Annotated in this window: 208 protein-coding genes, 1 tRNA gene and 1 riboswitch; of the genes, 84 read left to right on the top strand and 125 right to left on the bottom strand. The window is 47.4% G+C overall.

Going from position 1 to position 230,686, the window contains the following annotated elements; all coding sequences use genetic code 11:
* Positions 1-238 precede the first annotated feature (238 nt).
* The 8 genes from GA520_RS01020 (at position 239) to GA520_RS27005 (ending at position 8,081) form a co-directional block, all read left to right on the top strand.
* Positions 239-1,324: an alkene reductase gene (locus GA520_RS01020; RefSeq protein WP_163337169.1), complete on the top strand. Its 1,086-nt coding sequence runs from the start codon at positions 239-241 to the stop codon at positions 1,322-1,324.
* Positions 1,325-1,531: 207 nt separating this feature from the next.
* Positions 1,532-1,798 carry a hypothetical protein gene (locus GA520_RS01015; protein WP_163337168.1) on the top strand — a complete coding sequence of 89 codons (267 nt, stop codon included), beginning with the start codon at positions 1,532-1,534 and terminating at the stop codon, positions 1,796-1,798.
* A 551-nt stretch (positions 1,799-2,349) separates the two neighbouring features.
* Positions 2,350-3,132 (top strand): tRNA pseudouridine(38-40) synthase TruA, encoded by a 783-nt coding sequence (truA, locus tag GA520_RS01010; RefSeq protein WP_163337167.1) that lies wholly within the window; start codon positions 2,350-2,352, stop codon positions 3,130-3,132.
* Positions 3,129-3,629 carry an RNA methyltransferase gene (locus GA520_RS01005; RefSeq protein WP_205749222.1) on the top strand — a complete coding sequence of 167 codons (501 nt, stop codon included), beginning with the start codon at positions 3,129-3,131 and terminating at the stop codon, positions 3,627-3,629. Before truA ends, GA520_RS01005 begins: the two co-directional genes overlap by 4 nt.
* A 313-nt stretch (positions 3,630-3,942) precedes the next feature.
* Entirely contained in the window at positions 3,943-5,067 is a 1,125-nt protein-coding gene (locus tag GA520_RS01000) for an FIST signal transduction protein (RefSeq protein WP_163337166.1), read from the top strand.
* On the top strand, positions 5,064-7,184 hold the full coding sequence (locus tag GA520_RS00995; protein ID WP_163337165.1) for a PAS domain-containing sensor histidine kinase: 2,121 nt from the start codon (positions 5,064-5,066) through the stop codon (positions 7,182-7,184). The genes GA520_RS01000 and GA520_RS00995 overlap by 4 nt, the downstream gene beginning before the upstream one ends.
* A 107-nt stretch (positions 7,185-7,291) precedes the next feature.
* Positions 7,292-7,687 carry a DUF423 domain-containing protein gene (locus tag GA520_RS00990; RefSeq protein WP_163337164.1) on the top strand — a complete coding sequence of 132 codons (396 nt, stop codon included), beginning with the start codon at positions 7,292-7,294 and terminating at the stop codon, positions 7,685-7,687.
* 163 nt (positions 7,688-7,850) lie between these two features.
* Entirely contained in the window at positions 7,851-8,081 is a 231-nt protein-coding gene (locus GA520_RS27005) for a zinc ribbon domain-containing protein (RefSeq protein ID WP_163337163.1), read from the top strand.
* 353 nt (positions 8,082-8,434) lie between these two features.
* Here GA520_RS27005 and GA520_RS00985 read toward each other — a convergent pair whose 3' ends face one another.
* The 4 genes from GA520_RS00985 to GA520_RS00970 form a co-directional block, all read right to left on the bottom strand.
* Entirely contained in the window at positions 8,435-8,719 is a 285-nt protein-coding gene (locus tag GA520_RS00985; protein ID WP_163337162.1) for an integration host factor subunit alpha, read from the bottom strand.
* A gap of 135 nt (positions 8,720-8,854) precedes the next feature.
* Positions 8,855-10,042, bottom strand: a complete 1,188-nt coding sequence (locus GA520_RS00980) for a hypothetical protein (protein WP_163337161.1) — start codon at positions 10,040-10,042, stop codon at positions 8,855-8,857.
* 416 nt (positions 10,043-10,458) lie between these two features.
* Positions 10,459-10,791, bottom strand: coding sequence for a hypothetical protein (locus GA520_RS00975; protein ID WP_163337160.1), 333 nt, complete (start codon positions 10,789-10,791; stop codon positions 10,459-10,461).
* 12 nt (positions 10,792-10,803) lie between these two features.
* On the bottom strand, positions 10,804-11,607 hold the full coding sequence (locus GA520_RS00970; protein WP_163337159.1) for an ABC transporter substrate-binding protein: 804 nt from the start codon (positions 11,605-11,607) through the stop codon (positions 10,804-10,806).
* Between the two features lie 275 nt (positions 11,608-11,882).
* Between GA520_RS00970 and GA520_RS00965 the strand changes: the two genes are divergently transcribed.
* Complete coding sequence (locus tag GA520_RS00965) at positions 11,883-12,095, top strand: hypothetical protein (RefSeq protein WP_163337158.1); 213 nt, start codon at positions 11,883-11,885, stop codon at positions 12,093-12,095.
* 484 nt (positions 12,096-12,579) lie between these two features.
* Here GA520_RS00965 and GA520_RS00960 read toward each other — a convergent pair whose 3' ends face one another.
* A complete protein-coding gene (locus GA520_RS00960) occupies positions 12,580-13,248 on the bottom strand; it encodes a hypothetical protein (protein WP_163336946.1) in 669 nt (222 codons plus the stop codon).
* Positions 13,249-13,362: 114 nt separating this feature from the next.
* Positions 13,363-14,862, bottom strand: a complete 1,500-nt coding sequence (locus GA520_RS00955; protein ID WP_163337157.1) for a serine hydrolase — start codon at positions 14,860-14,862, stop codon at positions 13,363-13,365.
* A gap of 871 nt (positions 14,863-15,733) precedes the next feature.
* Between GA520_RS00955 and GA520_RS00950 the strand changes: the two genes are divergently transcribed.
* The 4 genes from GA520_RS00950 (at position 15,734) to GA520_RS00940 (ending at position 20,522) form a co-directional block, all read left to right on the top strand.
* Positions 15,734-16,747 carry an ABC transporter substrate-binding protein gene (locus GA520_RS00950; protein ID WP_163337156.1) on the top strand — a complete coding sequence of 338 codons (1,014 nt, stop codon included), beginning with the start codon at positions 15,734-15,736 and terminating at the stop codon, positions 16,745-16,747.
* Between the two features lie 25 nt (positions 16,748-16,772).
* Entirely contained in the window at positions 16,773-19,355 is a 2,583-nt protein-coding gene (locus tag GA520_RS00945) for a PAS domain-containing sensor histidine kinase (RefSeq protein ID WP_163337155.1), read from the top strand.
* Between the two features lie 255 nt (positions 19,356-19,610).
* On the top strand, positions 19,611-19,937 hold the full coding sequence (locus tag GA520_RS27000; protein ID WP_163337294.1) for a phage integrase N-terminal SAM-like domain-containing protein: 327 nt from the start codon (positions 19,611-19,613) through the stop codon (positions 19,935-19,937).
* 168 nt (positions 19,938-20,105) lie between these two features.
* Complete coding sequence (locus tag GA520_RS00940; RefSeq protein ID WP_240910098.1) at positions 20,106-20,522, top strand: site-specific integrase; 417 nt, start codon at positions 20,106-20,108, stop codon at positions 20,520-20,522.
* Positions 20,523-20,721: 199 nt separating this feature from the next.
* Here GA520_RS00940 and GA520_RS00935 read toward each other — a convergent pair whose 3' ends face one another.
* The 10 genes from GA520_RS00935 to GA520_RS00890 all read right to left on the bottom strand — a co-directional run bounded on the left by GA520_RS00935 (position 20,722) and on the right by GA520_RS00890 (position 29,257).
* Complete coding sequence (locus GA520_RS00935; RefSeq protein WP_163337153.1) at positions 20,722-21,207, bottom strand: VOC family protein; 486 nt, start codon at positions 21,205-21,207, stop codon at positions 20,722-20,724.
* A 264-nt stretch (positions 21,208-21,471) separates the two neighbouring features.
* Entirely contained in the window at positions 21,472-21,951 is a 480-nt protein-coding gene (locus GA520_RS00930) for a methylglyoxal synthase (protein ID WP_163337152.1), read from the bottom strand.
* 127 nt (positions 21,952-22,078) lie between these two features.
* Entirely contained in the window at positions 22,079-22,522 is a 444-nt protein-coding gene (gene tnpA / locus GA520_RS00925) for an IS200/IS605 family transposase (RefSeq protein WP_163336264.1), read from the bottom strand.
* A gap of 352 nt (positions 22,523-22,874) precedes the next feature.
* Positions 22,875-24,155 (bottom strand): TRAP transporter large permease, encoded by a 1,281-nt coding sequence (locus tag GA520_RS00920; protein WP_163337151.1) that lies wholly within the window; start codon positions 24,153-24,155, stop codon positions 22,875-22,877.
* A 62-nt stretch (positions 24,156-24,217) separates the two neighbouring features.
* On the bottom strand, positions 24,218-25,213 hold the full coding sequence (locus GA520_RS00915) for a DctP family TRAP transporter solute-binding subunit (protein WP_163337150.1): 996 nt from the start codon (positions 25,211-25,213) through the stop codon (positions 24,218-24,220).
* Positions 25,214-25,246: 33 nt separating this feature from the next.
* Positions 25,247-25,747 (bottom strand): TRAP transporter small permease, encoded by a 501-nt coding sequence (locus tag GA520_RS00910; RefSeq protein ID WP_163337149.1) that lies wholly within the window; start codon positions 25,745-25,747, stop codon positions 25,247-25,249.
* Positions 25,748-25,797: 50 nt separating this feature from the next.
* The gene (locus tag GA520_RS00905) at positions 25,798-26,796 is read right to left on the bottom strand and encodes a 2-dehydro-3-deoxygalactonokinase (RefSeq protein WP_163337148.1); all 999 of its coding nucleotides are present in this window, start codon (positions 26,794-26,796) and stop codon (positions 25,798-25,800) included.
* Between the two features lie 31 nt (positions 26,797-26,827).
* Positions 26,828-27,505 carry an RraA family protein gene (locus GA520_RS00900; protein WP_163337147.1) on the bottom strand — a complete coding sequence of 226 codons (678 nt, stop codon included), beginning with the start codon at positions 27,503-27,505 and terminating at the stop codon, positions 26,828-26,830.
* Positions 27,506-27,581: 76 nt separating this feature from the next.
* On the bottom strand, positions 27,582-28,262 hold the full coding sequence (locus tag GA520_RS00895; RefSeq protein ID WP_163337146.1) for a bifunctional 4-hydroxy-2-oxoglutarate aldolase/2-dehydro-3-deoxy-phosphogluconate aldolase: 681 nt from the start codon (positions 28,260-28,262) through the stop codon (positions 27,582-27,584).
* Positions 28,263-28,276: 14 nt separating this feature from the next.
* Positions 28,277-29,257 carry a C-terminal binding protein gene (locus GA520_RS00890; RefSeq protein WP_163337145.1) on the bottom strand — a complete coding sequence of 327 codons (981 nt, stop codon included), beginning with the start codon at positions 29,255-29,257 and terminating at the stop codon, positions 28,277-28,279.
* 243 nt (positions 29,258-29,500) lie between these two features.
* On the opposite strand from GA520_RS00890, the gene GA520_RS00885 reads away from it, so the two are divergent.
* From GA520_RS00885 to GA520_RS00875, 3 genes are all read left to right on the top strand, one after another.
* On the top strand, positions 29,501-30,196 hold the full coding sequence (locus GA520_RS00885; RefSeq protein WP_163337144.1) for a GntR family transcriptional regulator: 696 nt from the start codon (positions 29,501-29,503) through the stop codon (positions 30,194-30,196).
* A gap of 7 nt (positions 30,197-30,203) precedes the next feature.
* Positions 30,204-31,229 carry a radical SAM protein gene (locus GA520_RS00880; RefSeq protein WP_163337143.1) on the top strand — a complete coding sequence of 342 codons (1,026 nt, stop codon included), beginning with the start codon at positions 30,204-30,206 and terminating at the stop codon, positions 31,227-31,229.
* Between the two features lie 277 nt (positions 31,230-31,506).
* Entirely contained in the window at positions 31,507-32,451 is a 945-nt protein-coding gene (locus GA520_RS00875; protein ID WP_163337142.1) for a DMT family transporter, read from the top strand.
* 466 nt (positions 32,452-32,917) lie between these two features.
* Here the strand turns inward: GA520_RS00875 and GA520_RS00870 are convergent, their stop codons facing one another.
* The 9 genes from GA520_RS00870 to GA520_RS00830 form a co-directional block, all read right to left on the bottom strand.
* Complete coding sequence (locus tag GA520_RS00870) at positions 32,918-33,295, bottom strand: GNAT family N-acetyltransferase (protein ID WP_163337141.1); 378 nt, start codon at positions 33,293-33,295, stop codon at positions 32,918-32,920.
* Between the two features lie 111 nt (positions 33,296-33,406).
* Positions 33,407-34,048, bottom strand: a complete 642-nt coding sequence (locus GA520_RS00865) for a LysE family translocator (protein WP_163337140.1) — start codon at positions 34,046-34,048, stop codon at positions 33,407-33,409.
* Positions 34,049-34,403: 355 nt separating this feature from the next.
* A tRNA-Arg gene (locus GA520_RS00860) sits at positions 34,404-34,480 on the bottom strand.
* 112 nt (positions 34,481-34,592) lie between these two features.
* Entirely contained in the window at positions 34,593-36,923 is a 2,331-nt protein-coding gene (cysS, locus tag GA520_RS00855) for a cysteine--tRNA ligase (protein ID WP_163337139.1), read from the bottom strand.
* Between the two features lie 117 nt (positions 36,924-37,040).
* Entirely contained in the window at positions 37,041-37,628 is a 588-nt protein-coding gene (locus tag GA520_RS00850) for a DciA family protein (protein WP_163337138.1), read from the bottom strand.
* A 190-nt stretch (positions 37,629-37,818) separates the two neighbouring features.
* Positions 37,819-39,147: a type I glutamate--ammonia ligase gene (gene glnA / locus GA520_RS00845; RefSeq protein ID WP_163337137.1), complete on the bottom strand. Its 1,329-nt coding sequence runs from the start codon at positions 39,145-39,147 to the stop codon at positions 37,819-37,821.
* A 178-nt stretch (positions 39,148-39,325) separates the two neighbouring features.
* Entirely contained in the window at positions 39,326-41,908 is a 2,583-nt protein-coding gene (glnD, locus tag GA520_RS00840; RefSeq protein WP_163337136.1) for a [protein-PII] uridylyltransferase, read from the bottom strand.
* A 3-nt stretch (positions 41,909-41,911) separates the two neighbouring features.
* Positions 41,912-42,250, bottom strand: a complete 339-nt coding sequence (locus GA520_RS00835) for a P-II family nitrogen regulator (protein ID WP_163337135.1) — start codon at positions 42,248-42,250, stop codon at positions 41,912-41,914.
* A gap of 204 nt (positions 42,251-42,454) precedes the next feature.
* A complete protein-coding gene (locus tag GA520_RS00830; RefSeq protein WP_163337134.1) occupies positions 42,455-43,675 on the bottom strand; it encodes an ammonium transporter in 1,221 nt (406 codons plus the stop codon).
* 427 nt (positions 43,676-44,102) lie between these two features.
* Between GA520_RS00830 and mtnA the strand changes: the two genes are divergently transcribed.
* On the top strand, positions 44,103-45,236 hold the full coding sequence (mtnA, locus tag GA520_RS00825; RefSeq protein WP_163337133.1) for an S-methyl-5-thioribose-1-phosphate isomerase: 1,134 nt from the start codon (positions 44,103-44,105) through the stop codon (positions 45,234-45,236).
* Between the two features lie 62 nt (positions 45,237-45,298).
* On the top strand, positions 45,299-45,655 hold the full coding sequence (locus GA520_RS00820; protein ID WP_163337132.1) for a PilZ domain-containing protein: 357 nt from the start codon (positions 45,299-45,301) through the stop codon (positions 45,653-45,655).
* Between the two features lie 38 nt (positions 45,656-45,693).
* Here GA520_RS00820 and GA520_RS00815 read toward each other — a convergent pair whose 3' ends face one another.
* On the bottom strand, positions 45,694-47,103 hold the full coding sequence (locus tag GA520_RS00815; RefSeq protein ID WP_163337131.1) for a mannose-1-phosphate guanylyltransferase/mannose-6-phosphate isomerase: 1,410 nt from the start codon (positions 47,101-47,103) through the stop codon (positions 45,694-45,696).
* A 15-nt stretch (positions 47,104-47,118) separates the two neighbouring features.
* Entirely contained in the window at positions 47,119-48,483 is a 1,365-nt protein-coding gene (locus GA520_RS00810) for a phosphomannomutase (RefSeq protein WP_163337130.1), read from the bottom strand.
* A gap of 229 nt (positions 48,484-48,712) precedes the next feature.
* Here GA520_RS00810 and rfbA point away from each other — a divergent pair, with 229 nt between their 5' ends.
* Positions 48,713-49,591, top strand: coding sequence for a glucose-1-phosphate thymidylyltransferase RfbA (gene rfbA / locus GA520_RS00805; RefSeq protein WP_163337129.1), 879 nt, complete (start codon positions 48,713-48,715; stop codon positions 49,589-49,591).
* A gap of 17 nt (positions 49,592-49,608) precedes the next feature.
* Entirely contained in the window at positions 49,609-50,490 is an 882-nt protein-coding gene (rfbD, locus tag GA520_RS00800; protein ID WP_163337128.1) for a dTDP-4-dehydrorhamnose reductase, read from the top strand.
* Positions 50,491-50,590: 100 nt separating this feature from the next.
* On the opposite strand, the gene GA520_RS00795 is transcribed toward rfbD, so the two are convergent.
* The 3 genes from GA520_RS00795 to GA520_RS00785 all read right to left on the bottom strand — a co-directional run bounded on the left by GA520_RS00795 (position 50,591) and on the right by GA520_RS00785 (position 52,609).
* On the bottom strand, positions 50,591-50,971 hold the full coding sequence (locus GA520_RS00795; RefSeq protein ID WP_163337127.1) for a PilZ domain-containing protein: 381 nt from the start codon (positions 50,969-50,971) through the stop codon (positions 50,591-50,593).
* 293 nt (positions 50,972-51,264) lie between these two features.
* Positions 51,265-52,026, bottom strand: a complete 762-nt coding sequence (locus GA520_RS00790) for a UPF0280 family protein (RefSeq protein ID WP_163337126.1) — start codon at positions 52,024-52,026, stop codon at positions 51,265-51,267.
* A complete protein-coding gene (locus tag GA520_RS00785; protein WP_163337125.1) occupies positions 52,016-52,609 on the bottom strand; it encodes a CvpA family protein in 594 nt (197 codons plus the stop codon). Before GA520_RS00785 ends, GA520_RS00790 begins: the two co-directional genes overlap by 11 nt.
* A 108-nt stretch (positions 52,610-52,717) precedes the next feature.
* On the opposite strand from GA520_RS00785, the gene GA520_RS00780 reads away from it, so the two are divergent.
* A complete protein-coding gene (locus tag GA520_RS00780) occupies positions 52,718-53,503 on the top strand; it encodes a 4'-phosphopantetheinyl transferase superfamily protein (RefSeq protein WP_163337124.1) in 786 nt (261 codons plus the stop codon).
* Complete coding sequence (mutM, locus tag GA520_RS00775) at positions 53,496-54,326, top strand: bifunctional DNA-formamidopyrimidine glycosylase/DNA-(apurinic or apyrimidinic site) lyase (RefSeq protein WP_163337123.1); 831 nt, start codon at positions 53,496-53,498, stop codon at positions 54,324-54,326. Before GA520_RS00780 ends, mutM begins: the two co-directional genes overlap by 8 nt.
* Positions 54,327-54,442: 116 nt before the next feature.
* Here mutM and GA520_RS00770 read toward each other — a convergent pair whose 3' ends face one another.
* The 3 genes from GA520_RS00770 to GA520_RS26990 all read right to left on the bottom strand — a co-directional run bounded on the left by GA520_RS00770 (position 54,443) and on the right by GA520_RS26990 (position 56,857).
* A complete protein-coding gene (locus tag GA520_RS00770) occupies positions 54,443-56,140 on the bottom strand; it encodes a bifunctional sulfate adenylyltransferase/adenylylsulfate kinase (RefSeq protein ID WP_163337122.1) in 1,698 nt (565 codons plus the stop codon).
* A 198-nt stretch (positions 56,141-56,338) separates the two neighbouring features.
* Positions 56,339-56,443: a HepT-like ribonuclease domain-containing protein gene (locus GA520_RS26995; RefSeq protein ID WP_370362787.1), complete on the bottom strand. Its 105-nt coding sequence runs from the start codon at positions 56,441-56,443 to the stop codon at positions 56,339-56,341.
* Between the two features lie 198 nt (positions 56,444-56,641).
* Positions 56,642-56,857: a nucleotidyltransferase domain-containing protein gene (locus GA520_RS26990; protein ID WP_163337293.1), complete on the bottom strand. Its 216-nt coding sequence runs from the start codon at positions 56,855-56,857 to the stop codon at positions 56,642-56,644.
* Between the two features lie 377 nt (positions 56,858-57,234).
* Here GA520_RS26990 and GA520_RS00765 point away from each other — a divergent pair, with 377 nt between their 5' ends.
* The 16 genes from GA520_RS00765 to GA520_RS00695 all read left to right on the top strand — a co-directional run bounded on the left by GA520_RS00765 (position 57,235) and on the right by GA520_RS00695 (position 74,667).
* Positions 57,235-58,062, top strand: a complete 828-nt coding sequence (locus GA520_RS00765) for an XrtA system polysaccharide deacetylase (protein WP_163337121.1) — start codon at positions 57,235-57,237, stop codon at positions 58,060-58,062.
* A 199-nt stretch (positions 58,063-58,261) separates the two neighbouring features.
* Positions 58,262-59,272, top strand: coding sequence for an exosortase/archaeosortase family protein (locus GA520_RS00760; protein WP_163337120.1), 1,011 nt, complete (start codon positions 58,262-58,264; stop codon positions 59,270-59,272).
* Entirely contained in the window at positions 59,248-59,901 is a 654-nt protein-coding gene (locus tag GA520_RS00755) for an exosortase C-terminal domain/associated protein EpsI (RefSeq protein WP_163337119.1), read from the top strand. Before GA520_RS00760 ends, GA520_RS00755 begins: the two co-directional genes overlap by 25 nt.
* A 205-nt stretch (positions 59,902-60,106) precedes the next feature.
* Positions 60,107-60,667: an acyltransferase gene (locus GA520_RS00750; RefSeq protein WP_163337118.1), complete on the top strand. Its 561-nt coding sequence runs from the start codon at positions 60,107-60,109 to the stop codon at positions 60,665-60,667.
* 26 nt (positions 60,668-60,693) lie between these two features.
* Positions 60,694-61,806 carry a glycosyltransferase family 4 protein gene (locus GA520_RS00745; protein WP_163337117.1) on the top strand — a complete coding sequence of 371 codons (1,113 nt, stop codon included), beginning with the start codon at positions 60,694-60,696 and terminating at the stop codon, positions 61,804-61,806.
* A 2-nt stretch (positions 61,807-61,808) separates the two neighbouring features.
* Positions 61,809-62,963 (top strand): glycosyltransferase family 2 protein, encoded by a 1,155-nt coding sequence (locus GA520_RS00740; RefSeq protein ID WP_240910097.1) that lies wholly within the window; start codon positions 61,809-61,811, stop codon positions 62,961-62,963.
* A gap of 12 nt (positions 62,964-62,975) precedes the next feature.
* Positions 62,976-63,767: a methionyl-tRNA formyltransferase gene (locus GA520_RS00735; protein WP_163337116.1), complete on the top strand. Its 792-nt coding sequence runs from the start codon at positions 62,976-62,978 to the stop codon at positions 63,765-63,767.
* A gap of 18 nt (positions 63,768-63,785) precedes the next feature.
* Complete coding sequence (locus tag GA520_RS00730; protein ID WP_163337115.1) at positions 63,786-64,949, top strand: glycosyltransferase; 1,164 nt, start codon at positions 63,786-63,788, stop codon at positions 64,947-64,949.
* Complete coding sequence (locus tag GA520_RS00725; protein ID WP_370362735.1) at positions 64,946-65,986, top strand: GNAT family N-acetyltransferase; 1,041 nt, start codon at positions 64,946-64,948, stop codon at positions 65,984-65,986. The genes GA520_RS00730 and GA520_RS00725 overlap by 4 nt, the downstream gene beginning before the upstream one ends.
* 178 nt (positions 65,987-66,164) lie before the next feature.
* Positions 66,165-67,286: an acyltransferase gene (locus tag GA520_RS00720; RefSeq protein WP_163337113.1), complete on the top strand. Its 1,122-nt coding sequence runs from the start codon at positions 66,165-66,167 to the stop codon at positions 67,284-67,286.
* A 125-nt stretch (positions 67,287-67,411) separates the two neighbouring features.
* Positions 67,412-67,972 (top strand): GDSL-type esterase/lipase family protein, encoded by a 561-nt coding sequence (locus tag GA520_RS00715; protein WP_163337112.1) that lies wholly within the window; start codon positions 67,412-67,414, stop codon positions 67,970-67,972.
* Positions 67,973-68,288: 316 nt separating this feature from the next.
* Complete coding sequence (locus tag GA520_RS00710) at positions 68,289-69,746, top strand: oligosaccharide flippase family protein (RefSeq protein ID WP_163337111.1); 1,458 nt, start codon at positions 68,289-68,291, stop codon at positions 69,744-69,746.
* A 238-nt stretch (positions 69,747-69,984) separates the two neighbouring features.
* Positions 69,985-71,016, top strand: a complete 1,032-nt coding sequence (locus GA520_RS26985) for an acyltransferase (RefSeq protein WP_163337110.1) — start codon at positions 69,985-69,987, stop codon at positions 71,014-71,016.
* A gap of 99 nt (positions 71,017-71,115) precedes the next feature.
* Positions 71,116-72,483, top strand: a complete 1,368-nt coding sequence (locus GA520_RS00705) for an O-antigen ligase (protein ID WP_163337109.1) — start codon at positions 71,116-71,118, stop codon at positions 72,481-72,483.
* A gap of 208 nt (positions 72,484-72,691) precedes the next feature.
* The gene (locus GA520_RS00700; protein WP_163337108.1) at positions 72,692-73,900 is read left to right on the top strand and encodes a glycosyltransferase family 4 protein; all 1,209 of its coding nucleotides are present in this window, start codon (positions 72,692-72,694) and stop codon (positions 73,898-73,900) included.
* Positions 73,897-74,667, top strand: coding sequence for a polysaccharide deacetylase family protein (locus tag GA520_RS00695; protein ID WP_163337107.1), 771 nt, complete (start codon positions 73,897-73,899; stop codon positions 74,665-74,667). Before GA520_RS00700 ends, GA520_RS00695 begins: the two co-directional genes overlap by 4 nt.
* 169 nt (positions 74,668-74,836) lie before the next feature.
* On the opposite strand, the gene GA520_RS00690 is transcribed toward GA520_RS00695, so the two are convergent.
* From GA520_RS00690 to GA520_RS00630, 13 genes are all read right to left on the bottom strand, one after another.
* On the bottom strand, positions 74,837-76,594 hold the full coding sequence (locus GA520_RS00690; protein ID WP_163337106.1) for a choice-of-anchor Q domain-containing protein: 1,758 nt from the start codon (positions 76,592-76,594) through the stop codon (positions 74,837-74,839).
* The gene (locus GA520_RS00685; RefSeq protein ID WP_163337105.1) at positions 76,591-77,700 is read right to left on the bottom strand and encodes a PKD domain-containing protein; all 1,110 of its coding nucleotides are present in this window, start codon (positions 77,698-77,700) and stop codon (positions 76,591-76,593) included. Before GA520_RS00685 ends, GA520_RS00690 begins: the two co-directional genes overlap by 4 nt.
* 13 nt (positions 77,701-77,713) lie before the next feature.
* Positions 77,714-80,677: a PKD domain-containing protein gene (locus tag GA520_RS00680; protein ID WP_163337104.1), complete on the bottom strand. Its 2,964-nt coding sequence runs from the start codon at positions 80,675-80,677 to the stop codon at positions 77,714-77,716.
* 361 nt (positions 80,678-81,038) lie between these two features.
* On the bottom strand, positions 81,039-81,854 hold the full coding sequence (locus GA520_RS00675) for a hypothetical protein (RefSeq protein WP_163337103.1): 816 nt from the start codon (positions 81,852-81,854) through the stop codon (positions 81,039-81,041).
* A gap of 267 nt (positions 81,855-82,121) precedes the next feature.
* The gene (locus tag GA520_RS00670) at positions 82,122-82,841 is read right to left on the bottom strand and encodes a hypothetical protein (RefSeq protein WP_240910096.1); all 720 of its coding nucleotides are present in this window, start codon (positions 82,839-82,841) and stop codon (positions 82,122-82,124) included.
* A gap of 124 nt (positions 82,842-82,965) precedes the next feature.
* On the bottom strand, positions 82,966-83,751 hold the full coding sequence (locus tag GA520_RS00665; protein WP_205749227.1) for a PEP-CTERM sorting domain-containing protein: 786 nt from the start codon (positions 83,749-83,751) through the stop codon (positions 82,966-82,968).
* Positions 83,752-84,383: 632 nt separating this feature from the next.
* Positions 84,384-85,766 carry a TIGR03013 family XrtA/PEP-CTERM system glycosyltransferase gene (locus tag GA520_RS00660; protein ID WP_163337102.1) on the bottom strand — a complete coding sequence of 461 codons (1,383 nt, stop codon included), beginning with the start codon at positions 85,764-85,766 and terminating at the stop codon, positions 84,384-84,386.
* Positions 85,767-85,861: 95 nt separating this feature from the next.
* On the bottom strand, positions 85,862-86,896 hold the full coding sequence (locus GA520_RS00655; protein WP_163337101.1) for a VanZ family protein: 1,035 nt from the start codon (positions 86,894-86,896) through the stop codon (positions 85,862-85,864).
* 82 nt (positions 86,897-86,978) lie between these two features.
* Positions 86,979-87,227: an archaeosortase/exosortase family protein gene (locus GA520_RS00650; RefSeq protein WP_240910095.1), complete on the bottom strand. Its 249-nt coding sequence runs from the start codon at positions 87,225-87,227 to the stop codon at positions 86,979-86,981.
* Between the two features lie 100 nt (positions 87,228-87,327).
* Positions 87,328-87,591, bottom strand: a complete 264-nt coding sequence (locus tag GA520_RS00645) for an exosortase-associated EpsI family protein (RefSeq protein ID WP_255494315.1) — start codon at positions 87,589-87,591, stop codon at positions 87,328-87,330.
* Between the two features lie 146 nt (positions 87,592-87,737).
* On the bottom strand, positions 87,738-87,926 hold the full coding sequence (locus GA520_RS26980; RefSeq protein WP_370362786.1) for an exosortase-associated EpsI family protein: 189 nt from the start codon (positions 87,924-87,926) through the stop codon (positions 87,738-87,740).
* A 79-nt stretch (positions 87,927-88,005) separates the two neighbouring features.
* The gene (locus GA520_RS00635) at positions 88,006-89,457 is read right to left on the bottom strand and encodes a hypothetical protein (RefSeq protein ID WP_163337099.1); all 1,452 of its coding nucleotides are present in this window, start codon (positions 89,455-89,457) and stop codon (positions 88,006-88,008) included.
* An 85-nt stretch (positions 89,458-89,542) separates the two neighbouring features.
* The gene (locus GA520_RS00630) at positions 89,543-90,268 is read right to left on the bottom strand and encodes a polysaccharide biosynthesis/export family protein (RefSeq protein ID WP_163337098.1); all 726 of its coding nucleotides are present in this window, start codon (positions 90,266-90,268) and stop codon (positions 89,543-89,545) included.
* A gap of 433 nt (positions 90,269-90,701) precedes the next feature.
* On the opposite strand from GA520_RS00630, the gene GA520_RS00625 reads away from it, so the two are divergent.
* Complete coding sequence (locus tag GA520_RS00625) at positions 90,702-92,978, top strand: tetratricopeptide repeat protein (RefSeq protein ID WP_163337097.1); 2,277 nt, start codon at positions 90,702-90,704, stop codon at positions 92,976-92,978.
* 83 nt (positions 92,979-93,061) lie between these two features.
* Here the strand turns inward: GA520_RS00625 and GA520_RS00620 are convergent, their stop codons facing one another.
* The 9 genes from GA520_RS00620 to rpmH all read right to left on the bottom strand — a co-directional run bounded on the left by GA520_RS00620 (position 93,062) and on the right by rpmH (position 99,976).
* Complete coding sequence (locus tag GA520_RS00620) at positions 93,062-93,481, bottom strand: type II toxin-antitoxin system VapC family toxin (protein WP_163337096.1); 420 nt, start codon at positions 93,479-93,481, stop codon at positions 93,062-93,064.
* A complete protein-coding gene (locus GA520_RS00615) occupies positions 93,478-93,732 on the bottom strand; it encodes a type II toxin-antitoxin system Phd/YefM family antitoxin (protein WP_163337095.1) in 255 nt (84 codons plus the stop codon). The genes GA520_RS00620 and GA520_RS00615 overlap by 4 nt, the downstream gene beginning before the upstream one ends.
* Before the next feature lie 483 nt (positions 93,733-94,215).
* A complete protein-coding gene (locus tag GA520_RS00610; protein ID WP_163337094.1) occupies positions 94,216-94,800 on the bottom strand; it encodes a transposase in 585 nt (194 codons plus the stop codon).
* A gap of 213 nt (positions 94,801-95,013) precedes the next feature.
* On the bottom strand, positions 95,014-96,405 hold the full coding sequence (gene mnmE / locus GA520_RS00605; RefSeq protein WP_163337093.1) for a tRNA uridine-5-carboxymethylaminomethyl(34) synthesis GTPase MnmE: 1,392 nt from the start codon (positions 96,403-96,405) through the stop codon (positions 95,014-95,016).
* Positions 96,406-96,503: 98 nt separating this feature from the next.
* Positions 96,504-97,481, bottom strand: a complete 978-nt coding sequence (locus GA520_RS00600; RefSeq protein WP_163337092.1) for a Jag N-terminal domain-containing protein — start codon at positions 97,479-97,481, stop codon at positions 96,504-96,506.
* A gap of 20 nt (positions 97,482-97,501) precedes the next feature.
* Positions 97,502-99,175 (bottom strand): membrane protein insertase YidC, encoded by a 1,674-nt coding sequence (gene yidC, locus GA520_RS00595; RefSeq protein ID WP_163337091.1) that lies wholly within the window; start codon positions 99,173-99,175, stop codon positions 97,502-97,504.
* 71 nt (positions 99,176-99,246) lie between these two features.
* Positions 99,247-99,474, bottom strand: coding sequence for a membrane protein insertion efficiency factor YidD (gene yidD, locus GA520_RS00590; RefSeq protein ID WP_163337090.1), 228 nt, complete (start codon positions 99,472-99,474; stop codon positions 99,247-99,249).
* 16 nt (positions 99,475-99,490) lie between these two features.
* A complete protein-coding gene (rnpA, locus tag GA520_RS00585) occupies positions 99,491-99,832 on the bottom strand; it encodes a ribonuclease P protein component (RefSeq protein ID WP_167528809.1) in 342 nt (113 codons plus the stop codon).
* 6 nt (positions 99,833-99,838) lie between these two features.
* On the bottom strand, positions 99,839-99,976 hold the full coding sequence (gene rpmH, locus GA520_RS00580; RefSeq protein WP_163337089.1) for a 50S ribosomal protein L34: 138 nt from the start codon (positions 99,974-99,976) through the stop codon (positions 99,839-99,841).
* 622 nt (positions 99,977-100,598) lie between these two features.
* Here rpmH and GA520_RS00575 point away from each other — a divergent pair.
* From GA520_RS00575 to lgt, 3 genes are read left to right on the top strand one after another with little or no spacing between them, the layout of a single operon-like run.
* Entirely contained in the window at positions 100,599-101,426 is an 828-nt protein-coding gene (locus GA520_RS00575; protein ID WP_163337088.1) for a class I SAM-dependent methyltransferase, read from the top strand.
* A 44-nt stretch (positions 101,427-101,470) separates the two neighbouring features.
* Positions 101,471-103,372, top strand: a complete 1,902-nt coding sequence (gene mnmG, locus GA520_RS00570; RefSeq protein WP_370362734.1) for a tRNA uridine-5-carboxymethylaminomethyl(34) synthesis enzyme MnmG — start codon at positions 101,471-101,473, stop codon at positions 103,370-103,372.
* 6 nt (positions 103,373-103,378) lie between these two features.
* Positions 103,379-104,203, top strand: coding sequence for a prolipoprotein diacylglyceryl transferase (gene lgt, locus GA520_RS00565; RefSeq protein ID WP_163337086.1), 825 nt, complete (start codon positions 103,379-103,381; stop codon positions 104,201-104,203).
* 40 nt (positions 104,204-104,243) lie between these two features.
* Here the strand turns inward: lgt and GA520_RS00560 are convergent, their stop codons facing one another.
* Together GA520_RS00560 and GA520_RS00555 are read right to left on the bottom strand one after the other, a co-directional pair.
* Positions 104,244-104,516, bottom strand: a complete 273-nt coding sequence (locus tag GA520_RS00560; protein WP_163337085.1) for an HU family DNA-binding protein — start codon at positions 104,514-104,516, stop codon at positions 104,244-104,246.
* A gap of 498 nt (positions 104,517-105,014) precedes the next feature.
* Positions 105,015-105,683, bottom strand: a complete 669-nt coding sequence (locus GA520_RS00555; RefSeq protein WP_163337084.1) for a response regulator transcription factor — start codon at positions 105,681-105,683, stop codon at positions 105,015-105,017.
* 520 nt (positions 105,684-106,203) lie between these two features.
* Between GA520_RS00555 and GA520_RS00550 the strand changes: the two genes are divergently transcribed.
* From GA520_RS00550 to GA520_RS00535, 4 genes are all read left to right on the top strand, one after another.
* Positions 106,204-106,806 carry a carbonic anhydrase gene (locus tag GA520_RS00550; protein WP_163337083.1) on the top strand — a complete coding sequence of 201 codons (603 nt, stop codon included), beginning with the start codon at positions 106,204-106,206 and terminating at the stop codon, positions 106,804-106,806.
* Between the two features lie 48 nt (positions 106,807-106,854).
* Positions 106,855-109,020, top strand: coding sequence for a SulP family inorganic anion transporter (locus tag GA520_RS00545; protein ID WP_163337082.1), 2,166 nt, complete (start codon positions 106,855-106,857; stop codon positions 109,018-109,020).
* Between the two features lie 206 nt (positions 109,021-109,226).
* Positions 109,227-110,651, top strand: coding sequence for a sodium:proton antiporter NhaD (nhaD, locus tag GA520_RS00540; RefSeq protein ID WP_163337081.1), 1,425 nt, complete (start codon positions 109,227-109,229; stop codon positions 110,649-110,651).
* A 154-nt stretch (positions 110,652-110,805) separates the two neighbouring features.
* On the top strand, positions 110,806-112,596 hold the full coding sequence (locus GA520_RS00535; RefSeq protein ID WP_163337080.1) for a YgiQ family radical SAM protein: 1,791 nt from the start codon (positions 110,806-110,808) through the stop codon (positions 112,594-112,596).
* Position 112,597: 1 nt separating this feature from the next.
* Here GA520_RS00535 and GA520_RS00530 read toward each other — a convergent pair whose 3' ends face one another.
* The 5 genes from GA520_RS00530 to efp form a co-directional block, all read right to left on the bottom strand.
* The gene (locus GA520_RS00530) at positions 112,598-113,443 is read right to left on the bottom strand and encodes a polysaccharide biosynthesis tyrosine autokinase (RefSeq protein WP_163337079.1); all 846 of its coding nucleotides are present in this window, start codon (positions 113,441-113,443) and stop codon (positions 112,598-112,600) included.
* 21 nt (positions 113,444-113,464) lie between these two features.
* Positions 113,465-114,433 (bottom strand): ExeA family protein, encoded by a 969-nt coding sequence (locus tag GA520_RS00525; protein ID WP_163337078.1) that lies wholly within the window; start codon positions 114,431-114,433, stop codon positions 113,465-113,467.
* A gap of 17 nt (positions 114,434-114,450) precedes the next feature.
* Positions 114,451-116,055 (bottom strand): hypothetical protein, encoded by a 1,605-nt coding sequence (locus GA520_RS00520; protein ID WP_163337077.1) that lies wholly within the window; start codon positions 116,053-116,055, stop codon positions 114,451-114,453.
* A 148-nt stretch (positions 116,056-116,203) separates the two neighbouring features.
* The gene (gene epmA, locus GA520_RS00515) at positions 116,204-117,130 is read right to left on the bottom strand and encodes an EF-P lysine aminoacylase EpmA (RefSeq protein WP_163337076.1); all 927 of its coding nucleotides are present in this window, start codon (positions 117,128-117,130) and stop codon (positions 116,204-116,206) included.
* Between the two features lie 3 nt (positions 117,131-117,133).
* Positions 117,134-117,697 carry an elongation factor P gene (gene efp / locus GA520_RS00510; RefSeq protein ID WP_163337075.1) on the bottom strand — a complete coding sequence of 188 codons (564 nt, stop codon included), beginning with the start codon at positions 117,695-117,697 and terminating at the stop codon, positions 117,134-117,136.
* 246 nt (positions 117,698-117,943) lie between these two features.
* Here efp and GA520_RS00505 point away from each other — a divergent pair, with 246 nt between their 5' ends.
* The 3 genes from GA520_RS00505 (at position 117,944) to GA520_RS00495 (ending at position 123,256) form a co-directional block, all read left to right on the top strand.
* Positions 117,944-118,444 (top strand): metallophosphoesterase, encoded by a 501-nt coding sequence (locus tag GA520_RS00505; protein WP_163337074.1) that lies wholly within the window; start codon positions 117,944-117,946, stop codon positions 118,442-118,444.
* 66 nt (positions 118,445-118,510) lie between these two features.
* On the top strand, positions 118,511-121,180 hold the full coding sequence (gene mutS, locus GA520_RS00500; RefSeq protein WP_163337073.1) for a DNA mismatch repair protein MutS: 2,670 nt from the start codon (positions 118,511-118,513) through the stop codon (positions 121,178-121,180).
* Between the two features lie 234 nt (positions 121,181-121,414).
* Positions 121,415-123,256: an N-acetylmuramoyl-L-alanine amidase gene (locus GA520_RS00495; RefSeq protein ID WP_240910094.1), complete on the top strand. Its 1,842-nt coding sequence runs from the start codon at positions 121,415-121,417 to the stop codon at positions 123,254-123,256.
* 143 nt (positions 123,257-123,399) lie between these two features.
* On the opposite strand, the gene GA520_RS00490 is transcribed toward GA520_RS00495, so the two are convergent.
* The 10 genes from GA520_RS00490 to acs all read right to left on the bottom strand — a co-directional run bounded on the left by GA520_RS00490 (position 123,400) and on the right by acs (position 135,266).
* Complete coding sequence (locus tag GA520_RS00490) at positions 123,400-123,810, bottom strand: F0F1 ATP synthase subunit epsilon (protein WP_163337072.1); 411 nt, start codon at positions 123,808-123,810, stop codon at positions 123,400-123,402.
* Positions 123,811-123,878: 68 nt separating this feature from the next.
* Positions 123,879-125,291: a F0F1 ATP synthase subunit beta gene (gene atpD / locus GA520_RS00485; RefSeq protein ID WP_163337071.1), complete on the bottom strand. Its 1,413-nt coding sequence runs from the start codon at positions 125,289-125,291 to the stop codon at positions 123,879-123,881.
* Between the two features lie 49 nt (positions 125,292-125,340).
* Positions 125,341-126,210 (bottom strand): ATP synthase F1 subunit gamma, encoded by an 870-nt coding sequence (atpG, locus tag GA520_RS00480; RefSeq protein WP_163337070.1) that lies wholly within the window; start codon positions 126,208-126,210, stop codon positions 125,341-125,343.
* Positions 126,211-126,228: 18 nt separating this feature from the next.
* Positions 126,229-127,752 (bottom strand): F0F1 ATP synthase subunit alpha, encoded by a 1,524-nt coding sequence (gene atpA, locus GA520_RS00475; RefSeq protein WP_163337069.1) that lies wholly within the window; start codon positions 127,750-127,752, stop codon positions 126,229-126,231.
* Complete coding sequence (locus GA520_RS00470; RefSeq protein WP_163337068.1) at positions 127,753-128,298, bottom strand: F0F1 ATP synthase subunit delta; 546 nt, start codon at positions 128,296-128,298, stop codon at positions 127,753-127,755. It lies immediately after the preceding gene.
* A complete protein-coding gene (gene atpF, locus GA520_RS00465; RefSeq protein ID WP_163337067.1) occupies positions 128,295-128,984 on the bottom strand; it encodes a F0F1 ATP synthase subunit B in 690 nt (229 codons plus the stop codon). The genes GA520_RS00470 and atpF overlap by 4 nt, the downstream gene beginning before the upstream one ends.
* Before the next feature lie 2 nt (positions 128,985-128,986).
* The gene (locus tag GA520_RS00460; protein ID WP_163337066.1) at positions 128,987-129,412 is read right to left on the bottom strand and encodes an ATP synthase F0 subunit B; all 426 of its coding nucleotides are present in this window, start codon (positions 129,410-129,412) and stop codon (positions 128,987-128,989) included.
* A gap of 289 nt (positions 129,413-129,701) precedes the next feature.
* Complete coding sequence (gene alaS / locus GA520_RS00455) at positions 129,702-132,350, bottom strand: alanine--tRNA ligase (protein WP_163337065.1); 2,649 nt, start codon at positions 132,348-132,350, stop codon at positions 129,702-129,704.
* Between the two features lie 30 nt (positions 132,351-132,380).
* Positions 132,381-132,950, bottom strand: a complete 570-nt coding sequence (locus tag GA520_RS00450) for an isochorismatase family protein (protein ID WP_163337064.1) — start codon at positions 132,948-132,950, stop codon at positions 132,381-132,383.
* A gap of 330 nt (positions 132,951-133,280) precedes the next feature.
* Positions 133,281-135,266, bottom strand: coding sequence for an acetate--CoA ligase (gene acs, locus GA520_RS00445; protein ID WP_163337285.1), 1,986 nt, complete (start codon positions 135,264-135,266; stop codon positions 133,281-133,283).
* Between the two features lie 523 nt (positions 135,267-135,789).
* On the opposite strand from acs, the gene GA520_RS00440 reads away from it, so the two are divergent.
* Positions 135,790-136,080, top strand: a complete 291-nt coding sequence (locus tag GA520_RS00440; protein ID WP_163337063.1) for a helix-turn-helix transcriptional regulator — start codon at positions 135,790-135,792, stop codon at positions 136,078-136,080.
* 30 nt (positions 136,081-136,110) lie between these two features.
* Complete coding sequence (locus GA520_RS00435) at positions 136,111-136,320, top strand: DUF2892 domain-containing protein (protein WP_163337062.1); 210 nt, start codon at positions 136,111-136,113, stop codon at positions 136,318-136,320.
* A gap of 182 nt (positions 136,321-136,502) precedes the next feature.
* Here GA520_RS00435 and GA520_RS00430 read toward each other — a convergent pair whose 3' ends face one another.
* The 4 genes from GA520_RS00430 to GA520_RS00415 form a co-directional block, all read right to left on the bottom strand.
* Complete coding sequence (locus GA520_RS00430) at positions 136,503-136,745, bottom strand: hypothetical protein (protein ID WP_163337061.1); 243 nt, start codon at positions 136,743-136,745, stop codon at positions 136,503-136,505.
* A 460-nt stretch (positions 136,746-137,205) separates the two neighbouring features.
* Positions 137,206-141,480, bottom strand: coding sequence for a PEP/pyruvate-binding domain-containing protein (locus GA520_RS00425; protein WP_163337060.1), 4,275 nt, complete (start codon positions 141,478-141,480; stop codon positions 137,206-137,208).
* A gap of 232 nt (positions 141,481-141,712) precedes the next feature.
* The gene (gap, locus tag GA520_RS00420; RefSeq protein WP_163337059.1) at positions 141,713-142,717 is read right to left on the bottom strand and encodes a type I glyceraldehyde-3-phosphate dehydrogenase; all 1,005 of its coding nucleotides are present in this window, start codon (positions 142,715-142,717) and stop codon (positions 141,713-141,715) included.
* The gene (locus tag GA520_RS00415; protein WP_240910092.1) at positions 142,714-144,357 is read right to left on the bottom strand and encodes a glycogen synthase; all 1,644 of its coding nucleotides are present in this window, start codon (positions 144,355-144,357) and stop codon (positions 142,714-142,716) included. Before GA520_RS00415 ends, gap begins: the two co-directional genes overlap by 4 nt.
* Before the next feature lie 332 nt (positions 144,358-144,689).
* On the opposite strand from GA520_RS00415, the gene GA520_RS00410 reads away from it, so the two are divergent.
* The 5 genes from GA520_RS00410 to GA520_RS00390 all read left to right on the top strand — a co-directional run bounded on the left by GA520_RS00410 (position 144,690) and on the right by GA520_RS00390 (position 148,385).
* On the top strand, positions 144,690-145,094 hold the full coding sequence (locus GA520_RS00410) for a secondary thiamine-phosphate synthase enzyme YjbQ (protein ID WP_163337058.1): 405 nt from the start codon (positions 144,690-144,692) through the stop codon (positions 145,092-145,094).
* A 14-nt stretch (positions 145,095-145,108) separates the two neighbouring features.
* Positions 145,109-145,360: a hypothetical protein gene (locus tag GA520_RS00405; protein ID WP_163337057.1), complete on the top strand. Its 252-nt coding sequence runs from the start codon at positions 145,109-145,111 to the stop codon at positions 145,358-145,360.
* A gap of 9 nt (positions 145,361-145,369) precedes the next feature.
* Positions 145,370-147,148: a UbiD family decarboxylase gene (locus GA520_RS00400; protein ID WP_163337056.1), complete on the top strand. Its 1,779-nt coding sequence runs from the start codon at positions 145,370-145,372 to the stop codon at positions 147,146-147,148.
* Complete coding sequence (locus GA520_RS00395) at positions 147,145-147,861, top strand: pseudouridine synthase (protein WP_163337055.1); 717 nt, start codon at positions 147,145-147,147, stop codon at positions 147,859-147,861. Before GA520_RS00400 ends, GA520_RS00395 begins: the two co-directional genes overlap by 4 nt.
* Before the next feature lie 242 nt (positions 147,862-148,103).
* The gene (locus GA520_RS00390; protein WP_163337054.1) at positions 148,104-148,385 is read left to right on the top strand and encodes an HU family DNA-binding protein; all 282 of its coding nucleotides are present in this window, start codon (positions 148,104-148,106) and stop codon (positions 148,383-148,385) included.
* 61 nt (positions 148,386-148,446) lie between these two features.
* Here the strand turns inward: GA520_RS00390 and rimO are convergent, their stop codons facing one another.
* The 7 genes from rimO to hemL all read right to left on the bottom strand — a co-directional run bounded on the left by rimO (position 148,447) and on the right by hemL (position 153,847).
* On the bottom strand, positions 148,447-149,784 hold the full coding sequence (rimO, locus tag GA520_RS00385) for a 30S ribosomal protein S12 methylthiotransferase RimO (protein ID WP_163337053.1): 1,338 nt from the start codon (positions 149,782-149,784) through the stop codon (positions 148,447-148,449).
* Positions 149,781-150,515: a nucleoside phosphorylase gene (locus tag GA520_RS00380; protein ID WP_163337052.1), complete on the bottom strand. Its 735-nt coding sequence runs from the start codon at positions 150,513-150,515 to the stop codon at positions 149,781-149,783. Before GA520_RS00380 ends, rimO begins: the two co-directional genes overlap by 4 nt.
* A gap of 178 nt (positions 150,516-150,693) precedes the next feature.
* Entirely contained in the window at positions 150,694-150,942 is a 249-nt protein-coding gene (atpE, locus tag GA520_RS00375) for an ATP synthase F0 subunit C (protein WP_163337051.1), read from the bottom strand.
* A 111-nt stretch (positions 150,943-151,053) separates the two neighbouring features.
* Positions 151,054-151,776 carry a F0F1 ATP synthase subunit A gene (gene atpB / locus GA520_RS00370; RefSeq protein WP_163337050.1) on the bottom strand — a complete coding sequence of 241 codons (723 nt, stop codon included), beginning with the start codon at positions 151,774-151,776 and terminating at the stop codon, positions 151,054-151,056.
* A gap of 8 nt (positions 151,777-151,784) precedes the next feature.
* The gene (locus GA520_RS00365; RefSeq protein ID WP_163337049.1) at positions 151,785-152,204 is read right to left on the bottom strand and encodes an ATP synthase subunit I; all 420 of its coding nucleotides are present in this window, start codon (positions 152,202-152,204) and stop codon (positions 151,785-151,787) included.
* Positions 152,204-152,464 carry an AtpZ/AtpI family protein gene (locus GA520_RS00360; RefSeq protein WP_163337048.1) on the bottom strand — a complete coding sequence of 87 codons (261 nt, stop codon included), beginning with the start codon at positions 152,462-152,464 and terminating at the stop codon, positions 152,204-152,206. Before GA520_RS00360 ends, GA520_RS00365 begins: the two co-directional genes overlap by 1 nt.
* A gap of 90 nt (positions 152,465-152,554) precedes the next feature.
* On the bottom strand, positions 152,555-153,847 hold the full coding sequence (hemL, locus tag GA520_RS00355; RefSeq protein ID WP_163337047.1) for a glutamate-1-semialdehyde 2,1-aminomutase: 1,293 nt from the start codon (positions 153,845-153,847) through the stop codon (positions 152,555-152,557).
* 315 nt (positions 153,848-154,162) lie between these two features.
* On the opposite strand from hemL, the gene trxA reads away from it, so the two are divergent.
* The 3 genes from trxA (at position 154,163) to GA520_RS00340 (ending at position 156,379) form a co-directional block, all read left to right on the top strand.
* The gene (gene trxA / locus GA520_RS00350) at positions 154,163-154,489 is read left to right on the top strand and encodes a thioredoxin (protein ID WP_163337046.1); all 327 of its coding nucleotides are present in this window, start codon (positions 154,163-154,165) and stop codon (positions 154,487-154,489) included.
* A 92-nt stretch (positions 154,490-154,581) separates the two neighbouring features.
* On the top strand, positions 154,582-155,523 hold the full coding sequence (gene trxB, locus GA520_RS00345) for a thioredoxin-disulfide reductase (RefSeq protein WP_163337045.1): 942 nt from the start codon (positions 154,582-154,584) through the stop codon (positions 155,521-155,523).
* A 40-nt stretch (positions 155,524-155,563) separates the two neighbouring features.
* Entirely contained in the window at positions 155,564-156,379 is an 816-nt protein-coding gene (locus GA520_RS00340; protein WP_163337044.1) for an outer membrane protein assembly factor BamD, read from the top strand.
* Positions 156,380-156,463: 84 nt separating this feature from the next.
* On the opposite strand, the gene GA520_RS00335 is transcribed toward GA520_RS00340, so the two are convergent.
* The gene (locus GA520_RS00335) at positions 156,464-156,910 is read right to left on the bottom strand and encodes an NIL domain-containing protein (RefSeq protein ID WP_163337043.1); all 447 of its coding nucleotides are present in this window, start codon (positions 156,908-156,910) and stop codon (positions 156,464-156,466) included.
* 122 nt (positions 156,911-157,032) lie between these two features.
* Here GA520_RS00335 and larB point away from each other — a divergent pair, with 122 nt between their 5' ends.
* The 4 genes from larB to GA520_RS00315 all read left to right on the top strand — a co-directional run bounded on the left by larB (position 157,033) and on the right by GA520_RS00315 (position 161,931).
* On the top strand, positions 157,033-157,788 hold the full coding sequence (gene larB, locus GA520_RS00330; protein WP_163337042.1) for a nickel pincer cofactor biosynthesis protein LarB: 756 nt from the start codon (positions 157,033-157,035) through the stop codon (positions 157,786-157,788).
* A gap of 172 nt (positions 157,789-157,960) precedes the next feature.
* Positions 157,961-160,528, top strand: coding sequence for a protein translocase subunit SecD (gene secD / locus GA520_RS00325; protein WP_163337041.1), 2,568 nt, complete (start codon positions 157,961-157,963; stop codon positions 160,526-160,528).
* Between the two features lie 18 nt (positions 160,529-160,546).
* The gene (locus GA520_RS00320; RefSeq protein ID WP_163337040.1) at positions 160,547-161,302 is read left to right on the top strand and encodes a YkgJ family cysteine cluster protein; all 756 of its coding nucleotides are present in this window, start codon (positions 160,547-160,549) and stop codon (positions 161,300-161,302) included.
* Positions 161,299-161,931, top strand: a complete 633-nt coding sequence (locus GA520_RS00315; protein ID WP_163337039.1) for an HAD family hydrolase — start codon at positions 161,299-161,301, stop codon at positions 161,929-161,931. Before GA520_RS00320 ends, GA520_RS00315 begins: the two co-directional genes overlap by 4 nt.
* Before the next feature lie 17 nt (positions 161,932-161,948).
* On the opposite strand, the gene GA520_RS00310 is transcribed toward GA520_RS00315, so the two are convergent.
* Positions 161,949-163,001: a DUF4388 domain-containing protein gene (locus tag GA520_RS00310; protein ID WP_163337038.1), complete on the bottom strand. Its 1,053-nt coding sequence runs from the start codon at positions 162,999-163,001 to the stop codon at positions 161,949-161,951.
* 255 nt (positions 163,002-163,256) lie between these two features.
* Here GA520_RS00310 and GA520_RS00305 point away from each other — a divergent pair, with 255 nt between their 5' ends.
* Positions 163,257-165,779, top strand: coding sequence for a hypothetical protein (locus GA520_RS00305; RefSeq protein ID WP_163337037.1), 2,523 nt, complete (start codon positions 163,257-163,259; stop codon positions 165,777-165,779).
* Between the two features lie 56 nt (positions 165,780-165,835).
* Here the strand turns inward: GA520_RS00305 and GA520_RS00300 are convergent, their stop codons facing one another.
* A complete protein-coding gene (locus tag GA520_RS00300) occupies positions 165,836-166,807 on the bottom strand; it encodes an SIS domain-containing protein (protein ID WP_163337036.1) in 972 nt (323 codons plus the stop codon).
* A 231-nt stretch (positions 166,808-167,038) separates the two neighbouring features.
* Between GA520_RS00300 and metK the strand changes: the two genes are divergently transcribed.
* Complete coding sequence (gene metK / locus GA520_RS00295; RefSeq protein WP_163337035.1) at positions 167,039-168,202, top strand: methionine adenosyltransferase; 1,164 nt, start codon at positions 167,039-167,041, stop codon at positions 168,200-168,202.
* Between the two features lie 12 nt (positions 168,203-168,214).
* Positions 168,215-169,513 carry an adenosylhomocysteinase gene (gene ahcY, locus GA520_RS00290; protein WP_163337034.1) on the top strand — a complete coding sequence of 433 codons (1,299 nt, stop codon included), beginning with the start codon at positions 168,215-168,217 and terminating at the stop codon, positions 169,511-169,513.
* Between the two features lie 151 nt (positions 169,514-169,664).
* Here the strand turns inward: ahcY and GA520_RS00285 are convergent, their stop codons facing one another.
* The 8 genes from GA520_RS00285 to dnaG all read right to left on the bottom strand — a co-directional run bounded on the left by GA520_RS00285 (position 169,665) and on the right by dnaG (position 180,641).
* Complete coding sequence (locus GA520_RS00285) at positions 169,665-169,904, bottom strand: dissimilatory sulfite reductase D family protein (RefSeq protein ID WP_163337033.1); 240 nt, start codon at positions 169,902-169,904, stop codon at positions 169,665-169,667.
* A gap of 101 nt (positions 169,905-170,005) precedes the next feature.
* Positions 170,006-171,133 carry a dissimilatory-type sulfite reductase subunit beta gene (gene dsrB / locus GA520_RS00280; RefSeq protein WP_163337032.1) on the bottom strand — a complete coding sequence of 376 codons (1,128 nt, stop codon included), beginning with the start codon at positions 171,131-171,133 and terminating at the stop codon, positions 170,006-170,008.
* A 55-nt stretch (positions 171,134-171,188) separates the two neighbouring features.
* Positions 171,189-172,469 (bottom strand): dissimilatory-type sulfite reductase subunit alpha, encoded by a 1,281-nt coding sequence (dsrA, locus tag GA520_RS00275; protein WP_163337031.1) that lies wholly within the window; start codon positions 172,467-172,469, stop codon positions 171,189-171,191.
* A gap of 280 nt (positions 172,470-172,749) precedes the next feature.
* On the bottom strand, positions 172,750-174,369 hold the full coding sequence (locus GA520_RS00270; RefSeq protein ID WP_163337030.1) for a glucose-6-phosphate isomerase: 1,620 nt from the start codon (positions 174,367-174,369) through the stop codon (positions 172,750-172,752).
* A gap of 2 nt (positions 174,370-174,371) precedes the next feature.
* Positions 174,372-175,058: a ribulose-phosphate 3-epimerase gene (gene rpe / locus GA520_RS00265; RefSeq protein WP_163337283.1), complete on the bottom strand. Its 687-nt coding sequence runs from the start codon at positions 175,056-175,058 to the stop codon at positions 174,372-174,374.
* 391 nt (positions 175,059-175,449) lie between these two features.
* On the bottom strand, positions 175,450-176,550 hold the full coding sequence (dprA, locus tag GA520_RS00260) for a DNA-processing protein DprA (RefSeq protein ID WP_163337029.1): 1,101 nt from the start codon (positions 176,548-176,550) through the stop codon (positions 175,450-175,452).
* Positions 176,551-176,943: 393 nt separating this feature from the next.
* Positions 176,944-178,608 carry a sigma-70 family RNA polymerase sigma factor gene (locus GA520_RS00255; protein WP_163337028.1) on the bottom strand — a complete coding sequence of 555 codons (1,665 nt, stop codon included), beginning with the start codon at positions 178,606-178,608 and terminating at the stop codon, positions 176,944-176,946.
* 212 nt (positions 178,609-178,820) lie between these two features.
* The gene (dnaG, locus tag GA520_RS00250; RefSeq protein ID WP_163337027.1) at positions 178,821-180,641 is read right to left on the bottom strand and encodes a DNA primase; all 1,821 of its coding nucleotides are present in this window, start codon (positions 180,639-180,641) and stop codon (positions 178,821-178,823) included.
* Between the two features lie 188 nt (positions 180,642-180,829).
* Between dnaG and GA520_RS00245 the strand changes: the two genes are divergently transcribed.
* From GA520_RS00245 to GA520_RS00225, 5 genes are all read left to right on the top strand, one after another.
* A complete protein-coding gene (locus GA520_RS00245; RefSeq protein ID WP_163337026.1) occupies positions 180,830-181,564 on the top strand; it encodes a hypothetical protein in 735 nt (244 codons plus the stop codon).
* A gap of 168 nt (positions 181,565-181,732) precedes the next feature.
* Positions 181,733-182,575, top strand: a complete 843-nt coding sequence (gene htpX / locus GA520_RS00240; protein WP_163337025.1) for a zinc metalloprotease HtpX — start codon at positions 181,733-181,735, stop codon at positions 182,573-182,575.
* Between the two features lie 176 nt (positions 182,576-182,751).
* A complete protein-coding gene (locus tag GA520_RS00235) occupies positions 182,752-184,374 on the top strand; it encodes a diguanylate cyclase (RefSeq protein WP_163337024.1) in 1,623 nt (540 codons plus the stop codon).
* Positions 184,371-185,258: an HDOD domain-containing protein gene (locus GA520_RS00230; protein ID WP_163337023.1), complete on the top strand. Its 888-nt coding sequence runs from the start codon at positions 184,371-184,373 to the stop codon at positions 185,256-185,258. Before GA520_RS00235 ends, GA520_RS00230 begins: the two co-directional genes overlap by 4 nt.
* Positions 185,255-186,949 (top strand): AarF/ABC1/UbiB kinase family protein, encoded by a 1,695-nt coding sequence (locus GA520_RS00225; RefSeq protein ID WP_163337022.1) that lies wholly within the window; start codon positions 185,255-185,257, stop codon positions 186,947-186,949. The genes GA520_RS00230 and GA520_RS00225 overlap by 4 nt, the downstream gene beginning before the upstream one ends.
* A gap of 37 nt (positions 186,950-186,986) precedes the next feature.
* On the opposite strand, the gene GA520_RS00220 is transcribed toward GA520_RS00225, so the two are convergent.
* The 9 genes from GA520_RS00220 to ychF all read right to left on the bottom strand — a co-directional run bounded on the left by GA520_RS00220 (position 186,987) and on the right by ychF (position 195,479).
* Positions 186,987-187,679, bottom strand: coding sequence for a triose-phosphate isomerase family protein (locus GA520_RS00220; protein WP_163337021.1), 693 nt, complete (start codon positions 187,677-187,679; stop codon positions 186,987-186,989).
* A gap of 26 nt (positions 187,680-187,705) precedes the next feature.
* The gene (locus tag GA520_RS00215) at positions 187,706-188,059 is read right to left on the bottom strand and encodes a DUF167 family protein (protein ID WP_163337020.1); all 354 of its coding nucleotides are present in this window, start codon (positions 188,057-188,059) and stop codon (positions 187,706-187,708) included.
* The gene (locus GA520_RS00210; RefSeq protein ID WP_163337019.1) at positions 188,028-188,891 is read right to left on the bottom strand and encodes a DivIVA domain-containing protein; all 864 of its coding nucleotides are present in this window, start codon (positions 188,889-188,891) and stop codon (positions 188,028-188,030) included. Before GA520_RS00210 ends, GA520_RS00215 begins: the two co-directional genes overlap by 32 nt.
* Before the next feature lie 82 nt (positions 188,892-188,973).
* Positions 188,974-189,273 carry a YggT family protein gene (locus GA520_RS00205; RefSeq protein WP_163337018.1) on the bottom strand — a complete coding sequence of 100 codons (300 nt, stop codon included), beginning with the start codon at positions 189,271-189,273 and terminating at the stop codon, positions 188,974-188,976.
* Between the two features lie 54 nt (positions 189,274-189,327).
* Complete coding sequence (metG, locus tag GA520_RS00200; RefSeq protein ID WP_163337017.1) at positions 189,328-191,268, bottom strand: methionine--tRNA ligase; 1,941 nt, start codon at positions 191,266-191,268, stop codon at positions 189,328-189,330.
* 45 nt (positions 191,269-191,313) lie between these two features.
* Entirely contained in the window at positions 191,314-192,216 is a 903-nt protein-coding gene (locus GA520_RS00195) for a regulatory iron-sulfur-containing complex subunit RicT (RefSeq protein WP_163337016.1), read from the bottom strand.
* A 69-nt stretch (positions 192,217-192,285) separates the two neighbouring features.
* Positions 192,286-193,308, bottom strand: coding sequence for a DNA polymerase III subunit delta' (gene holB / locus GA520_RS00190; protein WP_163337015.1), 1,023 nt, complete (start codon positions 193,306-193,308; stop codon positions 192,286-192,288).
* A gap of 17 nt (positions 193,309-193,325) precedes the next feature.
* The gene (locus tag GA520_RS00185) at positions 193,326-194,345 is read right to left on the bottom strand and encodes a 3'-5' exoribonuclease YhaM family protein (protein ID WP_163337014.1); all 1,020 of its coding nucleotides are present in this window, start codon (positions 194,343-194,345) and stop codon (positions 193,326-193,328) included.
* Positions 194,346-194,381: 36 nt separating this feature from the next.
* Positions 194,382-195,479: a redox-regulated ATPase YchF gene (gene ychF, locus GA520_RS00180; RefSeq protein ID WP_163337013.1), complete on the bottom strand. Its 1,098-nt coding sequence runs from the start codon at positions 195,477-195,479 to the stop codon at positions 194,382-194,384.
* Positions 195,480-195,755: 276 nt separating this feature from the next.
* Here ychF and GA520_RS00175 point away from each other — a divergent pair, with 276 nt between their 5' ends.
* On the top strand, positions 195,756-197,057 hold the full coding sequence (locus tag GA520_RS00175; RefSeq protein ID WP_163337012.1) for an amidohydrolase: 1,302 nt from the start codon (positions 195,756-195,758) through the stop codon (positions 197,055-197,057).
* A 35-nt stretch (positions 197,058-197,092) separates the two neighbouring features.
* Here the strand turns inward: GA520_RS00175 and GA520_RS00170 are convergent, their stop codons facing one another.
* On the bottom strand, positions 197,093-198,118 hold the full coding sequence (locus GA520_RS00170) for an alpha-hydroxy-acid oxidizing protein (protein ID WP_163337011.1): 1,026 nt from the start codon (positions 198,116-198,118) through the stop codon (positions 197,093-197,095).
* Between the two features lie 308 nt (positions 198,119-198,426).
* On the opposite strand from GA520_RS00170, the gene ilvA reads away from it, so the two are divergent.
* Together ilvA and GA520_RS00160 are read left to right on the top strand one after the other, a co-directional pair.
* Positions 198,427-199,935, top strand: coding sequence for a threonine ammonia-lyase, biosynthetic (ilvA, locus tag GA520_RS00165; protein ID WP_163337010.1), 1,509 nt, complete (start codon positions 198,427-198,429; stop codon positions 199,933-199,935).
* Between the two features lie 129 nt (positions 199,936-200,064).
* A complete protein-coding gene (locus GA520_RS00160) occupies positions 200,065-200,574 on the top strand; it encodes a nitroreductase family protein (protein WP_163337009.1) in 510 nt (169 codons plus the stop codon).
* A gap of 19 nt (positions 200,575-200,593) precedes the next feature.
* Here the strand turns inward: GA520_RS00160 and GA520_RS00155 are convergent, their stop codons facing one another.
* A complete protein-coding gene (locus GA520_RS00155; RefSeq protein WP_163337008.1) occupies positions 200,594-201,082 on the bottom strand; it encodes a hypothetical protein in 489 nt (162 codons plus the stop codon).
* Between the two features lie 228 nt (positions 201,083-201,310).
* Here GA520_RS00155 and GA520_RS00150 point away from each other — a divergent pair, with 228 nt between their 5' ends.
* The 3 genes from GA520_RS00150 (at position 201,311) to GA520_RS00140 (ending at position 205,719) form a co-directional block, all read left to right on the top strand.
* Positions 201,311-201,868 (top strand): glycine cleavage system protein R, encoded by a 558-nt coding sequence (locus tag GA520_RS00150; protein ID WP_163337007.1) that lies wholly within the window; start codon positions 201,311-201,313, stop codon positions 201,866-201,868.
* Positions 201,869-201,905: 37 nt separating this feature from the next.
* A complete protein-coding gene (locus GA520_RS00145; protein WP_163337006.1) occupies positions 201,906-203,288 on the top strand; it encodes a PFL family protein in 1,383 nt (460 codons plus the stop codon).
* Between the two features lie 298 nt (positions 203,289-203,586).
* Positions 203,587-205,719, top strand: coding sequence for a PAS domain-containing sensor histidine kinase (locus GA520_RS00140; RefSeq protein ID WP_163337005.1), 2,133 nt, complete (start codon positions 203,587-203,589; stop codon positions 205,717-205,719).
* A 33-nt stretch (positions 205,720-205,752) separates the two neighbouring features.
* Here GA520_RS00140 and GA520_RS00135 read toward each other — a convergent pair whose 3' ends face one another.
* On the bottom strand, positions 205,753-206,133 hold the full coding sequence (locus tag GA520_RS00135; protein WP_163337004.1) for an iron-sulfur cluster assembly scaffold protein: 381 nt from the start codon (positions 206,131-206,133) through the stop codon (positions 205,753-205,755).
* 217 nt (positions 206,134-206,350) lie between these two features.
* Positions 206,351-206,567, top strand: a riboswitch (cobalamin riboswitch).
* Positions 206,568-206,779: 212 nt separating this feature from the next.
* On the opposite strand from GA520_RS00135, the gene trpD reads away from it, so the two are divergent.
* The 3 genes from trpD to GA520_RS00120 are packed head-to-tail and all read left to right on the top strand — an operon-like array spanning position 206,780 to position 209,123.
* Complete coding sequence (trpD, locus tag GA520_RS00130; protein WP_205749221.1) at positions 206,780-207,886, top strand: anthranilate phosphoribosyltransferase; 1,107 nt, start codon at positions 206,780-206,782, stop codon at positions 207,884-207,886.
* Positions 207,883-208,101 (top strand): hypothetical protein, encoded by a 219-nt coding sequence (locus GA520_RS00125; protein ID WP_163337003.1) that lies wholly within the window; start codon positions 207,883-207,885, stop codon positions 208,099-208,101. The genes trpD and GA520_RS00125 overlap by 4 nt, the downstream gene beginning before the upstream one ends.
* On the top strand, positions 208,098-209,123 hold the full coding sequence (locus GA520_RS00120; RefSeq protein ID WP_163337002.1) for an alcohol dehydrogenase catalytic domain-containing protein: 1,026 nt from the start codon (positions 208,098-208,100) through the stop codon (positions 209,121-209,123). The genes GA520_RS00125 and GA520_RS00120 overlap by 4 nt, the downstream gene beginning before the upstream one ends.
* Here the strand turns inward: GA520_RS00120 and GA520_RS00115 are convergent.
* Both GA520_RS00115 and GA520_RS00110 read right to left on the bottom strand, forming a co-directional pair.
* On the bottom strand, positions 209,102-209,758 hold the full coding sequence (locus GA520_RS00115; RefSeq protein WP_163337001.1) for a GntR family transcriptional regulator: 657 nt from the start codon (positions 209,756-209,758) through the stop codon (positions 209,102-209,104). The genes GA520_RS00120 and GA520_RS00115 overlap by 22 nt on opposite strands.
* A gap of 22 nt (positions 209,759-209,780) precedes the next feature.
* The gene (locus GA520_RS00110; protein WP_163337000.1) at positions 209,781-210,413 is read right to left on the bottom strand and encodes a response regulator transcription factor; all 633 of its coding nucleotides are present in this window, start codon (positions 210,411-210,413) and stop codon (positions 209,781-209,783) included.
* Positions 210,414-210,681: 268 nt separating this feature from the next.
* Here GA520_RS00110 and GA520_RS00105 point away from each other — a divergent pair, with 268 nt between their 5' ends.
* Complete coding sequence (locus tag GA520_RS00105) at positions 210,682-211,797, top strand: DUF368 domain-containing protein (protein WP_163336999.1); 1,116 nt, start codon at positions 210,682-210,684, stop codon at positions 211,795-211,797.
* Here the strand turns inward: GA520_RS00105 and GA520_RS00100 are convergent.
* The 7 genes from GA520_RS00100 to GA520_RS00070 all read right to left on the bottom strand — a co-directional run bounded on the left by GA520_RS00100 (position 211,786) and on the right by GA520_RS00070 (position 218,439).
* Positions 211,786-212,676 carry a 1,4-dihydroxy-2-naphthoate polyprenyltransferase gene (locus GA520_RS00100; RefSeq protein ID WP_205749220.1) on the bottom strand — a complete coding sequence of 297 codons (891 nt, stop codon included), beginning with the start codon at positions 212,674-212,676 and terminating at the stop codon, positions 211,786-211,788. The genes GA520_RS00105 and GA520_RS00100 overlap by 12 nt on opposite strands.
* A 17-nt stretch (positions 212,677-212,693) precedes the next feature.
* Entirely contained in the window at positions 212,694-213,446 is a 753-nt protein-coding gene (locus tag GA520_RS00095) for an ABC transporter permease (RefSeq protein ID WP_163336997.1), read from the bottom strand.
* A complete protein-coding gene (locus GA520_RS00090; protein WP_163336996.1) occupies positions 213,443-214,345 on the bottom strand; it encodes an ABC transporter ATP-binding protein in 903 nt (300 codons plus the stop codon). The genes GA520_RS00095 and GA520_RS00090 overlap by 4 nt, the downstream gene beginning before the upstream one ends.
* Positions 214,267-215,244 (bottom strand): ABC transporter substrate-binding protein, encoded by a 978-nt coding sequence (locus GA520_RS00085; RefSeq protein WP_163336995.1) that lies wholly within the window; start codon positions 215,242-215,244, stop codon positions 214,267-214,269. The genes GA520_RS00090 and GA520_RS00085 overlap by 79 nt, the downstream gene beginning before the upstream one ends.
* 98 nt (positions 215,245-215,342) lie before the next feature.
* Positions 215,343-216,410: a tRNA 2-selenouridine(34) synthase MnmH gene (gene mnmH / locus GA520_RS00080; protein WP_163336994.1), complete on the bottom strand. Its 1,068-nt coding sequence runs from the start codon at positions 216,408-216,410 to the stop codon at positions 215,343-215,345.
* A 42-nt stretch (positions 216,411-216,452) separates the two neighbouring features.
* Entirely contained in the window at positions 216,453-217,988 is a 1,536-nt protein-coding gene (locus tag GA520_RS00075; RefSeq protein ID WP_163336993.1) for a hypothetical protein, read from the bottom strand.
* Between the two features lie 28 nt (positions 217,989-218,016).
* The gene (locus GA520_RS00070) at positions 218,017-218,439 is read right to left on the bottom strand and encodes a hypothetical protein (RefSeq protein ID WP_163336992.1); all 423 of its coding nucleotides are present in this window, start codon (positions 218,437-218,439) and stop codon (positions 218,017-218,019) included.
* 139 nt (positions 218,440-218,578) lie between these two features.
* Here GA520_RS00070 and yaaA point away from each other — a divergent pair, with 139 nt between their 5' ends.
* Complete coding sequence (gene yaaA / locus GA520_RS00065; protein ID WP_163336991.1) at positions 218,579-219,343, top strand: peroxide stress protein YaaA; 765 nt, start codon at positions 218,579-218,581, stop codon at positions 219,341-219,343.
* Between the two features lie 139 nt (positions 219,344-219,482).
* Here the strand turns inward: yaaA and GA520_RS00060 are convergent, their stop codons facing one another.
* From GA520_RS00060 to htpG, 9 genes are all read right to left on the bottom strand, one after another.
* A complete protein-coding gene (locus tag GA520_RS00060) occupies positions 219,483-219,965 on the bottom strand; it encodes a hydrogenase maturation protease (protein ID WP_163336990.1) in 483 nt (160 codons plus the stop codon).
* Position 219,966: 1 nt separating this feature from the next.
* The gene (locus GA520_RS00055; protein WP_163336989.1) at positions 219,967-220,440 is read right to left on the bottom strand and encodes a hypothetical protein; all 474 of its coding nucleotides are present in this window, start codon (positions 220,438-220,440) and stop codon (positions 219,967-219,969) included.
* Positions 220,437-220,688 carry a ferredoxin family protein gene (locus GA520_RS00050; RefSeq protein ID WP_163336988.1) on the bottom strand — a complete coding sequence of 84 codons (252 nt, stop codon included), beginning with the start codon at positions 220,686-220,688 and terminating at the stop codon, positions 220,437-220,439. Before GA520_RS00050 ends, GA520_RS00055 begins: the two co-directional genes overlap by 4 nt.
* Entirely contained in the window at positions 220,688-222,109 is a 1,422-nt protein-coding gene (locus GA520_RS00045; RefSeq protein ID WP_163336987.1) for a Ni/Fe hydrogenase subunit alpha, read from the bottom strand. The genes GA520_RS00050 and GA520_RS00045 overlap by 1 nt, the downstream gene beginning before the upstream one ends.
* Positions 222,109-223,041: a methyl viologen-reducing hydrogenase gene (locus GA520_RS00040; RefSeq protein WP_163336986.1), complete on the bottom strand. Its 933-nt coding sequence runs from the start codon at positions 223,039-223,041 to the stop codon at positions 222,109-222,111. The genes GA520_RS00045 and GA520_RS00040 overlap by 1 nt, the downstream gene beginning before the upstream one ends.
* An 18-nt stretch (positions 223,042-223,059) precedes the next feature.
* Positions 223,060-223,554 (bottom strand): hypothetical protein, encoded by a 495-nt coding sequence (locus tag GA520_RS00035; protein ID WP_163336985.1) that lies wholly within the window; start codon positions 223,552-223,554, stop codon positions 223,060-223,062.
* A gap of 348 nt (positions 223,555-223,902) precedes the next feature.
* Complete coding sequence (locus tag GA520_RS00030; RefSeq protein WP_163337281.1) at positions 223,903-224,517, bottom strand: protein-L-isoaspartate(D-aspartate) O-methyltransferase; 615 nt, start codon at positions 224,515-224,517, stop codon at positions 223,903-223,905.
* 29 nt (positions 224,518-224,546) lie between these two features.
* Positions 224,547-224,969 carry a hypothetical protein gene (locus tag GA520_RS00025; RefSeq protein WP_163336984.1) on the bottom strand — a complete coding sequence of 141 codons (423 nt, stop codon included), beginning with the start codon at positions 224,967-224,969 and terminating at the stop codon, positions 224,547-224,549.
* Positions 224,970-225,134: 165 nt separating this feature from the next.
* Positions 225,135-227,015, bottom strand: coding sequence for a molecular chaperone HtpG (gene htpG, locus GA520_RS00020; protein WP_163336983.1), 1,881 nt, complete (start codon positions 227,013-227,015; stop codon positions 225,135-225,137).
* Between the two features lie 177 nt (positions 227,016-227,192).
* On the opposite strand from htpG, the gene GA520_RS00015 reads away from it, so the two are divergent.
* Both GA520_RS00015 and hemG read left to right on the top strand, forming a co-directional pair.
* On the top strand, positions 227,193-227,876 hold the full coding sequence (locus GA520_RS00015; protein ID WP_163336982.1) for a metallophosphoesterase: 684 nt from the start codon (positions 227,193-227,195) through the stop codon (positions 227,874-227,876).
* 5 nt (positions 227,877-227,881) lie between these two features.
* Positions 227,882-229,282 (top strand): protoporphyrinogen oxidase, encoded by a 1,401-nt coding sequence (gene hemG / locus GA520_RS00010; protein ID WP_163336981.1) that lies wholly within the window; start codon positions 227,882-227,884, stop codon positions 229,280-229,282.
* Between the two features lie 81 nt (positions 229,283-229,363).
* Here the strand turns inward: hemG and dnaA are convergent, their stop codons facing one another.
* Positions 229,364-230,686 carry a chromosomal replication initiator protein DnaA gene (dnaA, locus tag GA520_RS00005; protein ID WP_167528808.1) on the bottom strand — a complete coding sequence of 441 codons (1,323 nt, stop codon included), beginning with the start codon at positions 230,684-230,686 and terminating at the stop codon, positions 229,364-229,366.

The following is a 230,686-nucleotide window of genomic DNA, read 5'->3' as shown; positions in this document are numbered from 1 at the left end:
AGGCTACCCAAGATAGGATATTTATATCAAACACATTGAGCCCCTGTCAATATGCTGTTTCGGGGTGCGCTTCTCCACTCTCCCCATAATCCAGCTATATCCCGGCAAAGAGGTCAATATCCTGCGGGTTTTCTCTGGCATCCTGAAAAAATGAACAATGAGTGAAGACAAATGTTAGAAACTCCTTACAATATAGCTGAAATGTACCCCACACATAAAACACATCATGGAGTGACGAATGAAAAATTCTCTATTCTCAGAATTCTCAATAGGTGACCTGCATCTTAAAAACAGAATAGCAATGGCCCCCATGACCAGGGGACGTGCCGGAGAAAGCCGGGTTGCAAACGAACTGATGGCAGAACATTATTTCCAGAGAGCGTCAGCAGGGCTTCTCATTACCGAGGCAACGGTTGTATCGGCACAAGGTAACGGTTGGGTAGGCTCCCCCGGTATTTACACAGAACAGATGATAGAAGGCTGGAAAAAAGTAACCCAAAAGCTGCAGCCAACAGGGACACCACTTTTTCTTCAGATGTGGCATTGCGGCAGGGCCTCTCACAGTGATTTTCATAACGGCGAGCTCCCTGTATCGGCATCTGCAGTAAAGCTGAACGGTGATCATATCCACACCCCTCTTGGTACAAAAGAGTATGAAACCCCGCGCCCCCTTACGGTTGATGAGATAAAAAACACGGTTGCCGACTACCGGCAGGCGGCAGTCAATGCCAAAGAGGCCGGATTTTCCGGTATTGAGGTGCATAGCGCCAACGGGTATTTGCTCAACCAGTTTCTCGATTCAAAAACCAACCACCGGGAAGACCAGTACGGTGGAACAGTAGAGAATAAATACCGTTTCCTAAGTGAAGTATTACGCGCGGTGTTAGAAGTATGGCCGTCTGAACGGGTCGCTGTCCGTCTTTCCCCAAACGGGGTCTTTAATGATATGGGCAGTAAGGATTTCAGGGAAACCTACCTGTATGTTGTTCAGGAACTGCAGAAACTGAATCTCGGCTATCTCCATGTTATGGACGGGCTTGCTTTTGGTTTTCATGAGCAGGGAGAGCCCATGACCCTGGCAGAGATAAGGGAGCATTATGACGGTACCATCATGGGCAACTGCGGATACACTAAACAGGATGCCGAAGAGCGTATTGCTGCAGGCCTTGCGGATATTGCGGCATTCGGCCGCCCGTATATAACCAACCCGGATCTTGTCGAGCGACTCCAAAACGATCATCCGCTCACACCCTATGACGACATGTCACTATGGTATACAGCGGATGCAAAAGGATACACGGATTATCCACCTTACAACAGCTAAACCGCTTGCCCCAAACCGGAGTTCCGCGCCTGTTGCCGGACAGGCAGCGGCACTCCGGTTAGACCGCTTTTTTCTCCCTTGCTTACGGCCTCCTGAAACAATGGAGTTGCGGCCTGGCTGTATCGAATATATAATGGATGCGTGGTTTACCATTCACATAAGGGTACCTTACACCGAAATTACCCGCGCCTCTCAGGAACTTCTCTTATGAGCCAGGAAGAATACAACTACAATCTGACCATTCCCCTCGACGATCTTGAGAAGGCCCTTCAGCTGCTCGACGAGGCCAAGGCAGCCAACCCCGGAATGCGAATCAGCAGAAAGCCCGACACCAGGACGAGTGCCCGCTTCTACCTCAGTTTCCCCTTCAAGGGCACGAGGACGGATTTAAATTTTAAGGACTGGATTACAGGACATCTCGCAGATGACTGGGACCTTTATGGCCCCAATTACGGGGTCTGGGGACTGTCCTGATTGATCATGAGCAGTGCACCGGACAGTGGGTAGAGGCAACTTGTGATCTTATCAATGGGCAAAATGGTAGTTGTGAGGTAGTTGAGGAAAATACAGCCTACAACGACCCACAACAGGTCGTCTTTCTTGAGGCATCAATCCCAAAGACTTTTTCTACAAGCAGTCCATACGTCTGGTAACCAGGTATCAGCAACCCGACACAGGTCAAAAAAAATGTCAAATCGAGATGGTGTAATGCAGTGGGCTGTGGTTGAAATGCATCACTCAACCTACATCCGGGATAGCCCGAATTTCTCATCATCTACAATTACACATCTGATGTTCATGGAATCGATACTTTAAAACGGACGGCCAAACATCATTTCCTGAGCAGAGCCCCTTAAAGACAAGTGGCCATGCCAAAGGTCATAAGGCAATATGCCCCCTTCATCTCTTAGCCAATTCATGGTACATAATGTGACGTCGTGAAAAAAGATATACCGGTTATCATCTCATTGCTAACTTATGATTTTTAAGGGTCACTTTTAACTATGTCTCTCCCTAATTCCACTATGTCTAATTATCGCCTGACCGTTTCCTATGATGGTCGGAATTATCTGGGGTGGCAGCGCCATGGAGATAAACCGACAGTTCAATACGCCCTTGAGCAGGCGGTGGAGCAAATCTTCAATATCCGTTCTGCAGTGAGAGGTTCAGGACGCACTGATCGCGGCGCACACGCAAATGGCCAGGTGGCGAGTGTCGAGCTGCCTGCAGACCTGCAGGTTGATGAGGTAAAGGAACAATTGAACGATCTGCTGGCCGAGACCGTCCGGGTGGTAGATGTGAGCCATGTCCCATTCGACTTTCATGCCTGTGACAGTGCCATCGGTAAACGCTACCGCTATTTAATCTGGAATAGCAAGAAACTGCCTTCAGAGCGCGATGGGCGGGTCTGGCACGTAAAAAGCCGCCTTGATGTTGAAGCGATGATCAATGCCTGCTCTGTTTTTGAAGGCCAACACGACTTCGCCTCTTTTGCCACCCGCCCGAACTTCAAGCAGAAGACGACCACCCGTACCGTGAGCCGGGCCGTTATGAGTCATGATTTACCCCTCATTACTTTTGATATCTGTGCAGACGGATTTCTCTATAAGATGGTTCGCAATATTGTACGGGCTATCGTCAAGGTTGGAGAAGGGCGTTACACACGCGATGATCTTTGCCGCATTCTCGAGATGAAAGATCGCAAGGCAGCACCGGGTACAGCTCCGGCATCAGGACTGTATCTTGAAAAAGTGTATTACAAAGAAGAAGAAATGATCGAAGACGCCACAGGGGCTACTTTCCAATGAGCAAATTTGAACATCAACGTCATAAACCCGGCTCCAACCTGACCAGGCCGCGTGAGATCATTGTCGCCTGTGCACCAATGAGAAGTAATGTAAATGTCTCAAGTATTGCCCGTACTGCCAGCGCCTGTGCGATAGAGCGCCTTGTTTTAACAGGTAATCCCAGCCTTATCTCAAAAATTGCCCGCGATGGCGAAACAGAGCTGGATATATCAACGCACCGGTCCTTGCTCCCTGTACTGAAAAGATTAAAAGATAGCGGATACAGGCTGGTAGGGCTTGAACAGACAACCAATTCTGAAAGCATGCATAGCTATCATTTTTCGCGACGCACTGCACTTGTCATAGGCAACGAACGCACCGGATTGACGTCAGACATTCTCGATGTACTTGATGATGCCGTAGAGATTCCGGTATATGGCCTCCCCCACAGTTTCAACGCGGCTACTGCCACCAGCATGGCATTGTATGAATATTGCCGGCAGTTTCCTCAAGGGTAAAATCTATAATATTGGTAATGCTATTATCATTGCAGAGCGAGCCCCCCTTCCCTTTCCAGGCCTCTTGGTTTTCACAGTACTGATTTCCACCAGCTTCCCGTACCAAACGAGACAGCTGTTTAGATTTCATATATCAAAAGTATTGTAGATTTTCTCATGAAATGTTGGGGCTAATCGTTTTCATCCCGTCAGTGTGTTCATTGAAATGTGAACACATTGCTCTTAAAGTTTTAGTTATGATACCCTGAAATCATGAACGACACATTCAGGAGCGTGTCGGAGAGACTATAAAAATCAGTAGAGGCCTTCTCCTATGACAATATATTTTGACCCAGAAGGCACAGTTGCCGGGCTTGAGAAGTGTTTAAGACAGGCATCTGAACACGAACACGTTTCCGGACTGCTTGTCCTGTGCTGTGATGCCAACCTGTTCACAGCAGAAAAAATAGACTCGATATTGCAAGCCACCACTCACCCACTTGCCGGTGGCATTTTTCCATACATCATTTATAAACAACAATTGTGCACACAGGGAACCATGGTTGTCGGTCTTCAGGATGTGGTAACAGTTCAGACCATTTCAGAATTGAGTGACCCCGATGTCGACTATGAGCAACTCCTTATTCAAAAAATGCCGGACAGCAGCAAGGTACGGACGCTTATTCTCTTTGTTGATGGTTTCTCCACTCGCATCTCACCATTTATTGAGTGTCTTTTCAATGTGTTCGGCCTCGACTTCAATTACGTTGGTGGTGGTGCAGGCTCGCTTTCCCTTAAACAGCAACCGTGTATTCTTTATAATTCCGGCTTAATACAAGACGGCGCAGTACTTCTGTTTCTGGAAACTGAAAGCGGTGTAGGTGTCTGCCATGGCTGGCAGGAACTGTCAGGACCCTATCAGGTAACCGAGGCGAGCAATAATATCATCCATACTATCGAGTGGCAGCCAGCCTTTGACTTTTACAGGAGCGTGCTGTTAGAAAAGACCAACTCCAGGATTAACCGGGATGCCTTTTATGCAACGGCAAAAAACTATCCATTTGGAATTGCACGTTTAAGTGGAGAACAAATCGTCCGGGACCCATATCTGGTAGAAACTGACGGGTCTCTGGTCTGTGTCGGTGAAATACCTGAAGGCGCGTTTTTCTCCATCATGAGAGCAGATGCGGACAATCTTATTCAGGCAGCTGCAGACTCACTCAAACTCAGCCTGGAGGCATTACCCAGCGGGAAATCAGAGGGATTACGATTATTTGTTGACTGTGTCTCCCGTGCAGTTGTTCTTAAAGATCAGTTTCAACGAGAAATCGATGCCGTCTACAGTACTGCCCTCCCACTGATCGGTATATGCTCCATTGCGGAAATTGCCAACAGCGGAACGGAATATCTTGAACTCTACAATCGAACCGCCGTCATGGCGGTACTCGCCCGAAAATGAATCAAAAAGCGATTGAAATACAGATCTATTTTGAGATCGCCATGGCCATTGGCACCAGTCTTGATTTGCAGGAAATGCTGAAAAAAGCCTTATCAGCCTATCTGCGTAAATTAAGCTGCGCCACGGGAGCAATACTTCAGTTGGAAGAAACTGATGGGTACTATCAGTACGCCCCCAGCTACTGTATCCCTCGGAATACTCTGCAAAACCCTGTGTACAGATCAATTTTCGGACAGCTGCCAAAGAAATTCGACCAAAAAGAATTATATGGTTTTATTCATAGTCTGCCACTCCAGGGTACAGTAAATGAAAAACTCCATTTTCACATCATGGAACTGCCTGACTTTGGCGCGCTCCTTCTCGTCAAAAATGGACAGGCCCTCGACCTGAAAGTTGTTAACTCACTTCGCCAATTGAACAGAAAGCTCGCAGACTCGTGCCGCTCCTGCCTTCAGAACAATACTATATCCATAATTAACAAAGAGTTAAGCGAGGAAGTAGAGCAACGGAAAAGGGCAGAAACACAATTGAAATTTTTCCTGGATGATCTCGAACAACAGGTTATGGAAAGAACCAGTGCCCTGCAGGAAAGTGAGCAGAGATACAGGGCTATATTCGATAACATTCAGGATATCTTTTTTTCTCTGTCACTTGACGGCCGCATCAATGAGATCAGTCCATCTATTGAGACTACCTTAAACTATTCCCGCTCACACCTTCTGGGCCGCTCCCTGACTTCTCTTGGATTTTCCCGCAACGAGACTTCAACATTTATCAATCAAATCAAGAGAACCGGAAGCTTAAAGGACTTTGCGTTTACCATCCGTGCAAACAACAGGCTGCGCCACCACTTTTCCATCAACGCCACTCTCACTGGAGGTGATGGAGATCATCCTTTACAGATTATCGGCTCACTCAGAGATATAACGCAACAATACCAAGCTGAGCAGGCCAAGAAAAAGCTGGAAGAACAGCTGCACAACTCGAAAAAGATGGAGGCACTAGGCTTGCTCGCAGGAGGAGTGGCACACGACCTTAATAACGTCCTCTCCGGGATCGTCAGTTACCCTGATCTGCTACTCACAATGATTGATAAGGAAAGTCACCTTGCGGTTCCATTGAAAACCATTAGGGACTCGGGTAGAAAGGCTGCTGCCATTGTCCAGGACCTCCTGACTATGGCACGAAGGGGAGTCATCCAGAAAGATATTATAAACCTGAACCGAATAATTACTGAATATCTCACCTCCCCAGAATTTGAAAAGTTACAGGAAAACCATGGAAAAATCTCTATAGATACAGACCTGCAGGACGAACTCCTTAACCTTGCAGGCTCTCCCTTACATATCAAAAACGCTCTCATGAATCTGGTCTTAAATAGTGTTGAGGCTGCGGCAAACCATATTGTGATTACCACGGAGAACATCTACTTCGAGGATAGCGTCATTGATTTAAAAATACCGGAAGGTGACTATGTAAGCCTTAAAGTTACTGATAATGGTTCCGGTATCTCCAAAGAAGACCAGCAGCGGGTTTTTGAACCGTTTTACACCAAAAAAGTTATGGGTAAAAGTGGCACTGGTCTTGGCATGTCTGTTGTGTGGGGAACAATACAGGACCACAATGGTCACATTGTGATTGAAAGTGAGCCTGGTGGAAACACGACCTTCCAACTGATCTTCCCCGGCAGTCGAGAAGATTATACCAAGCATGAAATAGGTGAGGGAATCGCTGAGTATCAGGGGAAAGGTGAGTCCGTCCTGGTAGTAGACGATTGTGAAAATCAGCGTAAAATTGCCATGGCCATACTTCAGGCACTCAATTATACAGTCCAGACAGCTGCAAGCGGAGAAGAAGCAATTCAAATATTGCAAACAACATCACAGTCACCGGACATAATACTTCTCGATATGATTATGGAAAGAGGCATGGATGGACTTGCCACCTTCGAATCCATATTGCAGCATTTTCCAGACCAGAAAGTTATCCTGGTAAGCGGATACTCTGAAACCAAACGTGTCCAGGAAGCACTGCGTTTAGGCGCGTTACTCTATATTCGTAAACCATACCTCATGAACACAATCAGTTCTGCTCTCCGGCAGTGTCTTCCAAACTGAGACACGTCTATATCCTGCAGGACGACGGATTCCCTTGTGAAGAAGAGGCCTTTAGGAGTATATCTTCATAAGAAATCAAACAAAATAGAATAGTGGAGACACAAGGTATGCAGCGTTTTTTCTTTATTATCGGCAGTCTTCTTGCCGGCCTGTCAGTAGCAATTGGCGCCGCAACCGGCCACGAAACAAGCAGTCTCGGCGAGTTAGCTCACGTCTGGGTGGCCAAGGCAACACGCTACCAATTTTATCACAGCCTGGCCCTCATAGCAGTCGCCATTTCTCTTGATGTCTGGCAGGGGCAACGGAAAGTACTGGCTGTTGCAGGGTGCTGTTTTATCGGTGGAATATTCTGCTTTTCCGGAAGTCTTTATTTCATGGCGTTTAGTGGTATTTCAGCGGGTTATATTACCCCACTGGGAGGGGTATTTTTTCTCACGGGATGGCTGGCAATGGTAGTAGCGGGATCCAAACTCGCTCCCCCCTCCACCACCCTCACCAACTGAGACGACTTTCTTTTGTATTTACGTCACGTATGATATGGTAAGCACGGGTATTTTGCGAATCGAGACGTGGATATTTCAAAGCCACAGGTTGAAGTGCAGGATATATCTCCTCAGAGAGGGTACTATTATGGTTACTGGAAAGTCCTCGTATATCGTATAAAACATGACTGAATACACAGAAAAAAAATGCCCGGAATGTGGCCAGCGATTACGTATCCCAAAACATATCGGGGGGATGCTTATGTCGTGCCCTTCATGCGGCAAAAAGTTTCATTCCGACTTCAAGCTCGGAGGTGCCAGACAAAGCGCTGCACCTCCGGGGCTATTCACAACTATCTTCGAGCTGCCATACAAAATCATGAGCCGCATAGCTCATTTTTTTCTCCCAAAATAGTTTCCAATTATACACCTTGGATTCGTTAATCACTTTTATCCCCCGACCAGAATAGGCATGCTCAGGCAAACTTCTCCCTGCCCACTTTAAACAAAATAGACAAAAATATGTTGATCAGGTTTCTGGACGAGTTTTTTATGGCGTCAAGTGCCTGTCAAATGGCGCGAAAGGCCAATACATTTCATCGTAAATGACCGATAATGATACAAGAGTGTTGATATGGCAGACAGCACCCCACCGGTGCAGGCCTCACAGTTGAGAGTGCTGTGAGAGAGGAAGGCAGAGTCTATACAGGCTCTGCCTTCTTTCTTCCTGGTCGTTTGCAGGGTAGGGCTTCGTAAATCTAGCAGGAACTACCCATTAACTATCTTCCTCAGTTTTCCGGAAGACTTAAAAGTCACTATTCTTCGTGATTCAAGGATAAGATCATCACCAGTCTGAGGATTACGACCACGGCGGGGCTTTTTGTCCTGAATAGAAAATTTGCCAAATCCGCTTAATAAGAGCTTATTCCCATCAATCAGTGCATCCTTTGCAAGCCTGAGTAAAGACTCCACAGCTTCGGTCGCTTGTCTTTGGGTTAAATTTTCGTGCTTTCTGTAGACAGCCTCAATAAGAACCGCTTTTGTCAATTTCATGATACAACCGCTCCATATTTATTAAATTATCCGAACGATAAACGTTAAGGGAGCATAGCAGCGATATGGTCCATTGTTCTAGTAAATATTCGGTAAACAAAGAAGGCCAATGCATCGAAAGGACTCATCAATTGTTCATTCAGCAAGGATCTGGAGCGTTTTTATATCGGTATATTCGGGACTCCATTCATGTTTATCCGGATGCAAGAGAACCTGAGTGGTTTCCGCAATGGCTGACACAAAACAGGCCATCTCCCTTCTACCCGTGTCCGGGAGTTCCTTATCATATCCGTCAAGAAGCAGAACAGGGGGGCGGGACCACAGAATTTCAGCCAGGAAGCAAACCAACCTGATGTACATCAGGCGGTTATCTAGCGGGCTCTTCACCTTCGTGGAATAGCCGTGCGAAAAGCTCTCTTCCTCAAACATCAACATCATTCCGGACATTCTATATATCTCTCTTGAAGCAATCTCCTGAATTCTGCTGTTCAGTCGATCAAGTATTTCCCTGGTTGGCTGAACAAGATGAAACCGTTTGTAAATACGATTCAGCAACAGGACTATTGGATCTTTTCCAGACTGGTCCGCATCTGCTAAATCAGCATATTTATACACTTTCCTGAGGAGTAGCTCTGGTCCTATATAAACAATCGGGGGAAGATATTCCTTTACGAACCGGTTAGCGAGTTTAAAGCGTTCATGCAAATTAACTTCGTGTATACACTCCCGAAAAAGGTTGTAATGTTCACCAGTCCACTGCTGCGAATGCCTTACCAGCCATTCCCTACATTTTCGGGCCAGTGGGCCCTTGATCCTGTCAGCCTGCCTGCAACTCTCGATAAACGCATCACTTGTCGAACTCGCTGAGCCGACATTGTCATTAAGCTCACCTCTTAAGACACGTATCCTATCGGAAATATCACTCCATCTTGCGGATGCTGAAATTTCGACAAAAGAGACCCAACGACTGTAATCAAGTCGTCTCCCCATCTCGATCCTATCTGTTTCAATAAGTGACTCATCAAGCAGGGACAGTGCCTTTACGAGCTCCGGATTGGATGAAAAAACTGCGGTAACTGCAGTCTTTTTTTCACGAACCACCTGCCGGCGATAATACCCTTGCTGCCAGGTTTGGGGGTGATCGGCAAAAGGGTTTATCCGTTCTATCTCATAAAGAGGGTTCAGAGCCTCCAACCCTTTCAGGATTTGGCTAATGACTCCCTTCCGAGGACCGGTGAGAAGAGTTATTTTTCGCCCGGGCTTGAACCATCCTGAATCCTCTACTTCTTTGAGACATCTTACCTTTGCCTGGAGTAATTGCATTGCTATGATTTAGAATGCGATTCTTGAGCTAAACGTACTCAAAACACATTACTGTGTTGATGATTTAATAATGATTGAATTTATCATATAAAATGTCTGATTCGGAAACTAATTTTGTATCATTTGAGTCATTATAAAAGTGCCTACATTGATTCTCTATAAGAAGTTCGACGGTGGCACTATCTATATCTTTGATTTCAGCACTTTTAAACAATGATATTGTCTGGCAGAAATTTTGTGCCTTTTTAGTTTGTAATGTTAAACCCTTAGATATGTTGTCTCTTGAAATGTCTGGAATTTTATCACGATCTTTTTTTCCAATGGTGTATACACCAACTACTGAATCGATTACCTTTTCGGTGATTTTTTCTTAAAGAATCAATCCTATATCCATAGGTATCCTTATGCTGATTGATTTAATATTTATTGTTGATCTTTGACTGCTGACGCCGCTGCTCAGCCGCCTTTGCCCGCCCTTCACAGCGGGCAACCAACTTGACCGACAGCACAAAACCTTGAATTCGCAACCAACTCAACAACGGCACGCGGGCAAATGTCGGTTGCAGCAGCATTGTTAACGCCCGATCGTCCTGTTGTCTCGATCCTCTTACCTGTTCACCCCTTGATTCATAGCATATCACCCAAACCAGAATGGGTATTGTCACGTCGATTCGTCGATGTACCGTCTCAAGCTTCTCAGTCTCGTTTCCAGGCTTCTTTGCCCCACAGGGGGAGGGACTGAAAGGCATAATCAGGATGGTCTATTCCCTCAGTTCGATCTCCTCTGACCAGAGTTGTATCCCATAGGAGCTCAATATCTGCGCCAGTTCCCCGTTTTTTCGTAATGTGACAAGCCCTACCTCCACCATTCTGGCAAACTCCTGAGCCTGGGGATGTTTTGGAGAAAACCCCGGAGTGTTATGAAACACTGGTGAGGTGTGTCCCGCAATCTCGACCTGCTCAGTCTCTCTCATGCTATTCAACTGATAGAACGCCGTAAAATTCGCCTCAAGGAGGACATTTATCCGATCAGCCAGCAACTTGAGCAGATTGCGTTTGAAGGAATTTTCTCCAGTGATAAACTGGACAGCAGGATCTTCAGCCGTTGCAAGATAGGCATCAATGTCTTCATTCATCGTTGAATAGCCCAGTACAAAGCCGAGGCGGATGGGTTTCAGTGATTCCAATCCCTGATACCTCCACGAATTTCCGGCTCTCACCAAAAAGACACCTCTTTGGGGGGCGATGGTTCGCTTCGGAAGGATTAAGTCCGACATATGAGGGGATCCCCCAAGAAGAACACCATCTTGATACTCACCATCATTCACCAAAGCGACGAGTCTGGCATAGGGCACAAACTTAATCTCAAATGCATAGCCTGCTGGTTCAAAAATCCGCGTAAGGATATCCACGACAAAACCTTCTCTACCATCTGCCTGCTCCGGATCACACACCAGTGGGCAATAATAGGGACTGAGCATGTGGAGCGTTTCGGCATACGCCTGATGCCAACTCAGACAGCACACCATCATCAGACTCGTGATCATCAGTTTCTTTCGCATCATGGCATTCTTCCTCCTGTTCGACGATGACATGCCATGAAGACAACAGAGACCATTACAGAGGCTCTTTTCTCCTAATCATGTTCATCGATTCGTTGTACTGTTATAAGATAATACCATATAAGTACCTGGACAGAATTATTGCCATATTTTTGACTATTCGACTCCGCTCAATATGACCGTCACACTGAACGGAGTCGAAGTGTGCAAATTTATTCTTGAAAAACTCTATAGACATGACGCCCGATCAAAATCATCATCTCCGGTAACAACAGGTCTTGTTAACGCGTATCACCCGCGTTAACGCCCTGCTTCAGCAGCGCGAACCCGCCCTTATGCGAGAGCAACCACGCCGACATCACCACAAGACAGTGACGACGGGCAATTTCCGTAACATCGCCACTCGGGCACTCTTCAGGTGCAAGGCGATTGTTAACCCTATTCGTCCGGTATGCCCTGAATACACGCCTGTAACCGTCTCGATTCGTTGAGTGGCGCCCTGAACGGCATGCCTGATGTCACCTCACACAGGTTTGCAAGTTATTATCTGGTTTCCTTATAGCTCCAAAACGTTGGAAATTCTGCTCATGTAAAATCAAGTAGTTATCTCGTTTTCTGCTTTATATCCTGAAAATATTACAGAGTATCGAGTTAACCGGATAACACACATATAACTTCCTCTTATAATCATATGCAAAAAGTGTGGCCGCGAGGTTGGATGCAAGATAGCACCGCACTATCTTTCACGATGCCTAACAAAAACAAGCTAAAATCGAGCTGCCATTTGACATCTTGAAGGGGGGTCGTAACCGCTGGACACGACATGTAATACCGAAAATGAATCAAATCATATAAGTTTTGATTCTTAAAAAGGACATGAAAAAGGCCGGAAAAGTGGTCTTTACCGGCCTGATACATCTTATTTTAATCACTTTGGGCTATACCGTGTCACGCTCGATTATGCCGTGTTATCGGTCAAGATTGATTTCGAAAAGCACGTAGTTGTTTTTCTATTACCTCATACAATTCGTTAGTTTTATACCCGTATTTTCCTGCATCAATATACTTTTCAAAATACTCTTCAGGTTTGATACCAGTCGATCCATATTTATAGATTTGGACAACAATTTCATCTCCATTTGAGTTGCTTCGAACAATGACATCTTTAATTTCTTTCCAAAATATTGTCTTGCATTGTCCCTTTGGAGCTAAAGATAAAAATTGAATTCCAAGTTTATTAATTTCAATGCGTTGTTCCTTTGGAATTGCAATCAAGAGGAATATAAAAACTCCCAATAAAACAATCCCAAGAGGGATATATAAGATTGTTTGATGAGGATGTTGGACGATAAAAATAAGTAAAATTGTCAATATGGCAGTTAACGCTATGGCTATACCGGTATGCTTATTCATGCCTGCGGAATTTTTTACACCCTTTTCCATCGTTCCTTTTTTTAATTTCCTTGCGTTCCCGTTGTAATAAAGATTGGTGAACTGGTCGGCTAATGACAGACCGCCTTGGTTGAGATGCTGGTTTGTGTCGATCAGCCCTGGCATTAAGGTTTTTCCATTGCCTTCAATAACCTCTGCTCCTTCCGGAGCTTTCTTATCTTCGGTGATTTGTTTATCCTTCCACCAAAACACTCCATGTCCTTATGGAGTGTTTTGGTTTTTCCGTCAAAGATATTCACATTGCTCATGAGCACCTGCGTCGGCGACTGTTGCAGGCGTGAATTGATATATCCTCTGCCTACCCGGTTATTTGTCGAATACCGATCCGGAGAGGTCGAACTCGTCGACCGCCCCGTCGCCGCGAATAAAGATCCGGTGGTTGAAACGCACGTAGTTGAGTGCGCCAGACGGATCTTTGAGCAATTCGCCAAGAGCTCCCTTATTCGGCCCTTCGGTGATGATAAACCAGCCCTCGGCTGTGTTCTCCAAATTCGCAGGTGCGGGATCCGCTCCCTTGGTCAATGCGGAAAACTGGACAAACACATATTTGTCGCCCTCTTTCCGGATCTCGATGTTTTGGGAATTACCCTTGAAGACGCCGACGAAGGGGTCGAGCACAGACGGATCAACGCCCGCTGCGACCGGAGAGTTGGCCTCGATTTTCGTGAAGGCTTTGACCATTGCGTTCGCAACTTTCTTGTAGGCCTCAGCTCCGCGATCGCTGTGGACCAAAACCACCACGGCAAAGTCGTGATCCGGGATCAGCTGCAGAAAAGAACGAGTGCCGGGCCAATTCCCGCCGTGGCTGGGGCTAATGACCCCGTCGTAGTCGTGGACGAACCATGTCAGTCCGGTAAAGTCGCCGGTCTCAGCCTCGACTGCCGGAGCGTGGGCATAGTCCAGTGCTTCTTCCGACAGCAGCTGGTTCCCGGAGGCGTCCTTGCCGTCCAGCTGAAAGCGGGCGTATTTCAGCATGTCGGTAACCGTAGACCGGATTGCGCCGGAGGCTGCGGACTCCCTAATCAACGGAATGTAGTACGGCTTGAGATCACTGATCTTGCCTTCCCCGTAGATCGGCGGATGACCCCATGCGTAATTTTCAGCCGGAGGGGTGGCGTCGTAATTAAAGGATGACGCATCCATGCCGAGCGGGGCGAACAGGTTCTCTTCGATCAGGGTCTCGATCGGCTTTCCGCCGACATGCGACACCACATGGGTAGCGAAGGTGATACTGGTGTTGTTGTACATCCAGGTTTGATCGAACGGATAGATCTGCTGGATGTAAGCCCCCTGGAGCATGACCTTCTCGGATATCGATCCACCCGGAGGAACGGGCAAGAACCCATGGTCGCCATACCAGCCAGCGCGATGGTGGAACAGGTCGACGACCCGCGCTTTCGAAGTCGCCTCGGGATCCGCGACCCTGAACCACGGCAGGAGGTCGACGACACGCGCGTTCAAATCCAGAATGCCCTGTTCGGACTGCTGCATGGCCACCGTCGAAAGGAAGGTTTTTGTCACAGAGCCAATTTGAAATTGCGTATCAGGGGTAACGGCCTCGTCGGTGCCTACCTTGGTGACACCGAGGCCGGCGCTGTAGGCGTTGGGTCCATGGGTGACACCGACAGCAAGCCCCGGGATGCGCAGTTCCTTGATCAGTTCAGCAGCTTCGGCGACGACCGCATCAAAGGTCGCTTGGCCCTTCTCCTTTGTCATGAACTGTTGGTTTTTCTGTGCAAGCGCCGGTTGTACTGAAGCAAATGACGCGACTATCACCATAAAAAATAGTGCTATGCTTCTTTTCATCGTTCTTCTCCTTTTTAATAATTGTGTTTATCAAATTTGAGTTTCTAACTATCTATTTTATCGGGCTTTCCATTAATGAACTATAACCAAATGCAACGTTATTTTTTGTCGCTGCCTATATGTCTGAATTCGTCTAGAAATAGAGCGACTGCTGACTTAACATTACCAAAGATCAGATAATTTCGGCAACTGATCTGCGAGGTTAACATTGCCAAGCCGAAGGTAACAATTCTGTATTTTCCCTTCAACTTGAGGTTATTCCTGTTTATTTACAAAAAACCACCAGCAGAGCGTCCTGCCCCTCAAATCGAAGATAAACAGGAACTATATAAAATTTCACATATTCTTAAATGGTTGACATTGCCAGCTCAAGTCTCTTCAAGTGCGATGGATAGGTTCCGCGCAACCTTCAGGAAACACCTATCGTTGTAGCAAAATGCAAGATTGATTATCTTCGTATCGGCAATATTAAATTCAAGGATAAGTTGCTGACCTTACGTATACTCTGCTTGTATCTTCTTTTTCAAATCATGAAAAAATAACGCTCGGGTCCTGACGACGTGACTCCGCAACGATTTTTTGTCGCATGGATTCTGCAAAGCAGCTCAATGTCATTGATACGATTCAATAAACAATTCCCGTTGGACAATCTTTCCTTTGATAAACAGTACTAGGCGTAGTAGGGATTTTATCAGAGATGCGCCCACCATTGGTGGTTATTGAGAGATCTTTATTGTCGTAAAAATCTCTCAACACATTTTTGCAGATTTAGGACACTATTAAACGTTATTTAAGATATAATGAATACACTATGAAAATTCCAAGATTTGATACCTGTTTGAGATTTGCTAATCTCTGAAGAGATATAAATATGAAATATCTGTTATTTTCTTTTTTATTTTTTTACTCACTTGCCGCAACCATAGCCTTGGCTGATAAACGTAAGGTTATTCTCATTAATACCATGCCAGTCCCCGTTGTGGTTGAACATTCTCGAGCAATTGTAGACACCTTTAAGCAGCATGGATATGTGGCTGGTGAAAACTTCGACCTGGAAATACTGGAGGCAGAGGGTAGCAAGGAGCTAGCCGCAACTCTTCTAAGCACATCAGTTGCTAAGCAGCGTCCTCAACTGGTCATCACTCTGGCGACCTTAGCAACTCAAGCTGCTGTGGAAACTTTGGCTGGAACCAATATTCCAATCCTGTTTTGTGTCGTCGCTGATCCAGTTGGTGCAGGTATTGTTCAAAGCTTAGATGTGGCTAGTGGAACGAATGTCAGCGGGGTTGTGTTTACTCAGCGGCGAGAGACAAAGCTTGAAATGGTGATGCGCCTACTCGCTCACTCTCCTAAAGGGCCAATCGTAAGGTTTGGAGTTGTCTGCACGGATTATCCATCTGGGATAGGTGATATTGCAAAACTGGAAAAAATCGCTGCCCTGTCAGGAAAATTTAAGTTTGTTGTACATCAGATCCCTTATGAAGGAGTGCCTAATGGTAATCCGGCGATGCGCAAGAATTTTGTAAACGCACTTGAATCTATAAAGGGCAAGGTTGATTTCTTATGGCAAGTTGCTGACCCTTTGTCAGAAATAGACTGGTTTACGAAATCATCCCTTGACTCCGGGATTCCTCTCATTCATGGACATACTGCAAATTCAGTAGAGTTGGGTGCTCTGATGACTGTTCTTTACGATACTCAGGGTGCTGCTCTGGAGGTTGTCAAAATGGCAGAGCAAATTTTCAAAGGGGTTGATGTTGGTACGCTGTTGATCTCTACACCGGAAAACTTCAATCTTTACCTCAATATGAATACAGCTGAGCAACTCGGGGTAACTGTGCCTTCCCATCTATTATTAATTGCCGGTAAAAATATCATTTGGTGACGAATGAGTGGATTTTAGGATGCATATGTTCTCTTTAAAGCGATATTTATCCTATGTCATCGTTGCAGTGTCGCTGGCCCTAACCTTGGCAACGTTTTTCTATGGATTACGCATTGTAAATGACTTACAAGATTTACGTTCATCGGAAGTGTCTCTTTTTCAGAAAAACCGAGAGCTTGAACAAAATTTCAGAGAATTCCAACGGGCTTTGGGTCTTGGTGGGTTCATTCATAATGTTAAGGAATACCTGATAAATAGAAAGTCTCAACAACTCTTCATCCTTAGGGAAAATATTGAAGAAATCCAGAAAGCATATGTCCCACTGAGAATACAGTTCGAAAAAATTGAGTCAGTTTATGCTATAAAAACTTTGGATGAGTTCGTTGCCTTGCTTCAACAAACATACCAAATCCTTAGCGCACCTGAAAACCAGCATCTTGATACCGTTGAATTGAACAATCTTTTGGACTTGGAAAATCCGAGGTTTCTAAGTGCCATAGTAACCCTTGAAAGCCTCAAAAATACTTACGACAAAGAGTCAATTCAAAAAATAAAAACCAACATTGATGCTCTTGTTTTTCACCTCCTTTTTGCCTCAGTTCTGTTGCCGGTCATTCTAGCCATTGGTGGTTTTTTAAGCTGGTTACTGAATCGAGCAATTACGGGGAAACAAATGATTGAAGCAGCTCACCAAAAACTAAAAGTAGCCGACGGAGAATTAATAAAAAGTGAGGAGAAATATAGGGACCTAATCGATAGCTCCCCTGATTTACATTATAGAACAGATACTGAAGGCAGGATTGTCTTTATTTCTCCATCAGTCCAAAGGATTTCCGGTTACACAGTAGAAGAATTAATTGGAATGAAAATGGAGGAGCTTTATGTAAACCCTGAAGAGAGAAAGATTGTTTTAGCAATATTGCAAAAAGATGGCTTTGTCACTGAGTATGAAACTCAAATAAAACGAAAAAATGGATCTGTTTGGTGGGCATCAACAAATGCACACTTTTTTAAAGACAATGATGGTCATATCCTCGGCGTCGGAGGGGTCACAAGGGATGTTACGGAGCGTAAACAGGTGGAAGAAGTACTACGTGAGACTAAGGAAAGACTGGCTACATTTATGGACTCGGCGACTGATGGATTTATCTTATTTGATTCGGATTTCTATCACCTTGAGATGAATAAAGCAGCTTTTGAAATAACTGGGCTTAAAAGGAAAAATGTTATTGGTAAGAATCTGATCGAAGTAATTCCAAATATTCAAGAAACGTCTCAATATGACTCCTATAAGAAGGTAATGGAAACTGGTGAGCCTTATCACGTTACAGATTTAACACAGCATCCTCTGACTGGTGATAAATATATTGAGTTAAAAGCTTTTAAAGTTGGTGATGGTATAGGAGTGATATTCAGTGACATCACAGAACGAAAGCAGATTGAAAAAGAAAAGATACAACTGGAAAGGCGTCTCCAGCAAGCACAAAAAATGGAAGCGATCGGTACCCTTGCAGGTGGCATAGCTCATGATTTTAACAATATTTTAGCGGCGATTCTCGGTTATGCTGAAATGGCAAAGGATGACAGCCAACCTGAATCAACTGTAGCCAAAGATTTAGATAAAGTATTGGAGGCAGGCAACAGAGCAAAAGATCTCGTGCAGCAAATACTTTCTTTTAGTCGTCAAAATGAAATGGAGAGAATCACCCTGCAACCTGTAAGTGTCGTGAAAGATGCTATTAAAATGCTACGCCCTTCACTGCCAACCACGATTGAGATTAATCAAGATATTCCTCCAGCAACAGGCCTGATCTTAGCAGACCCGACCCAGATCCATCAAATACTAATGAATCTATGCACCAATGCATTCCATGCCATTGAAGAGACAGGAGGCAAACTCGGCATTTCATTAAAAGAAGTAACTCTCAGTATTGAAGATCTTGTTCATGAACCAGATGTCGAAGCTGGTACTTTTGTTCAGCTATCAATCAGTGACTCCGGCTCGGGAATCCCACCAGAAATCAAGAAAAACATTTTTGATCCCTATTTTACAACCAAAGAGCCTGGGAAGGGTACTGGAATGGGACTTGCAATTGTTCATGGCATAGTAAAAAGCTATGGAGGATTTATATCGCTTTACAGTGAACCGGGAGAAGGTACTGCTTTCCATGTGTTTATACCTGTTATTGAGAAAGAACTGCTACCTGAAATCGAAGACGCTAAACCGACTCCAGTGGGCAGGGAGCGGATCCTTTTCATAGACGATGAGGAGATACTGGCCGAAATGGGCAAGAGCATGCTTGAAAGACTTGGTTACCATGTTACGGTTAGAAACAATAGCATTGAAGCTCTTGAAACCTTTCGGAACCAGCCTGAGCTGTTTGATCTTGTTATTACAGACCAGACAATGCCGGGTATGACTGGTGCTGATATTGCCAGGAGAATGATACATATCAGGCCTGATATTCCTATCATCCTTTGTACTGGCTACTCTACAACAATCTCAGAGGAAAAAGCTAAGTCTATGGGCATTAAAGAATTTGCATTGAAGCCACTCTCGAAGAAGGATATTGCAGTGTTGATTCGAAAAGTGTTGGATAACTCATGATGTGTCGAGCAAAAAATAAACGGTTGTTATCCTCCCACGAACTCATTGAGTACGCGACAAATTCCACCATTAAGATTGCAACGTCGAAGGTGTGAAAATTTAATTCAGTACCAAACAAAAGGTGTTTCCTGTGGCTATTCCCCCTCCTCCTGTCATAAGCCCTGCATCTGGAGTATCATTAAATGTGGCAATTTCTGCCTAAAATCCAATCTATCAGGAAATGCACTATGAAAGTTTCACAAGCAGTCGAATTCCATCTGCAGTATCACCGAGCTAACTCCAAAAAAAAATACCATTAAAACCTGCGAGTTTGTTCTTTCCCGTTTTTCTGCACAGTTTGATAAACGTGATCTCGCTAGTATCTCACAAGAAGAGGTGATGGCGTTTCTTCTATCCCTGACCAAAAACAACAAACAGGCGACAAAGAGAAACCGCTATTCTGTTCTTTCTTCTTTCTACAATTTCAGTATCAACAACGCATTACCCGCCCTGATGACCCCCTGCAATACTGCAGTTATTAAAAATATTTTCACACGCCCGCTAACCATTCAGTGGCAAATATTAATCCGGCGGGTTTTCTAGTTCATTACCTATTTACGCAACTGACTGACTTTCTGCGGTTTAAAGGTTCGAAAGTGAACCTAAATATCCGCCGGTTTAATAGTAGATAAAGAAACAATCGATGAGATTATCTTTCGGACCATGAACATCCGTAACAGGATTATGCTTGAGCTAATGGCCAGAGGAGGAATGAGAATAGGAGAAGTTCTAAACCTCACACCAGCTGATATCCAAGAAAGAACTCTGGCCGTCCAGAACCCGAAAAGCGGTCGCGTTGGGGAGACAGTTTATGTTCCACGGAAATTATTGGTAAGGTTAAACGACTACGTGAGAGCCAATAATTTCAATGGGGGTGAGAGAATTTTTCAGATTTCTTATGTCGCAGCATGGTCGATGGTCAAGAAAGCAGGCAAGCTCGTTGATATTGAATTACGGCCTCATGATCTCAGGCGACATGCTGCAACGTATGCTTCCAGATCTGGTACTCCTATTGAGATTGTCAGTAAAGTGATTTTGCGACATGCTGATTTGTCGACAACACAGAGGTATCTGGGCAAGGTGAATGATTCTGAAGCAATCAGGTGGATCGAGACACTTTATGGTTAATCCTGAGAAAATTGATGGGGGGAGCGGTAGCAGGACCAATCTCCCCATCTATAATCATTCATACTGCCAGGTTGAGGCCAACAGGACTAACCTTAAGAATTTGATTTCATACAAAATTAAGATCTTCGTCTTGGCAATCTTAATGGTTAAACTGACTGGTGGCTTAACACCGTCCAGTCAGTTGGTTGATTATAGTGTTTTATTCATATTCAGAAGAATATGTTTCTCCATACGAATGGGAATAGAGTTCAAAAAGGTTTCCAAATGGATCTTCTAAATAGACCATTTTGTAAGGTTTACTTTCATCTTCAGGGTGATACCTCATAATGTCCATTCTTACTTTTCCTCCGTATTGTTCAGTTTTCTCAATAACTCCTTGAAAGTCATCTGTTTCCAAACAAAAATGAAAGATACCGATTTTTGTAAAGTCGACATTATGCTTCTCTTCTCTTTCTTTCATTTCAAACAACTCAAACCCGATACCATCTTTAGTAACAAGGTGTGCGATGTTAAACCCTTTGAATCCATTTCCAAATACTGCAATACACATTCTACCGATTGCTGTTTCCTTCTCTTCGATCACTTCAGACTTGTCCATGACTATTTCAAGACCAAGTGCCTTAGTATAAAATTCCACAGCTTTATCCATTTCTCCAACCATAATACCTACATGGCTCATCTTCATAGTGACCTCTCTTTTATTTTAGTTTTTGTATAACGTATCAACATGCTTGTTTCTCGTCAGGCACCTTTTACCTGTTTGAAGCTTCAAAACACCTCTTTACATGGTTAGTTTTTCGAGACACGTCCTTCTTGTTTACATCCAAAGCAGGAAGTTTAAGTTGGAACGGTTTTTGAATTTTCTGACCATCAAGGTGGCAATATTAACCTTAACCACTCGAGGTAACATTGCTGAAGTACTCGATGTTCATCTCTACTATTGTGAATATTAAATCCCCTCTATCTTACGCTGGGTATAACTTGAGTAATCTCTTAACTTTATTTGATAATCTGTGGTGATTAGAGATGAAGATATCACGAAGTCAGCTGACGATCGATTCGATGCGGTTGGAATATTATAAAGCACTGCAATTCGAAGAAGAGCCTTCACATCAACATCATGAGGCTGAGGTTCCATAGGGTCCCAGAAAAATATGAGAATATCAATTTGTCCTTCAGCAATCAAGGCTCCTAACTGTTGGTCCCCACCCAAAGGCCCAGATTTCAGTTTAGTTAATGGCTGAAATTCACTGCGGCCATGTGAGATATGATATTTTTCCTGTAGCATGGTTTCGACCAATGCACCTGTTGTTCCTGTGCAAATGAGATTGTGCTTTAGTAGGATTTCGTTATTCCAGCCAACCCATTCAATTAAATCATTCTTTCTGTTATCGTGGGCTACAAGGGCTATGTTTTTAATTTTTTCCATATCAATTGTCTGAAACCTTTAGGACCAGCTTTACCATACAGGTTAATGTTTAAAGCTGGCTTGTCACAAGCAAACTCAAGCATACCTGTATTTTAACTAAACAACCCTCGTCTTTAAGACGAGGGGTTCAAGAGGGGTCGATTGGAAATCGACTGTTGTCGGCATTAACCGGTTCACCCTCATGCTCTTCAATATACTGTTGAATCATCTCATCGGTTATGTTGCCTGAACTCACGGCAAGGTAACCTCGAGCCCATAAATGCCTGCCCCAAAATTGCTTTTTTAGGTGGGTAAATTCGGACAATAGGACCCGCGAGCTGATTCCTTTTAACCATTGAACGATTTTACTTATATTCTGGGTCGGTCGATACCCTATAAACATATGAACATGATCGCTCGCTACTTTGCCAGAGATCACTTCAAGTTCATGTTCATATGCAATTTGCCTGAGGATATCACGAGTGCGCACAGCAACTTCACCCTTCAGTACCTTTTTTCGATACTTGGGGATCCAAATTATGTGCACCTTCAGGTCTGTTTTTGTATGAGATCCAAGTCTGTAACGTCGCATAGCGACAATTTTAATCTTCTCTTCGCCTAAAGGCGAGGGGTTTCAACCATCCCCGACGGGGACACTAAATGAGTTGAGTGGGGTTTAAATCAGCTGAGCCACACCGACAATACAAAGCAGGCCAATTGCTGCTAATTAATTTGTTCTAAGAATTGCATGCTGAGGTAAAGCTGTGAAGGCTCACCGGTCATAAAATCTTTTTCAAAATTTGGATTATCGCCCTGCATTATAACGACCGGTGCAGAGAGGCTATCGATAATATCATCGTCGGGGCTAAGCAAATAGCCCCGAAATGATGTCTCTCCCAATAAGAGCAATCAAGGAAGTTTTCAACATGAGCTGGAAAAGAGTTTCACCATATGAATGTTGCTGGCAACACTAAAGACAACCAGGGAATGAATGTAATCAGAAGCAAGGCGACCACAGATGCGAGAAGGAAGGGCCAGATAGCCATTGTTATTTCCTCGATTGTGGTTTTGCCAATCTTGCAGGCAACGAATAAAGTTGGCCCCACAGGTGGCGTAGCCAAACCTATCGCCAAGTTGACACACATGATGATACCAAAATGTACGGGGTGAATTCCGAGATTTGTCACTACCGGCAGCAGGATCGGAGCAAGAATGATACAGGCAGCTGAGATCTCCATGAAACAGCCAACGATCAGCAGAAGAACGTTGATCATCAGTAGGATGATAACCCTATTGTCAGATATGGACAGGAATAAGTTGGTCAAGGCTGCTGGGATATGGTTCATTACCATAATAATAGAAAAGAATTTGGCAGCTGAAATAATTAACAACACTACCCCTGATACCACGCTGGCTTGGATGCAAACGTCGTAAAGGTCTGAAACTTTCAAAGTTTTTGTAAAAAGGCCCAGCAATAAGCTATAGACAACCGCCACACAGGCAGATTCGGTTGCTGTGAAAACACCACCCATGATTCCTCCGACAATAATTAGAGGCATCAGCAGAGCTGGCAAGGCATTAATGAAGGCAATGAGCAATTTTTTGAAAGAATAGGATTCTTCCCGGCGGGGGAATTTATGTTTGACAGCCTGAAACCAAACCACCACTCCCATGGAAAGTCCCATCAACACCCCCGGAATGATACCCGCAATCAACAGGGAGGCGATGGAGGCATTCGCTGCGATCCCGTAGACCACCAGAATAATGCTGGGCGGTACGATTGGGCCTATACACGAGGATGCGGCAGTAACAGCAGCACTGTACGCCGCCGGATATCCCTCTTTCTTCATAGCCGGTATAAGAACCGTTCCCACGGCTGCTGTATCTGCAACTGCGGCTCCCGTAATGCCGGCAAAAAAGATGCTTGTCCCTATGTTTACCTGTGCGAGCGCACCTGGCATACGGCCGAAAAGGATCATTGTGAAATCTATAAGGCGTCCTGAGATTCCTGTTCGGCTCATCAGTAGCCCAGCCAAAATAAAGAACGGAATAGCTAGAAGAGGAAAGGAATCCAGCCCTATAAACATATACTGAGGCAGGGCGTTTAAGGGGATAGTACCCTGGATCATCACGGTTGCTAGAGAGGTGATTCCGATAACAAAGGCAATTGGAACTCCCAGTAGCAGGAGTGCTAAAAATATAATTGGGATAATGGCGAGTGTCACTTGCTTTCTCCTCTAAAAGGGGACCGGGAAAAATCTCCCGATCCTTAGAATTTCCAGAACCGCTATTTCACTGCATTCAGCCACTCCTCAACAACATCTTCTCCGATCGTGCGAGCCTGGTCCTTGTACACCTCCGCAACATTTTCCCGAAACCGGGAAATTTCTTCGGCAGATACCTCGTTGATTTTCATATCTTTTTTCAACTCTTCCAGAAGGGATACCTCGGCTGTAATTGCTTCTGAACGCTGCCAGGCAGCTACCTCAGCGGACACTTCTCGCAGCAGTTTTTGGTATTCGGCAGGTAGTTTGTCAAAAAATCGTTTGTTGATGAAGTAAATGTTTGGATCATAGGTATGTCCGGTAAACGAGAGATAATTTTGCACCTCGTAGAGTTTTCCATTGTATATATTGGCAACTGGGTTTTCCTGGGCTTCCACAACGTTCTGCTGAAGTGCTGAATAGAGCTCTGACCATGGAGTCGCGGTAGTCAGGCAGCCGAAAGATTCGAAGGTTGCAATAAACACCGGATTTTGCATTAAGCGGATCTTTATACCTTTTAAGTCTTCTGGTTTATAAATTGGGCGTACGTTGTTGGTTACGTGTCGAATTCCGTTTTCCAGGTATGCAAGTCCCACGAAGCCGTGTGGTTCCAGGCGGCCTAACATGTCACTCCCCAAAGGCCCGTCGAGGATTCCATACCATTGGTCCCGACTGGAGAAGAGGTAAGGAAGGTTTAAAACACCCATGGCTGGTTCGTATGCGACGATAGGGGCCGTAGCAGCATCAACCATTGTCTGTGTACCAATTTTGACTGCTTCTAAAGCTTCCCTGCTTGTACCAAGAACGCCCCCGTAATGGACATCGACCTCGATGTTGCCTTTGGAACGCTCCTCTACCAATTCCTTAAAACGATTGGCCGCTTCTGCCAAAGTATGGGGTCGGGAGAATGGTTCGTTGAAAACGATCTTGTACGTTTTGTTCTTTGCGAATATATCGGATGCCGCAAAAGTTAAAACAAATGTGAAGAGTAAAGCTGTGACTAATAAATGTCGGTTCATTTTTTGCTCCTTATATTTGAGTTTTTTTAACCGTTACTCAGTAACGGCATCTTCCTGAACAGTTTCATAACCATCAAAGATGACTTTGAGTTCCTGAATAATCATCAGGAGAGCTCCACACGGTATAGCCAGATAAGGCCACATCATTGATATATTAAAGACTACCGGGGACGTCTGACTTCTAACATCTGAGGTATGCACGATGCCCCACCAAAGCAGAAAAACAAGAAAGAATAGAATTAAAAGATGCGACAGATTCGTAACGAGCTTCTTGAGCCAACCAGAAAATCGGGAAGACAATATCGTCATACCGATATGGGCACCCTGTCGGAAAGCGATAGCTGCAGACAGAAAGGCCAGCCAGACCATGGTATAACTAGCCAACTGTTCAGCCCAAACCATGGGTATCTTCAACACGTATCGGCAAATCACCTCCCATGTAATGATTGCTACCATTGCGGTCAATAGCAGAACCACACCAATTTTGGTGATCCTGTCCGCAACATCGGCTGCATAAATAATTATCTGTTTCATAACTACTCCTTCAGACCTTGCAGGCCTGTACTCGGTTCGGCAGTTCCTTATCAAGTACAGAGGCCGCGTGACCGCGCAGCTAAGATCGCTCCATAGCCTGCCTTGTCTTTCATGATATCGCTCTTTACGGTTATGAGATCCCCATGGAAATAGTCGTCCTGGTGCAAAAAAGTCTCAATAATTCCGGCCATAATGTTACTTCCTCCTATGATAACTGGCAGCTCCCGGCAATCGCCCATGACACTGCTACTCTTAACAGCCAACAGATCGGTTGCGACAATAGCTCCGGCAAGAAAATTTGCTCTGCCATTGAGCGATGAGTCGGTGAAAAGATCCAGAAGCCTTACCGTAAAGCAGGTCCGGGTCAATCCAAATTTTCTTGAATATTCAGCACCTTGTAGAACCATCTCCGGGTCGAGTGTTTCGGCAAATGACTTTTCAAGGGAACTTGCCAGGATCGTATCTGTAGTGAGAACCGAAAGCAGTTCTCCTGCCAAGGTTGTCACGCATCCACTAATTCGACTGTTTTGGTCGACACGGACGAACTTGGAATGGGAGCCGGGGAGCACAAGCAGGGTAGGTCCGGAGACATTTAAATGATCAAGGAGACCGATGGTTTCGACCTCTTCTCCACGCATAATGTCCATGGCTTCACAGTTTTCTACTGTGATTTCCTGAATGTTGTTTTTTACCCCCGGTACGAACCAGATGGGTTGGTCCACTACTTCCTGGATGGTCGCACTGACCATCTTTTTTGCAAGCTCTGTGACACCTGCTGGAGCGAAAACATGGGGGACTTCAAATAGCCCAACATTGGATGTAATCATCCCGGACGCTAAAAACAGTTCAACATCGTGATGAGTGATATTGGCCTTGTTGAGAGCGAGGTCTATGGCGTCTTTGACCCCCTTCTTGAGCTTGTCTTTACTGCCGGTAATACCAGTGTCCCGCACCCCGACTCCGACATGGGAGGAAGTAAGCACCTTCCCCTCCTGCCAGAGTTTGACTCGGGTGTTAGTGGTTCCCGTATCTATCGTTGCAATAAACATGTTCTCACCACCTAAAAAAACATTGGTCTGTTTAAATTCGGCCGAATTTTTCTAAAAGTTGCTTTACGCTCCATCCCTCTGCAATCATTTTTCTTGTCGCCTCTTCTTTTTCGGCCTGTTCCTTGGCCTTTTCGTATACTTCTGCAAAATCACTAGAGGGAACGATGGTTACCCCGATTTCATCGGCCACCACCAGGTCGCCCGGGTGAACAATAACCCCACCGCAGGAAATAGGACCGTTAATTTCAATAGGCTCAGTCCGGCCCGAATAGGCAGAATGAGCTGCACGGGGACTGACTACCTTGGAGGCAATAGGAAAATCCATCAATTTTGATTCATCGGTATCGCGTACCGAACCATCGACAACTGCTCCGACGATTCCGGCTGTTGTGGCAAGCCCTGACATAAGGCCACCCCATATAGAAGTCTCTGTCTCACCAAAGGCGTCGATCACTACCACGTCACCCGGTTGGGCAATCTCGAAAATATCCAGGCAGTCAACAATATCACCGGCGGTAAGCTTTACTGTCAAAGCGGGGCCGATAAACGGTTTGTTGACGGTGCGAAATTTGATATCGCTTCGCATTACGTTATCCCGGTCCTGAGCATCGGTCATAACGCATGAAATGCTGAGAACGTCTTTCATAGCAGTAAACTTTGCCATCATCTCAGCGTTTATTTCCGGACGTGGATTAATAATTTTGCTCATCTTTACATCTCCTTAAATTAGAAGTTCTTATATTTGATAATGGGCTTTAAATAAGGTCCTTAAAGTTCATGAATGTTTAATTCGTGGAGGTTTTAATTTTTTCAACAAAGGCTTTGGCTTTTTCTTCGATTCCTGAAAATTTGCCCTCATTTGCCTCCTTACTATTCACAAGGTTGCTCCCTAAGCCAACCCCGACTGCGCCTGCTGCAAAAAACTGAGGAATGTTCTTCAAGTCCACTCCCCCAACGATGATCAAGGGTATCCCTTTTAGGGGGCCGCCCATGGCTTTTACATAGTCCGGACCAAGGGAGCCGCCAGGGAATAATTTGACCATATCCGCGCCCGCGTTATGAGCTTGAACAATTTCTGTTGGCGTTAGTGCGCCAGGTAGAGACACCATGCCAAGGTCTTTGGTTGCACGGATGACATCTTGGTCGACGTTAGGGGATACGATGAATTGAGCTCCGGCATCTGCTGCAAGTCGAACCTGCTCAGAAGAGAGGACCGTCCCCGCACCCAGGCAAATCTCTTTTGAAAGTGCTTCCGCGATACGTTTCAAACACTCCAGGGTTTCCTCAATCCCATCAGGGCTATCGTGATTGAAGGTAACTTCCAGAAGTTTCACTCCGCCACGGCTCAAGGCCCGTGCCGTTTCAACAATCTGGTCTCTTTTTACACCCCGTAGAATAGCAAAGAGCTTTTCGCTGTGGATGAGGTCTGCCACTTTTGCACCAGGCTTAGTGGTAATAGTTGACATAAGCTGATTCTCTCTCAAGGTTTAACAAGATTAGGGGGAGTCTCACCCAACAATACGGCTTTGGCGTTCTCTGCTGCAATGCGCCGACACTCTTTTAGTGAGTCCTCAGAAACGTATGCGGAGTGCGGTGTGATTACGCAGTTGTCCAGGCTAAAAAGAGGGTTGTCGTCAGGAGACCAGTTGTCCAGTTTGGCCGGTTCCTCTTCAACGTCATCCAGACCAGCTGATGCGATCCATCCTTTAGTAAGGGCACGATAAAGGGCTGCGTTGTCAACGACAGGCCCCCTTGAACAATTTATAAGAACGGCATCCTTTTTCATCGCTTTCAAAGCTGCTTCATCAATGAGGTGATGTGTCTCCGGACTGGCAGGACACATCACATTCACCAGGTCGGAGCTTGTAGTCAGTTCCTCAAGCGAAACTTTTTTTACTCCATAGGTATTCATATAGCTGGAGGAAACGTAGGGGTCGTAGACGACAACTTTAAACCCAAAGATGGGAAGTTTACGGGCGATATTTTGGGCAATGCGACCAAAACCGATCAAGCCCCAGGTCAAGTTGCGAAAGCGTAATAACCGTCCACCGGAGGAATTCCAGTGCCACTGCCCTTGGCGAGTGGCGTTGGCCCACATGGGAATTCGCCTCAGCATCATAAAGCCCATAGTGATAGTGTGATCGGCTACCTCATCAAGGCAATAGTCCATAACATTAGTTACTACCATGCCATGCTCATAGGCAGCTTTCACGTCGACAATATCCACTCCGATCCCGTACCGACAAATGGCTTTGCAATGCTTTAGTTTCTCAATAGTTCCACGGTAAATTTTGGCATATTGCTGAAGGATGACATCGGCGTCGTGAGCCTGTTCTGCTAGCCCTTTGCCACTCTTACATTGCAGCCCGATAACTTCAGCGCCAATTGGTTCAAGCACACTTTTTTCTACTTCATTGTCAGGGTAGTCAAAATCACTGATGTAGACCTTATACTTTGCCATACTGGGCTCTCCTATTACTCAAGAAGCTTTTGTATTTTTAGTAGATGAGGCAGTCACAATGATACTTACTGGGCCATAACTGATTAGCAGCAACTAGGTCTCACGCTACCTACGCCAATCCTGAAAACAACCATTCATGGTTTATCTTTACTGGAATCTAAGATATCAGATGCCAATTTATATTGCAAGAGAAATAATCAATGGTATAGTGGATCGAAATATTCAAATATGAAGGACCTAATCATGAAACAACTTAGACGTTCGAAATCATTGACAGAGATGGCTGTAGAAGGATTGCGCGAAGCAATTGTCACAGGGCAATTCAGGTTGGGAGAACCCCTTTCGGAGATTCAGCTCGCTGCCTCAATTGGCACCAGTAAAACTCCGGTGAGGGAAGCTCTCAAACAGCTTCGAATTGAAGGCTTGGTGACTGTCGTTCCTCAGTCCGGAACCTTTGTTTTCACTTTAAGCGCAATGGAAGTGATCAAGATGTGCGAGTTACGTTTAATTCTTGAAATGGCTGCTTTTAAGTTGGCCTATCATCACAACAGGGAAGAATTCACTAAAGCCTTACAAACAGTCGTTGATAAAATGGCGACGGCTCAACAAGCGGAGGATATCCCAAATTATTTGCGCCTGGATACTGAGTTCCATGAACAACTGTTTAAGCACTGCGACAATCAGTTTATAACTGACGCGTATTCACTTATAGGTGGGAAAATTGCCGCCCTTCGAACCCACCTGTCTTCCCTGCCTCAGCACACTCAGTTGTCTTTCCAAGAACACCGGGAATTTGTAGACGCTATCGATCAAAAAAACCTTGAGACCGCTACAATTGTTCTCGAAAAACACATTGGCCGAAGTAAAGAAACTTATGCTGAGAATATCGAAGATATTTCTATGGCTAACAGAAATAGTTTCCGAAAGGCAAAAAGATAAATAACAAATGATACACCCACATGAACTCGGCCCCATCCGTCCTGTCGATGAAGCAGACAGTTTACTCATTAGAACAACCCGTGGATGTCCATGGAACAAGTGTGAATTCTGTGTAAACTACCAGGACACCAAATTCTCTATTCGCTCAGTTGAAGAAATTAAGGCTGATATTGAAAAAGCTGCCAATTATTTTAACCAGCATCCCTTCACCACTTGTTTCCTGCAGGATGGTGACAGTTTTGCTATGAAAACTTCTGATTTGCTTGTTGTATTAGAATATCTCAAACAGCACTTTCCAAATCTACAAAGGATCAGTAGTTATGGCCGCGCGCAGAGCCTGATCAGAAAGAGCAAACAGGAACTCCAGGAACTTTGCCATGCAGGCCTAAACAAGCTCTATTGTGGCATGGAGTCCGGTTCAGATATTGTGCTCAAAAATATTCGTAAAGGCACCAGCGCTTCTAATATTGTTACCTCAGCACAGGCAGCAAAAGGAGCCGGGATGGTACTTTCAGAGTTCATTATACTGGGCCTTGGAGGACAGGAACATTGGGAAGAACATGCAACTGCAACAGCCGAAGTATTAAATAAGATCGATCCCGATCATATTCGTGTATTAACAATTGGGGTTAAACCGGGATCGGGCCTAGAACAAAAGCTCATAAATGGCACGTTTGAACTGCAGACAGAAAAAAATATAATTGAAGAACAGCGAATGTTGATTGAAAAACTAAACGGCATTTCAAGTGATTACGTAAATCATCATGCGGTTGACCTACTGACAGAGGCCCGAGGCCAGTTACCCTATGATAAACCAAAGCTACTGGCCATCATGGATCGTTATTTAGCTCTAAATGAAGCTGACATGCTTAATTTCACTCTAGGAAGACGCCTTGGTCATTATCAGAGATTAGATGACCTGCAAGACTTAGAACGCTATGAAGCAATCAATCAGCAACTCCATGAATTTGAATCGCAATATCCCGGTCAAATTGAAACCATATTTCATTCCCTTAGATCGAACGTCGTATGAGGTCTTTCGATACAATAGTATGTATGGTCGGACCATGAGCCAGAATCCAAAGTTATTAGTCTAACCCCGATAAACGGGATACGTTTCATTGGTTCGTATTTTAATTTCATAATACTTGCCGGACTTCTTGTTATTTATGGCGAATTTCCTGGGGGGGAGGTAAGGCAATAAAGCTGTTAGGAAAATATAATGAAGAGGAGTTAATCTCTTTTTCTTTTTTTGCTCTCATGTCATCACGACACACCACTTCCCTTGGATTTTTTTCAATTAGCTAGTAATGAACAAAGCAAGCCATCTCACCCTGCTCCCTATCACAGCCATGCTGCTGTTCTGGGCCCTGACGCCCATTTCCATTGCCTGGATAAAAAACGATTTCTCACTGATTTTTCAGATCTGGTTGCGATATGTCATTTCAACAACTGCTTTGTGGCTTTTTCTACTGACAGGAAAATCATTGCGTAACAACCTGTATGTATTTATGAAAACAAGAGGTTACTTTCTGAGAAGATTGTCAGTGACAGCATTTTGCACCATAATGTTTCAGTTATTATTTACCTGGTGTTTTTTCCTTATTCCCCCTGGTTTCGGCATACTTCTCTATCAATCACAGGTCATTTTCTCGGTTATCTTGGGCGTACTTTTTTTCAAAACAGAGCGACAGTTGATAAAGCAACCAGGAACCGCAGTAGGTATACTTGTCGCGCTTATTGGTGCAGCTCTGGTCATCATTTTCCAGAATCACGGCTTTTCGGTTATATTGAATACAGGAATTTTACTCGCACTGGGTGGAGCTCTCTCCTGGTCATTTGTGGGATTGACGGTTAAAAAATGGATAGGTACCAAACTGACGCCCCTGTTTACGGTCACTATAGTTTTTACCCTGGTATCCATATTCCTTACACCACCATTATTATTTTCCGGTTCGCACATAACTGGGAATCCCAGTATTATTAAATGGTCTATCCTGATAGGTTCCGGTCTGCTTGGCATTGCTGGCGGACAGGGGCTCTACTATTACTTACTTCCCTATCTTGGCGTTATAACTGCATCTTCTGTTCAGCTTCTTGTACCTTTTTTCACAGGAATTTTTTCATTTCTGCTTTTTGGAGAGCGCATAACACTACTTCAGTTGACTGGAGGGCTACTCCTTCTGGGTGGTTGCCGTATTGTTCTGTTGCAGAAAGATAAGTTGCTAAGGAAGAGTGATGCTGCGTCACCTTAAGTTACTGGGCAAACAGTTGTATCGGGGAAGCCAGGGAAGGCATTATATCCCTCACAATATGAATCAAGGATTGTAGCGACTCTGACTTTTTTTATTGAACTGCTCATAAAGATTGAGAAATTGTTCCAGTGAAAAAAATATCTATTATGGGCTGAGGATTTATGTATTCTGATGCCACCTAAATTGTGGTATCGCCCTGCAAGACCTTTTCTTAACGCTCACCATCACAAGTCTTTACCACCGCAGCAGGGCTTAAGATAATTTGAAGGTTGCTCCTATAAGCCGCCTCTGAGGGAGTTAGGCACAACAGCGTAGGCTCAGCCGGAAGACTGATTTACTTTAGTCTGCAGGGACGAACGGTATCTAAAAGGTAGAGGCTGTAAATGGCAAGGTTAACCATTTAAGTAAATCTGTAAATTTACATTATTCCTGTGTCTTTTATAAGCCTTTTCACTGTCAGAGCAATTCAGTTCTGGCACTTCAATAATTGATGGGGATCAATGAGCTCCTCTGTAGCGTATCCCGACCCCCAAAATTCCTTAAGGAAGAAAAAGCCCGAATCGGCAAGACCTCCAAATTTGTTTCCTGAGAGAATCGTAAATCCAACATCACCGATAATCTTATGGGATTCATTGTGAACAACAGCAAAAAAGTACTTTTTTCTCCTTTGCAGATTGATCTCGCTTATTGCATCATCCAAAAGTTTTTGGGTTTCAGATAGGGTAGATGTTTTCCAGGCAAGAAATTTCATTAATTCTGGATCAGATACCCAGGCATGCATGGATTCTAAATCTGATTGTAAATGATCTCGGATCAATAACCTTTCTGAATGAATCTCAATCATTTTTCTATTTCATATCCAGTTAACAATACGATCTCTTTCATCATGGTGTGCAAGATACTACGCTGAAATAAATCAGGAGGAAAGAAAATCTTACGAATCAGCTTGAGCACTCTAATTTGCGTCATTCTCGATTAAAGCTAGTCGAATCCCGAGACTAATAAGCACTGACCCTAAAACACGGTCAAGTAAGGTAGAAAAATGAATGTTGTTACGGAAAAAAGATGTTGTTTGGGCTGCAGTTAAAACGAGGATAGACTCAACTATTAAGCCGACTACATTCACAAGAATACCGAGTATAAGAATCTGAGCCGTTGAGTGCCCCAGTTCCGGACGAACAAATTGTGGCAAGAAGGCCATAAAGAATATGGCAACTTTTGGGTTTAAGATATCGATCAAGACCCCTTGCCTAAAGACCTTCCAGAATGTTGATTGCTGTTGTTTTTTTACAGAAATATCAAAAGAAATTCCTTTAGACCTTAAAGCCTGTATCCCCAAATAAACAAGATACGCTGCACCAATATACTTAACAATAGCAAAAGCCATGGCTGATGTTGAAAGGATCGCTGAAAGGCCAAACGCTGCAGCAAAAATATGGACCAAAGACCCGCTACAAACTCCCAAGGATGATGCAATCCCCATCTTTCGTCCTTGCGTTATCGTCCTCGAAAGGATGTAGATCATATCCGGACCTGGTGTGATATTTATCGCAATGGTTGCAGATATAAATAATAACCAATAAGTGGCTGGTTCCATGTTTAATCCTGTTGTAAGAGTTCTTCAGAGTCATGGTAAAATAAGTTGACTGATACTACGTTGGAACCAACCAGAAGGAAAGAGAGAAAATCAGAAGTTGTCTGAGGGGTTATAAATAGCTCTCAGGGAATAGATTTTTGAAGTGGGTTTTGGCTACAGAAATAGTGCAGAAAAAGGGGTTCAAACCTTATAGAAAATGGTTTCAAACCTCACGACGCGCTACATCATCCTTTTTCTTTGACGTAGAACCCAAAAATGTCAATATAGAAAACAAAACCGAGGGACAGGTGAGGGACAAATCTCCTCGAAAACGAAAACAGCCACCTAGTCAAAACGACTAGGTGGCTGTTTTTATTGGTACGCCCGGCAGGATTCGAACCTGCGACCTACGGATTAGAAGTCCGTTGCTCTATCCAGCTGAGCTACGAGCGCTTATTTGTTGAAATGTGAACCGGTGTTGTTTGCCGTTGGAGCAATCATACCACAGGCACGGAGTGCAAATATACCCAAACGCGTATAAAATGCAACTTCTTCTTGGGGGTCGCTATTCTCCACCCCGAATTCTTTTCCAGACCGGACCATTTTCGGTGTCGATAATAGTGAATCCCTGGCGAAGGAGTTCTTCACGGGCCTCGTCAGCGGCCCGCCAGTCCTTATTCAGGCGTGCCTCTTCCCTCTTCTGGATAAGGGCGTTAACCTCAGGTGCCAAGGGGCACCCTTCAAGGCGGAATATATTCAGAACTTCATCGAGTTTTCTGAGACTCTCAAGGATATATTCCTTCTGGTCTTTATCAAGGTTATTTACCTGCAAAATCGGGTTGGCCTGTTTGATAAAGTTATAAACCGCGCCCATGGCCTTCGAAACGTTCAGGTCATCATCGAGTGCTGCACAAAAGTTCTCTTCCATGGTGGAGACAAAGGCCGCCACCTCCGGATGTGGTCTGCCAGGAGGGAGACACATCAGTTTGCAGGTGAATTCATCAATACGTCGCAGTGCCGTGCGCACACTCTCCAGCCGTTTAAAGGAGAACTCAATGGGCTTACGATAATGGACACTCAACAGCATAAACCGAACTTCACGAGCCGTGAACCCCTTCTCCAAGGCATCGCGCAGGGTCACTACATTGCCGTTTTCGTCCGACATTTTTCGGCCGTCTACCAGCACCATCTCGCAGTGCATCCAGTATTTTGCCAGTGGTTTACCGGTCAGGGACTCTGAAATAGCAATCTCATTTTCATGATGAGGGAAAATAAGATTTCTGCTCGAGGTATGAATATCCAGGGTTTCACCAATATTTTTATAGACCATGGCCGAACACTCAACATGCCAGCTAGGGCGGACATTACCCCAGTCTGTCTCGAAGAAAATCCCCTTCTTCAATTCAGCCAGGGTCGAGCGTTTGAGCAAGGTAAAATCCCTTGGATTGTCCTTCTCGTAATTATCGAGATCTACTGTTTTGCCAAGCTGAATCTTACCCAAATCAATTCCAGACAATGTCCCGTATTTCGGGTACTTGGATATATCGAAATAGATCGAACCATCTTTTTCATAGGCGCACCCCTTATGAATCAGTTCATGGGTGATCTCAATCATATCCCCCACATGTTCGGAAGCCCTGGGATAACCTACCGCCCGTGCCACCCCGAGGGCATCAATATCCTCCATGAAATCATCGATATATTTCTGGGTAAATTCCGTAAGGTCTACACCCTCTTTATCAGCACCGGCAATTGTATTATCATCCAGGTCAGTAAAGTTCATGTAGGCTTCCACCTTCATGTCCTTTTTCTTTAAATACCTGGTTATCAGATCCGAAAAAATGAACCTCCTGCATAACAACAGATTTGCAGGCTCATACGCAGTGGGCCCACAGCTGTACATGGTCACCCGGTCTTTAGTCAAAGGAGTGAAGATCTCCTTTTTCTTTGTCAAGGTATTAAAGATCCTTAACCTTGAATCTGCTCCCTCTTTCTTCTCCGGGGGCGTAAAGAGCGGTGTACTCAAATACCTTTCCCCACCATCCGGCAGGATAACGACAATAAAGCCTTCATCCAGATTCTTGGCGTAATCGACGGCTGCCGACATGGCCGCCCCACTGCTCATACCCACCAGCAACCCTTCTTTGCCAGCCAGTGTACGAACCATGCGGAAAGCATCCTCATCCTCAATGGGCAGGATTGCAGAGGGAACATTTTTGTCAAAAATCCCTGGTTTATAAGAGGCCTTCATATTTTTCAGCCCCTGGATTTTATGATCCCTGTTAGGCTCAACGGCCAGGATCTTGACATGTGGCTGGAACTCCTGGAACCACTTGCAAAGCCCCATAATCGTCCCGGACGTTCCCAGCGTGGCCACCACGTGTGTGACCTTACCGGCGGTCTGCTCCCAGATCTCAGGCGCTGTGGCTCTATAGTGGGCCATCCAGTTGGCATCATTATTATACTGATCTGTCAGGAAGTACCTCTCGGGATACTCCCGCGCCAACGCATACCCTTTTTCAATGGCTCCATCTGTCTGACGTTTAGCAGGGGTCAGGAGAATCTCAGCGCCATATGCCTGCATGATCTTGCGTCGCTCGATGGAAGCGGACTCAGGCATAACCAACAGGCAACGATACCCCTTGGCGGCACAGACCATGGCAAGACCTATACCGGTATTACCACTGGTAGCTTCGAGGACAATTTTATCTTTTGTCAACTCGCCACTCTTTTCCCCCGCCTCAATCATCGACAGAGATATTCGCTCCTTGACCGAACCACCGGGATTACACGACTCAATTTTCCCGTATATCTCCACGGCTGCCTTGACCGGTATCCTGTTTATGCGGACAAGGGGAGTATTACCTATCGCCTCTATTATGGTGTTGTATAGCATAATATTTGTAAAGTGATCCCGAACGGGACCTATCAGGTGAACATATGTTTAAAATACAGTCAAAAACAACCACTTAACGCAAATGGAGAACATACCCCGTGCACCATCCGGGTCAAGTTATTTTTTCTGCCGCACACATGCCTTGGAAAGATACCAGAGTTGAACAAGCGATTCCCGTATCTCCTTATCTTCGATAAATGCCACCTGCTCCTCAAATTTTTTCAACTCGTCCCTGGCAGGAGCCTTGAAGCGGACCTTCTCGACTGAGGTACTTTCTTTTTCCTTACCGCTAGGCAATACAAAGCGAATATCCCGGATACTTGATTTTTTTAGAAAAGCATTGACTGAATCAAGTAATGAGATCTTCTGGAACTGGAACTGCTGCAGCCAGGCAGAATTCTCCACCTCAAGCCAGAGAGTTCCTTTAACAATCTTAAGTGGTACAGCATATTTTCCTGCATCGCCCTGCACAACCCTGTGCCAAACAGGAAATATGGAATGAAGATCGAGCTGGGTCTCCCACCCCCTATCCCGCACCAGACCCGGCAGGATATTACCCATTATCTTTTCACTCTCTTTTGTTTTTCTGCGTGCCATCAAAGCTCCGTTTTCAGCTTCGCCACTTTTATCATCACACCAGGGTCCAGCTGATGCCAGACCCCATTCATCTTCACCTCTTTTACCGGCTCCATCCAATAAATTCAAGGTAACTACTTTATGAGGGTAATCAATTCCACACCGGGGTCAGGCTTAAGCCTGACCCCCATCCGGCGTCCCCGCCATGGGAGTTGCCACCGTACATGCCTTGGAAACAAAAAAACCCGCATATCCAAGACTCTGGATATGCGGGGCGCAAAACAACAGCAGAAGGCAGTACTGTTGCAGGAGTGGCAGACTAGTAAATGGTCAGGTACGCTTCGAGTTCCCACTCGGTTACTGCGGTGCGGAAACTATCCCATTCTGCACCCTTTGCCTCAAGATACTTTTCAAAGATGTGCGGTCCAAGAGTCTCCTTGGCAATTGGATTCTCAGCCAATTCCTCAAGAGCCTCTTTCAGGTTCGCAGGCATAACCTTAATGCCTTCTGCATCCATATCAGCAGCGCTCATCTCGAAGATGTCTTTCTTGACCTCATCCGGAGGAGTCATGTCGCTCTTTACTCCGTCAAGACCGGAATTAAGCATCATGGCCAGGGCAAGGTACGGGTTACAGGTTGGATCCGGGCAACGGAGCTCGGTACGGGTGGAAAGTCCACGTGCTGCCGGAATACGAATCAGGGCAGAACGGTTTGATGCAGACCAGGCGGCATAAACAGGAGCCTCATAACCGGGCACAAGGCGCTTGTAAGAGTTAACCAGCGGGTTGGTAATAGCGGCAAAACCACGGGCGTTCTTCAACAGGCCTGCGATATAGGAATAGGCGATCTTGGACAACTGCAGCCCATCACTCTCATCAAAGAAGGCATTGGTGCCGTCCAGATTGAAAAGAGACTGGTTGGTGTGCATACCGGAACCATTAATACCAAAAATCGGCTTCGGCATAAACGTCGCATGCAGACCGTATTTGGAAGCAATTGACTTTACAACCCACTTAAAGGTTACAGTGTTATCTGCAGCGGCCAGGGCATCAGCGTACTTGAAGTTAATCTCGTGCTGACCTTCGGCAACCTCATGATGAGACGCCTCAATCTCAAAACCCATTGCTTCAAGTGTCTCGATAATCTCACGACGGCAATCATTGGCCATATCTTCTGGATCCAGGGAGAAATAACCGGCAACATCGTTAGTGATGGTGGTCGGCAATCCGTCCTCATCCCGCTCGAACAGGAAGAATTCAGCCTCGGTACCAACGTTCATGGTGTACCCGAGTTCTTTTGCTTCTGCCAGGACACGCTTGAGGTTTACACGGGGGCAACCCTCAAAAGGAGTACCGTCTGACTTATACACGTCACAGATAATACGTGCAGCGGCTACACCGTCTTTGTTCCTCCATGGAAGAACAGTAAAAGTATCATAATCCGGCTTGAGGTACATGTCGGACTCGTTGATGCGGACAAAACCATCAATGGAAGAGCCGTCAAACATCATATCACCATCAAGAGCTTTTCCTATCTGGCTCTTCGGGATAGCAACGTTTTTCATAAAACCTAGAATATCGACAAACTGCAGACGGAAATACTGGATATTCTCGTCCTCGATGATTTGTAAAATTTCTTCCCTGGTCATTTTCAGGTATCTCCTTTTGTTCTATTTTTCGTTTCTATACTACTCATCACTCGCTCACTTGATCGATGGTGACAAAATAACATTTCTGACAAGCATTGCAACAGCAAAATGATTTTTTATTACACAATTGTGATTTTTTTGCGCCAAAAAAAAGCCGCCCACACCAGATCGGCACCCTCTATTTCGCTGTTTGCCCTAGTGAATACAGGAGTCCGGAGATAATTTCCTGCCGAAATCCCTCATCAACAATTTTGTGACCAGAGGAGTCCTGCACGTAAAAAATATCAATGAGCTGCTCAACCTCGGTTGCAATATATGCCTTATGAATGTTCATGCCGAAATCAGCAAGCGACTGGGTAATGTGATAGAGCATCCCCGGCATATCGACACTGTACACTTCGATAACCGAAAACAGGTCTGAACTCTCATTATCAATTACCACCCGCGGCTCAACCTTGCTCACCATCTCGCCTCTCTTACTCATCATCGGCGAAAGCTTCTGATACAGACGATGTCCCAATCCCAGCCGGTGCGCTATGGCAAGATCAAGATCCTTGTTCAGAGCATGCCAGTCTTTTTCGGCAAAACTGAGTCCATCGGTCGGACGAACATTGAGCACATCGACAACGGTATCATCGTCCCAGGTAAAGATCTGAGCCTTCACCACATCGAGATTATGAAGTGAAAGCACACCACAGATTTTGGCCAGCAACCCTGGCCTGTCTGAGGACATGATCAAAAGAGGCCATGACTCTTCGCCACCCGCTGCACCAATGAGCGAACGCTGCCGAAGCAGCCGATAGTTATCGCGATGAATCCTCACATGGTGCGCCACGATCTCAGGCGGAAAACTGAGCACATAGTCACGAGGCAGCTTGGCCAGGTCAATAAGCCCCTCTTCTCCGGCGACAAGTTCGGCAACCTGCCTCCGTAACCAGTCCGCCCCCTGCTCCTCGTGATCACCGGGAACCACTTCATCCGCACTCTGAACTGCAGACTCCATGGTCGATCGAACCTTGAAATAGAACTCCTGCATAAGGGCAGCCTTCCAATCGCTCCAGGCAGATGGCCCGGTGGCACGCGAGTCCGCGACACTCAGCAGGTACAACATAGAGAGACGCTCAACATCACCAATCGTTTCAGCGCAGCGTTGAATAAAGGCAGTATCGTTGAGATCGCGTCGCAAGGCATTTTCCGGCACAAAGAGGTGATAACGGACCAGAAACGACAGACACTCGACCTCTCGCTCCGAGAATGACATGCGCTGACCGATTCGAACAGCCAGCTCGGCACCTTCTTCAGAATGATCGCGCCCCGAACCCTTACCGACATCATGAAGGAGAGCAGCCATAAAAAGCATCTCCTTCATCTCCACCAGCTCGTAAATCTGCGGCTCCTGCTCAACCGCCAGTCGCAACTCTGCCACAGCCTGCAAGGAGTGACGGTCCACCGTATAAATATGATACACGTCATGCTGAGCCAGGGTATCTATACGACCAAACTCCGGTATGTATGTAGACAACAGCCCGACTTCAAGCATCACCTCGAGCACCGAGAACACATCCTCGGCACCTATCAGGATGGACGCAAGTGCCTTGGACATCCTGGGCGACGACATCATCTTACTGCTCACCTTATCAAGCGACTTCGAAATCAACTTCCTGGTACGATGATGCAGAGGAACCCCATAGCGGGCCGAAACCAGGAAAACACGCATTAACAATTGAGGCTTTGAGGCAATCTGCTGCCCCATGGCAGTCAGGTGCACCCTGCCCCTGCGTATTTCTATCCCTTTTTCCACCTCACGGTCGGAGACACCCCCCACACTGCCAACCGCAAGACCCAGTACTTCATCAACATGGTCAAAAAACAGATCGGTAGCGATGGCGATATTCTCCATATGGGAATAGGTATCGCGCATATACTGCTCAACTCCAAGCACCCCATCCGACTCCGAATAGCCAAGAGCCTCGGCAACCTCTCTCTGCAACTCAAAATAGAGCTGATCGTTTTTCCGTTTACTGAAATAGTGAAGACGGTTTCTCAACTGCACCAGCGCATCCCACGACTCCAGAAAATCACTGCGCTCGTCTTCAATCATCAGGCCGGCATCGCAAAAATCACCCAACCCCTGCAGCCCGAACACAACCTTGGCCACCCAGAACATGGACTGGATATCCCGCATCCCGCCCTTACCTTCCTTAATATGGGGCTCTAGCAGAAAACTGTGACTGCCGTACCTCTCCCGCCGCCGATCGCGATGCTCTTTCATCTGTTCGACAAAAGACTCCCGCTGACCGGCAACAAACTTTTGCTTAAACTCAGCCATCAACTCGCCAAACAGATCTACAGAACCGCAGATCAGCCGGGCGTCAAGCATGGCCACGTGAAAAAAATAATCTTCGGCGGCCTGGACCATGGAACGCTCAACTGTTCTCACCCCGTGCCCCACTTCCAGACCAGTATCCCACAAGGGATACAGGACAGCATCGGCAACACCGCCGACCTGTGCTTCAATCTCGGGCCGATAAAGAATCATCAGATCGATATCGGAATAGGGAAACAACTCCCGGCGACCATAGCCGCCAAGTGCCAGCAGCGCGACACTTCCGTCGACACCGTCCTGCCCTACCTCCTTGAAGCAATCAACAATAAAATCATCGACCAGTTGACTATGCCTCTCCAAAAGCTCACGGCCAACAACCCCCTCTTTCCAGAGTTCTTCCAGCGCCTCCCGATCTGCACGAAGCTGAATACTCATCAATTACACCGCATCCTGACCTTCTTCACCGGTTCTGACGCGCATAACCCTCTCAACAGGTGACACAAAAATTTTCCCATCACCAATCTTGTTGGTGTTTGCCGCTTCACGAATCGTATTTACAACCTGATCAACCTGATCAGCAGGAACCACAATCTCCAACTTAACCTTCGGGATAAAATCCACGACATACTCCGCACCCCTATATATTTCGGTGTGCCCCTTCTGGCGCCCATATCCTTTCACTTCGGAAATAGTCATCCCCTTAATACCGATCTCATTCAACCCATCTTTTACATCATCGAGCTTAAACGGTTTAATGATAGCCTCTATCTTTTTCATAACATTCCTCTACTTGGTAAAATTCACAAAACAACAGATTACTCAGGACAGAGCTCCGGGAAAACAACTCTCACAACCCCGGAGAGTAAATATAGTAGCCCATTTCCCTGCTGATCACAACAAGTTGAACAAAGAAGCCCGGGCAGACAGGAAGGGGTCAGGCTTAAGCCTGACCCCAGCCCCCCGGACTTCGCAGGAATGCACTTAATTATTATAGGCAGTTTCCGAATGCTCGGTCGCATCCATACCCTGCACCTCAGCATCCTCTTCCAACCTGAGCCCCATCGTTGAATGAATAACCTTAAAGAGCACCCAACTGATCACAAAAGCGTATCCACTGACAGTCACAACACCGATCAACTGCTTCACAAGCTGCGCCCCACTGCCGTAGAGCAAACCGTCCACACCACCGGGGTTCACCTTGGTCGAGGCAAAAATTCCAAGACAGATCGTACCAACGATACCGCCCACACCATGAATACCGACAACATCAAGAGAATCGTCCAGCTTAAGCTTTGCCTTGGCGTTAACCGCCATAAAGCAGCAGACACCGGCAATACAACCGATCAGAATAGCCGCATTGGGACCAACAAAACCGGCAGTCGGCGTTATAGTCGCCAAACCTGAAATAGCCCCGGAAGCAGCACCGAGTGTCGTGGCCTTGCCTTGCGTAAACCACTCCATCACCACCCACATGAACATACCGGCCATACCACCCAGATGGGTCGCAACAAAAGCCGTTGCCGCAACTTCATCTGCAGCCAGCGCCGATCCGCCATTGAAACCAAACCAACCAAACCATAGCAAGCCTGTACCCATCATGGTCATCGGCAGATTATGCGGCATAAAACTTGTTCGCCCATACCCCCTGCGATTCCCGATCACGAACACCCCGGCAAGAGCACCCATGCCACATGTCGCATGCACCACAAGGCCACCTGCAAAGTCAAGCACTCCGAGATTTCCGAGCCAACCGCCCTTACCCCAGACCCAATGACAAACCGGATTATAGACCAGGATCGCCCAGAGCACAGAAAAAATCAAAAACGGCACAAACTTCACCCTTTCCGCAAACGCTCCGGTAATAAGAGCAGGTGTAATGACTGCAAACATACATTGGTAAATCATAAATACCGTCTGGGGAATAGTCGTCGCGTAATCAGGACTCGGCGCATTGGTCACCCCGTTTAATGCGAACCAGGAGAGGTTACCGACAAAGCCACCGATATCAGGCCCGAAAGACATAGAGTAGCCAACATACACCCACTCCAACGAGATGAGCGAGATCAGAAACAACGACTGCATGATTGTCCCAAGTACATTCTTCCCTCTCACCATACCTCCATAAAAAAGAGCCAGGCCCGGTGTCATAAGCATCACCAGACCTGCTGCCGCCAGAATAAAAGCTGTATCCGCACTGTTCATTTCACTCTCCTCTGATTTTTTCCCCACACGGGAAAGATCAATAATCCTGATCCTTACTTTATTTAACATCTTTGTAATGTTTTATGTTTTATCTTGTCTCAAACTAACATATTTGAACCTGTTTTCAATAGTGTTTTTCAACTAACCAACACATTTCAAACGAAGCGACACCCTTTTTTAAAAAGTTTTATTAAGCAGTTATGAGTATATTTGGATATGTTTTACAAAATGTAAATTTGACATTTTCGTCATATTTGACTCATAGCAAGACATACATGTAAAATGACATCCACTCTATATGGTAAAATCGATACGAAAAACTCCTTCATCGGATTCCGTTTACATTTCTGCCCTCAGGCGGTATCCTGCTGAAAGGAACCAACCCTACGATTCCCTTACTAAAAACATTTCACAAAAAACATCTGTCATGAAAATAAACGGAACAAGTTACCGCACAATCTGGCCGGATCGCGATAAACCAGGCATCGTAAATATTATCGATCAAAGACTGCTTCCTTTCGAGTTCATCATAGAAAAGCTGACGGACGTCGACCAGGTCGTTACCGCCATAAAAGATATGCATGTGCGCGGGGCCGGACTGATCGGGGCCACCGCAGGCTTCGGAATGCATATTGCCGCAGCAACTGCACCCCAGCACCGCCTTATGGACTTTCTTGAGGAGGCAGGCGAGAAATTAAACAACAGCCGACCAACAGCGAGAAACCTTAAGTGGGCAGTGGACCGGGTTCTACTCGAGGTACAACAGGCTGATACTGTCGCAGAGAGAAGGCGAATCGCTTTTGAAACAGCCTGTCAAATAGCTGAAGAGGATGCGGAATTCTGTCGACGGCTAGGGCAGCATGGGCTCGAAATAATCAGAGATATCAGCAAAAAGAAGAACGGTGAGCCGGTCAACATCCTTACCCACTGCAATGCAGGCTGGCTCGCCTTTGTAGACTATGGCAGTGCAACGGCACCAATTTATGCAGCACGGGATGCCGGTATCGATGTTCATGTGTGGGTGGACGAAACCCGCCCCTGGAACCAGGGATCACGACTCACCGCCTGGGAACTGCAGCAGGAGGGCATTGCCAACACCCTCATTACAGACAATACCGGCGGACACATAATGCAAAACGGCATGGTCGACCTCGTTCTGGTGGGCACGGACCGCACGACCCGAACCGGGGACGTTGCCAATAAGATAGGCACCTACCTTAAGGCTCTTGCAGCATTTGATAACAATATTCCATTTTTCGTGGCCTTACCATCATCTACTTTTGATTGGGACCTTGACAATGGCCACGATATTCCGATAGAAATAAGAGAAGGGAATGAATTAACAGAAATTTCGGGTGTTGACGTAAACGGCAAAAAGCAGACCGTTACGCTCACCGCCCCGAACACCAGGGCCGCAAATTTTAGTTTTGACGTTACCCCCGCACGACTGGTGACCGGTTTAATAACAGAGCGCGGCATCGTCGCAGCCGAAGAGAAGGCAATTGCGAAGATGTATCCTGAGCATACCGGTGAAAGGGGGCAGGAGAGGGGGCAGGCTTAAGCCTGACCCCAGGTGCCCCTGATGTCAGGCGGCATGAATAAACAATCTTCCAGAAGACTTACATGACAAACAAGAGAGACTACATTCGACACGATGCAGTACACCTGATTGACTATTTGGTCATTGACCAGGAAGGAAAGACAGGAGTTTACTCTATGGGGCGTACCCTGGATGTAAGCGACCACGGTTTAAAGCTCGAAACGACCCATGCCCTGCCTCCAGGAGTCAAGCTCCAGCTGACTATCGGCCTTGCCAATGAGCTGGTCGACCTGACCGGCAAGGTGGTTCACTGCACACTCAAAAGAGGCCGATACGTATCAGGCGTCACCTTTGACCCAATCGACAAGGAGTCAGGAAGAATCCTTGCTCTTTACGTAGAAGCTTTCAATATCCGCAAAAAACAGATGGACTCTCAATAACGGTTGAGGGGAATTTACCTTTCCCCTCACTCTCTCTTTTATTCGCCCCGCCCGTATTCATCGTCAAACCGCACGATATCATCCTCGCCCAGATAGGGGCCAATCTGCACTTCAATCAGCTCCAGGGCAATAACGCCGGGGTTCTCCAGTCTGTGCACTGTCCCGGCCGGGATGTAGGTCGATTCGTTTTCGTGAAGCAGCAGGATATCCTCGCCGTTTGTCACTCGAGCGGTTCCGGTCACCACAACCCAGTGCTCATACCGGTGATGGTGCATCTGCAATGAGAGCTTGGCTCCGGGATGCACGTTGATCCTTTTCATCTGGTATCGCTCCTGCTCCTCGAGAACAGTATAGCTTCCCCATGGGCGATGAACCGTCCGGTGGCAGCTGAACTCTTTCCGCTTCTCTTTTTTCAGATAGGTCACCACCTTTTTCACATCCTGGGATCGGGATAGTGGCGCGACCATGACCGCATCGCCGGTCTCGACAATGAGCGTATCTTCCATACCGACTGCTGCTACCAGCATATCTTCGGACCTTACCAGGCAATTTGATGTCCCTTCAAGAAAGACATCACCCTGACAGACGTTACCCTGCTCATCCTTATCCAATACCTGCCAGAGTGCCTGCCAGGAACCAATATCGCTCCACCCGAGATCGGCAGCCACCACTGCTGCGCTGGTGGTCTTCTCCATCAACACGTAATCGATGGAATCACTAGGGCACTTACCCATCAATTCCGGGGCAAAGCGAAAGAAATTACCATCCTCAACGCCTTCGGCCACGGCTCGCTCCATGCAGGAGAGGATCTCACCACCATACTGCACCATCTCTTCCCGGAAGGTTTTGGCAGAAAATGCAAACATACCGCTGTTCCAGTAGTAGTTGCCCTTATCCAGATACTCCTGGGCCACTGCCAGATTCGGCTTTTCCTTAAAAGAGGCAACCGCATCGCCAACCCCTTTTTCAATATAGCCATATCCGGTTTCAGGGTGGGTCGGCTCTATGCCGAAAGTGACTATTTGCCCCTTCCCTGCCAGCTCCGCTGCTTTTATAACCACTTCCTCAAACGCCTCGGCTTTACGTATAAGGTGATCGGCGGGCAATACCAGAAGCACAACGTCATCATCGCTCCTGGTCGTGCAAAATTCAACGGCACCGCAAATTGCAGGGGCCGTATTACGACCTTCGGCCTCAAGAAGGATAGAATAATCGACTCCGGTATGCAGCTCATCCAGCTGGGTCTTGGTAATAAAACGGTGCTCTTCTCCTACTACAATCAGGGGCGGCAGCACATCAGGCAGGGCGAGAACCCGCAACATCGTTGTCTGCAACAGCGAGGTATCATCAGTAAGTTTCAACAGCTGCTTTGGGTACAGTTCACGGGAAAGCGGCCACAGTCTGGAGCCGGTCCCCCCGGCGAGTATTACAGGTTGTATTTTTGCCATGTCGGTCTCGTAGTTTCAGGATTTCCTAATAATAGCCAGCAGTTCTTCTGTCTTCTGCCGGAGCAGCCCCTTATCGCCCCTGGTTTCCACATTCAACCGAAGCAATGGTTCCGTATTGGACTTACGGATATTAAAACGATAATCAGGAAAGGCAACCGATAACCCATCAATATAACTCTTTTCGCCGTCACCGTATTTTTCCTCAATTTCGGCTATAACCCTGTCCGGGTCATCAACAGTGGAGTTAATCTCACCAGACACGGGATAGGAATCCATCATCTCTGTTACGAGCTCAGAGAGCTTCTTCCCTTTTCTGCTGAGCAGGGAACAGACCAGCAGCCAGGGTATCATACCCGAATCACAAAATCCAAAGTCCCTGAAATAATGATGGGCGGACATCTCACCACCATAAATAGACTGCTCCTTACGCATCCGCTCCTTGATAAAGGCGTGACCTGTCTTGGTAATTACAGGCCGGCCACCGACTTTTTGTACCAGTTCTTCAGTATTCCAGGTCAGGCGGGGATCATAGAGAATCTTGCCGCCCGGCTCCTTTTCGAGCATCTCCATGGCCAACAGAGCCACCAGATAATACCCTTCGATAAACTGACCATTCTCATCCCAGAAAAAACAACGATCGAAATCACCATCCCAGGCGATACCAAGATCCGCTCCGTGGCTACGCACCGCATCGGCGGTCTCCTGTCTTTTTTCAGGAAGCAACGGGTTAGGAACCCCCCTCGGGAAGGTGCCATCCGGTTCATGGTTGAGGCGCACAAACTCAAACGGCAGCTTCTTCGCCAGCAGATCGACTATCCCCCCGGCGCACCCGTTGCCGCTGTTGACCACCAGCTTCATGGGTTGCAGGCTCTGGACATCGATATAACCGAGAAGATGCTCGACATATCGCGTTTTGTCTTCGAGCTTTTGTTCCGCACCGGGCTGTGGCACAGGTTCCGGGAAGGTGCCATCCGCGACCATCTCGCCTATCTTATTGAGCCCGGAATCACCCGAGACGGGTCTCGCCCCCTTCACCACAAACTTCATTCCGTTATAGTTTGCAGGATTATGACTGGCCGTCACGATTATGCCGCCGTCAACACCTTCATCAACCATGCTGAAGGCACCATGATATATCTCCTCGGTGCCACAGAGGCCAAGATGCAGAACGTCGGCCCCACCATCACGCAAGCCACGGGACAGGGATTCCGCCAACTCTTTTGAACTAAGCCGGATATCGTGCCCGATAACCACTTTCCGGGTTCCGAATTCCTGCACATAGGCCCTGCCAATCTTGTACGCCATATCGACATTGAGTTCTTCAGGCACCTTGCCTCGTATATCATACGCCTTGAAACAGGCTGGTAATGTTTTTTCCATTTTTCCGTTTTAGTTATTCATTGCCAGGTGAAGAGAAGGTCTTTTGAAGTCTGACGCTTATCTCCAGTTATAATTTGAAGCACAACGCCAGGTTCGGACAAATGAACCGTTTTCACATGGAAACGAGAGTAAGGATATGTTACCTTCCCACTTCCATTGGGTGATACTATATTAAATATACACCTGACATCAAGAAGTAACTGATACTCAACCATCTTCTAACAGGAACATGAAAGGAATAATACTCGCCGGCGGCTCAGGCACCCGGCTCTACCCGTTGACACGGGTCGTCTCCAAGCAGCTTATCCCGGTTTATGATAAGCCGATGATTTATTACCCATTATCGGTATTGATGCTTGCCGGTATCCGGGAGATTCTCATTATCTCGACGCCTCACGATCTCCCGGGCTTCCAGGAGCTTTTTAAAGACGGCTCCCACCTCGGTCTCGATATAAGCTATGCCGAACAACCAGAACCGGAAGGATTGGCCCAGGCATTCCTGATAGGCAAGGAGTTTATCGGCAACGACTCGGTGTGTTTGATCCTTGGTGACAATATCTTCTTCGGCCAGGGCTTCTCCAACATTATCAAGAGCGCAGCAAAACTGAACGATGGCGGACTGATATTCGGCTATTTGGTGAAAGACCCGAAACGGTACGGGGTCGTGGAATTTGACAGTGACAACAGAGTCATAGGGATAGAAGAAAAACCGGATAAGCCCAAATCGAAATATGCCGTTCCCGGCCTCTATTTTTACGATAACGACGTTGTGGAAATTGCTAAAGACATCAAACCTTCCGCCCGCGGTGAGCTGGAAATCACCGACATAAATAACGAATACCTTAGGCGAGGAAAACTCTGCGTGGAACCACTTGGGCGCGGGTTCTGCTGGCTCGACACCGGGACCCACGAGTCACTGATGCAGGCCTCCAACTACGTACAGGCGGTACAGGACCGTCAAGGCTTAAAGATCGCCTGTATCGAGGAGATCGCCTACGAGCTCGGCTATATCGACCTTGATCAACTGGTCGACCTGGCCACCGATATGCTCAAAAACCAGTATGGCCAATATATTGCTGATATCGTAGCAGAATACAAATTGAGATAAATAAATTTTAGACAAATATGAAGATTGTTATTATCGGCTCAAATGGCCAACTCGGCACCGATTGCTGCAATATCCTGGGCGTTGAAAACGAGATAATCGGCTGCGACATACCAGAAATTGATATCAGCAGTATGGCAAGCGTAACCGGTTACCTCACGCCGCTGAAACCCGAAATTATAATTAATTGCGCCGCCTACACCGCTGTAGACAATTGCGAGACAGAGACGGAACTCGCCTGGAAGGTCAATGCCGAAGGCCCTGCCAACCTGGCAAAATCTGCGACCGAACTGGGAGCACGGCTTATCCATATCTCAACCGACTATGTCTTCGATGGTTTCCTGAAACCACCCAACAGTTACCAGGAGACGGACGCGACGAACCCGCTCTCGGAGTATGGCAAGTCGAAACTGGCTGGGGAAGAAGCAGTGCTCAACCACGCCTCCGACCAGATCATCCTGCGAACCGCCTGGCTCTATTCGGCGTATGGCAAAAACTTCCTGAAAACCATGCTGCGACTGGCCGTTGCGGACCCCAAGCGGGAAATGAAGGTGGTCAACGACCAGCATGGTTCACTCACCTGGTCATACACCCTGGCCCGACAAATACAAAAACTCCTGAAAGCTGATATCCAGGGTGTCGTTCACACTACCTCTGAAGGACATTCCACCTGGTACGAAGCAGCCCGCTACTTTCTGGACACAATGGGAGTGGAATATGCGATGCTCCCCTGCACCACTGCCGAATACCCAACCCCGGCACACCGCCCCGCCAACTCGATCCTCGAGAACACGGTATTAAACGATGCGGGAATATCCGCCTTTACCGACTGGAAAGAGGATATTGATGCGTTTGTTGAAAAGTACAGGGAGAAACTCCTGGCAGAAGCAAAAGGAGAATAGAAAGATACTCGCCAGAAGTAAGTATCTCGATTTACCCGGATGGGCTCTGTAAAAATCTTGATCTACAACGAAGTAGATCAATATTTTTACGAGTCCATCACTATTTGGGAATGTTAAAGCTGAACTCCTCCACCAGCTTGAAGAGATATTTTTTTATTTCTTCGTTGAGATCATACAGTTGAAATCCGGTAATATAAAAATCCGGGTTCACGTCGGGCTTACACCAGCGGCTGGTACCGTTAATGACGATTTCCTCTTTGTCACCAATCTCCGAGGGTAGGCGCAGGCGCAAACGATAGTTTTCATTCACCGGAATCGGATCATCGCTGATCAGCATCAAACCCTGCTGGGAGATATCGGCAATGTGACCGATCACCCGGCTGCTCATCCCGTCAAAAACACGCAGGTAGAACACCAGATGCCGACGTTCGTATTTGCGCATATCTCCTTCCTGGATTTTTTCTGTCGCCTGCTCAATCATAATCGATCTCCAAGCTTAACCCGATGATCCTCCGTAATGAATGCCCGGCATAGTGACCGGGGTCTACCGGGGTCAGGCTTAAGCCTGACCCCAATCCGGACCTGCCCCCAATCCTGCCGGACCTGACGCAATATTCAGGAGGAACCCAAGGTATAATTCAATTGTACCAACTCAATATCACCCACTGCTCCCAATAATTCTCTAACGATAATTGGCCAGTGGCCCGGGGTCAGGCTTAAGCCTGACCCCATCCTACCACCCCATCCTACCACCCTATCCTGCCGAGCCCGGTCCTAATCAAGTTTGACCAACTCTATATCACCCACGGCACCCAACAGCTCACCGCAAATTACAACAACACCTGTTATGCCCGGTATGTCCTTCCCCACCTGCAACGCACGCTGCAGCCCTTCCCGGCCACCTCTATTCATTCCCACTTCATTCCCTAGCCGGGTCGCCACAGCATCGGCAAGCGGCGTCGACTTTGCGAGCACTGTCACCGAGTCGGCGTCACCCAAACTGAGCGAATGGCCGATTGTACCGGATGAAGTACATATCCCGCACGGCATCAACCCTGCCGGAACCTTTACACCTACAGTATAACTCAATGGCGACTCCCCGGCAAAGATTGCCACACTACAATCCCCTGAACGGTGCAGATAAACATCACCGCCATTCTCTACAACGATCTCGCGGGCACCTTCTTTTACCAGTGATTTTCCCACATATTGGGCCATGGTACCAGCTACCGCCGCCATAGGACCAACCTCAGCAGCCAACCCCGCCTCAAGCATGTCCCGAACTATCGGTGGCACCAGCTCATCCATCCCCAATGGCGTTAGTGAGGTTGCAAACTGCGGGTTTTGCCGGATGTAGTTTTCTACCTGCAAGCGATACTGAACAATCAGCTCCTTCGCCCTTTCAGCCACCTCAGTATCACTTAAGATATGCAGGTCCGTCTCCTGCACTCGCACAATGGCTGAAACCAGTTCGTGCTCAGCAACCAGACTCCGGTAGGTTCTAGCAATATACGAAGCAGGATTCTTACTTCGCATCTGCCTTCGGCTCTTCGCCCTCGGCCTGCTCTGTGGTCTTCAGATATTCTTTGACGGCAGAGATTGCCGGTTGCTGCTGCTGCAAGGCCTTACGCACATCTTCACTTTTGATGAGTTCCCGTGCCAGGCCGGTACCTTCGTTGAGGTAATCGCAGCTCATGCAGTTGCGCAGCATCTGGTTCTCCGGTGCCAGAATCGTCCCCAGTACCATATGCATTAACAGAACCAGGATCACACCCTTGGCCACACCCAGTATGCCGCCAAGCACACGGTCGAACCAGCTCGTAATTGTTATCTGAATTACATAGGCCAGAAGTTTGCCAAGCAGCATCACAACGATGTATGTTACAAAAAAGAGGATGACACAACTCGCCATGAAAATGACTTTCGGGTTTTCAGAGAGGTCTTTTAAGAAAGGAAAGAGGGTCTCATGATATTGGCTGGCCGCTATATACCCCAGATACAAAGCGGCAAGCCCCGTTATCTGCTTGAGAAATCCAAGCCATAAACCGCGCCCGATCAGCAACGCAAAAATGGCAAATACCACAACATCATATGTAGTTACATCAACACCGACATTCATGAGAAGACCTATAAGTTTGCAATTTTATGTTATCTGCCTAATTTGTAGGTTGATAGCAACTAAATTGCAAGAAAAAACTGCGCCCACAAACAGCCGCCTATACCACATATGTTCATAAATATATTCCCAAAATCGCTCAATCTCCTTATCCGGCAGACCTACCTCCACCACCGGCTACAGACCGCCATGCTGCCCATTGTGACAATAGCTGAGTATAACGATAAAGCAGCCAAAGCCTCGCCGGAGAGAAAGGCACTGGGTGATACTGAACTAAATAAGGCGACCCACTACCAGGTTGCCAAACGGCAAAACGAGTGGCTCACCGGGAGGCTGGCTGTAAAAATGGCAACCATGCACTACCTGCCTGACACCCTCTCAGCACAGCTCCAGGTTGAGCCGCACCAGTTCACAGTCGAAAACAGCGACTCTGGCCGTCCCTATCTTACCGGCAACCTCCCTGAAGATTTACAGAAAACCGATATATCTCTCTCCCACGGCAATGGCTATGGGGCCGCAATTATTGCGGATACTCCTTGCGGTATTGATATAGAGAGTTGCCGGGAAAGCCTGAAAAAGGTGCGGCATAAATTCTGCACAGCAGAGGAAGAAGAGACACTTTTACATCAACTCGGCGAACTCAGTGACCTTCAACAGTTAACCATCCTCTGGACAGCCAAGGAGGCGGCCAAAAAGAGCCTCAGCCACCTGCACATGCCGGGTTTTCTTGACCTGATGCTCATAAGCATGGAACCGCACATGACCGGCTGGGTGCTCAACTTCATGATCAGTTCTCGAAATTTCGACCAATTTCCGCCAACGATATCTGTTGTCTCAGAACTGTATGAAGGATTCGGTATCTCCATTTGCCTGATGGGGGACCACAACAATGCCTGAGCTGCCTGAAGTAGAAACGGTCTGCAGCGGAATCCGGCCGCATATTCTGGATCGGAGCATCACCGATTTCCGTCATAGCGGCAAAAATCTGCGCCACCCCGTGCCCACCCAGGCAATCCACGACACATTGCTCGACACAACGATCAGATCCGTCCGGAGACGGGCAAAATACATCCTGATAGAGTTCGACAACCAGAACCTCCTGGCTATCCACCTGGGGATGACCGGTAACCTCGGTATCTTCTCACCGGAATCGACCCCAACCAAGCACTGCCACCTGCGTTTTGCCCTGGATAACGGTATGGAGCTGCGCTACACTGATATCCGACGATTTGGCTCCATCCACCTTATTGCCGCAGACGAGGTTGTGACGATTGAGTCAACCCTCTTTAGTACAACCGGGCCGGAACCTTTTTCTGATGCATTTAACCCGGAGTATCTCTATAAGCTCGCACAGAAGCGATCCATCCCAGTGAAAAACTTCATCATGACCAACCAGGTGGTCGCAGGGGTTGGCAATATCTACGCCAACGAGTCCCTCTTCCAGGCTGGCATCAGTCCGCAGCGAAAAGCCAATCGGATCTCTAAAAAAAGCTGGCAGACACTCATCGATGCCATCCGCAAGGTACTCACCCACGCCATCGAGTGTGGTGGTTCCACCATCTCAGATTATGTCAACGCCGACCAGGAGAGCGGCTACTTCCAGATAAACTTCAAGGTGTACGGCAAGGCAGGGGAACCCTGCTCACAATGCGAAGGGATTATACAAAAGAAACAGATAGGGGGACGGGCAAGCTACCACTGCCCCAAGTGCCAGAAATAACACTGAAGTCGACCGACATCGACCGGGGTCAGGCTTAAGCCTGACCCCAACTCCAACTAACTGAGACATATCAACCACCGGGGTCGGGCTTAAGCCCAACCCCATTATACCCCAACCTACTCAACATACCCCTGCTGCTCTAAATACAACAAAATCTCCTGCACCGCCTCCATGGGCGTAATTTCAGTTGTATCAATAGTCAGTTCCGGATTTGAAGGAGGATTATAAGGATCAGTAATACCGGTCACCCCTTTCACCTTGCCAGCCCGAGCCTTCGCATACAACCCCTTTCTATCGCGCTGCTCGCATACCTCAAGCGGGGTAGAGACATGCACCTCGATAAAGCCGCCGTATTTCCCAATCAGCTCCCTATTAGCCTGCCGCGACTCCTCATATGGCGCGATCGGGGCGCAAAGAGCAATGCCACCATTCTTGGTGATCTCGCTGGCCACAAATCCAATCCGCGTAATATTCAGGTTCCTGTGTTCTTTTGAAAAGTTGAGCTCCGACGAGAGATTCTTACGCACGATATCCCCATCCAGCAATGTCACCGGCCTGTCGCACATCTCCATAAACTTCACCAGCAAAACACGGGCAATGGTCGACTTGCCGGAACCCGACAACCCCGTCAGAAAAATGGTGAAGCCCTGCTTCGAACGAGGAGGAAACGAACACTGCAGCTCATCGACAATCTCAGGATAGGACAACCAGGTTGGGATATCCTCCCCCTGCACCAGCCTGCGATGGAGCTCCTTTGAGGTAATATCGGCAACATCCTCTTCCTGCACCCCATCCAGTACCACGTATTTTTTCTGCTCAAGATGGTAGCCCATCTGCCGCTGGGGAACCATCTCGATACCCGTCTCTTCCGCCATATCGGCAACTAATTGCTGGGCAGCACCAATCGGGTAAAACCTCTTGTCGTCATCCCTCCCGGCAAACGGATCCGCCTGGTCCGATGCCACCATAAAGTGACTGCAGCCAAAGTTCTTCCGGATTATCGCCTGCCACAACGCCTCCCTCGGCCCCGCCTTCCTGCTGGCAAAAGGGGTTAAGCCAAGCTCGATCATATTGGCCGGGAACTTTCCGGTAAAAGCCTGGTAACAACGTATCTGGGTGTAATAATCAAGATTACCGGGATGAGACATATCCGCCACAGGGTGCAGAAAAACAGCAGCACCCGCCTCCCGCGCCGCAGCCAACACCATCTCACGATGGGCACAGTGCAGGTATTCATCGGTATGAAACCCGAGTACCCGCCGCCAGCCATTCATGGTAAACCGCCGAACCGTCTCCGAGGGCGTCAGCCGCATCTGCTGAAAGTCATAATGAATTGGCAGCGTCACCCCTTCCAGGGTACCACCAACGTAATATTTCCCTGTACGCTCCAGCAGCTGCATGACGCCGGGATGTGCACCGGCATCGGCGGTACCATACACAGCTTTCGCCTCCCGCACCTTATCCGGCTGCCAGATATCAGAAACGGTGAGCATCGCCAGAAGAAACCCCTCAGGATCGTTTAAGGCCACTCGCGCGCCCACAGTCAGCTTTTCCGCCACGGATGGCTCCAGGTCAAGACAAACAGGCATCGGCCAGACCGTCCCATCCTCAAGGCGCATTTCCTTCACAACAGACTCGTAACGCGCCCTGTCCATATACCCGTTCAGCGGGTACATCCCCCTGTTCAACAGCAACTCCAGGTCACACAGCTGTCGTCCACCAAGGTCAATACCTACAGATTCCAACGCTTCCTGTCGAAGCGCCTCAACCCGCCTGAAATGGACAATAAGACTCTCTAAATAATCTTCCCTCACGTTATACCCTTTCCTTTATTCCTAAACCGGGGTCAGGCTTAAGGGCACACACATATACCAAGATCCAGCAAACACAAATGGCATCCCCAAGTATCCCTTCTCCCAATTGTCTTTTCAAATGAATGAAAAAACTGAATTACAGCCCAAGACTATACGCATCACACCAATCGAAGACATCAGGCCAGGCAATTTTGCCTTTCATACATCAAAAACAATATCCGCATTCAAATCGAAGTATTGATGACTAATCACATCCCGCATACCTTTCGCCCCAACCCTATCAACCGAAGGATACTCAACCAATAGCTTCTGCCCTGTCAATCGCCGATCTTTTTTAAACTCTCCCCAATTGCCACAAGCATCATACAAATTGAATCGAGCTTATCAATTCCAGCATCATCCCTAAGAAAGTCTGCTTACAAATAAATATTTGCCACCCTCATCTCAGCTCGACGACCGGCCTCACAGATCTAACTCAATACCTCACACACCAAATCAGTATCATACATACACAGCCTCCTGCGCAATTCTCTCCCACAAAAAACTATTCATCTCCTCCCGATAATTTATAACATCAACAGGACAACCCAGGGCGTTTTCGAGTCCCTGTTTGATATGGCCCAAATACAACATGTCTGGTTTCTTCATTTCGAAGACAACATCAACATCACTATTTAATCCACTAGTGCCCCTGGCAACAGATCCAAATACGCATATCCGGTTGCCCCTATTACGCTTTTCAAACTCCTCCTTGCAATAGGCTCAAACTGGTCGATAAACCCCAGAAAACAAGTTATCTTTCTTGTAAGAACTTACAACATTTAACACAAATGACGCCTCCCCAAGTATCCTCTCTCCCAAATCACCTCATCGAAGTTGACGCCTCATCGATAATCTGCCATTCTCCTTTTGACATTCGCCAAACCAAATGTGGCAATTGACAGTGACATAGAAGGTATAAAATGTTGTCATCTTGGCATTGATAGGATAGGGTAATTGTTTGTTGTCAAAGAGTTTGGGCTTGGAAGACCATTTTTCAGGGGAGCCTGAATAAGCGATTACTTATCACCTATCACCTATCACCTATCACCTTCATGAAGAATTATCTTACGATTGATGTTGAGGAACATTTCCAAGTTTCAGCTTTTGAAGGGGCAATTGATCAAAATGAATGGGATTCACACGAATCTAGAGTAGAAAAGAATACATATTTATTGCTAGATTGCTTGTCCGATCAGGGAGTCTTTGCAACATTTTTCATTGTAGGATGGGTTGCTGAAAGATACCCATCACTGGTTCGGGAGATTATCAAAAGAGGCCATGAGGTAGGTTGCCATAGTTACTTGCACAGAAAAGTGTATGATTTGACACCTGACGAGTTCTTGAAGGATACAAGCAAAGCTAAAGATATATTAGAGCAAATTACTGGTGAAAAAATATCAGGGTATCGCGCCCCCAGTTATTCAATAACTAACAGATCTATTTGGGCTTTTGATATTCTGGAAGAGTTGGGATTCGAGTATGATTCAAGTATCTTTCCAATCGTACATGACAATTACGGTATTCCTGATGCGCCAAGATTTAAATATCCTATTATTGGTAAAAATATTGTAGAGTATCCCATATCAACTGTGAAAATTACTGGCTTAAATATCCCTGTTGCCGGAGGAGGGTATTTTCGACTTTTCCCATATTGGTTAACCAAATTTTTGCTTGAAAGAATACATCGGAAAGATCAAAAGCCTTTTATGTTCTATCTGCATCCATGGGAAGTAGATCCTTACCAGCCAAGAGTTAAAAATGCAGGATTATTATCTCGCTTCCGACACTACAATAATCTTGAGAAAACTGAATCAAGGTTGAAACGACTTCTTAAGGATTTTAACTTCTCTTCTATAAAAAATTTACATAAGAATACTTGAGAAATGTCGCCTTAGTGGTGTTGGTTGGCTAGAATAACCGTTGTAGGGTGAAGCATGGACCGGACAGGCCCATTTTTTAGAGGAACTTGAGAAAGCGACTACTTATCACCATCATTTGGTCAGGGTTGACAAAACGATACCAATATTCTAGATATTACTTCGCACTACAAATACTCATTAAGCCTAAGGAGTTGGATATTTGATCTCGCCAACCCAGGTTGAGGAATGTCCAATTTCCATTTCGTTTCTGTCGTTATGTGGACCTTGGCAAATCAAAAATAAAGCTGCAGAAATTTTATGGAACAACGCTTCTCTGAGCGCACCTAATTTTTATTTTATTAATTTTGGTTTACCAATGACATATAACAAACAAACAACGAAACAAATTGGACGATACCTCGGTACCACTTTGGTCATCTGTACATTCGCCTGGGCTTTTTGGCCCGAGATTACCACCTTGATCCATATCTGGAGCAATAACGAAGACTATTCCCACGGTTTTTTTATCGTGCCCATGGTGGCTTATCTTATCGCAGTGCAAAAGCCCCAGATTGACTGGGAAAAACATGACCAGAACTGGCTCGGACTTATTGGAGTTGTCGCGAGTATTCTCCTCTATATTATCGGATATCTGTCGGAAGTAAGAACATTAGCTCATTTTGCTTTTATTTTGACGATTTGGGGAGGGTTACTTTTCCTGCTCGGTTTTTCCTTCACCAGAAGATTTTGTTGGGAATTATCCATACTTATTTTCATGTTACCAATTCCCTCACGATTATATGCATCGATAACTCTTCCTCTGCAATTGGGCGTCACTAAAGTGTCGTTTCTGGTGCTTCAACTTTTTAATATTCCGGTATATAGAGAAGGAAACATTTTACATTTAGCTAATGTAACTCTTGAAGTTGTAAATGCATGCAGTGGACTACGATCAATATTAACCATTATCGTCCTCTCTTTTATTGTTTCTTGCATGTATTTTACAAAAACAACTCATCGGATCGTCCTAATTATCTTATCAATTCCATTTGCCATGTTGGCAAACCTTATTCGTGTGATTGTCATTGCTTTATTTGCTCAGCAAGGAAATACCAATTTTGTCCATGGTACTGGCCATACAATCCTTGGTATTGCTCTCTTTTGTTTTAGTTTAGTACTGTTAATTTTATCAGCAAAGGCAATAAAATGTATTACATCAGAAAAACAATAATATTAACGACTATTTTCATTTTAGTTGCTTTGCTGACCTCTGTCAGTGGTGTTTTCTATAAAAAAATAGATAGTGAAACGAATTATCTTACTAAGAATTTACCGGTAACGGGCTGGAATATGAGACCAATTCCCAGCGATATTGCCGTGATTGATACTCTTCAAGCAAACACCACTCTTTTTGCTGATTACTATCATTCTGGCGAGAAATACCCTGTAAATTTGTATGTTGGGTATTACAACAAACTTGAAAAATCAAAATTTTCGCATGCTCCACAAGTTTGCTTCACAGCTCAAGGTTGGGTACTTGACTCAAATGACAAAGTAAAATTCAACCTAGGCACCAATGAGGTCACGGTAAACCGGCTTATTCTGGACAAAGGCCCTGAGAGAATTCTCGTCTATTTCTGGTACCAGGACCGTTCGGAAATTTATGCTGATTTGTTTCGTATGAAACTATCTCTTGCGGGGCGAAAACTCCTGCACGGGAGTGATCTCGACGAAGGAAACGCTTTCATAAGATTATCAACAACGGTTTCAGTTAATGAAAATCTGACGGAGAAAAAACTTCAAAGCTTTGCCAATGATATTTACAATGAACTCCCCAAACTCTTTGATAATAAATTGTAAAATATGTACATATAAGTGCCAGGGTAGATCCTTCTTTTTAAAAGACGGATCTACCCTGTAATAGTTCAAACCCTTGTATATCTCAGTTTTATTAAGCCATCTTTGAGTGTTTAATGAACTTTTCAAGAGCGCATTATCATTGGGGTACATCACTATGATTTCACTGCTTAGAAAAATTTTCAAGAAAATCCAAAGAAGCTATGAAATGAGTCGGTATGATGACTTCACAATTGCTGAATACTTCAGGAGACAAGGGGCATATATAGGAAACAACAATCGACTGGAAATCCGTTCATTGGGACCTGAACCCTATCTAGTTACTATCAAGAATCATTGTACTATTGCCAACAACGTCCATTTTTTAACCCACGACGGAGGCGTCTGGGTCTTTTCGGAAGAAATTCCTGACATACAAAAGTTTGGTACGATTACAATCCATGACAACTGCTTTATTGGTATCAATTCCATTATCCTGGGCAATGTATCGATCGGCCCGAATGCCATTGTGGGGGCGGGATCAGTTGTAACCAAAAATGTACCGGAAAATTCAATCGTTGCCGGAGTACCCGCAAGAACGGTTTCCTCTCTCAGTGATTACAAAAGGAAAGCTGTCGAGATCTGGAAACATCAAAAACCTCCGGGTTATTTCGCAGATTTCGAATATGAAGGAATATGCCCTCCATCGATTATTCAAAAGACTAAATATCGTAATCTTACTATGCTCAGGAAACACCTTACCCAGGTTTTTGATTTACATCAACGATGAACAGTTAATTGCCGCCCATTAAGAAAATGAAGATTTTGCAACTTATTAGCAGTCTGGGGTACTTTGGTGCAGAAAATGTTCTGGTGCAACTGGCGAACGAATTACACAAAGATAGTTCGTGTGAGGTTATAGCGGGTATAATTGAAAATCTTGGCTCACCTCATGTAGAAGTTGCCTCTGAATGCAGCAAAAGGGGGATAACGTCCGTTTGTTTTCCTTGTTCAAGAAAAATTGATCTCAAGACCATACTTAATCTTAGGCAATATATTAAGGATTCGAACATTGATATCATACATTCTCATGGATATAAATCTAACCTGTACTCTTTTTTCTCAACTTTTGGTTTAAGAGTTGGCTTAATCGCGACATGCCATAACTGGATTGAACAGAGTCCCAAGATGAAAGTCTATTCAGTATTAGACAGAATTTTTCTGAAAAGATTTGCACATATTGTCGCTGTCTCTGATGAAGTGCAAAACACGCTCAGCCGCAACAATATCCCTCCAAGGAAAGTAAGTATAATCAAAAACGGGATAGATCTGGAGCGATTCAACAATATTGATGCGTCCTTGCTGTTAAGGAAAGACCTTGCTATTCCTGACCACCATGTAGTGATAGGAACGGTTGGGCGGATATCAAAAGAAAAAGGCCACATCCACTTGTTACGGGTTTTTAAGGCCCTGAAAAAGCAACTTCCCGAAACAACATTGCTGATCATTGGTAGCGGCCAATTGAAGGATGAGCTGCAGGCTGAATTTTCTGATCAGTCAATTATTTTTACGGGACTCAGAAACGATATACCCGAATTATATCAGGCTATGGATATTTTCGTACTGCCTTCACTTACCGAGGGATTGCCCATGGTATTGCTCGAGGCCATGTCCTCACGGCTACCGGTAGTGGCAACAAACGTTGGTCAAATTCCATTCGTCATAAAAGAAAACGACACGGGCCTGATGGTCCCTCCGGGTGATGAGAAAGAATTGGAACGAAACCTGTTAAAGCTTGCATTGGATCAAGAAACCAGAAAATCCATGGGGGTTAACGGTTACGCAAGAGTAAAAGAAAGCTTTTCATCAGTTAGAATGACCCAAGAGTATAAAAACATTTATCAAACAGTATTAGGGAGAGCACAATAACCATGCTGAGTGAAATTCTTTTTTGGTCTGCCTTGACCTTCATTTTTTATGCCTATGTCGGTTACCCGATATTGATAACCTTATTGTCTTTTATTGTTAATTCAAAAGTGGATAAAAGTGACATTGAGCCGTCCGTGACTTTATTGATCACTGCTTATAACGAAGAGAAAGATATTGCCCTTAAACTGGACAATTCTCTGGCACTTGATTATCCAAATGACAAATTTGAAATTGTCGTTGCCTCAGATGGCTCCACCGATGCCACCGACGATATTGTAAGAAGCTATCAGGCAAATGAAGCTGGGGTCAAAGTCGTTTTGCATAGAGTTGAGGGACGTGTAGGAAAAACACAGACCCAGAACAGCGCGGTTAAAATATGTAGTGGAGATATTCTAATTTTCTCCGATGCGGCCTCTATGTATGAGAAGGATGTGATTCGTGCATTTGTTCGCAATTATGCAGATCCAAAGGTCGGAGCCGTAAGCGGCATGTACACCTACGAGGAGAAGAAAGGAGCCTCGGTGGGCCTTGCAACAATCATTTTCTGGAAACTTGAAAATTTCATAAAAAGTCGACAGACCAAAATACGCACCATCACTGGTTGTTGTGGTTGTATTTATTCACTTAGGAAAAACCTATATGTGGATTTACCGGCTACTATTATAAGTGATCTGGTGGAGCCCTTAATGATTCTCCAGAAAGGTTACAGAATCGTTTTTGAACCTGAGGCACTGGCCCTGGAAGAAACGGCTGGAAAAACAGCAGACGAGTTCAAAATGAGGATCAGAGTTATTGTCAGAGGGATGACAGGCATGCTCTTTGCTCGCAATTTGTACAACCCGTTTCGCTACCCTTTCGTCGCATTGCAACTTATCTCCCACAAGGTAATGCGCTGGCTTGTGCCTGTTTTTTGTCTTATCGCTCTGGGGGCAAATGCGAGCTTGTTATTTACTTCCCCATTCTATACTTTGTTTTTTGCAGGACAATTGCTTTTTTATGCCTTCGCCTTAATAGGATATTTCCTGGAGAAAAAAGGTATACATATGATGATTTTTTACCTGCCCCTCTATTTTTGTATCGTCAATGCAGCATCACTCATAAGCATGTTCAAAGTCATAAAGGGTGAAAACATTGTTACCTGGCAAACACAACGCTAGAAGGAAACAACCATGAACATTGTCTTTTTTACTCAAGAAGATCCATTCTACGTAAAGATATTTTTTGATGAATTCTTCCAGCAGTACGAAAGGCTGGAGGAAATCAAAGCGTTCGTTATTTCCCGTCCCATGGGCAGGAAATCTACGAAGAAGCTGGTAAAACAGATGTATGATTTCTATGGACCGTTTGATTTTTTGAAAATAGGTATGCAATACACCTATAAAAAAGCAATGGGCAAACGCAATGTCTCCCGTAGGGGAACGGAAAAGGTAACAACATACACTGTCAGGCAATTGGCAGCGTCGTATGGCTTAAATGTCCTGGAGCGCAGTGATTTGAACAATCCAAAGTTTCACGAAATCATAAAGCAATACAAACCAGACATCTTTATTTCAGTTGCCTCGCCCATAATTTTCAAGGAACAGCTCATAAACATTCCCAAACTTGATACCATAAATATTCACAACGCGCCTTTACCCAATTACCGAGGTATGCTGCCCAATTTCTGGCAACTCTATCATGATGAAAAACAGGCAGGGATGACTATTCACCGCATCAATACCGGAATTGATACCGGCGATATGCTGCTGCAACATTTTACACCTATTGAGTCAATAGACAGCCTTCATGATTTGATAGTAAAGACCAAAAAAGCAGGAGTCTCTCAAATGATCAAGGTCATAGAGGACTTTCGAGCTGGCACTACAACCTATACAAAAATTGAGGGTACTGGCAGTTATTTTACATTTCCTACTCGTGAAGATGTATTGGAGTTCAAAAAACGAGGCAAGAATCTCTTGTAACATTCAAGAGATCAAGTAATGGCGATTGTTCATATGCAACAAATTAATATCCTATATTTAATCGATCATTTCCATCGCGCCGGAGGCACAGAAAATCATTTGGCGCGTTTGGTTACTTCACTCGACAGGAGCACCTTTAATTGCACTGTCGTTACCTTCGACTTTGCTGACAACCCTTGTTCTGACCTCATTAAGGATAGTGGCATTGAATTTCTGCATATTCCCGTTGGACGATATTATACCTTTGACGCCCTGAAAAAAGCGGTCCTGTTGTCCAGGATCATCAGGGAGAAGAAAATCGATATCGTTCAGACATTTCATATAAAATCTGATTTTTACGGTACCATAGTTGCTCGCATGTCTGGCATCACAAACATTATTTCCAGCAAAAGAGATACCGGAGACCTAAAAAGTCCCTGGCATCTTTTTTTAAACAAATTAGTTAGCTGGATACCCCGCACATTTATTGTTGTTGCTGAGGAGGTGGGACGAGTCGTCGTTAAGAAGGAAGGTGTGGCTTCAAACAAATTACTTACGATTTATAATGGCATAGACCGGCAAAAGTTCAACGTCCCCTCAGACAAGGAAAAACAGGCTGCTAAAAGTTGGTTGGGTTTTTCAGACACCGATTTTGTCGTGGGTACTGTCGCCTGGTTACGTCCGGAAAAAAATTATCAGGGATTTTTTGATGCGGTTAAAAAAGCTTCCGAAAAAATACCCAACCTCAAAGCTGTCGCTGTTGGCGGCGATGGAGATGGTTCGCAACTTGAATTCTTCAAACAATATGTTAGTCGGGCAGGAATTACAGACAGGGTCCTCTTTGCAGGCCAAGTTCATGATGTCAGGCCGTTTCTGAAATCTTTCGATGTCGCTTGTTTAGTCCCAAGTGGAAACGAAGGATTCTCAAATTCGATTATCGAAAAAATGGCCATGGGATTGCCGGTTGTGGTCAGCGATGTCGGAGGCAACTCCGAAGCGGTTGAAGATGGGTATAATGGCTTTGTCCTATCTGAAAACAATAGTGGCATGCTTGCCAAAGCATTGATTTTCCTCGCAGAACATCCTGATGAGAGAAAGGAGATGGGAATCCGATCAACTCAACGTGTGAAAGAGTTATTTACATTGGAAGGCATGATAGAAGCCCATGAGAAATTATATAAGGCAATCATGGTTTATCGATGAAAGGATTTAGCTTTTCGACGACTCCCTATATTGGTTTTGAAGAGGAGGTACTCCGCTTACGCAACCGGAACAGGCCGGATTCCCAAAGCAGGACATATCTCGACTGGCGATATCTCGGTCAGGAAATGTCAGCTCCTCCCGAAATATTCTGGGCTAGAGCGCCTTCAGGTGATTATGTTGGCATGACTTCATTAATATATCGTCCGTATTGGCTTGATAATACGCCGTTTGCTTTCCCGGTATTAGGCGATATTTCCCTAAATGAGGAATACCGGGGGACCGGCCTTGCGGATCACTTTTTTTCATACATTAGCAAGCAAATAAAAAGCAAAAAATGTCCATGCGCTCTTGTCATTCCCAATGAGGCTGCCCGGAAAGTCCTGGGGCGCTGTGGCTGGAATGAAAGAGAAAAATTGGTTCATCATGTGCTGTTGTTGAATCCGGAAAAAAAGTTCCTTGCTCTTGTTAAACCCAAATTGTTTTCCCAAATACTCAGTAGTTTCTATCGTATTTTTTTGGCTGCGAGGCTGAAAACCATACCAGGCAGTGAACTTTCGCTAAACATTATCGAACATTTTGATGAAGAATTTAATGTTTTTTGGAAGGCATTAGAGAAACAAGATTTTTGTTTACGGGATAGATCAAAGAAGTCTCTCAACTGGAGATATGGTGAGTACCCAGCTGATAAGACATTTTTTATTGCCACATGTCACGTAAGGGAAACCCTTTGCGGGTATCTAGTTTATGTAATTAACGATGAATCCAGTACGATAATCATATATGAAGTCATTACACTACAGGAGAAGTATCTTCCGGGCTTTATAAAGCGGTTTATTAATTATCTTCAAAAAAATGGTAAGTTCACATCTATCCGTATCGTTACAAATGAGTATCATCCTTATGCAAAGAAATTGAAAAGAATTGGTTTTGCTCCAAGGAAAGGGGAGCAATCTATACAGGTTTTCATCCCTGATCATCCGGAAGTGCCCTTAAACAAATGTCGATGGTTTCTGACAGCAGGAGATAAGGATGTATAAGATTGATGTAATCGTAAAGAAGTCTTTTAAACAGTCACAATTTACTCTGTGAGAATTAAGATATAAAAGACGTGTACTTTATATCACATACTTGCCGTATGCTGATTGCCGAAAAAAGCGCCTTTGCGCAGAAAGTTTATTTTTTTACAGCACCTCTAGACTACGGACCAATCATTTCATGATAAACCATTTCTTTAGAAATCATGAGGCGGTCAAGCTTACACTTGATTATCCGATCTTGACGCCGCTAATTATTTATGGAGCCTTATTTGCGTTGATTTTCTACCCCAAAAAATATACTAAATCAACTTCATTCCTCGGTCGAGAGGTAACCGATCAATTCCGTGGGCTTGCAATCTTGTTGGTTGTAGTCGGCCATATCAGCGTTCATACCTTGGAGGCTAGGCAGCAAATTTATTTTCCTGTTTTCGGCCAATATGGTGTGTCTATTTTTTTCCTGCTTTCAGGGTTTGGCCTGGCCCGTTCTTATGCCAATCGATCTCTTCAGTTGTGTGATTTTTTTAAACGCAGGCTGACCAAGGTAATGATCCCCTACTGGATCGTTACCATAATTATTGTGATAACTGATTCGATATTCCTTGCTAGAGGCTACCGTCTAAATGATATATTGGCGACGATGCTCGGATTTAACAGCTCCAGAATAGTACAGATTATCGACTATGTTAGATGGTATATTACCGTATTACTGGCGTGGTATTTGTTTTTCGTATTCTTCTGGAAAATAAGCAATCGCAAGAAGATAAGAGCAGTCTGTTGTTTAAGTACTGGGGTTCTTCTGGTTTGGGGTAATTATTATTATCTCAATATTGGCTATGCCTTTTTATCCTTTCCGTGTGGAGTATGGTTGGCCCTTTATTATGATACAGTACATGCTTGGTATCTTCGCTTTAATCGAAAAATGCTGCTGCTGTCTGCTGTGTCGGCGATAATGGTAAACTACCTGTTTCAATCATACCTCTATGATCGAATTGATATATTTTTACCCTCTGTTGGGGTGGCTTTTATTTCTGAGTGTTCCTGGATTCTGGTTTCATTAAGCCTGATCGTTATCGGCTTACTCCTGATGCCATATCACAGTTTGTTGCTTAGCAATTTCGGCACATATTCCTATTCCATATTTCTTTTACACGGTTGTTTGATGGTTAAGTATGACTTTATATTGTACCGTGGTTATTTGTTTATAACATTTTGGATATACTTGTTGTTTGTCATATTTCTTTCTATTAATGTGGAAAAATATGTTTTCAGGAAAATATCGAAGGTGAAGTTGCTATCTTGAACAAATCTTCTTGCATACTGAATATATTCTTCGTAGGATTACTTTTCTGGTATTTCGGTTACCATGTCGGTTTAGACTATTATGTGGACAAGTTCATCAAAGGACGGGAGTTTTTTCGAGAAGAAATGTATTACCAGGATAAGGTAAAAGCATATCATGAATTAAACAAATTACTCAATAATAATGAAAAGCATATTGTTGTTGCTGGTGATAGTTTCGTTGAGCAATTTCCAGTTGATGAATTGTTTGATGAATTTAAAATATTAAATCGAGGGATTGGTAAAGATAGTAGTAAAGGGCTGTTTGACAGAACTGATAATAATATAAATAATATTAATATTTCATCATGTTTTATCATGGTAGGGCATAATGATATTAAATATAGGAAAGTATCTGAAACAGTTGATTTAATAGTAAGTGTATTAAATAAAATAAAATCTGATAGATTATATTTTATATCAATACTCCCTGATTGTAACGTCAATGATAACGAATTATTTATTGTAATAAATCGGATGGTTAAAGATTTTTGCAGACATCACCGTTGCCAATTTGTTGATGCATACAATCTTTTTGTTAATGAGAATGAATGTAACCAGCAACTTTACACCTCCGACGAAGTTCATTTGAATATATATGGCTATAAATTGTTGGCGAAAAAGATAGATGTAATACTGAAAAAATGAATATGATTTAATATGCCTCCATAAATAACACTGCGCATCAATGTTGCATATGCTGTAACAGCTCAAAAACCATATTCATAATATGCGGTCGTAGTTTTATATTTTATAGAATGAGTCGGTTCCATGGTCCATATTAGCCTATTTACCATTACGGGGAGGATATTGACTGATCTTCAGAGCACTGAAAGTATTAACAGGAAATCATCGTTCATTAATCAGGCATAGTCTTACGAACTTCTATGTTATGTTGCCGGTCGATTAGGTTGAACTGTTTTTAGATTGTCCAATTAGTTAAATTCATTTGGAAGGTTTTTCCATGGGAGTGAATACAAAAATATTTTTTATCCAATTCAGCCACTTTTTCACCGGGCAGGCTGCAGTAATGCTTTTGGGTTTGGTCACGTTCCCTATATTGACCAGGCTTCTTTCAGTCGAACAGTATGGGCTTCTAGGATTAATAACTAACACCTTAGCCATAACCGTGGTTTTGGCGAAATTTGGGCTATCCGATGGTATTATACGATTTCATGAAGAATACATGAAAAATAACCATGAAAAACTAATATTCTCCTCAACCATTTTTATTGCAGGTTTATTTTTCACCATTTGTACTACTCTGTTTTATTTCGTCTCACTTCCTTGGCTCTATAGAATCATTCATATTAAGAAACAATACCATTTATGTTTTTTAGTAATGTCCGTATATCTTTCTATCCGTCCTCTGACTATAATTTGTCTCAATTTATTAAGAGTTCGAGGAAAGACAATAATGTATAACATTGTAAATTTAACAAATAGGGTGCTCTCGATCGTTATCGGTCTCAGTTTATTTACTCTAGTTTTTAAAGAGTTGTACGGCTACTTGGCCGGCACAGTAATAAGCGAGTTTATCATATTTACAGTTTTGGTGTTTTGGTTTTTCAATAACTACAGGGTCTCTCTTGGTCAGGTTTCTCTGGAATTAATCAGGAAGCTCATATTGTTTGGCCTTCCTCTGCTTTTTACTGAATTGGCCTATATGCTGCTTACCTATACGGATAGATACATGATTCTCTATTATCACGGAGAACAGGAGCTTGGCATCTATTCCGTTGGTTATAATTTAGCTATGTATGTGGCTAATATGTTAACCTTTTCTGTTTCATATGCGATCGTCCCGCTTTATGTGAAAATATATACCGAACAGGGTAGACGGGAGACAGAAAAATTTCTTGAGGATAGTTTTTATTATTTAATGGTTCTTATAATTCCTGTGTGCTTTGGCTATGCTGCTGTAAATAAGGACCTTTTCATTATTTTGGCCACAAACAAGTATGTTGAAGCAGCCACATTCTCCCCGATAATTGTCGTGGCCACTGTTGTTTTTGGCATGAACACTATGTTGAATGCAGGGCTGTATTTGCATAAAAAATCTTTAAAAATTTTGTTGATAATTACCATTGGAATGGTATTGAACGTTCTTTGTAACATTGTTCTTCTACCTAAATTTAATGTTATGGGTGCTGCAATTTCTACACTTATTTCCTGTGTGGCAACATCTATATTGACGGTAATTTGGTCCTTTCGATATCTTGTTATTCGGTTAAAGGTCGGAGTCATTTATCACCTGTTTTTTTCGACAATAATGTATTTCACTGTTTCGTATATCAACTTAGAGAATATATATATATCTTTAATGGTAAAAATACTCTATGGATGTGTTCTTATTTCATCTACCATTCTTTACAGAGAAAATGAGATACGCGCAAAAATTATGAAAATATTTGTACACTAATTAAACATTGATGGCGTCGATACGAACTACTTTCCTGTACTATTGCGCCTTTTTCTTTTCAGATTTTAGGAAAATACTTAATTTACTCTTTTAGATTCAATAGTATTGCTATTAAGACGAAACCTGATCAGCAGACATTGACACATATAAAAATGATGCTCATGTCGATGTAATTATAGCCTATTGTTCCTGGTCTAATGTCGACTGGCCGGTGTACGGATTAATATTGTTATTTATTATGAAATCAACCATTGATATTCTGAAAATAGTTGGAATAATATTTATTCTTTTACGCCATGTTGGATGGTATTTTGACTTTTCGGGAAATCACTTGCTACCAAAAATTTTTGTACCAATGGGGGAACTTGGAGTAAATATATTTTTGTTTTGCAGTAGTTACGGACTAACATGCAGCGCAATTAACAATAATTATTTTTCATTATCTAATTATTGGAAAAAGAGATTTGTGAGAATCTATCCTTTGTACATTTTGTCGTTATTGCTTTACACGCAGTTTGTATACCATATAAGCTTTAGTAATTTCTTGGCACACGCTTTCTTTTTGCATAGTTTTTTTCTTGAATTATCTCACAACCCTGATCCCCTCTGGTATATGGGTGTGCTGTTTCAACTATATTTGCTTTTTCCTTTGTTGTATAGACTGATACATGCAAAAACTATATATTTTTGGCTAGTTATTGCCTCGTTTTATATATTAAATTATTTGATAATATATTTTATTAATATAAGTATACCATTTGAACTGAGACTAAATTCGAACGTCGAAGATAGTTCAATTTTCAGTTATATTGTTCCAGTTGCAACAGGAATGTATGTTGCCAGATATATGTCTAATAGTGTGTTTGAATCTGTAACTTCGATGAGGAATAAATATCTTTTAATTAACATCTTAGGTTTGCTAGTTGTGTTGCTTTACGTATTCATCAAAGGAAGTAACTATCAGTCACTTTACGAAGGTGTAAAAATAATTTTTCCGCTCATCTCATCGTTTGTTATTTGTAGTTTTATTATATGGATGAAAATAATCGATTTGAATTTATATCAAAATAAAATTGGCATTATTAGTAGTGGTGTTTTTTGCTGTTACCTCTTTCACGAGTTCTATTTCTATTTTATTTCAGCATATATAACTAAATCTTATATGATCACTCCAGTAGCAATATGTATTACTATAATATTATCGATATATATGCAACGAGGGTACAACACAACTATCAAACACATATTTAGAAAAAGTTTTTATAAATAGTTAATCTGATATTTTGACCTAGGTGCATGGTTCATATTCAAACAACATCATGGGTATTAAATAGTGTTATTTTCATTTAAGTTGTTTTTAAGAAAATTAATGGTGCCATCTTTGTATTTTGGTGGAATCTATTTGTTGTTTGTTACGATTTTTAAAAACGTATTTTTGGGATTATGTCTGCTGGTATTCTTACTTCCTCAAGCAAATATTTATTATAAAATACACTCTTATCCGTACGGTTGGATGCTGATTGATTTTTTCCTACTGGCGATTTGCCTGGGGGTAATCACCCAGAACAAACAATCACCGAGATCAGGCAATGAAAAATGGATTATCGGCGTAATCGTCTTTAGCTATTTTTCAACCTGGATTTCAAGTGCTAATTTCGATCTGCCACTACCCATATCGCAGTCCAGTCAAATACTTATTGATTGGAAAAATTATACTCGCACTTTTTTGCTATACTTTTTTGTACTGCGTATTGCCAAAGATAATGAAAAACGAAAAATTCTTCTTCTTCTTATAGCATTCGCTATTTTCATTATGGCCCTTAAAGCATTTAGAAATTTTAATGGTGGTGCCGCTTTTAATTGGGATAAACGTTATGGCGGTCCTTTTGAAAGTTGTGGACTAGGAGCTAATCATTTTGGGGCGTTTATGGCTGCTTACTCGGTTGCGCTATTAGTTATTGGTTGGTTTGAATCAAATAAATACCGTAAATGTCTATTTATTTCTGCTGCGTTTTTAAGTCTTCATCCGATTTTCTTTGCCTACTCCCGTGGTGCCTATTTAGGGTATGCGGCCGCCTTGGTATTCTTTGGCATTGTACGTATGCGGATTTTGTTAGTATTGATTTTGGTCGTTGCTCTTTCCTGGCAGGTTCTTCTACCTGCATCGGTTGTTGATCGTATTACGATGACTAAAACGCAAGAAGGTCAACTGGAAAACTCAGCTCAAGGACGTCTGAAATTGTGGGGACAAGCCTTCACACTTTTTAATGAAAGTCCTGTGATTGGGATTGGTTACGGAGGTTTTGCAGAAAGCTTGAAAGATACTCAAACGATCATGTCGGCGGGTCAAAAACTTACAGATACGCATGGTTTTTTTATTCGAGTTCTTTGCGAACAGGGTTTTATTGGACTAACACTATTATTACTTGTCTTCGGCAAAGCTTTTTCCTCAGGCCTGTTGTTATATAGGAAAGGTGTAGTGTTATACAAGGATTGTAAAGATCCCTTTTACATGACACTTGGGTTAGGTTTTTCAGGCGTTGTATTGTCGTTGATCGCTAGTAATCTGTTTGGTGATCGCTTTTCCTATATACAATCTGGATGTTATTTTTGGGTGCTATGGGGCTTGGTTGATAGCTGTAATATTTCTTTGCGAAACAGTGGTAATTCTACACTTCAAAACGACCTAAAATACGACGGTAAGCATGGCTGGATAAATAAGGTGCTCTACCCATGATTAAGTTCAAAATGTTATTAAATTAAGGTCTGTTAGACATACTTTTCTTATTTTTTCTAAGGCAATTGTGTACTTATTAGAATAGTTCAACGGCATGTCTGATTTTTTAAACTAAAGTAAATTTATCCATGAAGAACTAGCAAAATCAACTGAATCCTTAGTCGAAGCATTAGTGACTTTATTCCGGGATAATAACGAATTGGAACTTATGACTAAAACAGAAGATGAAAAACTAAAACTTGATTTTTCTAATCAGAAAGTGCTTCACGATTTCAAAAGTGTTTACACTTCTGCTAAGAATCGCTCTTTTTTGCAGCGAACTGTGTTCATGCTCGAAATAGCTGGTAAGGGAGGGATAGCGCATTATACCTATAACCTTTGCAATTCTCTGAGTAAATATTCAAATGTATGTCTTGTTACGGCACAAGACTACGAGCTTTTTGGGAAAAATAGAAAATTTCAGATGATGCAGGTTTTCAATCGATTTAAAACTAATCCTTTTTTTATTTTTAGACTTACAAGAGCTCTCCGGAAGGAGAAATATCCGATATTGCACATCCAGCTTAGCCAGTATCCTTTATTTGTTTTGCTTATAATGTTCTTTCTCAAATACACCGTCAGGGGGTTATTATTAGTCGTAACAGCTCATAATATTGAATCACACGAACGGAGATCATTGGAAAAGTATGTTTTTCTCACGATATACAATATGGCCTCCAGAATAATAGTTCACGCTAATGCCAATAAAAAAGAATTGGTGGCTCTTTTCGCCGTTCAATTTGGAAAAGTTGAAGTCATTCCTCATGGGAATTATATGTTTTTTTTAGACGAATCTGCACCTTTTTCTTCTCCCGATAGAAAGAAAAAAAATATTCTTTTTTTCGGCTATATAAGAAAATATAAAGGATTAATATTTCTACTTAACGCGTTGAACGAAGTAGTGAAAACACATCCAGAAGTAGTTCTTTCAATTGTTGGGAAGCCAGTTGAAGACTTCCAAGTATATAATGATACAATAAAGAATTATGGCCTTGAAAAAAATATTATTAAGGTGTTATCCTATGTACCTTTTGAAGATGTTTGTCATTATTTCAAAGACTCAGACGCAGTTATTTTGCCATATCAAAAAATTTACCAAAGTGGGGTTCTACAATTAGCTTATGCTTTCGCTAAACCGGTGGTAGTTACAAATGTCGGAGGATTGCCAGAGTGCGTTGATATCGGAGAAAATGGTTTTATTGTAGAATATGAGGATGTCGAAGCGCTGAAAGATGCTATTATACAAGTTTTGTATAGTGATCAATGCTGTCATATGGGAGAAAAGTCTTTGGAACTGGCAAAAACAAAATTTAGTTGGGGACATATTAGCAAAAAAACTGAAGATATGTATTGCAGTTTGTTAGAGGGGAATAGATGATATATGTTTTGATGTATCATAGAATACTGGAAAAGGACCAAATTGATTCTGCATATGATGTTGATATCGATGAATTTAAACACCAAATGCAGTTTATTAGAGAAAGCGGCTTTAATGTTCTTAATACTAATGATATATTAAAAACGCAAAAGGAAGATAATAAGTGTGTAATGATTACATTTGATGACGGGTATTTGGATAATTATGAAAATGCTTTTCCGGTACTTAAGGATTTAGGGCTTAAAGCAACAGTTTTTGTTGTTACGGGATGGATTAACCACAAAATCGACTTTATGAATTGGTCTCAGCTTAAAGAGATGAACAATAGTAATATTACTATAGAAAGTCATACTGATAGTCATAGATTTTTGAACGATCTAAATGAGGATGATGCAATAAGAGAGATAACTGAGTCAAGAAAGATTATAGAGAATAACCTTGATGTGTTGCCTGAATTTCTTTCTTGCCCTGGAGGAAGGGTAAGCTCGAATCTGCTTCCTATATGTTGTAGGTTGGGGATCAATGGTGTTTTCACCTCGATTCCTGGTATTAATACCTTTAGTGCAGGATCTTCCGATATCAAGGAATATAAAAGGATACTGATATCCGGTAATACAAATTACAAATCTTTTGAAAAAATATTTCAAAAAAATGATCAGGATTATATTAATTCAAGAATAAAATACAATCTGAAAAATATATTAAAGAGAATTATAGGTAATAAACTATATTATTCTATATGGGAAATATTTAAAAAAAATGTTTGAATTTATATTTTATACAAGGAACTCTTCTCAGTTTTTCTCTTGTTAGGTTTACTAGAAGAGGTAAATTCGCTATGAAAAATACCTGAGAGGTTTTGAAATTGAAAAGAACCCCTCCCCAATAGAGTTTGCTCGGAGCTATGTACTTGGACACGAATGATACGGGCAAGTACTACTCATTGCCAGATGAACTTCTATCATATTCCATCCCTGATATTGAATAAGGACCAAACTCCGCTTTCTCTTCATCATCCAGACCCATATACTCATACGCACCAAGATCAAAACTGGAACCACGAAGATTTCCATCAAAATCGTAGTAAAGACCCTCAATGGTTGTCCCGGCATTTCTCGCAGGTGAGTTTTGCAGCAGATGAAAATCGCCAGTTGTAGCCGAAACGAAAACGGGATCGTCAATAAGTGCCGCAGTGTCCCACGACGGAGGGCTGCCGTCTCCGTACCAGATGTTTCCATATGCCGCCGTGGTTGGAGTGTCGGAGTCTACTGTAACGTAAGGCTCCCCGGTAGAATAAATAATGTTATTTGTAAAATGCAGTGTATATCGGGACACAGAGCCAAACATTACATGGCCCGTAGACCCGGACAGTTTTGCCTTCGCATAACCACAACCATAAATCGTGTTGTTGTAAAAGTAGATATCGGTGTTGCCAACATATCCGTCCTTGCCTGCAGCTATATAAACTCCTTCGTGGCCCGATGGATCGCCATAACTCGGATCAGGTCCGAGTCCAGCCTTGTTGACGATATTGTTGTATATCCAGTTATCGCCTACCACATAGCCGCCGATCAAAATACCGCCACCAACCTGGTCCTCGATATAGTTGTCATGGACTATGTGTCCACTCATCACTCCGCCATATTTTCCCTCGCTATAGATGTCTATAGCGCGGATAGCGTTGTTACCGTGAAAATAGTTCCAGCCGACATCCCGTCCAGATTGCTCCGGGGGTTGGGGACCTGACGATGGTCGAGGAGTACTGATGTAGAGAGGGTGATATAATTTATTTGCGCCAGCAATCCCGCAGTTAGTAAATTCGTTGCCAAGGACATATAGATTGTTTCCGGTGCCTTCGACAGCTCCACTGGGCGAATTGCCAAGAGGGGCGGAATACTTGTTGCCGACTAAACGGAACCCCTCATGCATGACACTAGCGTTGACATCTGCAAGAGCGGTAAATTTTGCAATAGTCCAGTGTGATGTTTTACCTACGCCGCTTTGCCAATTACCAAAGCCGATATTAAGTCCTGTTGCACCGACAGTGGAACTCGCGCCGGGATACGTCACCAATGCCTTGGGGTTTGTTGCAGTGCCTGAAGAGTCTAGGTTTACAGCCGCATTATAAGCGTCAAGAGTTGTTTGGTTGACACCGTCCCCGATATATGCGATATCACCAGCGGTAATACTATCTAAAGCTTTAATAATCGTCTGCCATGGACTTGTCCACGATCCGTCACCAGTTGAATCGCTGCCTGTCTTTTTCACAAAATAAATGTTTCCAGAGCGGACAGTGAACGGAAGGGTGTTTGACGCCTCGCTGTCTACAGTCACCCGGATATTTACCGTTTCATCGGCCACAGTAGACGGAACCTGGAAAATGATCATCTGCATCCCATGGCGGGTGCTCATGTCTGCCGGGGAGTACGGAGCTACAGCGTTCCCCCAATAGTAGACGTAGGAGGAATTTACACCTCCGATTGATATCTTCGAGGTGCCCTGCGAATTGCCCAGCCCTCTCCCCCATACTGTAACAATCGCACCGTCCTGACCACTAGTTTGCCCTAGGGATACATCAGTACTACCTATTTTGGGGCCTGATGTAAGGTCAGTGAAAAAAAGAACTGGAGTTGTAGCAGAATAGACAGGCGAAACCAGAGCTAATACAATTATAACTAGAGCTATAAATTTCATTTTATCCCCAGTATTATTCCATTAACTGGTTGAGAAGAAGGGCATGTACCCATTGCCGAATAAGTACCTGTAGAACTTACTATCTGGTATTCTGAGCTAATATGCTCGTTAACACCAGGCGTAGGGGCAGACGGCCCTTTTGACCAATCACCTGATACTGTTATCGGGCTATTATAAACAAGCATATATGAAGAGACCAAAAACTGATCTGAAGTAGTAGTTGTTATACTCGGAATAGAGGATAAATCCTTTTGGAAATTATTTGTACCTGACGCATATACATCAACTGAACCAGTCTCAAGACCACGAATCACAAATACAACCATTGATTTGTAAGCTGTATTTGAATCAAAAGTAATTGTAGTAGCTACCCCTTTTCCAGAAGATGAAGCAGTCGTAATATAAGCTGCTATATAAGATTTATTACTCGCGCCAACCTGACCTGTAACAAAAGAATACGTATTAGACTGAGTGTCAACCACCGAGGATACTCCTTCGGATATAGTCGAATTATCTTTCTGTCCAGCAAAAACAACAATAATATCCCCTGCGCTGACATCAACACCGTTATTTGTTACAGAATAATTTTTGTCATAGACAGAAATGCTGTCTGAATCAGATAAGCTTATAGCGGCTGCAAATTGTACCACCATCTGGGTCAAGGCAATCCCTCCATCATTATCGACCACGGTCAAGGTAACCGGTACATCAGTTGTAGTCGAATAAGTATGACTGGCGGTGGCGGTAACACCGGTGCTGGAGCTTCCGTCACCGAAATCCCAACGGTACTCATCAATGCTTCCATCTGCATCATAAGATGCGCTTGCGTCGAAGGTGACTGAACTGCCGTCTTTCGTATACTCAAAACTGCTTGCAGGCGGGGTGTTTGTCCCGGCGGCATCTGTAATGGTAACCTCTTTTAGACTTCCTGAAAAATCTGCAGCCAGACAAATAGTCGAGGGGATGAGACAGCATGCCAGTACAAGAAGCCCTGATAACGAAAGCCTACGACAACGTGCACGAATAATTTTTGATATTTTTGGGGTCTGCATAGCATCCTCTCCTCTTGCAAGGGTTCCCAGGTTATATTTTAATAACTCTAACATTATTTTTCTCTCGCTAAGGATTATACAGAAGAGTGTTTGATAAATTTGTTTTCGTTCCAGAAAGCTCTACGGCTTTTATGCTGAAATTATTGGAATTTTGATTGATTGGTGTTTCACAAACGATTTGACGATTCTGCGTGTTGGTTGTTTCGCAGATCAGTGTATCATTATTAAATATTTGGAAGCCGGAGATCAGACTTTCTTGGCTGCTGTCGAATTCCCAGGTAAAGGTCACCAGGCGAATGCCGAAAAGGTCCGGAAAATCAAAGGGACTGATACTGAGCAAAGTTGAAGGTGCACTTTCTGAACCATCAAAGAATACAGCCGTCATAGTGAATGTCATGGTGTTGTTCAGTAATGCAGCATTACAAGAAAACAGTCGATCATCAGGATTGGTTGACTCACAGAGCAGACTGTCATTTAAGTAAAACCTGAAACCGCTGACGTTGGAGGTAACACTATATTCCCAGGTGAAGGTAAATCGCTTATCTTGGTCCTCTAAAGAAGGTGGCGCGGTTGTTGTCGAACCGGTCGTGGACCCGACAGCCAGATAACCGACGGCCTCCGCCACATGCTTGGTTTCACTATCTTTTGATTGTTCTTCCTCGACTTTAACCTGGACCCCAGTGTTTAATGGACTCTGGAGCCGCAGGACCGCCGTATCGCCACCGGCGGAGGTCTGCATCTCAGCTATGAACAGTGGCGTTTCAGGGAAATTTGTCTGGAAAGTCAAATTAAACCAGTCTTGATTGATGCTTTGTGTCGTCACACCGGTTTCGTAGGCAACCCCTAATATCTCTCCCTTGCCTGGTTCCCAGGCGAGGTAGCCAACGGTTTCTGCACCATGAGTGGCCTTTGTTGTCTCCTGTTCCTGCAGTTTGAACTCAAAAGCGTCCTGCACTACATTCTGCACTCGTCCTGTAACGGCATTCGCTTCGTTGGCCGTTACAATCTGTGTCAGGATTACAGGAATTTTCGAGTAGGTCTGCTGCAGAGAGATTTTCTTGAATGATGACGATCCGTTAAAGCTTGCAGCCTCCACCTTTCTGCCATCCTCCAAGGTATAGACACCTTTTTCAATCGCGATAAAGCTGAAAGTTTCCGTGGAGTGCGTGTCATCCTGATAATCCCATTCCTGTAGGCGGACTTCAAACCCGGTAGCGGTGACATTTCTGATTCTGATGGTTACAGGATCCGAGTCGGAAGTCAGCGGCGGACCAGCGATAACCACGGGATCGATAAAGTCTTTATCGAAGGAAACTTGTGCCCAGTTATTATCCACTTGTACTTCACCAAGCTCAAAATAGAGCTGAATTTCTCCCGGAGCAAGGACCGAAACAGTTTTTGAGGTGGACGTCTGAGCACCCTGATTATCGGTAACCTGGAGGGTTATCGTGTAATCGGCTACGTTTACAAACGTATGCTGTACTGATATGCCGGTGGCTGTGGAGCCGTCGCCGAAACCCCATTGATAATCGCTGATTGAACCATCCGAATCACTGGAGCCGGATCCGTTGAAAGTGACGTTCAGCGGAGCCTGGCCGGACTCCGGTTGAATGGTCATGGCAGCTATCGGTACCTGGTTATCGGAATCTGGCGGATCAGTAATTAACACCGGAGTACTGGTCTGGTCCGTCAAACCTACACTGTCAGTAATCGTCAGTGTTGTCTGATAGGTTCCCGCAGCGGTGAAGGTATGGTTGACGGTAGACCCGGTGGCCGATGAGCTGTCACCGAACTCCCAGGTATATAAGCTGATGGGTGTCTGTGTGGCCGTTGAGCCGCTGCCGTCAAATTGGACGGTGAGCGGAGCTTCGCCGATAGCGCTGGAAGAAGAGATAACAGCCTCCGGCGGCACATCGGTATCCGACGGTGTCGAAGATGCTTCCGTTACTGTTATCACCGCACTGTCCTGATGGGTAAGACCACCAGCATCTGCCACTGTCAGCGTTGTCGTGTATGAGCCGGGATAAGCATAAACATGGCTGGTAGTAGTGCCACTGGCGGTATCACCATCACCGAAATCCCAGGTATAAGTGGAAATGTCCCCGGTAGAGCCGGTGCCATCGAACGTAAGGGTGAGTGGTGCTACGCCATTCAGGCTGCTTGTGGTAAGAACAGCTTTGAGCGTTTCACTTCCAGTGGAAGTTTGATCCTCGTTATAGATCAGTACATTGGAAGCGGTAGTTTCCAGCCCCGTATTTTCCATTGCGGTAATCTTAAAAGAATTGCTAGTCGACAGGTTAATCAGACAGCTTAACTGCCGAGCACTCGAGTCGCTGGTTTCACAGATCAAATTGCCATTCTGATAAATCTGAAAACCGCTTATATCTGTTTCGTCAGCATTGTAATCCCAGCTGAATGTCGCGGATTTTTTAATAAAAAGCTGAGGATAGTCAGCCGGATCCAGAACCAGGATATTTGATTTTGCGCTTTCTCCATCCACGCTGCTAACCGAGGACATACTGAACTGCATGACCTCATTGAGCGGATCAATTTTGCAGGCAATGGATGTGTCGCTAGAATTATCTGATTCACAGACGTTGGTATCGTTCATGTAAAAACGGTAGGAAACAATATCAGTACCCGATGTCGTTTCCCAAGAGAAGGTCAGATCCAGACTGCCTTCCGTCCCGGGCTTAAGACTGGTATCGGTAGTGGTAATGGTAAATGGGAAAGGAGCTGAATGCAAACTCTCCGTCTCGTCTGTATAGTATGCTGCCAAATAAAAATTAAAAGTTCCGTCTTCGGTATAGAATGTGCAGTTAAACGTTTGGGTACCAACCGGCACCTCCGCTTCACAAACGAGCTCATTTTCTTTGTAAAGACGGTACGTGCTTACTGTTTTTTCTGATACCTCCTGAGTATTAATAGTGAAGTCCACTTGGATTTCGTGTTCATTAACAGTGGCATTGACGGGTACTATCGCTAATAAGCAAATATTGACAACACAAAGGGCCAGAACAATGCCTTTCATCAGTCTTCTCACAAGGTGTATTTTCTCTGAAAATAATCGCATGGTTTCCAAACGCAAATCCTGTACCCGATCAATTGTTCCTATATTAACATCGTGTGATGTTTCACACACCTGGTTTATACTTAGCAATACTTCGAGAAGCAAATTCTGGACCTAGGCATGCCTGTATTTACATTCACTTGTTATCACATCACAATTTCATGGATACCCATATCCCTTTGTAGTTGTCAACCGCTATATCGACAACTTTGATATCGCACTTCACCAACTTGCTGGCTGTTTTTTTGTGCCAATGCAACTACAAAAGAGTATTGAAAAGTATTCAGCAAATGGATGAATTTAGTTCCCCTTCAATGCAAATTCAGTTCTTCGCGAGTAGCTCGCTGTTATTTCCAGCTTTTTGGAGTGCCCAATCAAGCCACTCATATTGTTTGCCTGAAAAATCTGCTTTTCTTTGGCTAATAAACATTTTAAGATTCGTGAGGTTGGAAAAATCGACTTTATATAATCCATCTGCGTAGGCTCCATGTCCCTGGAGTGAGAATTTTCCATTTTTGTCAACAGCAAGTGTAAGGTCGTGGTTGTGATAGAGGGTGAGGTTGTCAGCAACAGAAATTGTGCCTTGGTGCATTTTTTTCAAGTAGTCGTATGTATAGAATCCTATTCCAACTGCACAGACAAGGGCTAATACGGCAACTGCTCTTGTCATCAGAGTGTTTGCCTGAGGAGAAAAAAAATCTTTCAATCCCAGAGGAATCCTTTTGGGAATTTCTCTATCAATCTCCGAATGTTTAGCGAGACAGGGGTCTAATACCTTGCCTGTATAGTGCTCAAGGTCGTTGATAGCTTCGTGGTCTGATGGATTAGCCATAGCCACTTCTAGTATGTTGTTATCTTTAAATCTTATTGGAATTACACCGTATTTTTTACATAGATACCGTGGTATGGTTTTATTGACTTTATCCGAGAAGGTCTCTGCAATCTTTGTGGTTGGCATATTGAGCTGATTGGCAAGAGTTTCTGCCAGCTGGTCATCGGTAATTGCTTTCATTCGCACCAGTAGGTGGCCCAATCGACGAGTTCCACCCACTTGGATCCGCAACGCCTCATCAACAACTTCCTGTGATACGAGATTGTTTTTGACGAGTAATTCTCCAAGCATGGGTATATTGGTCATAACTCTTCCTCCAGGAAATGACGTTATGGTTGGATGGAATGATAATTCAGAGTTAAATGAACTTTCTCTACCTGTTTAGAATAGGCATCCTTCATATCAAAAAAGCAGTTGAGACAACCACCGCGGGGGGAGGTGGTTTACTCTACTCCAATTATTTTTACAGAAGGTGTGCGATTTTCTTCCTCTTAAAATGATCTAAAAGATCATACCAACTTGTGGTCAAATGTAAAATGCATGTCCAAATATGCTGAAGTTGAACCTATCCAATTAGTTACCCAGATTACACCAGCAAGTTTGCAGTAATCGTACTTCTTTGTCTACTACATACAGTATTGTATATTTTATGCTCCATGAATGGAAGGATAATTGTGAAAATAGGTGCATTCCCTGTATCTCCAGCGAATTATGGGTGGTAGAGAAGTGGCAATGGTCAGGAACAAAGAAAGGTGTAAGAGGCCGATCGCACATCTCCATAAACTTTACCAGCAAAACCCGGGCAATAGTCGACTTCCCGGACCCGGAAAGCCCGTTCAAAAATATCGTAAAACCCTGCCTGAAGCGAGGAGGAAAAAAACACTGCAGCTCATCTACAATCTCCGGATAAGATCTCCCGCTGAAGCACCATCTCGATGCAGGTCTCCCAGGCCATATCCGCCACAACGCCTCCCGTGGCCCCGCCTTCCTGCTGGAAAAGGGCGTCAGCCCCAACTCAACCATATTCGCCGGAAAGATCTCGGTAAACGCCTGGTAACACCGAATCAGGGTATAATAGTCCAGATTCCCGGGATGCGACAAATCTGCAACAGGATGCAGAAACACCGCAGCCCCGGCCTCCCGGGCCGCTCCAAGCACCACTTCACGATGCGCGCAATGCAGATACACATCAGTATGAAAACCCAGCACCCGCCGCCAGCCGTTCATGGTAAAGCGCCGCACGGTCTCTGAGGGCGTCAGCAGCAAATGCTGAACATCGTAATGAATGGGCAAAGTCACCCCTTCCAAGGCGATGCTTTTTTGCCGCTGGTTGGGTTTGCCCAGACATGCCGGGTAAACAAAAAAAAAGCCCGACGATGCACATGCATCATCGGGCTTTATATCGCAAACAAATATATTATTTCTTGCGTCTTCTACTGTAACCAGCTAGGCCAGCAAGACCGGTCCCAAAAAGCAACATTGTTGCAGGTTCTGGTACAGGCTGAACTGACTCCACCATAACAACCATATCAGTGAAATCCCTGTCACTATAGCCAGCCACAATGCTACCGTTGTCCATATTGTACTCGTTCCCAAGGTCCTCAAATGCTAAAATAAACTCATTATCTGACCATGTCCCAGGAAAATAACCAGGAATTTGAATCGTGTCTGAATCGTTACCCTGGTATGCAACCATATGATCCATACCATCGCTGTTAAGAGATGTATCACTTCTCCACAATCCACCATTAAAACTCGTCGTGGAATCAAGAAAATATCCAAATGCATTACCGGCAAAATCTATATCACTATCAACACCGTCTACTTTCACACTACCATCGACCAGAATAGAAAGTGTCTTCTGGGAAGTTTGAGTATCAGTACCCTCAAAAATGGTTACCATTTTGCTCGGATCCGACCTATCGAAAACACCAAACGTATTGGTTCCTGCATAGCCGGCAAGCTCAATTATAAACGTATTAACACTACCACCACTACCAGTAAGACTCCAATAAGAGTCATAACTATCTGAAAGATAATCATTATGGACATCTATGGAACTACCTGTAGCTGGAGATATTGTAATATCGTCCAAAACATTCTGCAACGCATCCCCCACAATAGGTGATGCTGAAGCAACACCACTTAGCATGGCAACTAAAGGAATCGCGCACAGAGCACCCTTAACCAACATCTTTTTCATTTCACTTCCTCCCAATTGGTAGAAAATAAAGCCACTTGCGTCCAAGCAGCCTTTCCCAGGGATGTTGTGAGACACCCCCCCCTATAAAACATCCACAAGAAGAACCAATTCCCCTCGCAGACAACCCTGAACGACAACCTGCCAAAACGTCTCCAATGGAGCGGAATTTCACATTGGAGCAGCCAGAATCGTTACCAATCCCGGTAACAGTGCATTCAGGAAAAAAATCAACCGCTCTGCAAACCACACAATCGGCAAACCAACGTACATCCACCACATTTCAACGACTTACATAAAACCAAGGCTCTCATCCAGTCTAAGCAATCCGTCAACAGCCTAACCAGAAGAGACAGATCTTGGCAGAACAGACACCACTTAGTACTATTGCAGATTACAGGAAGCGCCTAACAAAGACAACTTAAAATAACCAGGTATTTACCGCAGAAACAGCTGGGTATATTTACCTAAAAACGAGCATTTTTTTACATCTTTTAAGATAGATATAAGAACAGTATTTTTTTGAAAAAAATGCAGAAACAATCCAAAACACCACGTTGTCGCAATCAACGAAGCACCGCCAACAACAGGGGAAAGATTTAAGAGAATCTGGCAGAAAGAAAAGGCAGCTGTATTTACCGGCCACCCTTGTGAAAAAGAACGGTCTTCACCGTATAGAAAATAATGAGAAGATCCAAGGCAATGGAGAGATTCTTGATGTAATAAAGGTCATACTCAAGCTTTCGAAGCGCATCTTCTTTTGAAGCACCATATGGATATTTTACCTGAGCCCAGCCGGTAAGCCCCGGCTTGATCCCATGTCGAAGATTATAATAGGGAATTTCCATAACAAGGTCATCCACAAAAACCGGTCGCTCAGGTCGAGGCCCAACAAAACTCATCTCCCCCTTCAAAACATTCCAGAGTTGGGGCAGTTCATCTATCCGAACTTTACGGATAAAACCACCAAACTTCGTCACCCGATCATCATTCTTTTTTGCCCAAACAGCCCCATCCTTTTCTGCATCCTGCCGCATCGACCTGAACTTGATAACCTTAAAAGTCGTCTTGTTCTCACCAACCCGCTCCTGCATATACAGGATAGGCCCTGGTGACTCAAACTTAATGATAACGGCAGAAATCACCATCACCGGAAACGAAACAACAAAAAGCAGCAACGCCATAACAACATCGAGAAACCGTTTCACCAGATAGCGCCAACGACTGAGCACAAAACCATCAGAAAAAATCATCCAGCCCGGATTCACCCTCTCCACCAGAATTTTGCTGGTAATACGCTCATAAAAAGTCACCCCCTGCTCGATGGTACACCCCTTCATCTTGTATTCCAATAAAGTACGAACAGGCGTACTCCCCCTGCGGTCATCCGGTGCGACCACCACCCGCTCTATCAATTGATGAGGGAAAAGGGTTTTAACCTCATCAAGCCCGGAAACAATAGGCACCTGATGCGGGTTGAAAACAGACGACCCCTCTCCCACAAAAGCCACAATCTTATAAACAGAGTCCTGCCTCCCCTCAACCTCCCTGGCAATATCGTCAGCCATCCTGCCAGTCCCGATCAACACCACTCCCTGCACAAACATCCGCTGCCGAAGGATGCGGTAATAAAGCGAGCGATAAACCAACAGTGCAACGCTTGTAATAAGAAAACCCGACCAAAAGATTTTGGTATGTATCAAGAGATCGGGAACTAGGTAAAACAATGCAGAGAGGATGATACACCCCAACCCGAATGCCTGCACAATCCTCGTAGCCGTATCCGGCATACTGATATCACAGTTCAGGTCATACAAGTCGAAAAAATAGAGACATAGCTGGAAGACAAACGTGACAAGCGCTGCCTGGCCTACATACAACATCAAGTCAATACGAAACAGACCAGCCCCCTTGAATAACCAGCAAGAAAGCAGGATGGGGATGAAAATTAATAGCCCCTCACCAAGGAAAAAAACGATATTACGCTTGGGATAATACTTATTGAAGATACTGGGCATGGCAAGGATACCGTAATACTGAAAGCTATTGATTCAGATCCAACTCTAACGACTTGTTATCTTTAACCGAAGATATCCCTCCGTGTCAACCTCTCTCATTCCAACATGACATTATCTAGAAATATGGTATGTTCTTCGCTCAAATCTATCATGAATAACCCCACTCCACGGATACTTGCCATATCCATTTCCCGCGCTTTAGGCCCGTTTTTTATATCACTCAGGGGTATACGGATTTCATTCCAACCCGAATGCAAATCCACCTTCCCGTTAAATCTGTTCCCATAAACCTGATCTTTATCATGGAGTTTATCATGGACACGTAAATGAAGAGTCATCCCCCCACTATCTATAAAAGCACTAAGCCGCAAGAAGCGATATCCTTCCCAGTTGCCGGGAAAATGTTTCAGGTTAGCACCAGAATACTTAGCAGGAATCAAGGTCAGCTTCATTGCATAATCACCACCTTGGGTAACCATTCGTACCCTCTCCAGTGAGCTGTTATTGCCCTTCCAGCGTCCAACTTCTGCCCTTGCCTCGAAATTGCTCAACACCGGAAATTTTTTGTAGCTGCATAATTCATCCATAACAATCCTAGCAATCGGAAGTGTCACTATAATTATTAGTACCAACAAGACCAGCGCCCAATAAAACCGTGCCTTAGCGGATTTTTCACCCTTGATAATCAACCCCATAAATGCGGTGATGATTCCAACACAGTTGTGTAGGATATCGGTATAGGAGAAATAGCGACCGGGAAGTGCGAGTTGGATCAGTTCAATAGCCGCACCCAACCCGAAACCAAGGAAATAGATATAACAGTAACGGCGAAAACGAGGTGAGATGGAGTGCCGCAGGACGTCATCTCCAATCAGAGCAAACAGGAAAAAGAAGACGACATGACCAAGTTCCCACACCTCTTGCACCACACGATGCAGCTTCACCGAACCGCCGAGAAAAAACCAGGGAAACAGTGCAATTAACAAAGCAATTAGAGTGATCTTTTTTCGCATAACACTTGGAGATAAGAAAAAGAAGAGTTGCGGAACAATCGCAACCTCTTCTTCTAACCAGCTTAACAGCAACCTTGCAACAACAACATGCTTCCACACACATTGTGCGAAAACCATATGGTAGGAAAAGCACACCTCGGCGAGATACTTGTTGAAAAAGAACTCGTCACAGTAGAAATAATCAACGAACCCCTTCGCATCATGGCCGGCGGAGGAAATTGCCTTCCCTGAATATCGGAATGCCGAGAGCATACACAACATGCTCCGTTATGCCTGAGGCAAAAAGCTGCATGGGGAAGGGGATCTTATTCCAGATAATCGCTGGCAGCGGAATCATGAACAAGAAGTACAGGGTTGGAAATAGGAGTTTCTTGAAATATCTCCAACCGAGCAGGAAGAGAATAAAGTAACCGTGGGAGTAATCCTCGTTTACATCCCAGTCCGTCACAACAAGATTTACAATAATGGATAGTAGAAAGCTGCTGTGTCAGCGAGTAGTAGATCGAGCAAACCCAGTGAAGCTCTATCGAGGCCGGTTGCTGTTTTCATCAGATTTTAGCCCCTAGGGGATATTGCTCAAGGTTTGTCATGACCAGTCCAGAAAACCCATCCAGCTCCTGCCTGTTTTTCTCGATGGAACCGTTCCCGGGCACTCTCGCCATGATGCGGACAAAGGTACCATCCCGACGACCCATCAGCAGGGCGTCCGTTACCTGGTATATCTTCTCCCAGTATTCTGAAACTATTACCCTCCCCCTGTTCTGGTAACAATAGAAAACGATTTGGTACTCGTTAACCCTGCGGATAAGCATCTCAGAGATGGTTGAGATTGGTCTTCCCTCAGTGCCGGTATCGAGTCGATAGGTATTATCCCGTCAATACCCCAGCCGCCAACTGGGATGCAGTTACGGGGCGAGTGGTAGCCACCATCCACACCAACCGACTCGTAGTAGCCGACTTAGAGGTTGATAACGTCATTTTCTGGGTTGATGTAATTGTACTGGAGATAATCGTCCACCCCGAGCATCTCGATCACATCGGCGGACGACTGGAAGGTATTGGCCAGCCTGTAATCTCCGATGGTTTTGGGGAATTGACCAAGAGACTGCTTAATGGGGACGGGGTGCACCTCGGCGGTGATCTCCATGCCATACCAGGTGAGCGCAAACAGCAGGAGAATTATCAGGACACGAAACTTACTTATCATTATTTAACCACACTTTCTCTTACCACTGCATGAAATCGTTCTGGTATGAGACGGTCAGCTGGACCCTATGGTCATCATACTCATCATCAGGCAGGTCGGAGCTCTGGTTGACAAAGCCGTAACTGAAAGCCGCCGTATAATTCTCATAAAAAGTATAACTCAGACTACCGCCTAAGGCGTACTGCTGCACCTCGATCTCGGTCGTCGTTAATTCATCCACTTCACCCACAGGGGTGCCGGCTAGCTCACCCCTGTTCTCGTTGCGATAATAGCAGTAAAGACCTAAAGTTAGATCTTTTATAAGCGTGTAATTGTAATCGGCCCGTGTTTGCCAATATTGGGAAAAACCCCGCTCATCCGTACCGGAAAAGTTCTCAAACTCCGTTCCAGCGGTGGAATTAAAGCTGAAAGATCCTCGCTCAAGCCGATATAGGATAGTGAGATAGCCATTGGTGTCCCAGGAATCCTCGGAATCGTTTTGTTTGGAATAGGTGGGGCCGATACCGAAACTGGCATCAAGGCGTGGCGTGGCGGCCCACTGATACCCGATATTAAAAGCGTGAATCTGGCTGTTGTCGGTATTCTCCGAATCGTATTCTGTCTCAGAAAAATCGTAGCTGAGCGTAACTGGGTGATGCTGCTTGAACTCTGATGAGAGGGAAAGCCCCGCGTGGTATTCATAAAGATCATCGTTGCCGGTAGCAGTCTCGACGTCTTCCTGGACCGTCGTATCTTCAGGGCTGTCATAAATTCCCTGTATATAACGGCCATAACCAGACATCTTCCATTGAGAGTTGAATCGATGGCTTACGGAGAAGTTCAGATCATGCTTATCATAGTCTTCATAATTTTCTTCTTCGCTTACGTCATCATTTCTGAGGATGTTCCAGCTGTAACCAAAAGAGAGAACGCTTTCTTCAAAATACGTGTAATCTGTAGAGGCGAAAAATGTGTTGGTATAGTATCGCCGCCGTCCCGATTCATCACGCAGTCGGTTTTCGGTCGTCGGTGTGGCCGAGACAACAGTGTCATCCGCTTCTTCATCGAACAGTCCATCAGGGGTGCCGTATGAATTAAATTCGTCGGTGTCGACAAAACTGTCTGAGAGTTTAATGCTCCAGTTTCTGGAGAGCGATCTGTTATAGTCGAGGGTTAGGTGGTGATCCAGGTCGTTATCACTTTCATCCAGATCGTAAAGAAAGCTTGGGGTGTAATCAAAAGAGACACTGTCTCGCTCACTCTCTGAAATGATGGTGATGGTTGGAGAGATCACCAGGCGCGAGGTTTCATCGTCATCCCGGCTAGTGCTGTCGGAAGAAGAGTCGCCCTCGTTCGTATCATTTAGATCATATATACGCTCGGTGTAATCATAGCCAGCGCTGATCCCACCGGAAAGCGTGGTTCTCCGGGCCTGGGCCGCTACTGGCGTTACCAGTAAAGCAATTAATAGAATGGCCAGTTTTCTTTTCATAGCTGTTCTCTCATTCACCATTTAATGGGGGTCAGGCTTAAGCCTGACCCCGGCTATAGCTGTTCTCTCATTTTCCATGGCCTTATCAGTGGGCGATGATAATATCACCGGCCTGAATCAGTACGTTCTTTTCCAAGGATTTTCCTTTCAGGAAATCGTCGTAATCAAAGCTGAGTGTATTACCATCGAATAAATTCTCCGGCTTCTCTCCGTTCTTGCGTACAACGGTCAGTTCCGAGTTGGCCCATTCATTAAAGCCCCCACACCTGGCAACAACCTGAACCAGGTTGATGGGGTAATCCAGGTAAAAGATACCTGGACTGGAGACCTTTCCCATGACAGTATAGCGCTGAGAGTTCGATTGTTTCAGTACAACGGTCACGATGGGTTCTTCATATACCGTTTCATAGAGGATCTTCAGGTAATCGGCAAGTTCTGTCAGGTTCATGCCCACGGCCTGAACATCGCCAAGGTGTTTGAGCGAGATCCTGCCGTCGATACGTACCTGCACGCCGGACCCGGAACCACGCAACCCTTCCCCTTCACCCCCGTCATCAGTCCTTCCGCCGCCAGGTGCTGAAACCGCCATGGAGCCTTCACCATACACCTGAACTTCAAGGATATCGCCGTGCCCAACAACATACTGGCCCTGCTCATGAGGCATTGGACTATCGTTTCCCAGCACCATACCCATGGCTTCCTTCTTCAAGGCGTCGGAGGCCGTAACATCCTTTGTCGACTGGGCCGCGAATACAGGAGACCCAAGGAGTAACAAGAAACCGATTATCATCACAGTTCGAAAGACACCCATACCCCCTCCTTCACGGTCGCCCAACTGACCCGTAAACCTACCAACCCAAACTAGGTATATATACGTAAACCCTTCATTTACATGTTATTCCGATCATCCATTCGAGCACATTTCACGTATCCTGTCAATTGATTCCCTTACCATGCAGGGGTTTTAGATAACCACCCTCCACAGCTAGCAGCGAGAGTGTTTTTTTGATAGGAAAAAAGGACATTATGGAATAGATTATCCACTTATTCTGAATTTCTCATAAACAACCATGCTCGTTACGCAACGAGCACAACAAAGGACAAAAACCACAGTTTTGATTACTGCGATTTAGATCCTTGGTTGCTTGGGGTCGGGCTGAAGCCAGCCCCCATTGAGCTGGGTGAGAAATCCTGGGGTATTGCACATGTATTTCAACTTCAACCATACGCATCAAGGTAAAGCCATGTTTAACTTGCTTCGTCTCTGCTGCATCGCACTTCTCGTATCCTTTGTTCTCGCCGGCTGCTCAAACCCTGAAAAGAAAAAAGAGAAGCATTATGCAAGGGCGCTTGAGTACATCAATCAGGAAGACAGCAACTCCGCCATCATTGAATTGCGAAATGCCATCGACATCGACCCGAAATTTTCCGATGCACGCTACCAGCTTGGCCTTCTCTATCTGAAAAACGGTGACGCTAAGGCCGCATTTGGTGAATTGCAGCGGTCTGTCACCCTTGATCCGAGCAATCTGGATGCCGGAGTCAAGGTGGCAGAATTCTATCTTATGGCGAAGAAGAAGGAAGAAACAAGAAAGTACTTGAGTACTGTTCTCGAAAAAGATCCTTCTTACCTTGACGGGATTGCGCTACTCGCCAATGTGGAGCTTATCGACGGTAACTTTGAGGCTGCAAAAGCGGCCCTTGAAAAAGCCACAGGGCCGGAGGCCGAAAGCGACCGTTTTTATAACATTCGCGGGAGACTTGCAGCTGCCCAGAAGGATTTTGTGGAAAGCGAAAGGATGTTTATCCAAGCCATTGAGCTCGGTCCGGAAAATCTTTCCAACTACCGAACCTTGCTCCTGCTTTATCAACAGCAGAAGTTGAGTGACAATGCAAATGAGCTGGCGGAGAAAATCGAGTCGAATTTTGGAGACAAGCCACAGGCGCTCCTGGTTCTTTCCAGCTATTACAATGCTGTACAGGATAAGGATCGGACCGAAGCGACATTAATAAAGCTTGTTGAGCTCAATCCAGAAGAAGTCCGGTTCCGGCTGATGCTCTCCAGCTTTTACCGGCAGCAGAAGGATCTTGAGAAGGCGGCGACAGCTTTAACTGAAGCGCTGGAAGTACTGCCGGATTCAAATGACCTGAAAGCGGCTCTCGCAGACATCTTGTTTAATCAGCGAAAAATAGACGAAACGCAGCAATTGGTAGATGAGGTTCTTGCCAGCAACGACGCTCATAAAGGTGCTACCTTTGTTAAGGGTAAACTGCTGCTCGCTGGAGGCAAGAATCAGGAAGCGCTCGAGACCTTTACCGTGCTCACTAAAGATTACCCGAAGTGGGCCGATCCACACTACCATCTCGCGCTTTGCCATCTCAAACTCGGTGAGATCGAGTTGGCCCAGCAGATGGCCCGCAAGGCGCTGCAACTCTCTCCGGCCAACAGCCAGTTTCACGCCCTGCAGGCTCAGCTCTTTTTAATGCAGGGTGATGCAGTGAACGCCGGTAAGGAAGCCACAATTGCACTCAAACTCAACCCTCGCAATTACGTAGCTGTACGTTTTCTTGCTAAAGCGTTGTTGCTTGATAAGCGTTTTGAGGATGCGGTGAAACTGATAACAGATGTCCAGAAGCAGGTATCCGGAGACCCGGACATGATCGGTAGTCTTGGCCTTGCTTATGTTGGTTTAAAGGATAGGGACAAGGCTCTCGAAACCTTTACCCAGCTGCTCGAAAAGGTGCCCGGTAATTCACGTGCGCTCGCCATGGCTGCCTCACTCTCCGCAGAGGGGGATATTGAGAAAGCAATCGCGATGGTGCAGGAGCAGATTACTAAATCTCCGGAGACAGCCAGCCACTATATGCTGCTTGGCGATCTGCAGTTAAGGGCGAAAAAGCCGGAAGATGCGCTGACCACGTTTGCGAAGGCCCAGGAACTTGCTCCGAATAACCCGCAGCCGTATATTATCCGCGGCAGGTTGATGCACCGACTCGGCAGAACGGAAGAAGCAGTCACAGAGTTTAAAGGGTTGCTTGCCAAGGATCCGAATTCGGTGCCTGCAAATCTTGGGTTGGCTACCATTTTTGAGTCTCAAGAGAAGTTCACTGATGCAAAGACTATTTACCAGAAGGTGCTCGAGGTAGCACCCGACCAACCCACCGCTGCTAATAACATGGCCTATATCATGCTCTCTGAGGAAGGAGGAGACCTGGGCGAGGCGTTGCGTCTAGCCATGATGGCTAAACAGGCTCTGCCGGATGACCCTCGTATTGCTGATACCCTTGGTATGGTGCATCTGAAGCGTGAATCTTATGGGTTGGCTACGACCCAGTTTCAGCAGGCGTTGAACGAAAGGGCAGACGACCCCATTATTAATTATCATATGGCTATGGCTCAGTATGGTAAAGGGGAGAAAGAGGAGGCTCTGGGCTTTCTTCAGAAGGCTGTTAGTTCGGAGGTTGAGTTTGGTGAAAGGGGTGAGGCTGAGAAGCTGTTGGGTGAGTGGAAGGGTGAGTAGGGTTTGGAGGGTTGATGGTATTTGGGGCCAGGCTTAAGTCGAACCCCGGGCTTACGCCTGCCCCTCGGGTAGCTGCGCACTGTTTACTCCCATGGGTTATATAATGACACTCCGCTTACTTCCATATCAGAGATATTCCGGGTAGCAATAGTCAGGTTGTTAGAAACACCAGTCGCTGCGATTTGGCCATCAATAGCAGACATTGGCCTTCCAACAGATTCCGACTCGCCTTGAAGCTTCCCCCATATTGAGGCTGTTGGCAGGTCAAAATCCAGTATTCTGCCTTTGAATCTTTCTCGCAATTCGTTTGACACCCAGTTGTGTAATTCTGTTTTCTTTGCTCCTGACTGTAGTTTCTCAACGCCTTTGTATATTTCTCCAATTGTTAGTACGCTGAGATATAAATCATCTTCATTCAGGTCTGAAATCCAGGATACCACCTTTTTTTCAGGCGCTTTCTTAATTAACTCAGACAAGACGCAGGTATCGAGGAGATATTTCATAACTCCACATCCCTTGGTCTTTCTTTTGATCGAGACAACTCAATTTCTTCACCTGCCAAGGGTGACGACTGAAAGAATTTAACCAAATCATGTTTCCTTTTCGTGAGCTTTTTATAATCGTCAATTGAAAGAACCACCACGGCATCACGTCCATGTTTAGTCACAACTTGCGGACCTGTTTTTTGCGCTTTTTCAACTAATTTGCTGAATTTATTTTTTGCTTCTTGCAATTGCCATTCATTATGTATCATCGTTTCACCTTAGCTATATCGGGCTCGTCAGAACTTTTAATAAAGTGTCACCATATATTTGCGAGTATTCATGTCATATCATATGACGAACTATTGTTCGGTATATGAGGGGTCAGGCTTAAGCCTGACCCCGGATGGAGGCCTGCCCCAAACTCATGTATTTATGGCTAGCCTGTCTAGACTGTATGTCAATCCTCTTTAGTTGTCAACTTGATGCTTGAGATGTGAATGGTTTTAGAAAAAGGCTGGCGGTGAATATAAGCAGGAGGGGTCAGGCTTAAGCCTGACCCCGGACAGACCTCGGTTATCACGATTCTTCCTTTGAATCTTTCTCGCAATTCGTTTGCCCTTCTGTGTTGTAATTCTGTTTTCTTTTCCCAGGCTGTAACTTTCGATTCCTATATGGATCTCGCCAATCGTTAATACACTAAGATACAGATTTTTTTTGTTTAGTTTAGAAGCTCAGGGTGTTTGGGGCCAGGCTTAAGCCTGGCCCCGGTTAGTAAATTTCTCTTCTTTGACGCTGTTTCTCAGGTACTCCAGGTATAATTGGGCTCTCTCTTTTTGGCTGTCGCCCAAGGCTTGGTATACAATATCTGTATCGAGAATTGGATTACACTCATCGGTGATGTGTGCGGAGCAGCTGGACCATCTATATGATTGCGGTTTCTTTACTATACCCGCATGAAAAGGATTGAGATCGATATAGCAGTAGCAGGCGAGAAGGTACTCTAGGCTGGGTATGTGGGTGCATTTGAAGCGGCCTTCCCATAGGCTGCCTCTTCGATTGTAACGGACATTTCTATAGTGGGTTTGGCGGCCTGCTACTCTTTGCATAAGATTTGAGATTGAGTCGGGGTTGTCGCCAGGGTTGATTACGAGATGGACATGGTTGGACATCAGGCAGTATGCGTATATCTTGCAATTGAATTGTTTTTTGAAGGTGAGGAGGTTGGAGAGATAGGTTTGGTAGTCTTCTTCATAGTGGAAGACGGGTTGGTGGTTGTAGCCTCTTTGGGTTATGTGGTGGGGTGTGTTGGGGAAAATTATTCGTAATGGTCTTGGCATGTTAGACTATTATACGATATTTGGTGAAATGTAAAGGGTTGGGGAGGGAGTTGTGATTGGTGATTGTAGGTCAGACAGTCATTTAGGCCCCGGTGCAATGCAACACCCGGGTTGCAGTGTGAGAAGTGAGAAGTAGTTGGGGTCAGGCTTAAGCCTGACCCCGGCAATTGAAGCCTGACCCCGGGACAGCCCCCGGGACAAACCCCGGGGTAGTTATTTGCCGAGGCAGAATTGTTCGAAGATGACGTCGAGAATGTCTTCGGTGGTGGTTTCGCCGACAATGTCGCCGAGGTGGTTGAGGCATTCCTGCAGGTCGACGGCGATAAGGTCGGTGGTGAGGTTGTTGCTGAGGGCATCTTGGATGTGTTGGCAGGCCTCGTGAGCTTTGGTGAGGGCGGCTTTATGGCGTATGTTGGGTGCGCACCCTTCCTCTTCCCATTGGTCAGTGCCTGATGTCACCCTGGTGAAGATGGCGTGCTTGAGCCCCTCTATTCCTTGCTGGTGTTTTGCTGAGATCTGGATCTGTTGTACGTTCACATCTGGAGTGAGCGAAGAGATGTCGCATTCTGAGTCGAGATCACTCTTATTTATTACCGCAAGAAGGGGTTTATGTTGCACTGCGTGGAAGAGCTGCTTATCTCCATCAGATACTGCCTTTGAGCCGTCTAACATGAACAGCACCAAGTCCGCTTCGTTAATAAGGGTCATTGCCCGCTGGATGCCGAGTTCCTCAACCTTACCCACTTCATCACGAATCCCGGCGGTATCTACGAGCCTGACCGGCATGCCATGTATATCGAGACATTCTTCGATTGTATCTCGGGTGGTACCGGGGATCTCGGTAACAAGGGCACGTTCTTCCTGCAGCAGGGTATTCATCAGACTCGATTTACCAACATTGGGCAGGCCGGTGATGACGACTGAGATACCTTCGCGGTATATCTTGCCCTGATCCGCATTCTTGAGGAGACGTTCTATGGGGACAGCGACCTCATTATCCAGCTGTTTGAGGAGTTGCTCCCGGTCTATGATATCAATATCCTCATCGGGGAAATCGATGGCCACCTCAATCAGGGCCCGCATGTGGGTCAGGCTTTTCCTGATGATATCTATACGGTTATAGAGTGAGCCGGAGAGCTGCTGCTGGGCAATATCGACACCCTTTCGGGTCCGGGCGGACAGGATATCTATGACCGCTTCTGCCTTCGTCAGGTCAATGCGTCCGTTTAAAAAGGCGCGTTTGGTGAATTCACCAGGTTCGGCGAGCTGTACACCCTGCTCGAGGATGAGCTCAAGGACGTTTTGCAATACCAGGAAACTTCCGTGGCAGTGGATTTCGACAACGTCTTCCCGGGTATAGCTCTTGGGAGTCTGCATGTATACAGCCAGGATTTCATCGATTATTTTTCCGGACGCAGGATGAACGATGTGGCCGTAATGGAACTTATGACTCTCGTAGGTGCAGTTTGGGTCCTGGGGTGTAAAGAGTGTCTTTAAGACGGGCAGGGATTGATCCCCGCTGATGCGGATGATGCCGATTCCTCCGGAGCCTGGTGGGGTGGAGATGGCGGCTATGGTGGATTGGTTTGCGGCTGCGGTTGGCATCTTTTGATTGTGGGTGGTTATTGATGGGGTCAGGCAGGTTTGGGTGGGGTCAGGCTTAAGCCTGACCCCGGGGTATGCCTGACCCCGTAAGAAACTTATTACTCCTCGTTGGTTTTGGGCTTGGAGTTGCGGGGTGGTCTGCCGCGGCGGTTACCGTTGCGTGGGCCACTCTTTTTTCTTCCGCCTCCTCCTCCGCCACCACCTCGGGTGGTTTTTCCCGGCTTGTAGATAAGAATTTTCTTAAATAATCCTTCCCCGACGGAGCGGCTGCGAACCTCTTTATCCTCCTGGAGAACCATATGGATTTCCCGTCTTTCAGAGGGGTTCAGTGCAGGAAGCACCTGCGTTTTGCCGTCTTCCTTCACCTGGGATGCGAGTGTTACAGCGCGTTCTTTCAGCTCTTCCAAACGTTGCTCGCGAAAATTGCCGACATCAACATTAATACGTAATCTTTCGGCACATTTTCGGGCAGAAATTTTGCGAATAAGATACTGGATGGAATCAAGGGTCTTGCCTTCCGGCCCGGATAATTCCTTCTGGAACTCGTCGCTTATATGGCACTGAATCGTAAGCCCATCAGCAATGACCTCAATCGATGAACCATAGCCCATCAGTTCCAGCATCTTGGCCAGATCTTGCTTTACAATAGCAATGGATTCATCGCTTACGTTTACTTCCTCCTCGACAACCGCTGGTGGCTGCTCCGGTTCTTTTTCTTTAATAGTCTCTTCAATCGTATCAACTTCCTTTTGCTCAACCTCAACTACTTTCTCCTCTACCTTATCCATCTTTTTCTCAGGCTTTGGAGCTTGCTTTTTTCGAGGTCGTTTCTTTGGAGCCTCAGGAACCGGTTTAACTTCAACAGGCTCATCGGCCTGAACGGCTCCTTTGGAAGTATCGTCCTGCAGCTTCACCCTGATTTTCGCCTTTTTGCGGATCAGCCCGAAAATTCCGGTTGATCCGGTTTCAAGAACCTCAATATCCAACTGTTCCTGCGGCACCTTCAGGGTATCAACAGCCTTTTTGATCGCGTCAGTTACTTCCTTGCCGTAAAAGTCGTGTTTTTCTTCGGACATCTTGTCGCTTCCTCCCTTCCCTATGCTTTGGCCGGTTTGACTTTCACATCACGGTTAATCAACTGCTGCTGCAGAATAGACAGCAGGTTATTGATAAACCAGTAAAGCACAAGACCGGATGCAAAATTAAGGAACATGAAGGTAAAAATAACCGGCAGGAACTGCAGGATCTTCGCCTGGGCAGGATCCGCAGTCGTCGGTGTCATCTTCTGCTGGAGCCACATGGAGGCACCCATCATCAGTGTCAACACCGGAATACCGCCAAGATACGGGATATCAATACCTATCCAGAGCCTATCAGGAGCTGACAGGTCATTAATCCACAACATAAATGGGGCATGCCTGAGCTCAATGGACTGCAACAACACCTTGTAAAGAGCAAAAAATACCGGGATCTGCAAAACCATCGGCAAACAACCACCAAGCGGATTAACCTTATAGGTCTTGTAGAGACCCATCACCTCCTGGTTCATCTTGGTCGGGTCGTCTTTGTACTTCTCCTTGATCTTCACCATCTTCGGCTGCAATTTCTGCATGTTTCTCATCGACTTCATACCCTTCTGGGTAATGGGCCAGAACAGTGCCTTAAACATGCAGGTTACCAGAATAATGGCGATACCGTAGTTACCGACATATGAGTAAAAGAAATTCAACAGCCATAAGGTCGGTCGGGCAATAACGTCAAACCAGCCGAAGTTGACCGATCTCTCAAGGTTATAACCGGCATCCCGCAGCATGGTCACCTTCTTGGGACCATACAGGATCTGGTATTGATACGTCTTTTCTGTACCCGGTTGCAGAGTATCGAGACTACCGGCCAGCATGGTTCTGGTCAGGTCCTCTGTTCCCTCCATGGAGTAACTGGTAGCAGCATTCTCCAGGGGTACAATGGCCCTGATAAAATAATTACCGCCATAGCCAGCCCACTCGATAGCGCCCTGCAGGGTCTGTGGACCATCCTCAAGATCCTTGGCTTTTATCTCGTTCAGCTCACCATTTATGTAACTGGAAGGTCCGCGAAAAAGAAAGCGATCCGCCGGGCTTCCTGTCTTGCTAAAGGGAGTATTTACCTGATAGATCTGTGGGGTGCCCTGCAATGGCTGTTCAGACATATTCTGCACGGCGACATTCAGGCCCACGAGGTAACTGTCTTTTAAGAAGGTATACGTCCGTACTACTTTCAAGCCATTTCCGGCATCGGCAACCATGGTCAGGTTACCCTTGCCCTCACGAAATTCTACCGTCCCCGTCTCGCTCTTAAAATAGAGCCCCTGCGGAACAGCACTCCCCCAGGAAAAATTCAGAGGAAATCCTTTTGTATCATCGCTATTCACCAGGTCCATGCCGGGAGAATCTGCACCATTCTCTTCTCTGTAGTTTTTCAACCGCATGGATTTTAACACACCACCGTTCTCTGAAACCACAGCCGTGAACAGGTCTGTCTCGACCTGAATATCCCTGGCATCCGGGTTGACAACTACCTGCTGAGCAGGTGCCTGAACAGCAGGGGCCGGGGCCACAACTGACGGTTGGGCTGCCGGTTGTGATGCTGTCTGTATCGGTTGTTGCTCACCGCTTACTTCAGCAGTTCCCACCGGTTGTTCCTTCGGCCCGAAGCCAACAAAGAAATACTGATAGCCAAGTAAAATTACAAAAGAGATAATGACAGCCAGAAAGGCTCTATAGGTATCCATGTGCTTTCCGAAAAAGATTACTCCACAGGTTTTTTCCCTGTGGATATACGTTACGGGCAATGCGCTGCTGATCAGATGACCGGATCATAACCGCCTCGTGAAAATGGGTGACAGCGTAATATGCGGCGCAGCCCCAGGTAACAACCCCGAAGAGCACCGTATTTTTCAATTGCCTGAATGGTGTAAGTCGAACAGGTAGGGATAAAACGACAGCTTGGTGGGAAAAGTGGTGAAAGAAAATATTTATATCCTCTGACCAGTCCTATCAGAACTGTTTTGGGAATTTTTGTGATTTTCATTTCAGCCTTGCACCCATCACTCCCACCTACGGGCCAGGGGTTCAACGGCTTCGCTTATAACCTGGGGAGAGGGAAGCGAAAAATCGGGACGGACCGTAAAAACGATATCCACCTCTTTGGGATAACGATCCCGGTAGAGACGAAATGACTCGCGTATGATCCTCTTAATCCGGTTCCTTCTGACAGCCCCGCGAATCTTGCGGTTAACGCTGATTCCAATGCGGCTGAACCCTTGGTCATTGGCACGACAGACGAGACTGAACCCGCTGCCGTGCAACCGTTTCCCTTCATTGTAGACCTGTCGGTAATGCCACCCCTTGCGGATCTGCAGGTCTTTAGGGAATGAAAGGTTTTTCAAAAAAGATTAAACAGCAAGCTGCTTGCGGCCGCGAGCCCTGCGGGCGTTAAGAATTGCACGACCGGCACGGGTTTTCATGCGAGCACGGAAACCGTGGGTTCTTTTCCTCTTGATGTTAGACGGCTGAAAGGTTCTTTTACTCATGATAATTCCTCACTTACGTGGCCGGGAAACACCTCTTTTGCCCCAATTCTTCGTTGCACTCAAAATTTAATCCTCGGCATATTATATATATGCCTGTGGTTAAATTTATCGCGCGCCTCGACTTGGAACAAAACAGCTTGTTTCTTAAAGGCTGCACAGTTGACTACAGACTTATCTATAGTTCTTTTTAATGTAAACGGGCCATAAGCAATTGGATATTTGATATTCTGCTTATACCTGGCCCTCACCCCCTGCCTGTTCAATTATTGTTTACGGGCAAGAAGAAAACTCAAATTCACAAGAGAAAAATATTAACCATAGAAGTGCTACTGTGTCAAACATTTTCATTGACTCAGGTTGCGTTTCTTGCACTTCGGGGTTGGCTGTGATACTTTTGTTTTTTCTTTTTTAAAAAATACAGCATCTCCGTTGGGACATTATTCGCAATTGCGCAATGGGGGTCAGGCTTAAGCCTGACCCCGGGCAATAGAGGGGCCAAAATTGAGGGAACAGGCTGGCAGCATGACCCCGGGCAAAGGATGTAGCTTAAAGCAGCAGGGGTTGTTGGGGTCAGGCTTAAGCCTGACCCCTTGGAAATACTTGGAATACCTGGCAATACATTATGACTGATTTCTCTAAAATTACATACGACGACCTCGACTGGGCTGAACTTTGGCACAATGCCCGCGATATAAAGGGCTGGTCGAACAAAGGTGCCAAAGAGTGGGACAAAAAGTCGGAATCGTTTGCCGTGCGTAACCGGGATTCTGTTTTTGCCTCGCTTTTGCTGCCGCATTTACCGCTTGGCCCGGAAACCAGCGTACTCGACATCGGCTGCGGACCCGGAACACTTGCCCTGCCCATCGCTAAACATTGCAAAACTGTCACTGCTTTAGATTTTTCAGCCAAAATGCTTCAGTTGCTTGATCAACGTGCTGCAGAGGACAATATAAAGAATATCAGGACAGTTCAGTGCGCATGGGAAGACGATTGGCAAAAAGCCAGGATTACAGCGCATGACATTACAATTGCTGCCCGCTCCATGGGTGTTGAGGACCTGCAGGGTGCAATAGATAAGTTACAGCGTTACAGCAAAAAACATATTTTTATAGCAGACAGGATTTCACCGACACCTTTCGATCCTGAGGTCTTTCGAGCCCTCGGCAGACCGTTTGAATCCGGACCGGACTATATTTATACATTAAACATGCTGTACTCCATGGGGATTCATCCGGAAACCAGGATCATGCAGCTTGAAAGCGAAGTGACATTTGCAAATCTTGATGACGCGCTTACCTCTTATTCCTGGATGATAAAAGAGTTACAAGCCGATGAAGAGAGGAAGCTGAGAGCATATGTTGAGGGTATATCGAGAATTGATACGGACGGATCGGTAACGATTAAACGTGATCCTCCTCCGAGATGGGTATTGATTCATTGGACGAAATAGATTGAAAGGATTAATGGGGTCAGGCTGAAGTCTGACCCCGGGCAATGCGGGTTAATAAGTATATGACAGATTATGATGTAATAGTTATCGGTGCCGGCCATGCCGGTTGTGAGGCGGCCCTGGCCGCTGCCAGGATGGGATGCAGGACGCTTGTCACCATCATCAATGCCGACACCATTGGCGCCATGTCCTGCAACCCTGCCATTGGCGGCCTGGCCAAGGGGCACCTGGTACGCGAGATCGACGCCCTGGGCGGCGAGATGGCCACCAATATCGATGCCACCTCCATCCAATTTCGCAAGTTGAACACCAGCAAGGGACCCGCTGTCCGCTCATCCAGGGCCCAGGCGGACAGGCTTCTTTACCGACTCCGAATGAAAACGATACTGGAGCAACAGGAAAACCTGACCATCATGCAGGCTGTAACTGATGAGATCCTGATCAAAGACGGCACGGTCTGCGGCATCCGCACCTCCCTCGAGGAAGAGATCAGCTGCAAGGCCGTGGTTGTCTGTTCCGGCACCTTTCTGAATGGTCTGGTCCACATTGGGCTCAAAAACTTTCCGGCCGGTCGCCTGGGTGATGCACCATCAACCAAACTTGCTGAATGGTTCAAGGAGGCGGGCTTTACGGTTGGCAGAATGAAAACCGGCACCGTACCAAGGCTTGACGCCAAAACCATTGACTATTCAGAACTCGAACCGCAACACAGCGACCAGCCGCCTGCCCATTTCTCTTTTAAATCCGGAAAGCGATACACCCTGCCGCAACTGCCGTGTTACATTACCTACACCAACGAAAAGACCCACGAGATCATTCGCGGCGGAGTCGACAGATCTCCCATGTACACCGGTGTAATTGAAGGAATCGGGGCACGCTACTGCCCTTCCATTGAAGACAAGATAATGCGATTTCCCGAAAAGATCCGCCACCAGATCTTCATCGAACCGGAGGGCCTCGACACCACCGAAGTCTACCCTAACGGAATCCCCACCAGTTTACCGTTCGACGTACAACAGGCCATGGTTCAGTCTATCAAGGGGTTGGAAAATGCCAGGATCATACGCCCGGGATATGCTATTGAATACGATTATATCGACCCTCTTGAGCTTTTGCCCACCCTGGCTACCAAGAAGTTTCAGGGACTGTACCATGCGGGACAGATCAACGGCACCTCAGGTTATGAAGAGGCCGCCGCCCAGGGGCTCATGGCCAGCATCAATGCCGTTCGATATATCCGAGGGGAATCCCCATTTATACTTGATAGGTCGGAAGCCTACACGGGCGTACTGATAGACGACCTGGTAACACTCGGCACCAGGGAGCCTTACCGGTTGTTCACTTCACGAGCTGAATACCGCTTATTGCTACGTGAGGATAATGCGGATATAAGGCTATCACAAAAAGGATACGAGATCGGTTTACTTTCCCAGGAGAGATACGACACCTTCAAGGCTAAGGAACAAGCCATACACAAAGGATTGGAACTGCTGGACACGACCCATGTCAAACCGAACAGGGAGGTCAACGAAATACTCGAATCATTTGGCTCCACCCACGCTAAACAAAAACTGGCCCTCAGTGACCTCCTTCGAAGGCCGGAGCTTGATCTTGCCAAAATTTCAGCCTTACCCCTTGCAGGTGAAACTGCAGGCAAAGTCAAAGCACTGAGTGAATCAAACGTCTCCGAAGAAATCCAGCTGCAGGTCAAGTTTCATGGGTATATCGAACGCCAAAAGGAGCAGGTCGAAAGGTTTCGCAAAATGGAAGCGATGAAAATACCAGAAGATCTTGATTACAGAGCTCTCTCCGGGCTATCAAACGAGGTTGTCGAAAAACTTTCATCCGTCCGGCCACTGTCACTTGGCCAGGCCTCACGAATTTCCGGTGTCACACCTGCTGCAATTTCCGTATTACAGGTTCACCTGCGCAGAAGGAACAACTAAAAGGATATGCTTCCATTTCCCAATATTGACCCGATAATATTTTCTGTCGGCCCGCTCCATGTTCGCTGGTATGGCCTGATGTACGTGCTGGGGTTCTGTGCCTGTTATTTTCTGGTGCAATACCAGATACGGAAATTTAAATTCAAGGAACTCGAACCCCATTTTGAAAATATTAATTTCATCCTGATCCTCTCGGTCGTCGTCGGTGGCCGGCTTGGTTACGTCCTTTTTTATAACCTGGACTATTACCTCCAGCATCCATTGCAGATATTTGCTACCTGGAGTGGTGGCATGTCCTTTCATGGGGCCTGCCTCACCCTTATAATTACCGGTGCAATCAGTACCCATAAATACAGGATCAATTTCTGGAAAGCGGCGGATGTTTACGTCGCGACTATCCCAATAGGGTTGGGACTAGGCCGGATCGGCAACTTTATAAATGGTGAGCTTTTCGGAAGAACCACGGATGTTCCCTGGGGCATGGTGTTTCCGTCAGGCGGTCCATTACCACGACATCCGTCCCAGCTGTACGAGGCTTTTGCTGAAGGGTTACTCCTGTTCCTGCTTCTCTGGTGGTGCAAAGAGAAGCCGTGGGAACAAAAAAAAGCATGGCCCCACGGCTCCATTCTTGCGTTGTTTCTGATCGGTTACGGAACAATAAGAATGGGGGTCGAGTTGGTTAGGGAACCCGATCCCCAGGTTGGTTACCTGCTGGGTGTCGCCACCATGGGCCAGCTTCTGAGCACTGTCATGGTAGCTGGCGGGAGTATTCTCTGGCTGCTTCGCTCCCGTCAGACAGGCAAGAGGTCTGGTGAAGGGGGTCAGGCTTAAGCCTGACCCCGGACAACGAGCCCCTGTGCAACAATACTGTTTACTGCACTTTTTCGAAAAGATTTTTACCTGGCTTGAATTTCACCACATTGTGAGCAGGGATAGTAATGATTCCCCCTGTTTGTGGATTCCTTCCCTTCTGGGCAGCGCGTTCAACAACCTTGAACGAACCGAAGCCAGCTAACGTTACGCGTTCCCCCCGCTCCATGGCATTCGCCATGTTTCTCAGCACCATGTTCAGAGCCCTTTCGGCTTTAACTCTTGGAATACCGCTGGTCTCTGCTATTGATGCGATGAGTTCCCCTTTGTTCATCTTCATTCTCCTTTACTTTTTGCACCATGCCCAATAACCGAAGATGTTCGGCCTGCGCATACCCTGTGGTGCTCAATTTGAATGATCATCAACAAGCGGTGTCAATAGTACTGAGTTTACACAAAAAAACAATCGTAAAATTTGGAAGCTACAGGTCACGGTAAGGAAAAAACCTACAACAAAATGAAGGTATCTTTTTGAAATGTAATGGTTATTGGCCTACCGTTTCACATTGTCACAGCCGATCGCAAAAATATTTTTTACCTCTTGGTTTCCTGGTGGAAACCGGGTTTTTTACTTTATGCATCACATATGATACTTGGTGGGGTCTTGGTGGGGTCTTGGTGGGGTCTTGGTGGGGTCTTGGTGGGGTCAGACTTAAGTCTGACCCCTGTCGGTGGGAAGATGGCGTCCGGGGTGGGATGGGGTCAGGCTTAAGCCTGACCCCCGATAAACCGGGCCTGGCCCCGGTGGACGTCGAAAAATGGGGCCGTATGTTTAGTATTTCTGGGGTGTTACAAAACCATTTTTTACGGCAAAATTGACCAGGTCCACGCTATTGTTCATCTGGAATTTTTTCAAAAGGTTGGACCGGTGATGATCGACGGTCCGCGGGCTCAAGCCAAGTTGATCTGCAACCTGCCTGCTGGTATATCCATCGACAACGAACTGCAGTATCTGCTTTTCCCTGCGGGTCAATTCCTGAAACAGGTTACGCTTATCGCTTCGGTAACTGTTAATAACATCGTCGGCAAACTCTTCAGCCAGATAGGGGGAGATGTAATTTTTGCCAGAACGGATCTTGTTAATGGCAACGAGCAATTCCTCATCGGAATCGTCTTTCACCAGATATCCATCCGCCCCTGCCGACATGGCATGATAAAAGTATTGTTTGTTTTTATGCATGGTCAGCATAAGAACCTTAATCCAGGGATACTTGCCTTTTATCATTGCCACAGCCTCCATCCCGCCAATTTTGGGCATAGAGATATCGAGAATGATCAATTCGACTGTGTCTTCCTGAAGCAGGTCAAGGAGTTCTTCCCCATTACATACCTCTCCAACAATCTGCAGACCACTGTCGCGGGCAATGATGTTTTTAATTCCGTGCCGAATCAGCACATGATCATCTGCCAGAACTACCCGATACGGGGCGGTATCCTTCATTTTGACTCCCTTGCTAGTAATGAACTGCACCAAAGACCTCACTGTCTTAGGAAACTGTACGAGAATGCACTTTCTCCCGGGCTCTTCGTTATTTTATAATATAATTCTCGGACAACCTCCTCAACAAGTGTGCAATCTATGCACCTCTGTCAATAGTACAGCTATCGTAAACTTTCGCGGACACATGGTATGTCAGGCAATTTACCGAAGAAACATGAATCGTCAAACTGATTTTTTCATCTCATGATTAAAAAGAACCAATATTTTATCAAGAATGTTGTTACCACCACTATTTTGCAGCACTTATGCCCAACCTCTATAACGTGCATATGAACGTCCTAATCTCTGATTTCTCTTGACATTTTGTGCAAAAGTTAATTTGATTACGCCGTTTACTAAGCTGGGATAAAAGTACCTGCTATTTTGGAAAAACATACTGTAAGTATAAGACATCATGTCTTTTAACATTTTATAGGTTTTAACGAATTTAACGATTAACAATTTATGAAGGAGATTTTTTATGGGACAGGTCCCGAAGTCACGGCTGACAGCCGATGAAGCAATCAACATCCTTAAGGAGGGTAACAATCGTTTCACCTCCGGCCAGCTCGAGCACCCGAATCACTGCGAAGAGAGTCGCCAGAACCTGGCCACCGGACAGGAACCGATTGCAACGGTTCTTACCTGCTCCGATTCACGGGTGCCGCCCGTAGATATTTTCGACCAGGGTCTTGGTGATTTATTTGTGGTTCGTGTTGCAGGAAACATTATTGGTGACCACACCTTAGGTTCCATCGAGTACGCAGTACGACACCTGCACACACCACTGGTACTGGTGCTGGGCCATTCCAGCTGTGGTGCTGTTACCGCCGTGGCAAGCGGGGCAACACTTGAAGGTCATATTGCCACCCTCGGCCCGGCTATCCAGACCGCTATCAAGAATGTTCAGGAAATGGCAGGAGACACCGTAGACAATGTCTCTATAGAGCTTGCCAAACAGGTTGCAAGGAAAATTTCGGAATCAGAGCCGGTTGTCGCCGATCTGGTGAAGGAAGGTGCCGTCAAGGTCGTCCCTGCATTTTACGACCTGAGCAGCGGCGAAGTTCGCTTCCTCGAAAAGTAGACTTTTGCTGCCACAACGAAAACAACAACTCTGATACAAGGTTAACAGATGAATATATTATTGAAGTTTTTTCCGTTTCTTGACTGGTTTAAGGACTATGACACTGGCAAATTCAAGATCGACCTTCTCGCTGGTATCACCGTTGCACTTGTTCTTATCCCACAATCCATGGCTTATGCCCAGTTGGCCGGACTGCCAGCATATTACGGGCTCTATGCCGCCTTCCTGCCGCCGATGGTCGCCTCTTTATTCGGCTCCAGTCGCCAGCTCGCTACAGGACCGGTTGCCGTGGTATCCCTCATGTCGGCCGCTTCGCTCGAACCGCTGGCTACTGCAGGGTCTGCTGAATTTATTGCCTACTCCGTAACTTTAGCCCTTACAGTTGGTATCTTCCAGTTCTCTCTTGGCGTACTGCGTCTCGGCCTGGTCGTTAACTTCCTTTCTCACCCGGTTGTTAACGGTTTTACCAATGCTGCCGCGATCATCATTGCCTCCTCCCAGTTTTCCAAGTTTTTCGGGGTGTATGTTGACAAAGCCCCGCATCATTACGAAACCCTTATCCGGGTTGGACAGGCGGCTATCGATTATACCCACCTCCCGACTCTGCTCTATGGTATCGGTGCGGTTGCGATCATGGTTTCATTGCGTAAAATCAACCCTCGCATCCCGAACGTGCTGATCGCCGTTGCCATTGCCACCATCATTTCGTATTTCACAGGATTCAACAAGGATTCCTATGTCGCCATCGACGCCCTCCAGCAGGATGGATTACAGGAGAAAATTTCTGAATTCAATACCACTGTTGCCAAAATCAAGTCAACAGGTGAAGAAAGAGCCGCCATCGGCCTCAAGGTAGATGAAGAAAAAGCTAAGGATAGTGGTGGTCATGGTAAACCCATCGAACTGATTAAACTCGAAAGTGAGGTCGCGATCCTCACTACCGAGATGGAGGGATATAAACATCACGCCAGTGAAATCCGCACCGAACTGCGTTACATGAAGTTTGAGGCAGCAGGGGAAGAGGGCAACTACACCTTTTACCCCAAAGCCTCCATCCCCTCAGGCATAACAACCGATGGCGGTACCTGGCGTATCAAGCTTGGTAATGAGCCTCTTGATACCACCAAAATTAAGATGACGGGCGGTGGCGCCATTGTCGGTAAGATTCCTGAAGGACTCCCCACCCTTGGCATTCCTGAACTCAATGTAAAATCATTTTTCAAACTCCTGCCGACCGCGATCATCATCTCGCTCCTCGGCTTCATGGAGGCTATTGCGATCGCCAAGGCAATGGCCGCCCAGACCGGTCAGAAACTTGACCCCAACCAGGAGCTTGTCGGGCAGGGCCTGGCCAATATTTTCGGATCTATCGGCCAGAGTTATGCCGTTTCCGGCTCGTTTTCCCGTTCTGCCGTTAACCTCCAGGCCGGTGCTGTTTCAGGCATATCCTCGGTGGTCACATCCATTATGGTGGTCATCACCCTGCTCTTTTTCACTCCGCTGCTCTATCATCTGCCCCAGGCTGTACTCGCTGCGGTCATCATGATGGCGGTTATCGGGCTGGTGAACGCCAAAGGTTTCATACATGCCTGGAAAGCACAGTGGTATGACGGTGCTATCTCCGTACTCAGCTTCATTGTCACCCTCTACTTTGCCCCGCATCTCGACAAAGGCATCATGGTCGGTGTCGTCCTGTCCATGACCGTCTTCCTCTACAAATCCATGCGACCTGTTGTAGCGAGATTGTCCATGAACGAAGAGAAAGTACTTAAAAGCGCTGAACATTACCGGCTCAAAGGCTGCCGTCATATCTCTGTTGTACGTTTTGACGGCGCGCTCTTTTTCGCCAACGCCAGCTATCTTGATGAGCAGGTACTGAAGTTTCGTAACGAGCAGCCTGATCTCCGCTACATCCTGCTCGATGCCCGTGGCATCAACGACATGGATGCTTCCGGCGAAGAGGCTCTTGAGATGCTGGTCAAGCGTATCCGCAGCGCAGGCCTCGGTTTTGCGATGTGCGGTATCAAGGGCCAGGTTCTTATGGTCATGGAACGGACCGGACTTCTCCAAAAAATCGGTGAGGATGAGATCTACGCCGATTCCAGGGCCGCGGTTAAAGGGTTGGTTGATAAGGTTCATACCAACACAGACCTTCCTGAGAAAGGATGTAAGAATTGTCCTCTTACTAAATATATCCCGGTTGACGTCACATAATATCATTCAAAAGTGGGGTCAGGCTTAAGCCTGACCCCGCTCTGCTCCCTTTCCTCGCTCCGCTTTTCCTGCATTTTGACCCACCACATGGCACTCTTTAGGAGTGTTCTACCACCTTCTCTTGTCAAGTCCCCTTTCTGCTGTTATAGTGGTGCGGTTATCAATTTTGCTGTTTCTGCCCCCCACTCGAATTGAAGGAATCATACATGAAACTCGCATTATCTTTCGTCGGTTTTCTGGCGATCCTGACGGGGACGGCAATGGCCTCCTCTTCCTCAGGTCATGCTGTCGACACCTCTCAGCTGGGCACCAGCTTCCTCGGTATTTTTTCACTCATACTGTTTGTTGGTGCTTACTCACTTGTTATCTTTGAAGAACAGCTCCATCTGCGTAAATCCAAACCTGTGCTGATGGCAGCAGGATTGATCTGGGTATTTGTTGCCATCACGTTCTCTGCCATGGGTAATACCCATGCTGCTGAACAGGCTATCCGCCATAATCTCCTGGAATATGCGGAACTGTTCCTGTTTCTGCTCTGTGCCATGACATACATTAACAGCATGGATGAAAGAAACGTCTTCCAGGCGCTCCGATCCTGGCTGGTGAGTCGCGGCTTTTCTTTCAGGGTGGTGTTCTGGCTTACCGGCCTCCTCTCATTTTTCATCTCTCCTATTGCCGACAACCTGACAACAGCATTACTTATGGGTGCTGTGGCCATGGCGGTCGGTGGCAGCGATAAAAAGTTTGTCACCATTGCCTGCATCAATATTGTTATTGCTGCCAACGCCGGTGGTGCATTTTCGCCATTCGGTGATATTACGACACTCATGGTCTGGCAAAAAGGCATCGTAGAGTTTTCTGAATTTTTCGCAATCTTCCTGCCATCACTTGTCAACTGGCTGGTCCCGGCAGCCTTTATGCATTTTGCAGTTGCCAAAAAACAACCGCCGGCAGCAAAAGAAACCAAAAAAATGAAGCTGGGTGCGAAAAGGATTATATTACTTTTCCTCTGCACTATTGCCACTGCCGTCTCTTTCCATAACTTTCTGCACCTGCCCCCCGCAACCGGCATGATGCTCGGACTTGGCTATCTCGGATTTTTCTCTTTCTACCTCAAGAAAGTTGAGAACCGAAATTACGATATAGACGACAATCCGCTCTCACACCAAACGTACCACACCAAGCCCGATCCATTCGACTTGTTCAGGAAGGTGGCCCGAGCCGAGTGGGATACCCTGCTCTTCTTCTACGGGGTAATTCTTTGTGTTGGCGGACTCTCGCAATTTGGGTACCTGGCCACTGTCTCAGCCTTTATGTACCACGATCTCGGCCCGACAACAGCGAATGTGCTGGTTGGTATTCTTTCGGCCATCGTCGATAATATCCCGGTCATGTTTGCGGTATTGACCATGCTTCCCGACATGTCCCACGGCCAATGGCTGCTGGTAACGCTTACTGCCGGTGTAGGTGGCAGTCTGCTTTCAATCGGATCTGCAGCGGGTGTTGCCCTGATGGGTGCTGCCAGGGGTACGTATACTTTCGGTGCCCATTTAAAATGGACCCCGGTTATCGCCCTTGGCTATGGTGCTTCCATTATTGTTCACCTCATTGTGAACGCGAAAATAATGTGATGCACGAGGCTCGCATTCTCATGCTCACACCCTCTGCCAAGAACGGGGTCAGGCTTAAGCTTGACCCCAAATAATCGGCTTAAGCCTGATCAACATATCGGGACCGGGGTCAGGCTTAAGCCTGACCCCAACTAATGACGGACAAATACTCTTTATGATTTCTTCCCATCCCCTGCCTCTTCCCATTTCGTGGGAAGAGTGCAGGGATCGTGGCTGGGATGGTATTGACATCCTGCTTGTGACCGGTGATGCCTATATCGACCATCCTAGTTTCGGTGTCGCCCTCATCGGACGCTTTCTTGAAGACCACGGTTATCGCGTTGCTATTCTCTCCCAACCACGATATACCACCAACCAGGATTTTCTTTCATACCCGGCACCACGCCTTTTTTGCGGTATAACGGCCGGGAATCTCGATTCTATCGTCGCCAATTATACCGGCAATGGCAAAGTTCGGGAGACAGACGCCTATTCACCAGGCGGCAGTCCCTGGCGACCCGGGCCCCAGGATAAAAACAACAGATACCGGCCAGATCGGGCAACCATGATTTACGCCAACCTGGCGCGATCAACATACAAGAACACAGCTGTCATTCTTGGTGGGATAGAAGCGTCTCTTCGACGCTTCATGCATTATGATTACAAACAGGCCAAACTACGAGCATCACTGCTCACTGATGCCAAAGGTGACCTGCTCGTCTATGGTATGGGCGAACGAACCGTGCTCGAAGTTGCCAGGCGATGCACACAAGGAAAACCGCTTCACTCAATACAGGGCAGTTGCGAACGCCTTACGGAAAAGGAGTTACTCGACAGGTATCCCGATTTTTCTACTACAGGGAACAAGAACTACCTGGTCCTGCCGTCGTATCACGATATCACCCGAGATAAGAACCTCTTCCTTGATGCAGAGCATGAGGTCGATGCACATCAACGTGCAAACTCACAAAAGATAGTCTTCCAGAAACAGCAAAATCACTGGCTGGTGCAGCATCCTGCTTCCTCACCACTCACTCAGAACGAACTGGATCATCTCTACGCTCTCCCTTTTACCCGCAAAGCCTATCCGGCAGGCTCCGACATCCCTGCATTCCGTATGATCAGGAACTCGGTTACGATTGTCAGGGGATGCTCCGGCAATTGCTCCTTCTGCGCGATAACCAGACACCAGGGGGCTGAGGTCCAGAGCAGATCAAATCCATCCATTGTTCAAGAATGTAAGAGGATAAGTGCAGCAAATGATTTTGACGGAACCATTACCGATCTAGGCGGGCCCACAGCCAACCTTTTTGCTACTCGGTGCGATATTGGCGGCTGCAAAAAAAGAGACTGTCTCTTTCCCGAGGTCTGTAAACACCTGCATATTGACGAGAAGAGGTTTCTGCAATTGCTTGACTCTGTAGCCTCTATACCTGATATCAAACATGTGTTCGTATCCTCAGGTCTGCGTATGGAGTTACTGCTCAAAACGCCGGATCTTCTGAAAAAGATTGCCACAAAACACACACCCGGAGCTCTCAAAATCGCCCCGGAACACAGCTGCGACGACATTCTCGAACTGATGCATAAAGAACCGCATCAACTGCTTCAGGAATTTATCCGTTATTGTGAAAGGCAGATCGGGAAAAAAGGGAAGAAACTCAATTTAGTCCCCTATGTGATCAGCAGTCATCCCGGGAGTACTGGCAAACACGCCTCACAACTTGCGCGGGATATGAAAAACCTTGGTTTAACAATCTCCAAATTCCAGGATTTCACCCCAACACCGGGAACCCTGTCAACAGCCATGTTTGTTGCAGAGAGGAGCCGGGTGACCGGCAAAAAGATTTTCGTGGCGAAAAACAGCTCCGATCGTAAGAAGCAGCGACAGATAATCGAAGACCACTTTCACCGCCGCAAAAAACAATCTACCGGAACTGTGCACAAGTACAGACGAAAGAAATAAGTTACTTTTTACCTGCTGTATAGTATTGGTCGTACTGACTATAAGACTCAAACAGCTTGTTATTTAGATAATTCTCTTTCATGGCGTTAAAGACCACACCGTACACCTTCTCTGCGCCAATTGAATCAACCATGGCTTTAACCTTGCGGCGATCCGACCTGCCGTATCCGACCACCAGGACAACCCCTTCAACCGCTTTTGACAGCACACTTGACTCTGCTGCCGCCTGGAATGGCGGGCTATCGAATATTACAAAACGATCGGCATAACGATTGTACAGCTCTTCAACGAGGTGGTTCATTCGACCGGAACTGAGGAGTTCTGCCGGGTTTACAGGAGGGGGGCCGCTTGGCAGAAGAGACATTTTCTGTACGGCGCATTTCAGGATGAGATCCCTGATTTCGGCCTCGCCACGCAAATAATCGGCAAGCCCTCTTTTACCCACGGCCCCAAGTCCCAGGAGTGGCGCGAGACTCGGTCTGCGGAGATCACAATCAACCAGCAGTGCATACTGATCCAGTCCCCTGGCTATTGCCAGTGCCAGATTCACCGAGACCATGCTCTTACCTTCCCCGGATGCTGAGGACGTCACCATAATGGTTCTGGGTGCAGGCCTGCCGTCTTCGGGAAAGAGTATCTGGGAGCGAAGTACCCGAAACGATTCCGCAGCCTGGGCTGAATCGTTGGCGATCATATTCAGCCGTTCTTCCCACGGCTCCGAAGGGGCTGCCCGAGGATAAGACTCCTGGCCGGAGCTGTCCCCATCTCCATTCCCACCACTATCATCACCTTTCTGATCTACCAGGCCAACACCGGCTTTTTCCAGTGCATCCGCTATGTTCCCCATACTTCCCTTAAATGTATTATTTTACTTGAACAGAAGAGACATATATTCCTTCACCGAAGAAATTATGCCATTATTGACAAAATAGAGAATACAGACACCGACAACCAATCCAGCTGCCAGCGCGAGCGGAACGCGGCGCTTCCGCACGGAGGCAGCCTTCTGCTCTTTACGACTCGCCTGGTCCTCTGCCGGAAGCTGATGCTGCTTCACACACTCAGCAATAATCTCGGGCCCAATCTGCCGTAATTCCCGGGTAAACCCTAGCAGCATAGAGGTATCACAGATAGCGTTTATAAGCCGTGGATTCCCGTCTGTAACAGAATAGAGATATTTCAAGGCTTCCTGGCTAAAGAGATCTGATCGTGCGGCACCCGCACTCTGCAACCTGAAGTGAACATAATTCCTGGTATCCTCCTCTGAGAGATGCTTGAGATGGAAGCGTAAGAATATACGCTGTCGCAGTGGCAGGAGTCTCTCCTCACTCAAGCGGTCCAGTAGCTCCGGCTGACCAATAAGAAAAACGCAGAGGGTATTCTTGCCGGCAGGGGCAAGATTGACAAGCAGCCGAATCTCCTCCAGGAGTTCGAGGGACAACAGGTGGGCCTCATCTATAATGAGGAGGACCTTTCGCCCGTTCCTACTGCACTCTTTCAGGAGTTTTGAAAATGAGAGATGAAATGTCGCCTTGTTTTCCTCACGTAACAAACCAAGATTTGCTGCAATATAATAATAGAATTCCTGTACTGAAAGAAGAGGGTTGGAAATAAGACAGGTAAGGAAATTTCGTTTTATACCTTCAACGAGACTGTTAACGAGAGTTGTTTTGCCGGTACCTATCCCACCCGTCAGTAAAAGAAAGTTTTTCTCGGATACCACCCCGTACCGCAGCATGGCCATACCTTCCTTATGGGATTCACTCAGGAAGAGGTATTCCGGATCCGGTACCAGCTCAAACGGCTTTCTTTTGAGTGCGTAGTATTTCCTATACATTAGGCTACAGTCACCAACTAAAAAACGATCTTACCCTTCGACCAGGCATACCAGAACAAACCAACCACAGCAATAACAAGAAGGGTTAATGCTATAACAATAACAACGGATTTAAAAAATCGGAAACGTTTTTCCCGCTTTGTCTCAAAATACGTGATGGTGCTTATAACCGGAACCCCGATAAAACTCTCAAGGTCCTCAGGGTCACGAAAGGAGGTATCCATAAAACTGATAAGCAGTATCAAACCACCCCCAAGAGCCATGGATCCACCGACACTGATCGCCATTATCTTCAGGAAATCTGGTTTAATAGGTTTTTCAGGCATACGAGCTGGATCTTCAACCTTGAACTGGCTCCCTTTTTGACGGCGCTCAAGATTGAGCATTGATTTTGCCTGAAGATCCTGGGCGACAAGATAATCATAGTGACGCTTCAGCTCACCATACTCACGTGTCAGCGCAGACCACTCTGCCTCACGTATAGGGGCTGCTGCCACCCACTCCTCATAATTCTTAACACTCTCTTTCAGCTGCTCCTTTTCAAGCTCAATTGCAGCAATAGATTGTTGGATACTCTTGCTTTGTGCTTTAAGCTGAAGAATATCCCTGTCGGCAGGCAATAATTGAGATGGATTATTCTTTTTACTGTTACCACTTCCGCCATCATCTGCTGATTTCTCGGGAAGCTCCTGCTCCAGCTGACGAATTTTTCTTTTTAATCGTTTTACATCCGGATGATTCTCAGTATACTTGACCAGCAATTCCTCCATCTCTGCCCGCAATTGCAGCAATTCCTTAATATCACCAGGCTGTCTGATACCTTTTTCAGCAGCAGCGACCCCGGCACTTGCAAGAGCTGAACGGGCAGCTTCCGCCTCTGAGGCCAATATTTTCTCACGGAGGGCGATCTGCTCCTGAATCATCACCCGGGTCCGTTCTAACTCAAGGATAGATTCCTGTTTCCCCTGATACTGTTCCTGTAATGCTATAAGCCTCGAGACGTTCGATTCACGCTGTTCTGGCATTTCGTTATAGTATTGGAGCTTATAATCCCTCATGGCCGCTTCTTTACGATCCATCATGGATTTGGCCATCTCCAGCTCATTGCTGGTATACGATGATGTCTCGTTGGCTCTTTCTTCGCGGTATTTGAGGTTTTCCTCAATAAATTTTGCTGCCAGTGCATTGGTTACTTTCACCACTGTCGCCGGTTGCTCTCCGACATAAGATATACTAAACGTATCTCCCCTCGTGGAAGGCTTAATACTCAGGTCACGCCTCATTATATCGATAACATCTTCCATTGGAAGCTGTGCTCTGTCTTTCTCATAAAGCTTAAAAGATACTATAAGATTCTCCAGATTCGTCCGTGACGTAACTATCTGAGTCAGGGTACTGACAATATCCTTAATTCGAGCCTGTACATCAGGCGACATCTTGTTCGGATTAATCCTCTGCTGCTGATAACTCAACAGACTCGTCGCCTGATAAATCTTCGGTTGTTTCAAATAGAGAGCAAGTCCAGCCGGGAGACTGAGCAAAAGGAGCACAATAAGCAATAGCCTCCAGCGAAACAGCAGATCGATATATTTTTTGAGCAGCAAGCTCTGTTGCTTATCCATAAATCAGTGATAGTATATGAAACAATTCCTTGCGGATATTAGAGTTCAACATGAAACAAAACAATTTGAAAACACTTCAGAATTTTGAGGATAGAGCATTTCACCAAAACAATCAAGATTAAAAGATTCTTCCTGCAATAGCAGGATGTTACTGATCCAAGTCGACAGGAGCAAAAGCAACGGCAGCCGAGATATGCTTTTTCCCGAAGATGAGCATCAATAACCTGTCGACGCCAAAGGCAATTCCGGCCGCACTCTCGATTTTTCCCAGATCCTCCAGGAATTGTTCAGGCATTTGAGTGACCCGCTTTCCCTTTCCTGCCATCAACTCCAACTCAGAGTGAAACCTCTTTCGCTGTTCTGAGGTATCCGTTAATTCAGAAAAACCGTTCGCCAGTTCAACACCTGATATATAGAGTTCGAACCTCTCTGCTACCTGTGAATTTCCCGGCTTTGTTCTGGCAAGAGAGGCCAGCTCGATCGGGTAGTCGTACAGGATTGTTGGTTTTTGCTGTCCAAGATACGGCTCAATATATTCCACCAGTATTTCATCAAAACTCTCATCTCGTAATGCTGCATCCATATCAACCGGAGCATACCTGATAAAAGCCTCTTTAACCGTAAGTCGTTCCCATTTCTTTTTGACCAGGTTATCAAACTTGGTTACTGCCTGGTAGCTGCTGCCGCCAGGAGAGCACACAGCCTTCAACTCTTCCGTCACTCGACGGACCATCGATTGGCAGTCCTTCATCAATGCGTGGTAGTCCTCACCTCGGCGATACCATTCGAGCATGGTGAATTCCTCGAGATGACGCGCCCCTCTTTCCTCTTTCCTGAAACAGGGACATATCTGGAAAATCCTGGTGCATCCCGCCGCTAGCAACCTTTTCATACACAGCTCGGGTGAGGTCTGCAGAAAAGATCCTTCTGACTCAATCGGGATGATATTTGCTTCAGGCAGGAGAATCTTCTGGCGGATCGGTGTATCGACCTCAAGGAATTCCTGTTCCCTGAAAAAAGCCCTCAGGGAGTGAAAAAGGGCGGCACGAAGGTGCAGCCCCTGTACATCAAGCATCGTTTATTCTTTTACCCTGGTCACGTAATTCCCTGTCCGGGTATCTATCTGGATTTTCTCACCCTCTTCAACAAACGGAGGAACCTGTAGCTGGTAACCTGTTTCCACCGTAACCGGCTTGGTATCGGTACCGGAGGTATCTCCCTTTACCCAAGGGTCGGCTCTCGTCACCGTCAGGTTCACAAAAATCGGCAAGCTCACATCGATCGGTTTATCATCGAAAAAGAGGATATCAAGCTCCATATTATCTACCATGAAGTTGACGTTATCACCCAGTTGCTCGGAGGTGAGAAAGAGTTGCTCATAATTTTCCGTATCCATAAAATGATATTCATCATCCTGGTTGTATAGATACTGCATCTTTCTCTCTTCCAGCACCGCCTTTTCAAACTTATCACCTGAACGGTAGGTCTTTGTGAACTGGTTCCCGTTTATCATATTGCGTAACTTGCAGCGATAAAGGGCCTGCCCCTTACCCGGTTTCGAAAACTCAAACTCTGTAATAATAAACGGGTTCCCATCTATCTGCACTTTAAGACCTTTGCGCAAATCCGAAGCACTTAACATAAATTATCTCCAAGTTGATTGCCTCCCCCAATAGATGGGAGAAGCACCATCAATACGTTATTTCATATTTTCACGGTCGTGACCATGCACGCAAATACGCAGTATACCTGTCTTCCTCACCTTTTCGCAACCGAAAATATACGTACCAATATGGATCGATACCTCTCAATATTTTACAACACAGGCAACTTTTGCTACTGATAGTTCCTCACAGTTATTATAGTAGCTTGGAAACGGAGATTTACAATGACTCGAATCGGCATACTTTCAGATACACATATTTCATCTGTTACCAACAGCTTCCAGCAGAATGTTCAGTCGGCATTCCACGATTGCGAAGTGATTATACATGCCGGGGACCTGACAGAAGTATCTATCCTCAGTGCCTTCAAGGGAAAGGAAGTGTATGCGGTCTGCGGCAACATGTGCACCCACATTACCAGAAAGTCACTCCCTGAATCCACACTCATTACCATTGATGGCTATTTGTTTGGCCTCTGTCATGGTGCGGGCGGGGCACGACACAATATAGAAGACAGAATGTATTCCATGTTCCCCGAGGCCCACTGTATTGTTTACGGCCATACCCACATCCCGGTATGTCATACCGTCGGCTCTACGCTCATCATTAACCCCGGAAGTTTTACTTCGACAGGCCGCTACGGTTCTCCCGGCACATACAGTATTGTAACTGTTGATGAAGATGGCATTCAGGGCGCTGTTCATCAGCTTGATTCAGGCTTTTAAAGCCACTCCCTTTCCTTATACGAATCAATACCTATTTAATATACAGACATCAGCTTAATAAACGTTATGACCGCGAATGTAAAACTCACCCCCATGCTCAGGCAGTACCTCGAAATTAAGGAACAACATGACAACACTATCCTTTTTTACCGAATGGGTGATTTTTACGAAATGTTCTTTGATGATGCTGAAGTTGCCTCAAAAATCCTTAACATCACCCTCACCAGCCGCAACAATAAGAGCGACGCCAAAAAAGTTCCGATGTGCGGTATTCCCTATCATGCTGCCCAAAACTATCTCGCCAAGCTCGTTCGTGCCGGAAAACGTGTAGCCATTTGTGAGCAGGTTGAAAACCCTGCGGAAGCCAAAGGTATCGTTAAAAGGGAGGTTGTTCGCATTGTTTCCCCCGGTGTCGTCACCGAGGATGACCTGCTGGATGACAAGAGCAACAACTACGTCTGTGCTGTTACCAGAAAAGAGACAGGCAAGCAGTTTCTCTTTGGTCTCAGCCTGCTCGATGCCTCAACCGGTGAATTTCTTGTTGGTGAGTTTCAAGACGATACCGGCAAGGGTGAAATAGTGCTCGACCAGTTGACCAGGCTTACACCTTCCGAGATACTCATCAATGAAGATACCCATAATGAACTCTCCCCCCTGCTCCAAAGTGCCAGAATCCTCTTGCCCGATCTATGTATAACAGAACGACCAGATTCCCTTTATCACTACGAGTCCCTGCAGGACCAGCTCCTCGACCACTTTCAGGTCACGACACTCGATGGATTTGGCTGCCGCGGTTTTAGCACCGGCGTCATCGCCGCCGGTATATTACTCGACTACATCAATGAAACCCAGAAGGCCGGACTGGATCATATCAGTAGAATCACCCCGATCAAACTCGATTCGTATCTGCAGATTGACGACTCTTCCCGGCGTAACCTTGAGTTAACCCAGACAATTATCGGTGCCAAGAGAGATGGCTCCCTGCTTGCTGTACTTGATCAGACTTGTACTCCTATGGGAGCAAGACTGCTCAAGCACAATCTTCTTTTCCCCCTGCAGGACCGGACCGAGATCACCCAGCGCCATGACTGTATCGGGTTTCTGTATCAGCACAGTGGAACCCGCAAGACATTTCGTGAGCTGCTGGACTCAATTTATGATCTGGAACGCCTCACCAGCCGCATGATACTTGGTTCCGGGAATGGCAGAGACATGCTGGCCATGAAACAGTCATTAGGCCAGTTGCCGACGGTTCTTGAATTATTGCAGAAATGCTCTGATGTCAGGAAACTCGAGGAAATTGGGTCACGATTTGATCCCCTGGACGACCTCTACACCCTCCTCGAAAAAGGCATAAATCCCGAAGCACCCATAACCCTGCGTGACGGGAACCTGATACGCGAAGGATACAACTCTGAGCTCGACGAATTGATAGCCATTCAGAGAGACGGTAAACAGATGATCCTGGCCCTAGAAAGTACCGAGAGAGAAGCAACCGGGATCGCCAAACTCAAAGTCGGGTTTAACAAGGTTTTTGGCTATTATTTTGAGGTGAGCAGAATACACGCCGATAAAATCCCTGAACATTATATTCGCAAGCAGACCCTGGTGAATGCGGAACGGTTCATCACTCCTGAGTTAAAGGAATTTGAAAGCAAAGTACTCGGTGCCGAAGAGCGCAGACTTGAGCTCGAATATCAGCTTTTTACCGAAATCCGTAGCAAGCTGGGTGGTGAAAGCGGTCGTTTACTTGATACCGCCAGAGAGTTGGCCGCAATCGATCTCTTTTGTTCTCTGGCAGAGGTAGCCCAGAAATATAACTATCGAAGGCCGAACATTACAGACGATGATACTATCTTAATCTCAGAAGGACGTCACCCCGTTATCGAGAGGTCCCTTCCTGCAGGCCAGTTTGTTCCAAACGATGTGCTGCTTAATCATGAGGACCAGCAACTTCTTATTATTACAGGGCCGAATATGGCGGGCAAATCCACCGTCCTCCGGCAGACCGCCCTGATCGTGCTCATGGCTCAGATGGGCAGCTTCGTTCCCGCTGCTGCCGCCACCATCGGTATCGTCGATAAAATTTTCACCAGGGTGGGCGCTATGGATGATCTCCGCCGAGGACAATCCACTTTTATGGTCGAGATGAGCGAAACTGCCAATATTCTTAACAACGCCACCTCTAAAAGTCTGGTGATCCTGGATGAAATCGGTAGAGGTACCTCTACCTACGACGGTTTGTCTATTGCCTGGGCAGTTGCTGAAGAGCTTGTCGGCAAAAACGATATCGGGGTCAAAACCCTGTTTGCCACCCACTACCACGAACTGACCGATCTCGCAAAAAACCAGGATCGGGTGCAGAATTTTTCCATCGCCGTGAGGGAGTGGAACGAAACCATAATTTTCTTACATAAACTCATTAAAGGCGGGGCAAATCGTAGTTATGGTATTCAGGTTGCGGGTCTGGCCGGAGTGCCCGATCACGTGGTTGATCGAGCCCAGGAAATCCTGAAGAATATTGAACAGGGTGGTCTGGAAAACAGGGGAAACAGTCCCGCCAGTCATCCTGTTCAACCAAAACCGAGAAAAAAGAAGACTCACCCGGACCAACTCTCTCTCTTTCAGCCGCCACCCGATCGTATACATGATTTTCTGGCATCCATTGATCCGGATGAACTGACTCCCAAAAAGGCCCTTGATATACTGTATGAGCTCATGGATTTAGTTAAATAATGGGATTCACTGGCGAGGTTCAAGGCCTTCATTTCCTTTTATTTTGCTATACTATAATCTTTTTTGTATAATCAGCAGCAGTTTTGAAAACGGGTCAGGTTCAGGGTATTCTTTCACTTTCCCGCAATTTTAATTATTTACTTTCATGTAGTGGTGTATCCAATTTCTCACCATACTCATAATGCCAACCTGAAACGCACTCTTGTTACCTGTCTTTTCAGGACAATTTCTCGCTTGTGGTCAACTCTCACTCTTACAGCGCTGTTTTTCCTTATTTATCCCAGTCAGCCAATTTATGCAGCCAAGCAGGATTTTGGAAATAATTCTACTGTTGAACAACTTTATAACCAGGCGAAATTCTACTACAATCAGCTTGAAACAAATCGCAAACTCTCCAAGGATAGAGAAAACTGGATAAAGGGCGGCAAGAATTTCAGGCGAATCTACCTTGACAATCCCACCTCCGATTATGCCCCATCCTGTCTCTACATGCTTGGGCGTCTTCATCATTCCATGTATGAGAGGTTCCGGAAAAGGGCAGATCTGGTCGAGTCCATGAATTATTATCAGGACGTCACCAGACTCTTTCAGGACCACAGGCTGGCAGACGATTCCTACTATGCAATCGGTCTCATTCAGTTCAATGACATTAAAGATCCTGAGCAGGCAGCAAAATATTTTACCCATGTTATCCAGGATTACCCGAACGGTGATATGCACCCACTGGCTGCCGACTTCATGAAACAACTCTCAAGGGACCACGATATACCGTTGCCCGATGTGATGGTCGGAAGCTCAAAGGTAAGTGAGCTCAACTACGTTCTTCCTGTAAAATACTGGTCGTCCAAAGATTATACCCGAGTCGTCATCATGGCCTCCGGTCCGGTAAATTACAAGGAGAGACTCCTTGAGAAAACCAAAAACCAGCCCAGACGCCTGTACATTGATTTCAAGGACAGTTACATCGAACCGCAATATCGTGCACCGGTCCCTATTAAAGATGGATTGCTTCAGCAGATACGCACCGGCCAATTCAGTAAAGATACAGTTCGTGTTGTACTTGATATTGAAAGTATAGACAGTTTTAAGATCTACAGCCTCCCTGATCCGTTTCGGGTTGTTATTGATGTACGGGGCCAGCAGGAACACAAGCACGCGGTTGTGAGTGTTCCTAAATCCGTTCCACCCAAACCAGGTGAACAGAACGTTGATAGCGAAACCCAGGACACTCCGATCGTTGTCCTCAAGGATCGTAAGAAAATTGCTGTTGGTAATGGCCTTATTGCCGCCACTAAAAATAAAAAGGTAATAGGCAAGGTGCCCTCTATCCCTTCCAATCAACCAGCTGAAACAGCCTTATCACTTGCGCAACAATTAGGGCTTGGTGTCAAGCGAATTGTTCTTGATCCAGGTCATGGCGGGAAAGATCCGGGAGCAATTGCAAACGGTTTAAAAGAAAAGGATATTGTACTTGCGCTAGGTAAAAAGCTGCAGCCTATCCTGGCCGAAGAGTTAGGCTGTGAAGTTCTGCTGACCCGCACTGACGATACATTTATCTCTCTTGAAGAACGAACCGCTATCGCCAATACGGAGGGCGCCGACCTCTTCATCTCACTCCATATCAATGCCCACCCCTCACCCAAAGTACGTGGCATTGAAACATACTTTCTAAACCTCAGCACCAACGCCGAGGCAATGCGTGTTGCTGCTATGGAAAACTCGACTTCAACCCATCAATTGAGTGACCTCCAGGATATCCTCTCGGATATCATGAAAAATTCCAAGATTAATGAGAGCTCGCGTCTTGCCAGACAGGTCCATACCTCCATGGTGTCCGGCCTCACCGGAAATGAATTTGGCAAAGTTAAGAATCTCGGTGTAAAACAAGCACCGTTCTATGTACTGATCGGTGCCCAGATGCCTGCCATCCTTATTGAAATTGCCTTCATCAGTAACTCAGATGATGCCAACAACCTGCGCTCTGAGAACTTTCTAACTGCTCTTGCCGAACAGATCTCAACAGGTATTAAATCATACGTTAATACGAACACAGCAGCTTTCTTCCAGCCTCAGTAAAAATATTTCCTGCGACGTTAATGCGATACTGGGTCAGACTTAAGTCTGACCCCTTGTGAGAATTCATTAATTCATACACTCAGGACAAAAAAAAAGGCCGCTCCCAAAGGGAACGGCCTTTCATTTTTCTTTGCCTGATTTGCTTACAGCTTAGATGTCTTCAATCTGGCAATTGCCCGCTGAAGTGCAGCCTCAGCTCGGGTTCTATTCAAATTCTCATCATGTGCAGTGGCCTGGCTGAGGCGTTTTTCCGCTCTCTCTCTGGCCCTCATAGCCCTGTCTACATCAATGTCGCTACCAAATTCGGCACTCTCTACTAGAAAGGTGATCTTGTTGTTTGAGACCTCACAGAATCCGCCGCTAACCATAAGTACGCTTCTCTGTTTGTCTTTCTCGTAGGTCAGTGTACCAATCTTAATAGTAGACAGAAAGGGGGCATGGTTTGCAAGCACACCAAAGTCGCCACCATAACCGGGAGCATTGACGATGTCGACATCATCGTCGACAACAGCTCCTGACGGGGTGACAACCTCCAGTCTTATCTGTTCTGCCATTGTATTGACCTCTCTGGTTGTGTGTGTCTACCCAATACTGCCTTCAGGGTAGACACAAGATGGTTGAATTATTTAGATTCGGCTTCCTTTGCAACTGCCTCATCAATGGTTCCAACCATATAGAAGGAGTTCTCGTTCAGGTCATCATGCTTACCTTCGAGGATCTCCTTGAAGCCCTGTACAGTGTCGGCAACTTTTACGAACTTACCAGGCATACCGGTGAAGACCTCAGCAACGGTAAACGGCTGTGACAGGTAACGCTGGATCTTACGGGCACGGGCAACCAGAATCTGATCTTCTTCAGAAAGTTCGTCCATACCGAGAATGGCAATGATATCCTGGAGGTCCTTGTACTTCTGCAAGGATACCTGAACACCACGGGCAACCTGGTAATGCTCTTCACCGATTACGTTCGGATCGAGAATCCTGGAGGTTGAATCGAGCGGATCAACAGCAGGATAGATACCAAGCTCAGAAATCTGACGGGAAAGAACAACAGTACCGTCGAGATGCGCAAAAGTGGTAGCCGGCGCAGGATCTGTCAAGTCATCCGCAGGTACGTAAACACACTGTACGGCGGTAATGGATCCCTTGGTTGTTGAAGTAATACGTTCCTGCAGAGCACCGAGATCGGTAGCCAGTGTCGGCTGATAACCAACAGCTGAAGGAATACGTCCGAGAAGTGCGGATACCTCAGAACCAGCCTGGGTAAAACGGAAGATGTTATCAACGAAGAACAGAACGTCCTGTCCCTCTTCATCACGGAAGTATTCAGCAGCGGTCAATCCGGTCAGGGCGACACGTGCACGTGCTCCCGGAGGCTCTGTCATCTGGCCGTAAACAAGCGCAGCTTTAGGCAGAACGCCGGAATCCTTCATCTCGTGATAGAGATCGTTACCCTCACGAGTACGCTCACCAACACCACAGAAAACTGAGATACCACCATGATGCATGGCGATATTGTTAACCATCTCCATCATGATAACGGTCTTACCACAACCGGCACCACCGAACAGTCCCATCTTACCACCGAGTGGGAAGGGAACCAGCAGGTCGATAACCTTGATACCGGTTTCGAGAACACGTACTTCAGTATCCTGCTCAGTAAATAAAGGAGCCGGACGATGGATTGGCATCATCTTTTCTGAAGTAATCGCACCCATGCCGTCAACCGGACGACCGACAACGTTCATAATACGTCCGAGTGCATTCTCACCAACCGGAATCTCAATCGGCTTACCGGTGTCACGGCAGTCCATCCCACGTACCAGACCATCGGTCTGGTCCATGGCGATACAACGGACCATGTTGTCACCAAGATGCTGGGCAACCTCAATAACAAGGTTGTCTTCCACATCGGAAATACCCGGATTCGTGACCATCAGTGCATTCATGATCTCGGGAAGATTTCCTGCCTCGAACTCGACGTCAACTACGGGTCCGATGACCTGTGTTACTTTTCCAATTCTTTGCTCACTCATAGGGCCTTACCCCTCCTAAAAGTCTTAAGATTATCCGTATACTCTATTATCATTTCAGGGCTTCTGCACCGCCAACGATATCCATCAACTCGTTAGTAACGGCGGCCTGGCGAGCCTTGTTATATACGACGGTCAAATTGCTCACGATATCCTTACAGGCGTTGGTCGCATTGTCCATGGCTGTCATCCGGGCGGCATGTTCACCGGCACCGACTTCCAGCATGGAGGCATAGCAGACAACGTTCAGGTAGAGCGGCTGTAACACATCCATGATCTCTTCCTCAGAAGGCTCGTAGATGTAGTCTCCTGATATCTTGGTGGCCTCTTCTCCCTCAGTCACAACAGGCTGGACCGGCAGCATCTGCGCAACCTTGGCCCTCTGGACAGCCACAGATTTAAACTCGCTGTACACAACCTCTACCTTGTCGATCTTCTCTTCAAGGAACTGTGCAGCAACATCCGTGGCAATCTCCCTGGCGTTATACATTTGGAAGTTTGCCATGACATCCGTGTAGGATTTGCGTACCTTGCCAGACTTCTTCAGGAGCTGAAGTCCTTTTTTGCCGACACAGACGAGGCTGACTCCGACACCCTTCCCCTCATAGTCAGCCATCATCTTCTCGACCTGCTTGATGATGTTGGCATTAAAAGATCCGCATAATCCCCTGTCGGAAGTGACCACGATCAACTCGACGTTTTTTACGTCACGGTTGGCCATCAAAGGAAACTGGTCGGGATTGGCGCCTGCGGAAAGATTGGACATAGCCTCATTGAACTTGGAGGTATAAGGGCGAAATGCCTCCATCTTCTCCTGGGCGCCGCGGAGCTTAGCCGCGGCGACCATGTTCATGGCCTTGGTGATCTGGGATGTCTTCTTGACACCCGAGATCTTCATTTTAACTTCTTTTAGACTCGGCATATCAGTACCTACCTCTAATTAGTTAAGACCTTTAGTTGCCTTGAAAGTCTCACCAAAGCTGGCCAGCACTTTATTGAGTTTTTCTTTAATCGGCTCGGTGAATTCTTTTTCACTGTCGAGGTCGGTGAAGATTGATGGTTCGTTAGACTCAATGTAGTTGTACAGTTCAGCCTCGTAGTCCGCCAGTGCATCAACCGGCAGTGAATCCAGGTAACCGTTGGAACCGGCGTAAATGATAGTGACCTGCTTCTCCATCGGCAGCGGCTGGTACTGCGGCTGCTTGAGGATTTCAACAAGACGCTCACCACGGGTCAATTTTGCCTGAGTTGCAGCATCAAGATCTGAACCGAATGCTGCAAAAGCGGCGAGCTCACGAAACTGGGCGAGATCAAGACGCAGGGTACCTGCAACTTGTTTCATAGCTTTTACCTGTGCCGAACCACCAACACGGGAAACGGACAGACCGACGTTAATAGCCGGACGTACACCAGAGAAGAACAGGTTCGGCTCAAGGTAAACCTGACCGTCTGTAATAGAGATAACGTTCGTCGGGATAAAGGCGGAAACGTCACCTGCCTGGGTCTCAATAATCGGCAGGGCAGTAAGTGAACCTGCACCCAACTCATCGTTTACTTTTGAAGCACGCTCAAGCAGACGGGAGTGGTTAAAGAAAATATCACCAGGATATGCCTCACGTCCCGGCGGACGCCTGAGCAGCAGGGAAAGTTCGCGATAGGCAACAGCCTGCTTGGAAAGATCATCATAAATAATCAGGGCATGCTGACCGTTATCACGGAAGTACTCACCCATGGAACAACCAGCAAACGGTGCGATGTACTGCATCGGAGCAGGATCAGATGCACAGGCGGCAACAACAGTGGTGTACTCCATGGCGCCGTGCTTCCTGAGTGCTTCAACAACCAGGGCAACCGTCGATTTCTTCTGACCAACAGCGACATAGATACAGTGTACGTCGGTGTTTTTCTGGGCAATGATGGCATCGACACAGAGAGCAGTTTTACCGATCTGGCGGTCACCGATAACGAGCTCACGCTGGCCACGGCCAACAGGCGTCATGGCGTCAACGGCCTTAGCACCGGTGTAGCATGGTTCGTGAACACCTTTACGGGCAATAACACCCGGTGCCAAAACCTCAATCTTGGCACTCAGCTCAGCGTTGATTGGTCCTTGACCATCAATCGGGGCACCGATAGCATCAACAACACGGCCTTCCATCTCGGGTCCTACAGGAACCTCAGCAATTTTGCCGGTACGCTTTACAATGTCGCCTTCCTTAATACCGGCTACATTACCAAGAACTGCACAACCGACGTTGTCCGCTTCCAGGTTCAGGGCCAGACCCATGATTCCGCCTGGGAACTCGAGGAGCTCCATGGCCATACAATTCTGGACACCGTACACACGAGCGATACCGTCACCAACAGAGATAACAGTACCAGTCTCGTTCAGGTCAATACTTGTCTCGTACTCACCAATCTGGTCTTTGATAATCTGACTGATTTCTTCGGCTTTAATCTGCATCTATTCTCTCCCCTTAATGGAATCTTTCAAACCTGCAAGCTGTGCTTTTATACTTCCATCCAGAACCAGATCCCCAACCTTTGCGATTATGCCGCCGATAATAGTGGGATCAACACTGGTTGTCAGTTCCACCTTCTTGCCTGTTAACTTTTCAAGTGTTGCCTGAACTTTTGCCTGCAATTCGTCACTCAATTCAACTGCGGATATTACACTGCCATGACTGACGTTTTTCTCGTCGTCAACCATGATTTTATATTCTTCTGCAATTTCCGGAAGGATCTCAACACGTTTCTTTTCAACGAGCAGGTTCAGGAAGTTACCCATGACCTTATCCGCACCCATAGAGGTGACGATACCAGCCATAACCTTTTCCCTTAAATCCATCGGGTAGAGCGGGTTGGTGAGAGCATCAACGACTTCAGGGGTACCGAGGTAAAGCTCTGCTACTGCCTGGAGCGCCTCATTATACCCTTCGTAAGTGCCCTGCTCTTTGCCAATCGCGAATAATGCTTTGGCATATCTGCGTGCAAGGATAGTCTGTTTCACTGTACGGCCCCCACTTTAGCTAAATAATCTTCGACGATCTTTACCTGATCATCCTGGGTAAGATTTTTCACGATCAACCCTTCAGCCATCACGGCGGCCTGCTCTGCGACCTCATTCTTTAAGGAGCGTCGTGCTTCCATGATCTCCTTCTGAATGGTCATCTCTGCCTGGCGCTGGATATCAGCAGCTGCCTGTTCGGCTTTCTCAAGAATTTTTGTCTTCTCTACCTGGGCTTGGGCAACGGCTTTTTCCACCACAAGATCGATCTCTTGCTCTACGGTGGCCAGCTTGGCCTCGAAGTCACGGTAGGAATCCTGGGCTGTCTGCTTCCTGGTTTCCAGGTCTTCGAGTTCGTCCTTGATCTCCTTACGGCGAGCGGCAAGTCCTGAACCGATCGGCTTGGCGGTGAATTTAACCAGCAGGAACAGCAGAACGGCAAAGTTCATGATCCTGAAGGCCAGATCCTTCAGCTTTTCTGCTGAAAGACTGTTTTTGACAGCATGTCCACCACCGTGTTCTGCCGCAGCATCACCATGTCCATCGGCCGGGGCCGCATGGATTGCCGGGTCGGCTGCATGTGTATCCTGCGCCGCAGACGAGGCGAAGACCGCTGTAGCAGAAAAGGCAAACCAAAGTGTCATCATTGCCAGAAGTGTCAACCTGGCTGCTTGCTTCACTCTTTTCATCTTTACAGAGCCCTCCCAAGAATTTTACTGGCCATGTCAGCCGCGAAGTTATCAAGGTTGTCTTTTAGACTCGACCTTGCTGCCCCAATCTGAGTACTGATTTCAGACAGTTGCTTCTCCTTGGTTGCATCTGCTTCGGCTTTGATTTCGGCAAGCTTTGCGTCTCCTGCAGCCTGAGCATCAGACCGTGCAGAATCCAGAGCCGCCTTTGCCTTACCCGACGCCTTGGCCATTTTTGCATCCACCTCTTCCTGCCTGAGCTGCGCGTTCTTCTCAAACTTCAAGATTTCCGTCTGCATACCAAGCAGCTTCTCAGACCTCTCCTTCAAGATTTGCTTTACAGGCTTGTAAAGAACCTTGTTGAGGAGATACATGAGTACAAACATGTTGATGATCTGAATCAACAGGGTTTTGTCCATGGTAATCATGTCAGTAAGCTCCCGTTTAACTTAAATAAGAAAAAAAACTAACATTCAATAACTTGAATGATGACCGCAACCGAGACTGCATGGAATCAACAAATGAGAATCGTTCGCAAATTTACTGAACGACCATTCATAGCAGCAAAAAATTCTTACTGTATATATGGGTCCCTGTCAACCCCTTTATGGCTTCAAAAGGTGTTCAGATTCAGCTGAAACTGAAAAGAGTTATCAGGGTTTTGATTCCAAATTATAAAACCGGTTTCAGCTATGAAACCGGTTTTATACGATCTTTTTATTTTGTCAGCAGTGATGAAACGATATCAGGTACTTTTTTTATGGCTTCCGTCAGCTTATCGACCATGGGACCACCCGCTTGTGCCATGTCCGGCCTGCCGCCGCCTTTACCGCCGACTACCGCCGCCACCTTGTTCACGATCTCACCCGCCTTGATGGTATTGGTAAGATCTTTGGTGACGATTGTGAGCAGGGCAACCTTGCCTTTTATGGAACCACCCAGCACAGCAACGCCTGAATCGAGATTATCCCGCACCTTGTCGCCGACTTCCCTTAGGGTTTTTGGGCTATCCAGAGTTATTTCAGCGGCCAGCACCTTCACACCCGCCACCTCTATTGCATTTGCAAGAACATCATCAAGATCGGCACCGGCCAACTGCGCAGAAAGTTCAGCAACCTGTTTTTCAAGTTTTTTCTGGTTTGCCAAAAGCGCTTCAACCTTGGTCAGCAACTCCTTACCCTTACCGTTCAGCAACATTTCCAGTTTCTGTTCCCGGCGGCAGATATCCTGAATATATGACAATGCCGGATCCCCGGCAATTGCTTCTATACGACGGACGCCTGCAGCTATCCCGGTCTCAGTAAGGATCTTGAAAAGTCCGATATCACCTGCAGCTGTGACATGTGTTCCACCACACAATTCCTTGCTGAATGAGCCCATACTCACAACCCGCACACTCTCATCGTACTTTTCACCAAAAAGCGCTGTGGCACCACCGGCCAGTGCCTCATCTTTTGAGAGCACCGCCGTTTCGATTGGGGCATTACCACGGATCTGCTCGTTGACCAGGGACTCGATACGTTTTATCTCGTCCTCTGTGAGGGGGGAGAAATGGGTAAAGTCAAACCGGAGCCTATCAGGCCCGACCAGTGATCCTGACTGCTTGACGTGATCCCCAAGCACCTCCACGAGGGCTGCCTGCAACAGGTGGGTGGCTGAGTGGTTGGCGGCAGTCGCCTTCCTGGCCTTTTCCTTGACCCGTAAGATGACATCCTGTCCCTCTTTGATGCTCCCCTCTTTAACCACCAGCTCACTGAGCACCAACTCGTCGCCTTCCTTGGCCGTAGAGAGAACCTCAGCCCAGCCGCCCTGCCATTCTACCTTACCACAATCTCCGACCTGGCCGCCGGACTCTGCGTAAAATGGCGTCTTAAGTGTATAAATTCGACCGCGGGAGGAGGTAGACAGTTCGCTGACCCGATGGCCGTTTTCATCGATAAGACCAGCAACCTGGGTTGTCTCCATGAGAGACGAATAACCGGTAAACTCTGTTGCACCACCTTTCTCGGCTAACTCCTTCACACCTTCATCTTTCAGCTTGACGCCCTCACCTTTCCTGGAAGCCCTCGATTTCGACCGCTGCTCCTCCATGGCTGTCAAGAAACCCTGCTCATCAAACCCCATCTTTTTTTCGATGGCGATGTCGCGAACGATATCAAAAGGAAAACCAAAAGTATCATAGAGCTTAAAAATGAATGCCCCGTCTATCACCTTCCCGGTCCCCTTACCCAATTCAGAAATCTTCTCATCGAGAAGTTCCAAACCGTGTTCCAGTGTCTCCCGGAACCTGGCCTCCTCATTGTTGACCACCTTGGCCAGAAGTGTACGGGCGTCCTTGACGTGCGGATAAGCATCCTGCATCTCACTAATTACCGCGTTCGTCACAGTCTCCAGGAACGGTTTTTCCAGCCCCAGGTTCTTACCGTATCGTACAGCCCTGCGCATGATCCTCCGCAGTACGTAGCCGCGCCCCTCATTGGAAGGCAACACTCCGTCTGCAACCAGGAAAGCTGTAGCCCTGGCATGATCTGCGATAACCCTCATAGCTACATTATCAGCGTCTTTCGACCCGTATTTCCTGCCCGACAGGGTTTCAAGACTCTCGATAATGGGAGTAAAAAGATCGGAATCGTAATTATTGAACTTCCCCTGCAAAACTGCAGCAACACGCTCCAGTCCCATACCGGTATCGATGCTTGGCTTGGGGAGCGGTGTCATGGTGCCATCTTCCGAACGGTTAAACTGCATAAACACCAGGTTCCACAGTTCCAGGAAACGGTCGCAATCACACCCCAGAGCACAGTTCGGATCGTCGCAACCCGCCTCTACCCCCTGATCTATATGAATTTCCGAACAGGGACCACAAGGTCCGGTATCACCCATGGCCCAGAAATTATCTTTCTCACCCATCCGGACGATGCGTCCCTCAGGAAGATCCTTAATCTGCTCCCAGAGCTCCTGGGCCTCGTCATCATCATCAAAAATAGAGACCCAGAGTTGCTCGGGTGGCAAACCCAGTTCAACAGTGAGGAAATCCCAGGCAAATTTGATCGCGTCCTCCTTGAAATAATCTCCAAAGGAAAAGTTCCCGAGCATCTCAAAGAAGGTGTGATGCCGGGCGGTATACCCGACATTTTCAAGATCGTTATGTTTTCCGCCGGCACGCACACAGCGCTGGCTGGTCACCGCCCTGTTATAATCGCGCTTATCCTCACCCATGAAAACGGTTTTGAACTGCACCATGCCCGCATTGGTGAAAAGCAAGGTCGGATCATCCTGGGGCACCAGTGACGAGCTGTCCACTGGCTTGTGACCTTTATCCTCAAAGTACTGTAAGAACCTAGAACGTATTTCGTTGCCTTTCATAAATCTTTCTCGTTAGTGAAAAAAACGGTGTTACCCCTTCTCGACAATGAAGGGGAGTATCTGTTTGAACTCGGGCGATCCTGCCTTGCCGAGCATTTCATATATAAACATTTCTGCCGGACCCACGACGCAGCCTTCGGCCTGCATCCTGGCAAGACCCGCCCGGTGATTTTCAGGGGTTCTGCTTGAGACCGCATCGGATACGATATAGGGGGTAATACCTCTTGCGAGCGCACCCATGGCGGTCTGGTGGATACAGATATGTGTTTCCACTCCTACAATGAGCATACAGGTAACAGAAGCCGGTAATTTATCGACCAGAGCCGCTGTCTCATTATTGGCAAAGGCATTAAACTCAACTTTATCAGGACGGGGGATGCCATCCATCAGCTCTTCGAGCTCCGGTACATACACACCTAGTCCCTTCCGGTACTGGGTGTTCGCCAGAATCGACAATCCCAGTATTTTTGAACAGCGCAGCATGAGCTTAACCGTGGCAGCAACAGCTTCTGCGTTATGGATCTGCCGCATGAGACTTTCCTGCACGTCAACCACATGCAGAAAGCATGTTTCGGGCTTCAACAAGCCAGGTGCCGCCATATCAGCTCCCTCCCAGGATATTTTTCCGGTACATTTTTCAGAAATCCCCTGGAAGCCTATGTCCTCCAGGTAGACTACCCGTCCCCAAATAGACCAACATATCAGTGCATTACGCAGAACACATTAAAACTTCCACAGTGATTCCGATTTTGCCAACTATTTAATTACCCATAACAGCCCCTAGATTCAAGCAAATCCTCTGTATAATACAAAAAATATACCAATTCCCTTTTCCCTGGAAAACCGCATCAAAAGAAAAACCCGTTTCGATCTGTCTGATCGAAACAGGTCCTTTACACCAATTGCCCCCCAAAAAGCGTTAGCACCAATTCACTTCCGTATTGATTTTGCCCGTATTAAATCTTCAATTACTGCGGGGTCGGCAAGTGCAGAAGTATCACCGAAATCGTCTGTATCGTTGGCGGCAATTTTTTTCAGCACCCTCCTCATTATCTTACCGCTCCGCGTTTTCGGAAGGCCTTCCGCATATTGCATTTGATCCGGTGCAGCAATAGGACCTATCTGTTTGCGGACATGAAGGCGCAATTCCTCTAACAACTCTTCGCTCTCTGCAATATTTTCTATAAGAGTGATGTAAGCATATATGGCCTGTCCCTTAACCGGATGGGGCATGCCGACAACTGCTGCTTCCGCCACTTTGGGATGTGAAACAAGAACCGATTCAATTTCTGCTGTACCAAGCCTGTGCCCTGAGACATTTATCACATCATCAAGACGCCCCATTATCCAGAAATACCCATCTTCATCCCTGCGGGCACCGTCAGCCGTATTGTACATACCTCCAAACTGTTCGAAATAGGCATGCCGATACCGCTCTCTGTCCCCGAATACCCCCTGGAACATTCCTGGCCACGGCCTCCTTATTACCAGGTGTCCCCCTTCGTTTGGCTCCGCCTCCTCTCCATCATCGTTTAAAACGACAGCATCAATGCCTGGCAGGGCAAGCGTCGCTGAGCCAGGCTTCAACCGGGTCTGATACGGCAGTGGCGAGATCAGTATACCGCCGGTCTCTGTTTGCCACCAGGTATCAAGCAATGGCAGCGCCATCTTTCCCACATTGGTGAAATACCACATCCACACCTCAGGATTGATCGGTTCTCCCACGGAACCGAGTAGCCTGAGACTTGACACGTTATGGATATCCACCGGCTCATTCCCATAGCGCATCAGCGCCCTGATAACGGTAGGGGCAGTGTAAAATATCGATATTCCATACTTTTCAACCACCTGCCAATACCTGTCAGGGCCGGGATATGACGGAATTCCTTCAAACATTACTGATGTAGCTCCAAGCCCGAGAGGGCCGTAGAGGGTATACGTGTGACCGGTTATCCAACCGATATCAGCCGTACACCAGTGAATATCGTCATCCCGAATATCGAATACCCACTCGCAAGTGTGAATGGCATAGAGAAGATAGCCGCCCGAAGAATGAACAACACCTTTCGGCTTTCCTGTCGAGCCTGAAGTATACAGGATGAAGAGGGGATCAACCGCAGACATCTCGACCGGCGCACATTCATTTTCCAGGTCATTGGCTGCCATCTCCCGGTGATACCAGGTATCCCTGCGGTCCTTCATTTCGATATCGATACCGGCACGTTTAACAACGATGCAGGATTTGACGAAATCAGACTCTGCCAGCGCTTCATCGACATTTGGCTTGAGTGGGAACGTCCTGCCTGCCCGGATAACCCCGTCGGCCGTGACGAGGACCCTGGGTTTGCAATCCTCAATCCGGTTTCCTAAACTCACTGAGGAAAACCCGGCAAAAACGACACAGTGAACCGCACCGATACGGCAGCAGGCAAGCATAGCCACAGCTAACTCGGGTACCATCGGCATATAAATCATTACCCGGTCGCCCTTTCTTATACCGTGATTCTTCAGGACATTGGCAAAGCGCGATACTTCGGTAAGGAGCATCTGGTAAGTAAAGGCCCGGACATCCTCCTGCGGTTCTCCTTGCCAGATAAGCGCAGCCTTATTTCTCTTACCCGCTTCTATATGCCTGTCAATACAGTTATAACAGACATTCAACCTGGCCCCATCGAACCACCTGAATTCCGGTTTTTCGTAATCAAAGACGGCGACGTTTTGCCATTTCTCTGTCCAGCTGACCAGCTCTTCCGCCCGTTCAGCCCAAAAGCCCTTATAGTCCTCTCCTGCCCGCTTCCTGGCTTCGTCGTAATCTCCATTCTTGCCTAGCCACGCCTCCTTATTACGTTGTCCGGCTGGATCAAAAAAACGCTGCTCATCCAGAAGGGATAAAATACCTTCATTGTTTCCATGCATACGTTTCTCCTTGTTCAGGATTGCGGACCGGTTGTACGTCAATGCAGCGCCATACCCCCAACTCGCCGGGCAGGTAAGTGCAGACAGTTTACCGGCTGCTACTTCATTCAGGTTATCGTGCCTCTCATCCTCTCCTCTGCGCATAATTCTGTAAGTGAAACAAAATCCACGTATCAAATATATTGATACGTGGATTTTATTGTGCCCAATTTTCCTGTCCATTTCCAGTACTACTTTTTGAACAACACCTGTTCAGGGGCTAACGATTCCCTCCAACGGTCCTGAAACCGGGCATCAACAACGAAGGGTTACACTTGTAACAAATTGAATAAAATGAGAATACACAACAACTACCAGAGGAAAAGTGGTGAGAGAGTTTGAATGAGAAAAAGCTTTACAAAGGGAATATAACTATTACATTAAAAGCTAACTCAGGCGAGCAAACAGGTGTTTTTTGCAGGATTATGGCATGAATTGACATGCAAAGATATGGAAAATGCTCCAGATAAGAGGCACATAGACCATGAAAGACGAGCAGATCGACGCGATGTCGAAAATATTGAAATCGATGTCTCACCCGATACGGCTGAAGATCCTTTGCCTGTTACAGGAAAAAGAACTGTCCGTTGGAGATATTCGTGATCAGGTTGAAACAACCAATGCCAATGTCTCACAGCATCTAAACATCCTGCGCAGCCAGGGCATTATTGATTACCGCAAAGATGCAAATTTCATTTACAACCGCATTACCGACAAGCGAATAATCGACTTGATTCAAACCATGCGCAGTCTGTTTTGTCCACACTTCGACTGAGGCACCCCCCGGTCGACATTGAGGTGCACTATGATCACAACTGACTGGATTCATACCATAGCCGGAACATTCATCCTCATCAGCCTTGCTTTAGGGGTTGAGGCCAGCCCGATCTTTCATTCCAAATACTGGTTGCTGTTTACAGCCTTTGTCGGCCTGAACCTCTTCCAGTTTGGAATCACCAAGTTCTGCCCCATGGAGTTTTTCCTCAAAAAACTTGGTATTCCCCAATCACGGTAACCCCGCTTAATGAGCAGTCCAGGTTCGCCTGAAGTGATGAATAAATCCGGGTTAGGTGCAGCAGCAGGCGAATCCTGCCCCTTACTACGCCAGGGTCTTTACACTGAGAGAGAATACTATACATCACAATCGGCAGAGTAAAAAACATGGTGTACCTCTGCCGATCAGATGTTGTTCACCAGTCAGTGGCTGGTTCCTTTTTCTTCGTCTGTCATTTCTGCGTTGCAAGACGCCTGCCAACAACATGTCATCTGGGAACATGTCTCTTTACGCTGATAACAAGGCAGGTTGCCTTCCTTTTCCTGGATACGGCAAATCAATTCTGCAAGCTTGATTCCCTTATGTTGGGGTATGTCGAGTCGGAGGGCTTTCTTTCGTGCGAGAGAAAATAGTTTTGGGCCCCTGCGGTAGGTTTTCGGTGCCATGGATTAAAGACCTTTAAAAAATTAATGTATGAACAAAAAATATAATTCACCGTGAGAAATCACGATATTAAAACACATAGAACACGATAGAGGGATTTTCGCCTAACGAAATACTATGGCGATGTAAATATAAATATACATTGCGGTAAATGTCCACAACAATCGAAAAAATTCCTTTTCCAGCCTGTTCTTCAGCCCCATCCACGATTCTGCCGGACCCGTTTAATAATGATCACCACACACGCTCCATCCTGGCCACCACGCAAAAACCCCAGTTGCTTCAACACATTGGCAGGACAATAGTGTTTTACCCCTCGACCAACTGGCTTTAGAATGAAAATCAGGAGCCCGTCGGAGAAAACCCATTTTCCTAACTCGGTGTTATTGTCGGGAAATTGATGCTCGCAATATCAGCTCAAGGCATTGATATGAGCAAAGATGGTAATTCTCCGACACCCTCCTAAATAGGTAAAATGTGATACTCTTCCCGAATGGGATGCATTCCCTTCAGGACCAGACCGTTACGTCCATCAATGGACACATCATCACCAAAGTGTATTCGCTCCTCTCCTATCTCACAATACTGGGCTGTTTCGTACACTTTCAGCTTCCGAACACCCACCACGCAGTTTTTTTCCAGTCGAACAGCCACTACCGAGGCGTGAGATGTCTGGCCTCCTCTTGAGGTCAGCAGTGCATCCGCCATATTGATGACCTTGATATCTTCAGGGACCGTATCCTGCCGGATGAGAATCAGCCTTGCATCCGGATCCGTTTCACGCAACTGGCGGATATTTTCCTCGGTAAAAACCGCTTTCCCGGAAAAAGCAGAACCGGACACACCAACACCCTGGCCAAGATAAGCGGCCTCAAGTTCCGGCGTCTCGACAAAAACGCTCAAGTGCTCTTTCTTTTTAATGGTTATCATATCACGGGTCTGCAAGAGGAACAGCTGATCCGGCTCGGGACCTTCAAAGGTAAATTCAATCTCTTGCGGGTTCCACCTTTTCTCGTACACAAGATCTCGTGATATCAGGAGCAATTCATTGTAGATGGCAGGAAATCTTCGCTCGAGGGTTTCATCCACGGAACGTCCGTCGAGTTCGGCCTGCTCCACAGATACTGCGCAGCTGGTTACCAACCCGGAGACAATATCTTCTCCCTGGTCGCCATAGGCATAGTCACCCCAGAGAGCAACGCGTTGTACTTTCCGGTAGGGGTGAGCGGTAAAAACCACCCCGGAACCGGCATGACCACTCTTGTTGCCAAAGACCATCGCCTGGACGATCACCGCCGTTCCCCAGGCGTCGGAGACATCCATGATCTTCCGGTAATCCGAGGCTTTTGAGGTGCCCCACGAGTCAAGCACGAGCTCCACCGCACTCATGAGTTGCAGCCAGGGGTCATCCGGTATTCCCATGCCTCTCTTGCGAACAAGCTTCTGGTAGGAGAGGGCCAGCTCTTTCATCTGTGTGGCAGAAAATTGCCGTTTAAGGGAGACACCGTACTTCTCCTTGGCCTCGTTCATCAAGCCCTGGAAGTCTTCCCTTTCCACCCCGGAGATCATCGCCCAGGACTGCAAAAAACGTCGGTAATTGTCCCAGGCCACATACTCATTGCCACCTTTTCGGACATATTCGGTAATAATATCCTCGTTAAAGCCAACATTATGGACAGTCGCCATCATCCCGGGCATGGAAATAGCGCCGCCACTTCGAACTGACAGCAACAGGGGACAATCAGAGGACCCGTACACCCGGCCGGTTATCTCCTCAACCTGATTGAGTGCTTCACGGATGCGCTGCATCAACTCTTCACGCGCCTGGGTATACCCGAATACAACGTCGCGACAACGGAAAATCTCGGTGGTCATGGCAAAAGCTGGCGGGACCGGGATATTCTCAGCCATGAGGGTAGCCAGGTTAAAGCCCTTATTACCCAGATGAATCAGGTTATGGGTATATGGATTCGGGTCATGCAATAAAGAGATCGCCTTTTCCTGGTTATAGGTCATCAGCAGGTCGAGATGCTGTTCATTCAGTTTATCCTTCTGGCTCTCCAGGGTCTGGATGATCATGAGGATAAAATTATCCAGATGCTGCAAACCGAAGGTCGTAGAAATCAATTCCCGCAAAAACGTTTCAGAAAGGCGCTGGACCGAGGTGGACACATCGGCATCGTCATAGAGGTTTGTGTACTTATGCAGCAGGTTTTCCCGGCCAATCTGGGGGATGATGATCGAGAGATTATTCTGGTGGATGTTGGTGTAGTAGGCGTAAATTATATCCTTCACACCTTCTGAAAGGCCACGGAAGATATCGAGATACTGGGTATAGGAAAACCTCCGCACTTTAAGTGAATTGGTCAGCAAAGACATGTAGGTTTCGAGTCTGCGTGAAGTGATCCCGTCAATTTTGAGGGCCTGCATGAATATGCGCAGACAGCGTACGATATTCCAGAAGGTCGCCTGGGTGATAAACGACAGGTTGACGGTTTCAGGCAGTTTCTCAAGATAGAGTGTCGCCAGGTTCTCGAGACGGAACGTAAGGCTTAAGGCATCGAACTTCTTTTCTTTATATCGTCCGTAAACAGAAGGAATATCCACGGCAATATGCCTTTTGTAATAAATGTCTTCCCGGGCCTCAAAGGTCTTTTCAGAGAGGATAATCACCTTAAGAGCGCCGAGCGTCTCCAGGATAACTTCAAGGCATTTTTCGGTATCTTCTTCTTCCAGAACCTCAAGAACCGCTTCTACTTCCGGAAAACCATCGTGGACAGCCTGCTGCAATTCCATTTTTATTTCCTGGAAGCCCAGCTCATATTTCTGGTACAGCAACTTATACATCTTGACCAGCAGTTCAAACCGACGAACCTCATGGGGGGTGAAATCTGTCTGCAGGGCCAGAAAACCGGCAAGGTCCTCCGGATCAATTTCCAGCAGATCGTCGACATCAGCAATCTCCAGCGAAGACCATACCCGTTCGCTCAACAGATACTGGTCATCGACAAAAGTGCCCTTGACAGCCACCTGGTTATACACCTCTTCCGGAAGATACGGCAACAGCAGCTCCTTCTTGCCACTCTTCCAAAATCTGAAGATTGCCTTGATGAAATCAACAATCAGGTTGGAACTCTCAACATGCCCCTGCTTTCGCAAAAAATGAATCAACAGGTCCTTTCGACGGTGAATCTCATCAAGCTCGGTTGAGACATCCCGCAGCTCCCCCTCTGAGCCGATCTCGTTATAAAAAACCGGCATGAGCTTGGTGAACTGTTTGGACAAGTTGTAAATTGGCTCAATGGGATGGTTCAGCAACTCAGTGATATCCCGTTGAAAGAGGTCTGTATCCTTTACACAGGTACCCGAGAGTTTAAGATGAATAATCAGGGCAGAGAAAAGGGTAGAGCACCATTTAGGTTCCCTCATGATGAGGTGCAACCAGACACGGATATTACTTAAGTGAGCCGGATTCAGCAACGGTTGCCAGTTTTCATCCACACCTTCCACACTGACGTGCTGAAAACCGAACCGTACCAAGCCCCAGAGAAAGGCCTCAACCATCCGGCTGTTTCCCCGATCAAACACCTCCCCTCCCAACACCTGTATACACTGCAACGAGGTATGAGGAAATTTACGAACATTAACCTTTAAGAGCTGAAACGTGGTGAGCAGGAAATCCTCAATCTCCTCGAAACTCTGCTGGCGAATCAACTGAACCAGGCTGCGATTAATCTCTCGCAGGGTTTCCTCATGAATGAGGTATAACCCCTGGGTATCCATTATCCGGAAGAGAAAGAGCAGTTTCTGGTTTTCAATGAAATGATGCAGTTGTGCCCCATCCTCCAGTGGTGAAGCTAACCCATATTCAGCTTTCACCAGCACATCCGGGATATCACGATACAGGCGGACAATGTCTACATGAGCAGGTAGACCCAGCAATACCTTCAAGGCACCTATTGGATCCGTATCAAAGTCAAGCTCCTCGATCGCAGCAATGTGCACCTTCATAGAATCGTGTGAGACCTTGGCGAACAATTCCACCGACTGCCTGTCACCGTGAAGCGGGTCGCAGTTTTCGATAAACCACTGGCGAGGGTCATCCTCCTTCAGCCAGTATTCATAATTTTTTCGCAGCACTGTTCTCACCAGAGAGGCGAGAGGGGTATAATCGAAAGTTGTGCGACCGCTGGTACTGAAATCGACAATTCGAGTAGCCAGTTTTTTCACTGAATGCTGTCCGTGGACGATATGCATAATAATTGCATCATCCTCCCGATCCAACTCCTCGAGCCGTTTGAACATCTCGTTAAGCGAATCATCAAATCTATCCAGATCCTGATGATTGAAGAGGGTGATCATCTTGTCGATCCAGGCTAACTTGGCCCCGACCACCTGACTCAGCAGAGACGAATCGCGCTGGGTTTCCTCCAGCGCCTCAAAAAACAGTCTTGAAAATAGGCGGAATGCTTCCGGACCTTTCTCATGAACCCGGTAATGCCCGCTATTTTTTAAAACAAAACTGCGTAGCTGCGGCAGGATCATTTTCCAGTTGCGAAAGGGATGGCACACCTCATACAACAATTTCTCAAGCGAAGAGTGGAGCCCTTTGTATTTCTCAACCACCTCAAGCAGGAGAAACAGTTCAGGATCAATCTCAACCTTTCCTGCCGTCTCCAGCAGGTTGGCCCGTAAAGCATCAGACTCTATGGGACCGACATCTGTAGTAGGCTCCATCACTCACCTCAATTGCCGTTACTAAAAATAACATCATAAAAAACAACGCCCCGGACGACCCCGTAATTCGGGGCACAACTCAACCGAGGCATTTATCGACTTTTGTATTACCCTAAAGCAATGTTCCCAAAAGCTTTCACAGTGCTTTAGGAGTTCACAAGCAGTCCGTGCCGCTATATTAGACATATGCGGTTCGGACTGATCGTGAACAGATGAAGTGCTGTGAAACCTTTTACAGAGCCTTATTGGCCTCCATGTGCAGAATAAGATCCCACATCCTGTTTGAATAGCCCCACTCATTATCATACCAGCTCATAACCTTGACGGTCTTGCCAATAACCTTGGTGCACTGCCCGTCAACGATGGAAGAGTGCCCATCACCCTGGAAATCAATGGAAACAAGAGGCAGGTCGGTGTAACCAAGATACCGGTTGGCCGCAGCTTTCAGGGCAGCATTTACCTCTTCTACCGTGGTCTCTTTCTCCACTTCCATAACGGCATCAACGAGCGAGACCGTCGGGGTGGGAACGCGTACGGCCAGGCCGTCAAATTTCCCTTTCAGTTCCGGAATAACCAGAGAAACAGCAGCAGCCGCACCAGTCTTGGTAGGAATCATGGAAAGTGCGGCAGCACGGGCACGGCGAGGGTCAGAATGAGGAAAGTCAAGAAGACGCTGGTCGCCAGTGTAAGCGTGAACAGTGGTCATCAGACCACGCTCGATTCCAAAATTATCCAGAACAACCTTGGCGAAAGGCGCCAGGCAGTTGGTGGTACAGGAAGCGTTTGAGACGATATGGTGCTGGGTGGCGTCATACTCATCTTCGTTGACACCCATCACAAAGGTCTTCACGCTGCCTTTGGCCGGGGCGGAGATCACAACCTTACTGGCACCGGCATCAATGTGGGCCTGAGCAGATTCTGCATCACGAAAAATCCCGGTGCACTCCGCAACATACTCGACACCAAGATCACCCCACGGAATATCCGCCGGGTTGCGATGACTGGAAACAGCAATGTGTCTTCCGTCCACCGTAATACCGGCATCATCACTGCTCACTTCCTTCTCATAGGTTCCCATTACGGAATCGTATTTGAGTAAATGAGCCAGGGTTGCGTTATCGGTTAAATCGTTAATTGCCACGACCTCGATATCCGCAAAAACAGGATCCTTACTTATTGCCCGGAACATGTTTCTACCTATACGTCCAAATCCGTTAATACCCACTTTCACAGTCATCTGTTCACTCCTTTCATTCTTGATTGTTTGGCTTGCAGATACAACGCCCTGTATTTTTCACACTTTATATCCCAGGTATGGTTTTTATGGATGTTGTCAACAGCCTGTTTCCGGATTTTTCGTAAACCCGGACCATTTTTATATACTTCCAGCCCTCTTGAGAGGGCCTCCTGTAATGCTTCTGCCGTATCGCCGATGTAGGACAGCCCGGTAACGCCATCCTCAACCTTTACCAGCCCGCCAATGTGGTGAACGATGGGTACACTACCATATAGCTGGGCGATAAAGTCGGTCAGGCCACAAGGCTCAAACCGGGACGGGATAATAAAAAAATCACTGGCGGCATAGAGGGCGGCGGCAAGTCCTGTATCATATCCTTTCAGGAAACAGAGTCTTCCTGCCAAGTCCGCACTTTCCGTCAAACCGATGATGTCCGCCTCGATCAGCTCCATGCCGTTGCCGAGGATCACCAGTTGCCATCCTTTCTCAAGCGAGGATAAGCCATCCAGGGCCCTGAGAAGCAGGTCGACACCTTTCTGGTGTGTTAACCTGCCGATAAAAGCGAACAGGGGAACCCCGGGAGACAGTCCTGGCAGGCCATACAATTCAACAGTTTCCGGAACGTTGCCTGCCACCAGGTTCTCAAGCAGCCATTCCTTACAAATTCTTTTACCTGCCAGAGTGTCATGCTCATCACCCGGGTCAAAATGGGCCTTCAGACCACTGCTCTCCTTATCCGCTGGATTAAACCGAGCAGGTGATATACCGTTTGTAATGCCCTCAAGGCGTACACCTCGTTCTAAAAGCGCATGGCCAAGCCCACCAGTACGGCTATCCTCATCGCTCTCCTGCAGTTCACGGGCATAGTTCTCGCTGACGGTATTTAAGACGGCACCCTCACCGGCTGCAAGAAAAGGATCGAATTTACCATCGAGCAGACATCGAGAGACAAAAGTGTCCGGTAAGCCGGTAATAGCCATTGCAAATTCAAGGTCATCAACCTCCTGATGGTACCCTATACCGGCATTATGGATAGTGACAAGACAACCACTGTCCCTGAAATAGCTGCGGTACCCCTGCCATTCACGAATATACGCCGGAATAAGTGCGGTATGACCGTCGTGGCAATGAATCACATCCGGTTTTTCCTCGAGCAGGATCATTAACTCCAATGCCGCCTTTTGCAGAAGCACGTTCATGGCAAAATAGTCGTAATGTCCACCCCCTGGCAGCTTCATGCTATCCTGTCTGTGTTCTGTCTCGGTGTATGTATACACCCCACCCTTTTCCGCAAACCTTGCAGAATCGATAAGGAACAGGGTCACACCATTTCCACTGCGTTGCCAGACCTGACATATTTCCCGCCGTTTCCTGTCGGCGTAATCCATATCGACAGAGAAAGATAAATTCTGATCCGGTGCAGTTACATCAACAACCGGCTCAAACCCTGCCTTGACGGGAGAGATGAATCCATAACATGGTATGACAACCCGTACATCGACTCCGGAATCGGCAGCCAGTGCTTCCGCAAGCTGACGCACCACGTCCTTTACGCCACCGGCACCAGCAAGATCGCCATACTCACGACTCAGCATCCAGATATTTCGGATTATTCCCTTTTCAGGTACTGCTCCATTCATTCTCGTATCCTGCAACAAGCTCAAATTAAACAAATAGACATTGCGGTTCACCAACTTAGGTATACTATTGCCTGCTTTGACATTGTCAAGCGGAGAACCACCTCGATCAATCAATAGAGATAATGCTTGCCATCAGGAAAAAGAAACGATGGAACCTTCGTCATAAACCATGCCCGTTGCTCATCCACTTTTACAAGCCATTGACGCCTCAAGGAAAACCACCTATAGTTTGCTTTCCAATCCGCTTTTCTTGTGGTCAAACCAGAAGAAAGCGGATCTGATTGAGGCAAACCTCAGGTTAAAAAGAACCCTAACACCCCTAAGGAAAGGTCATGAGCCTGACTACATTTAACGTACGTACACAATCGCACATGCAAATGATCGATATAACAGCAACCGTCGAGGGCCTGTTACAAAAGAACTCCATAGCCGATGGGTTCTGTTATCTCTTTAACCCGCACACGACTGCTGCACTCACTATCAACGAAGGTGCCGACCCCGATGTCCAGCACGACATAATCAACGGACTACGTGAAATTGTCCCACTTCAATACAACTACCGTCATCGGGAAGGCAATTCACCCTCGCATATCATGGCATCACTTGTCGGTTCCTCCATCACCACGGCCATTGACAACGGCAGGCTGTTGCTCGGGACATGGCAGCGAATCTTTTTTTGTGAATTTGACGGTCCGCGCACGCGAACCGTTCACTGCCGGTTTAGCCCATTACCCTAACACGAGACGCAACCATGGAAAAGATTACAGCAGATCGCATGTGCTTCGGCCTCTCACCGGAACTCGACAAACAATCCTTTTGTTGCTTTCTGCAGCTTGCAGGGGGCACTGAATTTAGCGAAACCCTGGCGGACAGGGTATCAACGGACGAGATAGATGATTTTATTACTTCCTTCACCAGACTCATGAAGAAACATCTGTCCGAACATGAATATCATACTATATTTTTACAGCAAAAACGCTCTCACAAACAAGAAAAAGAATAAGGCATCAGTGTGACAATCTCCAAACTCCACGATCTTCGTAGTTATATCGAGCTTCTCAGGCAACAGAACCAGATACTGGTTATCGAGGAAGAGGTCGACCCGTATCTCGAAATTGCTGAAATCCACCGTCGGGTCATCGCCAGGGGTGGGCCGGCGCTTCTGTTCACCAAGGTAAAGGGTTCTTCATTTCCTGTAGTGACGAATCTATTCGGCACCGCTGACAGACTTGACCTTGCTTTTGGCAAAAAGCCCCAACAGTTCGTGCAGGATATTGTTCACCTTGCCGAAACAGTCATGCCACTTTCTGCGGGCAAACTCTGGCAAAACAGGTCTCTGTTCCTCGACGGCCTTAAAATCGGGCTTAAAAAAGTAGGTAAGGCACCAATTCTTGAGAACTGCCAGTCGCCCTCACGCCTTTCAGAGTTGCCCATGCTTACCTCCTGGCATAGTGACGGCGGTCCTTTTGTGACCCTGCCACTTGTTTATACAGAGCATCCGGGTGGACGGGGCCACAATCTCGGCATGTATCGCATTCAGCGATTTGACGATACGACAACCGGCATCCACTGGCAGATCCATAAGGGTGGTGGGTATCACTACCACGAAGCGGAGAAATTGGACCAGTCACTCCCCCTCACCCTTTATATAGGGGGACCACCTGCACTTATGCTTTCCGCCATAGCCCCCCTGCCTGAAGATATCCCCGAGCTCATGCTCACTTCACTTTTACTCGGTGATAAATTGCGGATGAGCCATGACCCACGAGGCGGTCACGACCTTGTGGCCAATGCCGAGTTTGCCATTAAAGGTGTCGTACCACCACACCTGCGGCAACCTGAAGGACCATTCGGAGACCATTACGGCTATAACTCACTGGAACACGATTATCCCGTCTTCCAGGTAAGTCATCTCTACCACCGTAATAATGCCATCTATCCTGCGACGGTTGTAGGGCGTCCCCGACAGGAAGATTTCTTTATCGGCGATTATCTCCAGGAATTGCTCTCCCCGCTCTTCCCCCTGGTCATGAAAGGCGTCCGGGAACTGAAGACCTTTGGCGAAACAGGCTTTCATTGCCTGGCAGCAGCTCGGGTCAGTGACAGGTACCCGCGTGAAGCGTTTGGCTGCGGATTGCGTATCCTGGGTGAGGGTCAACTTTCTTTAACAAAATTTCTGATTATCACTGATGGTGATATTGATATTAACGATTTCGGCGCCCTCTGGCCACATATTCTTGAGCGGGTTCAGTGGGATCGGGACCTGTTTGTCTTTGCCAATGTCTCTCAAGACACCCTCGATTATACAGGTCCCTCCGTCAATAAAGGTTCCAAGGCGATGATCATGGGCCTTGGCAAAGAGAAAATCCGGGATCTGCCCACTGAGTTTTCAGGCACCCTCCCTCCCGATTGCAGTCGTCCGGAGATCTTTCTACCAGGTACCCTGGTCGTTCAGGGCTGCACCTATAACGAGAATCGTGATCTCGGCCCAAGACTTGCCGCCTGGGAAGGTATAGCCGATTGGCCTTTTGTGCTCCTTGTTGACGATTGTGCCGAAGCAACCAGCTCAATGCAGGAATTCCTCTGGACCTTTTTTACTCGGTTTGAACCTGCCAACGACATCCATGCCGCTGCTACTTCTCTTAATCGATTCCATGTCGGACTCCGACCACCTGTGGTCATCGATTGCCGGATGAAACCCTGGTATACAGATGTACTTGAAGTTGATGAACCTACACGGGCAAAGGTAGATGAGAAATTTGAACGGATTATACCCAGGCAGTATCGATGAGTGAACCTGTCAGATTACAAAAGTTCCTGGCCCAATGCGGGATTGCCTCACGTCGAAAGGCGGAAGGATTGATTCTCTCCGGTCGCGTTTCCGTCAACAGTAAGACGGAAACCAATCTCGGGGTAAAGATTGATCCGGAGAACGACTCTATTCGCTTTGACGGCAAGATCGTCAAACCCGAGAAAGATCACATTTACGTCCTTCTCAATAAACCAACCGGGTATGTCACGTCCCTCTCAGATCCCCAGGGACGACCCATTGTAACGTCCCTTGTTAAAGATATACCAGAGAGGCTCTTTCCGGTCGGCCGGCTTGACCTCGACACCGAAGGCGCTCTCATCCTCACCAACGATGGAGATTTTGCCCAGAAAGTGCAACACCCAAGCCACGAAACCAATAAGACCTATGAAGCTCTGGTTTCAGGACATCCCGGCAAGGCAAAACTCAACCTCCTTGAACAGGGAATCCTGCTTGAAGGCCAAGAAACGGCTCCCGCTTCTATAAAACTGCTTAAGAGATTACGGGGCCAATCCCTGGTTCAGATTACCATTCACGAAGGAAGAAAACGCCAGGTAAGGAAAATGTTCGACTTTATAGGGAATCCGGTGATTCGGTTAAAACGCATCGCTTATGGCAGGCTTTTTCTCAAAAACCTGCCAAGCGGCAAGTATAAATTACTTAACCACAAGGATTTAAAAAAAATATTTTTATAGAATTCCCTTTACAAAAAAAAAAATAACTGATTAAATCCTAACAGTTAGGTAAAAAATGAGACCTGACGGGGCGGAAAGGAGCGGTAAGACATTGTTTTCACTTAACTATCCTCGTACAGTGGAAGCAGCTTACAGTAACATGGACAGAATATCCAATAAGATTCTTGAGTTAGAGAACTTAGGGTGGCGTTGTGTTTTCCCGACAGGGGAGCGCAGAAAGACTTCCTGAACTGGAGTGGAGTATGAATAAATCGGAACTCATTGAGGCACTGGCACAGGACATCAACATTCCCCATCGCGAAGCGGCTGCAATCACCAATACTGTTATCGAAACGATGACAGAGGCACTTGCAAGAGGTGAAAGCATTGAAATCAGGGGATTTGGGAGCTTTGTTATTAAAAAATACGACGCTTACGAGGGCCGAAACCCAAAAACTGGGAAAAAAATACTGGTAAAACCGAAGAAATTGCCTTTTTTCAAGGTCGGTAAAGACCTTCGTGAAAAAGTAAATTCCAGCAAATAAATACGACCAACGTCACCTGTCCCTCTCACCTTTCAACGACAGGTGACGTGTATCCGGTAACCTAAGATCCTGCAGTAATCCCACCTACCAGGTCATAAATCTGGGACTCCGTAATTTCCACCGTCACTATATCCCCGGCATTTGCAGTACCTTCATTAATGTAGACACAACCGTCAACATCCGGCGCCTGATATCGCGTTCGCCCCTCAAGTAGTAAATCTGTTTCCCTGCTGAGCCCTTCAACCAGCACCTGCTCTCTGCGGCCAACATATTTTCGTAATATCTCCTGCGAAATGGTCGACTGGACTTCCATTACCGCTTCACAACGTGCGATCTTTTCCTGCTCCGGCAACTGATCCGGGAATTTTTCGGCAGGACATCCCTCTTCATTGGCATATGGGAAGACCCCTACATGGTCAAGCCGCGCTTTTTTCAGAAACTCTATCAACTGCTCCACATCCTGTTCAGTCTCCCCTGGAAAACCCACTAGAAAAGTAGAGCGAAGAGCAACATCGGGCAGAAACCTTCGTGTCTTCTCAACCAATTCGTACAGGTCGTTCCCGTTATGACGGCGATTCATCTTCTCCAGTATGCTGTCGCTGACATGCTGAAACGGTATATCGAGATAGGGCAGTATCCTGTCGTTCTCAGCCATGAGCTCCAGAAGCTGCTCAGATACCCCGGTCGGATACAGGTAGAGAAGCCTGAACCAGGGAATCGTAGTCGTCCGCAGTAAATTATCCAACAAAAGGATAAGATTATCGTCGCCAGCGCGATCATCACCATACGCTGTAAGATCCTGAGCAATGAGAGAGAGCTCTCTTACACCACGATTTTCCAGATCCTCCGCCTCCCGTATTAAATCATCTACAGGTCGGCTTCTTAAAGGGCCCCTTATTGATGGGATCATACAATACGAGCACCTGTTGTCACATCCCTCCGTAATCTTGCACCAGGCTCGAAACGGTGGTGTCGCAAGTACTCTAGGTTGAGCCGCATCCATTAGAAACGTGGAAGGAGTGATCACCTTTTCGGGAGTCGTACCGCTGGCAAAAAGTGGCTCTATAAGTTCAGCCAACCTGTGACATGCTTCGGTCCCAATAAAGAGATCAACCTCCGGTAATTCACCCACAAGCCCATCTTTGTATCGTTGCACCATACAACCCACAACAACAAGTTTACACCCTGACTGTGCCTTAATTGCGGCAAGATCAAGAATTTCTTCTATCGCCTCCTCTACTGCAGGCTGGATAAATCCACAGGTATTAATAAGAAGTAATTCTGCTGCCTCAGGATCATTCTCAAGCTGCCACCCGTTCTTCATGAGGGAGCCAATCATCAACTCGGAATCCACCAGATTTTTAGCACAACCAAGGCTCACCAGATGAAACGTTCTCATGATGCGTTCTCCCCATAACATTGACTGCAAAGCAGCTCCACAATCTGTCTGTTCGTTTGCTTAAAAGCGGATTGCATAAATCCATGCCTCCAGTTCGTATGATACAGTTCATCAGAAACCAATAACAACGCAGCAAAATCAATATTCCTGAACATGGCGACACTGCAGAGTGCCGAATATTCCATATCAACTGCCTGCACCCCCTCTTTACGCTGAAGCTCTGCCAACTCTACCCGATTTTCTCGATATGGTGCGTCTGTGGTCCAGATTACAGCCGGAGTACACACAAGTCCTTTTTCCTTCGCCCACCCCTGCAGGAATCGGCTCAATACACCTGATGACGATTTTGGCATGCTACCTGGATAGTATTTTGACGTACCTTCCCCTGAAACGGCGACCGAACCGACAAGGACATCGCCAACATGAAGTGCATCATCGGCTGCCCCGCACCATCCATACATGATAATCGATTGTGCACCCAGGGCGATAAGCTTCTCCATGGTCATCGCAGCCATTGGTGAACCCACTGCGGGACCAACTACGAAATAGGAACCACAACCGCTGACGGTCAAACGGGAATTGTAAAAAAAACGCCTCGTTCCACCCGCCCCCTCAACTAATTCATGAGCACGGCGTGCTTCAGCCGGGGTAACAAAAAAAATCCCGTCTTTGGGGACTGGATTTTCACGTTTTCCCCTTTTGGGGTGAACAATAATATCTGTTTCAGCCATAATAAAATAGTATATACCTCTTTATGAGCTCACCCTCCATTGCTAATACGATAATGCAGTATCAACAATCCTGCCCAAAATGATCTCTTCATAGTAAACGCAAAAAGGGCCGCAGAATAATCTGCGGCCCTTTCAAATCGATGTTGTACAGCTATCGATTGCTACTGACTTCTCCGGCTTACAGGAACGGATTCGCGTAGAGCAGGATAAGAGAAATAACAAGTCCGTAAATAGCGATGGACTCAGCAAGAGCGATACCGAGAATCATGAAAACCATCAGTTTCGGCTGTACTTCCGGATTACGGGCAAGACCCATACAAGCGCCCTGGCCGATGTTACCGATACCGATACCAGCACCAAGACCTGCAAGACCGATAGAAAGAGCTGCACCGATGCAAATAAGAGCGAGTTGAAGATTTCCTTCCATTGTGTTTCTCCTTGAAATTAGTTGTTAGTTGGCCTTCTTCTTTTTTACTGCAATATTAACAAAAGGGCTGCTAAAGCAGCACCCTTTATACACTACATAAGTCACACCGAATCAGTGTGCATGCTCCTGTGCCTGGGCAAAATAGATAACTGTCAGCAGAACAAAAACCATTGCCTGAACAACCGAAACCAGAACACCAAGAACCATAATCGGCAGCGGAGCAAAGAATGCACCAGCCAGCGTGAACAGGATACCCAGCAGGGTTTCCTTGGCCATAATGTTACCGAAAAGTCGAATGGACAGGGAAAGAATACGGGCGAAGTTACTGATCAGCTCGATCGGCAGCATCAGGGGAATCAGAACCGGCATCGGCCCGGTAAAGTGTTTGTAGTAGTTGACTCCGTGCTCCTTGAAACCAATAACGTGATGAGTCACCCAGACAATCAATGTTAAGGCCAGGGTGGTGTTAATGGAAGATGTCGGAGACATGAATCCGGGAATCAGCCCGATCAGGTTAGCAACAGCTATATAGAGAGCAAAAGTGGCTATCATCGGGAAGAACTTATCAGCCATATCACGGCCCATGTTCTCCGCAAAAAAGTCATCCATCCCGCCAATGACGATTTCCCAGAAATTCTGCCCGGCACCAGGAACCATTTCCAGGTTACCGAGGGTCAACTTTGAAACAAAGAACAGAAACGCCATGACCAGCCATGTGTACGTCATATACGGCGCACATAGCTGTTCGAGAAATGTTTGCCCGACAAACCCATGCGGGACAGGTAATCCCAACTTCTCAAGAATGATTGAAATAAATAGTATCGGATGTTCCATATCGCCTTTTACCTCCTCCCACTGAAGTAATAGTGCTTAACGACACTCATCGCGGTGAATGTTACGGCAAACACTATCGTTGACAACCCCAAAACCAAACCAAAAGTGTTCGCCCAACCACTTCTTATGAGAAGCAGCAGGATAACACCTATAATTGCAATACGTATCCAGAACTTGAGCAGGTACCCGCTTTGACTCCAGCTGCTCCCGACCTGTTCCGGATTTTCTCTGGCATCGGGTAACGAGTCAAGAAACTTAGTCAGCCCCTTTTTCGACAACCGGAAACTCGCTATAGATATAACCCCTCCGGCAAACACAGACCATGCCATATTCCATGAGGAAACGAACAGGGTCAGGACCGTCAATACTGCCAGGTATACCCAGCTTACAACCTGCATTCGATGCAGGGAAACAGGTTCTTTAACCACTATTTTTTCCTTGGCCCCGGTTTATTATCCCTGTCGTCACCACTGTACTTCCAGAGAATTTCCAGCATCGATTTAAATGCCGCTGCAATACCGAATGCCAGGCCTATAAATGTAAACCATGGAGCAGTACTACCGTCAAAGACCTTCTGGTCCAGATATATACCTGCCCCGAGCCCGATGAAGATGCATGCCACAAAGGTAAATCCTATATGCCCGTAGCGGGCCAGCAACTGGACCATTTCACTCTTGAGGTCCGACATCTTCCACTCCTCCTGATTCGTACGAGGACAAATCGGTTACAATATAAACGACTTTAGTAGCATGCCTCCCGGCCAACGTCAACGGATTTTTCAATTTTCCAGCAATTTTTTGAATGACCATTCAGTCATTTTTACCAGCTTCTCAAGATCTCTCGACGAGTGAGCCGCCGAGACAAAACCAACCTCAAACTGAGATGGCGCAAGGTTCACACCTTCAGACATCATCTGTCTGTAATGACGAGCATATCTGTCAGCATTTGCGGTCATAGCCGATTCAAAATCGAAGATTTCGTTATCGGTGAAAAATGCGGTCATCATGGAGCCCACACGATTCAAGGTTGATGGCATTCCGGTTCGTTGCGCCACCTGCTGAAGTTCCTCAGCAAGAGAAGCAGCCTTGTTATTCAGCTGGCTGTAAAAATCACTCTGCTGGAGCTGTTTCAGGGTCGCGATGCCAGCAGCCATTGCCAGCGGGTTTCCTGAGAGGGTGCCCGCCTGATAGACCGGCCCGTCAGGAGCAATGCAATCCATGATCTCTTTTTTTCCGCCGTACGCTCCCACCGGCAGACCACCACCTATTATCTTCCCAAGAGTTGTCAGATCCGGCATCACCTGGAAATATTCCTGCGCACCGCCATAACCGAGACGAAATCCGGTTATGACTTCATCGAAGATCAGGACAATCCCGAGCTCCTCGGTCAGGGCCCGAAGCTTTTCAAGAAAACCGGGTGCCGGTGGTACACAACCCATATTGCCGGCCACCGGCTCGATGATCACGCAGGCGATATCAAGGGATTCGTCACGCAATGTTTTCTCCAGGGTCTCGGCGTCGTTATAGGGAATGGAGAGAGTATTTTTAACGATATCTTCCGGTACACCCGGACTACCCGGTATGCCAAGGGTAATAACACCGGAACCTGCCTTCACCAGAAAAGAGTCTGCATGGCCGTGGTAACAACCATCAAACTTCACGACCATCTTTTTATTGGTATATCCACGTGCCAGCCGCACCGCACTCATTGTTGCCTCAGTCCCCGAGTTGACAAAGCGCACTTTTTCGACAGATGGCAAGGCCTCCACCACCATTGAGGCAAGATCAATCTCCCGTGGCGTTGAAGCTCCGAAACTTGTGCCCAATGCCGCAGCTTCATTCACCGCTTTTAAAATCAACGGATTGGCATGGCCTAAAATCATCGGCCCCCAGGAACCGACAAAATCGAGATACTCATTACCGTCAACATCATAAACATAGGCACCCTGTGCCCTCTCTATAAATACGGGGTTACAACCTACCGATTTACAGGCTCGTACCGGACTGTTCACACCGCCCGGAATATATTGCTGAGCTTTCTCAAACAGTTTTTCAGATGTTGAAATATTCATAAATTCCCCTTATATGTAAAACTTGTAGATCATCGCGGACAATCCGCAGCAACCATCTGGCACATTCCCTGTTCTACAGGGAGTGAAGGCAGAATATAGCACGCAGATGTTTTTATTGTCAAACATCCATGCCACTTGATTTTTTTATGTTCATGCACACAATAACAACCTGCATTGAACAAGTACACTGACAGGGGATGAAAGCAAGATACATTTTGCTTGTCAGCCCACCGAGCAGAAGGTAAACTGTACTCATTGCGCTGACTAAACAACAGTTCAACCCTGCTAATAATTCTTCCATAACAGGAGTGCATAATGGCAAACGACAAAGTCCAACAGGTAAACGATGCCGAGTTTGACGCGCTTATCGGTGCGGAACAACCCACACTTGTGGATTTCTGGGCCCCCTGGTGCGGACCTTGTAAAGCCATCGGCCCGGTCATTGAAGATCTCGCCGATGAATATGACGGAAAGGTCACCATCGCCAAGATGAATGTCGACGACAATCCGGTAACCCCCGGTAAATTCGGTATTCGTGCCATCCCGACCCTGATCCTCTTCAAAAATGGGGAAACCGTCGACCAGATCACCGGTGCGGTTGGCAAGGCACAACTCGTTGACCTCCTCAACAAGGCTCTTTAAAGATATTATAACGCTGTATCCCAATTCTGCAGGAACACTCCTGATCAATAGGGGACAGCGTTTTTTTGTGTATACACAACATTAATTTTCCCATGCTGAAAGAACACTACGAACTGGTAATCCTGGGCGGCGGACCGGCCGGCCTTTCTGCCGGGCTGTATGCAGCACGAGCCCGACTAGACCACGTACTTATTGAAAAAGGAGCTCCTGGCGGGCAGGTCCTGACCACCGACTGGGTTGACAACTACCCCGGTTTCCCGGAGGGTATATCTGGCTTCGATCTCGCGGATAAAATGACGGAGCACGCCAAGCGATTTGACGTCAACATTGAAAACGGCGAAGTTGAGCGTATCGATCTGCAGGATGAAAAGACCAAGACCCTGCACTTCTTTGACGGCACCAGGCTGACCTGCGACACCCTAATCATCTGTACCGGTGCCCGGCCCAACTCTCTTGGCATCCCGGGTGAAGAGGAGATGAGGGGAAAAGGAGTTTCCTATTGCGGAACATGCGATGCCCCCTTTTATCGCAATATGGACGTTGCAGTAATCGGTGGTGGCGATACCGCCATTGAGGAGGCCAACTACCTCACCCGATTTGCTTCCAAGGTCACCATTGTTCACCGGCGTGACGAGCTCCGGGCCACAAAGATCCTCCAGGAAATGGCTTTTGCCAATGAAAAGATAGAATTTTTGTGGAACAACCGTCCCACCGCGATTGAAGGTGAGAATGAGGTCCAAAAGCTTAAAGTCGTCGCCAACGACGGCACCGATTCCTCCCTCGATGTCGACGGGGTGTTCATTTTTATCGGTATTACCCCAAACAACAGTTGCCTGCCACTTGATGTATTACAGGCTGACCAGTGGGGTTTTATCCCGACGGACAACGAATGCAGAACCGCCGTGCCCGGCGTGATGGCCGCAGGCGACATTCGCAGCAAAACGGTTCGCCAGGTAGTAAATGCAGCAGGAGAGGGAGCAGTTTCCGTACTCGCAGCGGAGGCGTACCTAAACCACCTGAGAGAAACAGAGTAAGATTTTTTTTTCTAATCAACACCCAGAAAACAGAGACACCATGAAGATCACTGCCGCCCGGACCGGATTGTTCATTAAACGTTTCAGCACCGTACTCATACTTTTCGGGATACTGCTGAGTATGGGGGGCTGCGGCGACAAAGTACCTGCCTTTCTCGATTTCCGATCCGATGATGTCGACTTGCAGGTTCCGGCCCAGGGACTTGCTGCAAATGGCATGGAAGACTACAGCGTCGGCAAATATTTTACTGCCTTGGAATATTTTGAGGAAATTCTCGACCGCTATCCGTTTAGTCCGGAAGCGACCCTTGCAGAATTGAAAGCTGCAGACTGCAACTATTATATGGAACGGTACCTTGAGGCTCTCATGCTCTATGGAGAATTCGAGGAACGCCATCCGACCAATGAGGCAATTCCTTATGTGATGTTCATGAAGGCCATGTCCCAATACCAGCGTATTGACCGGGTTGATCGTGATACCACGGGTGCGGAAGAATCGATTAAGCTCTTTAACCAGTTGCTCCGCGCCTTCCCTGACTCACCATACAACAACGAAGCCAAGGCCCGCATCAGGGCAGCTAGTGAATTTTTGGCTAATCATGAATATTTCGTTGTTGAATTCTACGTCCGGACAGAAAAATATGGCCAGGCTGAAACACGTCTGAAATATCTGCTTGCCATGTATCCTGATGCTGCTATAGCCGAGAAGGCAAAGACCCTGCTTCAGAGAATAGAGGCTGGTGATCCGCCACGATCAGGCTGGTCTTCCTGGTTCCCGAAAATGTCGCTGCCCGACTGGACTGGTTTTTGGGAAGAAAATGATAAGGAGATGACAACCAGCCCGGTTGAAAGATAGTTATACCTGCTCCAGTTAAGCAATAAAAAAAGCCCCGCACATGATCGCATGTACGGGGCTTTTCGGGTTAAAAACCACATGTCCCTACACTTCTGTTTCCTCCGGCAGAACTGAATCCCTATCCAGGGAAACCTCCATTGCACGAACCGGACAGATCGGTACACATAGACTGCAACCGGTACACTTCTCGGCATCAAACTCAACCCTCATTTCCGGCCTTTTTATAAAGAGAGCACCCACCGGACAGACACCGGTACATGCCCCGCATTGATAACACTGCTCGTCGTCCCTGCGAATTCGGGCAGCCAGTCTCTCAATCTTCACTCCGAGTCCACGCAGAAAATCCAGGCCCGCCTTCACGCTCGATTTAGAACCACCTGTCAACTCGAGGATCATGACTCCTTCCCGTTGCAAGAGGATATCGGCCTTCAGGATATTAAATTCAAGATCATATTCCTTTACCAGTTTATAAACAAACGGTTGATCACTGGTATCTTTCGGGAAGCGCAGTATGTAAATCTGGGTGTACACGTTGTGATCCTTTTCTGTCGGTATAATTTTTAACCTTCATCTTTCTCTTTAAGATGTATACATTACTCCACCGGAACAAACCTATCAAGTAGAACCAACACTATTCAGCAGACACTTGGACCATGGATAAACAAACACTTCACCGCCTGCTCTCGGAAGTACGGGAGGGAGCATGCACCGTCGAGAAGGCTGTTCAGACCCTCAAGGATTTCCCTTCAGAGCAACTTGATCATACCTGTATTGACCACCATCGCACCATTCGGACTGGAATCCCGGAAGTGGTTTACGGCGAGTCAAAAAGCAGCGCCCAGATACGTGATATCTGTCGGGCCATGCTACACAAATCCGCCCCGGTCCTGGTGACGCGCGTTGATTCGCAAAAAGCCGACGACATCACCCGCGATCTCCCGCAAATGACGTACAACCCCGAAGCACGAGTATTGTACCACCATGTCAAGAGTACCCGGGACAAGGAACAGGGAGGGACAATACTCATCATCTGCGCAGGGACCTCTGATATCCCCGTGGCGGAAGAAGCATTTCTGACCGCGGATTGTTTTGGCAACCGGGTAGAAAAACTTTACGATGTCGGGGTTGCCGGACTACACCGACTGCTCAGCCGACAGAAGATGCTGCACGAGGCAACCGTTATCATTGTCGTTGCCGGCATGGAGGGAGCACTACCGAGTGTTGTTGCCGGCCTGGTCAGTTGCCCTGTCGTCGCCGTTCCCACTTCTGTGGGGTATGGTGCGAGTTTTAACGGTATCGCCGCTCTGCTGGGCATGCTCAACAGCTGTGCTCCCGGTGTTGCCGTGGTCAATATTGACAATGGTTTCGGGGCTGCCTGCATGGCGGACGCCATCATTCGCACCGGATAACTGAATTATTCTGCCGAGAACCTTGCAAGATTCAGTGATTCCGTTATAATCCCAAGGTTCCACTGGGCACACAGCCCTTTAGGGCGCTTATCTAGTTTCCACAACCCGGCCAGCTTCCATGAAGCTGCAGAGATAAACTGTATTTGTATTTACTGAAAAACGAAGGCAATCAATGACTACATCACTCAAGCTGAAACTGGGACTCCTTGTCTCCTTGGTAATAATCTCCGTTATCACCATTGTTCCGTCTTTTTACAAATCCACACCGGAGTGGTGGAAGACATACATGGCCCCCGAAGGGTTAAACCTAGGTTTGGACCTCCAGGGTGGCATCCATGTCGTACTGAAAGTCGATCTGGAAAAGGCCCAGGAGAACACCCTGATCCTCGAATCTAATGATATCAAGGATTCTCTGGCAGATCAGTCTATAACTGCCGTCCAGACCCCATCTGCCGATAAACATACGGTAATATTCACGCTACCCAACCGCGGAGCTCTGGAGCAGGTCAAATCCTTTATCGCCAATGAATTTAAGGATATAGTTGTCGAGGTTGATGACAAGGAAGGGAGTTTCCCCCGTATTTTCTTACGCCTCACCGATGAAAAGAGAAATTTCATCAAATCCAATGCCGTTGACCAGTCGCTGGAAATCGTACGAAACAGGGTCGACCAGTTCGGTGTTGCCGAACCAATAATTATCCGCCAGGGGGACGATGAAATTGTTGTCCAGCTTGCCGGTCTTGAAGATCATGACAGCGCTCTTGATCTTATTGAAAATACCGCCCAGCTTGAATTCAAGTTGGTTGCGGATACCCAGGCCATAAACCTTCCTGCCATGATTGCCGAAGTTAAAGAATCCGGCCAATGGCAGGATAATGGCACCATGGCTGTATTAAACAAGGCCCTGGCCCCGATGCTACCCGACAATACCACCGTCTATTTTGAGAAACGGGTAGACAAGCAGACCAACATCGAGAGCAAAATCCCCCTACTCCTCGAAAACAAGGTCCTGATGACCGGAGATATGGTGAAGGATGCCAATGTAAGGGTCGGCGGAACATTTAACGAACCTTATGTAAGCCTTGATCTCACCAGCCGTGGAAGCAATGTCTTTGCCCATGTTACTGAAAAAAATGTCGGACGCCGACTGGCTATCATCCTTGATGGCGTAGTGCGCTCAGCTCCCAACATTAACGAACGGATTCTTGGCGGCTCTGCAATGATCACCGGGTCGTTTAGTCACGAGGAAGCCAAAAACCTGGCGATTGTCCTGCGTGTAGGTGCCTTACCCGCACCGGTGGATATTATTCAAAATATGACTGTCGGTGCCAGCCTCGGGAAAGACTCTATCCACAAAGGTCTGGTATCCGGTGTATTTGGAGCGATCATGGTTCTCGGTTTCATGATCATCTATTACCGCTTGTCCGGTATTATCGCCAACAGCGCTCTGGTTTTAAACATACTTTTCCTCTTTACCGGTCTTGCCATCCTCAACGCTACACTGACACTGCCGGGTATTGCCGGTATTATCCTCTCCATTGGTATGGCTGTGGATGCCAATGTACTCATATTTGAGAGAATGCGAGAAGAGTATGCTTTAGGTAAATCGGTTCGGTCCTCTATCGATTCCGGTTTTGGTAAAGCATTCTGGACTATCGTCGACTCCCAGGTGACAACACTTATCACAGCAACTGCGCTGTTTATGTTTGGTACCGGCCCGATCAAAGGGTTTGCCGTCACCCTGTCCCTGGGTATCATTTTCAACCTCTTTACAGCCCTGTTTTTCTCCCGGATGTTGTTCGACCTGGTCAATAGCGGCAAGTCTATGAAGAGCCTCAGTTTTATGCAGCTGGTGAAGAAACCGAACCTGGATTTCATGAGACTGAAGAATATCACCTTCGCCATATCGGCAGTGATGGTTGCTATAGGTCTCATTGCTTTTATCCAGATTGCGCGGGGTACAGCTAATCTCGGTGTTGATTTTTCCGGAGGTTCGCTCCTGCAGTATAAGGCGGAACAGACATTTAGTATGGCTGAAGTTCGATCCGCTTTTGATAAAAACAACATCAAAGGTATAAACCTGCAGGAAGTTCAGAACGAAAACAGACTTATCGTCAAAGTCAAAAAAGATGAAGAAAAGGTAGCCAACCTTGATGAACAGGTCGGGTCCATCCTGTCAGCTGAACTTCCGGACAAGAAGTTCGTGCTTGAGAGTCAGTCAGAGATCGGCTCCTCCGTCAGCGCTGTATTACGCAACAAGGCTATTCAAGCTATTTTCATTTCGCTAGCCGGTGTTATTCTTTACCTGGCAATGCGTTTTGATATCCGCTTTGGCCTTGCAGCCGCTGCCGCAACGTTCCATGACGTGATGGTGGTGCTCGGCATCTGCTGGCTGCTGAACGTGGAAATCACACTGCTCATCGTCACGGCCCTGCTAACACTTGCAGGATATTCACTTAATGACTCTGTCGTCGTTTTTGACCGTATCCGTGAAAACATGAACAAGAATGAAGATCACTCACTCATTGCAAATATCAACCTCAGTGTTAATCAGGTCCTGAGTCGAACGGTTGTCACCTCACTCACCTCGGGCCTGGTCCTGCTTGCCCTGTTCCTCCAGGGAGGTTCTGTCATCCACGATTTCTCTTTCGCCCTGCTGAGTGGTGTAGTGGTTGGTACATATTCATCTATCTTCATCGCCAGTCCCATTCTGACCTTGTGGAAACCTAAGAAATCGTAATCAGGGAAACAGCATCTAATGAACCACAAAGACCGCCCTCAGCTTCCGGAATCTGTTCAACGCCTTGCTGAGGGCGAAACATTTTGTTTTGCCTGCCATCCCGGGGTTCCATGCTTTACCGAGTGCTGCAGGTTGCTTGAGCTTCCGCTCACACCTTATGATGTACTCCGGCTACGCCTCGGTACCGGTCTTTCTTCAACAGAACTCCATAACCGGTATATTATAGAGGAAATGCTCGAAGGTGACGTATTTCCAAAGTATTATCTTACAATGGTCGATGATGGTCGAGCCAGTTGCGTCTTTGTGGATAAGAACGGGTGCAACGTCTATGGCCACAGGCCTGCAGCCTGCAGGGCCTATCCACTTGGCAGGGCTGCCATGCGTGCCTGCGGTGACAGGATTGTCGAATACCATGTGCTGCTTAAGGAAGCACACTGTCAAGGATTCAAGGAAACCACCTCACAAAATGTCGCAGACTATACCAAGTCTCAGGGACTGGATACCTATAACGAATTCAACGACAAACTCGCGCCCCTGATTCAGCACAGGCAGATTCGTCAGGGACTGTTCCATCCGACCAGAGAACAGATCCGGCTCTATCGATTGGCTCTATACGATATAGATACCTTCAGGCTGTGTCTTGAAAACAAAGACCCGTCCCTCCCTGCTCATCCAGACAACATTCCTGAAGATGACGACACGCTCCTGCTCCTTGGCATAGATCTCCTGGTGGACAGCTTTTTCACAGAAAACGATGGTATTAATACGCTATGACTCTGCCTCGCGAACTCAAAACAATTATCTTCGACTGCGACGGAGTTATGTTCCAGTCTATTAAAGCCAACCAGGCATATTACAACCACCTGCTGAAACATTTCGGCAGAGGTCCGATGAATGACGAGGAGCTGGAGTATGTCCATATACATAATGTTATGGACTCTATTCAGTATATCTTCAGAAACTATCCCGACAGGCCGGAAGAAATACATGCTTATCGATCGCAGGTCAGTTACCACCCTTTTCTCAAGTACATGCAGATCGAACCGGATTTGATCCCTTTTCTTGAGGCGACAAAATCACGATTCAACCTTGCCATTGCCACCAATCGAACGGACACCATGGAAGCGCTGTTGGACGAATTCTCCCTTACCGGTTATTTTGGGAAAGTGCAGACCGCAAGCAACTCAAGAAAACCTAAACCGGCTGCCGACCCGCTTCTGGAAATCCTTGAACATTTTGACAACACTGTCGACGAAGCGATATTTATTGGGGATTCAACGGTGGATGAGGAAACCGCAAAAAACTGTGGAATGCGACTTGTTGCATTTAAGAATAAAGCACTGGACAGTGCCTGTTATATTGAAAATTTCACAGAGCTGCTCAACCTCCTGCCGATCAAGTAATACCTAGACCCTGAAATCTACCTCCCGGAAACTTCATCTACCCGCCGTACACCTTCCATTAGCAGGGCCATGAAATCACCTATCTCTGCCGCCTTCATCTCCTGTGGTGAGAGTCCGGCGTTGAACCGGTAAAAACCATCTTTTTCTGCCAACATGGCAAAAATCGCATCCTGATTTTTCTTTTCACCATATACAGCATTGATCAGACAACCCTCCCGGAAAGAGACACGCGCCTCACCATCGACAAGATTCATTTCCAGGACACCGGTTTTCTTGTGCATATGGAAAACCTGGAAAAGTTCGGCAGGAACTACCTCATTGAGCCTGCCAGTCATTGCCGATTCGAAATCGCGCGTCCTCGCCGCATTAACCTGCTGCAGTCGAGCAGCGAGCAGTTTCGCCATATAGAGTTGAACAGAAGGAGCACTTGAAAGAATCTTCCCAAAGTCTCCGGCGGTAATGGCCAGGACGAGTGAATTCTCGCATGAGCGAACCGCTGCCACTGCCTGTTCAACGCCGAGATAACTCATCTCACCGAAAATCTCTCCCTGCCTCAGCGTGGCAATTGTCCTGCCACAACACTCAATATCAAAGACTCCGGCAATTATCAGGTAGAGATTATGATTCGGCTCACCCTGCCTCACCAGCAAAGTGCCATGAGGAACAGCAACCTTTTGGAAATATTGCATGACCGGGGCCATCTTATCATCAGGAATAGACTGCAGGAAATCACTTACAAGCTCATCACCATTAGCGTCCTGAATAATTGCCCGCATTTGGGTGACAGTATCATCCGGGATATCTACGTGCTCCACGATCTGGCGAAACTTTATCAGGCCGGTGCATCCGCTGCAGCTGTATACCTCGGTAGAAACATCACTTTTTTGAGCGTCCTCGGCTCCGAGCATGACGAAGAGCAGTTGGGTCATATCCCGAACCAGGATAAGACAGACCTCCTTGCCTTGAGGGCAGGAGAAGGTCTTAGCAGTAAGCGACATCCTGTCCCCATTCTCGTAGAGAGGGCAGTTTTTCGCTTCGATTATCTCAAAAACAGGATTAAACGTTTCCATCGCAATTCACCATATCTCAAGTAGGATACTGAATATACAGTAACAATATAAAATATACCCCTCTTTTCTTGTTGATTCTCTGGGGCAGGTACAAACAGAAGCAAACAGTAGCATCTCTTAGTATGTGAAACGGAGGAACGAGTAATGATCTTGGTGTAAAATTAGCAACTTGAAATTTTAACTTGGAGTCCAACTGTGAAATTGATATAGTAACTTGGCATAGAAGCTAAACTTTATTCAGCCAAGATATATATTATGAGTCCAGAGACACAGGAATTCGGGGCAATATTTACTGAAATTCAAAATGAATTCTCAGCAGACCCTGTAATTACGGTTACCCCGGTTGCCGGTCATCCGCCCAGCCAATATCAAGTAACCTATAATTTGCCTTCTACCGTTAAAAATGAACAGGGCGATATTGTCATTGACTCATCTCATGTCATAACAATATCCATCCCTTTTGGCTTTCCCCACTTCTCACCCAACTGTAAGCCCAAAAGTCCCATTTTTCATCCGGATTTCGACAGCGCTGCTATCTGCCTCGGTAACTTTTGGAACAGGGAACGTACACTCCCTGAATTAATACGCCACATTGGCCGTATGCTCAGCGGGGAATTATATACCACTGAAAACGCCTTCAACGAAGAAGCACTAAATTGGTTTCTCGAACATAGCCAGGAAATACCTTTCACTTCAACCTCTCAGTCTGCCATACCGGTCAGCGAGGTACTGACACTTGAAAAAACCGAGGAAAGTGAAGAACTTGATATACTGGAAGATCAGGATTTTATAGATGAGATTGATTTTGCTGACGAGGAGGACCTCGCTGCAAGTGATCTTCATCAATCACCACCACCTCCTGTACCGCCATCAGAGAGTTTTGATAGTGACCATTTGATTCGGCTGAGCCAACTCAGGAACTATAATCAACTTGAAGATGAACTTGCAGCGGTTGATCCCTCCTTCAAGTTTTCCGAAAAGGCTGAACTGGAAGCCAAAACCTCGACCGCCCTCAACGAGGCAAGAGAATTATATGTTATAGCCGGAGAGTTAGAAGATGCCGGTAATTCACAAAAAGCCCTGGAGGCATTCAGGGAAGTTGAAGCGCTCGTTGCCGATTTCCCTAACATACGTGATGATATCATGCGGACCGAACAGTCCGCTGTAATGTTAGGTGAGATCAACGGATCAATAGATCAGAAGAATGCAATATCGGACACCGAGGAATCCTTCGCTTTTGATTCTCTTCCTGATTCACAGACATTCGACGAACCAGTCGATGAACCAAAAAAAGATGGTAAAAGCGAGAAACGGAAACCACATTTTTTCGATGATGATACAACCAAGAAATCTGTAAATATTGTACCGATTTTCGCAGCCTGTGCGGTGTTGTGTATTGTCGTCACCCTCACCTACTACTATTTCTCACTCACCGGCAAGCTTACTGAAGCCAAGCAGCTTTTCTCTGAATGTACCTCACAGTTTGCCGCCAAGGATTTTCACGCCTCTGAAAAATCATGTCTATCTGCCCTGGACACGACTACCAATATCTTCCTGGTCCATCAAGGGGATAAACAAGAGTTACAGGCATCGATTCGTAAAATACTTAATTCTGAAGAACTGAGGCAGGGGTTGCTCGGCAATGTCCTTCACAATGGCCGCTATGTTCCTCTATCCCTGCTTGAAGCGCACCAATCATTTTTTGAGGCAACTACTAAAGGCAACGAATCGTTTGATGCAAAAACCTGGAATGAGGCCATCACTCATTATCAAAACGCAATTAACATAGCCCGAAGGACCCGTGATATTCCGACAACCGATCTCCTGGAAATAGAGAAAAATCTTAATGAGGCGGAATTCTATAGTCAACTCGAAGGGGCCCGTGCAGCAGTTGATAAAGAAGAATGGACAACCGCTATAGAAATACTTACAAAACTGGAGCCCATACTTGAAACACTTGAAGCGAATGCGCAACCGAAATCCCGTCAGGAAATTCAATCGTTGATGGCCAAAAGCCAGTTCGCCCAGCTTAAGACGAAAGCTGATACTCTCTTCTCGCAATCTGACTGGACGGGTGCATTTGACATGTTCCAACAGGCCATTGAAGCCGGTCAATCTCTCTCAGAAACAGAACCTGGAACCCTGGATACATTACAGCACAACATAGCGAAAGCCGAGATTTACTCCACCATTAATGAAGGCAACAGTGCCTTTGCAGCTGGTAAATGGGATCTTGCCATCACAGAATACAGAAAGGCAAAGGATATACTCTCTCAGAAAGGGGATCTGCTGAACATTAAGGATATAGACCAGAGCCAAAAAAAGATTGATCGTATCATTCTGCAATCAGCACTTCTTCGGGAAAGACAAGCCGCAGACAAGCATAGGGAAGCTGGAGACCAGGAAGCTGCTCTCAGGAACCTGCAGGACATGGTCAACCATATCAAGTATGGAAACTTTAGCAATGATCCCGAGTTTTCAAAAACCCTCAAGGAAATCCAGGACACCCAGGCCAATCTGCGCGATGAACTCTATATTGGAGAGTTACAGCAATACCTGATTGATAATTTTGCCAGGCTATTTATTCAAAACTACCCGGCCGCAAGTTCTGACAGCCTAAGTGCCCCATCCGCCACGTTCGAAAAGAGGGTGGGGAGTCTCTACCTATTCAAGATGCAATGCACCGAATCCGGGAGAGGGAGACCCCTAAAACTCATCATGTACTACGCGTACAATCCTGTCACCGACACGTGGAAGTTCCACAGTCAATCCGAGTGACAGTAACCTGGCAGGGCGTTTCATCAGTAATCGGAACGCCCTTTCAATTTACAGGCTTACAATAAAAATCGGAATTCGCCTTTACCAAGAAGATCGTGAAGATGAAGCGCACCGACAAGCCTATGCTCTTTATCTACAATCGGCAAGACCGTTATTTCATGCCGCTGCATGACACTTAACGCGTCAGCCGCAACAGCCTCCGGAGTGATACAAACAGGATTTTCGGTCATCACTTCCAAGGCACAAATTTTCTCAAAATCGGGGCGTTCTAGCAGAAGCCTGCGGATATCACCGTCGGTCACGATTCCCTTGAGTATGCCATTATTGTCAACACCGATAACCGCCCCCATATTTTTTTCATTGAGGGCTGCAACTACTAGCTTTGCCTTCTCCTCAAGTCCGATTACCGGCATTTTTGAACCGGTAACCATAACCTCTGCGACCTTGACAGTTAATCGTTGACCGAGGCTGCCACCGGGATGATTCAGGCGAAAGTCTTCAGCCTGAAAATTCCTTCGGTTGAGCAGTACGACTGACAGGGCATCACCAACCGCCAACGTTGCAGTGGTGCTGGCTGTCGGTGCAAGTCCAAGGGGGCAAGCTTCGCGAGGAATCCTTATATTAAGTACCACATCTGAAGCGGAGGCAAGAGCGGAGGTCGATCCACCAGTCATGCCGATTATTTTATTCCCCCTGCTTTTCAAGGACTGAAGCAGACCATTGAGTTCAGGTGTTTCACCGGAATAGGAGATAGCAATAACCACATCAGTAGCCTGGACCATCCCAAGATCACCATGCAGCGCCTCTACCGGGTGTAGAAAGTAGGAAGCGGTGCCGGTACTGTTCAGGGTAGCTGCTATCTTCTGCCCAATCAATCCGGATTTGCCTATCCCAGTGATAACAACACGGGTATGGCAGGCCAAAATCATGTCAACTGCCTCAACAAACTCCTCGCCGAGCCTCTCACGGACAGCAGCCAGACCCTGTTCTTCTATCCTGAGCACCTCACGTGCCGCTTCCACAGACATATATATATCCTCAACTATTTTTCATTGGATTTGCGATCTTTTTGCTACACATTCATACAGAACCTGTTATATACTAAAATGTTTTTCTCACGGCCAGATGATTTTTCGTAAATCACACCCCGTACAACATTGAACTCATTTTTTTATTAATGTATTTAGCGGTTATCCCTAACATCAGTTTATCACTTTCTGCTCTCGTACTGAACGCCGCTGCAATTACCGGAGAAACATATGAGTAACTATCTTTTTACCTCTGAATCCGTGTCCGAGGGACATCCGGATAAGGTTGCCGATCAGATATCCGATGCCATCCTTGATGCCATCCTTGATCAGGACCCCAGTGCACGTGTTGCATGTGAGACCCTCGTCACCACCGGAATGGCACTTATAGCCGGTGAAATTACCACCTCCGCCTGGGTAGACATGCCCGATGTCGTACGTCAGACAATTAAGGAAATCGGATACAACTCCAGTGACATGGGATTTGACTGGCAGTCCTGCGCGGTTATGACCTCCATTGACAAACAATCCCCTGACATTGCCCAGGGGGTTGATGAAGGCACCGGTATCGACCTGGATATGGGCGCTGGTGACCAGGGGCTGATGTTTGGCTATGCATGCACCGAAACAGAAGTACTTATGCCCATGCCGATCTACCTGGCGCACAGATTGACAAAACAACAGTCCAACATTCGTAAAAATGGAGTCCTGCCCTGGCTCCGTCCTGATGCAAAAAGCCAGGTTACCATCGAATACGTAGACAACAAGCCCCACCGAATTGAGGCAGTCGTCCTTTCCACACAGCACGACGAGTCTGTGACCTACGACCATCTCAAGGCAGGGGTTATGGAGGAGATTATTAAACCGATCCTTCCTGCCGACATGGTCGATGCCAATACCAAATATTATATTAACCCGACAGGACGTTTTGTTATAGGTGGCCCTGTCGGCGACTGTGGTGTAACAGGCCGCAAAATAATAGTCGACACCTATGGCGGAAAAGGTTCGCATGGCGGTGGGGCTTTCTCAGGAAAAGATCCATCCAAGGTCGATCGCTCCTCTTCGTATATGGGCCGGTATGTAGCCAAAAATATCGTTGCCGCAGGAATCGCAGAAGAGATAGAAGTGCAAATCGCATACGCTATCGGTATCTCCCAGCCTGTTTCTATTAATGTCAACTCTTTTGGCACCGGAAAACTGAGCAATGATGAGATCAAAGCCCTGATTATAGAACACTTTGATCTTCGCCCTAAAGCAATTATCCAACATCTCGACCTTCTCCGTCCAATTTATCGCAAAACCGCTGCATATGGACATTTTGGCAGGGAAAACGGCAGCTTTAACTGGGAAAAAACTGACAAGGCAGAAGCACTTCGAAATGCCGCAAAACTTTAATTGGAAAAGAGCATGTCCACAACGAACATCGATTATAAGGTAGCCGACATATCCCTGGCAGAATGGGGACGGAAGGAAATTGAAATTGCCGAGACCGAAATGCCGGGACTCATGGCTTTACGTGAAGAATATCGTGATCAGCAGCCTCTTAAAGGAGCACGTGTAGCTGGTTGTCTGCACATGACAATCCAAACCGCTGTCCTGATGGAGACCCTGGTTGACCTCGGCGCAGAACTACGCTGGTCGAGTTGCAATATTTTTTCAACCCAGGATCATGCAGCAGCAGCCGTTGCCGCAGCCGGCATCCCTACCTTTGCCTGGAAAGGTGAAACCGAGGAAGAGTTCTGGTGGTGTATTGATCAGACAATATTCGGACCGGATGGATGGAATCCCAATATGATTCTTGATGATGGCGGCGACTTAACGCTTGTCATGCACGATAAATACCTTAACGAACTTTCTAAAATTCGCGGAATCAGCGAAGAGACCACCACAGGCGTGCTTCGCCTTAATGAGATGGCAGAAAAAGGGGTTCTTGCCTGCCCTGCCATCAACGTAAACGACTCCGTTACCAAGTCCAAGTTTGATAATTTGTATGGCTGCAGGGAATCACTTATCGATGGTATCAAACGTGCCACCGATGTGATGATTGCCGGTAAAAACGCCGTAGTTGTCGGATATGGTGATGTCGGAAAAGGTTGCGCCCAGGCCCTTCGCGGCATGGGAGCCACTGTCTACGTCACCGAGATCGACCCCATCTGCGCCCTCCAGGCTGCGATGGAAGGATATCAGGTTGTGACCATGGATACAGCAGCATCCATAGGCAACATATTTGTTACCTGTACCGGCAATCTAAATGTAATCACCCGTGCTCATATGGAAGAGATGGCGGATGAGGCCATTGTCTGCAATATCGGACATTTCGACTCGGAAATTGATATTGCAGGTATCCGTGAATTACCATGGGAAAACATCAAGCCTCAAGTTGATCACGTCATTTTCCCGGATGGAAAGAAGATTATCGTTCTTGCCGAAGGCAGGCTGGTCAACCTTGGATGTGCAACCGGTCACCCCAGTTTTGTGATGAGCAATTCCTTCACTAATCAGGTTCTGGCACAGATCGAGCTATGGAACAATGCAGAAAAGTATGACAATAAAGTCTACTTCCTGCCCAAGAAACTTGATGAGATGGTAGCCAAGCTTCATTTAAAAAAGATTGGTGCACAACTGACGGAGCTCACCCAGGAGCAGGCTGACTACATTGGTGTTGATGTTGAAGGTCCTTTTAAACCTGAATATTATCGGTATTAACTGAGCTCTCTTATCGTTTTGTAAAAAAAGCCGATACGGATCACCCCGTATCGGCTTTTTTTGTCCGTCATACCAGACAAAAAAAGGGTGTAAAGCACATTTATAGCTTTACACCCTTTACCTACCTAAGCGTGAAGACTTTTACAAAAACTTACTCTTCTTCACCCTCTTCATCCTGAATACGACTCGGAATACCGTACATAGTGGTGGATCCAGATGACCAGAAGGCCAGCTTTCCTTCACGTACGAGTTCGTTGGCGATATTCTTAATCTGACGAGGTTTGGTATCAGGATCACATTTGTAGAAATCCTTGATATACAGCTGTGGTTTCGGAGACTTGGTAGCCTTCTCGATCATTGCTGCTTTAATTTCGTCTACTTCTTTGGCCATGATGACCCTCCTTTATAAAAAGGTAGAAGTCAACTGGCGGTACTGACTCACAACCACGTGGAAACGAGTCAGCATACGTCAGTTAAGGCTTCATTAAACTACTACTTGATATGGCTGGTGTACTTGAACTGTGTGGTCGTACGCCAGGTGTCATATGCAAGCCGATAGTCGTCAATGCTCTTGTCTGTGAACGGAATGTCACATTCCTCAAAGAACTTCTCCCAACCAATCCTCTCAGCCCACTCACCAACACGCTCGTACTTACGTGCGCCTTTAGCGTATGCCTCAAGAATTTTCTTGATAGCTTCAACAGTCTCAGGCCAACGCGGAGTGTTATTCGGCAGGAACGGAATTACCATTTTGGAGAACTTCGGAGCAGAAATTCTGTTGGAAACTTTACCACCAACGAGAATTGCAATACCGTCACCTTCAGGATCTGCAAGCGGCATAGCCGGACACATGGTGTAACAGTTACCACAGAACATACAGCGCTCTACGGTTACCTTTACAGTCTTGATCTCCTGACCATCTACCTCTGCCTTTGCGGGCTTAACAGCACCAAGCGGACAGGAAGCAATAGCCAGCGGCAACTCACAAACACCAGTGATACGCTTGTTATCGATCATCGGCGGCTTACGATGAACACCGAGAATAGCGATATCAGAAGCATGGACAGCACCACACATGTTGAGACAACATGCGAGAGCGATACGAACCTGTGCAGGCAAAGTCATGGATGTGAAGTAATCAAAAAGCTCATCCATTACCGCCTTAACAACACCGGAAGCATCTGTTGCCGGGGTGTGACAGTGTACCCAACCCTGGGTGTGAACGATGTTGGTAACACCAGCACCGGTACCACCTACGGGGAATCTGTTGTCACGGCTAGCAAGATCGTCGAGCAGCGGCTGTACCTTATCCTTGCTATCTACCATGAACTCAACGTTGTTACGTGTAGTCCAACGCATGAAACCATCACAATGAGCATCTGCAATATCGCAGATTTCACGGATGAGGTCGATGGTAATCAGACGAGCGGTACCGACACGCACTGTGTAAACTTCGTCGTCGGTCTCTGATTTATGCATCAGGACGCCAGGCTGGGTGATCTCATGCCACAGCCATTTGCCTTTATTTGCCTTGATAACAGGCGGAAAGAACTGTTCGTAGTGTGGTGGACCAAGGTCGGAAATACGTCCGTCCATCGGTTTATCTGGATTGTAGCCCATGATAAATCTCCTTATATATTTTAATGTGAATTTTAGCTCAAATTAAAACCAGCAATTAAGCGGCATGCTTTGCGCGGAATTCGTCAATATCACGCTCGAATCCACCTTCGACTTCTTCTTCCTTCCAGAATACGTATGGGTTGGAACGGGGTTCCTTAACCATCTGCGGAATCGGGTCGAGTTCCATAACCTTGACAAAGGTCGGCAGGCCGACGCGCTGCATAGTCTCACCAACACGCTCACGGTTTTTACCAACTTCCATCCACCAGTCCCAAACCTTCTCGATGAAATCAACGAGCTCGCTGAATTCCTCTTCCGGATCCATAGTGATAAACGGCAGGATCAGGGTGGAGAACTGCGCACCGTCGAGGATCGGGGCTTTTGCACCGACCAGTACTGAAGCACCACGCTCTTTACCAGGCAGGAGTGCGCGAGGCATGACGTTGATACAATGCATACAACGAGTACACTCTTTATCATCAATCTTCAGCTCGTCACCTTCCATCCACATACACTCGGTAGGACAGAGATCGAGAACTTCTTTCTTGATGTCAAAAGCACCCCAATCGCCGCCTGCATGGGCACCACCGTTTGGAGGATAATTACCGGCAACATACTCTTTCACGGCAGCCTGATCGATCTGAATCTCATCTTTCCAGGTACCGATAACGGATATATCTGAACGTGCGATAGCAGCCACACAGTCGTTCGGACAACCGGAGAACTTAAATTTGAACTTGTACGGGAATGCCGGACGGTGAATCTCATCCTGATACATCATGGTCAACTGGTGACATGCTTCTTCTGTGTCGTAGCAGGACCACTCACAGCGAGACATACCAATACAGTTTGCCGGGGTACGCAGGTTGGAACCGGAACCACCAAGATCCTGTCCCATGTCGTGGGTCAGATCCCAGAAGAAAGGCTCGAGATTCTCAGTACGGGTACCAAGCAGAATGATGTCACCGGTTGAACCGTGCATGTTGGTAACACCGGAACCGTGCTTCTGCCACAGATCACAGAGCTGGCGCAGGTTCGCGGAAGAGTAATACTTCGATGCCGGCTGAGCGACACGAACGGTGTGAAAGTGCTCAACACCCGGGAACTGCTCGGGAACGTCAGCATAACGACCGACAATACCACCACCATAACCGAAAACACCAACGATACCGCCGTGCTTCCAGTGTGTAATTCTGTCTTTGAAAGACAGTTCCAGGATACCGAGGATATCCCAACACTCGGGCTTGGTCTCGGCTTGGCGCTTTAAGTCGGTAACGAAGCTTGGCCACGGGCCACTCTCCAATTGATCCAACAATGGCGTCTCATGTTTTGCCATGATTTCCTCCTTTAAATTACAGTTTAACTACAACCTCTACCAATAATATTGCAAAAAACACTGCAAATTCTTTGTGAAGCAATGAAAGGACCAGCGGGCGCAAAACTGCGCAATCCTCTGTATCCCTCCGATATTTCGAGCATGAACCTGACGTGAAGTGACTGTCAAGACACTACGAAACACTACGCTGTGAGTACCAATATAAGCCGTGAAAATATCTCTCATCAGTAAATTTGTCAACAAAAAACGATCGATTTGTTTGCTCAAAATGAACAACCATTCAGCTATCGCAAGCCTTTAATATCTTGTTTTTCACGACATTCAGGAGCTCACCCTCCACACTACTCGGCCGCTCATCATCTCCTTTCATCAGCTCCAGGATTTTTCCAGCCAACACCTTACCGAGCTGCACACCTTCCTGGTCAAATGAATTAATGTTCCAGCAGAACCCCTGGAAGACTATTTTGGCCTCATATATCGCCAATAGAGCGCCCATGGTTTCAGGGGTCAAGCGCTCGCCCAGAATAAGGGCCGAGGGCCTGTTTCCAGGAAAGTTTCTGTTTGGGTTGTTGTCATTCTTACCACAGGCAAAGGCAAGCGCCTGGGCGATCATATTGGCCAGCAGTTTCTGCTGGGAACTGCTGCCTGCGACCTCGATATCTTTCTTGAATTGACTTTCATGAAAGCCAATAAATTCCAGGGGCACAATCTCTGTTCCCTGATGAAGGAGCTGATAGAAGGCGTGTTGACCATTTGTTCCAGGCTCGCCCCAAATCACCGGTCCGGTCTTGTAGGAAACAAAATTCCCCTGACGGTCAATTGATTTTCCATTACTCTCCATATCACATTGTTGCAAATGCGCAGGGAACCTGTGTAAAGCCTGGCTATATGGCAATACCGCCAAAGTAGGGTATGTCAGGAAATTATGATTCCAGACACCCAATAAGGCCAGAAGCAGTGGAAGATTTTCCCGGATATTGGTGTTTTCTGCCCGCTCATCCAGTGCCGCTGCACCTTTCAAGAAATCTATCAGGCCATCATACCCGAGATAAAAGCCGAGCATCACACCACCAACCATGGAAGTGGCACTGTAGCGCCCGCCTATATAGTCGAACATATAAAAAGAACGAAGATAGTTCCGGGGGTTATCCATCGGACTGTCTTGCCCTGTCACGGCCACGCAGTGCTTGGCCGGATCAAGGCCGGCAGCTTCCAACCGTTGCACCACGAGTTTCTCATTTGTCAGTGTCTCCAGAGTGGTGCCACTTTTTGACACGATATTGACCAAGCACCGTTTCAAATCAACCTGATCAAGTACAGAGGCCGCGTCATCCGGATCAACATTGGCAATAAAATGAACGGCGCGCCCCTTGATGCCAAATGGCTTCAAGGCCTCATATATCGACCGCGGCCCGAGATCGGAACCACCGATACCGACATGCACCATTGTAGTGAATTGCTCGCCATCACTATTGGCTATGGTCCCATTATCTATATCGGTTAGAAATTCCTGAAGCTTTGCCAACTCAGCACGAGCCTTCGCCGAGGCATCCTTCTCACAAGGCATGGAAGTGAAAACGTCCCTGCTTGAAGTGTGCAGCACCTGCCTCTCTTCACTTTCGAACCCTTCGATCCTGTTTTTCACACTTCCACGACGCATCTCCCGGTATTGCTCAACGAGTCCACACTGGTCTGCCAGCTCCTGCAAGCCATCCAGTACCTGGTCATCTACCCGCTGGCAACTATACAGCAACCGGAAGAGACCGGAATCGCATATATAATTTTGCATCCGGCCATTTTCCACCAGGGCCCCTTCCACGGTCAGGTCAAACGGATCTTTGGCAAGTATCTTAAGCTTCTCTGCAGCAGGTGCCGTTCTGATAGTATGGAAGTTTGTCATTTTCAGACTCCTTGCCGCTCCGCTAGTCCCTGTGCGGCTAATTTACGCAACTCGCTGATTGTTGCCGTATAGTCATCGCTGTAGTATACAGCTGATCCCGCCACAAATATATTGGCTCCTACCGCCGCTACCTCACGAATCGTTTTGGGACTGATTCCACCATCTACTTCAATTCCGACATCAAGACCAAGAGACTCAATCCGCTGTCTCAGTTGCCAGATTTTCTCCAGTGTCGAAGGAATAAATGACTGTCCACCAAAACCCGGATTAACAGACATCAACATAACCAGGTCAACTTCCTCCAGAATGTAGTCCAGGGCGGAAAGCGAAGTCGCAGGATTGAGTACAACCCCCGCTTTTACGTTTCGTTGTTTTATCTGGCTCACAACCCTTTGCAAGTGTGTGCAGGCCTCTACATGGACAGTTATCCAGTCCGCACCGGCATCGACAAAACCATCGATATAAGAACCGGGATCTGAAATCATCAGGTGCACATCAAGCACCTTGGTGGTTACCCGGCGGGCCGCCTCAACCACCAGGGGGCCGATTGTAATATTTGGCACAAAATGTCCATCCATAACATCTATATGAATAACATCCGCCCCGCCAGCATCCACACCCCGTATTTCATTTCCCAACTGGCTGAAATCGGCTGATAAAATTGATGGTGCTATCTGTATATCCTGCATTCCCATATCTGTTCCTCGCTCCGTATATACTTGCTGCTGCAGTTACTATTTTTCATTATTACCTGGGTACTAATGTCCAGCTACACTCCAGCTGTTACCTAGGAGCCAGTTCGAGAATGGCTTTTCCTCAAACTCTTCGGAATTTTCAAAAAAATAATACATGCAATATCGAACACATGGCGGTTCTTGTTCTTTTGAAAATGTCTCGATTTTGACCAAAATCCTTATTCACGGACAGCACCCTAGTACTTGTTATTCTGGTTTCCTGACTTTGCTACCTATTCTGTCTCACAGCACTACCACACTCCTTCATTCGGGCCTTGCAGAAAACCTGACGCCCTGCGCTTTATTGCAACATTTAAAGCGCCAAACCAGACATCTGCTTCACCGGTCAGATCCTTCGCACCAAATCCCCTGGGCCCATCTCGACCAGGCCATCGAGTTCAAGCATAAGCAAATGCTCACTCCCTTTGGATACAGTCAACTCAGCCTTGACCAGAACCTCATCAAGGGATTGTGGATAAGGCTCAAGAACCTGCAGGAGGCGGGCACGTTCCGGATCAATCTCCTCGCCACTGTCTTCTGCTGCCACTCCACCAGAGCCTTCCGAAAAATCATGGCTGAAACGTACACCATTGATCACATCCTCAGTTGAAATCACAAGCTGAGCACCTTGCTGTATCAGCCAGTGAGCACCCTCACTTTTGAAAGAATCAACCTGACCTGGTACGGCAAAAACTTCGCGACCAAAATCAAGCGCCAGCTGGGCCGTAATAAGGGATCCTGACTTCCGGGCTGCCTCCACTACAACGACACCCCTGCTCAGTCCGGCAATAATTCGGTTCCTGGCAGGGAAACGAAACCCTTCAGGCCTGGTGCCAAGCGGGTATTCACTTACCACAAGACCATACTCTCGGATTTGTCCAAATAACTGTTTATTCTGTTTGGGATAGACGACATCCACCCCACAACCCAGGACAGCGACAGTACTGCCGGCTTCCGCCAAAGCACCTGCATGCGCCTCAGAATCTATCCCTAGTGCAAGACCGGACACCACCGTAACTTTTGCAGCCGAAAGCTTTTCAGCAAAAGAGGCAGCAATTCGTCGTCCGTAAGCGGTCGCTGATCGCGATCCGACCATCGCCACACAGCAGTTTGTCAACAGCGACACGTTTCCTATAACATAAAGTACCGGCGGAGGATCAGGAATCTGCCGCAAAAGGCCGGGATAATCGCTGTCATCCCATGAAAGGACTCGGCCTCCCGCCTGACCAATATTATCCAGTTGGTACTTTGCCTGTTCACCACATTGTTTAACAGCATGAAACCCCTTCAGCTGACGGGCTTGCAGGCCCTCAACTTTTTTGAGCTTCTCCAGCGGCTGTTTCAACACTTCGGATGGAGAGCCAAACCGATGGATCAATCGCCACAAGCCAGTAGGTCCCAACCCCGGCAGCAGGCTCAGTCTGACCCAATCGAGACACGCACTCATATTCGTATCACCATGTAATGAAGATCCATGACCAAAAAAAAAGTGATTCCCGGAATGCCTTAAAGCATTAAACCGGATTTGTCATAAATAGTGTTCCTATAAGGCCGTAATCTCAACATTACCACACATTCAGTATTGTGGTGTCCGTTACCAAGTCATACACAATGTTCGCAGAGATCGCAGTCAACGCACCACCATCTTCGGCAGTGTTTTAGCTGTAGATATAGCCTGCTATGATCTACCGCTAAAAAAACTTTGAATCCGGCACCACCTGAGCAGATGAAAAATTGGCGCTAATAGACAACCGGCTAAAAAACACCGGTGTAAAAAGAAAAACAGGGAGGCCCGCAAGACCAACCCGTTAAGGTAATGGTAAAGGAACGACGTTCCAGGTCAGCGTTCAGTTATAAACACCCGAAGCTCCTCAATACGTGACGGGTGCTTCAGTTTTGAAATGGCCTGAGCCTCAATCTGCCGAATCCGCTCACGAGTCACAGCGAAACAACGCCCGACCTCTTCAAGGGTGTGGTCGTAGTCAACGTTGATCCCGTAACGCATTCTCAAGACTTTCGCCTCTCGGGGTGAGAGTGACGACATTACCTGGCTCAGGCACTCCCTGAGACTATTTATCATGGATTGTTCGTGTGGCCCGACCCGGTCTATGTCTTCAATAAAATCTCCGAGGAATGTCTCTCCGTCATCTCCAACCGGGGTATCGAGTGAGATCGCATCTTTAGCAATCTTCAATGCCGACTTCACCTTGTTCACATCGGTACTGAGCAGTTCAGCCATCTCCTCGGGTGTCGGCTCACGGTGCTCCTCAAGCAGGAAATCCTTCGATACACGCAACAATCGATTGATCGTCTCGATCATGTGCACAGGCAACCGAATGGTACGTCCCTGATCGGCGATCCCCCTGGTAATCGATTGACGAATCCACCAGGTTGCATAAGTGCTGAACTTATAACCGCGGTGATAATCAAACTTCTCCACCGCTTTCATAAGGCCAATGTTCCCTTCCTGAATCAGATCGGAAAACTGCAACCCCCGATTTACAAATTTTTTTGATACTGAAATAACAAGTCTTAAATTGGCACGTATAAGCGCTTCCTTCGCGTGTTTGGTCATCTCACGCCCTGCTTCTATCTCCCGCAACAGCTCCTGCATCTTCTGGGAGTTCAGTCCTATATCGCTGAATATCTGCCAGTTGACGAGTTGTTCTACTTCTTCTGGCTGCATCGCCCTGCTTCCATCCAGATCCCGTGCCTTCTGTCGACTCATCACATCGACAAAAACACGTCTGAAACGTTTCGACAGCTCCTCAATTCCTGCAACAACGGCATCTACGCACTCTCCGCAGATAACCTCGTCACCAAACAAAGCAGCGATCTGATTACCCAGATCGAAAACCTTTTCACAAATCCTTGCTGTAGCAAGCCGATTGTCAACGTTCTCCCTGAATTCAGTTAGCAGAGCTGTTCTCTTCTGATCAAGGTCGACTGCCTTTTCAACAGCTTCCAGGAAGGCACTGCTCTTTTTCTCTATCAGGTCAGGCCGGTTGTCGGGCACCCCCATTATCATCTGGCAGGTCTTGCCTTTACTGTTCTCAATGGTCTTGGAAATCTCAATCAGGGGGGAAATGGCAAGAGATGTCTGAAAGGCGGCAGCCTGGACACGCTGCTTTCCCTCCTCCATCATGCGTGCGAGCTTGAGTTCTTCCTCGTGGCTAAGCAGGGTAAGGGTACCCATCTCACGCAGGTAGATATTCATGGGGTCAATGGAATGGCCACTCCCGTTTTTACCAGTCTTGGGGGAACGGGAAATACGCCTGCGGTCACTTTTCCGACGATCACCTGGGCGCTCTCCGGCATTGCGGCGGTCACGCCCATCCCTGTTTCGCCGATCATCAACCGTGGTATCTGTTATATCAGCAGGGGCACTCCCTTCATCGGAATGAAATATTCCTGTCAGGTCGTATACTGCAGGATCTTCCTCATTTTCCAGGGAATCCTCTTCCTGCTCATACTCACTGTCGTTATACTGATCGTCAAATCCCATGCACCTCTCCCTTCTGCACGTTGCCGCACCCGACAACTCGCCATACGGTCACTACCTTTTGCATCAATTGTGTACCAGCCCCCTCTGAACATTGCAGAATAGTTCCAATTTCAAACATTGCCAATGGCCAGCCAGAAAAGTCAAGTGGATTTTACCCGACTATGCATCTTGTTGGTATAAAAATAACCTCAACCCTGTATTTTTCTTATATTTCACTCATCGAGGCTACGCACTTCCTGCTCAACCCGCACCTTTTCAATGATCAATTTTGTCACTTGCTCATGATCTCCTGCTCGCTCCGCCTGGTCTATCTGTCTTAGCATATCTTTCGCCAGTTTCTGCAGAGCCTTTTTCCGCATCCAGGAAACCAACTCCTCTGTTTCCTCACTCGCTTCGACATCTGCTGCTTCCTGTTCGGTTACAGTCGCGGCATCGAGCAACACCTGCATGACGAGATCTTTTTCAGCCCCTTCAGGTAATACAGAAAGCAAATCTTCTGGCTCAATAACTCTTTCTGCAGTCAAAAACTCACGCAACTGAAAAAATAGCACTTCTCCAATACTTCCAGCAAGGCACCCCAGTAATCCCTGTTCTTCAAGCCGGGGAAACTGATCAGGATGTAGTATCATAAAGGATATCAGTCGCTTCTGCGATGGCGAAGGCGGGGTCATGCTATAGTGTACTTTCACCTGAGGCTCCGGCGGAGGCGGGGGAGCCTCAGGCTGCTTTTCCCTTTCATTACCGGCTAACATCTTGTCCAATTCAGGAGCAGAAAGGCCTAATTCTGCAGAAAAATGAGCAACAATCACTGAGCGCTGCAGCGGAGATGAAGCAGCCTGTACCAAAGGCCGAAGCTCCTCAACGATACGGCTTTTCCCATCAAGGGTCAGGCCGTATTCTGCGACGAGGTGTTTGAACATGAACTCAGGAAGGGACTCGGCCCTTTCCACAAGTTCAAGAACCGCTTCTACCCCATTTTCACGAACAAAGGTATCAGGGTCATGTCCTGATGGCAGCAAGGCAACCCTGCCACTCATCTGTTCCGCCAGGAACAACGGCACTGAGCGAACAGCGGCAGTAACCCCGGCAGCATCACCATCAAACAGGAGCACCACATCCTCGGCATACCTTTTCAACAAGCGCAACTGCTCCCGGGTAAGCGCTGTCCCGAGCGGGGCCACGACATTCTCAAATCCATGACACACCAGGGAAACCAAGTCAAAATTACCTTCCACCACTACCGCCTGGTTTTTACTGCGAATAACGTCTTTTTGTTGATACAGTCCAAGCAATAAACGGCTCTTGTTATAGACCGGGCTGTCGGGCGAATTCATGTATTTCGGCTGCCCGTCACCTATGATACGCCCTCCAAAGCCACAAACTCTGCCGCTAATCTCATAAATAGGAAACAGGACACGATCGCGAAACCTGTCATAGAAGCCACCTTTATCCTTCTTGACAGTCAGCCCCAATGCAACGGCATTCTCCTGCTCGTTTCTGCTCAGTTTTGAGGTGAGGAAATCCCAGCCGTGCGTTTCAATAGAGGGTGCATAACCAAGACCGAACCGTTTTGAGACTTCATCCGGTATGGCTCGTTTCTGCAGATACTTTTTAGCGGATTCGGAACCGGCTGCCCCATCTGCCAACAGCTTTTGATAAAGTTCAGCGACTTTTCCGTTCAGTTCAAACATTTCCTTTTTCTGCTGTTCAAACCTTTTCTGTTCCGGGGTAAGCTGTTTTTCAGGCAGGGCAATACCATATCGACCCGCCAGCTCTTTAAGGGCCTCGGGAAAATCGAGATTATGGTATTTCATCACATAAGAAAATACGTCGCCTGCCTCTCCGCAACCAAAGCATTTGAAATGACGACGGCCGGGATCAACAAAGAACGAAGGAGTCTTCTCCCCATGAAATGGGCACAGGCCAAGATATCTTACTCCACTCTTTTTCAGACCAATGGTCTGCCCAATAACCTGCACAATATCGGCACGATCCTTGACTCGCTCCTTAATGTCGTCCCACGATTCCTGCAATAGCTAGTTTCCTTATTCATTTGTGCGCATGTTCCCCTTAACACTTTGTAATAAATAGGAGAAACAACACGACCACGATACGATGACCGAATAATTAATAATTCCGGGATTAAGCACAGAGGATGTATTATAATCAGCAGTTGTTGAGCTGGCCATGTATATATGAGTTTTTTTACTAACAGGATCACATGGAAGACATAACCGACTTTCTTGCCTTTGAAGTGAAAAAGGAAATGGCGGATCGCTATTTCGGTTTTCGCAAACAAATAGAAACAGATACTGCCGCCTATATTGACAAGGTCGCCCGCACCACATTTGAACTCGAAAACAATATCGGGTTGGGCCTGACCAGAATATACATACTGCTTCATCAAAAGAGCCTCATTACCTCATTTATTGCACTTACCGGCCTACCGGCTGACTTTTTCTTCGACCCATACTTTCTCGAATCCGCAACCATCCGGAAGAGAATATTTGTCGACATTTCAAGTAGAGGATTCACCCGTAAAAGACGGCTTATAAACCTGTTGTTTGACACCTACAACACTCTTAACGCAGCCGTTCAGCATTACAGCGACAACCTGGCAAGACTATCTGAGGAGCATGAAACCATAAAAGAAGAGATAAAACTTTTTTACCGTAACAACGATATCGACTCAATCATGACATTTATCCGGCGTCTTGAGGCGCCGGGCGGTGACATGAATGGGATGCTCCACGGCGGACAGACAGTTCAGATTAACCAGCGACTCTCAAGCAAACTCAGATTACAACCTCCTCTTGCCGCAGAGGAACTGTTGCCGACGCTGCCCCTTCTGCCGGCGCTCAAGACGATTAAACCACAATTGTCCCAAATGGCTGAAGCAGCTTATGCAGCCAGCCCTGATCTGGACGTCAGAGATTTTTGTGTCCCGGCAGATTAAGAGACCTTCTTCTCCACCCTCTGCTTGACAAGAAGTACTGATTCCTTACAATTCAACTACCGGGTACCCTGATACTATTGCGGAGATACGTGCCGCATGAGATACCAGTCAGGTTCCTGTATGTTTTATTATTTGCAACCTATACAGACTAACAAGGAGCACGAAACGATGACCAGCATGCTGAAAACCGGTGTTCTCATGGCCGCTCTCACTGCACTGTTTATGATAGCGGGGCAGGTTCTCGGTGGCCAGAGCGGTATGATAATTGCCCTTATCCTTGCGCTTGGAATGAATTTTTTCTCCTACTGGTTCAGTGACAAACTGGTATTGAAAATGTCCGGCGCCCAGGAAGTCTCCTCGGCCGCAGCGCCGGAGCTACACCAAATGGTTGCTACCCTTGCATCACGGGCTGAACTTCCGATGCCCAAGGTTTACATTATGCATCAGGACACACCCAACGCCTTTGCCACAGGCCGTAATCCTGCCCACTCTGCGGTTGCCGTTACCACCGGCCTCATGAGGATTTTAAACAGGGAAGAACTTGAAGGAGTCGTCGCCCATGAACTTGGTCATATCAAAAATCGTGACATCCTGATCTCCACCATTGCCGCAACCATGGCCGGTGCTATCAGCTCCCTGGCAACCATGGCTCAATGGGCGATGATCTTCGGTGGCCGCTCCGATGACGACGAAGGAGGCGGTTTGCTTGGTTCGCTGGCCATGATGATTGTGGCCCCGCTTGCCGCCTCCCTTGTGCAGATGGCGATTTCCCGCTCTCGTGAATACCAGGCCGATGCAACCGGTGCAGCCATATGCGGCAACGCACGTTCTCTGGCCTCCGCCCTTAACCAGCTGGAAAATGCCAACCGCAGACACCCTATGCAGGTGAATCCCGCCACAGCCCAGATGTATATCGTAAACCCGCTCACCAGCGGGAGGTTGGCTCACCTGTTTTCGACGCATCCACCTATCCAGGAGCGAATCAAGCGATTAAACGAACTTGGGCGATAACCAAAGCCCCCTGATCACCATCAGGAAAAGGCGGGTATCTTTCACCTTTTCCTGATTTTATTTCTACCCACGCGCCTTAATAATTTGATTTTAGTAATCGTAAAAAGTTATACTTTTGATATAAATACCAGTTCATGAAAGCTTATTACTAATTTTTAAAGACCCTCAGGCAAAGGATGAATTCCACCATACTTTTTATTTCCAGGGAGAAGGCTGAAGCCGACAAATACAGCACTATCCTGACAAAATCATCCTACAATGTAATTCATGCGACCCAGTTGCCTGGGCAACTATTGGAGCCAAAACCTTTTCTCGTAATCTTCAGACAGTCAGAAGGATTTTTCTTTTCTACAGATAGCGAACTGCTTTCAACCCCAACCATCCCTGTACTTCTTCTCGATAGCCTGCAGGAAGTACCAATCGCGCTGCTGAACGGAACTAATACTAATCTGTTGGATTACCTGGCAGAACCTGTCGCGCATGACCACCTGCTGGCCAAGATCCAGTTTCTTAAAAAAGTTTCCAAGCTCAGTTCAGAGCATGCCGGCTATCTGCAGAGTCACGACACTTTCCTCGATTGGTTTACCTCCCATGACGGCCTGACCGGCCTCTATAACAGACATCACTTCAACAAGACCTTTCATCAGGAATTCGAGAAAGCTCTTCGCGAGAGTAAACCAATGTCCATGCTGGTCCTTGACATCGACTTTTTTAATGAACTCAATAGGACCTATGGGCACAGCTACGGTGATTTTGTCCTCAATGAGCTCTCTGCCCGACTCACAGGTTCAACCCGCGAAAACGACATCTGTTTCCGCTTCACCGGTGGTGATTTTATTGTGCTCATGCCGGATTGCGACCTGGCTACAGCCAAACAGGCAGCGGAACAAATTCGCCATAACTGTATAACCAAACCGTTTTCCAGAAACGACATTTCCAGGAAGGTCACTATCTCCATCGGTATTGCCAACACCGTAAGCCACCAACCTGTTACCGGCGACGAACTTGTCAATATCGCCGAGACAGCGCTCTATACCGCCAAAGCCAGTGGCAGAAACAGAAGTTGTGTCTACGAACCACAGGATAATAAATCGATCTATCAGGGACAGAGGGAGGGAAGTCTCAACGAACTCAAGCTGACCATAAGCCGGCTACTTGAAAGAACTCGTAAATCCGCCATTTCCTCACTGCAACTCCTGGCACGCGATATCGCCGGTGAAGAACACCGGGTTCATATTGACAAGGTTGCCTGGTATACCAACCTGCTCGGCAAACAACTCGGCCTCACCCAACCAGTGATCGAGACGTTACAAAACGCGATAACAATTCAGGCGAGTATCCGGCTTCTCATGCATAACGAACTGATTTCCAAACCGGTTCAACTTGATGAGGCGGACCGGAAAATACTCAAGGATCTTCCATACAAGATAGCTGAGATTACTGAAGTATTCAGCTATTTTGACCAGGAACGCTCCATCCTCCTTACCCGTAGCGAAAAGTACGATGGTTCCGGTTTTCCGGATGGGCTTCAGGGTGACGAAATCCCCCTGGGTTCACGGATTATTAATGTTATCGATTCTTTTGCCGCCATGGATGCGGAGCGACCTTACCGGCCAAAATTCTCTCCGCAATCAATCCTTTCCGAATTAAAGGAACAATCCGGAAGACAATTCGATCCGTTTCTGGTCCTCAAGCTTCTCGACATTATTGAACATAAAAACCTTCTCGATATTGATCCCGACCTGATAAAACAGACCCGGTCGGACCTGATCTCCAGTCATCCGGAATTACGCATATGACCAACTCGCAAACCCAGAAAATTTACAAACAGGTAGACAACTTTCCCGCATTACCGGCAACAGTGAACAAAGTAATGACCGTAACGGGTGACCCTGAGAGTTCAGCCAACGATCTGATGCAGGCTGTTCTTCCTGACCCGTCCATGTGTGCCACCATCATGAAAATCGCCAATTCTGCCTTTTTCGGCATCCCGAGAAACGTCGCCTCGATTGAACAGGCTGTTGTCGTTCTCGGTTTCGAAGAGATTCGCAACATTGTGCTCGGCAAGGCAGTGTTTAATTCATTTCAGAATTTCAACCTCAACCGCGAATCGATCGACCTGTTTTGGGAACACAGCTTCACCTGCGGTCTCGCTGCCAAGCTGATTGGTGAACATCTCAAGTTATCCCCAAGTGAGCTCTTTATCGCGGGCCTTATTCACGATATCGGTAAACTGGCCATGCTCATCACGTTCCCATGTGATTACGCGCTGTTTTACGAGCTGACAGAACCATATCAATTCCGCTCTGTGGTTCGGGAAAAAGAAGAGTTCTCGATAAGTCACGACACCATCGGGTTGCGTATTCTCAATAAATGGCTGTTCCCCGAAAAACTCATCATGGCCGCCGGCTATCATCACCAACCTGAAAAAGCTGACAACTACCGTGCTTATCCAATTATCATCCAGATGGCGGATATGCTATCACTCATGCACTGTAGTCCTGACGGCCTCGATGGCAATGACGTCACCACCATTTTCGATGATTTCATGCCAGAGAGCAGAGAGCTGTGGATCGAAAACAACCTGCCATGGGACAGCACTGAGCTGGGCAGATGGTACGAGCAACTTCATGAAGACCGGAAGCGGGACCAACCGGTACTCGATATTATGATGTCTGCATGAAAATTGGCAATATCACGCAAACCATCCGCAACACCCGACGAATTGCCGAGATCATCAAGGTGCTCTCTAAATTCGGATTCCAGCAGGTTGTGCTTGACACCGGCCTTTACCGGTTACTTGATATCGTCCACAAAGAAGATGTAGAAACCACAGTCGCTGCCAGAACAGCACACCTGCCTCGGGCGGTACGTATACGTATGGTCCTTGAAGAATTGGGACCGACGTTTATTAAACTTGGCCAGATCTTATCAACCCGACCCGACCTGATACCTCCCTCCTGGGCTGAGGAGTTAAAAAAGCTTCAGGACAGATGCGCCAGCCTTCCCTACGCCGAGATCCATAAAGTCCTGAAAGAGGAATTCAGCGGCCAGCTTGAGGAACTGTTCGAAGATATCGACGAAGAGCCTCTTGCCGCCGCCTCCATCGCCCAGGTACACCGGGCTGTTCTCAGGGACGGAAGCAATGTGGTCATCAAGGTCCTGCGTCCAGGGACACGGCAATTGGTCGAAGAGGACATGTCGTTGTTCAAATCCATGTCCCAGCTTATGGAACAGTATTTCTCCGATCTCGGCTACAGCCCAACTGTTGTCGCGAAGGAATTCTCGAGAGAAATGCTCAAAGAGATCAACCTGGTAAATGAAGGGCACGCGACAGAGAGACTTCAACGCTATTTTGAAAAGGACGACACCGTCTCCTTTCCCGAGGTATACTGGCAGGCAACGGGGCGTAATGTCCTCACCCTTGAAGAAATAAAGGGGCGACTTCTCTCTACACTCAACCCCAGTGACCTGACCACGGAAGAGCGGAAAAACATCGTTGCAGTCTCCACCGACGCTGTTTTTGCCCAGTGTTTAGAATATGGTTTTTTCCACGCAGATCCGCATCCTGGCAACATATTCCTAAAGGATGACAACACCATCTGTTTTATCGACTGCGGCATGACCGGTCAACTCGACAGACAAACCACCGAGCATCTCATCGACCTGGTCGCCTCGGTCATTCGTGGTGATATCGACAAGTTATGCAGGGTTATCAATGAATTGACAGATGCGGACCCGGCTGTAACCGACCGTCGTGACTTCCGAACCGACCTCCAGCACCTGATCAGCCAGTTCCAGGGCCTGGATCTCGGCCAGATCGACATCATTGCCCTGCTCTCTGACTTCTTTGCCATGTTGCAACAGTACCAGATCAAATGCCCCGGTGATCTCATCCTGCTCACCAAGGCCCTGACCACCATTGAAGGAATGGCCGAACAGTTCGACCCTTCGTTTGATGTACTCGCCCACGTTGAACCACGCATCCAGCAAATCATCATCGAACGGTATGGGTTACGGGCAATAAAAAAAAGGTCGTTGAAAACACTGAACGGATACCTGGAATTGTTTGAAGATCTTCCTGGGGATTTACAACGTTTCCTTGGTCATTTCAGGCACAGCCGGTTCACGCTCAATCTCGAACTGCGGCGACTTGAGCACCTTGTTGACAAGATAGATCTTTCCAGTAGAATCATGGGGATGTCCATGATTATCGCGGCCCTCATCGTCGGCTCCTCAATTCTTATCCTGGCCGATTCCATTTCCAGAAAACCTGGCTTCCTCGGCACTCTCGGACTATTCGGTCTGATCTTCGCAGGCATCAACACCGCCGGTTTTATCGTCTCGTTCCTGCTACCGAAAAAACGGAAGTAACCAGTCATTCATTACTTTGTGCTTGCCCAAAAACATCTCAGGACACCATCGCCTTGTTACATATTTTCAAAAAATCGGCAGCAATCAGACTTGATGCCCCCACAAAAAGGCCGGAGAGATTCTCCAATTCAAGATAAGGAGTCACATTATCCGGATGAAGTGAGCCACCGTATATGACAATTTTATCGGGGTGAATATTCTGGATAAAGGTTACCGATTCAGCCACCTTTTCGGGGGATTCAGGTATGCGGAAATTGAGGGCCTCCACTGGTCCGTAACCGATAATCAGGTGCTCGACATCAATATCGGCCAGGGCCATGAGCTGGGACATGGCATACGGTTGGTCGACACAGACAATCGGCTGAATGCCAGCATCCACGGCCTCGCCCACCTTGTTGGCAACATCCTGGGAGGTTTCATGAAAATAGCGTCGCCGGTCAGAATGGCCGACTATCACATAATCAACAAAGTCCTTCACCATGTCAGCAGCGATCGCACCGGTATAGCCGCCCATTGGAAAGGGTGAAATATCCTGGGCTGCCAGGGAGACGTTTTCCAGCTTCAGATCTTTCAGATACCGGGACAGATTTTCCAGGCAGATAAAAGAAGGGGCGATGATAATTTCCACTCCCTCCACGGGAGAATAACCCGCTGCAAATTCATCGAACCATCGCCTTGCCTCATCATAACTCTTGTGACACTTCCAGTTACCGACAATATATTTGCGCACGACATTCTCCCTCTTTGCAGCTGACTTCAGGTAGACAAAATATTTTCCAGCCTCGTAACCACCTCTTTATAGGTGAGGTTTTGTATCTTTACAATTTTTTTTCGCGACGACAGCCCCGACTGTAATTCCACATTACTCTTTGCTGTTTTAAGAAATGAGGACACAAAGAGCCGAAGTGCCTTATTAGCCTTCCCATCAACCGGGGGAGAGGTCAGTGCGATTTTAAGCCTCTCACCATGCAGACCGCAGACAGCCTCCCGTGAGGCCTTCGGCTGAACATGCACGGCCAACAGCAGAGACCCGTCCCCACCCTCTTTCAGGCAGGGAAGGACGGCATAATCTGAAGTATCACTCCCGGTTCGGTTCGCCGTTTTCTTCATCAGTCAGGTTGATGCTCTGAAACAGGTCCGACAACTCTTCAACATCTGAGGGCTCCTCAACATCCTCCATATCCTCAAGGTGTTTGAGATAGGAGTTGAGTATACCCCGCAACTCTTCGCGAACCTTTGTCTTTTTCTCCTTCAGCTCTTCAATTTCAAGAGGCAGGTCGGCGAGTGTCTGTTCTGCTTCACGGCGGAATGACTCCACATCCTCACGTGCCTCTTCCAGGAGGGCAGTCGCCTCTTCTTCAGCCTTGGCACGCACATCATCAGCAAACTTCTGGGCTGCGACAATGGTGGATTTGAAATCCACTTCTTCTTTCTTTAAGGTCTCTAGCTGGGTCTCCAGCATGGAGATTTTATCGCGCAGTTTGTCCGCATCATTTCGTGCTTCGCTTGTAGCCCCCTGCTCTTGTCGGTACTGTTCCTCAAGATGCTGGATTCTTTCCTTTAACTCAGACTCCCGCTCATCCCACTCACCGATATGATGTTCAAGATCCTGCTGCGCTTCTTCAGAAGCTGATTCAAGTTCAGCAATCTTTGTTTTCAGGCTGCCAATTTCAAGATCCTTTTCACGGATCAGTTTTTTATCACTTTCCGAATCCCCTTCACGCTCACTCGACTGGATGAAAAGTTCGTCCTTTTCTTCCTTCAGCTTCCGGTTGGCCTCTGTCAGCTCCTCAAATTCCTCCTCCTGCCTCCTGCGGGTCTCGTGCAGTTCGAAAAATTCCTCCGCCAGTAACTCCAGATACGCCTTGACTTCAATAGCATCATAACCCCTGAACTTTACCTGAAATTCCTGATCTTTAATTGCTTGTGGAGTGATTGACATAATAAAGGCTCCGTAAAGATAATATTAGCTGTCAAAACCAGCTTAACGAAATGAATAATCGCTATTATTTTTTTTTGGCAGATTAACCCATGCCCATGGCAAATTGTTTCAGTGTCGTCACCACAAAACTCTGAAGAAACATAATAACGACGATGAGGATCATAGGTGAAAAATCAATTCCCCCGACACTCACCGGTAACATTTTTCGTATCCGGCTCAGAACAGGCTCTGTCGCCTCGTACAGGAAACGAACAATAGGGTTATACGGATCCGCATTAACCCATGAAATAATAGCCCGGCCAATGATGATCCACATATATGCCATCAAGATGAAATCGATGATATTGGCCAGAGTCATAAAAAAATTACTTACTACTAACATTCGTTCTCTCCACTTTGTGGTTTATCCGATTCGCTATACAACTTTTGAAAACCTTTAAGAAATCCTTGTGCCAACCGGTGCATCACCCAGAACTCCGGTCAATACCAGACGCTCCTCGCCATCCACCACACTCTTGGCAGCCAAAACCATACCCTGGGATGGAATTCCCATAAGTTTTGCAGGTTTAAGATTGGCAACCGCCAGCACTTTCAAGCCAACGAGATCCTCCGGACTATAATATTCGGCAATCCCCGCAACAACTGTCCTTTCTTCAGGAACAGCCAGCGTCAATTTCAACAGGCGATCTGACTTCTTCACCTTTTCCGCCGCCTTTATCTCAGCAACCCTAATATCAACTTCCTTGAACGATTCGAAACTGATAAGTCCTTCTAGCTCAACTGGAGCAACATTTTCCTTCTTTTTCTTTTTCGGTTTTTCCTGTTTTTCCGAGCCCATATGCTTTTTGGCATCGATTCTCGGAAATAATGGCTCAATTTTCTGAATCCTCATTCCCGGCTTGAGCACCCCCCAGAAACCACCTTCCGGCAGGAGTGAAACAGCAGGGTCGTCCTCGCCATACCCTAACCCTGTGGTCATCTTTGCAGCAGTCTCCGGCATGACCGGTCGCAATACAAGGGTCAGCAGGCGCAAGGACTCCATGACGTTATACATGACTGTGGCCAGACGGACGGCTTTCGCCTCGTCCTTGGCAAGAGCCCATGGTTCATTGGTAACGATATATTTATTGGCTTGACTGACAAGCTCCCAAACCGCTTGCAGCCCCTTCTGGAACTGGAAGATGCTCATATTTTCCTGATAGGTCTGCACCACCCTCTCAGCCAGCTCACGCAAGTCACGATCTACCTCTTCCTCATCGCCTGGCTGAGGTATTGTCCCACCATGGTACTTTTTCAGCATGGCGATCGACCGGCTGTACAGGTTACCGATATCGTTCGCCAGGTCGGAGTTCTGGCGAGCCACGATGGCCTGACTCGAGAAAGAGGCATCCAGGCCGAACGACATTTCCCTGAGTGTAAAATACCTGAGTGTATCAACCCCATACGCTTCGACAAGTTCCGCCGGTCGGACCACATTGCCGATTGATTTGGACATCTTGGTATCATCCACATTCCAGTACCCGTGCACATGCAGCTTTTTGTACAGCGGCACCTCCATGGACATCAACATGGTAGGCCAATAGATTGCGTGCGGTTTGAGTATATCCTTTGCAATAACATGTTCTGCAACCGGCCAGAAAGTATCATATTTTTCCCCCGAGGGATAACCAAGGCCTGTCAGGTAGTTGATCAAGGCATCGAACCAGACATATGTGACGAAATTGTTATCAAAGGGAAGCTCGATGCCCCAGGTGAGACGGCTCTTGGGCCGGGATATGCATAAATCCTCCAACGGCTCCGAGAGAAATGAAAGGACTTCATTACGATATCTCTCCGGGGTTACAAACTCTGGATTATCCTTGATGTGATCAATAAGCTGTTGCTGGTAATTGGACATCCTGAAAAAGTAGTTCTGCTCGGCAATCTCCTGGGGCGGACGCTGATGATCTGGGCAATTACCGTCAACCAGCTCCTTTTCCGTCAAGAAGCGCTCACAACCACGGCAGTATAAACCGGAGTATTCATCGAAATAGATATCACCCTTATCATAGACCTTCTGCAGGATCTCCCGGACAGTACGGATATGGTCTTCATCAGTGGTACGGATGAAGTTGTCCGGTTTAGCGTGCAGCAGAGGCCAGGTATCACGGAACATACCGCTTATCCGGTCGGCATACTCTTTGGGTTCCACATCTTCAAGGGCCGCTGCTTCTGCGATTTTATCACCATGTTCATCCGTACCGGTCTGGAAACGGACTTCATCCCCCCGGAGCCTGCAGAAACGGCTGTAGGTATCAGCGACTATTGTGGTATAGGCATGCCCCAGATGCGGCTGAGCGTTCACGTAGTAAATGGGGGTTGTTATGTATGTCGTCATAGGTATAAACCAGCCTCAAAAATGGGAGGTGCAGTAATCCCAGCACTATTCCTTGTTTTTTTTCTCTTTTTTCGGGCCTTTGTCGACCCGGATCGTCTCATAATTCTGCCACTGGTGCTCCTGCAACAGTTGTTCCTCGCCTTGACTGTTCAGAACCAGGATGGTCTGTTGCAGCGGATTCTGGCGTTTCACCTTGTACTGTTCACCATCAATCCGAATACGTTTTCCCGGTTTCGGCATGCCTTTTCGCTGCTGACGGTAGGAATCATATTCATAGGTCAGGCAGCAGAGCAGTCGGTTACAGAGACCTGAAATCTTGGAAGGATTAAGGGGCAAGTCCTGTTCCTTGGCCATCTTGATGGAAACGGAGTCGAATTTTCGGATAAACGAGGAGCAACATAGCTCACGCCCACAGGTTCCGACCCCCCCGATCATCTTGGTTTCATGACGAACACCCACCTGGCGCATCTCCACCCTGGTACGGAACTCCTGAACAAGATCCTTGACCAATCCACGGAAATCAACCCGGTTATCGGCAGTGAAATAGAATATCATTTTCGAGCCGTTAAAAAATCGCTCAACCCGTACCAGTCTCATTTCCAGCTTATGCCGTTCGATCAGGTTCAGGCAGATATCGAAGGCCCTGGCTTCAAAGGCGGCGAGTCCACCGTACCGTTCCGCCTCATCCCGATTGGCCTGGCGTGCGATCTCGTAACTGCCACGGCTCGACTCGTTGCAGCAACCTGACAAAGGGGCGGCACCCGATACCGTTGCAGGCTCAAGGCCATGATCAGTTTTGACCATTACGATTCCATGCGCAGGCATGGAATCAAGAAAAGAGGAAGCGGTGAACATCTGTCCGTCCTGACGAAAACGTATCCGGTACAATTTCGGCTTTTCCCCGTCCTTGTGTTCCTTATCTGTTTCCGAAGTACCTGTCTCCGACATATATTATCCTTCTACACCCCATTCATCCGGGGAACATCCCATCATAGGGAAATCAATAACATTCTGATATTACAGAAATGACCGGCTAGCAGCATGAAGTTTAAACAGCAACACTTCACACACCAGCATGCGATTGCAGTTTCTTCGCAGTTCCAGCTCCGCCCGGTCAACAGCACGCAGTTTAGCAAAAAGATCTTCAGAACTCCAGCATTTCGGCACCCGGCCAGTTTCAAGCCCCAGGCCCCCTAAGCCTATTTCTTCACCGAGACCGTACCAGGAAAAAAGCAAGTCGCGCAACCAGAGGCGGAAAAGCCCCAGAAACGGGAATAACTGTTCTTTTTTATCAGCCATTTCCCTGGCGGCACTGAGCAATATATGAACATCACGATCACCGTCAATCTCCGTATCGCTCACAACTGTTATCAAACGCCTGAACAGGTCGACCATATCCGCCCGATACAGCTCTATCCCCCTTCCCGGGCTCCCTTCAGACAACCGGGCAAGAAGGCGGGCCGTCTTTTGATCCATATCCGGCTCGTTGGAGCACAGTATATCTGCGGTATCATCCGGCTCAAGATTATAGAACGGAACCACCTGGCAACGTGAAGATATGGTGGTCAGCAATTCCCTGCTGATATCCGCAGTAAGGATCAGGACATTACCCTCGGGCGGTTCTTCAAGGGTCTTGAGCAGACTGTTGGCAGCTTCCTGTCGCATGGTATGCACATCCTCAAGCAAAACGACACGCCAGTGTGACTCATACGGTGGAAACTCAAGCAGCTTTATCATTTCCCGAACCTGGTTGATCTTTATCATACCTTTATCAGGTGTAATAACGACAGAGTCGGGATGACTATCCGCCAGGATTTTTTTACACGAGCTGCAATGACCGCAGGCATACACACTGGAGAGATCCCGGCAGTTCAGGGCAGCTGCCAGTCCGCGGCCAAACAATTTTTTGCCTACCCCGTCAGGCCCTTTGAAGATAAAGGCATGGGGAACCCGTTCCGATTGCAGGCTCCTCGAAACAAACTCAACCGCCTTTTCCTGGCCGATAACCGTGCTGTAACAAAGTCCGGGATAACCGCTCATAATTCAGGTAGTAAACATTAAAAGAGAGACTGCTGCCTGACCGCAGCATCCGGTTCCTGCTTCTGTTCCTCTTTTTTTTCCTCTTCAAGCATATTGAGATAGAGATACCTTTCGAGAACCCGCTGGTACTCGGACCAGCTCATTTCCTTACTGTCCATCTTCCGGCGCAACTGTTCCAGCATGTTCATACGGGAATCAAGTTCATCAACATACTGGAGTAAAAAGGCCTCCACCATCATTGGCAACACCGGCGATCCAAACTCCAACCGTCCGTGATGACTCAGAATGAGGTGTTGTAGTCGTGTAAGTAAGTCGTCAGGGAAATCTTTAATCCCTGCGGCCGCTCTCCCCACCATCTCGCTGCCGATAACCAGATGTCCTTTCAGGCGCCCCTTGGCACTGTAATCGATCAAACCGTTTTCTACAAAGAGCTCTTCTACCTTGCCCACATCATGAAGCAAAGCACCGGCTATAAGCAGTGAACGATCCACCCCGGGATAATGGCTGGCCAGCATGTCCGCAACACGGGCCATCGATAATGCATGCTCAAGCAGACCGCCAATGTAAGCATGATGAATACCCTTTGCCGCCGGTGCCGACTTAAATCGTTGCCAGAACTCTTCCGTATTGAAAAAAAGAAGAAGAAGTTTTTTCAGGAAAGGGTCGGAAAGCGAACGGCACATCTTTCGTACCTCTTCCCCCATCTCATCAAGATTATACCGGGAGGCCTCAAGGAAATCGGCCATATCCACATCCGCCCGCGGCACAGGTTTGAGGTCGTCTATCCGCAGCTGCAGATTATCCCGGTATGAAGTAACCTGACCCCGTATCCTGACAAAGACACCAGGGCTGCAGTTTTTTGAAAGCTGCTCTGCATTGTCCCAGATGGGACCACCCAACTCACCGCTTTTATCCATAACGGTGAGCACCAGGTAGGGTTTACCCGCCCTGGTTTCCCCCAGGCGTGCACTTTTTATCAGAAACAGCTCCTCAAACCGGTCTCCTTCCCGAAGCTGCTCAATAAAGACTGTCTTCATATCACCCTATAGCCCTTTAGCTGCCTAGAAATCGGGTTAGACATTAAAACGAAAATGCATGCAGTCACCGTCCGCAACAACATACTCCTTCCCCTCAACCCTCATGAGACCCTTTTCCTTGGCACCGTTCTCACCGTTACAGGTAACATAATCATTATAGGCAATAACTTCTGCGCGGATAAAACCGTGCTCAAAATCGGTGTGAATTTTGCCAGCCGCACCTGGCGCCCTGGTTCCCACCGGGATGGTCCAGGCTCGGGTCTCTTTTTCACCAACGGTTAAAAAGGTCTGGAGCCCCAGCAATTCGTAACCGGCCTTTATCAGCCGGTTCAGTCCAGGCTCCGTCATGCCCAACTCCAGCAGGAACTCCTCCTGCTCTTCAGCATCCAGCTGGCTTAACTCCTGTTCAATCGAGCCGGCTATCATTACGACACTTGCATGCTCCTGCACCGCCGCCTTTTCAAGCTTTCGCACATGGGCATTACCGGTCAATCCGTCCTCCTCACTCACATTGGCGACATAGAGTACCGGCTTTGCCGTAAGTAAGGAAAGTTCACGCAGCAGCAGTTTTTCCCGGGCGTCCGTTATCTCAACACTCCGGGCTGGCTGCCCTTCATCCAGATGATCCCGAAGACGGGCCAGGAACAGGGCCTGAGCCTTGTATTCCTTATCCCCGGACTTGGACATGGACTGGGCCTTCACCAGCTTCTTTTCTACACTGTCCAGATCTGCCAGGATGAGTTCGGTTGAAATCACCTCCCGGTCGCGATCGGGATCAACCGTCCCTTCCACGTGGGTAACGTTCTCATCCTCGAAACAGCGAATAACGTGAACAATTGCTTCAACCTGGCGAATATGGCCGAGAAACTGGTTGCCCAGCCCCTCTCCCTTACTCGCACCTTTCACCAGCCCGGCAATATCGACAAACTCCATCTGGGCAGGAACAATCTTACGCGTCCCGGCAATATCACCCAGGACGTCCAGTCTTTTATCCGGAACGGGTACAACCCCCACATTGGGTTCTATGGTACAAAACGGGTAATTTTCCGCGTCGATACCCGCAGCAGTCAATGCATTAAAAATAGTTGATTTACCGACATTTGGCAAACCGACGATACCACAACGAAATCCCACGACAACACCTTCCCTGTTAAGCCCGACAGTTGTATTATAACGAAACCTGCCCGGTAATCATTTGAGAAACACCCGAAACAAGAAATATCCAGCAACACTGTTGCCATCTCTTTCCCGGGTATAATAATTACAAAAAATATGCACGATTTCCACCGCATGGTGTATCACTAAAGGGTGAAGATCCTGCAAAACCGGACATAATACACGGAATGCGGCAAAAACGCCCACGTTTTCGCGCTATCCGCCTTCACCGCCGACAAAAATTATGAGAACAACATGCAGACACTTTTTACCAACGCCACCCTGCTTACCGACACCGACAGTGACCCCATTCCACACAGTTATCTGGTAACCCAGGGGGAGCATATTCAAGCCACCGGTTCCATGGATGAACTGGATCCCGTACCGGATACAACCACGATAGACTGCAATGGGAAGTTGCTCATGCCTGGTCTTGTCAACGGACATAACCATTGTGCCATGACCCTGTTTCGAGGTCTTGCCGACGACCTGCCTCTTGAAGCCTGGCTGCATGATCACATCTTCCCGGCAGAGGCAACCCATGCCAATCCGGAGACGGTCTACTGGTGCACGCGGCTTGCGGCGGCAGAGATGATCCTTTCAGGTACAACCTGTGTGGCGGACGCCTACTTCTTCTCTTCCGAGGCGGCCAGGGCGCTCAGTGAATGTGGTATGCGAGCGGTGGTGGGTCACGGAATCGTCGACTTTCCCGCGCCTTCTGTCCCCGATCCAAAAAAAAATATCGAGGCAGTCGCCCTTTTTCTCGACAAATGGCAGGAGACAAACAGTCTGATAACACCAGCTGTTTTCGCCCACGCACCTTACACCTGTTCACCGGACACCCTGAGACGGGCCAAGGAACTTGCGGATAAGCAAGGTGTACGCTTCTTCACACACCTGGCTGAGAGCAGATTGGAAAAGGAGATGATAATCGGTCTGCGAGGAGACAGCCCACTTCAGCACCTGCATGAGCTGAATATCCTGGATGAAAACTGTACGCTTATCCACATGGTCTGGCTTTCAGATCGGGATATCAGGCTGCTGGCCGGGACCGGTTCAGCAGTTATCACCTGCCCCCAAAGTAACCTCAAACTTGGTTCAGGCATTGCCCCAATCCAGAAACTTATGAACCACAATATCGGGGTCGGGATTGGCACCGACGGCTGTGCCTCGAACAACGGTCTCGATATGTTCAGGGAAATAGGGATGCTTGCACGGCTTCACAAGCTAAAGACACTCGACGCTACCAGCCTCCCGGCCCGCCAGGTACTGCGAGCCGCCACTGCCGGCGGGGCCAATGCCCTGGGAGTTGCCAAGGTGGGCAAGCTGAAGACAGGATACAAGGCGGATATCATCGTCATCGATACCGACTGTCCACACCTCACCCCCTTCTACAGCCCCGACCTGCTGGCCTACGCAGGAAGCGGTGGCGATGTCTATTCCGCCATGATTAACGGCCAACTGGTGATGCACGAACGGAAAATCCTCTCCTTTGACCTTCACGAGACGCTCGACAAGGTCCGCACCATTGCTGAAACCGTAACAAAACAGGGGTAAAAGACCTGGAGAGAGGGATCTCCCTCCCTCCAGGATTATACGATCAAATGCTTCTGATGCAGGATCGACGGTTCTACATCGGCCACCGACTGCGTGCCTGTCAGAACCATGGCCTGTTGCAGTTCGAGCTCGATCTTTTCAAGATATTTTTCAACACCATCCTTTAAACCACCCACAGCAGCTACAGAAAATGGTCGCCCTATCATCACCCCATCGGCACCGAGTGCCAGAAGTTTCAGCACATCGCCACCCGTCCGCACACCACCGTCTGCAAGTATCTCAACCTGGCCTTTAACTGCTGAGCTGATCTGGGGCAACACATCTGCAGCACCAGGTGTGAAATCGAGCACCCGCCCACCGTGGTTCGAAACAACGATACCGTCGGCACCGCAATCAACAGCCTTTTTGGCATCCGCCACGGTCATAATCCCTTTAAGGATGAGCTTGCCTTTTACCGCCTCACGGATCTGTTTCAACTCGTCTGCATTTTTGGGCCCTACCGGCCTGCCCATCTGCCTCAAGGTCACAAGACCGGCAGCATCAATATCAATACCCACTATTTCGGCCCCGGTCTCCTGCGCCTTCTCAAGCTTATCAAATAACTCCTGCTCTTCCCAGGGCTTGACAAAAGGAATGCCCATTCCACCCGCACCCTCAATAGCCTGAAAACCTGAAAGATGAATAAACTCAGGAACCCCGTCGCCTGTACAACCAAGAGTACCCTTGGCGATACACCCCTGGATAATGGCATTGACATATTCCTGCTCGGGTATGCCTCCGCCCATATTAAAGGAGACTCCACCGATCGGTGCCGCCAACACCGGCAGAGCAAGTTTCTTACCAAACATGGTCACAGAGGCATCCGGCTCTTTTACATCATGAAGCAACTGCATATTGAAGCGGTACCCTGAAAGGGCTCCGACATTCGCCTTAAAAGAGGCAGCGGTACCGAGACCGCCCATTCCCGGAACTTCCCCGGCACACGCCTTGCCGTCACAAACAGGGCATACCCGACAATATCCTTTCATCAACTTTTTCGCCCTGCTGTAAATCTCTTCCATATTCTTCTCCTTCATCCCTCAAAAAAACAAAATATGTACGCGCTTACTCTCTTATTCAAGTGGGCTACCCTCAATCCCTGAAAACGTCTGTCTCTTCTACCACCAATACCTTCCAGAAATACATACGTCAAGCATTCCAGGTCCGTTGTTTCCCTTTTCAGGGCTACTTGCCGAATTTCCCATGAACATTACATCAATTTCCTATACTATACTTACAATTACACCCGACCTGAGAACAAACAAAAAAACAGCTGAGGACACTTCCCCCGCAACCCTGACAGCATTGACAGCAACCAGATAAACCAGCCATGCAAAAAATTGTACGACAGATCCTCACCTCAAAAGTGTATGAGGCCGCCGTTGAAACCGCGCTCGATGAAGCCAATGAACTTTCGGCCCTTCTGCAAAACAGGATTCTCTTGAAACGAGAGGATACCCAGCCAGTCTTCTCTTTTAAGATCCGAGGTGCTTATAACCGGATCGCCCACTTGAGCCCTGAGGAAATGCAACGTGGAGTGATCGCCGCCTCCGCAGGAAACCATGCCCAGGGTGTCGCTTTTTCAGCCAAACTCCTGTCTATCAGGTCTCTTATTGTCATGCCTGCTACTACACCGGCCATCAAGGTATCAGCGGTCAGGAACTATGGGGCTGAAGTTATCCTGCACGGCACAAATTATTCGGAGGCTGCCGCCCATGCCGAACAATTAATCCGGGAAACCGGCATGGTCTTTATCCATCCATTTGACGACGAACTTGTCATAGCCGGCCAGGGAACCGTCGCCGATGAGCTGCTCCGCCAGAACCCCGGCACTATCGATGCCGTTTTTGTGCCGGTTGGGGGTGGTGGCCTCATCAGCGGTATTGGCGCCTATATCAAGGCCCTCAAGCCGGATATACAAATTATCGGCGTCGAACCGTCGGACAGCGACGCCATGGCCCAATCGCTGGAACAGGGAAAACGGGTTGACCTTCAATCCGTTTCAATTTTTGCAGATGGTGTGGCGGTTAGAAAAGTTGGCAAAAAAACCTTTGAATTCTGCAAGCGCGTGGTGGACGACATCATCCGGGTTGACACTGACGAACTATGTAGCGGTATCAAGTCTGTATACCATGCCACCCGCTCCATTGTTGAACCTGCGGGTGGGTTGGCCATGGCAGGATTAATCAAATATGTCCGGGACAGTGGATGTACAGGCAAAACCCTCATCGCCATCAACTCCGGCGCAAACATGAATTTTGAACGGTTACGATATGTGGCCGAACGGACTCGAATCGGTGAAAAACATGAAGCCCTTTTTGGTGTTACCATCCCCGAGAAACCAGGAAGTCTTAAAAGGTTCTGTCACGACCTGGTGGGCGAACGAAATATCACTGAATTTAATTACCGGCTGGCGGAACGAACGAAAGCCCAGATATTCGTTGGCATTTCCATACGGGACAGCTCAGAGCGGGAGACATTCAGCCGGGAGCTGAATAGGGCCGGATACGACAATATCGATCTCACCGACAACGATCTTGCCAAGACCCATATCCGTTACATGGTCGGAGGACGATCCATTGAGGTGAAAAATGAAAAACTGTTCCGGTTCTGGTTCCCTGAAACCCCCGGCGCCCTCACCCGTTTTTTAGATGCAACCCGCGGACATCGCAACATCTCCCTCTTTCATTACCGAATGCAGGGAGGCGACTTCGGCCGGGTCCTGATTGGCTTGGAGTGCCCGGATGGCGACGATGATGCCCTGTACCAACGGCTCGACGAATTGGGCTACAGATATGTGGAGGAGACAGGTAATCCCGCCTATTCCATGTTCCTGTAATATACAGAACACCCAATGTACCGCAGCACCAGTTTGATCCTGAAAGTCAGTATTCCATTCAGGATCAAAGTGCGACTTGATGAGTTACCACAATCAGATTAGAAAACAGAAAATGAGGAGGCCGAGGAAATGGAACTGCTCGAAGTAATAGAGACCAGAAGAAGCATAAGGAGTTTTGCCGATAAACCGGTACCGAGAGATGCGCTGGAAAAGATCATCAAAGCTGCCATGCAGGCTCCGTCAGCCGGCAACCAGCGGCCATGGCACTTTATCATAGTGACAGACAAGGAGAAAATGGCCAGGGTCCCGAATTTTCATCCTTATTGCAAAATGATCACAAAGGCCCCGGCAGCAATCATCATCTGCGGCGAACCGGAAGGAGTTAAATGGCCCACTTTCTGGGTACAGGACTGCAGCGCTGCCGCCCAGAACCTGTTGCTTGCCGCACGCGACCTCGGGCTCGGTACAGTCTGGACAGGTGTCTACCCTGAAGAAGACCGAATGACAGGGGCGCGGAAGTTATTCTCCATACCAGAAAACATTATCCCCTTTGCCATCATCCCGATCGGCTGGCCCGACGGCGAGTTCAAGGTAATGAACAGATTCCAGCCGGAACGCATACACGAAAACGGCTGGTAAATTCTATCCGGGGATCATTTCAGAGCGACCTACGCCTCATCATATGCGATGGGTGCTGGCTCGTGCTCGGTTGCGGCGGCGGTATAATCAGTTCGTTGCCCTCGCCGCGCCAGGTGACTATCCAGTCGTAGCGCGAATACACCATGCCGATCCTTTCATTGGTCTCCGACAGGATCTCATTCCCCTTATAGTCGATTCGTACATAGTTTATATCGTCAAAATCCCCGTTCAACCTTATGAACTCCTTTATCCAGCCAGGATACCTGGCATCATTTTCCTCACACCTCGTCCAGAATTCAGAATTGAGCTGATACCTTTTATCAAGGGCAAGCAGGGCAATGGGCTCATTTTCCGGTCCATTATAGTAGTAAGTATAATTCGGCAGCATCGTCCCTTCACGGAAAACCCGTTCCACCTCATGATTGACCCGAACAGCTAAAAATTGCCTGTCAGCACAACCACTAAGCCCCATAACCAGCAAAAATACACAGTAGGTCAGCCTTTTCATACCGGTATCCTCCATTTTGTTTCACTTACCGACGTCCTCTTTTTCAAGATGTTAATGTTTCTGAATAGTTCACGCAAACTTTACTGGCAAAAGAATACTACTGACATGATAATTGCCTTGCCCATTCCACAGAAACAAGGCAATATTGACGGTTCACTTATAACAGGCTCACCTTGTAGTCATAACCAAAAGCCAGGCGATTCAACAGAATTTAAGGAGCAGTTTTTAATGAAAAAGCAAATGATACTTTCTGTCATGTCAAAGGACAGGCCGGGAGTAATTGCAGATATCACAGGAGCCATCTACAAGCTTGACGGTGATCTTGCAGACCTCAACCAGTCGGTACTCTGCGGCTACCTGACAATGATCCTCATTGCCACCTTTGACGAGCATGTAACACCGGAAGATGTATTGGCCGAAATCTCACATATCAACACACCGGTCAAGTTTGAGGTTTCCATCAAGGTCATGAGCGAACCAATCGATATCAGCAAGTATAAGTTGCCTGATGAGACGTACATCATGACCGTTCAGGGCCAGAACAAGAGTGGCCTCGTCTACTCCATCTCAAAGTTCTGTTATTCCCACAATATCAACATCCACGACCTGGCTACCACCTTGCGGAAAGATAAATACACCATGGTTCTGCAACTCGATCTCTCACAAGTCGAATCCGTTAGTGCCATTCAGGACGCCTTGACAGAGTTCTCAAAAGAGAGCGGTTTGACTGTGATGATGCAGCACAACGACATCTTCAAGGCCACAAACGAAATTACACTTCACTGAGTTTTACCTAACAGCCCCGCCTTAACAGGAGCAGCAAATGTTACGATCCGACCAGATTCTTGCCACCGTTGAAATGATCCAGAAGGAAAACCTGGATGTTCGAACCGTCACCATGGGTATCAGCCTGCTTGAATGCCGGGGCGGCAGTGTGGAAGAGACCTGTGCGAAAATTGAAGAGAAGATAACCGGTTATGCAGGCAATTTCGTTGCCACCTGTGACTCCATCAGCCGGAATCTCGGTATCCCTGTGGTCAACAAGCGAATTTCGGTAACCCCAGTGGCCTTTGTCGGTTCAGGTTTTGATGCCAATGGGTTTGTCGAAATTGCCAAAAGTCTCGATAGAGCTGCAACCGCCGTGGGCATTGATATCATAGGTGGCTTTTCCGCCCAGGTAGAAAAAGGGATGACCGCAACGGATAAGGAATACATCAAGTCAATACCGGAAGCTCTCGCCCAGACGGAAAAAGTCTGTGCATCCATCAATATCGGCACCAGCCAGAAAGGCATCAACATGGACGCCCTGGCCATGATGGGCCATACCATCAAGGATGTCGCAGAGAAAACCAAAGAACAGAACGGTTTCGGAGCTGCCAAGTTTGTGGTGTTCTGCAACCAGCCCGGAGACAATCCTTTTATGGCAGGCGCTATTCACGGCCTGGAAGAAGCGGATGCAGTACTCAACGTCGGCGTCAGCGGCCCCGGTGTCATCGCCCGCTCGCTGGAGCGATTGATCGACGACCATAATGGCAGTTCCGACCTTCGCCTTGATGAAATTGCCGAAGAGATCAAGCAAACAACCTTCCGGGTCACCCGCTGCGGTGAGCTGATCGGCCGTCAGGTTTCCAAATCTCTTGGAATTGAATTTGGTGTAGTCGACCTCTCTTTGGCCCCCACACCAACAGTCGGGGACAGCGTGGGCGAGATTTTCAAAATACTCGGTGTAGATGCCGTTGGCGCACCCGGCTCCACGGCCATCCTGGCCATGCTCAACGATGCCGTAAAAAAAGGCGGTATTTTTGCCAGTAAGAACGTTGGCGGCTTAAGCGGTGCCTTTATCCCGGTAATGGAAGATTCGGTACTCGCCGATGCGGTGGGGGAAGGTGCCCTCTGCCTTGAGAAACTTGAAGCCATGACCTGTGTCTGCTCGGTCGGCCTCGACATGGTGGCCATACCGGGCTCTGTTGATGCGGACACGATCTCGGCCATCATCGCTGATGAAATGGCGCTGGGTATGGTGAACCATAAAACAACAGCGGCGAGACTCATTCCTGTCCCCGGGATGGAAGCGGGCGACTATGTTAGCTTCGGTGGCCTTTTTGGCGCAAGCCCTATCATGGAAATACGAAACGTCGGTAAATCAAAACGCTTCATCGCCTGGGGCGGACGGATACCAGCACCGATCCACAGCTTCAAGAATTAACCTTCCCAGAACCAGTCATGAATACTCAGGGCAGCCCTGCCGCACCAATGCAAACAGTACAGGAGCTGCCCGACGCCCCCCATCTTCACCCACCTATCCTGCAAAAAAAGTGTGGGTTCTTGAATATACAACTATTTCACGCTAGGATTAGGTGTGGATAACACGGCAGGGTTACCCAATCTGCAATTCCAATAGGCAATCCGCAGCCAGAACGAACATGAGAAGATACGCAACGGGATTCACCCTTTTGCTATTTGTCGCTCAGTTTTTAAACAGCCCGACCACCTAGGAGCGGCCTGTGCCAGAAGAATTTACCAGAAAACACCTGCACAGCAAGACAACTATGTTTATCCTGCTGGCGGTTCTGCTGTCCCTCTTTGCGCTATTTGCTTACTGGTATAAAACGAGGCTTATCGACAAGGAAACTCTCCGGGTCGCGAATCATGCCAAGGTCATAAGCGCCTCACTTTGGAATTATGACAAGCTGACCCCGCTGGATTACCTCAAACTTTCCATGGACGCTAACGGTTACCAGAAGATCACGGTCCGGGACGAGTATGACAGGGTCTTTTTACGACTTGAGGGAAAACCAGTCTCGCCCCTGGAACAACTCTTCACTACCACAAAACTGATACATAGGCACCGATTACAATCAGACATCACTTTTAACGAAAAGGTTATCGGCACCATCAATGTCATCTGGCCCTGCCGGGCCATTTATATTTATCTCTACATTTTGTTTTGCATCATCCTCCTGCTCAATGGTATCGCCCTCTATCTCAAACTGCTCGATGCGAAATTGCTTCTGGAGAGTCGTGTCCAACAGAGAACCGCTGAACTCGAATCTGAAATACAGGAGAGAAAACGCGCCCAGGAGGAGTTGAAGTTCCAGGCCCAGCGCCTTTCACTGCATGTTCGCCACACCCCACTGGCTGTTGTTGAATGGTCGCCGGATTTTAAGGTCATCGAGTGGAACAAAGCAGCGGAAAAAATATTTGAATTTTCACGTGCCGAGATGCTTGGAGAATCACCGTTTGGTACCATCCTGCCCGATTCAGGAGATAAAGAAATTGAACAGATCTGGCAAAATTTGATAGAACAGTCAGGAGGAACCCGCTCGGTCAACAGCAACCGTACCAAAAGTGGCAAGATCAAGACCTGCGACTGGTACAACACCCCTCTTTCCGACACCGAAGGGAACATTATCGGTGTTGCCTCCCTGGTCCTTGATATAACCGACCAGGTTGAGGCCGAAAACAAAAACAAACTGCTTCAGGAACAGTTGGTCCAGGCCCAGAAGATGGAAGCAGTCGGCAATATAGCCGGAGGTATTGCCCACGATTTCAACAACCTTCTCCAATCAATCTCCGGCTACACCCAGTTGCTGCTTCTCGAATTCCAGCAAAAAGGTGAAGACTCCACAAAACTCAAAGGCATTGAGAGGGCCTCCCGCAGGGCTGCCGATCTTATTCAGCAACTTCTTACCTTCAGCAGGAAGATTGAAAGCAACCTGGCACCGCTCAATCTCAACAAGGAAATTGTGCAGATAAGACGCATGCTGGACAGAACTATTCCAAAAATGATCAATATTGACATGAAGCTTGACCCTGATCTCAATCATATCAAAGGTGATCCTGTCCAGATTGAGCAGATCATGCTTAATCTCGCAATCAACGCAAGTCACGCCATGCCCGAAGGAGGAACCCTATCAATCACCACCACCAACGTTACCCTTGACCCCATCTTCTGCGCAGCACATCTCGGAGCCAAGGAGGGCCAAAACGTCCTGCTTCAAGTCTTCGATACCGGTATCGGCATGGATTCGGAGACCATCAAAAGAATCTTCGACCCTTTCTTCACCACCAAGGAAACCGGCAAGGGAACCGGACTCGGTTTATCGTCCGTTTATGGGATCGTCCAGGGACATGGAGGGTTTATTGAATGCACCAGTACAAAAAGAAAAGGAACCTGTTTTCGTATCTATTTCCCGGCCATTCCACAACAACAGCAAATCGCCGTCACCGACAGGGATGAACTTCCCATAACAGGTGGCACAGAAACGGTATTACTGGTTGACGATGAAAGTACAATTCGTGAAATCGGTACCGAAATGCTGGTCAACTACGGCTATACCGTTTTTCCAGCCTCAAGCGGTGAAGAAGGGCTGGAGGTTTACAAGAAGAGAGGTGATTCTATCGATATCATCATAATGGATCTGAATATGCCCGGAATGGGGGGCTTCAAGTGTATACAACAACTCAAACATCTTGATCCGAATTGTCTGGTGCTGGTTGCCAGCGGGTACACACCCACCGAATCGATCCAGCAAGCGACAGAACTCGGGGCGGAAGGATTTCTCTTCAAACCGTTCCAGATGGCCGATTTTCTCAAAAAAATCAGACAGACACTGGACCAGAAGAATGAACCGTAGCAAGACTTGCCGCGCTCGCTTGCCCGCTCCAGCCTATGAAGGAACCGATTGCTTTCGATTGTAATTATTGAGTGCAAGATAAAATGTGCCCACAGCAAGTTCAGCGCAGTGGTGATGATCATCAGGCAGTGACTCAAGAACGGCGACAATCAACTCAGGGCTGATCTGCCAACAATCGCCGACTTCCTTGCCCTCAGCCAGATACGATACAGCATTTGCACAGGCAAAAGTATTGAGACAACCGGCTACCTGGAAAGAAACCTCTTTTACCACATCTGCGTCAATCCGCAGGTATATCTCTACAATATCGCCACAATCCCCCTTCTTTATGCCATATCCGTCTGGGACATCAACCCTCCTGAACCGCTCCAGGTTGGCGACCATCACTTTAAATGTATCCGAATGATCTTGCATTACTCCACCCTCTGTTAAAAAAATGTAGTACCTCTTATTAACGACTTTAAAGAGACGATTTCAAGTTATTCCGATACTCGCGCTCATTTTTCCAGTGTTCACCGATTGACCTATTTTTTTTTACCTGAAGACCGGGTACACCTTATATGGGGAAGTAAAGAACTCAGATTTTTCTTTCTTTTCCCGGTTCCAAAATCTTGCTCTATGCTCACCAGGCAGGTATAAAGACAGGACAGGTGCATTTTTTGAAAATGCTAAGAGGAAAACCGGTGCGAACCCGGTACAAGCCAGTCATTGCTGTTAACGAAGGCCGACGGCCGACGCGAGTTATCGTGTCGATGCTTTCACGCTGACCACTGGGTCCCCCCTGGGAAGGTGGCTGTCTGCAGAATACTTCGTGAGTCAGAAAGCCTGCCTGTTCTGTCGATATTTCCCATATCGCTGCCGAAGTTAACCACTGGAGGTTCTTCGTATCGAAAAGCAGTGCGCTCTCTCCGCTGAGGTTCCGGAGGCTAGAGGAAGTGCATGGTAACGGTACGGGGAGCATCGGATCTATCTTTTTTTTCCTGTTCTTCCCGTTTATAACAAGTCGACACATTATGAAAAGCACCTGTTGTCGACCCTTTTTATCAATATGGAAAGGATTATGGACAGCAATACCCGTTTCGGACAGACTATCACTAAACTGATACAAAAGAATAATCTAGGCCGGGAAGAAGCGTATCAGGCCTTTTATATGATGCTTGCGAACGAGGTTTCCGAGATGCAGCAGGGTGCTTTTCTGGCAGCACTTACCGCCAAAGGGGAGACCGAGGAGGAAGTTGCCGGTGGCTGGAAAGCTGTATATGAACTTGATACCTGCAAGGTTGACCTTGCCTGCAAAGAGGAACTTGTGGATAATTGCGGCACCGGTATGGACAGTTTCAAGACCTTTAACATCAGCACAGCCGCCTCTATTGTCGCAGCAGCGGGCGGGGTCAAAATTGCCCGCCATGGCGCAAGGGCCATCACCTCCAGTTGCGGAACAGTTGATATGGCGGAACTGCTCGGCGTTGATGTGGAATGCGGTGTAGAAACAGTAGCCAACTCAATCGAAAAAAGTGGTATAGGTCTATTCAACGGCATGAGTCCTGCTGTTCACCCAATGGCTCTCGGCAGGATTCTCTCCCAGATTCGATTCGGCTCACCACTCAATATTGCCGCCTCTCTGGCCAACCCTGCCCTGCCTAAGAACGGGGTACGGGGTGTTTACAGCAAGGAATTGCTCATGCCGGTAGCCCGGGTCATGCGCTCCATCGGCTACCATAACGGCATAGTTGTCTACGGAGCCATCGACAACAGCGATAGAGGCATGGATGAGGCGTCTGTCTGCGGCACGACTCATTGTGTACAGTTGAAAAACGGTGAATTACACCAATTTTCCCTGGAAGTTGAAGACAGTGGTTTGCAAAAACATCCCCCTGAAGGACTCCTCCCTTCCCGGGACCCTCAGCAAAGGGTTTCCCATATGGTCTCACTTCTGGCTGGCAGGAGCAACGGGGCAGCAAGGGATGCCGTACTGCTCAACAGCGCCCTCATCTTTCAACTACGCGAGCTTACACCCACCGTAGCCGAAGGTGTCGAACTTGCTGCCGACATCATTGATAAAGGTAAGGCACTGGACCAGCTCGAGAAATGGGTGGAGTGTCAGAACCGCAGCCCGTCTGAAGGAAAAATCCATTTTCAAAGACTCACCACAGAGGTCTTACAGTGACAGGCAAAACAGAACTTCTGGCGATAAGGGATGACAACGACTTTTTCCGTTTGCAAGACAGCCACACAGAACGTTGCACTATGGCCAAGGCGAGTGTTTTCCCGATAGAACGGGCAGACTATGTCAGGCAGCAACTGCTCCGCCTGCAGGGCGAAAGCCTGCCAAATGCACGAATCGTTAAACTCATTATTACCGAAGAGCCATTCCCAACGTGATACACGCCAGACAACTCCGACTTGTCGGTGAAAAACAACTACGCCTGGTCTCTGTTAGCGAACTTCCGCCCCTGCCAGCCGGATTTCGCAGGCTTGAGGTTCTCTACTGCGCCATCTGCCGTACTGACGGAAAGATGTGGAAAAGCGGGCACAGAGACCTTATCCTGCCCCGGGTTCCCGGTCATGAAATAGCAGCGCAGGACCCTGTCACCGGCCACCTTTTCACCATCTGGCCTGGTCACAACTGCGGTCTGTGCCAGGCATGCCTTTCGGGCCGGGATAATCTCTGTGACAGTATGAAAATTACAGGTTTCCACACTGATGGCGGATTCAGCACGTATATAGACGCTGCGGATTCATCCCTCATCCCTGCTGGCCATATGGAAGATGCAAGATTGCTCTGTTTTGCTGAACCAGTCGCCTGCGTACTGAACTGCCTCAACCGGATTGACCTGCAAAAAGGAGAAAGGGTGGTCATTCACGGTGGAGGAGTAGTCGGCCTGATAACCGCACTCGCCTGCTCCACGAGAGAGGTAAAAGTTACGGTGGTAGAAAAAAATGAGCTTAAAAGAAAGCAGACCACACCGTTCTGCATGGTGAACGGAATAGACACTGTCAAAAACGTTACCGACAATGGCTTCGATATCGCCATCAACTGCTGCGACGCCATCCAGGCATTTAGAAACTGCATCCAACAGTTGAGAAAGGGAGGTCGTCTCGGCTTTTTTTCCGGTCTGCAAAAAACGCACACCCTGGACACAGACACCCTCAACCTCCTTCATTACCACGAGATAGCCTTATTCGGCACCTATGGGCCGCGCCGGACACATATGGTTGAGGCTGTTGACTTCTGCAGATCCCACGGCAAAAAACTGGAACTTTTATTGGAAAAGACCCTCAAACCTGAGGAAGTGCCGGCAGTAATGGAGAAAGTGGCCGATGGAATGGCCCTTAAATACCTGATCGATTTCAGTAGATTAAGAAAAGAAGAAGAACAGTCTCAGGAGGAATTCAAGTTATAGATGGCAGCGACCTTCCTCCCTGTTTCAATATAATGCTCCCTGATCACCTGTTCTACCCGATTGGGATCTTGCAGCCTCAAGACATTTACAATATCAAGATGTCTGCTCCTGATCTCATCAGGGCTGTATACCTCACCCCAATGCCGGTAAAAGAGCAGCCCAATTTTCAACCGAAGGTTATCCGTTAGCTGGACAACAGCAATGTTATCACATTTACCGTAAATCGTTTCATGAAAATCACGGCCGATATCAATGAGCCTGTGCTGCATGTTCTTAACGGCATACTGCCCCATCAGCTCCGCCATCCGCTCAAGTTCACTCAATATCTCCTCGTCGATAAACCCCATCGCCTCACGGGCAGCAAAACCCTCGGCAACGCCTCGGGTTTCATAACTATCAATTATCTCCCGCGGAGACATCGAAGCAACAAAAGTACCGATCTGTGGTTTATGAAAGAGCAGGCCACTACTGACAAGCTCTGCCAGGGCCTCACGAATCGGTGCCCTGCTTATGCCAAGTTCTTCGGCTATATAACTCTCAGTCAGCCGGTCACCGGGACGGTATCGGTTTTCCTTCAGTGCAGTGTAAAGGTGCTTGAGCACATAGTCTTTGTATGTTGCACGATCTATCGACACTCCAGGACCCTTTTCTCCACTGCTAATCCAGGCATTCCGGACAAATAGTATAACTAAAACGTGGATCGTCCTGTGCCTTTCCGTATTCTTCTATGGTTTTCCAGCTTCCGTCGTAATTTTCGATCTTCATGCAGCGACTGCAGATCGGGAAATTGCCTTGTAGCATCTCCACATGATCGAGGACAGTTTTTAACTCATCATTAGAGATCGCCAGTTCTTCCTGTATGCTGACCAGTCTTTCCGCCACCCTTACCCGCGCCCGCAGTTCATTTTCATCAAAAGGCTTGACAATATAATCATCGGCACCTGCATCAAACCCTTTCAGGATATCGACCTGGGCATCCCTTCCTGTCAAAAGGATCACGTAAACCGGTGTTCGCCGTTCCAACGTTTTTACTTTGCGGCAGAGTTCCAACCCATCTATGCCGGGCATTTCCCAGTCCAGGATTGCGATCTGTGGCCCATCCGGCTTGTGGAGTATCTCCCAGCCAGCCGTACCGTCTTCAACACTATCGACACGGTACCCCCACTGCTCCAGAACAACCTGAACTGTCAACCTGGTGGTATACTCATCTTCCGCTATTAACAGTTTCACCGCCTCACATCCTCCTTGCAGATTGTTAACAACCACTCCGGTAATGCGAAATACGTTCAAACTTGCATCCCTGTCCCAGGCAGGATTTGCCCTGCCAGTATACCTTCAAGGTACCCTATTTTCATCCGATTGGCATATCTTTTTCGCAAGACCACTCGCCACAAGGCCTCAACGAAAAAACTTTTACTGATAGTCCTCACCGGGTATAGTACCGTCTTTTTACACTACGCTTCTTGTCACATAGTTTCGAAGAGTGACAAGGCACTCAAAAAGACGACAACAGCCTGGCCAACATCTGAGCCAGACGAGTTGACGAAAGGTTTACTTCATGAATTGGTTGCGTGATTTTGTTACAGGTTTCCTCATCGGTCTGGCAAACTTGATCCCCGGCGTTTCAGGTGGGACATTTGCCCTTATACTCGGCGTGTACGAGCGGTTAATCACCTTTCTGAACCGCCTTGGCATCAGGACTTTATTGGAACTTTTCCGCCTGCTATCTGACTGGTTTACCAGTGGGTTTTCAGCAACAAAGGGAAAAAAACTGCTCTCCCACCTCAAAGAGAACGACTACCATTTCATGACGGTCCTGCTGCTGGGCACCCTCACCTGCATCCTGGCTATGTCTTCAATGATGAAATTCCTGCTGCTCAACTATTTCACCTACACGTACGGCTATTTTTTCGGCCTTATAGTTCTCTCCGTCATCGTTCCCTGGCGAATGCTCAAATCGCCACGCGCTTCGCTGTTCATCCCAGCCCTGATTGGCATAATACTGACCGTAGGAGTCACCGCCGCAGTAAATCCTTATGACAAGGCTCTCAACAAATCCCAGCTGCTCGAACAAAAATACCTGGAGCAAACCACAAAAACCTTACAGCAAACGGATGAGACGAAGGGCACCCGGTTCGCCTATATCGAGAAATACAGCACAGGCGAGTATATCTACATTTTCTTTTGCGGGACTCTCGCCATATCAGCCATGGTACTCCCGGGTATTTCCGGCTCTCTGGTCCTCATCCTCTTAAACCAGTATTTTGCGGTGATCTCTGCTGTGGCCAATATCCGCGCCCTGCTACTCGACGACCTGCTGTTCCTCAGTTGCATGGCAGCAGGAATCGCGTTTGGCCTACTCAGTTTTGCACGGATTATACAATTCGCCTTTACTCGGTTCCATGATCGGATGATTGCCTTTCTGATAGGCCTTATCATCGGCTCACTCTACTCTCTCTGGCCCTTCAAGCAGGCCCACGTCATACCCGAGTTCTATATCAAGGAAGGGAGTGGAGTGGAAAAGATCACCAACCACATCGTCTATTCCAACGCGAATATCCTGCCGCAAGACACAACGACACTGCTGCTGGCTGCAACTGCCGTTGGCGCTGGGCTCATCACCATGTTCCTCTTTGTACGAAGCGATACAAAGGCAGCAGGCTCAGAGAATTAAACCAATTGAAAAAAGCAGGCTGGCAAAAAGGGAGAACTGGGCAGTTCTTGCCAAGGTCTGGTTGAGTTCACTTCCGACAGCCGATTCGACTTCACGAAACAACACAAAGGCCATTGGCCCACTGATCAGGGAGAGCAGTAGCATCGGGCCACCGACACCGGCTGCCAGAAGATAGAGGGGAACTGCGTACCACAGCAGAAGGAGCAGCCTATAGAACCAGACAGTATTCCTCCTGCCCAACCTGACTGCAAGGGTGTTTTTACCCGATGGAGCATCAGTAGGGATATCACGGAGGTTGTTAATAACCATGATTGCAGTGATGAGCAGCCCCGGAACAAAAGAAGCAACCAGCGATAGAGACGAAAACCGGCCAGCCTGCACATAGTAGGTACAACAGACCGCCACAGGACCAAAAAATATAAAAACAAACAGCTCGCCAAGACCATGGGAAGCGAGCGGATACGGCCCGCCGCTATATGCCAGGGCACCACAAACCGAAGCAACGGCAACAAGGAGCATCAACCACCCGCCGACAACAGCAAGATAACAAAAGATTAGGCCTGCAACAACCAGGCAGAGGACCATGCCCATCTTCACATGCGCTGCCGGAATAAGTCCGGACTGGGTAACTCGTACCGGACCGAGCCTTTTCTCAGAGTCGATCTCATTCTTTGCGTCAAAATAGTCATTTGCCAGGTTAACGGCAACCTGCAGCAAAAGGGCTACCAGAAATGCAGCCAGGGCGGGGAACAGCCTGAAGCCGCCAGCAAACAGGGCAACCGCCGTTCCGACAAGAACAGGTCCCGCAGCAGCAGGAAGGGTCTTCGGACGTATGGCCATCAGCCACAGCTGAAAACTGGAAATCTTCTTTTCACTCAAGGCCTGCACTCCTCCTCTCATCCAACATACAAGTGTTTTCCGACCTTTAGCTCAATCGAATATATAACAAAATAGAGGGATACACCAAGCAATCCCATGCCCATGATTCCCGTATACATCTCCGGATAAAGCAACACTTGGTAGGTCTCCACCACGATATAATAACCGAGGCCGTACTGGGTCAGCGACTGTTCCGCGATAAACAGGACGGCGACCGCCGTTCCCACCGATACACGAAGGGCTGTCAACACTGCGGGAAGTGATGCAGGCAGATACACCCAGCGAAACAAAGCCCTGCGTCCCGCTCCTAACGACTTAACCGAAAGGATCAGTTCCTTTCGTAGTCCTGCAGCTTCATCCCGAACCACCACCAGGATTTGGAAAAAGATAATGATAGCGATAAGGGTAATTTTCGACACATCGGAGATCCCCATCAGCACGTAGATAACCGGCAGGAAAATGATCTTCGGAATGGGATAAATAATGGCGATCAATGGGGCGACCAGCCTGTCAACCCTTGGCATCTGACCCAGGGCCAGCCCAAGCGGGGCGGCCGTTATCGTTGCCAGGAAAACAGCCGCAAGTACCCGACCACTGCTGGCCAGGAAATGAAGCCCCAGCTCTCCGAAAATGGCGCTGCAGAAAAGCGGTACAACGACAATGGGGGAAGGCAGTATCGGCCTGTTCAGCAGCATTGCCGCCATTTGCCAGAGTGCAAAAAACATCACCACCCCGACCAGGGTTCCAGTTATAGTCACTCTTTTTTTCATGTCAGCATGGCCCCGTTCGTATCCGCCGTATTCCAGCCAGCAAGTTTTGAGCGAAGGAGGGAACAGCTGTCCCGGAATTCCGAATCGTTTCTTTTATCAACTGAACCGGAGAGATGATTGTCAATAATAACAGGGTTACGATTGTTGCCGTTACCAAGAACAAGGATCTTTTGCCCAAGTACAACTGCCTCTTCAATATCGTGGGTAACCGTAACGGATGTAAGCCCCGATTCATCATGAAAGGTGTTCATGACCTTCTGCAGCTCCTCACGTATTGGGGCATCGAGGGCTGAGAATGGCTCGTCCATCAACAACAGGTCGGGCTGCAGCACCAAAGTCCTGGCAATGGCGGCACGCTGCCTTTGTCCACGGGATAGTTCAGCGGGGTATTTGTCACGGAATCCAGCAATACCAAGCCACTCCAACCAATAGTCAACACGCTTTTCAAGACGTGTTCGGTCCGTTTCCATATCTTTGGGGCTATGCACGCCATCGGGACCGTAATACTCCCTGATCTTTAAGCCCAACTTTGCATTCTGCAATACCGTGGCCCACGGGAGCAAACCGTGGTCCTGAAGGACCAGGCCGGTTCTCGGCCGGGCCCTGGTAATCGTCTCGCCCGCGATAACAATGCGACCGCCCACCGGCCTGATCATGCCTGCGATCAGAGAGAGTAGTGTGGTCTTGCCACAACCGGATGGGCCGATGATCGTCCAGGCCTCCCCACGTCCGATATGGAGGGAGAAATCACTGAACAGTTCACCGCCTTCCGCATAGCTATAGCTTATTCCTTCAAGCCTGATCACAAGATGTGCCGCCCCTATTTTATCAGGAAACGATCGGTAACCGAGTCTTCGTAAGCGACCGGTTCTTTCAGTATCTTCTTTGCAATCAACCATTTCACCGCATCCTCCCATTGATCACGAGAAACAGTTTTCCCCCTTGGAATCGGAGGAATTGCAAATGTTTGCCGGACGTTTTTGGGGACACGGATCTTACTGAGCATCAGAGCCCTGAAAGACTCCGGATCCGCATTGAGATCTGCGGCGGCCTTGTCCCATGCTACCATGAACTTTGCGACCGTTTGTTCTTTTTCTGAAATGGACTGCATTGAAAACGAAATAACACTGGCACTGAGATCCTTGGCTTCAAGATCGCTTACGACCTCCACGGCACCAGCCTGAATAGCGGCAAACCCCAAGGGATCTGGCAGGGTAGCGGCCGGTATCTGCCCGGCGAGCAAAAGCTGCAGTCTCTCCGGCAGGACAGGAACAGACCGGGTTACGATATCAGCAGTCGGCACACCACCTTTTTCCAACAACCGTTCGGTAATATATTCAATAACTGTGTTTTTTGAGACGCCGATGGGCACCTGCGCCAGTTCTTTTACCTCACTGACCTTAGAACCCGGGGCCGCAAGCACCCGGAAGAGGGGGGCGTTCTCGGCAGGTATACGTGCATATGAGATGATCTGCATTTGAGGAGATTGCCTGTTGAAAAGGGCGGCACCGGACACCTCGTTGATCATGCCGTCTATCCTGCCGGCCTGCATCAGTTGATCACGCTCCACTGCACTGCCAACCGGCAGCGGTTCAACAACGATACCTGCCTCCTTGAAATAGCCCTTTTCCTGGGCCACATAAACAGGCAACACATCCGGAATAGGCAGCAGGGCAAGCCTAAGCATATCCTTCTCGTTTTCCGCTGCCTGAACCATCCCGGATGCATGAAAGCTCATCAATAAAAGTACTGTAAGCAATTGTGTAACTATCTTCATATGACGTTGTATTTTTTTCATACGTTTACCTAAGAGAAATAATTTCTACGATAAGAACAAGCTGGTAAAGATAATCTCGGCGGTATCAGCTTACACACCGATTATGCATCTTCCAGCATTCACCGTCCCTGTAAAATAGTTTGCCTGAACCTGGTGAGCTCTTCAGCCGCCTCATCAATGCTGTCCGCATCTATCGTCACTTCGTAACGATAATCGCTCATACTGTTGCTGTAACGTTTGTCGTAATACTCGAGAAAAAGGATTCGCACCAACTCACGTAATTCCCGTTTCTTAACCATGCCGCACATTTCATTCACCCGTAAATGGCCGAGCCGGGGAATCAGCTTTTTCAGAATAGCGATGATCTTCTGTTCCTTCTTTTCATTGTCAACAGGATAGTCATCAACGATCCGGTCAATACGTTTTTCAAGGGGCGCCGTTATCAGTACAAGATGACCACGCTGCATTGCTCCGGCAAGTCCCGCCGGCAAATAGATATTCCCGAGTTTTCTGCTTTCCCCTTCAATGAAGTATGGTTCCTGGGTCAGCGTATGAATGAGATCATAGAGATGAGCGTCGAAATTCTTCTGACTGCGTGGCTTGAGACCGAGAGCCCCAAACAGGGAACTGCGGTGACGGGCCAACCCTTCAAGATCGATGGCGTGGTCAAGTCTTTGCAAAATCCGGGTTTTCCCCGTCCCGGTCAGGCCGTGGAGCACGATCAGGCCGGGCCTGAATTCATCCAGTTTCTCCAACAGAAGGTGCCGATACTCCTTATATCCCCCCTGCAGCTGCCAGGCAGTGAAACCGTAATCATTGAGAAGATTGACCACCGAGCGTGAACGCATACCTCCCCTGGCACAAAAGACTCCGATGTCACTCTGCCGATACGGTTCAAAGAGGGTAATAAACTCATCGAGCTTCGACTGAACCAGTTCAAAACCGGTGTCAGCAGCTTGTTTTGGTCCCCCATGCCGATAAATGGTACCAACGAGTTTTCGTTCATCATCATCAAACAGAGGGATATTGATACTGCCCGGCGGTGCTCCCTCTTTGTGTTCCTTGGCCGAACGCACATCGATTATGACCGACTGTGTAGCCATTGCCTCAGCAAAAGGGATCTGTCGGTCTGTACCACCTAATATCCGGGATTGTTCCACCATGAGATCAACGGCCTTTCGCCTCATACGGGCTACGATTTATCAACACCCTGCAAAAATCTAAAGGACTCATCGTCTCAAAACCTTCCACAGTCCCTTCTCACCCCTGCAGGCCATTCCTGCATAGGTATTACTGAACTCCCTGTTTTCAATATACTGGAGATATTGACGGCAATAGATGCCATCTTCCCGGACATAGGTGGCAAGAGGTGTCAGGGTAGACGATGCCTTGCCGGACCGGGTAATCCAGATATCACTCTGGCCGCTGGCATGATTTTCCAGAACCTGCTGGAACTGCTCCTGTAGCTGGAACACGTCTTTATCGTCGCCGGTAAACAAAAGCAGGTCCGGCATTACCGCCACCAGTTCTTTTCTGGTATCAGGTCTACTTCCCCTGTTGTCTCTTTCCTCAACAATCCAGTGTGACAAGGCTGGAGCATACTGGTAAGTACGGTACTCGCGAGCCGGTGACTTGGGGTAGGAGATGGAATCCCGATACCTGCTGCAGGCAATGGTCCAGGTATCAAATTCACCAACTGCGGCCATTGACCTTTCCTTCCCCTCAACTCCACACCGCCAGAATGAATCATACTGATTCACGATACCATCGCGTCCGGTCCACGTCCCAACCTCATCAAAGCTGGTCGAATTGCCAACTGCAAGCGGCCACAAACCGGACCTGGATTTTGAAAACAGGTATTCAGTATTTTTAAAAGACCTGAATCCGCGCCGGGTGGAGGTCTGCCAATGCGTTCTCTTATAGGTGAAATCTGAGGGCCCTCGTGACATATTCCCTTTGTAATTTACCCACTGGATACTGCTACCATCCGTTGCCACAACCCGCTCCCATGTACCGTTGGAATAGACATAGGTATCTCCGGCCCGGTAGGTCGGAACCGGTTCAGGCGGCAAGGTAATATCCAGAGCCACAATCGTTTCAACTTCAGTTTCCCGAGCAGCAGAGGGGATGGGAAACGATTGCCATTGACCAAGAAGACGCGGCTCCCAATTCTGAAAGTTCACCATGGTACCAATGTGCCCGACACGTCTCAAGGCAGCTCGACTCACAGTTGAAGGGACGTGCCCCCCTTCCCTGTTCAGTTGCGAACCGAACATCCCGTCCAGGGCAAACCGAAGGTTTCCGGAAAGAACAGACGCATCATCATCATTTAAGTCGCTGTCATCGATATGGTCGCTGTCGTCTTCCGCCTCATCGCCATCATCCGCGTCGTCTGAACCGTCATCTTCCTCTTCCGGATCTTCATCCTCTGCTTCATCTTCGCCAGCAGGGTCTTCTTCTGCCTCCTCCTCGTCGGAGGCTTCCTCTTCACTGCCCGTTTCGCCACCCTCAGCAACACCATCGCCGGACTCATCCCCACTCTCGCTGCTGTCTTCCCCAGAACTGCTGCCATCACCACCCGATGTCCCCTGGTCACCGGCATCCTCAGCGTAACTATCTACAACACCGGAAAAAGGCTGCGCAGCTACCAGCAGCAGAGCCACTACAAAAGCAAACAGTTTTGTCCTGTTTTCTTGTTTTGCGGCTCTGGCCGGGGTCCGGTTCTGCAACTCTTCTTCACACCTTTCTCTGCCTGGGGATTGCATTATAGTATCTCTTTTCTTAAAGGATCAGTTACTCGCCTGCCTTGACGTATGCTTCTCGAAGGCGTTGACCAATATAGGCAGTAAGACTTTTATCCGCTTCATACATATCAAAACAGTACCCGTCAGCGCCTGCCAAGCCGCCGGGGATTACCTCACCGAGACCATCCGGGTCTTCAATCATATCTTCATAAAAACATACCGATAGCCAGCGTTCCTCAGGATTATCATCAATCACATCTATCATCCCGAAAAGATTACGATCCTGCTGTCTAAGATGTTTAGGCCTCAGTGAGAAGCTGACTCCGGGCCTGGCAACCAGGCTAAGCTCGACATCCTTGATGTCGCGTACCGTATCATAAAGGGCAATAAAGCATTCACGCATCCCGCTCTCGTCATCCCACTGGCCGATAAAGGTTTCTATTTCTGCCTTACCGCCGGTTTCCTCACTCATAGCTTTTCTCCTCAGTTTCTGATGGCTACCCCTCATCTCTTTAGCATGAACAATTCGCACCTGTTTGAATCTGGTACCAAAATAGTATAAATTGAAGTTCCCGCAATTACTTTTAATCATAATAACAGGATTGTTTTCCATGCTTCTAATCGTCGCTCCGTCCAAGACCCAAAAGCCCATCCAAAACGACGCCCCATTCACAGAACCGCTCTTTTCCAGAGAGTGTGCGCACCTCAACCGCTACCTTGGTAAATTGAGCCTGGAAGACCTCTGCCGTCTTATGAAGATGAGTGAGAAACTGGGTCAGCTCACAGCCGGCAGGATAAAGAGTTTTCAGTTCCCGTTCACCCGTGAAAACAGCACCCAGGCGCTTTTCACCTTTCAGGGCGATAGTTATGATGCCCTTCGCCCGGCAGAATACTCCACCGAACAACTTCAACATGGCCAGGATCATCTCTGCATCCTCTCCGGGCTTTACGGCATACTGCGTCCGCTCGACCTGATGCAACCGTATCGCCTTGAGATGGCAACAAAACTTGAAACCGATAGCGGAAAAAATCTCTATGACTTCTGGGGCAACTCCCTGACAAATGCCATAAACGACATCTGCGGAAAAAAAGGCTACGACACCCTTATCAACCTCGCTTCTGCAGAATACTCAAAAAGTATCCGCCCAAAAGAGCTGCATCCAGCTTTTCTGACCATCACCTTCAAGGAAAAAAAGGGAGATGGTTACAAGACCATTCCCATCCACTCAAAAAGGGCTCGGGGGATGATAATTGATTATATGATTACGGAGTGCTTCTCAGAAGCCAGCCAGCTCAAGACATTTACCGGGGCAGGCTATCGTTTCAATGAAGAATTGACAACAGATACCGAGTGGATTTTCACCAGGGAATCTTAGCCCAGATTTCTCATCAGCTCAGACAGTTCCGAGTTCAAATTTTTTGACAGTAGATATAGCAGGCCATGGCCTGTTATATCTACTCCTGAAATACTGCCGAAACGGTGCCGCATAAGCTGGCTGAAATCTTTGGTGAACATCAGGACTGATCCTCATCCCCCGCAGAGTTTGAAACCAGTTTGATGATCGTATTGACGGCCCGGGGTACAGCTTGCCGGACTTCGTCACTCAATGGAATTCCCAGCTGATCGAAAACCGCACCCTCAATACCGACCAGTACGATATGTCCGGGTACCCGTTCGGGGTATAATCTGCGGCCGACCTCTATTGCTTCACGCACACCGATCCCGTGCCCGCTTACCGGGCGAGGGCCCATCACTGGAATCGCATGCCAGTCCAGGACATGGACCGTTCCCACAGGCCCTCCAAGTTGGACCGCATCCACCACTATCAGCTGATCCTCACCAGCCAATTCATCAAGCAGGTCGAGACCGCCGAGGCCTAAAAAACACAGCCGGGCTCCCTCAGGCAACCCGGCTCGTTTCAGTTCCTCGAAGACATCGGCGCCCGCCCCGTCGTCAGCCGCCAAGGCATTGCCGATACATATTATAAGGGTGTCCACACTATCTCCGGACACCACTGAAAGCCATGTTGAATGTACACCTTTCGCCGACAGTTATTGTCTTGGGCCGTGCGGGACAGCCGGCCAGCTCAGCCAGGATTCCGGCAACATAGTAGTGGAACATCTGGCAGATCTGACTGTCTATCTCCATATCACGCTGCAGACATACGGAACGGATCGGGCAGTGGTCAATATTGATAACCGCCTGGCCATTCTCAAAATGACCTTCAATCGCCATCTGCTGAATCCTGAAAATACGTACGAACTCCTCAAGAGCCGCTTCCGGTGTCTGCTCAGTCATGTGGGCTGGAAGGTTACTGGCCATTTTTCTACCCGCGGCAACCGCAAGTGATGGAGTCGACTTGCCGACAAAGGTTTCAATGGTGTCGACAAACATATCAAGCAGGAAGGAGACCTCCGTAAACGCCTTGTCGTAATCCTCTTTATCGAGGCTCAGCTCGTTTGTTCCAATCATAGAAATTTCTCCATCCGCTGGCTGAAATGTATATTGCGGTAAAAATTCTTTACTTCATGATGGTTGGTGTGGGTAATCGCCCCGGAGGGACAAATATAATCGCAGCTGAGACAGGCGATACAGTTACCAAGAGCCGTCACCACCGCTTTTTGGGTCTCGTCACTGAAGGAAAAACAATCAGTCGGACAAACATCGAGACATAATTTGCATCCCCTGCACGCTTTTTCATGAATGACCATCTCAAGCATCAGCTGCACCTCCGTATCTTCTTCACCAGTTCACTACGGTTCCTGATCTCCACCTCTAGGTCCATGCGGCCTATAGCGTGGGTCGAGCAAGCCAGGCACGGATCGTAGCAACGTACTACAAATTCCAGGCCGTTCAGCATTGTCTCTTCGTCTTCGCCCTTTTCGAGCAGGGCGTTGGCCCCTTCCTTGATCGACTTGTTGATAGCCGCTGTATTCTGCTGAGTGGCAATAATCATGTTTGCCGCGCGAACAATGCCCTTCTCATCAATCTCATAATCATGGATCAAGGTGCCGCGGGGTGCCTCCACATGAGCCACACCACGTGAACCGTTAAACGTTGCCGGGACCCTGGTTTCACCCTTAAGAGCCGGATTGTTAATGATCATATTAGCCTTTTCACAGGCATAGATGAGTTCGATCATCTTGGCATACATCTGGAGGATGGAGTTGTGACAAGGATGTCCAAAATTTTTCCTGAACTCTTCAAACTCCGCCTGGGCCAGGGGTGTCTCCATGCCTTCGACAACATTCATCCTGGCGAGCGTGGAAACACGGTACATATGTTCACCACCACCATGGTTGATAAAAACTTCCTTGGCATAGGAATTGGCTACCGCCCGCTCATGAATATACTCTTTATACGATGGCGCACTAAAGCCACACTGGATACTACCGGCACCATCAACAACCCGCAGTTCTCCATCATAGAAGTTGAGCTTACCGCCCTTTACCGTGCCCATGTACCAGGTGGGCATATTCAAATTATCGAGCAGTGTCGGGTTGTTATCAAAAAAATCAAGCAGCATCTTTTTGATACGTCCACTTAGCTCGCTCGATAAAGCAACTGCCTCTGCGGTCAGTTCCTGCAACCGTTGAAACTGGCCATCATTCAGCCTAAAGGAGATCCCGCCCGCAACCGCCGTCACCGGATGAATTCCCCGCCCGCCGATCGCCTCGTTGATCTTCTGGCCAAGGCTTCTGAGTCGTAAGCCTTTTTTGGTCAGCTCAGGTTCCGCTTCCACCATACCAACCACATTCTGCTTTGCGGCCTGCCCCTTGAGACCAAACACCAGGTCCGGGCCTGCAAGTATGAAAAGAGACAAAGCATGAGAGTGGATCACGTGCCCCATATACATAAACTCGCGAAGCAGTTTAGCCGCCTCCGGCGGCTCCACCCCGGCAGCATTGTCAAGTGCCTTGGCTGCTGCAAGATGATGGGCCGTCGGGCACACACCACAAATCCGTGCCGTCACCTGTGGCAGGGTTGCCGCCTCCATCCCAACCAGAATCCGCTCAAAACCACGCAATTCATTCACGCAGAAAAAAGCCTCATCGACCCTGCCGGCATCGTCACAATCCAGGAGAATCCGGGCATGGCCCTCGATCCTGGTAACCGGATCAATTTTAATTGTCTTCGACATTATGCTGCCTCCACATCTGCTATCCACTTCCGGATCAGGAAGGTGGGTTTATTGCCGATCATCTTGGTCGCCATGGCATAGGCGTAGTGGGTTTTTGCGGACTTTTCAATGTGGGTGATAATTGTTTCCGCAGGAATCTTTGTCAAGCGCGACATCCTGTCACTCACCTCGGTGCGGAGATCTCGTGTCGGTTCTGTCAGGATCTGCATGGTCGGCCCGGCACAGCCGGTACACATTACACCATGATTCGGACAAGGAGAGAGGCACCGATCGAGAGTTACCGAACCAAGACAAATATAGCCCTGGCTCAGAAAACAGATATCATCTTCCGGCATTCCTTCATGACTCCCCTTGATATCGGCCACATCAGTCTTCACCATGGTCCTGCTGCAGCCGCCACAGACTGTCTCTTGATTAACCCTTGGTTCCTTACCGTTTATTAATGCACTCAATCCCTCAAACACGAAATGGGGGTGCGGCGGACAACCGGGCAGATAAAGATCCACATCTATCACTTCATCAATAGGTGTCACCGTTTTTTCCAGGTTATCAACTTCCGCTGACGGGATAAAGTCTGTTTTCGTAGTCGGGCTCTTCTTATAGACATGGTCCATTATCTCTTCTTTGGTGTGGGCCAGCCCGGCACCGTGCAAGCCACCATAGACAGCACAGGTACCAAAGGCAATAATGGTCTTGCACTTTTTACGCATCTCGATGGCGGCGTGCCGATCGTGCTCGGTGCGGATGGAACCGGTCAGAATCCCTAACTCCGCCTCGGGATAATCTTTAACGTCGGTGAGAACAGGGCATTTTTGGATCTGAACCGATTCAAACAGGTTCATAATCTTTTCATGCAGGTCGACAAGAACCACATGACAACCACCGCAATCGCATAACCACTCCGTATTCAACCGTATCTTTTCTGAACTCATTCTATTTCCTCAGTCGTGTTATGCTTCCACCGTCAGTACTTTCAGACAGGCATTTTCCCCGGCATGCCCGATCTCAAGAGTTGTCTTCTTGCCCATGATCGTCTCAAGAGCACCGGCAAAAAATCCATACATCATGTTACACAAAGACCCCTGCTGCGGATGACCAAAACGAAATAGTGCCTGGCGGATCATGCAGTCCCGGAAGACGAGGAGCACCTGGGAGTTCCCCTTGTCGTTCAGGGTGACAAACTCAGTCTGTCCTTCCGGCTTAAAAGGTTCAAACCCCCAGAGGCAGTTGTTCGCCTCAAGTACCTTTCGCACCTCATCAATTGCCACCAGTAAATCGTCTGTATGTGCGGCATTTTCAGAAAATTTCCGGCCCAGATTACGTCCGGCAGACATGGTCATACTGTTCGCACCACGTCCCAGAATAGGTTCAATGCCGGCAGAAAGTGCGGCCATGAAGTTCATGGTCTCCTGCAGGGTCCGTCTTTTTTTCAATAATTCTTCCATATACTCCCTCATTTCACCACCATCCGTCATGCAACGGACTTCTTGAACACGAAGGTAAAATACAAATCCATCGCCTTGATAGGAGTCAGTTCCGGTCCGAGTGAAAAGGCCAAACGAATAGAACGAATCCATTAAAAACAAGAGATAAATTTACTGTGATTGCCTGCCAAATACAAGATAAAATTAGGAAAAGCCTAACAACATGCCGCACCATGATGACCCCAGGAACAGCTCGAAGAAAATGAAATCAAGGGAAATGAAGAATTATTCCAAAGTATAAGTCAGGACAACATGACTATGTTCAAGCTGGAATCAGTAACACAGAAAGGAAAAACTGGACAAAAAATCTCAGCCCGACCACCCATGTTGTCCAATCAGATCGACAAAACGGACACTGCTAAGCACTTCAACACGGACCTCACCTTCAGACTTGGTGAGTAACTGAAGTTCCTGTATCTGCTGGTCCCCGACCGGGATGATCAAACGTCCCGGATCAGCCAACTGGTCGATCAGAGGCTGAGGAATTTCAGGACCGCCTGCTGTTACGATAATCGCATCATAGGGCGCATTTTCAGGCCATCCCATGGTACCGTCATCAAGCTTGGCCACTATGTTAAAGTAGCGGAGTGCATCAAAGACCTTCCTGGCCGATGCCAGTAGCGTATTAATGCGTTCAATGGTATAAACCTGCTCACAGAGGCGCGACAGTACCGCAGCCTGATATCCCGAGCCGGTACCAATCTCAAGCACCCGCTCACTGCCCTTCAGCTGCAGGGCCTCGGTCATTGAGGCAACGATATACGGTTGCGAGATGGTCTGTCCCGCCGCGATAGGAAGAGGATAATCCCCATAGGCCCGCGCCCTCATGGCATCATCGACAAAGAGGTGCCTTGGCACAGTGGCCATCGCCTCAAGTGTACGTTGGTCACTTACACCACGGGCAACAATCTGCTCATGGACCATCTTTTCACGAATAGTGGAATACCTGTCGCTCACTGTGCGGTCTCTTGCCAATCGAAATCATCAGCCCAATCCAACTCACCATGGTCATAGGCCCCGTAAACACATTTAACAGCAATATTATCTTTTAGTATTACTGTCACCGTACCATAATTTTTTGGCCCGAAATACCTGCCGACAACAGGCGTACTCTTAAGGGCAGAACTTTCATACTCCCGGTACACCCATTTCTCAACACCTTCGGCAAGCACTTCCTGCTCGTCAGGCTCTCCCAGATAGGTGAGCACTTCCTCCCTGTCTGATGTGCCGACTTTAATCAACCCCGCATCCGAGGCAAGATGACGAACCGGTGTTGAGTAACAACCGGATAGTAAAAATACTGTCGTAATCAACAGAACCACATATCGTTTTACCGGACTCATTTTCTTCTCCATCTCAACAAGAGTAACAAACATTCAGCAGCTCTGTTGTTCCCCCAAAAACACTTTATCCAGGCAGGCTTTCATTTCAGGACAGCTTCGGACGGCGGAAGTTCTATATAAACAAAGACCGGGGTATCGTGCAACGTATAAACCCGTTACCCAGTACCCCGATCCTCAGAATTCTACGTAAAATGAAAATCAGTCTCCGATTGCCCTGTTTAAAATCTTGTAATTCCTCTCCACCATTACCAGGGGATCGACTACAAGACCGGCCTGAATCATGGCATTGTCGTAGATCTGCAGCGCCACGTCGGAGGCAAAATCCGTATCTTCCTTCTGCAGTTCTGCAAGCCGTTTAATGATCGGGTTTTTCGGGTTAATTTCAAGATTTTTCCTGGATCCCCCGTCAAGGCCAAGACCTTTTTCAGCACGACTGGCGGCAAGTACGCGTTCCATGGAAGAAGTCATATAGCCGTCGGGATTGACGATCATGGCCGGGGCATCAACCAGCCTCTTGGACACAATGACATCAGCGACCTGGTCTTTCAGGGTCTCCTTAAGCCAGCTGACAAGAGAATCAGCCGCTTCGTCTTCAAGCTTCTGCTCTTCTTTGTCATCTGTATCCTCATCCTTTCCTCCACCGCTTTCCGGAATAGAAAGATCAGCCCTGTCGGCAGAAACCAGTTTCTTGCCGTCGAACTCTGCCAGATGACTGAGAACAAAATCGTCGATAGGCTCCAGTGTGTAGATAATCTCGATATCCTTTTTCCTGAACATCTCCACATAAGGACCCGCCTCTATGGCAGCACGGCTTGGACCGTTAATATAATAAATCTCCTCCTGATCCGGATTCATGCGCAGCACGTAATCGGCGAGAGAAACTGGTTTCCCCTTATCCGACTTGGATGATTCAAACCGGAGCAGCTTACCAAGCTCCTTCTGGTATTCGTAATCGCTGGTAGCACCCTCTTTTATAAAGATGCCAAAGGTAGACCAGAACTCGAGATACTTCTCTTCATCTTTTTTAGCCTCTTCATCAAGATATTTCAAAAACCTCTTGGTGACCACCTTACGCAGCTTGGCAACCAGTGCATTATCCTGAAGCGCCTGTCTGGAAATATTAAGAGGCAGGTCCTCACTATCGACCACGCCTTTCAGGAATCGCAACCATTCCGGCAGAATATTCTTGGAGTGCTGATCGATAAGGATACGTTGACAGTAGAGGTTGACACCCGGATCCATCTTACCGAAGCCGAGCACCTCAAAATTCTCTTTTGGCGCAAAAAGCAACGCATTAATCATGAGTGGGGCGTCGGCAGTGAAATGCAACCGATAGACCGGTTCATCCACGGCATTTCCGACAAATTTATAAAACTCGGTATATTCATCCTCACTGATCTCCGAGCGGTTCCGGGTCCACAAAGCTTGTACGGTGTTGACGGTTTCCCCTTCCAGCTTGATCGGGAATGGCACAAAGGAGGAGTAGCGTTTGACGACAGACTCGACCTTAAACTTCTGGGCATATTCCTGGGCGTCATCTTTAAGTTCCACGATTATTTTCGTCCCCCGCCTCAGCCCTTCCAGCTCTGTAATGCTAAAGGAACCGGACCCGTCAGAAAGCCACTCGTGCCCCTCACTGCCATCCCATGATCGACTTTGCACCCTTACACTCTTACCGGCCATAAAAGCTGCATAAAAACCCACACCGAACTGGCCGATCAGATTAACATCTTTTTGTACCGCCTCGGCAAGTTCCGTCAAAAAGGTGTTGGAACCGGAATGGGCAATGGTACCCAGATTATGCTCGAGCTCGTCTCGAGTCATACCGATTCCGGTATCGGTTATGGTCAGTAAATGTTTTTCTTCGTCGAGATCAATGGTGATCTCAAGAGGCACATGATCATCGAATACATCCTCGGATGTCAGGCTCTCATGCCTGAACTTCTCCAGTGCATCAGCACTGTTGGATATCAATTCACGGATGAACACGTCCCTTTCGGTATAAAGGGAGTTAATTACGATATCGAGAAGTTTCTTCGTTTCAGCCTGAAACTCATAGGTTTTTGTCTTGTCACTCATTCTCTTCACCTCAACATGATTTTCACTACGATCGGCAATGGCGCGCGAACGATGCTTTCCATTGCATTTTCTCTAAAAGTCGGCGAAAATGTTAACCATGGAACACAAAGTGTCAAGAGATGCTTCCACCTTGCTGTATCGCGACTGTTTCCGGTCAATTTCATGGAGGATTCCTTTATGAGAATCATAGCCTTCGGTGACATCCACATGGCCACCCACATGGTTGCGGGTATTCCTGATGTTGAATCTGCGGACCTGATGATAGCCACCGGTGACCTCACCAATTACGGGAAACAAAAGGATGCCAAAAGAGTCCTGGATGACCTGCTTGGATACAACCGAAACCTGCTGGCACTGATCGGCAATCTTGATAACTTTGAAATTAATGACTACCTTGAAGGTCTCGGTCTGAACCTCCACCGCCAGGCCAGGCTGCTGGAAAGGAAAATATGTCTGCTTGGTGCCGGAGGCTCAAACCACACACCTTTTGGCACCCCGGCGGAGTTTTCCGAAAATGAGCTGACCGATGTACTGACTGACGCTCATCAAGAGGGGCAGGATTTCATATCCTTGACCCTGCCGGACGCAAGGTCAGGGATTCCGGTTATTCTGATCTCCCATGTACCACCTTACAACACCAAGGTGGATATGTTGCGAAACGGTAAGCATGTCGGTTCAAGCGCCGTCAGGAGCTACATAGAACAACATCAACCTGATGTGTGCATCACCGGCCACATACACGAAGCAAGAGGTGAAGACCACATCGGCAAAACACACATTGTTAATCCCGGAGCGCTCATACAGGGCGGCTGGGTCGAAATAACCTATATTCAATCTACCCTTCAGGCAACACTTCACTAAATTTCATGAAACGACGAAATACCATTATTATTGGCGGCGGCCTTACCGGCCTCACCGTCGCTCATAAACTGCGCCTCGACAATCCCGATCATAAACTTTTACTCCTTGAAAAAAGCGACCGCACCGGCGGTGTAATACGCACCCATAAAGAAGATGGTTATATCTCTGAAATCGGCCCTCACGGATTTCTAGACAATTGCACGGAGAGCAAGGACCTGTTACGTGAGACAGGCCTTGATAAAGAGGTGGTCCAGGCACCCCTTATTGATTTTGTCCGCTATGTCTATCTGCGCAAAAAACTCCAGTGCATCCCTCAAACACCGCTTAAAATATCCATGGCCCCACTCATTTCCTGGAAAGACAAATTCAGGGTACTGGCAGAGGCCTGGCAACCCCCTCTTGAGGGGGAACCAACTGTTGCCAAATGGGCGGCCCATCGATTCGGCTCCGCCTTGCTGCCTTATGTCGATGCAGTTTTCACCGGCACCTATGCAGGAGATTATGACAGGCTCTCTATTGATGCGGTGATGCCGGGCGTCCGTAAACTTGAAAAGGAACACGGTTCCGTAATTAAAGGTGTGTTCAAAAAGATGGCGGCCGCCAGAAAGAAAAACGGCAAGAATAAAAAAATCGGCATGCCCGCCATGACAAGCTTTCCGGACGGCATGCAAAGACTGCCTGAACGACTGGCAGAAAGTCTTCAGTTGGGAGAGGAACTTTTGCTTGGCTGTCCGGCTACGTCCATATCAAGAACAGAAGAGGGCTGGCAGGTACAGACGGGTACTGGCCTGTATGAAGCAGATAATCTGGTCCTGGCGGTTCCTGTAAACACCGCGCTTAAACTTTTACGTAATATCTCGGGTGACGCACCGCTCACATCAACACCAGGTGCCTGGATCAGCACCGCTGTGTTCGGTTTTGGCCCGGGTAATAGTCTGCCGCCCGGATTTGGCTTCCTTATACCGGAATCCGAAAAGACATTTACCCTCGGTTCCCTTTTCACCTCCAACATGTTTCCAGGCCGGGCACCAGATGGGCATATTGTTTTTGAAACCCTCATAGGAGGGAGAAGGCATCCGGAACGGCTTGAGCTCGACGAGGAAGAGATCATCAAGCGGGCACGCACCGAGGTGAAGGAAATTTTAGGCATTACCGATGAACCACTCTACACAAAATATTACCGGGCAGACAGCCCCATACCCCAACTTGAAAAAGGGTATACCTCACTGCTCGCATGGCGGGACAAGCTGATGCAGGAGATGGAGGGACTGCATATCTGCGGTTTCGGCTGGGAAGGAATCGGCCTCAATGACATGATGAAAACAGCCACCCGGGTTGCCAGGGCAGTAAAAGAATCACGGACAAGCGGAAGCATTGAGACAGAGGTAAAAAAAGTATATTTTTAATTGAGCTCCATGACTATCACAAAACAAAAAGGGCCGGATGAAGTGTCATCCGGCCCTTTTTTTGTGCAACAATTTAAACAGCTACAGGCTTTTAATCTTCCCACTGAGCAATTCGACCTGGGCATTCACAGAGGTGTCGCGAACAGCCAGGTTCGTCACTTTCTTGATGGAGTGAAGAACCGTGGAGTGGTCTCGATTAAAGGCCCTGCCGATATCAGCCAAAGAATCTTCTGTATGCTTACGGCACAGATACATGGCAACCTGACGGGGAAAGGTAAATCTTTTCTTACGTGACTTGGATTGCAGCTCCTTCATTGAAACCTGAAACTGCTTGGCAATCAGTTCACTGATCATCTCAACCGTCATAGCCTTACCAACGCCAACCACATCGGCCACTACCTCACGGATCATATCTATATCGATATAGCCGTCTGTCAGTCGTGACTTAGCCCGTATCGCCACAATTGCAGACTCGACCTGCCTGACATCTCCACGAATATGCTGAGCCAGGAATTCCGAATAATCAGAATCAAGCGCCAGATTGTGCTGACTGGCCTTATTGATAACGATGCGTTGTCGGGTGGAGATATCCGGGGCCTTAATCGAGGTGATTAAACCTGAAGACATACGAGACCGGAATTCTTCATCAATACCATCCAGCTCCCGGGGTGCCCTATTTGAGGTTACTATAACCTGTTTACCTGTCTTGATAAGGGCATCGAGCAGTTCATTCAACTCCTCCTGGGTCTTCTTCTTCCCTTTTAAGGTGTGAATATCTTCAACCATGAGCATATCACATTGATCGTGATATTTACTTTTAAAGGCATCCATGGTCCTGGACTGTATATTCCTGACCATCTCCGAGGCAAACTGCTGGGCAGTCACGTACCTCAACCGAGTCATGGGTGATTCAGCAAACACCTTATGAGCCACGGCATGGGTTAAGTGGCTCTTGCCAAGACCCGTGTCACTATTGATATAGAGACAAGGACCAATACTGTCATCAAGCATGGACATCGATCGGCAGGCTGATTCCGCCAGGATGTTCGACTCGCCCACCATATATTGATCAAAGGTGTAGCGAGGATGCAGCGTTCTCAGGGTTGAATTATTTTCCGGAATATTGGGCAGCCGCAGCTGCCCTTTTGCAGCACCGACCGTCACCGGCTTGCTTTCACCCTCAAACAGAAGAACCCGCCTTTTCATTTCGCCTGTCTGCTCAACCATCTCTTCAATGCTTGAAAGATAGTGCTGGTTGATATAGGCACTGAAATACCTGTCCGGACTCTTCAGTAAGATTGCATCATCCCTCACCTCAAGACACTCCAAAGGCTCTATCCAAAGATTATAAACAGAGCTCGAAAGAGCATCCTTTAATCGTTCCTGCGTCTTCTCCCATATCAT

Origin of the sequence: Desulfopila sp. IMCC35008 (genome assembly GCF_010646885.2) — a bacterium.
In the GTDB taxonomy this organism is placed as follows: domain Bacteria; phylum Desulfobacterota; class Desulfobulbia; order Desulfobulbales; family Desulfocapsaceae; genus Desulfopila.
This window is presented reverse-complemented; position numbering and strand designations above follow the sequence as displayed.

What these genes read in the sequence shown, in the direction of transcription:
- GA520_RS01020 (WP_163337169.1), top strand. Translation starts at nt 239, where the DNA reads ATGAAAAATTCTCTATTCTCAGAATTCTCAATAGGTGACCTGCATCTT.
- GA520_RS01015 (WP_163337168.1), top strand. Translation starts at nt 1,532, where the DNA reads ATGAGCCAGGAAGAATACAACTACAATCTGACCATTCCCCTCGACGAT.
- truA (WP_163337167.1), top strand. Translation starts at nt 2,350, where the DNA reads ATGTCTAATTATCGCCTGACCGTTTCCTATGATGGTCGGAATTATCTG.
- GA520_RS01005 (WP_205749222.1), top strand. Translation starts at nt 3,129, where the DNA reads ATGAGCAAATTTGAACATCAACGTCATAAACCCGGCTCCAACCTGACC.
- GA520_RS01000 (WP_163337166.1), top strand. Translation starts at nt 3,943, where the DNA reads ATGACAATATATTTTGACCCAGAAGGCACAGTTGCCGGGCTTGAGAAG.
- GA520_RS00995 (WP_163337165.1), top strand. Translation starts at nt 5,064, where the DNA reads ATGAATCAAAAAGCGATTGAAATACAGATCTATTTTGAGATCGCCATG.
- GA520_RS00990 (WP_163337164.1), top strand. Translation starts at nt 7,292, where the DNA reads ATGCAGCGTTTTTTCTTTATTATCGGCAGTCTTCTTGCCGGCCTGTCA.
- GA520_RS27005 (WP_163337163.1), top strand. Translation starts at nt 7,851, where the DNA reads ATGACTGAATACACAGAAAAAAAATGCCCGGAATGTGGCCAGCGATTA.
- GA520_RS00985 (WP_163337162.1), bottom strand. Translation starts at nt 8,719, where the DNA reads ATGAAATTGACAAAAGCGGTTCTTATTGAGGCTGTCTACAGAAAGCAC.
- GA520_RS00980 (WP_163337161.1), bottom strand. Translation starts at nt 10,042, where the DNA reads ATGCAATTACTCCAGGCAAAGGTAAGATGTCTCAAAGAAGTAGAGGAT.
- GA520_RS00975 (WP_163337160.1), bottom strand. Translation starts at nt 10,791, where the DNA reads ATGCCTTTCAGTCCCTCCCCCTGTGGGGCAAAGAAGCCTGGAAACGAG.
- GA520_RS00970 (WP_163337159.1), bottom strand. Translation starts at nt 11,607, where the DNA reads ATGATGCGAAAGAAACTGATGATCACGAGTCTGATGATGGTGTGCTGT.
- GA520_RS00955 (WP_163337157.1), bottom strand. Translation starts at nt 14,862, where the DNA reads ATGAAAAGAAGCATAGCACTATTTTTTATGGTGATAGTCGCGTCATTT.
- GA520_RS00950 (WP_163337156.1), top strand. Translation starts at nt 15,734, where the DNA reads ATGAAATATCTGTTATTTTCTTTTTTATTTTTTTACTCACTTGCCGCA.
- GA520_RS00945 (WP_163337155.1), top strand. Translation starts at nt 16,773, where the DNA reads ATGTTCTCTTTAAAGCGATATTTATCCTATGTCATCGTTGCAGTGTCG.
- GA520_RS00940 (WP_240910098.1), top strand. Translation starts at nt 20,106, where the DNA reads ATGAGAATAGGAGAAGTTCTAAACCTCACACCAGCTGATATCCAAGAA.
- GA520_RS00935 (WP_163337153.1), bottom strand. Translation starts at nt 21,207, where the DNA reads ATGAAGATGAGCCATGTAGGTATTATGGTTGGAGAAATGGATAAAGCT.
- GA520_RS00930 (WP_163337152.1), bottom strand. Translation starts at nt 21,951, where the DNA reads ATGGAAAAAATTAAAAACATAGCCCTTGTAGCCCACGATAACAGAAAG.
- tnpA (WP_163336264.1), bottom strand. Translation starts at nt 22,522, where the DNA reads ATGCGACGTTACAGACTTGGATCTCATACAAAAACAGACCTGAAGGTG.
- GA520_RS00915 (WP_163337150.1), bottom strand. Translation starts at nt 25,213, where the DNA reads ATGAACCGACATTTATTAGTCACAGCTTTACTCTTCACATTTGTTTTA.
- GA520_RS00910 (WP_163337149.1), bottom strand. Translation starts at nt 25,747, where the DNA reads ATGAAACAGATAATTATTTATGCAGCCGATGTTGCGGACAGGATCACC.
- GA520_RS00905 (WP_163337148.1), bottom strand. Translation starts at nt 26,796, where the DNA reads ATGTTTATTGCAACGATAGATACGGGAACCACTAACACCCGAGTCAAA.
- GA520_RS00900 (WP_163337147.1), bottom strand. Translation starts at nt 27,505, where the DNA reads ATGAGCAAAATTATTAATCCACGTCCGGAAATAAACGCTGAGATGATG.
- GA520_RS00895 (WP_163337146.1), bottom strand. Translation starts at nt 28,262, where the DNA reads ATGTCAACTATTACCACTAAGCCTGGTGCAAAAGTGGCAGACCTCATC.
- GA520_RS00890 (WP_163337145.1), bottom strand. Translation starts at nt 29,257, where the DNA reads ATGGCAAAGTATAAGGTCTACATCAGTGATTTTGACTACCCTGACAAT.
- GA520_RS00885 (WP_163337144.1), top strand. Translation starts at nt 29,501, where the DNA reads ATGAAACAACTTAGACGTTCGAAATCATTGACAGAGATGGCTGTAGAA.
- GA520_RS00880 (WP_163337143.1), top strand. Translation starts at nt 30,204, where the DNA reads ATGATACACCCACATGAACTCGGCCCCATCCGTCCTGTCGATGAAGCA.
- GA520_RS00875 (WP_163337142.1), top strand. Translation starts at nt 31,507, where the DNA reads ATGAACAAAGCAAGCCATCTCACCCTGCTCCCTATCACAGCCATGCTG.
- GA520_RS00870 (WP_163337141.1), bottom strand. Translation starts at nt 33,295, where the DNA reads ATGATTGAGATTCATTCAGAAAGGTTATTGATCCGAGATCATTTACAA.
- GA520_RS00865 (WP_163337140.1), bottom strand. Translation starts at nt 34,048, where the DNA reads ATGGAACCAGCCACTTATTGGTTATTATTTATATCTGCAACCATTGCG.
- cysS (WP_163337139.1), bottom strand. Translation starts at nt 36,923, where the DNA reads ATGCTATACAACACCATAATAGAGGCGATAGGTAATACTCCCCTTGTC.
- glnA (WP_163337137.1), bottom strand. Translation starts at nt 39,147, where the DNA reads ATGACCAGGGAAGAAATTTTACAAATCATCGAGGACGAGAATATCCAG.
- glnD (WP_163337136.1), bottom strand. Translation starts at nt 41,908, where the DNA reads ATGAGTATTCAGCTTCGTGCAGATCGGGAGGCGCTGGAAGAACTCTGG.
- GA520_RS00835 (WP_163337135.1), bottom strand. Translation starts at nt 42,250, where the DNA reads ATGAAAAAGATAGAGGCTATCATTAAACCGTTTAAGCTCGATGATGTA.
- GA520_RS00830 (WP_163337134.1), bottom strand. Translation starts at nt 43,675, where the DNA reads ATGAACAGTGCGGATACAGCTTTTATTCTGGCGGCAGCAGGTCTGGTG.
- mtnA (WP_163337133.1), top strand. Translation starts at nt 44,103, where the DNA reads ATGAAAATAAACGGAACAAGTTACCGCACAATCTGGCCGGATCGCGAT.
- GA520_RS00820 (WP_163337132.1), top strand. Translation starts at nt 45,299, where the DNA reads ATGACAAACAAGAGAGACTACATTCGACACGATGCAGTACACCTGATT.
- GA520_RS00815 (WP_163337131.1), bottom strand. Translation starts at nt 47,103, where the DNA reads ATGGCAAAAATACAACCTGTAATACTCGCCGGGGGGACCGGCTCCAGA.
- GA520_RS00810 (WP_163337130.1), bottom strand. Translation starts at nt 48,483, where the DNA reads ATGGAAAAAACATTACCAGCCTGTTTCAAGGCGTATGATATACGAGGC.
- rfbA (WP_163337129.1), top strand. Translation starts at nt 48,713, where the DNA reads ATGAAAGGAATAATACTCGCCGGCGGCTCAGGCACCCGGCTCTACCCG.
- rfbD (WP_163337128.1), top strand. Translation starts at nt 49,609, where the DNA reads ATGAAGATTGTTATTATCGGCTCAAATGGCCAACTCGGCACCGATTGC.
- GA520_RS00795 (WP_163337127.1), bottom strand. Translation starts at nt 50,971, where the DNA reads ATGATTGAGCAGGCGACAGAAAAAATCCAGGAAGGAGATATGCGCAAA.
- GA520_RS00790 (WP_163337126.1), bottom strand. Translation starts at nt 52,026, where the DNA reads ATGCGAAGTAAGAATCCTGCTTCGTATATTGCTAGAACCTACCGGAGT.
- GA520_RS00785 (WP_163337125.1), bottom strand. Translation starts at nt 52,609, where the DNA reads ATGAATGTCGGTGTTGATGTAACTACATATGATGTTGTGGTATTTGCC.
- GA520_RS00780 (WP_163337124.1), top strand. Translation starts at nt 52,718, where the DNA reads ATGTTCATAAATATATTCCCAAAATCGCTCAATCTCCTTATCCGGCAG.
- mutM (WP_163337123.1), top strand. Translation starts at nt 53,496, where the DNA reads ATGCCTGAGCTGCCTGAAGTAGAAACGGTCTGCAGCGGAATCCGGCCG.
- GA520_RS00765 (WP_163337121.1), top strand. Translation starts at nt 57,235, where the DNA reads ATGAAGAATTATCTTACGATTGATGTTGAGGAACATTTCCAAGTTTCA.
- GA520_RS00755 (WP_163337119.1), top strand. Translation starts at nt 59,248, where the DNA reads ATGTATTACATCAGAAAAACAATAATATTAACGACTATTTTCATTTTA.
- GA520_RS00750 (WP_163337118.1), top strand. Translation starts at nt 60,107, where the DNA reads ATGAGTCGGTATGATGACTTCACAATTGCTGAATACTTCAGGAGACAA.
- GA520_RS00745 (WP_163337117.1), top strand. Translation starts at nt 60,694, where the DNA reads ATGAAGATTTTGCAACTTATTAGCAGTCTGGGGTACTTTGGTGCAGAA.
- GA520_RS00740 (WP_240910097.1), top strand. Translation starts at nt 61,809, where the DNA reads ATGCTGAGTGAAATTCTTTTTTGGTCTGCCTTGACCTTCATTTTTTAT.
- GA520_RS00735 (WP_163337116.1), top strand. Translation starts at nt 62,976, where the DNA reads ATGAACATTGTCTTTTTTACTCAAGAAGATCCATTCTACGTAAAGATA.
- GA520_RS00730 (WP_163337115.1), top strand. Translation starts at nt 63,786, where the DNA reads ATGGCGATTGTTCATATGCAACAAATTAATATCCTATATTTAATCGAT.
- GA520_RS00725 (WP_370362735.1), top strand. Translation starts at nt 64,946, where the DNA reads ATGAAAGGATTTAGCTTTTCGACGACTCCCTATATTGGTTTTGAAGAG.
- GA520_RS00720 (WP_163337113.1), top strand. Translation starts at nt 66,165, where the DNA reads ATGATAAACCATTTCTTTAGAAATCATGAGGCGGTCAAGCTTACACTT.
- GA520_RS00715 (WP_163337112.1), top strand. Translation starts at nt 67,412, where the DNA reads ATGTATTACCAGGATAAGGTAAAAGCATATCATGAATTAAACAAATTA.
- GA520_RS00710 (WP_163337111.1), top strand. Translation starts at nt 68,289, where the DNA reads ATGGGAGTGAATACAAAAATATTTTTTATCCAATTCAGCCACTTTTTC.
- GA520_RS26985 (WP_163337110.1), top strand. Translation starts at nt 69,985, where the DNA reads ATGAAATCAACCATTGATATTCTGAAAATAGTTGGAATAATATTTATT.
- GA520_RS00705 (WP_163337109.1), top strand. Translation starts at nt 71,116, where the DNA reads ATGGTGCCATCTTTGTATTTTGGTGGAATCTATTTGTTGTTTGTTACG.
- GA520_RS00700 (WP_163337108.1), top strand. Translation starts at nt 72,692, where the DNA reads ATGACTAAAACAGAAGATGAAAAACTAAAACTTGATTTTTCTAATCAG.
- GA520_RS00695 (WP_163337107.1), top strand. Translation starts at nt 73,897, where the DNA reads ATGATATATGTTTTGATGTATCATAGAATACTGGAAAAGGACCAAATT.
- GA520_RS00690 (WP_163337106.1), bottom strand. Translation starts at nt 76,594, where the DNA reads ATGAAATTTATAGCTCTAGTTATAATTGTATTAGCTCTGGTTTCGCCT.
- GA520_RS00685 (WP_163337105.1), bottom strand. Translation starts at nt 77,700, where the DNA reads ATGTTAGAGTTATTAAAATATAACCTGGGAACCCTTGCAAGAGGAGAG.
- GA520_RS00680 (WP_163337104.1), bottom strand. Translation starts at nt 80,677, where the DNA reads ATGAAAGGCATTGTTCTGGCCCTTTGTGTTGTCAATATTTGCTTATTA.
- GA520_RS00675 (WP_163337103.1), bottom strand. Translation starts at nt 81,854, where the DNA reads ATGACCAATATACCCATGCTTGGAGAATTACTCGTCAAAAACAATCTC.
- GA520_RS00665 (WP_205749227.1), bottom strand. Translation starts at nt 83,751, where the DNA reads ATGAAAAAGATGTTGGTTAAGGGTGCTCTGTGCGCGATTCCTTTAGTT.
- GA520_RS00660 (WP_163337102.1), bottom strand. Translation starts at nt 85,766, where the DNA reads ATGCCCAGTATCTTCAATAAGTATTATCCCAAGCGTAATATCGTTTTT.
- GA520_RS00655 (WP_163337101.1), bottom strand. Translation starts at nt 86,896, where the DNA reads ATGGTTTTCGCACAATGTGTGTGGAAGCATGTTGTTGTTGCAAGGTTG.
- GA520_RS00645 (WP_255494315.1), bottom strand. Translation starts at nt 87,591, where the DNA reads ATGCTTATCCGCAGGGTTAACGAGTACCAAATCGTTTTCTATTGTTAC.
- GA520_RS26980 (WP_370362786.1), bottom strand. Translation starts at nt 87,926, where the DNA reads ATGGAGATCACCGCCGAGGTGCACCCCGTCCCCATTAAGCAGTCTCTT.
- GA520_RS00635 (WP_163337099.1), bottom strand. Translation starts at nt 89,457, where the DNA reads ATGAAAAGAAAACTGGCCATTCTATTAATTGCTTTACTGGTAACGCCA.
- GA520_RS00630 (WP_163337098.1), bottom strand. Translation starts at nt 90,268, where the DNA reads ATGGGTGTCTTTCGAACTGTGATGATAATCGGTTTCTTGTTACTCCTT.
- GA520_RS00625 (WP_163337097.1), top strand. Translation starts at nt 90,702, where the DNA reads ATGTTTAACTTGCTTCGTCTCTGCTGCATCGCACTTCTCGTATCCTTT.
- GA520_RS00620 (WP_163337096.1), bottom strand. Translation starts at nt 93,481, where the DNA reads ATGAAATATCTCCTCGATACCTGCGTCTTGTCTGAGTTAATTAAGAAA.
- GA520_RS00615 (WP_163337095.1), bottom strand. Translation starts at nt 93,732, where the DNA reads ATGATACATAATGAATGGCAATTGCAAGAAGCAAAAAATAAATTCAGC.
- GA520_RS00610 (WP_163337094.1), bottom strand. Translation starts at nt 94,800, where the DNA reads ATGCCAAGACCATTACGAATAATTTTCCCCAACACACCCCACCACATA.
- mnmE (WP_163337093.1), bottom strand. Translation starts at nt 96,405, where the DNA reads ATGCCAACCGCAGCCGCAAACCAATCCACCATAGCCGCCATCTCCACC.
- GA520_RS00600 (WP_163337092.1), bottom strand. Translation starts at nt 97,481, where the DNA reads ATGTCCGAAGAAAAACACGACTTTTACGGCAAGGAAGTAACTGACGCG.
- yidC (WP_163337091.1), bottom strand. Translation starts at nt 99,175, where the DNA reads ATGGATACCTATAGAGCCTTTCTGGCTGTCATTATCTCTTTTGTAATT.
- yidD (WP_163337090.1), bottom strand. Translation starts at nt 99,474, where the DNA reads ATGAAAATCACAAAAATTCCCAAAACAGTTCTGATAGGACTGGTCAGA.
- rpmH (WP_163337089.1), bottom strand. Translation starts at nt 99,976, where the DNA reads ATGAGTAAAAGAACCTTTCAGCCGTCTAACATCAAGAGGAAAAGAACC.
- GA520_RS00575 (WP_163337088.1), top strand. Translation starts at nt 100,599, where the DNA reads ATGACTGATTTCTCTAAAATTACATACGACGACCTCGACTGGGCTGAA.
- mnmG (WP_370362734.1), top strand. Translation starts at nt 101,471, where the DNA reads ATGCGGGTTAATAAGTATATGACAGATTATGATGTAATAGTTATCGGT.
- lgt (WP_163337086.1), top strand. Translation starts at nt 103,379, where the DNA reads ATGCTTCCATTTCCCAATATTGACCCGATAATATTTTCTGTCGGCCCG.
- GA520_RS00560 (WP_163337085.1), bottom strand. Translation starts at nt 104,516, where the DNA reads ATGAACAAAGGGGAACTCATCGCATCAATAGCAGAGACCAGCGGTATT.
- GA520_RS00555 (WP_163337084.1), bottom strand. Translation starts at nt 105,683, where the DNA reads ATGAAGGATACCGCCCCGTATCGGGTAGTTCTGGCAGATGATCATGTG.
- GA520_RS00550 (WP_163337083.1), top strand. Translation starts at nt 106,204, where the DNA reads ATGGGACAGGTCCCGAAGTCACGGCTGACAGCCGATGAAGCAATCAAC.
- GA520_RS00545 (WP_163337082.1), top strand. Translation starts at nt 106,855, where the DNA reads ATGAATATATTATTGAAGTTTTTTCCGTTTCTTGACTGGTTTAAGGAC.
- nhaD (WP_163337081.1), top strand. Translation starts at nt 109,227, where the DNA reads ATGAAACTCGCATTATCTTTCGTCGGTTTTCTGGCGATCCTGACGGGG.
- GA520_RS00535 (WP_163337080.1), top strand. Translation starts at nt 110,806, where the DNA reads ATGATTTCTTCCCATCCCCTGCCTCTTCCCATTTCGTGGGAAGAGTGC.
- GA520_RS00530 (WP_163337079.1), bottom strand. Translation starts at nt 113,443, where the DNA reads ATGGGGAACATAGCGGATGCACTGGAAAAAGCCGGTGTTGGCCTGGTA.
- GA520_RS00525 (WP_163337078.1), bottom strand. Translation starts at nt 114,433, where the DNA reads ATGTATAGGAAATACTACGCACTCAAAAGAAAGCCGTTTGAGCTGGTA.
- GA520_RS00520 (WP_163337077.1), bottom strand. Translation starts at nt 116,055, where the DNA reads ATGGATAAGCAACAGAGCTTGCTGCTCAAAAAATATATCGATCTGCTG.
- epmA (WP_163337076.1), bottom strand. Translation starts at nt 117,130, where the DNA reads ATGCTTGATGTACAGGGGCTGCACCTTCGTGCCGCCCTTTTTCACTCC.
- efp (WP_163337075.1), bottom strand. Translation starts at nt 117,697, where the DNA reads ATGTTAAGTGCTTCGGATTTGCGCAAAGGTCTTAAAGTGCAGATAGAT.
- GA520_RS00505 (WP_163337074.1), top strand. Translation starts at nt 117,944, where the DNA reads ATGACTCGAATCGGCATACTTTCAGATACACATATTTCATCTGTTACC.
- mutS (WP_163337073.1), top strand. Translation starts at nt 118,511, where the DNA reads ATGACCGCGAATGTAAAACTCACCCCCATGCTCAGGCAGTACCTCGAA.
- GA520_RS00490 (WP_163337072.1), bottom strand. Translation starts at nt 123,810, where the DNA reads ATGGCAGAACAGATAAGACTGGAGGTTGTCACCCCGTCAGGAGCTGTT.
- atpD (WP_163337071.1), bottom strand. Translation starts at nt 125,291, where the DNA reads ATGAGTGAGCAAAGAATTGGAAAAGTAACACAGGTCATCGGACCCGTA.
- atpG (WP_163337070.1), bottom strand. Translation starts at nt 126,210, where the DNA reads ATGCCGAGTCTAAAAGAAGTTAAAATGAAGATCTCGGGTGTCAAGAAG.
- atpA (WP_163337069.1), bottom strand. Translation starts at nt 127,752, where the DNA reads ATGCAGATTAAAGCCGAAGAAATCAGTCAGATTATCAAAGACCAGATT.
- atpF (WP_163337067.1), bottom strand. Translation starts at nt 128,984, where the DNA reads ATGAAAAGAGTGAAGCAAGCAGCCAGGTTGACACTTCTGGCAATGATG.
- GA520_RS00460 (WP_163337066.1), bottom strand. Translation starts at nt 129,412, where the DNA reads ATGATTACCATGGACAAAACCCTGTTGATTCAGATCATCAACATGTTT.
- alaS (WP_163337065.1), bottom strand. Translation starts at nt 132,350, where the DNA reads ATGAAAGGCAACGAAATACGTTCTAGGTTCTTACAGTACTTTGAGGAT.
- GA520_RS00450 (WP_163337064.1), bottom strand. Translation starts at nt 132,950, where the DNA reads ATGGCGGCACCTGGCTTGTTGAAGCCCGAAACATGCTTTCTGCATGTG.
- acs (WP_163337285.1), bottom strand. Translation starts at nt 135,266, where the DNA reads ATGCATGGAAACAATGAAGGTATTTTATCCCTTCTGGATGAGCAGCGT.
- GA520_RS00440 (WP_163337063.1), top strand. Translation starts at nt 135,790, where the DNA reads ATGAAAGACGAGCAGATCGACGCGATGTCGAAAATATTGAAATCGATG.
- GA520_RS00435 (WP_163337062.1), top strand. Translation starts at nt 136,111, where the DNA reads ATGATCACAACTGACTGGATTCATACCATAGCCGGAACATTCATCCTC.
- GA520_RS00430 (WP_163337061.1), bottom strand. Translation starts at nt 136,745, where the DNA reads ATGGCACCGAAAACCTACCGCAGGGGCCCAAAACTATTTTCTCTCGCA.
- GA520_RS00425 (WP_163337060.1), bottom strand. Translation starts at nt 141,480, where the DNA reads ATGGAGCCTACTACAGATGTCGGTCCCATAGAGTCTGATGCTTTACGG.
- gap (WP_163337059.1), bottom strand. Translation starts at nt 142,717, where the DNA reads ATGACTGTGAAAGTGGGTATTAACGGATTTGGACGTATAGGTAGAAAC.
- GA520_RS00415 (WP_240910092.1), bottom strand. Translation starts at nt 144,357, where the DNA reads ATGAATGGAGCAGTACCTGAAAAGGGAATAATCCGAAATATCTGGATG.
- GA520_RS00410 (WP_163337058.1), top strand. Translation starts at nt 144,690, where the DNA reads ATGAGCCTGACTACATTTAACGTACGTACACAATCGCACATGCAAATG.
- GA520_RS00405 (WP_163337057.1), top strand. Translation starts at nt 145,109, where the DNA reads ATGGAAAAGATTACAGCAGATCGCATGTGCTTCGGCCTCTCACCGGAA.
- GA520_RS00395 (WP_163337055.1), top strand. Translation starts at nt 147,145, where the DNA reads ATGAGTGAACCTGTCAGATTACAAAAGTTCCTGGCCCAATGCGGGATT.
- GA520_RS00390 (WP_163337054.1), top strand. Translation starts at nt 148,104, where the DNA reads ATGAATAAATCGGAACTCATTGAGGCACTGGCACAGGACATCAACATT.
- rimO (WP_163337053.1), bottom strand. Translation starts at nt 149,784, where the DNA reads ATGAGAACGTTTCATCTGGTGAGCCTTGGTTGTGCTAAAAATCTGGTG.
- GA520_RS00380 (WP_163337052.1), bottom strand. Translation starts at nt 150,515, where the DNA reads ATGGCTGAAACAGATATTATTGTTCACCCCAAAAGGGGAAAACGTGAA.
- atpE (WP_163337051.1), bottom strand. Translation starts at nt 150,942, where the DNA reads ATGGAAGGAAATCTTCAACTCGCTCTTATTTGCATCGGTGCAGCTCTT.
- atpB (WP_163337050.1), bottom strand. Translation starts at nt 151,776, where the DNA reads ATGGAACATCCGATACTATTTATTTCAATCATTCTTGAGAAGTTGGGA.
- GA520_RS00360 (WP_163337048.1), bottom strand. Translation starts at nt 152,464, where the DNA reads ATGTCGGACCTCAAGAGTGAAATGGTCCAGTTGCTGGCCCGCTACGGG.
- hemL (WP_163337047.1), bottom strand. Translation starts at nt 153,847, where the DNA reads ATGAATATTTCAACATCTGAAAAACTGTTTGAGAAAGCTCAGCAATAT.
- trxA (WP_163337046.1), top strand. Translation starts at nt 154,163, where the DNA reads ATGGCAAACGACAAAGTCCAACAGGTAAACGATGCCGAGTTTGACGCG.
- trxB (WP_163337045.1), top strand. Translation starts at nt 154,582, where the DNA reads ATGCTGAAAGAACACTACGAACTGGTAATCCTGGGCGGCGGACCGGCC.
- GA520_RS00340 (WP_163337044.1), top strand. Translation starts at nt 155,564, where the DNA reads ATGAAGATCACTGCCGCCCGGACCGGATTGTTCATTAAACGTTTCAGC.
- larB (WP_163337042.1), top strand. Translation starts at nt 157,033, where the DNA reads ATGGATAAACAAACACTTCACCGCCTGCTCTCGGAAGTACGGGAGGGA.
- secD (WP_163337041.1), top strand. Translation starts at nt 157,961, where the DNA reads ATGACTACATCACTCAAGCTGAAACTGGGACTCCTTGTCTCCTTGGTA.
- GA520_RS00320 (WP_163337040.1), top strand. Translation starts at nt 160,547, where the DNA reads ATGAACCACAAAGACCGCCCTCAGCTTCCGGAATCTGTTCAACGCCTT.
- GA520_RS00315 (WP_163337039.1), top strand. Translation starts at nt 161,299, where the DNA reads ATGACTCTGCCTCGCGAACTCAAAACAATTATCTTCGACTGCGACGGA.
- GA520_RS00310 (WP_163337038.1), bottom strand. Translation starts at nt 163,001, where the DNA reads ATGGAAACGTTTAATCCTGTTTTTGAGATAATCGAAGCGAAAAACTGC.
- GA520_RS00305 (WP_163337037.1), top strand. Translation starts at nt 163,257, where the DNA reads ATGAGTCCAGAGACACAGGAATTCGGGGCAATATTTACTGAAATTCAA.
- GA520_RS00300 (WP_163337036.1), bottom strand. Translation starts at nt 166,807, where the DNA reads ATGTCTGTGGAAGCGGCACGTGAGGTGCTCAGGATAGAAGAACAGGGT.
- metK (WP_163337035.1), top strand. Translation starts at nt 167,039, where the DNA reads ATGAGTAACTATCTTTTTACCTCTGAATCCGTGTCCGAGGGACATCCG.
- ahcY (WP_163337034.1), top strand. Translation starts at nt 168,215, where the DNA reads ATGTCCACAACGAACATCGATTATAAGGTAGCCGACATATCCCTGGCA.
- GA520_RS00285 (WP_163337033.1), bottom strand. Translation starts at nt 169,904, where the DNA reads ATGGCCAAAGAAGTAGACGAAATTAAAGCAGCAATGATCGAGAAGGCT.
- dsrB (WP_163337032.1), bottom strand. Translation starts at nt 171,133, where the DNA reads ATGGGCTACAATCCAGATAAACCGATGGACGGACGTATTTCCGACCTT.
- dsrA (WP_163337031.1), bottom strand. Translation starts at nt 172,469, where the DNA reads ATGGCAAAACATGAGACGCCATTGTTGGATCAATTGGAGAGTGGCCCG.
- GA520_RS00270 (WP_163337030.1), bottom strand. Translation starts at nt 174,369, where the DNA reads ATGACAAACTTCCATACTATCAGAACGGCACCTGCTGCAGAGAAGCTT.
- rpe (WP_163337283.1), bottom strand. Translation starts at nt 175,058, where the DNA reads ATGCAGGATATACAGATAGCACCATCAATTTTATCAGCCGATTTCAGC.
- dprA (WP_163337029.1), bottom strand. Translation starts at nt 176,550, where the DNA reads ATGAGTGCGTGTCTCGATTGGGTCAGACTGAGCCTGCTGCCGGGGTTG.
- GA520_RS00255 (WP_163337028.1), bottom strand. Translation starts at nt 178,608, where the DNA reads ATGGGATTTGACGATCAGTATAACGACAGTGAGTATGAGCAGGAAGAG.
- GA520_RS00245 (WP_163337026.1), top strand. Translation starts at nt 180,830, where the DNA reads ATGGAAGACATAACCGACTTTCTTGCCTTTGAAGTGAAAAAGGAAATG.
- htpX (WP_163337025.1), top strand. Translation starts at nt 181,733, where the DNA reads ATGACCAGCATGCTGAAAACCGGTGTTCTCATGGCCGCTCTCACTGCA.
- GA520_RS00235 (WP_163337024.1), top strand. Translation starts at nt 182,752, where the DNA reads ATGAATTCCACCATACTTTTTATTTCCAGGGAGAAGGCTGAAGCCGAC.
- GA520_RS00230 (WP_163337023.1), top strand. Translation starts at nt 184,371, where the DNA reads ATGACCAACTCGCAAACCCAGAAAATTTACAAACAGGTAGACAACTTT.
- GA520_RS00225 (WP_163337022.1), top strand. Translation starts at nt 185,255, where the DNA reads ATGAAAATTGGCAATATCACGCAAACCATCCGCAACACCCGACGAATT.
- GA520_RS00215 (WP_163337020.1), bottom strand. Translation starts at nt 188,059, where the DNA reads ATGAAGAAAACGGCGAACCGAACCGGGAGTGATACTTCAGATTATGCC.
- GA520_RS00210 (WP_163337019.1), bottom strand. Translation starts at nt 188,891, where the DNA reads ATGTCAATCACTCCACAAGCAATTAAAGATCAGGAATTTCAGGTAAAG.
- GA520_RS00205 (WP_163337018.1), bottom strand. Translation starts at nt 189,273, where the DNA reads ATGTTAGTAGTAAGTAATTTTTTTATGACTCTGGCCAATATCATCGAT.
- metG (WP_163337017.1), bottom strand. Translation starts at nt 191,268, where the DNA reads ATGACGACATACATAACAACCCCCATTTACTACGTGAACGCTCAGCCG.
- GA520_RS00195 (WP_163337016.1), bottom strand. Translation starts at nt 192,216, where the DNA reads ATGTCGGAGACAGGTACTTCGGAAACAGATAAGGAACACAAGGACGGG.
- holB (WP_163337015.1), bottom strand. Translation starts at nt 193,308, where the DNA reads ATGAGCGGTTATCCCGGACTTTGTTACAGCACGGTTATCGGCCAGGAA.
- GA520_RS00185 (WP_163337014.1), bottom strand. Translation starts at nt 194,345, where the DNA reads ATGAAGACAGTCTTTATTGAGCAGCTTCGGGAAGGAGACCGGTTTGAG.
- GA520_RS00175 (WP_163337012.1), top strand. Translation starts at nt 195,756, where the DNA reads ATGCAGACACTTTTTACCAACGCCACCCTGCTTACCGACACCGACAGT.
- GA520_RS00170 (WP_163337011.1), bottom strand. Translation starts at nt 198,118, where the DNA reads ATGGAAGAGATTTACAGCAGGGCGAAAAAGTTGATGAAAGGATATTGT.
- ilvA (WP_163337010.1), top strand. Translation starts at nt 198,427, where the DNA reads ATGCAAAAAATTGTACGACAGATCCTCACCTCAAAAGTGTATGAGGCC.
- GA520_RS00160 (WP_163337009.1), top strand. Translation starts at nt 200,065, where the DNA reads ATGGAACTGCTCGAAGTAATAGAGACCAGAAGAAGCATAAGGAGTTTT.
- GA520_RS00155 (WP_163337008.1), bottom strand. Translation starts at nt 201,082, where the DNA reads ATGAAAAGGCTGACCTACTGTGTATTTTTGCTGGTTATGGGGCTTAGT.
- GA520_RS00150 (WP_163337007.1), top strand. Translation starts at nt 201,311, where the DNA reads ATGAAAAAGCAAATGATACTTTCTGTCATGTCAAAGGACAGGCCGGGA.
- GA520_RS00145 (WP_163337006.1), top strand. Translation starts at nt 201,906, where the DNA reads ATGTTACGATCCGACCAGATTCTTGCCACCGTTGAAATGATCCAGAAG.
- GA520_RS00135 (WP_163337004.1), bottom strand. Translation starts at nt 206,133, where the DNA reads ATGCAAGATCATTCGGATACATTTAAAGTGATGGTCGCCAACCTGGAG.
- trpD (WP_205749221.1), top strand. Translation starts at nt 206,780, where the DNA reads ATGGACAGCAATACCCGTTTCGGACAGACTATCACTAAACTGATACAA.
- GA520_RS00105 (WP_163336999.1), top strand. Translation starts at nt 210,682, where the DNA reads ATGAATTGGTTGCGTGATTTTGTTACAGGTTTCCTCATCGGTCTGGCA.
- GA520_RS00095 (WP_163336997.1), bottom strand. Translation starts at nt 213,446, where the DNA reads ATGAAAAAAAGAGTGACTATAACTGGAACCCTGGTCGGGGTGGTGATG.
- GA520_RS00090 (WP_163336996.1), bottom strand. Translation starts at nt 214,345, where the DNA reads ATGGTTGATTGCAAAGAAGATACTGAAAGAACCGGTCGCTTACGAAGA.
- GA520_RS00085 (WP_163336995.1), bottom strand. Translation starts at nt 215,244, where the DNA reads ATGAAAAAAATACAACGTCATATGAAGATAGTTACACAATTGCTTACA.
- mnmH (WP_163336994.1), bottom strand. Translation starts at nt 216,410, where the DNA reads ATGAGGCGAAAGGCCGTTGATCTCATGGTGGAACAATCCCGGATATTA.
- GA520_RS00075 (WP_163336993.1), bottom strand. Translation starts at nt 217,988, where the DNA reads ATGCAATCCCCAGGCAGAGAAAGGTGTGAAGAAGAGTTGCAGAACCGG.
- GA520_RS00070 (WP_163336992.1), bottom strand. Translation starts at nt 218,439, where the DNA reads ATGAGTGAGGAAACCGGCGGTAAGGCAGAAATAGAAACCTTTATCGGC.
- yaaA (WP_163336991.1), top strand. Translation starts at nt 218,579, where the DNA reads ATGCTTCTAATCGTCGCTCCGTCCAAGACCCAAAAGCCCATCCAAAAC.
- GA520_RS00055 (WP_163336989.1), bottom strand. Translation starts at nt 220,440, where the DNA reads ATGATTGGAACAAACGAGCTGAGCCTCGATAAAGAGGATTACGACAAG.
- GA520_RS00050 (WP_163336988.1), bottom strand. Translation starts at nt 220,688, where the DNA reads ATGCTTGAGATGGTCATTCATGAAAAAGCGTGCAGGGGATGCAAATTA.
- GA520_RS00045 (WP_163336987.1), bottom strand. Translation starts at nt 222,109, where the DNA reads ATGTCGAAGACAATTAAAATTGATCCGGTTACCAGGATCGAGGGCCAT.
- GA520_RS00040 (WP_163336986.1), bottom strand. Translation starts at nt 223,041, where the DNA reads ATGAGTTCAGAAAAGATACGGTTGAATACGGAGTGGTTATGCGATTGC.
- GA520_RS00035 (WP_163336985.1), bottom strand. Translation starts at nt 223,554, where the DNA reads ATGGAAGAATTATTGAAAAAAAGACGGACCCTGCAGGAGACCATGAAC.
- GA520_RS00030 (WP_163337281.1), bottom strand. Translation starts at nt 224,517, where the DNA reads ATGGTCCATGAGCAGATTGTTGCCCGTGGTGTAAGTGACCAACGTACA.
- GA520_RS00025 (WP_163336984.1), bottom strand. Translation starts at nt 224,969, where the DNA reads ATGTTTGTTACTCTTGTTGAGATGGAGAAGAAAATGAGTCCGGTAAAA.
- htpG (WP_163336983.1), bottom strand. Translation starts at nt 227,015, where the DNA reads ATGAGTGACAAGACAAAAACCTATGAGTTTCAGGCTGAAACGAAGAAA.
- GA520_RS00015 (WP_163336982.1), top strand. Translation starts at nt 227,193, where the DNA reads ATGAGAATCATAGCCTTCGGTGACATCCACATGGCCACCCACATGGTT.
- hemG (WP_163336981.1), top strand. Translation starts at nt 227,882, where the DNA reads ATGAAACGACGAAATACCATTATTATTGGCGGCGGCCTTACCGGCCTC.
- dnaA (WP_167528808.1), bottom strand. Translation starts at nt 230,686, where the DNA reads ATGATATGGGAGAAGACGCAGGAACGATTAAAGGATGCTCTTTCGAGC.